170 protein-coding genes and 1 tRNA gene (1 of these 171 only partly in view) are annotated in these 189701 nt (G+C 33.9%); 84 read left to right on the plus strand and 87 right to left on the minus strand.

The features are described from left to right. The 3 genes in view from PKC21_00290 to PKC21_00300 are tightly spaced (at most 59 nt apart) and all read right to left on the minus strand, a layout consistent with a single transcriptional unit that may run on beyond the window. On the minus strand, nucleotides 1-351 hold the 5' portion of the coding sequence (locus PKC21_00290; protein HMR23765.1) for a Spx/MgsR family RNA polymerase-binding regulatory protein. It extends 18 nt beyond the left edge of the window; 351 of the gene's 369 nt are visible here — the first part of the coding sequence; its start codon is at nucleotides 349-351; its stop codon lies off the left edge, out of view. Nucleotides 352-379: 28 nt separating this feature from the next. After that, a complete protein-coding gene (locus PKC21_00295) occupies nucleotides 380-1105 on the minus strand; it encodes a DUF4197 domain-containing protein (GenBank protein HMR23766.1) in 726 nt (241 codons plus the stop codon). A gap of 59 nt (nucleotides 1106-1164) precedes the next feature. Then, nucleotides 1165-2745 (minus strand): AbgT family transporter, encoded by a 1581-nt coding sequence (locus PKC21_00300; GenBank protein ID HMR23767.1) that lies wholly within the window; start codon nucleotides 2743-2745, stop codon nucleotides 1165-1167. Between the two features lie 135 nt (nucleotides 2746-2880). Here PKC21_00300 and PKC21_00305 point away from each other — a divergent pair, with 135 nt between their 5' ends. From PKC21_00305 to purF, 7 genes are all read left to right on the plus strand, one after another. Continuing rightward, nucleotides 2881-4368 carry a radical SAM protein gene (locus PKC21_00305; GenBank protein HMR23768.1) on the plus strand — a complete coding sequence of 496 codons (1488 nt, stop codon included), beginning with the start codon at nucleotides 2881-2883 and terminating at the stop codon, nucleotides 4366-4368. A 101-nt stretch (nucleotides 4369-4469) separates the two neighbouring features. Further along, the gene (locus tag PKC21_00310; protein HMR23769.1) at nucleotides 4470-5477 is read left to right on the plus strand and encodes a glycosyltransferase; all 1008 of its coding nucleotides are present in this window, start codon (nucleotides 4470-4472) and stop codon (nucleotides 5475-5477) included. After that, nucleotides 5470-6699, plus strand: coding sequence for a glycosyltransferase family 2 protein (locus PKC21_00315; GenBank protein ID HMR23770.1), 1230 nt, complete (start codon nucleotides 5470-5472; stop codon nucleotides 6697-6699). Before PKC21_00310 ends, PKC21_00315 begins: the two co-directional genes overlap by 8 nt. Continuing rightward, a complete protein-coding gene (locus PKC21_00320; GenBank protein ID HMR23771.1) occupies nucleotides 6696-7400 on the plus strand; it encodes a phosphoribosylaminoimidazolesuccinocarboxamide synthase in 705 nt (234 codons plus the stop codon). The genes PKC21_00315 and PKC21_00320 overlap by 4 nt, the downstream gene beginning before the upstream one ends. Next, on the plus strand, nucleotides 7397-7630 hold the full coding sequence (purS, locus tag PKC21_00325) for a phosphoribosylformylglycinamidine synthase subunit PurS (GenBank protein HMR23772.1): 234 nt from the start codon (nucleotides 7397-7399) through the stop codon (nucleotides 7628-7630). The genes PKC21_00320 and purS overlap by 4 nt, the downstream gene beginning before the upstream one ends. After that, nucleotides 7620-9818 carry a phosphoribosylformylglycinamidine synthase subunit PurL gene (gene purL, locus PKC21_00330; GenBank protein HMR23773.1) on the plus strand — a complete coding sequence of 733 codons (2199 nt, stop codon included), beginning with the start codon at nucleotides 7620-7622 and terminating at the stop codon, nucleotides 9816-9818. Before purS ends, purL begins: the two co-directional genes overlap by 11 nt. 12 nt (nucleotides 9819-9830) lie before the next feature. Next, complete coding sequence (purF, locus tag PKC21_00335) at nucleotides 9831-11174, plus strand: amidophosphoribosyltransferase (protein ID HMR23774.1); 1344 nt, start codon at nucleotides 9831-9833, stop codon at nucleotides 11172-11174. A 285-nt stretch (nucleotides 11175-11459) separates the two neighbouring features. On the opposite strand, the gene PKC21_00340 is transcribed toward purF, so the two are convergent. The 5 genes from PKC21_00340 to PKC21_00360 form a co-directional block, all read right to left on the minus strand. Beyond that, on the minus strand, nucleotides 11460-12443 hold the full coding sequence (locus tag PKC21_00340; GenBank protein HMR23775.1) for a hypothetical protein: 984 nt from the start codon (nucleotides 12441-12443) through the stop codon (nucleotides 11460-11462). A gap of 208 nt (nucleotides 12444-12651) precedes the next feature. Next, nucleotides 12652-13488 (minus strand): Flp pilus assembly protein CpaB, encoded by an 837-nt coding sequence (gene cpaB, locus PKC21_00345; protein HMR23776.1) that lies wholly within the window; start codon nucleotides 13486-13488, stop codon nucleotides 12652-12654. Next, nucleotides 13485-14102, minus strand: a complete 618-nt coding sequence (locus tag PKC21_00350; protein HMR23777.1) for a hypothetical protein — start codon at nucleotides 14100-14102, stop codon at nucleotides 13485-13487. The genes cpaB and PKC21_00350 overlap by 4 nt, the downstream gene beginning before the upstream one ends. Then, entirely contained in the window at nucleotides 14099-15208 is a 1110-nt protein-coding gene (locus tag PKC21_00355; GenBank protein ID HMR23778.1) for a hypothetical protein, read from the minus strand. Before PKC21_00355 ends, PKC21_00350 begins: the two co-directional genes overlap by 4 nt. Beyond that, nucleotides 15205-15555, minus strand: a complete 351-nt coding sequence (locus PKC21_00360) for a hypothetical protein (protein HMR23779.1) — start codon at nucleotides 15553-15555, stop codon at nucleotides 15205-15207. The genes PKC21_00355 and PKC21_00360 overlap by 4 nt, the downstream gene beginning before the upstream one ends. A 397-nt stretch (nucleotides 15556-15952) precedes the next feature. On the opposite strand from PKC21_00360, the gene surE reads away from it, so the two are divergent. Genes surE through PKC21_00375 form a run of 3 tightly spaced genes read left to right on the plus strand, consistent with a single transcriptional unit; the run spans nucleotide 15953 to nucleotide 18031 of the window. Beyond that, complete coding sequence (gene surE / locus PKC21_00365) at nucleotides 15953-16711, plus strand: 5'/3'-nucleotidase SurE (GenBank protein ID HMR23780.1); 759 nt, start codon at nucleotides 15953-15955, stop codon at nucleotides 16709-16711. Further along, entirely contained in the window at nucleotides 16695-17342 is a 648-nt protein-coding gene (locus tag PKC21_00370; protein ID HMR23781.1) for a protein-L-isoaspartate(D-aspartate) O-methyltransferase, read from the plus strand. Before surE ends, PKC21_00370 begins: the two co-directional genes overlap by 17 nt. Beyond that, nucleotides 17315-18031 carry a LysM peptidoglycan-binding domain-containing M23 family metallopeptidase gene (locus tag PKC21_00375; GenBank protein ID HMR23782.1) on the plus strand — a complete coding sequence of 239 codons (717 nt, stop codon included), beginning with the start codon at nucleotides 17315-17317 and terminating at the stop codon, nucleotides 18029-18031. Before PKC21_00370 ends, PKC21_00375 begins: the two co-directional genes overlap by 28 nt. Here PKC21_00375 and PKC21_00380 read toward each other — a convergent pair. From PKC21_00380 to PKC21_00390, 3 genes are all read right to left on the minus strand, one after another. Then, on the minus strand, nucleotides 18017-19123 hold the full coding sequence (locus tag PKC21_00380; protein HMR23783.1) for a DNA recombination protein RmuC: 1107 nt from the start codon (nucleotides 19121-19123) through the stop codon (nucleotides 18017-18019). The genes PKC21_00375 and PKC21_00380 overlap by 15 nt on opposite strands. A gap of 61 nt (nucleotides 19124-19184) precedes the next feature. Continuing rightward, a complete protein-coding gene (locus PKC21_00385) occupies nucleotides 19185-19553 on the minus strand; it encodes a hypothetical protein (GenBank protein HMR23784.1) in 369 nt (122 codons plus the stop codon). After that, a complete protein-coding gene (locus tag PKC21_00390) occupies nucleotides 19537-19761 on the minus strand; it encodes a hypothetical protein (protein HMR23785.1) in 225 nt (74 codons plus the stop codon). Before PKC21_00390 ends, PKC21_00385 begins: the two co-directional genes overlap by 17 nt. A 123-nt stretch (nucleotides 19762-19884) precedes the next feature. On the opposite strand from PKC21_00390, the gene PKC21_00395 reads away from it, so the two are divergent. Continuing rightward, entirely contained in the window at nucleotides 19885-20211 is a 327-nt protein-coding gene (locus PKC21_00395; GenBank protein HMR23786.1) for a (2Fe-2S) ferredoxin domain-containing protein, read from the plus strand. A gap of 16 nt (nucleotides 20212-20227) precedes the next feature. Here the strand turns inward: PKC21_00395 and lysA are convergent, their stop codons facing one another. Both lysA and PKC21_00405 read right to left on the minus strand, forming a co-directional pair. Further along, the gene (gene lysA / locus PKC21_00400) at nucleotides 20228-21469 is read right to left on the minus strand and encodes a diaminopimelate decarboxylase (protein HMR23787.1); all 1242 of its coding nucleotides are present in this window, start codon (nucleotides 21467-21469) and stop codon (nucleotides 20228-20230) included. Nucleotides 21470-21488: 19 nt separating this feature from the next. Further along, the gene (locus PKC21_00405; GenBank protein HMR23788.1) at nucleotides 21489-22295 is read right to left on the minus strand and encodes a TonB family protein; all 807 of its coding nucleotides are present in this window, start codon (nucleotides 22293-22295) and stop codon (nucleotides 21489-21491) included. Between the two features lie 27 nt (nucleotides 22296-22322). Here PKC21_00405 and PKC21_00410 point away from each other — a divergent pair, with 27 nt between their 5' ends. The 3 genes from PKC21_00410 to nth are packed head-to-tail and all read left to right on the plus strand — an operon-like array spanning nucleotide 22323 to nucleotide 25445. Beyond that, on the plus strand, nucleotides 22323-23099 hold the full coding sequence (locus tag PKC21_00410; GenBank protein HMR23789.1) for a queuosine precursor transporter: 777 nt from the start codon (nucleotides 22323-22325) through the stop codon (nucleotides 23097-23099). A gap of 23 nt (nucleotides 23100-23122) precedes the next feature. After that, nucleotides 23123-24829: a PHP domain-containing protein gene (locus PKC21_00415; protein HMR23790.1), complete on the plus strand. Its 1707-nt coding sequence runs from the start codon at nucleotides 23123-23125 to the stop codon at nucleotides 24827-24829. Further along, complete coding sequence (gene nth / locus PKC21_00420; GenBank protein ID HMR23791.1) at nucleotides 24819-25445, plus strand: endonuclease III; 627 nt, start codon at nucleotides 24819-24821, stop codon at nucleotides 25443-25445. Before PKC21_00415 ends, nth begins: the two co-directional genes overlap by 11 nt. 85 nt (nucleotides 25446-25530) lie before the next feature. Here nth and PKC21_00425 read toward each other — a convergent pair whose 3' ends face one another. The 6 genes from PKC21_00425 to PKC21_00450 all read right to left on the minus strand — a co-directional run bounded on the left by PKC21_00425 (nucleotide 25531) and on the right by PKC21_00450 (nucleotide 31370). Then, nucleotides 25531-26568 carry a zinc-binding dehydrogenase gene (locus PKC21_00425; GenBank protein ID HMR23792.1) on the minus strand — a complete coding sequence of 346 codons (1038 nt, stop codon included), beginning with the start codon at nucleotides 26566-26568 and terminating at the stop codon, nucleotides 25531-25533. Between the two features lie 49 nt (nucleotides 26569-26617). Then, the gene (locus PKC21_00430; GenBank protein HMR23793.1) at nucleotides 26618-27379 is read right to left on the minus strand and encodes an SDR family NAD(P)-dependent oxidoreductase; all 762 of its coding nucleotides are present in this window, start codon (nucleotides 27377-27379) and stop codon (nucleotides 26618-26620) included. Nucleotides 27380-27420: 41 nt separating this feature from the next. After that, nucleotides 27421-27849, minus strand: coding sequence for a hypothetical protein (locus PKC21_00435; protein HMR23794.1), 429 nt, complete (start codon nucleotides 27847-27849; stop codon nucleotides 27421-27423). Next, entirely contained in the window at nucleotides 27842-29344 is a 1503-nt protein-coding gene (locus tag PKC21_00440) for a deoxyribodipyrimidine photo-lyase (protein ID HMR23795.1), read from the minus strand. The genes PKC21_00435 and PKC21_00440 overlap by 8 nt, the downstream gene beginning before the upstream one ends. Further along, nucleotides 29341-30213 (minus strand): zinc metalloprotease HtpX, encoded by an 873-nt coding sequence (gene htpX, locus PKC21_00445; protein ID HMR23796.1) that lies wholly within the window; start codon nucleotides 30211-30213, stop codon nucleotides 29341-29343. The genes PKC21_00440 and htpX overlap by 4 nt, the downstream gene beginning before the upstream one ends. Nucleotides 30214-30329: 116 nt before the next feature. Continuing rightward, nucleotides 30330-31370 (minus strand): MBL fold metallo-hydrolase, encoded by a 1041-nt coding sequence (locus PKC21_00450; protein ID HMR23797.1) that lies wholly within the window; start codon nucleotides 31368-31370, stop codon nucleotides 30330-30332. Between the two features lie 44 nt (nucleotides 31371-31414). Here PKC21_00450 and PKC21_00455 point away from each other — a divergent pair, with 44 nt between their 5' ends. The 6 genes from PKC21_00455 to PKC21_00480 all read left to right on the plus strand — a co-directional run bounded on the left by PKC21_00455 (nucleotide 31415) and on the right by PKC21_00480 (nucleotide 37340). Continuing rightward, a complete protein-coding gene (locus tag PKC21_00455; GenBank protein ID HMR23798.1) occupies nucleotides 31415-31879 on the plus strand; it encodes a superoxide dismutase [Ni] in 465 nt (154 codons plus the stop codon). Next, nucleotides 31869-32714 carry a PIG-L family deacetylase gene (locus tag PKC21_00460; GenBank protein HMR23799.1) on the plus strand — a complete coding sequence of 282 codons (846 nt, stop codon included), beginning with the start codon at nucleotides 31869-31871 and terminating at the stop codon, nucleotides 32712-32714. Before PKC21_00455 ends, PKC21_00460 begins: the two co-directional genes overlap by 11 nt. After that, complete coding sequence (locus PKC21_00465) at nucleotides 32711-33454, plus strand: glucosamine-6-phosphate deaminase (GenBank protein ID HMR23800.1); 744 nt, start codon at nucleotides 32711-32713, stop codon at nucleotides 33452-33454. Before PKC21_00460 ends, PKC21_00465 begins: the two co-directional genes overlap by 4 nt. Nucleotides 33455-33820: 366 nt before the next feature. After that, nucleotides 33821-35116 carry a UDP-glucose/GDP-mannose dehydrogenase family protein gene (locus tag PKC21_00470; GenBank protein ID HMR23801.1) on the plus strand — a complete coding sequence of 432 codons (1296 nt, stop codon included), beginning with the start codon at nucleotides 33821-33823 and terminating at the stop codon, nucleotides 35114-35116. A 32-nt stretch (nucleotides 35117-35148) separates the two neighbouring features. Continuing rightward, nucleotides 35149-36381, plus strand: coding sequence for a glycosyltransferase family 4 protein (locus tag PKC21_00475; GenBank protein ID HMR23802.1), 1233 nt, complete (start codon nucleotides 35149-35151; stop codon nucleotides 36379-36381). Beyond that, complete coding sequence (locus PKC21_00480; GenBank protein HMR23803.1) at nucleotides 36378-37340, plus strand: NAD(P)-dependent oxidoreductase; 963 nt, start codon at nucleotides 36378-36380, stop codon at nucleotides 37338-37340. The genes PKC21_00475 and PKC21_00480 overlap by 4 nt, the downstream gene beginning before the upstream one ends. A gap of 13 nt (nucleotides 37341-37353) precedes the next feature. Here PKC21_00480 and PKC21_00485 read toward each other — a convergent pair whose 3' ends face one another. The 4 genes from PKC21_00485 to PKC21_00500 all read right to left on the minus strand — a co-directional run bounded on the left by PKC21_00485 (nucleotide 37354) and on the right by PKC21_00500 (nucleotide 42734). Beyond that, on the minus strand, nucleotides 37354-39147 hold the full coding sequence (locus tag PKC21_00485) for a glycosyltransferase family 2 protein (GenBank protein HMR23804.1): 1794 nt from the start codon (nucleotides 39145-39147) through the stop codon (nucleotides 37354-37356). Between the two features lie 236 nt (nucleotides 39148-39383). Beyond that, nucleotides 39384-40130, minus strand: a complete 747-nt coding sequence (locus tag PKC21_00490) for an ABC transporter ATP-binding protein (GenBank protein HMR23805.1) — start codon at nucleotides 40128-40130, stop codon at nucleotides 39384-39386. After that, a complete protein-coding gene (locus PKC21_00495) occupies nucleotides 40111-40869 on the minus strand; it encodes an ABC transporter permease (protein ID HMR23806.1) in 759 nt (252 codons plus the stop codon). Before PKC21_00495 ends, PKC21_00490 begins: the two co-directional genes overlap by 20 nt. Nucleotides 40870-40934: 65 nt before the next feature. Next, the gene (locus tag PKC21_00500) at nucleotides 40935-42734 is read right to left on the minus strand and encodes a glycosyltransferase family A protein (protein HMR23807.1); all 1800 of its coding nucleotides are present in this window, start codon (nucleotides 42732-42734) and stop codon (nucleotides 40935-40937) included. Between the two features lie 477 nt (nucleotides 42735-43211). Here PKC21_00500 and PKC21_00505 point away from each other — a divergent pair, with 477 nt between their 5' ends. Both PKC21_00505 and PKC21_00510 read left to right on the plus strand, forming a co-directional pair. Further along, nucleotides 43212-44276 (plus strand): ATP-grasp fold amidoligase family protein, encoded by a 1065-nt coding sequence (locus PKC21_00505; protein HMR23808.1) that lies wholly within the window; start codon nucleotides 43212-43214, stop codon nucleotides 44274-44276. A 24-nt stretch (nucleotides 44277-44300) separates the two neighbouring features. Next, on the plus strand, nucleotides 44301-45596 hold the full coding sequence (locus tag PKC21_00510; protein HMR23809.1) for a nucleotide sugar dehydrogenase: 1296 nt from the start codon (nucleotides 44301-44303) through the stop codon (nucleotides 45594-45596). A gap of 1 nt (nucleotide 45597) precedes the next feature. On the opposite strand, the gene PKC21_00515 is transcribed toward PKC21_00510, so the two are convergent. The 4 genes from PKC21_00515 to PKC21_00530 are packed head-to-tail and all read right to left on the minus strand — an operon-like array spanning nucleotide 45598 to nucleotide 49290. Then, nucleotides 45598-46539, minus strand: a complete 942-nt coding sequence (locus PKC21_00515; protein ID HMR23810.1) for an SDR family oxidoreductase — start codon at nucleotides 46537-46539, stop codon at nucleotides 45598-45600. A gap of 45 nt (nucleotides 46540-46584) precedes the next feature. After that, complete coding sequence (locus PKC21_00520; protein ID HMR23811.1) at nucleotides 46585-47703, minus strand: DegT/DnrJ/EryC1/StrS family aminotransferase; 1119 nt, start codon at nucleotides 47701-47703, stop codon at nucleotides 46585-46587. After that, entirely contained in the window at nucleotides 47693-48292 is a 600-nt protein-coding gene (locus tag PKC21_00525) for an acyltransferase (GenBank protein ID HMR23812.1), read from the minus strand. Before PKC21_00525 ends, PKC21_00520 begins: the two co-directional genes overlap by 11 nt. A gap of 8 nt (nucleotides 48293-48300) precedes the next feature. Beyond that, nucleotides 48301-49290, minus strand: a complete 990-nt coding sequence (locus tag PKC21_00530; GenBank protein ID HMR23813.1) for a Gfo/Idh/MocA family oxidoreductase — start codon at nucleotides 49288-49290, stop codon at nucleotides 48301-48303. 82 nt (nucleotides 49291-49372) lie between these two features. On the opposite strand from PKC21_00530, the gene PKC21_00535 reads away from it, so the two are divergent. The 4 genes from PKC21_00535 (at nucleotide 49373) to galE (ending at nucleotide 54624) form a co-directional block, all read left to right on the plus strand. Beyond that, entirely contained in the window at nucleotides 49373-50674 is a 1302-nt protein-coding gene (locus tag PKC21_00535) for a TolC family protein (protein ID HMR23814.1), read from the plus strand. Further along, the gene (locus PKC21_00540) at nucleotides 50655-51581 is read left to right on the plus strand and encodes an HlyD family efflux transporter periplasmic adaptor subunit (protein HMR23815.1); all 927 of its coding nucleotides are present in this window, start codon (nucleotides 50655-50657) and stop codon (nucleotides 51579-51581) included. Before PKC21_00535 ends, PKC21_00540 begins: the two co-directional genes overlap by 20 nt. 7 nt (nucleotides 51582-51588) lie before the next feature. Further along, entirely contained in the window at nucleotides 51589-53565 is a 1977-nt protein-coding gene (locus PKC21_00545) for an ABC transporter permease (protein HMR23816.1), read from the plus strand. A gap of 90 nt (nucleotides 53566-53655) precedes the next feature. After that, nucleotides 53656-54624, plus strand: a complete 969-nt coding sequence (gene galE, locus PKC21_00550) for a UDP-glucose 4-epimerase GalE (GenBank protein ID HMR23817.1) — start codon at nucleotides 53656-53658, stop codon at nucleotides 54622-54624. Here galE and PKC21_00555 read toward each other — a convergent pair. After that, nucleotides 54610-55842 carry an MraY family glycosyltransferase gene (locus PKC21_00555; protein ID HMR23818.1) on the minus strand — a complete coding sequence of 411 codons (1233 nt, stop codon included), beginning with the start codon at nucleotides 55840-55842 and terminating at the stop codon, nucleotides 54610-54612. The two genes, galE and PKC21_00555, sit on opposite strands and share 15 nt — an antisense overlap. Before the next feature lie 9 nt (nucleotides 55843-55851). Next, the gene (locus tag PKC21_00560; GenBank protein HMR23819.1) at nucleotides 55852-56865 is read right to left on the minus strand and encodes an AI-2E family transporter; all 1014 of its coding nucleotides are present in this window, start codon (nucleotides 56863-56865) and stop codon (nucleotides 55852-55854) included. 109 nt (nucleotides 56866-56974) lie between these two features. On the opposite strand from PKC21_00560, the gene PKC21_00565 reads away from it, so the two are divergent. Then, complete coding sequence (locus tag PKC21_00565) at nucleotides 56975-57940, plus strand: LysR family transcriptional regulator (protein ID HMR23820.1); 966 nt, start codon at nucleotides 56975-56977, stop codon at nucleotides 57938-57940. Here PKC21_00565 and PKC21_00570 read toward each other — a convergent pair. Beyond that, nucleotides 57937-58809, minus strand: a complete 873-nt coding sequence (locus tag PKC21_00570; protein HMR23821.1) for a DMT family transporter — start codon at nucleotides 58807-58809, stop codon at nucleotides 57937-57939. The genes PKC21_00565 and PKC21_00570 overlap by 4 nt on opposite strands. A 169-nt stretch (nucleotides 58810-58978) precedes the next feature. On the opposite strand from PKC21_00570, the gene PKC21_00575 reads away from it, so the two are divergent. Both PKC21_00575 and PKC21_00580 read left to right on the plus strand, forming a co-directional pair. Continuing rightward, entirely contained in the window at nucleotides 58979-60304 is a 1326-nt protein-coding gene (locus PKC21_00575) for an aminopeptidase P family protein (GenBank protein ID HMR23822.1), read from the plus strand. Between the two features lie 13 nt (nucleotides 60305-60317). Beyond that, the gene (locus tag PKC21_00580) at nucleotides 60318-61112 is read left to right on the plus strand and encodes a class I SAM-dependent methyltransferase (GenBank protein HMR23823.1); all 795 of its coding nucleotides are present in this window, start codon (nucleotides 60318-60320) and stop codon (nucleotides 61110-61112) included. A gap of 74 nt (nucleotides 61113-61186) precedes the next feature. Here the strand turns inward: PKC21_00580 and PKC21_00585 are convergent, their stop codons facing one another. The 9 genes from PKC21_00585 to PKC21_00625 all read right to left on the minus strand — a co-directional run bounded on the left by PKC21_00585 (nucleotide 61187) and on the right by PKC21_00625 (nucleotide 69264). Beyond that, complete coding sequence (locus tag PKC21_00585; protein ID HMR23824.1) at nucleotides 61187-61612, minus strand: hypothetical protein; 426 nt, start codon at nucleotides 61610-61612, stop codon at nucleotides 61187-61189. A 94-nt stretch (nucleotides 61613-61706) separates the two neighbouring features. Further along, entirely contained in the window at nucleotides 61707-62336 is a 630-nt protein-coding gene (locus tag PKC21_00590) for an iron-sulfur cluster assembly protein (protein ID HMR23825.1), read from the minus strand. Continuing rightward, the gene (locus tag PKC21_00595; protein HMR23826.1) at nucleotides 62336-63583 is read right to left on the minus strand and encodes a SufS family cysteine desulfurase; all 1248 of its coding nucleotides are present in this window, start codon (nucleotides 63581-63583) and stop codon (nucleotides 62336-62338) included. Before PKC21_00595 ends, PKC21_00590 begins: the two co-directional genes overlap by 1 nt. Nucleotides 63584-63598: 15 nt before the next feature. After that, nucleotides 63599-64828 (minus strand): Fe-S cluster assembly protein SufD, encoded by a 1230-nt coding sequence (gene sufD / locus PKC21_00600; GenBank protein ID HMR23827.1) that lies wholly within the window; start codon nucleotides 64826-64828, stop codon nucleotides 63599-63601. A 1-nt stretch (nucleotide 64829) separates the two neighbouring features. Next, nucleotides 64830-65600 (minus strand): Fe-S cluster assembly ATPase SufC, encoded by a 771-nt coding sequence (gene sufC, locus PKC21_00605; protein ID HMR23828.1) that lies wholly within the window; start codon nucleotides 65598-65600, stop codon nucleotides 64830-64832. Nucleotides 65601-65627: 27 nt separating this feature from the next. Beyond that, on the minus strand, nucleotides 65628-67091 hold the full coding sequence (gene sufB / locus PKC21_00610) for a Fe-S cluster assembly protein SufB (GenBank protein ID HMR23829.1): 1464 nt from the start codon (nucleotides 67089-67091) through the stop codon (nucleotides 65628-65630). Nucleotides 67092-67109: 18 nt separating this feature from the next. Next, a complete protein-coding gene (locus tag PKC21_00615) occupies nucleotides 67110-67589 on the minus strand; it encodes an SUF system Fe-S cluster assembly regulator (GenBank protein HMR23830.1) in 480 nt (159 codons plus the stop codon). A 104-nt stretch (nucleotides 67590-67693) separates the two neighbouring features. Beyond that, complete coding sequence (locus PKC21_00620) at nucleotides 67694-68872, minus strand: serine/threonine-protein kinase (protein ID HMR23831.1); 1179 nt, start codon at nucleotides 68870-68872, stop codon at nucleotides 67694-67696. A gap of 71 nt (nucleotides 68873-68943) precedes the next feature. Then, nucleotides 68944-69264 (minus strand): J domain-containing protein, encoded by a 321-nt coding sequence (locus PKC21_00625; protein ID HMR23832.1) that lies wholly within the window; start codon nucleotides 69262-69264, stop codon nucleotides 68944-68946. Nucleotides 69265-69383: 119 nt separating this feature from the next. Here PKC21_00625 and PKC21_00630 point away from each other — a divergent pair, with 119 nt between their 5' ends. Together PKC21_00630 and PKC21_00635 are read left to right on the plus strand one after the other, a co-directional pair. Next, a complete protein-coding gene (locus PKC21_00630) occupies nucleotides 69384-69761 on the plus strand; it encodes a DUF423 domain-containing protein (GenBank protein ID HMR23833.1) in 378 nt (125 codons plus the stop codon). A 58-nt stretch (nucleotides 69762-69819) separates the two neighbouring features. Next, nucleotides 69820-70713 (plus strand): NAD-dependent epimerase/dehydratase family protein, encoded by an 894-nt coding sequence (locus PKC21_00635; GenBank protein ID HMR23834.1) that lies wholly within the window; start codon nucleotides 69820-69822, stop codon nucleotides 70711-70713. Between the two features lie 22 nt (nucleotides 70714-70735). On the opposite strand, the gene PKC21_00640 is transcribed toward PKC21_00635, so the two are convergent. Both PKC21_00640 and PKC21_00645 read right to left on the minus strand, forming a co-directional pair. Further along, nucleotides 70736-71791: an ATP-grasp domain-containing protein gene (locus tag PKC21_00640; GenBank protein HMR23835.1), complete on the minus strand. Its 1056-nt coding sequence runs from the start codon at nucleotides 71789-71791 to the stop codon at nucleotides 70736-70738. Next, nucleotides 71773-72429 (minus strand): YfcE family phosphodiesterase, encoded by a 657-nt coding sequence (locus PKC21_00645; GenBank protein HMR23836.1) that lies wholly within the window; start codon nucleotides 72427-72429, stop codon nucleotides 71773-71775. The genes PKC21_00640 and PKC21_00645 overlap by 19 nt, the downstream gene beginning before the upstream one ends. Nucleotides 72430-72602: 173 nt before the next feature. Here PKC21_00645 and PKC21_00650 point away from each other — a divergent pair, with 173 nt between their 5' ends. The 6 genes from PKC21_00650 (at nucleotide 72603) to PKC21_00675 (ending at nucleotide 81035) form a co-directional block, all read left to right on the plus strand. Beyond that, nucleotides 72603-73310 (plus strand): glycosyltransferase family 2 protein, encoded by a 708-nt coding sequence (locus PKC21_00650; protein HMR23837.1) that lies wholly within the window; start codon nucleotides 72603-72605, stop codon nucleotides 73308-73310. Nucleotides 73311-73548: 238 nt separating this feature from the next. Beyond that, complete coding sequence (locus tag PKC21_00655) at nucleotides 73549-74298, plus strand: hypothetical protein (protein HMR23838.1); 750 nt, start codon at nucleotides 73549-73551, stop codon at nucleotides 74296-74298. 100 nt (nucleotides 74299-74398) lie between these two features. Then, nucleotides 74399-75682: an AAA family ATPase gene (locus PKC21_00660; protein ID HMR23839.1), complete on the plus strand. Its 1284-nt coding sequence runs from the start codon at nucleotides 74399-74401 to the stop codon at nucleotides 75680-75682. A 101-nt stretch (nucleotides 75683-75783) separates the two neighbouring features. Further along, nucleotides 75784-76431 carry a glycosyltransferase gene (locus PKC21_00665; protein HMR23840.1) on the plus strand — a complete coding sequence of 216 codons (648 nt, stop codon included), beginning with the start codon at nucleotides 75784-75786 and terminating at the stop codon, nucleotides 76429-76431. 39 nt (nucleotides 76432-76470) lie between these two features. After that, a complete protein-coding gene (locus tag PKC21_00670; protein HMR23841.1) occupies nucleotides 76471-77937 on the plus strand; it encodes a TolC family protein in 1467 nt (488 codons plus the stop codon). After that, nucleotides 77934-81035 (plus strand): efflux RND transporter permease subunit, encoded by a 3102-nt coding sequence (locus tag PKC21_00675; protein HMR23842.1) that lies wholly within the window; start codon nucleotides 77934-77936, stop codon nucleotides 81033-81035. Before PKC21_00670 ends, PKC21_00675 begins: the two co-directional genes overlap by 4 nt. 71 nt (nucleotides 81036-81106) lie before the next feature. On the opposite strand, the gene PKC21_00680 is transcribed toward PKC21_00675, so the two are convergent. After that, nucleotides 81107-82774 (minus strand): NAD-dependent malic enzyme, encoded by a 1668-nt coding sequence (locus PKC21_00680; GenBank protein ID HMR23843.1) that lies wholly within the window; start codon nucleotides 82772-82774, stop codon nucleotides 81107-81109. Nucleotides 82775-82824: 50 nt separating this feature from the next. Beyond that, a complete protein-coding gene (locus PKC21_00685) occupies nucleotides 82825-84384 on the minus strand; it encodes an FMN-binding glutamate synthase family protein (GenBank protein ID HMR23844.1) in 1560 nt (519 codons plus the stop codon). 134 nt (nucleotides 84385-84518) lie between these two features. On the opposite strand from PKC21_00685, the gene PKC21_00690 reads away from it, so the two are divergent. The 3 genes from PKC21_00690 to PKC21_00700 all read left to right on the plus strand — a co-directional run bounded on the left by PKC21_00690 (nucleotide 84519) and on the right by PKC21_00700 (nucleotide 88159). Continuing rightward, the gene (locus tag PKC21_00690; protein HMR23845.1) at nucleotides 84519-86417 is read left to right on the plus strand and encodes an oligopeptide transporter, OPT family; all 1899 of its coding nucleotides are present in this window, start codon (nucleotides 84519-84521) and stop codon (nucleotides 86415-86417) included. A 75-nt stretch (nucleotides 86418-86492) separates the two neighbouring features. Continuing rightward, nucleotides 86493-86840, plus strand: a complete 348-nt coding sequence (locus PKC21_00695) for a transcriptional regulator, XRE family protein (GenBank protein HMR23846.1) — start codon at nucleotides 86493-86495, stop codon at nucleotides 86838-86840. Further along, on the plus strand, nucleotides 86837-88159 hold the full coding sequence (locus PKC21_00700; GenBank protein ID HMR23847.1) for a type II toxin-antitoxin system HipA family toxin: 1323 nt from the start codon (nucleotides 86837-86839) through the stop codon (nucleotides 88157-88159). The genes PKC21_00695 and PKC21_00700 overlap by 4 nt, the downstream gene beginning before the upstream one ends. 232 nt (nucleotides 88160-88391) lie before the next feature. Here the strand turns inward: PKC21_00700 and PKC21_00705 are convergent, their stop codons facing one another. Genes PKC21_00705 through PKC21_00715 form a run of 3 tightly spaced genes read right to left on the minus strand, consistent with a single transcriptional unit; the run spans nucleotide 88392 to nucleotide 93288 of the window. Next, a complete protein-coding gene (locus PKC21_00705; protein HMR23848.1) occupies nucleotides 88392-90596 on the minus strand; it encodes a Na-K-Cl cotransporter in 2205 nt (734 codons plus the stop codon). 20 nt (nucleotides 90597-90616) lie between these two features. Then, the gene (locus tag PKC21_00710) at nucleotides 90617-92059 is read right to left on the minus strand and encodes a hypothetical protein (protein ID HMR23849.1); all 1443 of its coding nucleotides are present in this window, start codon (nucleotides 92057-92059) and stop codon (nucleotides 90617-90619) included. Then, the gene (locus tag PKC21_00715; GenBank protein ID HMR23850.1) at nucleotides 92056-93288 is read right to left on the minus strand and encodes an MFS transporter; all 1233 of its coding nucleotides are present in this window, start codon (nucleotides 93286-93288) and stop codon (nucleotides 92056-92058) included. The genes PKC21_00710 and PKC21_00715 overlap by 4 nt, the downstream gene beginning before the upstream one ends. Nucleotides 93289-93367: 79 nt before the next feature. Between PKC21_00715 and PKC21_00720 the strand changes: the two genes are divergently transcribed. The 3 genes from PKC21_00720 (at nucleotide 93368) to PKC21_00730 (ending at nucleotide 96913) form a co-directional block, all read left to right on the plus strand. After that, nucleotides 93368-93895 (plus strand): hypothetical protein, encoded by a 528-nt coding sequence (locus tag PKC21_00720; GenBank protein ID HMR23851.1) that lies wholly within the window; start codon nucleotides 93368-93370, stop codon nucleotides 93893-93895. A 41-nt stretch (nucleotides 93896-93936) separates the two neighbouring features. After that, the gene (locus PKC21_00725) at nucleotides 93937-95472 is read left to right on the plus strand and encodes a sodium-dependent transporter (GenBank protein HMR23852.1); all 1536 of its coding nucleotides are present in this window, start codon (nucleotides 93937-93939) and stop codon (nucleotides 95470-95472) included. A gap of 151 nt (nucleotides 95473-95623) precedes the next feature. Further along, complete coding sequence (locus PKC21_00730) at nucleotides 95624-96913, plus strand: nucleoside transporter C-terminal domain-containing protein (GenBank protein HMR23853.1); 1290 nt, start codon at nucleotides 95624-95626, stop codon at nucleotides 96911-96913. A 100-nt stretch (nucleotides 96914-97013) separates the two neighbouring features. Here the strand turns inward: PKC21_00730 and PKC21_00735 are convergent, their stop codons facing one another. After that, complete coding sequence (locus tag PKC21_00735; GenBank protein ID HMR23854.1) at nucleotides 97014-97832, minus strand: hypothetical protein; 819 nt, start codon at nucleotides 97830-97832, stop codon at nucleotides 97014-97016. Nucleotides 97833-97950: 118 nt separating this feature from the next. Here PKC21_00735 and PKC21_00740 point away from each other — a divergent pair, with 118 nt between their 5' ends. Beyond that, complete coding sequence (locus PKC21_00740; protein HMR23855.1) at nucleotides 97951-98817, plus strand: purine-nucleoside phosphorylase; 867 nt, start codon at nucleotides 97951-97953, stop codon at nucleotides 98815-98817. A gap of 7 nt (nucleotides 98818-98824) precedes the next feature. Further along, the gene (gene hpt / locus PKC21_00745) at nucleotides 98825-99379 is read left to right on the plus strand and encodes a hypoxanthine phosphoribosyltransferase (protein HMR23856.1); all 555 of its coding nucleotides are present in this window, start codon (nucleotides 98825-98827) and stop codon (nucleotides 99377-99379) included. A gap of 102 nt (nucleotides 99380-99481) precedes the next feature. On the opposite strand, the gene rpsD is transcribed toward hpt, so the two are convergent. The 6 genes from rpsD to PKC21_00775 all read right to left on the minus strand — a co-directional run bounded on the left by rpsD (nucleotide 99482) and on the right by PKC21_00775 (nucleotide 105847). Further along, nucleotides 99482-100102 (minus strand): 30S ribosomal protein S4, encoded by a 621-nt coding sequence (gene rpsD / locus PKC21_00750; protein HMR23857.1) that lies wholly within the window; start codon nucleotides 100100-100102, stop codon nucleotides 99482-99484. A 128-nt stretch (nucleotides 100103-100230) separates the two neighbouring features. Next, complete coding sequence (locus tag PKC21_00755; GenBank protein HMR23858.1) at nucleotides 100231-100860, minus strand: VTT domain-containing protein; 630 nt, start codon at nucleotides 100858-100860, stop codon at nucleotides 100231-100233. Continuing rightward, nucleotides 100857-102437 carry a Na+/H+ antiporter NhaC family protein gene (locus PKC21_00760; GenBank protein HMR23859.1) on the minus strand — a complete coding sequence of 527 codons (1581 nt, stop codon included), beginning with the start codon at nucleotides 102435-102437 and terminating at the stop codon, nucleotides 100857-100859. Before PKC21_00760 ends, PKC21_00755 begins: the two co-directional genes overlap by 4 nt. Beyond that, a complete protein-coding gene (gene alr, locus PKC21_00765) occupies nucleotides 102430-103671 on the minus strand; it encodes an alanine racemase (protein ID HMR23860.1) in 1242 nt (413 codons plus the stop codon). The genes PKC21_00760 and alr overlap by 8 nt, the downstream gene beginning before the upstream one ends. Continuing rightward, entirely contained in the window at nucleotides 103622-104824 is a 1203-nt protein-coding gene (locus PKC21_00770; protein HMR23861.1) for a hypothetical protein, read from the minus strand. The genes alr and PKC21_00770 overlap by 50 nt, the downstream gene beginning before the upstream one ends. Nucleotides 104825-104863: 39 nt before the next feature. After that, nucleotides 104864-105847: a hypothetical protein gene (locus PKC21_00775; GenBank protein HMR23862.1), complete on the minus strand. Its 984-nt coding sequence runs from the start codon at nucleotides 105845-105847 to the stop codon at nucleotides 104864-104866. Nucleotides 105848-106049: 202 nt separating this feature from the next. Between PKC21_00775 and PKC21_00780 the strand changes: the two genes are divergently transcribed. Continuing rightward, on the plus strand, nucleotides 106050-107153 hold the full coding sequence (locus PKC21_00780) for a GNAT family N-acetyltransferase (GenBank protein ID HMR23863.1): 1104 nt from the start codon (nucleotides 106050-106052) through the stop codon (nucleotides 107151-107153). Between the two features lie 18 nt (nucleotides 107154-107171). Here the strand turns inward: PKC21_00780 and rlmD are convergent, their stop codons facing one another. Further along, nucleotides 107172-108497, minus strand: coding sequence for a 23S rRNA (uracil(1939)-C(5))-methyltransferase RlmD (rlmD, locus tag PKC21_00785; protein HMR23864.1), 1326 nt, complete (start codon nucleotides 108495-108497; stop codon nucleotides 107172-107174). Nucleotides 108498-108641: 144 nt separating this feature from the next. Between rlmD and PKC21_00790 the strand changes: the two genes are divergently transcribed. Then, complete coding sequence (locus PKC21_00790) at nucleotides 108642-109694, plus strand: class I fructose-bisphosphate aldolase (protein ID HMR23865.1); 1053 nt, start codon at nucleotides 108642-108644, stop codon at nucleotides 109692-109694. Nucleotides 109695-109713: 19 nt separating this feature from the next. Further along, complete coding sequence (locus PKC21_00795) at nucleotides 109714-110157, plus strand: hypothetical protein (protein HMR23866.1); 444 nt, start codon at nucleotides 109714-109716, stop codon at nucleotides 110155-110157. Nucleotides 110158-110224: 67 nt separating this feature from the next. Here the strand turns inward: PKC21_00795 and PKC21_00800 are convergent, their stop codons facing one another. Continuing rightward, nucleotides 110225-111571, minus strand: coding sequence for a M20/M25/M40 family metallo-hydrolase (locus tag PKC21_00800; GenBank protein ID HMR23867.1), 1347 nt, complete (start codon nucleotides 111569-111571; stop codon nucleotides 110225-110227). A gap of 51 nt (nucleotides 111572-111622) precedes the next feature. Between PKC21_00800 and PKC21_00805 the strand changes: the two genes are divergently transcribed. Then, nucleotides 111623-112252: an HAD family hydrolase gene (locus tag PKC21_00805; protein HMR23868.1), complete on the plus strand. Its 630-nt coding sequence runs from the start codon at nucleotides 111623-111625 to the stop codon at nucleotides 112250-112252. Further along, the gene (locus PKC21_00810) at nucleotides 112249-112857 is read left to right on the plus strand and encodes a DUF1287 domain-containing protein (protein HMR23869.1); all 609 of its coding nucleotides are present in this window, start codon (nucleotides 112249-112251) and stop codon (nucleotides 112855-112857) included. The genes PKC21_00805 and PKC21_00810 overlap by 4 nt, the downstream gene beginning before the upstream one ends. A gap of 118 nt (nucleotides 112858-112975) precedes the next feature. Here the strand turns inward: PKC21_00810 and PKC21_00815 are convergent, their stop codons facing one another. Then, entirely contained in the window at nucleotides 112976-114118 is a 1143-nt protein-coding gene (locus PKC21_00815) for an acyl-CoA dehydrogenase family protein (GenBank protein ID HMR23870.1), read from the minus strand. Nucleotides 114119-114266: 148 nt separating this feature from the next. Between PKC21_00815 and PKC21_00820 the strand changes: the two genes are divergently transcribed. From PKC21_00820 to PKC21_00855, 8 genes are all read left to right on the plus strand, one after another. Next, nucleotides 114267-114989, plus strand: coding sequence for an FKBP-type peptidyl-prolyl cis-trans isomerase (locus tag PKC21_00820; GenBank protein HMR23871.1), 723 nt, complete (start codon nucleotides 114267-114269; stop codon nucleotides 114987-114989). Next, nucleotides 114961-117264: a transglycosylase domain-containing protein gene (locus tag PKC21_00825; protein HMR23872.1), complete on the plus strand. Its 2304-nt coding sequence runs from the start codon at nucleotides 114961-114963 to the stop codon at nucleotides 117262-117264. Before PKC21_00820 ends, PKC21_00825 begins: the two co-directional genes overlap by 29 nt. Further along, nucleotides 117257-117766, plus strand: coding sequence for a tetratricopeptide repeat protein (locus PKC21_00830; GenBank protein HMR23873.1), 510 nt, complete (start codon nucleotides 117257-117259; stop codon nucleotides 117764-117766). The genes PKC21_00825 and PKC21_00830 overlap by 8 nt, the downstream gene beginning before the upstream one ends. A gap of 43 nt (nucleotides 117767-117809) precedes the next feature. After that, nucleotides 117810-118400: a DEAD/DEAH box helicase gene (locus PKC21_00835; protein HMR23874.1), complete on the plus strand. Its 591-nt coding sequence runs from the start codon at nucleotides 117810-117812 to the stop codon at nucleotides 118398-118400. Nucleotides 118401-118405: 5 nt separating this feature from the next. Next, nucleotides 118406-122986 (plus strand): hypothetical protein, encoded by a 4581-nt coding sequence (locus PKC21_00840; GenBank protein ID HMR23875.1) that lies wholly within the window; start codon nucleotides 118406-118408, stop codon nucleotides 122984-122986. Nucleotides 122987-122991: 5 nt separating this feature from the next. Further along, nucleotides 122992-123576: an RlmE family RNA methyltransferase gene (locus PKC21_00845; GenBank protein ID HMR23876.1), complete on the plus strand. Its 585-nt coding sequence runs from the start codon at nucleotides 122992-122994 to the stop codon at nucleotides 123574-123576. 81 nt (nucleotides 123577-123657) lie between these two features. After that, nucleotides 123658-125022 (plus strand): penicillin-binding transpeptidase domain-containing protein, encoded by a 1365-nt coding sequence (locus PKC21_00850; protein ID HMR23877.1) that lies wholly within the window; start codon nucleotides 123658-123660, stop codon nucleotides 125020-125022. Beyond that, entirely contained in the window at nucleotides 125006-125458 is a 453-nt protein-coding gene (locus PKC21_00855; protein HMR23878.1) for a hypothetical protein, read from the plus strand. Before PKC21_00850 ends, PKC21_00855 begins: the two co-directional genes overlap by 17 nt. Nucleotides 125459-125510: 52 nt before the next feature. Here the strand turns inward: PKC21_00855 and PKC21_00860 are convergent, their stop codons facing one another. Genes PKC21_00860 through PKC21_00870 form a run of 3 tightly spaced genes read right to left on the minus strand, consistent with a single transcriptional unit; the run spans nucleotide 125511 to nucleotide 127567 of the window. Then, on the minus strand, nucleotides 125511-126680 hold the full coding sequence (locus tag PKC21_00860) for an AgmX/PglI C-terminal domain-containing protein (GenBank protein HMR23879.1): 1170 nt from the start codon (nucleotides 126678-126680) through the stop codon (nucleotides 125511-125513). Further along, complete coding sequence (locus PKC21_00865) at nucleotides 126677-127027, minus strand: hypothetical protein (GenBank protein HMR23880.1); 351 nt, start codon at nucleotides 127025-127027, stop codon at nucleotides 126677-126679. The genes PKC21_00860 and PKC21_00865 overlap by 4 nt, the downstream gene beginning before the upstream one ends. A 3-nt stretch (nucleotides 127028-127030) precedes the next feature. Beyond that, a complete protein-coding gene (locus PKC21_00870; GenBank protein HMR23881.1) occupies nucleotides 127031-127567 on the minus strand; it encodes a hypothetical protein in 537 nt (178 codons plus the stop codon). A gap of 101 nt (nucleotides 127568-127668) precedes the next feature. On the opposite strand from PKC21_00870, the gene PKC21_00875 reads away from it, so the two are divergent. Continuing rightward, nucleotides 127669-128715: an RluA family pseudouridine synthase gene (locus PKC21_00875; protein HMR23882.1), complete on the plus strand. Its 1047-nt coding sequence runs from the start codon at nucleotides 127669-127671 to the stop codon at nucleotides 128713-128715. Here the strand turns inward: PKC21_00875 and PKC21_00880 are convergent. Next, complete coding sequence (locus PKC21_00880) at nucleotides 128642-130726, minus strand: transglycosylase SLT domain-containing protein (protein HMR23883.1); 2085 nt, start codon at nucleotides 130724-130726, stop codon at nucleotides 128642-128644. The genes PKC21_00875 and PKC21_00880 overlap by 74 nt on opposite strands. A gap of 56 nt (nucleotides 130727-130782) precedes the next feature. Here PKC21_00880 and PKC21_00885 point away from each other — a divergent pair, with 56 nt between their 5' ends. Next, a complete protein-coding gene (locus PKC21_00885) occupies nucleotides 130783-131961 on the plus strand; it encodes a glycine C-acetyltransferase (protein ID HMR23884.1) in 1179 nt (392 codons plus the stop codon). Nucleotides 131962-132248: 287 nt separating this feature from the next. On the opposite strand, the gene PKC21_00890 is transcribed toward PKC21_00885, so the two are convergent. Next, nucleotides 132249-133250 (minus strand): hypothetical protein, encoded by a 1002-nt coding sequence (locus PKC21_00890; protein ID HMR23885.1) that lies wholly within the window; start codon nucleotides 133248-133250, stop codon nucleotides 132249-132251. Nucleotides 133251-133385: 135 nt separating this feature from the next. Here PKC21_00890 and PKC21_00895 point away from each other — a divergent pair, with 135 nt between their 5' ends. Further along, nucleotides 133386-134861 carry a leucyl aminopeptidase gene (locus PKC21_00895; GenBank protein ID HMR23886.1) on the plus strand — a complete coding sequence of 492 codons (1476 nt, stop codon included), beginning with the start codon at nucleotides 133386-133388 and terminating at the stop codon, nucleotides 134859-134861. Nucleotides 134862-134916: 55 nt separating this feature from the next. Here the strand turns inward: PKC21_00895 and PKC21_00900 are convergent, their stop codons facing one another. Genes PKC21_00900 through rsmI form a run of 3 tightly spaced genes read right to left on the minus strand, consistent with a single transcriptional unit; the run spans nucleotide 134917 to nucleotide 136564 of the window. Further along, nucleotides 134917-135603, minus strand: a complete 687-nt coding sequence (locus tag PKC21_00900) for a type II CAAX endopeptidase family protein (GenBank protein ID HMR23887.1) — start codon at nucleotides 135601-135603, stop codon at nucleotides 134917-134919. After that, nucleotides 135603-135803, minus strand: a complete 201-nt coding sequence (locus PKC21_00905; protein HMR23888.1) for a hypothetical protein — start codon at nucleotides 135801-135803, stop codon at nucleotides 135603-135605. Before PKC21_00905 ends, PKC21_00900 begins: the two co-directional genes overlap by 1 nt. Nucleotides 135804-135859: 56 nt before the next feature. Next, the gene (gene rsmI / locus PKC21_00910) at nucleotides 135860-136564 is read right to left on the minus strand and encodes a 16S rRNA (cytidine(1402)-2'-O)-methyltransferase (protein HMR23889.1); all 705 of its coding nucleotides are present in this window, start codon (nucleotides 136562-136564) and stop codon (nucleotides 135860-135862) included. A 32-nt stretch (nucleotides 136565-136596) separates the two neighbouring features. On the opposite strand from rsmI, the gene PKC21_00915 reads away from it, so the two are divergent. Further along, the gene (locus tag PKC21_00915; GenBank protein HMR23890.1) at nucleotides 136597-137076 is read left to right on the plus strand and encodes a hypothetical protein; all 480 of its coding nucleotides are present in this window, start codon (nucleotides 136597-136599) and stop codon (nucleotides 137074-137076) included. 90 nt (nucleotides 137077-137166) lie between these two features. On the opposite strand, the gene PKC21_00920 is transcribed toward PKC21_00915, so the two are convergent. Together PKC21_00920 and PKC21_00925 are read right to left on the minus strand one after the other, a co-directional pair. Beyond that, nucleotides 137167-139026 carry an Rne/Rng family ribonuclease gene (locus tag PKC21_00920; GenBank protein ID HMR23891.1) on the minus strand — a complete coding sequence of 620 codons (1860 nt, stop codon included), beginning with the start codon at nucleotides 139024-139026 and terminating at the stop codon, nucleotides 137167-137169. A gap of 77 nt (nucleotides 139027-139103) precedes the next feature. Beyond that, nucleotides 139104-139382, minus strand: a complete 279-nt coding sequence (locus PKC21_00925; GenBank protein HMR23892.1) for an acylphosphatase — start codon at nucleotides 139380-139382, stop codon at nucleotides 139104-139106. A gap of 489 nt (nucleotides 139383-139871) precedes the next feature. Between PKC21_00925 and PKC21_00930 the strand changes: the two genes are divergently transcribed. From PKC21_00930 to PKC21_00950, 5 genes are all read left to right on the plus strand, one after another. Beyond that, nucleotides 139872-140417 carry an alpha/beta fold hydrolase gene (locus tag PKC21_00930; GenBank protein ID HMR23893.1) on the plus strand — a complete coding sequence of 182 codons (546 nt, stop codon included), beginning with the start codon at nucleotides 139872-139874 and terminating at the stop codon, nucleotides 140415-140417. 102 nt (nucleotides 140418-140519) lie between these two features. Further along, complete coding sequence (locus PKC21_00935; GenBank protein HMR23894.1) at nucleotides 140520-140834, plus strand: YbjQ family protein; 315 nt, start codon at nucleotides 140520-140522, stop codon at nucleotides 140832-140834. 4 nt (nucleotides 140835-140838) lie between these two features. Next, entirely contained in the window at nucleotides 140839-141306 is a 468-nt protein-coding gene (locus PKC21_00940; protein HMR23895.1) for a heavy metal-binding domain-containing protein, read from the plus strand. 14 nt (nucleotides 141307-141320) lie between these two features. Next, nucleotides 141321-142175 (plus strand): M48 family metallopeptidase, encoded by an 855-nt coding sequence (locus PKC21_00945; protein HMR23896.1) that lies wholly within the window; start codon nucleotides 141321-141323, stop codon nucleotides 142173-142175. 126 nt (nucleotides 142176-142301) lie between these two features. After that, nucleotides 142302-142682, plus strand: a complete 381-nt coding sequence (locus PKC21_00950; GenBank protein HMR23897.1) for a hypothetical protein — start codon at nucleotides 142302-142304, stop codon at nucleotides 142680-142682. A gap of 10 nt (nucleotides 142683-142692) precedes the next feature. Here the strand turns inward: PKC21_00950 and hflX are convergent, their stop codons facing one another. The 9 genes from hflX to PKC21_00995 form a co-directional block, all read right to left on the minus strand. Next, nucleotides 142693-144345, minus strand: a complete 1653-nt coding sequence (gene hflX / locus PKC21_00955; protein ID HMR23898.1) for a GTPase HflX — start codon at nucleotides 144343-144345, stop codon at nucleotides 142693-142695. Between the two features lie 20 nt (nucleotides 144346-144365). Then, nucleotides 144366-145127, minus strand: a complete 762-nt coding sequence (locus PKC21_00960; protein HMR23899.1) for a pseudouridine synthase — start codon at nucleotides 145125-145127, stop codon at nucleotides 144366-144368. Then, the gene (scpB, locus tag PKC21_00965) at nucleotides 145117-145947 is read right to left on the minus strand and encodes an SMC-Scp complex subunit ScpB (protein HMR23900.1); all 831 of its coding nucleotides are present in this window, start codon (nucleotides 145945-145947) and stop codon (nucleotides 145117-145119) included. Before scpB ends, PKC21_00960 begins: the two co-directional genes overlap by 11 nt. Further along, nucleotides 145937-146809: a segregation/condensation protein A gene (locus PKC21_00970; protein ID HMR23901.1), complete on the minus strand. Its 873-nt coding sequence runs from the start codon at nucleotides 146807-146809 to the stop codon at nucleotides 145937-145939. The genes scpB and PKC21_00970 overlap by 11 nt, the downstream gene beginning before the upstream one ends. After that, nucleotides 146806-147783, minus strand: coding sequence for a tryptophan--tRNA ligase (gene trpS, locus PKC21_00975; protein ID HMR23902.1), 978 nt, complete (start codon nucleotides 147781-147783; stop codon nucleotides 146806-146808). The genes PKC21_00970 and trpS overlap by 4 nt, the downstream gene beginning before the upstream one ends. Before the next feature lie 73 nt (nucleotides 147784-147856). Then, the gene (locus PKC21_00980; GenBank protein HMR23903.1) at nucleotides 147857-148777 is read right to left on the minus strand and encodes a tyrosine recombinase; all 921 of its coding nucleotides are present in this window, start codon (nucleotides 148775-148777) and stop codon (nucleotides 147857-147859) included. Next, on the minus strand, nucleotides 148770-149687 hold the full coding sequence (locus PKC21_00985; GenBank protein HMR23904.1) for a GGDEF domain-containing protein: 918 nt from the start codon (nucleotides 149685-149687) through the stop codon (nucleotides 148770-148772). Before PKC21_00985 ends, PKC21_00980 begins: the two co-directional genes overlap by 8 nt. A 69-nt stretch (nucleotides 149688-149756) precedes the next feature. Then, nucleotides 149757-150164 carry a GFA family protein gene (locus tag PKC21_00990; protein ID HMR23905.1) on the minus strand — a complete coding sequence of 136 codons (408 nt, stop codon included), beginning with the start codon at nucleotides 150162-150164 and terminating at the stop codon, nucleotides 149757-149759. Between the two features lie 46 nt (nucleotides 150165-150210). Then, complete coding sequence (locus tag PKC21_00995) at nucleotides 150211-150891, minus strand: transglycosylase SLT domain-containing protein (protein HMR23906.1); 681 nt, start codon at nucleotides 150889-150891, stop codon at nucleotides 150211-150213. A gap of 112 nt (nucleotides 150892-151003) precedes the next feature. Between PKC21_00995 and PKC21_01000 the strand changes: the two genes are divergently transcribed. From PKC21_01000 to smc, 4 genes are all read left to right on the plus strand, one after another. After that, complete coding sequence (locus PKC21_01000) at nucleotides 151004-151468, plus strand: SH3 domain-containing protein (GenBank protein ID HMR23907.1); 465 nt, start codon at nucleotides 151004-151006, stop codon at nucleotides 151466-151468. A gap of 110 nt (nucleotides 151469-151578) precedes the next feature. Beyond that, nucleotides 151579-152730 (plus strand): hypothetical protein, encoded by a 1152-nt coding sequence (locus PKC21_01005; GenBank protein HMR23908.1) that lies wholly within the window; start codon nucleotides 151579-151581, stop codon nucleotides 152728-152730. Nucleotides 152731-152755: 25 nt separating this feature from the next. Continuing rightward, on the plus strand, nucleotides 152756-154699 hold the full coding sequence (locus PKC21_01010; GenBank protein HMR23909.1) for a hypothetical protein: 1944 nt from the start codon (nucleotides 152756-152758) through the stop codon (nucleotides 154697-154699). 117 nt (nucleotides 154700-154816) lie between these two features. After that, a complete protein-coding gene (gene smc / locus PKC21_01015) occupies nucleotides 154817-158425 on the plus strand; it encodes a chromosome segregation protein SMC (GenBank protein HMR23910.1) in 3609 nt (1202 codons plus the stop codon). A gap of 124 nt (nucleotides 158426-158549) precedes the next feature. Here smc and PKC21_01020 read toward each other — a convergent pair. After that, nucleotides 158550-158624 (minus strand) — tRNA-Arg (locus PKC21_01020). 303 nt (nucleotides 158625-158927) lie between these two features. Between PKC21_01020 and PKC21_01025 the strand changes: the two genes are divergently transcribed. The 3 genes from PKC21_01025 to PKC21_01035 all read left to right on the plus strand — a co-directional run bounded on the left by PKC21_01025 (nucleotide 158928) and on the right by PKC21_01035 (nucleotide 161383). Continuing rightward, nucleotides 158928-159410, plus strand: coding sequence for a hypothetical protein (locus PKC21_01025; protein ID HMR23911.1), 483 nt, complete (start codon nucleotides 158928-158930; stop codon nucleotides 159408-159410). Nucleotides 159411-159454: 44 nt separating this feature from the next. Beyond that, nucleotides 159455-160723, plus strand: coding sequence for a hypothetical protein (locus tag PKC21_01030; GenBank protein ID HMR23912.1), 1269 nt, complete (start codon nucleotides 159455-159457; stop codon nucleotides 160721-160723). Between the two features lie 336 nt (nucleotides 160724-161059). Beyond that, a complete protein-coding gene (locus PKC21_01035) occupies nucleotides 161060-161383 on the plus strand; it encodes a hypothetical protein (protein HMR23913.1) in 324 nt (107 codons plus the stop codon). Nucleotides 161384-161501: 118 nt separating this feature from the next. Here PKC21_01035 and PKC21_01040 read toward each other — a convergent pair whose 3' ends face one another. Then, nucleotides 161502-163283 carry a cyclic nucleotide-binding domain-containing protein gene (locus PKC21_01040; GenBank protein HMR23914.1) on the minus strand — a complete coding sequence of 594 codons (1782 nt, stop codon included), beginning with the start codon at nucleotides 163281-163283 and terminating at the stop codon, nucleotides 161502-161504. Between the two features lie 36 nt (nucleotides 163284-163319). Further along, nucleotides 163320-164711 carry a hypothetical protein gene (locus tag PKC21_01045; GenBank protein HMR23915.1) on the minus strand — a complete coding sequence of 464 codons (1392 nt, stop codon included), beginning with the start codon at nucleotides 164709-164711 and terminating at the stop codon, nucleotides 163320-163322. A gap of 156 nt (nucleotides 164712-164867) precedes the next feature. On the opposite strand from PKC21_01045, the gene PKC21_01050 reads away from it, so the two are divergent. Genes PKC21_01050 through PKC21_01060 form a run of 3 tightly spaced genes read left to right on the plus strand, consistent with a single transcriptional unit; the run spans nucleotide 164868 to nucleotide 170541 of the window. After that, the gene (locus PKC21_01050) at nucleotides 164868-168308 is read left to right on the plus strand and encodes a hypothetical protein (protein ID HMR23916.1); all 3441 of its coding nucleotides are present in this window, start codon (nucleotides 164868-164870) and stop codon (nucleotides 168306-168308) included. Continuing rightward, the gene (mce, locus tag PKC21_01055; GenBank protein ID HMR23917.1) at nucleotides 168305-168706 is read left to right on the plus strand and encodes a methylmalonyl-CoA epimerase; all 402 of its coding nucleotides are present in this window, start codon (nucleotides 168305-168307) and stop codon (nucleotides 168704-168706) included. The genes PKC21_01050 and mce overlap by 4 nt, the downstream gene beginning before the upstream one ends. Beyond that, the gene (locus PKC21_01060) at nucleotides 168706-170541 is read left to right on the plus strand and encodes a tetratricopeptide repeat protein (protein ID HMR23918.1); all 1836 of its coding nucleotides are present in this window, start codon (nucleotides 168706-168708) and stop codon (nucleotides 170539-170541) included. The genes mce and PKC21_01060 overlap by 1 nt, the downstream gene beginning before the upstream one ends. Nucleotides 170542-170547: 6 nt before the next feature. On the opposite strand, the gene speB is transcribed toward PKC21_01060, so the two are convergent. Next, nucleotides 170548-171450, minus strand: a complete 903-nt coding sequence (gene speB / locus PKC21_01065) for an agmatinase (protein HMR23919.1) — start codon at nucleotides 171448-171450, stop codon at nucleotides 170548-170550. 64 nt (nucleotides 171451-171514) lie between these two features. On the opposite strand from speB, the gene speA reads away from it, so the two are divergent. Continuing rightward, nucleotides 171515-173389, plus strand: coding sequence for a biosynthetic arginine decarboxylase (speA, locus tag PKC21_01070; protein ID HMR23920.1), 1875 nt, complete (start codon nucleotides 171515-171517; stop codon nucleotides 173387-173389). A 49-nt stretch (nucleotides 173390-173438) separates the two neighbouring features. Further along, the gene (locus tag PKC21_01075) at nucleotides 173439-173585 is read left to right on the plus strand and encodes a hypothetical protein (protein HMR23921.1); all 147 of its coding nucleotides are present in this window, start codon (nucleotides 173439-173441) and stop codon (nucleotides 173583-173585) included. Nucleotides 173586-173718: 133 nt separating this feature from the next. Here PKC21_01075 and PKC21_01080 read toward each other — a convergent pair whose 3' ends face one another. From PKC21_01080 to PKC21_01095, 4 genes are all read right to left on the minus strand, one after another. Continuing rightward, nucleotides 173719-175035, minus strand: coding sequence for a pitrilysin family protein (locus PKC21_01080; GenBank protein ID HMR23922.1), 1317 nt, complete (start codon nucleotides 175033-175035; stop codon nucleotides 173719-173721). A 2-nt stretch (nucleotides 175036-175037) separates the two neighbouring features. After that, entirely contained in the window at nucleotides 175038-176324 is a 1287-nt protein-coding gene (locus tag PKC21_01085; GenBank protein ID HMR23923.1) for a pitrilysin family protein, read from the minus strand. A gap of 47 nt (nucleotides 176325-176371) precedes the next feature. Continuing rightward, nucleotides 176372-176860, minus strand: coding sequence for a PsbP-related protein (locus PKC21_01090; GenBank protein HMR23924.1), 489 nt, complete (start codon nucleotides 176858-176860; stop codon nucleotides 176372-176374). 84 nt (nucleotides 176861-176944) lie between these two features. Next, nucleotides 176945-178177 carry an OmpA family protein gene (locus PKC21_01095; protein ID HMR23925.1) on the minus strand — a complete coding sequence of 411 codons (1233 nt, stop codon included), beginning with the start codon at nucleotides 178175-178177 and terminating at the stop codon, nucleotides 176945-176947. A 52-nt stretch (nucleotides 178178-178229) separates the two neighbouring features. Between PKC21_01095 and PKC21_01100 the strand changes: the two genes are divergently transcribed. From PKC21_01100 to PKC21_01110, 3 genes are all read left to right on the plus strand, one after another. Next, entirely contained in the window at nucleotides 178230-179390 is a 1161-nt protein-coding gene (locus PKC21_01100; GenBank protein ID HMR23926.1) for a deoxyguanosinetriphosphate triphosphohydrolase, read from the plus strand. A gap of 114 nt (nucleotides 179391-179504) precedes the next feature. Further along, a complete protein-coding gene (locus tag PKC21_01105) occupies nucleotides 179505-180206 on the plus strand; it encodes a hypothetical protein (protein ID HMR23927.1) in 702 nt (233 codons plus the stop codon). A gap of 12 nt (nucleotides 180207-180218) precedes the next feature. Continuing rightward, nucleotides 180219-182378 (plus strand): hypothetical protein, encoded by a 2160-nt coding sequence (locus tag PKC21_01110; GenBank protein ID HMR23928.1) that lies wholly within the window; start codon nucleotides 180219-180221, stop codon nucleotides 182376-182378. Here PKC21_01110 and PKC21_01115 read toward each other — a convergent pair whose 3' ends face one another. From PKC21_01115 to lat, 3 genes are read right to left on the minus strand one after another with little or no spacing between them, the layout of a single operon-like run. Then, nucleotides 182379-182861, minus strand: a complete 483-nt coding sequence (locus PKC21_01115) for a CAP domain-containing protein (GenBank protein ID HMR23929.1) — start codon at nucleotides 182859-182861, stop codon at nucleotides 182379-182381. Between the two features lie 15 nt (nucleotides 182862-182876). Further along, nucleotides 182877-184490, minus strand: a complete 1614-nt coding sequence (locus PKC21_01120) for an aldehyde dehydrogenase family protein (GenBank protein ID HMR23930.1) — start codon at nucleotides 184488-184490, stop codon at nucleotides 182877-182879. A 30-nt stretch (nucleotides 184491-184520) separates the two neighbouring features. Continuing rightward, the gene (gene lat / locus PKC21_01125; GenBank protein ID HMR23931.1) at nucleotides 184521-185879 is read right to left on the minus strand and encodes an L-lysine 6-transaminase; all 1359 of its coding nucleotides are present in this window, start codon (nucleotides 185877-185879) and stop codon (nucleotides 184521-184523) included. Nucleotides 185880-186020: 141 nt separating this feature from the next. Between lat and ligA the strand changes: the two genes are divergently transcribed. Continuing rightward, nucleotides 186021-188069 carry an NAD-dependent DNA ligase LigA gene (gene ligA, locus PKC21_01130; protein HMR23932.1) on the plus strand — a complete coding sequence of 683 codons (2049 nt, stop codon included), beginning with the start codon at nucleotides 186021-186023 and terminating at the stop codon, nucleotides 188067-188069. 15 nt (nucleotides 188070-188084) lie between these two features. Here the strand turns inward: ligA and PKC21_01135 are convergent, their stop codons facing one another. Continuing rightward, complete coding sequence (locus PKC21_01135) at nucleotides 188085-188600, minus strand: thioredoxin fold domain-containing protein (GenBank protein HMR23933.1); 516 nt, start codon at nucleotides 188598-188600, stop codon at nucleotides 188085-188087. Nucleotides 188601-189010: 410 nt separating this feature from the next. Here PKC21_01135 and PKC21_01140 point away from each other — a divergent pair, with 410 nt between their 5' ends. Further along, nucleotides 189011-189346: an integration host factor subunit alpha gene (locus tag PKC21_01140; GenBank protein ID HMR23934.1), complete on the plus strand. Its 336-nt coding sequence runs from the start codon at nucleotides 189011-189013 to the stop codon at nucleotides 189344-189346. Nucleotides 189347-189701: the final 355 nt, after the last annotated feature.

A 189701-nucleotide genomic window follows, 5' to 3' on the forward strand; every position in this document is an offset into this window, starting at 1 on the left:
TTTTTTCCACTCTTCCTCTTTAAAACCTACTTGACCAAGACCATCTTTCTTTAAAAGAAAAGGCCGTTTAACCAAAAGCCCATTTTGAGCAAGTTCATTAACCATATCAGTCTTAGAAAGGCTTAAAATTTTTTCTTTATAATTATTTTCTCTGTAAACTTGTCCAGAAGTATTGAACAGCTTTTTTTCGGCATCTGGGTAGTTGCGCATCATGGTTTTTAATTCAGTTTTATTGGGAGCTTTTTCTCTTAAATCAATTAATTCATAGTTTAGCTTATTGCTATCTAAGAATTTTACAGCTTTTTTACATGTTGAACAGTTGGGATGCCAATATATTTTTAAAGTTTCCATTTCTGTATAGTCTCCGGGTATTAGATCATTAATTTTTGTTTGCATCTGCATAGGCAAAGACTTGCTTGAGCAACTTGGTTGTTCTAAGGGCTGGGTTTTCTCTAATTTTTTCTTCTTCTTGAGCAACAGATAAAAACATCCCATCAATAGCACGTTGTGTGACATAAGCTGTCAGATTGGTTTCTACTGCTTTGGTTGTTGGTATTTTATTGTAATTGCTCATAACCGTTTTCCAATATTGGTTGGCGTTCACAGCATCTAATTTATTCTCAATGATGGGTGAAAATCGTTTACTTAACTGTGTTTGGGTTTTTGTTTTGAAGTAATCAGTTGCGGCATGTTCAGAACCTAGAACAATATTGCGTGCATCTTTAAGTGTCATTTGTTTAATGGCATCTAAAAAAATAGGTTTTGCTTCACTGGCAGCAGCTTCGGCAGCTCGATTCAAGGATAAGATAGTTTTGTCAACTAAACTACTCATACCCAATGAACGCAAAGTACTTTCAACTTTACTGGCTTCATTTGGAAATGTTATCTTAAAAAGATCGTCTTTATAGTAGCCATCTACAGAAGAGAGCAATTGAACACTATTGTCTGTGCCAATAGACAAGGCTTGCTTTAAAGCCGTTGACATTTCTTCTTCGCTAAAGGTTAAGCCATTAACCGATGCTCCAGCCTGTTTAAGAAAATCAGATGTTTCAGCACAGTGCAATAATAAAACAGTGCATAGCAATAAAAGTGTGTTTCTAATCATGTGATAAACTTAATCCAGAAAATCAAAAAACACAAACATATCCTATAATGGCAGGCCAATTATGGGGTAAAGTAAGTTGGTGCCCCAGGTCCTACTGGTAAACCAAATACAAACACCCAAACATAAAACAAAACGCTCCATGACAATAAAAAGAGGATGGAATAGGGAAGCATGGTACTAATAATTGTTCCAACACCAGTTCTTTTATCAAAACGATAGGCAAAAGCCAAAATTAGTCCAAAGTAGGACATCATGGGTGTAATAATATTAGTGCTTGAATCACCAATTCTATAAGCAGCTTGAATAACCTCTGGACTAAAACCCAAGAGCATAAGCATAGGTACAAAAATTGGAGCTGTCGCTGCCCATTGGGCTGAAGCACTTCCCAAGCTTAAGTTGACTAAAGCGCAAACAATAATGAATGGGAAAAAAATAAGCCCACCTTGTAAGCCAAGTTCTTGCATCCATTGAGCACCTTTGACCGCAAAAATTAAACCTAAGTTGGTCCACTTAAAGCAATTAATAAATTGTGCAGCAGCAAAAACAATAACAATATATAAACCCATGGTGCTCATCGATTTTGCCATAGAAGCAATAACATCTTTATCTGACTTAAAAGCTCCAGTTATTTTACCGTAAACAACACCCGGAACTAAAAAGAATACAAAGATGCTACTGACAATACCCTTTAAAAATGGAGATTTTAAAATAGCGCCAGTCTCAGGATCTCTTAAAATAGCACCTTGGGGCACAACACATAACAATAAGATTGCGCTTAGTATTAATGTTGAAACAAAAGCCCATTTCATACCTTTAATTTCCAAAGGGGTGGTTTCTTTTAAAAGAGATGCTCCTCGTTGATCATTTTCGTCAGCGTGGCTTTCGTCGTAGGTTCCAAGCTTGGGCTCAACAATTTTTTCGGTCACCCAGGTGCCAATTCCAGCAATAACAAATGTACTGGCCATCATGAAATACCAGTTTACTGCGGCATGTACAGTGTATTCAGGTGCTATGAGTCGAGCTGCTTCTTGGGTTATCCCGGCCAAAAGAGGATCTAAGGTTCCAATCAATAAGTTGGCGCTGTAACCACCTGAAACACCTGCAAATGTTGCTGCCATACCCACCAAGGGGTGACGTCCTATAGATTTAAAAATGTAACCACCAAGCGGGATTAAAACGACATAACCTAATTCAGAAGCTGTGTTGGAGAGAATACCTGCAAAAACTAGATTAAACGTAACCAAACTTCTTGGTGCTTTGAGAATAAAACTTCTTACCGCTGTTCTAATTAAACCGGAACCTTCGGCTACGCCAACCCCTAAAAGAGCAACCAGGACCGTGCCTAAAGGGGCAAAGTTGGTAAAGTTTTTAACCAAGTTTTCATAGAGCCAACGGATTCCTTCAGCGCTAAGCAGACTAACGGCTTTAATGATACCGTCTGCACTTCGGCCCTTTGCGCCAACAGGTCTTGGATCAATCACTTCTAAACCCATCCATTGGGCAAAGCCACTGAACAAAATGATAGCCAAGGTAAAGTATGCAAATAATGTTACTGGATGCGGTAAAAGATTACCTGCCCATTCAACAAAATTAAGAAAACGTGAAAAAAAGTTGGGTTTTGATTGTGTTTTTGCCGCCATATCATCTCCTTGCTGTGTACCGATTGAGTATCTTTTTATTTCTCGAGGTGTAAATTTTTATTCTTTATACAGGATAAACGAAAAAATTAAATGATTATCTTGTATTAGAGAGGTAACTTATGAGATGCTATAACTATGTCTGATGTCCTAGTCATAAACCAACCCTTTGTTAAAGATTTTTGTAGAACCCAACGTTGGGCGGCTAAAACCCGCGGTCGGGTGTTGCGGGCACCAGATTGGCTTGCTTATGCAACAGCAGTTCTTGAAAAAGAAAATGTTGATGTAAAACTATATGATTTTCCAGCTCGAGAGTGGGGGCGCAAGGAGTTTAGAGAGCTTATTGCAGCGGAACAGCCACAATATGTGGTTTTAGATTCAACTACACCATCTATTGAGTCAGACATTGGCTGTGCAAGAGACGTAAAAGAAATGGCACCGCATGCAAAAGTTATCATGGTTGGGCCCCATGCTTCTTCTTGCTCAGACGAGACCCTTAAAAATGCCAATGGCGCTGTTGATGCTATTGCTGTGGGTGAATATGATTATACAGTTAGAGATTTGATTACCAGAGATCCACATTGGAAAGAAGTGCAGGGAGCAGTACTTTGGAATGGTGGAGATATTATAAAAAACGAAGCTCGACCCCTCATAGAACCTATTGATGAGTTACCTTATCCAGCCTGGCATCAATTGGATTTATTAAAATATTTTGATGGTACAAAGCTACATCCCTATGTTGATATTTTTTCTGGTAGAGGCTGTCCTCACAAATGTACGTTTTGTTTATGGCCACAGGTCATGCATGGGCATAAGTTGCGTTTGCGCGATCCAAAATGTGTTGTTGATGAGATGGAATGGGTCATTTCAATTTGTCCTGAAGTTGTTCAAGGTGGTGAATTTTTCTTTGAAGATGATACCTTTACGCTACATAAACCAACAGCTTTAGGGATTTGTGAAGAAATTTTATCAAGAGGTTTAAAGGTTACTTTTTCTGTAAATGCAAGGGTTGATACTGCAGATCTACATATGATGGAAATGTTGAAAAAAGCCGGCTGTAGAGAGCTTTTGGTGGGTTTTGAATCTGGCAATCAACAAGTCTTAGATAACATTAAGAAAAGAGCAACCGTAGAGCAAGCTAAAGTATTTATGGATAGAACCAAGCAAGCGGGTTTAGATGTACATGGAACCTTTGTCATGGGCTTACCTGGAGAGACCAAAGAGAGTATGAAAGAAACAGTTGAGTTTGCCAACGGTTTAGGTTTGCATACACTACAGTTTTCTGCAGCCATGCCATTTCCCGGCACCAAATATTTTGAATATGCAGAAGAGAAAGGCTACCTTAACACCAAAGATTGGTCTAAATGGCTTGATCCTGAGGGCGAACAAACAGGTGTTGTGAGTTACCCAGGTTTAAGCAAAGATGAAGTTGAAGCAGGAGTTAATGAAGGCTTAAAGCGGTTTTATTTTCGTCCGAGTTATATTTTACGTTTTGCACTTAAAAATATGCATTTCAAAGACTTTTTGCGCAAAGTAAGAGGGTTTAGGCATTTTGCTGGTTATTTAATTGAGAATAACCGTTGGGTAAAAAAGCTGTTTAAAAAATCCTCAAATAAAACGGTGTAATGGATAAAGTTTATTGAATTAAGTCATATTGATGATGCACAAAGGCAAAGTATTTTTCCTCTCAAAAAAATACATTGGGAAAAATCTTCCCATATATAAAGATGAACACTAGGGTATCAAAACTGGAAAAACTGTTAACAGTTATTGTTGTTGCCTATAATGAAGAGGACCATATTGCCCAGTGTATCGACTCGATACTCAATCAAAGTATTGCTTACCCTTATGATATTGTTGTTGTAGATGATGGCTCAACCGACCAAACGCCTAATATTTTAAAACAATATCAAGGCTCAATTAAAATTATTCATACAAAAAATCAAGGCCCAAGTCATGCACGTAACTTAGCCGTTCAAAGTCTTCAAACGCCATGGCTTGCTTTTTTTGATGCGGATGCAGTCCTTGATCATCAGTGTCTTGAGATCCTTTTTAAACATGTGCAAGAGTTAGAAATGGCTGAGACAGTCTCTTTTTCAATTGGGGGGCAACAAAGTGTTAGCCCAAATGCGCAAAAGGTTGAACAAAATACTGCGGCATTTTTGCAGAGCCTTAGTTTTGTATCTGACTATTTACATGAATCAGAAACGCTCAAAAAAGTTGAACATGTCCCCAGTTGTAATGTGATTTATTCTAGGCAAAGTATTCTTAGTTTAGGTGGTTTTGATGAAAAATTGTGGCCTTGTGAAGACCTTGACTTAGATCTCCGCTTAAAAAAAAAATTAGGCCATCAGGTTTTTTACTGCCCAAAAGCTAAAATTTTTCATCGACGGCCAAAAACCTACCTTGATTTGTTGAAAATGTTTCATCGTTATGGTTTTGGGCATGGCTTATTGGTCAAAAAACATGGTTTATGTCAAAGGTTACACTTCCTTCCATTTCTGAGCGTTGCAGTATTATTGGGTTTACTCGTAATTGGCATTCAATGGTTAAATACTGCTTGCTTACTCATTGCAGGAATTTTTATATTTAATTTTATATTTTGGCTTTTAAGGAGAAAACAGTTAAAAGAATCCTTGTTGTTTTCATGCTTATTTATAACGTGCATAACGGTTTGGAATCTTGGTTTTGGCCGGGCAATGTTTGCCCAAAAGACTCGCTTTGGTCATGATTAACCTGTCTTTAATAATTCCTGCTTACAACGAAGGATCGCATATTTTTGAAGTTTTAGATCAAGCTGCACATAGGATTTCAAGCTATCAACAGCAAAATCCACAGTTTAAAGGTGAGCTAATAGTGGTCAACGACGGTTCCATTGACCAGACTCAAGAAGAGATCGATAAATTTAGCAAAGTACAGTTGGATAAGTATCAGCAGCTGAGCTTTCATTGTGTCAGTTATAAAGATAATCAAGGCTATGGAGCGGCATTAAAGCATGGTTTTGCTGCAGCTAAAGGTGAATACTTATCTTTTATGGATGGAGATAGAACCATTGATGCACAAACGGTTTTAAGTTTGTATGAACAATTAAAGTCTAACCCTAACAAACATATGGCCACGGGTCAGCGCTTTTCAAGCAAATCAAGCAAAATGCCAAAAGTAAGAAAGTTAGGAAATGTTATTTTTGCCCAGATGTTAAGCTTTTTATCGGGTAAAAAAATAACCGATACTGCAAGTGGCGTTAGAGTATTTGATCGTGAAGCTTTGAATAAAATGTTACCACTGCCCAATGGTCTACATTTTACTCCTGCCATGTCGAGTAAAGCGGTACATGAAAATATTGAAGTGCTGGAAGTCCCCATCGATTATTATGATAGAGAAGGTAAGTCTAAGCTCAGTGTGGTAAAAGATGGTTGGCGCTTTTTTCATGTGATTGTCAGTATCGTCATGATGTACAATCCATTTAAGATATTATTTTTAGTTGGAATGTGTTTAATAGCCATTGGCTTGGTGTTTATGATGCCTTTAATACAGTCTTTTTATAAAAACGAAGCCATACTATTTAGCGATTATATATATAGATCCTTAGGAGCTTTTTCATTGATGGTCATGGGAACCCAAGTGATACTTCTTGGCATTTTAGCTCGCTTTATCGTTTCTACTTTTTTTAAGCGTTATGAGAAAGATTGGTTGATTCAAAAGCTTAATTCTTATCTGCGTGTGTATGAAAATATGACCTTATACGGCACAATAACGCTATTGTTAGGAGCCAGTGCTTTGACAGCTTTTTTTATTCGATATTTGGCCATTGGTGGATTACATATGCATTGGGTTGTTATCTTGTTATCTTCTGGTTTTATGATAGTGGGTGGGCAGATGATAACCAGTGGTATTCTAATGAATGTTTTAAAAGATATAAAACAAGCACTAATATTAAAAGAGGGAGATGAGTTTTGAACCAAGCACCATTGTATCAAGGAAAAGCAAAACAAATATGGTCACACAGCGATGGGCTCTACACCATGCGTTTTACTGACTGTGCTACTGCATTCAATGCCAAGAAGAAAGCTGATATAGCTGGAAAGGGTGTACTGAATCGGGATATTTGTGACATAATATACAAATATTTAGAACAAGAAGGCATAGCAACGCATTTGGTTGAAAGCTCAGGAGCCAGTGATTTAATTGTAAAGCAACTCAAAATGATTCCAGTAGAAGTGATTGTTAGAAATATTTCTGCAGGGAGTTTATGCAAACGCTTAGGGGTTAAGCCAGATCAAGAAATTAACCCGCCCATCATGGAACTTAACTTGAAAAGTGATCCTTTGGATGACCCATTGATCAATGAGGATCATATCGTTTGGATGAAGCTGGCAAGTAAAGAAAATATTTCACAAATGAAAACCATCAGTGGTCAGATTAATCAAGCTTTGCAAAAGTTATTTTTGCGGTGTGATATTTTATTGGCTGACTTTAAAGTAGAATTTGGAATTGACAATGAGGGAAATATGTTACTTGGCGATGAAATAACACCAGATGGATGTCGTTTATGGGATAAACATAGTAAAAAAATTCTTGATAAAGATGTTTTTAGACGTGACTTAGGCAGTTTAACTGAGGCATATGAAGAAGTATATAGGAGGCTAAGTAGCATATGAGTTACAAAACTATGGTTAAAGTTATGTTAAAACCTGAAGTCTTGGATCCACAAGGACAAGCCATCAAGAAAAGCTTGTTAAGATCAGGCTATAAGCAAGTTAATGATGTTAGAGTTGGAAAGACTATTGAACTGGTTTTTGATGAAAAACCAAGTGAAGAAGAATTAAAAAAATTAAGTGAAACAATTTTAAGCAACCCAGTTATAGAGGTTTGCAGCTATGAGTCTTAAGCAAGAAGCATTCAATCAAGGTCTAAATGAAGAAGAGTACAATAAAATTCTTTCTATTTTAGATAGAGAGCCCAATTCAGTTGAGTTAAGCATTTTTGCTGTCATGTGGAGTGAGCATTGCAGTTATAAAAGTTCAAGGGTTCATTTAAAAAAATTACCCACCAAAAGTGAACGTGTGGTTCAAGGCCCGGGTGAAAATGCAGGTGTTATTGATATTGATGATGGCGACTACTTGGCCTTTAAAATAGAAAGTCACAATCATCCTTCGTACATTGAGCCGTTTCAAGGTGCTGCAACGGGTGTTGGAGGAATTTTAAGAGATATTTTTGCTATGGGAGCTCGTCCTGTGGCCGTTTTAGATTCTTTACATTTTGGTGAGTTATCGCACCCTAAGACCCCAATGTTGATGAAAGGCGTTGTTGGTGGGATTTCTCATTATGGAAATTGTATGGGAATACCTAACCTTGGCGGTGAAACGCGTTTTGCCAAATGTTACAATGGTAATATTTTGGTGAACGCCATGGCCATGGGCTTGGTTTCTAAAGAAACCATACAAAAAGGGATAGCTCAAGGCGCAGGCAGGGTTGTAATTTATCTTGGAGCACCAACAGGTTGTGATGGTGTGCATGGTGCTACCATGGCTTCTGAAGAGTTTAACGAAGATTCTGAAGCAAAACTTCCTACCGTACAAGTTGGTGACCCGTTTTATCAAAAAATACTGATGGAAGCTTGCATGGAGATGGTTGAGCAAAAGCTTTTATTTGGAATTCAGGATATGGGTGCCGCTGGAATTACGTGCTCAACTTTTGAAATGAGTGCCAAAGGTAACAGTGGTATGGATATTGACTTGGATAAAATTCCATGTCGGCAGAATAATATGACACCTTTTGAGTTGTTTTTATCTGAATCGCAAGAAAGAATGTTGTTGGTTGTTGATCCAGATAAAGTTGAAAAGGTCTTGGCCATAGCCAAAAAATGGAACATAGATTGTGCTAAAGTTGGTGTTGTTAAAGATCAACCACATGTAACAGCTTATTTTAAAGGAGAAAAAGTTGTTGATTTGCCGGTGATGCCCATAACTGAAGAAGCACCGCTGTATCAGCGTCCATACATTCAACCTGATTTGGGTAAAGGTACATTAAGCAAAGACCAGGTATTTAAACAGTTGGGAGAAAATGTACAGAATGCACTTAAACAAGTTTTAGAGAGTAATAGTGCGGGCTTAAAAAACAATATTTTTGATCAATATGACTCAACTGTACGCTCTGACACAGTTATGGGTCCGGGGCATGAGGCTGGAGTGTTAAGAATTAAAGGTAAAGAGAAAAAAATAGCAGTAACTGTTGATAGTAAAGCTGCTCTTTGCCATAGTAACCCAAAACTTGGCATTATGCATACAGTTGCTGAATCTGTGTTAAACTTGGCTTGTGTTGGAGCCAAAGCGATTGGTATTACCAATTGCCTTAACTTTGGTAACCCTGAAGAAGAAAAAATTATGGGCCAGTTTGTTCAGACAATTGATGGTTTAAGTGAGGCAGCTGATTTTTTTGCAACACCTGTAACTGGGGGGAATGTTAGCTTTTATAACCAAACCAAAGAGGTAAATATTTATCCTACGCCTACAATTGGTATGATTGGTCTTGTAGAACATAATAATACGCCTGCCTCAAATTACTTTACACATGAAGGTGATATTATTTATTTACTAGATCATAATGATCAATCAGATGTTTTTTATAACAGTATGTTAACGGAAGATGTGTTGCAAGAGAGTAACTTAGAGTGTCCAAGTATTAACTTAGAGGCTGTAAAAAAACTACAAAATGCTTTGATTGACTTAAATCATCAAGACCTTCTTCATACGGCTAAAGATCTTTCTGACGGGGGATTATGGTTGGCATTGGTAGAGGCTTCTATACATAAATATAAACCAATTGCTGCTAATATTAAACTTGAAAATAACACTGATGCAGGTTTATTACATACATTGCTTCATGAAAAATCTGGACGAGCAATTATTGCGTTTAAACCAGAACATCAAAAAAATGTAGATCAGTGTTTGACAAAGCACGGGATTGAGTTTTCTAATTTAGGAAAAACAGGCGGAAATATTTTGTATATAAATAAAGATGTTTATGCGCAAGATGTCGCCAATATAAAACAACAGATGTCTAGGCATTGGTTGTAGGGGCAAAAGTATATGTGCGGAATTTTTGGTGTTCACAATCACAATGAAGCATCCAATATGGTGTACTTAGGTCTTTATGCACTTCAGCATAGAGGTCAAGAAGGGGCTGGGATTATATCCACAGATGGACAAGAACTTTATAGAATAAGAAGACAAAGCTTGGTGGCAGATGCCTTTGATGAAGCTGCCTTTGAATTTTTAAAAGGTGATAGTGCTATTGGTCATGTAAGGTATTCTACAACGGGTGGCAATATTCAAAGAAACTTGCAACCCTTTGTAGCTAGCTTGGAAGAGGGAGAGGTTTCAGTTGCACATAATGGAAACTTAACCAATTTTAATGAGCTTAAGTCATCTATGGCAAAAGAAGGAGCAATTTTTCATTCTACCATGGATACAGAAGCCATTTTGCATTTGATTGCCCGACAAGATAAATCTTTAACTTTGGAAGAAAAAATTGCTGAGTGTTTAAAGTTGCTTAAGGGTGCATTCTCACTTTTGTTTTTAAATAAAGATAAGCTAATAGCAGCAAGAGACCCTTGGGGCTTACGTCCCTTATGCATGGGTAAAACAAAAGATGGAAAGTGGTTATTTTCTTCTGAAACTTGTGCTTTTGATTTACTGGAAGCTCAGTACATTAGGGATGTAAAACCCGGTGAAATAGTCGTAGTAGAAAAAAATAAAGCGGAGCCAATTTCTATTCAGTACAGTACAGCTAAACCGGCAAAATGTGTCTTTGAACATATTTATTTTTCTCGGCCAGATTCAAAAGTATTCGGTAAAGATGTTTACAGTTCCCGTAAAAACCTTGGCAAAGTTCTTGCTCAGGAAACTAAAGATATAAAAGCTGATTTGGTCATGGCTGTTCCAGATTCAGGAGTTTTAGCGGCCATGGGTTATGCCGAAGAAAGTAAACTGCCTTTTGAAATGGGTATGATAAGAAACCATTATGTTGGTAGAACATTCATTGAACCTAAGCAATCTATTCGTGGTTTTGGAGTAAAAGTTAAATTGAATCCAGTTAAGGATATATTAGTGGGTAAGCGCATTGTAGTGATTGATGATTCAATTGTAAGAGGAACGACCAGTAAGAAAATTATCAAAATGTTAAAATCCGCTGGCGCAAGTCATGTGTCCTTACTTATCAGTTCTCCACCGTTTATTAGCCCTTGTTATTATGGGATTGATACCCCAGAAAAATCAGATTTAATTGCTTCACAAATGAGTATCGAAGAACTCAAAGATTATATTGGGGCAGACACATTACATTTTCTGAGCATTGATGGCATGTACAAAGCCATGGAGGCAACTAAAAATGAATTTTGCGATGCATGTTTTACAGAAAACTATCCTGTATAAAGTTAAGTATTTTTTTTAATTAAGCGATCGATGGTTAAAAATATTGAGTTTCCATACGTTTTTTCACCCTAGAAATCGTGTAATATAATTTTAACCTTTCTAAGTTAGCTGGGTCTATTTCGTTTATGTCCGACTTTGTTTGATAATCATACTCATGCAATATGACGTAATCCCATCTTTTTCTATGTTCAAATAAAAAGCTAGGAAAGCCTAATTCTTGAAGTAGACTTTTTGAGGATCGTTTAAACTTGGACCAATCCTCATCATTCTTAAAGCCCATTTATATTATTTATTTTGTGGAGTATCAGTCTGTTCACCAGCCGGACGCTGTTGAGTGTTATCCAAAGATTCATTATAGACATCCACATCTTCATCATCAATGATTTCATCCTCATCTAATTGTTCTACCTCAGGAAAACCATACTTTGAGCTTTGTCCAGAAGAGGGTATTTCAGAGTTTTGATCGATAGCTTGCGGGGTAGCAGTAGGTAGAGCTTTCTGAAAACCATTTAAAAATGGGAGGGTAAGGTTCCTATTATAATGTGCAAAAAGGACAAGACATAGGGCTAAAAAAATTGAAGCCAACCATACTATAGACTTCTCCATAGAAGTTTCTGGAGGTTCCTCAGGATAATCGGATAAAGAATCTTGAGTAATTACGGTTTCAGGATCATAAAAATTACCTGTAACTTCTTCTAAACCTAGATTGATGGCAGATTGTTCCGGTGTATTTGGGGAGTCAGGAAGTTTATGTATTTCTTGTTCTATATCTGAGTCTTTATGCCAGAGCTCTTCAACCAAATTAGATTTTTCTATGTTAGGGATAGAAATTGCGTCCAAGTCAGTTTCAACTGAACTTGGTACATGATGTTGAATCAATGAGTTGGTTTGTTCATCTGAAGAGGGTTTTTCAGGAGACAGATCAACTTTGTTTTGTGCTAGGTTATCACTATTTGAAGTTGGGTATACAGGCTGATTATCTTTTATTGCCGGATAACTTAAAGCTTCTATGGCCTCACTAAGTATTTTTTCAGTTGTTTTTTCTCCAGGAATTGGAGGGGTTCCATTGTCTTGATATTCACCATCACGCGTGGCAATTTTTTCAATAATAGGAGGTTTAATATCCTCTCTTGGGGGTTTGAGATAGAAAAAAGAATAGCATTTTGGACAAGTTATTTTGGCCCCAGATTGACCTAAGTCATCTTGGGAAATACTGTACACACTTCCACAACGACCACATTCATATGTAAAAAATTTAGATATAGACACGCATAGCCCCAATAAATATTAAGAAACCTATATTTTAAGTGCACATCAACATCAGAGAACAAGTGTTGTAAACTGAAGAGAGTGGAACAGAAAATATTGTTTTACACACATTTAATAGTATAAACTTAAATAGATAAAGATCAAAGATATAATTTGAGCAATATATAAAACAAGTTATGTTTAATTTTTATGCTGTTACGCATAAAAATTAAAATTTATCGTTGCTAGTAACCCGCTTATTTCCTTTGATAAGATCAATGGCTTTATTTCTTTCATTTTGTAATGTGTTACGAAAAGCCTGTTCAGAGATGTCTTTTTTATTAATGATGGGTAAATGGGTATTGGTTTTTTGATCAACAGGGTTTCTAAGTAAAAAAGATAAGTCCCCGTTTTCTTGCGCGTTTTTAATCATCAATGCTTCTTTGGGTAAAACCATTAAACTGATTGTATTGTATGTTTGCTCTGTGTTGTTTTGTGAGTTTTCACCAATGCCTAAAACCATTATGTTTTGTAACAGAGTATAAGTAGATGGACTATGGTTATCTGCTAAAGTTGCCGTATGAATCAAGTCTATATAATCTCCTTTTTGGATACGAAATCCCATAGAATCAACAGAATTAATAGATAAAGCAATAAGACGATGTCCGGGTTCTATCTGATCAGAAGGAAGTTTATTTAATGGGCTTATTTCTAAAAATGACCATAGTAAAAGTTCATTTTTAGCTAAACTTTTATTCAGAGGAGTGCCAATAATTTGATTGATTTCAGATGGACGAAGAACACCTGCGGGTAAATGTTTTAAGGCTAACTGAGCAATATCTAAGTCATCACTGGTTAATGTATCACCTTTATACAATGACTTATTAACAATTAAAACCTCTTCTGTATGTGTAGATGCGCTAAGGTTATTTTTATAACGGTTGATATTGTTAGTAATAACGAGTGTACTAAGAGTTGCAAAAATACATGGCAAATACCAGCTTTTGATAAATTCTTGTAGAGCAGGTGAGAATAAATTCTGAAAAAGAAGGTTTAAATTTTTCATAAAGTACAGGCTAAATTTGGAAAGCTTTTAATTTTGGGTATTGGAAAAGGTAGCTTGACCCCCATTAACGTTTGATGAAGTATATCTATACCCAACAAGGGTAATACAGTTTCAGTAAAGCCCACATGGCACATACCTTGAGTCCATAAACTATGTTTTAAGAGTAGTAAATGTTGAGGTTTATTGCGGTCATGGTCTGGAAACATGATTGAACGTTGTATTTTAATCTGATTTTTACTTTTTGAGTTAACATGCCGGTGTAAATGGGCTAAAAAGTCATACATTTTTTTATCTGAAGACAAGCTTAATTGGTAAGGCCTGTTTTTTTGTTGAAAAAGTTTAAAACTCATAGGCACTTTTCCCAACCAGTTTGTATTCAGAAGAGATGTTTTTTTATACTTTAATTGTAAGTGGTTTTTTCCTTCTATTCTGAGTTTTTTTTGGTAGGAAGCTAAGGATCTATGATTCCATTGAGATATGCCAGACTGCCACAAGTGTTGATGAGTATCTTGCTGTTCAAATAAATAAGCGTAGCATAATGCAAACCCCCAAAGTAAAACGATAAACAAAAATAAAATAAGTATTAAATCCATACTTCCAATATTTTTTTTCATAAGTTTACCTCAGATGCTAATGTACACAAATGAACATTAAAGCTGGCTGAAAATATATCATCTCCTTTAATACAAGCTTTTGCAGAAGACTTTAATAAAGTATGGTTTTTGATAGTGTTTATGGGCTGTTGATTAATATTAGGCGTAATGTTTTTGTATAAGTGTTGAGAGTTAACTTGAAAGCTTAGACCATTTTTAAAGTAATGATTTCGTAATATATAAAAAGGTGGAACATCAACTTTACTTGTCATTTTTTTATTGAGTGAGTGGATAAACTTTTTAAAACTTTCACATTTTTTTACTTTAGCATTCTTGAATATTAAGTTTTGTTGTGTTGACCTTAAATAAATCTGTTTTGGAATGGCATTAAGCAACCTTAGTGAAGAATAAATTTTGACTTTTTGAGAGCCATTTTTAGGGTTCCTATAATAAACTTCTATAGTTATGTTGTTTTTAGATTTATAAGAAACAAGTTTTGAATTTAATATATCTAGATTGTTTTCTTTTTTAGTATGACAACGTTGAAAATCATTACCTTGATACAGTGGATTACTCTTATTTAAAGTTCTTTTTGAGTCTCTTACAATAGGTAAGCTGTAATCTTGTTTTTTTGGGAGTAAACTGTAATTAATCTTTTGTTTTAAAATACTTTTTGAATTGAATAAAATTAAATCTTGATAAGGAGCACTTTCCGCCCAATGTTTGATTCTATCTTGTTGTTGAGCATAGTATGCCATGAGTTGATTGGCTTTATTGAAAAAACTAGGGGCTTTTTTTTCTAACTTTGCCCAATAGTGTGTACACGGACTTTTAAATAAAGTTGCCATCGCACAGGCTCTAAGCAACATTAATGCCGTAGCAACCATGTATGCCCTTGTTGCAGTTATTTCTATGCCTTTATTGTACATGGCAATAGCATTGAGTGCATCCATTTGATAATTTGCATAATGTAAGGCCAAAGCATCTGTCTGAGTTTGTTGATAGGTTTTTTTATTGCCTAAGTGATTGTTATTGATATGAATGAATAAAAACAATAAAAGAGGACTGAGTAAAATTAAAAAAGTCAGTAAAGTTGATCCTCTTTTACGACATGAATAAACAATCATTTTTTTTCACCAAGGTAGAATAAGTTTTTTTCAATAGCAGTATTTTTAAGATCTGAAATAAAAAAGTTTGTATAAGAGCTAGCTTCTTGATCAATAGCTATTATTTTTAACTTAGTGATAGATTGATTTTCAGTCAGAGTACTAGACTGAAAACTGTATGTTTTTTGACACGTTTTTTTACTGTAATCATTAAGAGTATTGATATAATTTTCGTCCATGTAGTGTGAACGTAAGGCAAAAAAACCAGCTTGCTTAATAAAAAGCTGATCTTTAGTGCGTTTGACAAGTTGAATAAATGAAAAAATAAAAATAAGTAGTAAAGTTAAACTTACAAAATATGATGTCATGCAGAGTGTAACTGCATATAAAATGCCAAAAATTAATGTTGGGTTGTGCTGGGTAAACTAAAATAATTAACTTTAGGTTTTTTTACAACATGGGATTGTAGTTCACGTATAAGTTCTATTTTTTTACAATAATCAATTTGCTGACTATCTTGAAGACAAGTTTTGATCAGTGGACAACTGGCATAGGCACATCTTTGACGCTTTGACATAATGGTTTATAGATAGCTAAAATTGTGCCAGATATAATCTTGTAAAATCAAGTAGATAGAACTCATTTTTTGCCGCTATGCGCTATTTTAAGGTCGCATAAGCGTCGTGGGTGTCACAGCAAGCAGTATAAAGTAGCGCTTAGTCTGATTTTTGGACATTAAAGCTAAATGCTTGTAAATAATAAATAATGAAAATACTGATATCCAATGATGATGGAATTTATGCTCCTGGTATAGCTAAACTTGAAGAAGCCATGCAAGAATTGGGTGATGTTGTAGTTGTTGCTCCAAACAGTGAGCAAAGTGGCTCAGCTCATTCATTAACTTTGCATCGACCTTTACGTATAACGCAGCATAGTGAAAATCGATATTCTGTTGATGGAACACCTACTGACTGTGTATATTTGGCAATGTTAGAAATTTTTAAAGATGATCATCCAGATCTTATTGTTTCTGGAATCAACCATGGAGCCAATTTAGGCAACGATATTACATACTCAGGCACTGTATCAGCGGCTTTAGAAGGAGTTTTATTGGGAATTCCATCCATTGCTTTTTCTTTAGTTCATCAAAGAGATGAAGTTTTATACTTTGATCAAGCACAAAGAGCTGCAAAAAGGGTTGTTAAAATGCTAGAAGAGTATCCTTTACCCAAACATACTTTGTACAATGTTAATATTCCAAATGTTCAGCACAATGATGAGTTAGAAATAGAATTTACTTATCAAGGTAATAAACAATATGAAAGTGCAACCATAGAAAAAATTGATCCAAGAGGTAAAAAATACTATTGGATTGGTGGAAATATTTTAGAATTTGATCAAGATCCTGGTTCAGATTCAAATGCAATAAGAGAAGGCAAAATATCTATTTCTCCAATACGAATAGACATGACCAATCATCAATTTTTAAAGACTCTTCAAGAAAGCCATGCAAAAACAGACTGAGGCCCATTTTAAAGCGGGTAAAATGATAGAACAATGGGTTGTGCCCAAAGGAATTACAAATCAGGAAGTGATTAATGCAATGGCTTCTATCCCAAGACATTATTTTGTCCCGGAAGCATTTTCTTTACACGCATATGGCGAAAATGCTTTACCCATAGGTCATGACCAAACCATATCGCAGCCCTATATTGTAGCTTTGATGACTCAAGCTATGTTGGAGACTTTGGGGCATACACCCAAAAAGGTTTTAGAGATTGGAACTGGTTCTGGCTATCAAGCAGCAGTGTTGGATCGTTTAGGAATACCTGTTTTTTCAATTGAAAGAATTCATGCTCTGGCCAGTGTTGCAAAAAAAAGACTTGAAGACTTAGGCTTTTATAAAGTTTTGGTCAAAACAGGTAATGGCGCTTTAGGTTGGAGTGAGTTTGCTCCGTATGAAGCTGTCATGATCACAGCTGCAATAAAAAAAATTCCACAACAGTTATTTTCTCAGTTGGCAGATAGAGCTGTATTGGTTGCTCCTGTTGATGAAGGTAAAGATGAGCATGCATTGTATATTTATTTAAAGGAAAATAATAAAATTAAAAAACGTTTCTTAGGCTCATGCAAGTTCGTTCCATTTATTACATAATATTTTCACTGTTGTGTATGGCTTGCCACAATAAAGGTGGTGTTATTCATACGGTTGAAAAAGGCGAAACAGCTTATAGAATAGCGCATGCCTATCAAGTTAATTTAAAAGAAATAAGAAGAGCCAATCCACGTTTACATGTCAATCGTATATATCCCGGACAAAAAATATTAATTCCTGGTGTAAAAGAAAATAAAGAAGTTCAAAAATTTATAGAACAAAATATTCAAAAACAAAAAACAATTGGCCAGAAGAAAATAAAACAATCGAATGAGAATATTTCAATTAAGAATAATAATAATCGGATGTATTCAAAAAATAAATTTAGTTTTCAATGGCCTTATCAAGGAAAAGTCACGACTGACTTTGGGAAAAAAAATGGAAAAATGCATAATGGTATAGATGTTCAAACTCCATCAGGACAAGCTTTACACGCATCAGAAAAAGGAACGGTTGTTTATGCCGATGCTTCACTGGAAGGATATGAAAAAATGATTATTGTTCAGCATGGACATGCTGTTTTTACTGTGTATGCCTATTTAGGGCAGTTTATGGTTAAAAAAGGTGATCAAGTTGATAAGGGGCAAATAATTGCAAAAACTAAAAACGAGCAACCATCTTTTTATCATTTTGAGATCCGTATGCAAAAAACAGCCTTAGACCCAGAAAAACATTTAACTGTTAATTAAGGGTTTGTCTTTTTCACCAGAATTTAACGGCATGTTTTCCATAAATTCAATTTTATTTTGAGATTGTTTAAGTTTTTTATAGGTTTTATCATAAGCCGATCCAGCATGATTTAAGTGTTTGCCAAGTTTTTCTAACTCAATTTCTAATTGATCAACATCGAGTTTAAACTTATTGATATAGGATAATATTTCTTGAGCTCTTTCTTCAATTTGAAGACCACGCAAGCCAAGTAAAATTGCTTGTAAATAAGCATAGAGACTATTGGGTGAAACAGGGATGACTTTTTTTTGTAAAGCTATATTAAGCAATGTTTGTCCACTACTATCAGTGTAGTCTTTTAAGAAAGCTTCATAATAAATTTGTTCAGCAGGAAGAAACATGAGAGCAAAATCTAAAGTGTTTTCATCTGGTCTTATGTATTTTTGACTAATTTTATCAATATGACTTTTGATATCACGAACAAATTGTTTAAGGTGAGCTTCTTTTTCTCTTTCACTGATATCTTCAACATGCATTTTTTGAAAATTTTCTAATGGAAATTTTGCATCCATAGGGACAATTTTTTTATTGGCCAGATAAACAACAGAGTCAACAATATCGCCAGATGTGAAACGGTACTGCATTTTAAAATGAGCGCTGGGGAGCAAATGACTTAAAATTTCTTCTAAGCCTTTTTCACCTAAGTGTCCCCGAAACTTGGGTGATCTAAATAAATGTTGAAGTTTTGAAACTTCCTCTCCAACAGAAGCGATGGCTTTTCCAGTTTCTTCTATGCGGCCCATTTTTTCTTTTAAATCACCAAAAACAGAGGCATTTTTTTCTAAATGCGAACTAACACTATCATAGCTTTTTTGTAAAACAGAGGATGTATGGTGCATATGTGAATCCACTTTATTTTCCAGACGGTAGTAAATATCTTGAACTTTTTGAGTGGTGGTATCTCGGTTTTCACTGATTTGTCTGGATAAATAGTCTAGTTGTGTACCCAAGCTTTTTAAGTTGTTTTTTTGTGTAAAAATTAAAACAAGCAGAGCTAGACTTCCAAACCCTAAAACAGCCAAAGCAAAAATTAATATTTGCGTCAAATTCATGACTTGATCCTAGGCCTGATTGGCATAATAATCAAGTAAGAATTGATGCTTTGGTCAATCTCTATTCAATAGCACCATTGGTGAAATCAGACATGTCATTGCGTTTATACTGACTTTTATTTAATTTAGGGTCTCTAATAGTTGAGGGATTACCTTTTCCTTGAATACCCATGGTTATTTTGGCAAATCCTGTACGTAATGATCCCCCAAGTGTTCTCATGATGGCAATTGACCCAACAGCAATTAAAGCAACAATAATTAAATACTCTGTCATGCCTTGACCCAGATTATTTTTCTTTTTTTTCTTTAAAATGTCCGTCACTGAATGCAATGATTTTGGCTTTTTTGCCTTTAAAAAATAGGGTGTTAGCTTAATAGCAATCATGCTTTCATGTGGTTTTGGGATATAAACTTTATGGTTGTTTGGCATGTTGTTTTCCTCCAATTTTAACCGATGAATCTATAGTTTTGTCATTTATCGGTTTAGTTAAATAAGATTCAACTTGCCAGTGCTGTGCCAAAAGATGTTTTTTTATGACTTTTGGAATATCAAGAAATAAAAGCAGTGAACTAACAATAAGCCAGGCAATGATAATCTGTTCAATAAGGGCTTGTCCGGAAGGTTTGTATAATTTCATAAACAGAATTCTTTGCAAAAATGATGCAGGATAATTTAGCCAAATTCAACATCGTATAGAGAGTAATATTAAAAATTAATGACTAAAATGTATGATTTCCGTACTTGAGGATATGAAAAAAAGTTGGTAAAAAATAATGATGCTGCTAAATACATCAATGTGAGAGATAAAAAGTATTTTGACCAACATGTATTTGTTTGTATGAATCAAAGGCCAGAGGGTCACCCTGAAGGATGCTGCCTAAGTAAGGGGTCAGAAACTATTCTCAATACGTTAAAACAAAAACTTAGAAATATTAAAACTGATAAAAAGATACGAATTAATAAATCAGGTTGCTTAGGTCGCTGCTCAGAAGGCGTCGCAGTGGTTGTATACCCTGACATGCAATGGTTTCTTAATGTTCAAGAACACGACATTGATGATATTATTAAGTGTTTAGAATTTAAATAATATGTAAAGAGTTTTTTTACCAAAGCCATCCCATTCCATCCCAAATTTTTTCAAAATTTTCAGGTTGTCTACATGCTTTTAGTGTACCATTATCAGTGATCATAGCCTCAGCTGCATAAGGTCTAAAATTATACAAAGAACTCATGCTGCTGCCATAGGCACCACTAGAAAGAATAGCAAGATAGTCTCCTTCCTGTGATTTTGGAAAGTTTAAATTGGGATGAAACTCATCACCAGATTCACAGAGATAACCTTCTATTTTTGTTGGAACACAGTTTTCATGAGGTCGGCTTAGGTTAATGATTTCATGATAGGACTGGTAAAAAGATGGCCTGACCAAATGATTAAAACCAGAATCCATTATTAAGCACTGCTTGTTTGGTAAATTTTTTACAACATTAACTTTGCAAATCAAAGCAGTAGATTCAGCAACAAGAAATTTACCGGGTTCAAAACGAATCTCAAGGTGGTTAAGCTTATGATGTGCCAACTGCTGTTGTAAAACCTCAGAAAAACTATTTAAATCAATTTGTTTTTGTTGTAATTGATGGCGCACACCAAAGCCGCCACCAAGATCAACAAATTTTAAACTAGGTAATGTTTTGGCAAGAGAAAACATATGGTTTAAGGCTTTTGCAAAAATGTCACTTTGATACAAGCCTGAACCCAAGTGCATGTGCAATCCAACAATAGTTATGTTATTTTTTTTACACAGCTCAAAAGCAGTGTTTAAATCCTGTTGTAAAATACCAAACTTTGCATCTTCTCCTGCCGTGATAACCTTATCATTTTCACCATCACCCATGCCAGGGTTGATTCTTAGGGAAAGGTCACTATTGGGAAATAATTTTACGTAGGAAGATAACTCGGATAAAGAGCCAAGATTAAGCAAAACACCTTCATTTTTTACGGCTTGTAATTCATGTGTATCACTGGCACAACCAGTGAATACAATTTGCGAATGATCAAAGCCTAATTTTTTGGCGAGTTTAATTTCATAGGGTGAGACAGTATCAATACCGTCAAGCCCTTCTTGTTTAAGTAAAGAAACAATATAAGGATTGTAATTGGCTTTGATGGCATAATAAAACTTAGTTGAAGACGGAAAACTTGTTTTTAACTGTTTAAGTCGGTGCTGAAGGTTTTTTTCCTCGGTTAAAAAAGTAGGGGATGAAAACTGCTGGTAACATTGTTGAGCATGCTCTAAATTGGGGACAAACATAAGAGCATAACATAGTGAATGTAGTAAAAAGTTCAAGCTTAAATAATAGTAAAAGCTAATATTTTGAAATAATAAAGCTCCAGCTTGGAATATACAGTTGCTGATTTTGATCAAGTAACTGCGAAGGGGGGTTCATAAAAGGAGCTGCTTTTTGAACTGACCGTATGGCTTCTTCGTCTAAAAATGGACTTCCAGAGGAGTCTACTATTTTAACGGACAATAAGTAGCCATTTTGATCTAAGCGAATACTCAGTTTTGTACTGTAAAACTTTCCATTGAGATTTTGTTGAAAAACAATGGGTCTAGGAGACCAAACATTTTCCAGTTGCTGTTTCATTCTTATAAAAAAAGAAGCATATTTGAATTTTTGTGCATTGAGTAAAGTTTCATTACCAATATCAATATCCGGCAAGTAATTTTGTGGAGCATTTTGGGTGCTTTCTTGATTACGTATATCATTGAGAATGTATTGAGGGGATAAAGAAAAATTGTATTTCTTTTTTACATTTTGTTCTTGTTTGCTTTTTTGTGTGTTTTTTGGGGCTTTTTGAACTTCAATTTGGCGCACTTCCTTTTCTGTAAAAGTGTTTCTGTCACTGAGATACTTACTGTCTTTATTAGGTTTTAATGTTTCAGGTTGTAAGAGCTCTACAATTTGTTGGGATAACTGCTCTTTTTGGATAAGTTCCACTTTATCAGTTAAAGGTAAGCTTTCTTGGCTTTGAATTAAATTATCAGCATTATAAGCAAAAAATAGCATTAAAAGCACATGCAAAGCAACTGACCCAATCAATGCAGGGATCAGTTTCTTAGACTTTTGTGGGTAAAACACCCCATTTTGTTTTAAAATTCCTTGTTCCAAAGCTAGACTTAATGATACACCATCGCCATGAATTATTCACATATCTTGTTGGATCGATCAAAAAGACTTTTGTTGATTTTGGGCGGTTTTTTTATCTGTAATACTCTAGTGGCAGAATTTGTTGGAGTTAAAATCTTTTCCTTTGAAGATAGTGTGGGTATTGCAAAGTTTAATTGGAGCATACTGTCTGAAACAGGAACACTGTCGTTTTCTGCAGGAACCATTTTATGGCCGGTTGTATTCATTATGACAGACATTATCAATGAATATTATGGTAAAAAAGCAGTGCGCTTCCTATCTTATTTAACGGTTGCTTTGATTTTATATGCTTTTATTATGGTCTCTTGGGCCATTAACTTGGCACCAGCAGAATGGTGGCAAAATATTTTTTCAGAACAAGGCATAGATATGCAACAATCCTTTGCGGTTGTTTTTGGTCAGAGCAATAGGATAATTATTGCATCCATGATTGCCTTTATTGTGGGCCAGTTGCTTGATGCAACTATTTTTAAAAAAATCAGAGATATGCTAGGAGAAAAAATGATCTGGTTAAGAGCAACCGCTTCTACGGCTGTATCTCAACTGGTAGATAGTTTTTTAATCTTATATATTGCCTTTGTTTTGGGTCCACAACAATGGTCACACAATTTGTTTATGGCGGTAGGTACTGTCAATTATATTTATAAAATGTGTGCTGCGGTGGCTTTAATTCCTTTATTGTATTTGGTCCGCTATGCAATTGAGAAATACCTTGGTCAAGAGTTGGCAGAAAAATTAAAATTAGATGCTGAACACAGTCAATAACAATTGCTAGGGTGCTTTTGATAATGTCAGAAAAAAAATATAAAAAAATAGCCCATTATATTGTTGAACACTTAAAGCAAACGGTTTTTTTCTTAAAATTAGATGGGGCCAATGTTTTTAAAGTAAGAGCTTATGAAAAAGCCATTAATATCATTGATGAAATGGCCAATGAATTTTATCCTTACCTTGAACAACAAAACTTTACGGATATTGATGGTATTGGCAAAGGCTTAAGCGCAGATATATTGGAGTTAAGTGAAGGCAATAAAAGTACAGTTTTACAAAGTTTGTTAAAAAAATATCCTGAGAATTTGTATCAGTTAAAAAAAATTAAAGGTTTGGGCAGTAAAAAGATTTTAAAACTTTACACAGAGTTGAGTGTTACCAGCCTAGCAGATTTAGAATATGCATGTTATGAAGGCTTGTTGGTTAAACTGGATGGTTTTGGAGAAAAAACTCAAACCAAAATATTAGAACAATTAAATTTTTTAAAAAGTACTAACAATCTATATACCTATGCTTTTTTATGTGAAAAAGCCAAAGAACTGGTTATGCAACTCAAAACAATGCCTGAAGTTCAGGATGTTGTTATTACCGGTGAATTAAGACGTTGTATGGAAGTTGCCGCATCCATTGAATTGTTGATATTAACCCAAAAGAGTAAACCCAAAATAGACAATATAGATAATCTTATACTATCCAAGGATGCTATGGATAAAGATAAGATCTACGCAAACTATCAAAATATACCTGTTGTGTTGTACCCCTGCACAAAACAGAACTATGGTAGCGTTTTATTTAAAAGCACTGGATCACAAGCTTTTATTCAAGAAATTTGTACTAAACAGTTAGATGTACTTGAACATCAGCATGAAACCGAAGAATCTGTGTTTAAAGCCATGAAAGTTGAGTATTGTTTACCTGAGCTCAGAGAAAGTAAAAAAGAGTATATAAAAATAAACAATACACCCGCACCAGGTTCATTGCTTGAAAGTACTGATATTCAAGGCGTATTTCATATGCATAGCACCTACAGTGATGGAAAAAACACTCTAGAAGAAATGGTTAAAAGATCAATAGAGTTAGGGTATCAATACATTGGGATTTCTGAACACAGTCAAACCGCATTTTATGCACGTGGTTTAAATTTGGACACCATCAAACAACAAGCACAAGAAATCAAAACCCTGCGTAAGAAATATCCTCAAATTCATATTCTACATGGGATTGAGTCTGATATATTGCCAGATGGGCAGCTCGACTATCCAGATTCTGTTTTAAAACAACTTGATTTTGTTATTGCTTCAGTGCATGCATACATGAATCAAAGTGAAGATCTTATGACACAAAGATGTTTAAAAGCTTTGGAAAACCCATATTGCACAATGTTAGGGCACCCAACGGGTAGAGTGCTGCTCGGAAGAGATAGTTTTAAAATTAACTTAGAAGCTATTTTTAAAAAAGCGGGTGAATTGGGTAAATTTATTGAAATCAATGCCAACCCTAAACGTTTAGATTTAGATTGGCGCTACATACCTCTAGCCATAAAACACAAAGTTAAACTGGTTGTAAATCCGGACGCACATAGTATAGATGGTTTATCGCATACATTTTATGGGGTTAATGTTGCTAGAAAAGGTGGCCTGACTAAAAAAAATGTAATCAACACCTTACCTTTAGAAAAGTTAAGTCCTTTACTAAATATGGGGTCTTTGAAGTATGCCAGATAAGCATAAAAAAATATTAAAACAATTGAACAAACTTTACCCCGACCCAAAATGTGAATTAGATCACGATGGCCCGTTTCAGTTGTTAATTGCAACAATACTTTCGGCTCAATGTACAGATGTCAGAGTTAATAAAGTGACACCGGCTTTATTTAAGGCTTATCCTGACGCTTTTGCTATGGCAAAAGCACCATTAGAGAGCATAGAAGATTTAATTAGAACCACAGGCTTTTTTAGAAATAAAGCAAAATCAATTTTAGAAACATCACAAATTTTAGTTGAAAAATACAAGGGTCAAGTCCCCAAAACCATGCAAGCATTGATCAAACTAAAAGGGGTAGGTAGAAAAACTGCAAATGTGATTTTAGGAAATGCATTTAATATCAATGAAGGTGTTGTTGTTGATACGCATGTTGGGCGACTAAGTCGACGCTTTGGTTTTACAAAAGAAAAAGATCCTATTAAGGTTGAAAAAGATTTAATGAAGTTGGTGCCACAAAAGGATTGGACCATTTTTTCTCACTGGCTCATTCTGCATGGTAGAAGAGTATGTAAAGCACAGCGTCCATTATGTGGACAGTGTGAGTTGGCGCCTTTGTGCCCAAGTGCTAGCCTTTGAGGGTAATTTATCTCAAAAGGTACGGCCTTACTTTTAGGAAGGTAATAAAAAAGATCTCAAAAGTAAGGCCGTACCTTTTGAGATTTTAATAGGGAATATCTAAAACTATTTTTCCAAAACTTTGTCTGTTTTCCATTTTGTCTTGTGCCTTTGCAGCATCTTTTAAAGGAAAAACAGAATCAATGATTGGTTTTAGATGTCCGGCAATAAAGTGTTGATAAACGTCTTGCATTTCTTGCCAAGTCCCCATGGTTGAGCCTAAAATTTGTACTTGTCTATAAAAAATATGTCTAAGGTCAGTTTTTGGATCAAAACCAGCAGTGGCGCCACAACTTATAATTTTTCCACCATTGCGCGCGGATTTTAATAAAGGTACCCATTGTTCACCACCAACATGGTCTATGATGACATCAACACCTTGTTTGTCAGTTAATGATCGGATTTCTTTGTCAATGGCAACTTTGGTGTAATCAATGCATTCATCAACCTGTAGTAGGTCCTTTGCTTTTTGTCTTTTTTCTTGGGTGCTAGCCGTTGTAAAAACAGTGCATTTGAAAAATTTTGCTATTTGTATGGCTGCGCAACTAACACCTGAACCAGCTCCCATAACAAGAACAGTTTGTTTGGGTTTTAATTGCGCTTTACCCATCAGCATACTCCAAGCTGTAAGGTAAGTAAGTGCAAAGGCAGACGCTGAATAAAAATCAACTCCACTTGGAATAGGTAGTAAGTTTTGTTCTGGTACGCAAGTGTATTGAGCATAGGTACCATTGTTTTCTCGACCAAAAAGACGGTACTGATGACAAAGGTTTTCTTGTTTATTTTTACAACGATCACAAATTCCACAGGGCATCCCGGGATTAATAAGGACTCGATCTCCCTTATTAAATTTACTGGCCAAAGATCCATTTTGAACAACAATACCTGCTCCGTCAGAACCAGGAATATGTGGAAGGGGGCTTTTCATGCCTGGTAAGCCACGTCTAAAGTGCAAATCTAAATGGTTTAACGAAGCCGCTTTAAGCTCGATTAAAACTTCACCGTCTTTGGGAGAAGGTTTATTGACTTGGGTATAGTTTAAAACATCACTTGAGCCAAGTTCGTTGTATTGTATGGCAAACATACAACAGTCATAAATTAAAATGATTGAAAAATCATCTTATAAGCAATAGTTATTCAATTTCTCCACTGCGATCAAGCATATGGGCATTGGCTTGTTGGCTTGGCATAATAAGCATTTGATCGATGTTGACATGTTTTGGGCGACTCAATACAAAATAAACAGCATCAGCAATGTCTTTTGCATGTAAAGGGCTTATGTTATTGTATGTGGCATCTGCTAAATTTTGGTTGCCTTTATGTCTAACAATACTAAATTCTGTGTTGGCTAAACCAGGATCAATGGAACTGACTTTAATTTTTTTTGTAAGCAGCTCTTGTCTTAGCGATTGAGTTAAAGCCTTGACCGCAAATTTAGAAGCACAATAACCAGCACCTTTTGGGTAAGCTTCATGCCCTGCAATTGAACCTATGTTAATGATCTGTGAGTATGCTGTTTCTTGTAGAATTGGGATGAAACTTTTACACATACGAAATATGCCAAGAACATTGGTGTCCAACATGGTTAAAATATCTTTTTCATCAGAATCCACCAAGCTATCCTTCCCAAGGGCAAGGCCGGCATTGTTTATCAGTCCACTGATCTGAAGTTTTTTTGAATCCGTAAAATCTTTAAAGTTCTGTACACTCTGCGTATCTTGGACATCAAGTTGATGAACAAAACATCTTTCCTCACCTAAGAGAAGTTGCAGGTGTTTAAGTTTTTCTGTTCGTCGGGCACCTAAGATGAGAGTGTATCCCTCATGATGCAGTTTTTTAGCGGTTTCGTAGCCAAAGCCACTTGAGGCACCTGTTATGATCACTGTTTTATTCATGGCATGCAATATAGTTAAAAACTCATCAAGTGTGAAATATTTTAAATAAAGTCAACAATAGCAAATAGTAATACAATTGATTTTACAGTCCAAAGAATGGTTCTTATCCAATTGCCGTTAGTCAAAGAGTGAATATTATTGATATCATAATGATGGCTAAGTTGCCCATGTAAAGGAATTTGCAGAAAAGCAGTAGACAACCAAATGCCCATAATCAAAAGAATATTAAGCCATAAAACATTGTACTTTACGGTCAAAATCATTGCTGAGAACACCTCTAACAACATGACAGGTCCCACAACCCAAGATGTTAGTCTTTGATGTTTTTTTGCATAATGAGGGAAATGACTGGGCTCAATGTATGCAAAAAGAGGGTAGTGAACAATTTGAACAAACCAAATAAGCCCTGTCATAAAAAGTGATGAAAAAAGTTGAATGTAAAAATAATCAGATACAGAAAAACTAAGCATTATTTATTTCCTTGTACATCTTTAAAGCTCTTTCTCTTTGTGTTTTATGATTAACAATGGGAGTCATATAATGTTCTGAAACTTTACGTTCATCATGAAGCAGCCCTGCATCAATATCTTTGAGTTTGGGCAAAAAGTTTTTTATATACAATCCTTCTGGGTCAAATTTTTTAGATTGTGACCAAGGATTAAAAATTCTAAAGTACGGTTGGGCATCGCAACCTGTTGAAGCAGACCATTGCCAGCCACCATTGTTTGGCGCTAAATCTCCATCAAGTAAGGTTTCCATAAAGTATTTTTCTCCCCAGCGCCAATCAATCAATAAATCTTTACATAAAAATGATGCCACAATCATTCGACAACGATTGTGCATCCAACCCGTTGTTTTAAGTTGTAACATGGCGGCATCAACAATAGGAAAACCGGTTTCTCCGTTTTTCCAAGCTTCAAACCACCGTTCATTGTTTTTCCATTGAATTTGATTGTATTCGGGTTTAAAGGCTTCTTTTTCAACATGAGGGTGGTGATATAAAATGTGATAATAAAATTCTCGCCAAATCAATTCATTGAAAAAAGTGTCTTTCTGGTTTTTATTTTTGGGGTCAAAAGCTTTAAGTTTAAAGTAGGCAATAATTTGAGCAATGGTTAAAGATCCGTTTTTAAGAAAAAATGAAAATTGTGAGGTGCCATCTATTGAAGGAGTATCTCGTTTATCTTTATATGAATTAAGTTTGCTGGAAAAATTTTCTAAACATTTATAGGCATAAAGAGAACCTGCTTTTGGTATTGGAACCGTTGTTTTCTTTTTATTGGACTGATCATAGGTATTTAAACTGTCTTGTAGCTTTAATTTTTTTCCACAAAGGTTCTCCCATGTTAATGAAAAAATCTTCTTTGATTTATTGTCTTTTAAAGCGTCCAAATAGTTAAAAGTATGCTCTTGTTGTTTGATACGTCTTTGAATAGGTTCTGTTTTAAAGACATCTAGCCATTGCCTAGAAAAAGGAGTGAAAACTTGATAATACTCATCATCACTTCCTTTTTTTGTCACCAACTCTGGCTCAATTAAAAGGTGATCATTACAAGAAAATTGTGAGATATCCCAAGTGTCTAAAAGTTGTTTAATGCTTTGATCCCTTTTTATAGCAAAAGGTTCATAGTCATTATTCCAAGTAAATAAAGTGGGGCGTGGTATATTTTGAGCATTAAACTGTTCAAACAAACTTTCAAATGATTCAAATGGGCCTTGGTCAAGAAAAAGAAGATCACTTCCAGCAGCAAGAAGTTCTTGTTTGAGTGATTTTAATGTTTCAATAAAAAACTGAAAACGGTTAATAGAAAAATCATTTCTACTGAGAAATTTTTTATCAAAACAAAATAAACCAACAACTCGGCCATCATTTTTTTTCCAGTTTTCTTGTAAAGCCGGATTACCTGCTATTCTTAGGTCTCTTCTAAACCAATGAATACCATAGTTTTTTATGTTTTGGCTCATCCGTTCATTAAGCTTGGGTTTTGAGCCATAGCTTCTAGTCTTTTAATTCTTTCGGCGGTAATAGGATGAGTTCTAAAAAGATTTTTAATGCCCTTTAAACCGCTTATAGGGTTGATAATAAACATATGTGCGGTTTCAGGTGTGGCATCATCCATTGGATAATGCTGAGCTCCCAGTTCTAACTTTTGTAAAGCTCTTGCCAAATATAAAGGGTTGCCACAAATTTTTGCACCACCTTTATCGGCACCATATTCTCTTGATCTAGAAATAGCCATTTGAATAAGCATGGCTGCCATAGGCGCAAAAATCATAGCAGCTATTAAAGCTAAAGGATTAGAGTTTTCTCCATCACGACTTCTTCCGCCACCTAACATTGCTCCCCATCTTGCGATGCTGGCTAATATAGAAATTGCTCCAGCAAAAGTAGCGGCAATGGTCTGAACCAAAATATCTCTGTTGGCTATGTGAGTTAACTCATGGCCAATAACACCAGAAAGTTCATCATGATCCAGTAAGTTTAAAATCCCTGTTGTTACGGCAACTGCAGCATGCTCAGGGTTTCTGCCAGTTGCAAAGGCATTGGGTGTGGGGTTTTGGATGATATAAACTTTGGGCATGGGGATGTTGGCATTCATGGTTAAGCCACGAACCATACTGTACAGTTCAGGCGCAGAGGTTTCATTAACTTCTTTGGCTTTGTACATTTTTAAAACCATTTTATCTGAAAACCAGTATGAGAAAAAATTGCTTACAGCAGCAAAAATCAAACCAAGAATCATACCTTGTTGACCCCCGAGTAATTTGCCTAAGTAAGCAAAAACGACAACCAATAATGCCATTAAAACAGTGGTTTTAAGCGTATTTTGCATGTTGGGAGTATAGCCCAAATCTTAAGATTGTCTAGATTTCCTAGCCGCATTTATTTTGCAATAACTGAGGCAATATAGCTCAGAGGAATAAAATGATTACCTTTAAGTGGGTTGTATTAGGGTCTTAATTTGACTTTTAGGCTCTCACCAATGGCAATGGTTTTAAATGGCATTTTGGGCTTAAGTTGATTAACGGCCAATATCAAGTCTTCTTTGGGTTGGTGTAAAGCTTCGTCGGATAGAATAAACGTACCCCAATGAATACCCAAAGAAAACTTTGAAGCTAAATCAATGTGAGCCTTAGCAGCCTCCATGGGTTTCATATGCTGAAATTTCATGATCCAGTTGGGTAAATATGAACCAATGGGTATGGCCGAGAAATCTATTGGACCAAATTTCTTATTAATCGTTTTGTAATGGTCGCCGTAGCCACTGTCGCCAGCAAAATAAAATTTAAAACCCTCGGTTTCAATTAACCATGAACCCCAAAGGCGTTCGTTTTTATCAAATAGGGTTCGTCTACACCAATGCTGAGCAGGTGTTAGGTGGAAGGTTATTTTATCGTTATCCAGTTCATCCCACCAGTCGAGTTCAAAAACATTGTAAATGTTCATTTTTTCAAACCACTTTTTATAGGCCAAAGGTGTTAAAATTTGTACGTCAGGATTAAGAGCAACAATTTTTGCAATGGCTTGAGGATCAAGATGGTCATAGTGATCATGTGACAGAATAATATAATCTATATTAGGCAGCTTTTCGAGTTTGATGGGAAGTTTTGATTTTCTTCTAGGGCCTAAGAAAGAAAAAGGTGAAGCCCGATTTGAAAAAATAGGGTCAAATAGAATATTAAAGCCTTTGAGTTGCAATAAAATTGTAGAGTGTCCTAACCAAGTAATTTGAGCAGTAGAAGGGTCATTGTGAATTAAAGTTTTAGGTAAAACTGGCTTTACATCAACTTTTTCATGTTTTAAGCCGGCAATAATTTGTCTATGTTTTAGCCACCACTGTAAAAGTTGAAAAAGAGATTGATCAGGAGGAGCGTGTGTGTTTTTAAAACCATTGACGGAATGATGTTTTTTCTTTGAATCAAAATATGGGTTGACTGTGTGACAAGAACAGATAAAAAAGATGCATATAAAGTAAAAATAACGAATCATGAGCAATTTAAGAGTTGTTCATATCACTTCATAAAAGGAAGACAATGAAAAAATTATTAACAGTTTTGTTTTTTATATCTGCAATTTATATGAGTTTTTCAAGTGCTCAAGCACACTGTCAAGTGCCTTGTGGTATTTATGATGATCATGCAAGGATACATTTAATGCAAGAGCATGCCATGACAATAGAAAAAGCAAGAAAAATGATTACTGAGTTACAAGCAGAGAAGCAGGCTAATAAAACCAATTACAATCAAATCGTTCGTTGGATTATGACCAAAGAGCAACATGCAAGTGAGATTCAAAAAATAGTCAATGAGTACTTTCTAATTCAAAGAATAAAAATGGATTGGCCGGATGCCAAGCGCAATAAGTTTTTAAACCAGCTGCATAAAATATCGGTTTATGCTATGCAATGTAAGCAATCATTGGATCAAGCGTCTTATTCAGAGCTCAATAAAGCAATCAACGCTTTTGAAAAAAGTTATATTGATAAAGATGGAAAATAAATCTGTAGCTATTCAAAGTACTGTTTTAACTTACAACTTTCCTCAAGCAGGAAAGAAAATAAGCCATTTAGCGATTGGAGCCCATCCTGATGATGTGGAAATCTTTGCTTTCAACGCCATACATCAGTGTTATCAAAATAATGACAAACATTTTGCAGCCATTATTTGTAGCAATGGTTCTGGTGCACCTGCCTATGGGGAGTTTAAAGAAAAGAGTAAAGATGAGATTGTTAAGATAAGAAAAGAAGAGCAAGAAAAAGCAGCACAGATAGGTAATTACAGTGGCTTAATTCACTTTAATCTTGAAAGTGAAGTTTTAAAAAAAGGTGATGAAGTTTTTGTAAATGATCTTAAGGCATTAATAGAGTTTTTTAAACCTGACTATATTTATACCCATAGTCCTTTTGATGACCATAAAACCCATCGGTGTACATTGCGTGCGTGCTTGCAAGCATTACAAATGATAAATGATAAGTCATGGCTAAAAGGTTTTTATGCTTGTGAAGTATGGGGCAGTTTAGATTGGCTTCCAAGACAATACAAATATGTTTTGGGAGAAAATGAAGGGGACGATTTACAAATGCAATTGCTTGATTGTTTTTACTCGCAAAATATAGGTAGTCAAAAACGCTATGATTTGGGGACAATAGGAAGAAAGCTAGGTAATGCAACTTTTTTTGAGTCAGACAAGGGTAATTTGTATACACATCAAAGCTATGCGCTTGATTTATCGTCTGTTATTAATCAAAACAATTTTGATATCTCAAAGTATTGTGTAAGCATTGTTGCAGATTATTTAGAATCTATTAAAAATAAATTGGTTGATCTACAATGATTTTACAAAATATAAAATTTTACGATACCCCTGAACAGGCGGCCAGTACTGCAGCACAAGATGTTTTTTTATGGTTAGCAGAGCAAAAAAAAAGCATAAATATTGTTTTGGCCACGGGTAGAACACCGGTAATATTTTACCGTAACTTAATCAAAAACTTAGAAACTAAGCCAGCACTTATCAAAGAATGTTTTTTTTTAAATTTGGATGAGTATGTTGGCTACGAACCTTCAAACCCATATTCTTTTGCATATTTTTTAAAGCAACATGTTATTAAGCCTTTAGGATTAACACCTGAGCAATACAGTTTTTGGGATGGGGCTAGTTCTAAGATGCAGGATCAAATTATTGCCAAAGAACAAATGATTCAAGACAGAGGTGGACTTGATTTAGTGATTCTTGGTTTAGGGACCAATGCCCACATTGCGTTTAATGAGCCGGGAACACCCTTTAATAGTCAGTGTCATTTGGTTAATTTAAGTCAACAAACACTTAAAGCCAATCAAGAACTATTGGACCCTGATATTGAAAAACCAAAACAAGCGGTAACTATGGGGATATCAACCATTTTGGCGGCAAAAAAAATTATTGTACTTGCTTTTGGAAAGGAAAAAATTAAAGCTGTTCAACACACACTCATGAATAAACCATCAGAAAACTGGCCAGCATCAGCTTTACAAAGTCATGACAATTGTCACTTTTATTTTGATGAAGCAATTAAAAATGGTTTAATTTGTTAAGCAATGTTTTTATTGGCTCGCATTTGGTCAAAGGCAGAGTGTAGATTTACAATATGCAGCAGTAATTCCAAATTTTTTTATAGCAGTGATTAAAAATAAACAGTCCATTTCTATGTTGATGGCGGTCAAATACTTGATTTTGTGGAATGCTCAAAGATTCCTGAATTAAAAAGTAAGCGACAGAGGGATGTCCGACATTCTGTAGCCAATATTGATAAAACTAAGAAATATTTAGCTTGGAAGCCTGAAATAAGTTTAAAAGAAGGTTGGCACAGGCATATGCCTGGTACAAAATACATCTGAGTTGATTTACTGCCTAAAGCAATATTTCTGGATATTTAGTTTAAGTCTGTTTATAAGAACTGTATGAAAATAGCAGTTGTGGGTACAGGTTACGTAGGTTTGGTCACAGGGACATGTTTTGCTGAGACAGGCAATCAGGTGATGTGTCTTGATTTAGACCAATCTAAAATAGAACAGTTAAAACAAGCAAAGGTTCCATTCTTTGAACCAGGATTAGAAGATTTGGTTGAAAAGAATAGCAAACAAGGAAAGTTAAAATTCACTACAAATGCAGATGAGGCCTTTGCCAATGCACAAATCGCTCTTATTTGCGTTGGAACCCCTTCCTCTGACAATGGCTCAGCAAATTTAGAATATGTTTATGGTGCTGCAAGAGATATAGCAAAACATGCACCTAAAGATTTGATCTTAATTACCAAGAGCACGGTTCCTGTAGGCACAGGTGATGAAGTTGAAAAAATTGTTAGAAATGAAGGTAGAGATGATATTGTAGTGGTCTCTAATCCAGAGTTTTTGCGTGAAGGATCTGCTGTTCAAGATTGCATGTACCCTGACAGAGTTGTTATAGGAACTGAGAATGCTAGAGCTAAGGAAACATTAACAAAACTGTATGAAAGCTTTGTTAGATCTGGAAAACCCATTCTTAGTATGAAACGTCGATCTGCAGAAATGGCAAAATATGGAGCAAACTCGCTGCTAGCTTGTAGAATATCTTTTATCAACGAAATGTCTCGTATTTGTGAAAATGTTGGGGCTGATATTCAAGATGTTCGCATAGCCATGGGAACAGACAACCGTATTGGCATGCAGTATTTGTATCCCAGTATTGGATTTGGTGGTTCATGTTTTCCTAAAGATGTAAGAGCTTTAGAGTTTTTAGCAAAAGAACATGGTATGCAACCCGACCTGCTGACTGCAACTTTACAAGCCAATGAAAAACAAAAAGATAATTATGTTAGTAAAATCACTGAACATTTTGGTGGTAAAGAGAGCTTAAAAGGTAAAAAGATAGCTGTGTGGGGTGTAGCATTTAAAGCAAAAACCGATGATATCAGAGAGTCACCTTCTTTGCATGTTATGGATAAGTTGATTGCTCTAGGAGCAGATATTCACAGTTATGATCCAGAAGCAAATCAAAACACAAATCAACATTATGGATCAGATGTTACTGTTCATGAAGATATGTACACCGCAATTGAAGGAGCGGATGCTTTATGTGTCTTAACAGAGTGGAATGAATTTAGAAGTCCAGACTTTTCTAGGATTGCATCTGTGATGAAAACACCCACCTTATTTGATGGTAGAAATTTATATGATGTAAAGCAGCTAAGCGAATTTAATTACTATCGTATTGGTTAATTAAAATAGCTTTCTTGCATTTAGTTATCCGTATGAAAAAGAACATTTTTTTTATAAGCTCATATTTTTACCCTGAAAGAGGTGCTGGCGCAGTAAGAGCCTTTGAGTTTGTAAAAACATGGTCTAAAAAATACAATATTGATGTTTTTACCAATGTTCCCAATTATCCTTTTGGTAGACCTTATAAAGGCTATCGTTTAAAGTTTCCAAAAGCTACAGATACAGATAGTTTTAAATTTACAGTACATCGAGTATTTACATTACTTGCTGAAAACAGTGGTTTTTTGAAACGTTCAATAGCTTACATTATTTTTTGTCTCTCAACATTCTTAAATATATTGTTTTATAAAAAAAAGCCTACGCTTGTTATTGCCACATCACCACAACTGCTAACATCACTTAGTGGAGTACTGACGGCAAAGTATTATAAGGTTCCATTTATTCTTGATGTTAGAGATTTATGGCCGGAAGCTATTATTGAATCTGGTGTGGCTATCAATAAATATATAATAAGAATTCTAAAATCTTTAAGTGCCTTTGCCTATAAAAGCGCAAAAATTATCAGTGTCACTACGGAAGTCCAAAAGAAAAAAATAGTTGCATCCTACAACGTTCCATCAGAAAAAATTAAAGTCATTGCTAATGGCTACAATGCTGAGATGTTTAAGCCAATTAACTCTGATGATAAAAAAATTTTAGAGTTTAAAAAGCTATTTGGAAAAAATCATATCTCTGTTGGATACATTGGTAACTTAGCTTTCTATTATGATTTTGATGTTTTTTTAAGTCTTGCTAAAGACTTTAAAGATATAAACTTTGTTCTTATGGGTGAAGGATCTCAAAAAAATGATTTGGAGTATAAAATCAATCAAGCCAAGTTAAACAACTTGAAACTTCTTGATTCAATTGATTATGAAGATGTTCCTTATGCAATGAATGCATTGGATATGGGAATAGTGAAGCATAAAGATAATATGCCTATTACAGAGAGTATGCTGCCGGTAAAGCTTTTTGAATATATTGCCTGCAACACCCCATGCATATATTACGGAAAAGGTGAAGGTGCAGCTTTAATGAAAGAGTTAAATTTAAATGATTTAATATTAAACTTTGAACAAGGTTATGAAATGCTTAAAAGTAAAATTCAAAGTTATAATTTTAAAAATGATATTGCTTTTAACAAAGAAACATTAAAATGCTATGCAAGAGAGGCCTTGGCTTTAAACTTTCAAAATAATATTATTGATAAGGTGATAGTGCCATGAAAAGAAAAGTTTTATTGATTGGTGGGAGTGGTTTTATTGGTAAGCATTTTTCAATGGAGTTGTCCGATTGTGATATTCATATAGCAGACCTAGAGCAACCTGAGCTGGATCAAAAATATAAACACTATAGTTTTTTAGATATTAGAGAAAAAGATCAAGTGTTTAAATTTTTTGAAAAAAATCAAACGTTTGATGATGTTATTCTTTTAGCGGCTGAGCATAAAGATTTTGGTGTTGAACCTGAAGCTTATTATAAAACCAATGTAGACGGAACAAAAAATGTTTTAGATGCTTTAAATGAAAAAAATACCAAAACATTTACTTTTTTTTCTTCAGTAGCCATTTATGGAGAGGCTAGTTTAGCAAGGTCAGAAGAAGATGAAAAAAATCCTGTTAATCATTATGGGAAGTCAAAACTACAAGCGGAACAAGTTGTTTTAGATTGGAAAAAAAATACAAGCATTAAAACTGTGATTGTGAGACCAGCGGTCGTATATGGTGAAAAAAATGTTGCAAACATGTATAAGTTGATTCAACAAATAAAGAAAAAAAAGTTTTTTTATGTTGGCGCAATGAATAATATTAAATCAATTTGTTATGTGAAAAATTTAGTTTCAGCCTGTATGTTTGTTTTAAGAGATTTAGAAGAAGATCTGTTTATTTTTAATTATGCGGATGACAAACAAATGACATCAAGAGAAATTTCACAAACAATAGCTGGTAAGCTTGATATAAAGCTGGTTAATGTCCCTCTTTGGTTGGTGTATTGTTTAGCTATTCCGTTTGATCTATTAACAATTCTAACAAAAAAAGATTTTGGTGTTTCAACTCAAAGGATAAAAAAACTATGTACTCAAACTTATTTCAAAGCTGAAAAAATTAAATCTACTGGATATAAAGCTAAATACAACAACAAAGACGGGATTGAAGCAATGGTTGATTGGCTAATGAAAAGTTAGCTGGGGTTTTAGCTTATATAAATCGTGGAATACTATCTAAAAGTATTTGATTTTGGCTATCAAGTTGAAAGTTTTTAATATAGTTGAAAGCACTTGTTGAGAAGAAGACATTTTCTTTAAAAGAATGCTTTCTTTTTTCTAACCAAATCTTTTTTGTTAAACACAAAGTATTATTGTTGAGTTGTTTAGATAGGTGTAGTTGTTTATGGTTTTTTAAGTATACAAATGAGTTTCTTTTTTTTATATATTTTAAAAAAGGTTCTTTATGTATTTTATGATTAGGTAAGGCATTTAAGACAGAAGATTGCTCTGTTAGATAGCTTTTAAAATAAAAATCATTTTCATTAAAATAAGCAATAATTTCATCTGCAAGAATTTTTTTTTCAATGTAATCATTGACTAGTGATAAAGCATTTTTTTTTGTTGATTTAATTAGGCAATAGTTATTTGGATTTAATTGATCTTTAATTTTTTCACTTATTTCATCTTTTTCACAACTATGAATGATTACAAAATATTTGTTTTCATAATCTTGTCGAGTATAGTTTTTTAAAGCGTGTTTTAAGAGGTTTGTATTATTTAAAAATAAAATAACATGAATTTTTTTTATTGTTAAAGTTTGTTTTTGTTTTAATAGATAGTATAAGCTTTTTCTTTTTAATAATTTATTTTTATTAATTAATTCAACATATTTTTTTTCAAAATAAGTATTGTTGTTATTTTTAAAGTTTATCAATGAACATAGAGTATTTTTTTGCATAGGTGAAAGCATGTTGAAAGGGCAAAGGAAGTTGCGTTCGTAATCAAAGGGTTTTATGTATAAATTGTTTTTGCTGCTAAACCTGTGATAAGTTTTGTAATTAATATAATATTGTCTTCTTATGGGATTGCTTATAAAAGCACCTTTCTTATTAAAAGATTTAAAAAGACCGCTGCCAGTTAACGAGCTTTCTTGACTTCTAGCATAGTAAAGAACATCATTTAACTTTTTATAATTTAAATTTAAATACTGTAAACGTTCAAAAAATTCACTGTCAGCGCTTGTCTTTACTAGATCAAAATATCCAGTTTTTTGTTTTAAAGAGGATAATTTTATAAAAAGCGTAATTAAGCCAGTTCTATATATAGATCCGTACCAGTTTTTAATTGGGAACCCTTGGGCATCAACACGAACGTATTCAGAAAATACAAAATCTAAACTGTTATTTTTCTCAAAGTGCGTTAAACATTTTTTTACTCTATCGTGACGAGATATATCATTTGCATCGTGAAAGGTTACATAATCACCACTGGCTTTTGATAATGCATAATTTCTACAATAATAAGTACCACTATTATTTCTCATTGAATAATATTTTATTCTGGAGTCATTTTGACACATTTTTTTTACTACACTTAAAGTAGAATCTGATGAACAGTCATCTACAATAATGATCTCAAGATTAGAATAGGTTTGGTTTTGAATTGAATCTATAGATTGCTCAATTGTTTTCTCTTCATTGTATGCAGTTAATATAACACTGACTAAAGGAGTTTTTTTTTGAGCTATAACTTTTTCTGGTTCAAAAAAATAATTTTCCGTTGATATTGAAAATTTTAAGGGCTCATTTTTTTTAAAAACATGATTTTTTTTTAAGTTTTCAACTTTTATACTGGTTGAAGCTATATTTCTATAGGTTTTTTGTAAACACTGAACAACCAAGTTAAAATTTAAGCTGTTTGGATTAATTGTATAAATGTATTCTGTATGGTGATTTTTAATAAAGTGAGATGTATCTTTTTCAAAAAAAAGATATGTTATTGGCATGTTAATGTTTGTTATATGCGAGTTGTTTAATTGAGTCGTAATTGAATAATGGTTTTTATGTTTGTTAAAAGTACAATGTATTTTAAACAGTATGTTGTAAAAAGTATAAAAAAACGTATTTGAACCCAGTTGTTTGATGACATCTGTTAGCTTTAAATAGATGGATAAATAAAAGTTATATACAAATTTACTTTTTTGCCTAGTATGTTTGCTGTAAATTTGCATAAAAGCATTAGTTATATAGTTTTGCTTGAATTCTCATAAGACTTAATGACATCTTCTGGATCTCCAAATACAATGCTTTTTCCTTTATCAATCCATAGAGCTTTGTTGCATAACTCTAAAATTGTTTCACGATCATGAGATGTAATGATAGCTGTTGAATCAGAGTGTTGGATTTTTTCTTTTAAGGCATCAGTTGATTTTTTCTTAAAGTCACGATCACCAACACCTAACACTTCATCAACAAGCAAAATATCTGGTGTTAACATAAGAGCAGTTGAAAACCCCAACCTTGATTGCATTCCAGATGAATATGTTTCAACTGGGTCATCAATAAATTTTTCTAATTCTGAAAATTCAATGATTTTATCCATAGAGGCGATAATTTTTTTTCTTTCAATGCCGATAGCAAGGCCGAGAAGCATAATGTTTTTTCTGCCACTCAGATTTTTCATAATACCTGTGTTAATGGTTAAAAGCATAGCTTTGTTATTATATGTGTTAACAGTTCCTCTATCTGATGAAATCACCTCTCCAATAAGAAGCAGAGTTGTACTTTTTCCAGCACCATTATTTCCAACAATACCAAGAACGTCACCTTTATTTATTTCAAAACTAACATTTTCAATGGCCCAGTGCCCCTTAGGTCCATTTAGAATATTTTTTATAAGGTTTTTACTGTGCTTTTTGTAAAAAACACCTACCTCATTAAATGTTACTGCAGGGGTGGCTATTTTTTTATTAGAGGGCAATTTTTGCATATTTTTTATCCAATTTTTGAATGATGGTATAACCTAATATGTAAAGTATAAAACCACTAGAGAGTAAAAATACAATTGTATACAAAGGAGGGGGTGTTCCACGCATTATAAGATCTCTAAATGCTTGGATACTTAGCGCTAAAGGGTTGAGATTAACTATGAAGTCGTATTTTTCTGGTACTCTTGATAAATCAAAAATAACACCAGAAGGATAAAAGCCAAGTCTTATAAACAGAGCTACTATAATTTTTAAGTCAACAAAGTAGGGTAATATTGATGATAACAAAGTTGATAATCCTAGTGTGAATACAAATTGACAAAATATTAAAATGGGTAAGTATATGATGTTCTTAAAAACTGGATAGTTTGATAAAGCATAAACAATAATTATTAAAGAAAGAATAATGAGAAATTTTACAGTATAGAAGACACACTCAATCCAGGGAAAAATAATTTTTGGTAAGTTAATTTTTTTATATAAACTTTTTGCTGCATAAAGGCTGTTTGCTCCAGCAGAAACAGAAGACCCAAACCACTTCCAAGTAACAATTCCAATAAATAAGAAATAAATATAGTCATCTTCTCCACGGTTTAAAATTAATTTAAATACCAAGTAATAAATGGTTACCAACATAGCAGGTTCAAGAATCCACCATAAGTAGCCGATGTAGTGATGAACTACCTCATCTTCTAATTTTGCCCAAACATTGAATAGTATCAGGTCTTTCAATTTTGACATAAAACACCATCTATACTAGTTTTTTCAATAGATCAAATCAAGGGATAGAAAGTATAGGGAAAAGCCTAATTTTTAAGGATATTTTTTAGGTCCGTATAATAACTTACTTTATCCAATGAAATATTATCAATTAATAAGGCAATTTTTGGGTGAAAAAGCTGTTCTTCATTGGCGTTCCAAGTATGGGTAGCGTTTTTATATCTTATAGCACAACAGTTGAAAATACTTGTTGAAAATGGTTGTATACCTAGCTTTAGAAACTTTTTTATAAAATCAGAATCAGTTCCTTTTTTTAGACCTTCAGTGAATTGACCTACTTCACGCCATTTTTTATAACTAAATGCTAATGTGCAGCCCGCTACATGGAAAACAAAGCAGTATTGGTTTTTAATTGGGCGTAGATATAGCTTGTGGGTGGTATGAGAAAAGTAAAAAATGCAAGCTTTGCCAACTAGCGTATCAAATTGTGTGAGGTAAGGTAGTTGTTCATGTATATAATAAGGTGAATAATAATCATCATCATCAAATTTAAAAATAATATCGTCAGAATGTGAAAACTGTTTGATTGCTTGATTTAAACATAAGCCAAGATTGTTGGGTTCATTTACACGGGTAATTGAAAAGTTTTTTATATTAGCTTTTTTCAATTCATTCATAAAATAATCTTGCATATCTTGTTTGCAGTTATCCACAATTGTTAGATGTTTGTTTTGGTATAACTGCCTGTTAAAATTATTGATACAATTTTTAAAAAATTCTTTTCTATATACCGAGGTTATTACATGAGCTCTTTTTTTGTCATCTTGTTGTTGTATGAGTTGAATGGGGCTGCTTAGAGTAATAGAATCAAGAATTAAATTAGATGATAGTTCCACACTAGAATTTTTTATTAAGGAGGGTAGTTCATCATGTTCTAAAGGAGGATAAATGTGTTCAAGGTAGTTACTTTGTAAAGAAGATATGTTTAAATAGGGAGCTGGAAAAGCTCGTAATAAACTATTAAATGATATTTTTGGATGTGTATACTTACTATGATAGTATTTATAGTTTTTGATATAGTGAGTACGAAGAATGTTTTTTTTAAGCTTCTTTCCACTATTATCATTGACTCCAAGAACTTTATTTCTTGTTAATGAATTTTCCTGCAAGCGAGCATAATAAAAAACATCATCTACAGCTTTAACTCTTAGGTTGTTTCTTTTAATTCTTGATAAGTATTCTGAGTCTCCACCTACTTTTACAGTGTCTAGAAAACCTACTTTATCAACCACATCACGCTTAATGAAAAGTGTAATGAGGCTGAAACGTTGGAGAATCTGGGGGCTATTAGCAATAAAAACGGGTTCCCCATCTAAACTAACTCTAATGTGATGTCCTATCAATGCACTGGCGCGACCGATTTTTTTCAATGAAATTTCTATCCGATCAAATTTAGAAATATCATCAGAATCATGAAATGTTATATAGTCACCTTTGGCATGACTAAGTCCAACATTTCTACAAAAATATGTTCCTCTGTTTTTTTCTAAATGAAATGCGCTGATGTTTGAGTGTTGCGATACTATTTTATCAATAACGTTTTGAGTGTTGTCAGTAGAACAATCATTAACAATAATCAATTCAATATTTTTATGACTTTGCATGAGAATTGAATTGATAGCATCAATAACATAGCGTTCATCGTTGTATACGGTTAATATAACTGTGACAAGAGGTTGAGCTGATCTTTGATTGGAGGACTGATGAAGCAATGTTTTGTTGTTGATTACAAAAGTTTTATTGTCACCTAAATTTATTTTAGGGGATAAACTGTTACATAGGAATTTAATTTTTTTTGGATGAATAAATGTTTTATTTTTAGTCATGCTCTGATCATAAATATATATCCAAGCATATTTGATGCTGCGAATAAGACTAATGAGTAAAGTTAATTCTTTTAGTTCAAGTATCTGGGTAGAAGATATTTTGTGTGTATCTAGAGAATCTTTAGAGTAATTTATTGCATAATTGAAAAGTTTTTCATCAGTATTAGATAACGTGATGTTAACTTTTATTATTTTATTTTCATAAAAATATAATATGAGTTTTGAAAGAAATACCCGTAAGTTATATATTGGGGCAAAAGTGTAGAGAACAGAAAAAAAGTAGTGTTTAATATTTTTAAGGCGTTTTAAATGCCTTTGAATAAAGTGTTTCCAAAGCTTTTTAGGTTTTTGGATTCCTTGGAAAAAAATGATTTTTAAGATATAGATCGTTTTCATGTGGTTAGCCGATGTAGAAATATGCATTAATAGTAGAACTTGGTTGTTTTTTCAACAACTTTTAATGTTTTAGGAGAGTAAATGGTTGAAAATGCTTTGAAATTTAAGCTTGAAAATCTTACGTATTTAAATGAACTTAGAGATCCTATATTTTTTACTGAATTTTTACATGCCCGGCGGACAAGATCTGAAGACAATGTACATTTTGTAGAATTGGATAAGATTAATTTTGATGATATTGCCAAAAAAAGCGGTGTGAAATACCCTGAAGTTTATAAAATATACAATGATGCAACAGAAATAGTATTGTCAGATCTTCCTGAACATGTAGTGATTAAGCCAATCAATTTAGCTTCTGCACATGGGGTGTATCTTTTAAGTAAGCAAGGTAATAAGTGGTTTGATACCTTTACACAGAAAAAATATACTGAAAAACAAATTATAGATAGCCTTATGCAGTGGACAAAGCATAAGCCTAAAGAAGACAGGCGTATTATTGCACAACAATACATCTGGAATGATGGTCATGGAAATATCAGCATTCCCTGTGATTATAAGTTGTATACTTTTGGGGATAAGATTCCGTTTATTTCAAAGGTTGATAGGAATAATGGGTCGGTTTTAAGTTTTTACGGGGAGGATTTTAGTGATTTTGATTTTAAAAGAAACTTTGCTACCCATTTACCGAAATTTACCAAAAAGCATGTTGTAACAGAAAAGCCAAAAAGATATAAAGAATTACTTGAGCTTGCTAGAAAAGTTTCTAATTACATGAAAGATCCTTTCATGCGAATAGATTGCTATTCTGATGGTGAAGAGGTTTATTTGGGCGAAGTTACACCCTGTCCCGGTGGCCCGTATTATGGTTCACAGTTTGCCTTTTCATATGATTTCGATAAACAGCTTGGGGATCTGTGGAATGAAGAGTTGCAGAGACTCAATTTACCCAAACCTAAAGTTCTGGGTTACCCACCAGTTATTTTAGATATTCGTGACGTTATTAAGGTGCAAAAGGAAAATGAGCGTTTAAGAAAAATCTATAATAATGTTGGATTCATTATTGATAATCCGCTATTAAGAGCCGTACCGTTTTTAAAGAAAAAACTCTATTTTTTAAAGCCTTTTTATAAGCGTATTTTTAGGTAGAGATAAATTATAAGTAGATGATTCATGATGTTAAGTGAAAAAATTAAGCAAAAAAAAGTAACCGTTGGTGTTATAGGTCTTGGATATGTTGGTTTACCGTTGGCGGTAGATTTTTCCAAAGCAGGTATCAATGTCTTAGGTTTTGATATTTCTGAAGAAAAATGTACTTCTATCAATGCAGGTAAGTCTTATGTTGAAGACATATCAGATATAGAATTAAACTCTGCTATTTCTACGGGTTTATTAAAAGCTACAACAAACTTTGATGAATTGGCTAATGTAGATTGTGTTAGCATTTGCGTTCCCACACCGTTGGTTAAAACTCAAGATCCAGATATGTCATACATCATGGCCGCGTGTAAAAATATCTCTCAGCATTTAAAAAAAGATCAGTTAATTGTTTTAGAGTCCACAACTTATCCTGGCACAACAGAAGAAGTGCTAAAAACGATGGTAGAAGAAGCTGGCTTTGAAGTAGGAAAAGATGTTTTTGTTGCATTTAGTCCTGAAAGAATTGATCCCGGTAACAAAGTATATCAATTGCACAATACGCCAAAAGTTATTGGAGGTTTAACTGCAAACTGTTTAGAAGTTGCTAGTCAGTTGTACCAAGTTATTGTTGAACAAGTGGTTCCAGTTTCTTCTGCTAAAGCAGCAGAAATGGTAAAATTATTAGAAAACACATTTAGATCGGTAAATATTGGTTTAGCCAATGAAGTGGCTCAGATGTGTCATGTTTTAAATTTAGATAGCAATGAAATTATTAATGCAGCAGCTACCAAGCCATTTGGCTTCACTCCCTTTTATCCTGGACCAGGTTTGGGAGGTCACTGTATCCCCATTGACCCGCATTACCTCTCTTGGAAGCTGAAAACATTAAATTATGAAACGCGCTTTATTGATTTAGCTTCAAAGATTAATACTGAAATGCCTCAGTTTGTAGTGAATTTAGCGGTTGATAAATTAAATACAATGCAAAAAAGTGTTAAGGGATCTAATATTTTATTGGTTGGAGCGGCATACAAAAAAAATATATCTGATTTAAGAGAGTCCCCAAGTTTAGATATTATCAAAATTTTATTAGCTAAAGGGGCCAATGTTAAATATCACGACCCATATGTAGATCGTTTAAAAATTGATAATCAAAAATTTGTTTCTTGTGAATTAACAGGCGAGTTTATTGCAAGTCAAGATTTATGCATTATTTCTACGTGGCACGATAAATTAGATATCCGTTTGTTTATTGATCACGCTAAGTCGATCATTGATGCAAGAAATGCAACAGCAGGTTATAACGACCCAAAAATTTTTAGAATATAATTTAAATATTCGTTTTGAAAAAATTGATTGTTGTATCTAAACCTTGATCAAGTGAGACATTTGGTTGCCAAGCAATATCTTTTTTGACTTTTTGTAGGCACGGTTTTCTTTTGTATGGATCATCTTTAGGCAAAGGGAGCTTAATGAGTTTTAGCTTTGGATTGATTTTTTCAATAATAATCTTAGCCAATTGTTCAACTGTATATTCTGTGTCGTTTCCCAAATTATAGGGACCTTGAAGACTTTTAGGACTTTTCATAACGGCAATCATTCCTGCAATTAAATCTTCAACATAACAAAAGCTTCGGGTTTGTTGCCCATCACCATAAACAGTTAAGTCATTACCTTTTAAGGCTTGTACAATAAAATTAGAAACCACTCTACCATCTTCAGGGTTCATATGCGGTCCGTAGGTGTTAAAAATACGAATGACTTTAATTTTTGTGCCATGCATACGATGATGATCAAAAAATAAAGACTCTGCACAACGCTTACCTTCATCGTAGCAAGATCTTATACCAACAGGGTTTACATTTCCTCTATAACTTTCTGTTTGAGGATGGGTAGTTGGGTCACCATAGATTTCACTTGTAGACGCTTGTAATATGGTTGCATCATGCTGATGTGCAAGATTCAACATGTTGATGGCACCTAAAACAGAGGTTTCAGTGGTAAAAATAGGGTCAGATTGATATACAGGAGGGCTTGCTGGACAAGCTAAGTTATAAATTTCATCTACTTTTTCACTGCTATGAAAAGCTGTTCTAATATCATGTTCAATAAGCTTGATATTTTGTTGGGATTGAAGCCATTCAATGTTTTTTGAGTAAGCAGAAAAAAAATTGTCTAAGCAAGTGATGTGAGTATCGTTTTCTTTAAGTAAACGTTTAACTAAATTAACACCTAAGAAACCGGCAGCGCCTGTAATCACTATATGCTTCATAGAGTTTTATTTAACAGTTTGTCTGTAAAAGGTACATTTGTTGAATCAATCAAAGAAACTTTTTATGGATTGGACAATGTAATGAAGGTTTTCTTGTCCTAACTCTGGGTACACAGGAATAGCAAAACTGTTTAATGCACATAATTCAGCAACTGGAAAATCACCTTTTTGATAGCTTAAATCAGCAAAACATTCTTGAAGATGTAAGGGAAGGGGGTAATAAAGTGCTGTTGCAATGCCTTTGTCTTGCAGGTGTTGGCATATAGAGTCTCTTTGTTTTGGGTCAACTTGTAGCATGTATTGATTAAAAACATGGGTATTACCGTCTTTTACAACAGGAAGTTTGAGCTCAGAAATAGAACCTAAACTTTCTTGATAGAAGGTAGCATTTTGTTGACGTTTTTTTGTCCAATCATCTAGAAACTGCAATTTTTCTCGTAAAACAGCAGCCTGTAAGGCATCCAAACGAAAATTGCCCCCAATGTATTTGTGGTAATACTTGGGTTTTGAGCCATGTGCTCTTAATATATGCATTTTTTCTGCCAAGGTCTCATCTTGGCAGCTTATAAAACCAGCATCACCAAAGGCACCCAAGTTTTTTGCTGGGAAACAACTAAAACAGCCAATATCTCCCATTGAACCCGCCGCTTTATTATTTTGAGAAGCACCAATGGCTTGGGCTGCATCTTCAATGACTTTTATATTGTGTTTTTGTGCTAATTCCAAAATTGGTGACATGTCCGAACATTGACCAAAAAGATGAACGGGAATAATGGCTTTGGTTTTACGGGTGATCATAGCTTCAATTTTAGTACAATCAATATTAAATGTATCCTGATCAATATCTACAAACACAGGTGTAGCACCCAAGCGTGAAATAGCGCCGACAGTGGCAAAAAAAGTGTATGGAGAAGTGATTACTTCATCTCCAGGCCCAATATCTAAAGCCATTAAGGCTAAGATCAATGCATCGCTACCTGATGAAACGCCTAAAGCAAACTTTGAATGCGTATATAGCGCTACTTCAAGTTCAAATGTATTGACTTCTGGACCCAAAATAAAATGTTGCGACTGCATGACACGCTCAAAAGCTTGATCAATGTAAGGTTTGATTTGCTGGTACTGTTTTTTTAAATCCAGCAGGGGTATATTTTTATGATTCATAGTGATTAATTTTTAAACCGTTGACACCTAAATCATAACTAAGGTTGCAACTAGAACAGGTTAATTTATCTTTGCCGGGATTGATCCTGTGTCCACAGACACACATCCAACCTTTGGGTTTACCCGGGTTTCCTACAACCAGTGCATGGTTGGGAACATCACTCAAAACCACACTTCCAGCACCAATAAAGGCATATTCACCTATAGTAACACCGCACCGTATGGTTGCGTTGGCACCTATGGTAGCACCTTTTTTTACAAGAGTTTGACTAAAATCTTCTCTACGGTTGATTTCGCTTCTAGGATGTAAGACATTGGTAAAAACCATGGAGGGGCCGCAAAAGACATGGTCTTCAAGCGTTACGCCATCATAAATTGAAACATTGTTTTGAACTTTGACCCCGTTGCCAATCTTAACCTTACTATGCACAACCACATTTTGACCAAAGTTACAGTTTGTACCAATCGTAGCTCCTGGCATGATATGGCAAAAATGCCATATTTTTGTACCATTACCAATCTGTGCTCCTTCATCAACATAGCTAGAAGCGTGCACAAAATAGTTATCATTTGTTGACTGTGATGACATTCTTAGCATTAAACCTTAACTTGAACAGCTTGTCCATTCATCTCTAAAGAGTTTTGACAACTGTGCAATACTTTTAAAACATTAAGACCTTCTTGGCCATCTGTTAGTGGGGTGCTTTTTGTATTGATACTTTCAAGAAAGTGTAGGCATTCTTCTTTTAAAGGTTCCAAATTATGATTGTAAGCGATAGCTTCTCCTTTTGGTTTTTGAGCAACATATTCCCCTTGAATAAAATCAACATTTTTATCGTATAGCACCAGCTTTTGCGTTGTTTCAGCTGTATCATCAAAAACCACCATTTTTTTCTGCCCAACCAAAACCAAACGTTGTTCTTTAAACGGGTGTAGCCAACTCACATAAATATGGCCACGGACACCATTTGGAAAAACAAATGAGGATATTGTTGTGTCTGCAATATTGGGTTGCAGATAGCTGCCACCCATAACATTCACTTGTAAAGGCATGCTATCAGTAAACCAAAGCATAAGGGAGATGTCATGCGGAGCAAAAGACCAAAGTATATTTTCTTTGGTTCTGATTTTTCCTAAATTGAGGCGATTAGAGTAGATGTACTCTAGCTTACCAAGGGTACCATCATCTAGCAGGTTTTTAAGAGATTGAATGCAGGGGTGATACTTGAGCAGGTGCCCTACCATCAAAGTGACTTGATAAGACTGGGCTAATTCAATCAATTCTTGCGCATGTTCTGTTTTTAAGGCCAATGGCTTTTCAACCAGGACATGCTTTTTTGCTAAAATAGCCTGTTTTGCCAGCTCATAGTGACTCTCAGCAGGAGATGCAATGACTACATTATCAATTTCAGGATGGTTGAGTGCATCCTCATAACTCTTGAAAACATGACATGGATAGGTTTTTGCGAGGTGTAAAGCTCTGCTTTCATCATGATCGTATATCCCAAATAAGGCTTTAAGCTCAAAAAAGTTTCTAACGTGGTTTTTGCCCCAATAACCAGTTCCGCAGACCAACGTGCTTGCCAAATGCTTCTCCATACAAATACTATAGCTTAACTGCCCAAGTTATTTAAGTTTTCTATAGCTTTCTGGTATAAATAGCTCGCACATGATTCAGGTAAAAAACAACGCATATGTTATATCCAAATTAAGAGCATGCAAGCTGTTATTATTGATTGTTTTGATTTACAGATGCGAATATTCAAATGCTTTAACTTGGGAAGAAGCTAAAGCCAGTTTAGCAAAAAACAATTATAACCTTAATGTTAATTATGAAAACATTCATGTTGCTAAAAATGATATGATTCAAACTAGGTCAAGACTTTATCCAGAAATTTCATTGCGAGGTGGAGCTGAACGTTTTTTACAAGAAGATGCTTCCTTAGGGTTTAGGTCGTTCTTAGGGCCAAGGTTAACATGGTCGTTGTACCAAGGAGGAAGAGTAAAACATTCAGTTAGACAAGCCAGAATTAATATTAAAAAACAAATCAATACGTATTCTTTGAGTGAAGTTGAACAGCAGGCCCAGTTGCGTCAAATTTTTGCTAGTGCAGTTTATGCCAAGAAAAATATTGCTTTGGCGGAAACATCTTTAGAAAGAGCAAAAAATAACAACCGATATGTTCGGTTAAATTATAAAGGTGGTCAAGAGTATGTTTGGGTTTTTCAAAGCTCACAAAAAACAGTTCTTGAGAGTGAAGCAAATTTATTAAAGGCAGAACAAGAAGCAAAAAAAGCCTTATTTACATTACAACAAATGATAGGCGAAGATATAGTGACTAGTCTTGATGAAATACAAGAAGCGCAGTTTAATGTTCCAGAGAATATTGATGAAGAGATTAATGTAAACAGTTATATCGAAAAGCATCCAGAGCTTGAAATTGCTAAACAAAATGAAACAATTGCAAACTTAAACCATAAAGTAGCAAAAGCGAATATGCTACCTTCATTAATATTTAGAACAGACTTTATTGTGGCAGATACGGATGAATCACAAGTTTTTCCCTTTTGGTATGCAGGGGTTAATCTTACTGTTCCACTGTTTGAATCTGGTCGTAATAAGAAAGCTTCAGAAAATGCTAGGATAAAGTTTAAGCAATCTCAGCAGCTTTATCAACAAGTAAAGCTAAAACAAAAACAAGATATAGAACAACAAGTTTTGAACTATAAATGGGCCTTAAAAAATAGGAGTGTTTCAATACTTAACTTAGAGTCACTACAAAATAAATACAAGCTTTTTGAAAAACAATATAGGGAAGGGCTTATTCCTTATACCCTTTGGGATAGTACACAGATTGAACTGCGTACAGCAGAAAACAAATGGCTTCAAAGTTTGCAACTATTACAAGTTGAATATGCAAAGCTATTATTAGTATTAGGAGTAACAGAAGATGAATTTAAATCCAATTAAAGGCTTAACGGTGGTATTCGTTTTTTTATTTGGTTCATGTCAGTTGAATTCAGATAAAACAGAAGAGCAGAAATATCTTTTTTACAGTGCCACCCAAGAAGATTTGGTTAATTATATTGAAACAAGTGGTACTGTAGAACCAAAGAATAATGTTGGTGTTGTTGCACCTTCTAAAGGTAGAATAGATAAACTTTTAATAGAAGAAGGTGATCAAGTTAAAAAAGGACAAGTTATTGCTATCATGAGTTCTGATAAAAGAGTTCAGATTTTAGACATGGCAGCAAATGAAAGTTTAGAAGAAAGGCAATATTGGAAAAAGCAGATATTACCTACAAAAATATTTTCGCCGATATCGGGTACTGTTTTAGAAATAGTTAATAGAGAAGGGGATACTGTCAGCGGAGAGATTGCAAAAATGTCAGATGGACAAATAGTAAGGGCTAGTATTGATGAAATTGATATCACAAAAATAAAACTCAACAGTGAAGTTATCATTAATTTTGATGCAGATGAAAGTAAAACGTTTTCAGGTAAACTTGAAAAAATAGCTCAAACTGCACAGAAAATAAGAAATGTTAATGTTTATCCTATTGAAGTCAGCTTTGATGAGGAAGATTTAAAAAACCAGGGATTTACTATTCGATCAGGAATGTCGGTAACAATAAGAGTTCCAGTAGACAAAGTAGAGAATGCAATTGCAATCCCATCTTTTGCTGCAAATAACCAGTCTAACAAAGAGATATCAGTAGTTATGAAAAATGGTGTTACAAAAAAGATTAAACTGGGTGATACGTTTGGCGATAAAGTGCATGTTATTAATGGTTTGAATGCTGGGGATGAAATTAGAGTTAAAGCTTTTAAAGCAGAAACATTAAAGAAAAAGAGTATTCTCAATTTTTTTAAGTAAGTAAATTATGGCATTGATACGACTTAAAAAGATATCAAAAATTTATCAACAAAATAAAGAAGTTGAACCATTTAAGGCTTTAGATGAGATAGATTTAGAAATAGAAAAAGGTGAATATGTTGCTATTGTTGGGCCATCTGGTTCGGGCAAGTCTACATTATTACAAATCTTAGGATTATTAGATATTTCAAGTTCGGGACAGTACTTTTTTGATGAACAAGATGTATCTATTTTAAGTGATGATGAATTAACTGCTTTAAGATCAAAAACTATTGGCTTTATTTTTCAAATGTTTAACTTGCTACCAAGAATATCTTCAGTTGAAAATGCAGCTTTACCTATGATCTATAGTGGTCAAAAAGATATAGAAAAAGTAAAAAAAATATTAACCCAGTTGGGCTTAGAAAATCATTTTATTAATACGCCAGCACAATTATCAGGAGGGCAACAACAACGTGTTGCCATTGCACGATCATTGGTTAACAGTCCACAAGTTGTTTTTGCAGATGAACCAACAGGTAATTTGCCGCAAAAACAAGCTGTAGAGATTATTGCAGAACTAGAAAGAATGCATCAAACGGGTATCACTTTGGTAATCATAACACACTCAAATGAACTCGCTAAACGTGCAGATAGAATTATTAAAATTGTTGATGGAAAAATTGTAGAAGATTCAAAAGGTTATAAAAAACAAGATATAAAAACTCAAAATATTGAAAATAAAAATAGCGTAAGGACTTCAAAGAAAATTAATCCAAATTTATGGCTTCAAGTTACAAAAATGTCGCTGCAATCATTGTTAAGAAATAAAGTAAGAACATTTTTAACAATGTTAGGAATAATCATTGGAGTTTTTTCTGTAACATCTATGTTAGCAATAGGTGATGGAGCAAAAAAATCAGTTGAAGAAGAACTGAAACAAATGGGTTCTAATATGTTTAGAGTTTCTACAGAATGGCCAAAGGTTAAGGGGAGCCAATCTCATAAAAGAACCATAACAAAATTAAATCCTAGTGATCTTAAAAGTATAGAGAATGCAGCTAAAAAATCAATTAATATTAAGTATGCAGCAGGGACTAGAGATGTTGAAGGAGTAATATCGTATAATGGTTATAGTTATACCAGCAAATTAATGGGAGTGAGTGCATCTTTTCAAAAAATGAGAAATTTAAAAGTTAGATATGGAAGATTTTTTACAGATAGCGAAAATAGTAAACAAGCAAAAGTCTGTGTTTTAGGTGATACAGTTTATAGCAGTATTTTCAAAAAAGGTGTTAACCCAATAGGAAAATCAATTGATATTAATGGAAGTAAATATAGAGTAATTGGTTTATTACCAAAAAAAGGAAGTAGTTTTACCGGTGATATAGATGATGTGGTTTATTTGCCTGAACAAACAGTTATAAATAGAATTTATGGAAGAAAACAGTATAGACATTTATTTGTGGAGGCAACAAGTACAGAAAATATTGAAGCCGCTATGTTTGAAGTGACAAAAATTTTAAGACAAAATCACCGGTTACCTGATGAAGTGGAAAACGATTTTGAAATTAAAAATTTTGGTGAAATAAGAAGTACGATTGATAGTATATCAAAAAACTTTTTAATTCTTATTATTGTTATAGCGTTAATATCACTTATTGTAGGTGGTATAGGTATTATGAATATTATGTTGGTGTCTGTTACTGAAAGAACAAGAGAAATTGGACTAAGAAAAGCTGTTGGCGCCAGAAAAAGTGATATATTGAACCAATTTTTAATTGAATCAATATTAATTAGTATGTTGGGTGGTTTTATCGGTGTAACAGGTGCATTTTTTGTTGGGACAATAGTAGAGTATTTGTTTAGTTGGGAGATTGTTTTTAGAGCATATATGATTATTCTGGCTTTTGGTTTTTCAATGTGTGTGGGTGTATTTTTTGGTTGGTATCCTGCAAAAAAAGCTGCAAACTTGTCTCCTATACAAGCATTAAGGTATGAATAAGTATCAAGCTTTAATCGGATGATTTTATGTACACAATAAAAACAATGTTAGGTTTAAACATTGAGTATAATAAATGATGGGATAAAGGTCATGAAAAAAATATTAATTACAGGTGGAGCGGGTTATGTTGGTGCTTATGTTGCGCAGTATTTAAAAGAAAAAGGCTATGATATTATTATTTATGATAATTTATCTACAGGTCATAAAGAACATATAAATGATTATAAATTTTATCATGCTGATTTATCAGATGAAAAAAAACTAAATGAATGTTTTTTAAATGAAAAGCCTCATTTAGTTATACACTTGGCAGCCAGCGCTCTTGTTCATGAGAGCCAAACCAATCCAATTTTATATTATAAAAATAATGTTGAAAACAGTATTAAATTAACAAACGCTATGCTGAAACATGGTTGTAAAAACATGATTTTTAGTTCTAGTGGAGCAAGTTATGGTGAGTCAAAGAAAGTTCCAATGATAGAGGATCATCCACAGCAACCAATTAATACCTATGGGTTAAGTAAATTAATGTTTGAGATGGTCTTAAAAGATATGTCAGAAAAAAAGATGCTGTCATATGTTGTGTTTAGGTTTTTTAATGCTGCTGGAGAAATTGAACGATTCAATGGTGGTGAAACCCATGACCCTGAAACTCACTTTATACCTAACTTATGTAAAATGGCATTAAGAGAGGATACATTATCCATTTTTGGTTCTAATTATAAAACAAAAGACGGAACCTGTGTTCGGGATTATGTGCATGTTGAAGATTTGTGCGAGGCTCATTTTTTAGCTATTGACTATTTAAAGAATAAAAATGAATCATTAATATGCAACTTAGGGTCAGGTAAAGGTTATTCTTTGTTAGAAATAATAAATAGTTTTGAAAAAATAATAGATAAAAAAATTAATACTAAACAAATGCCGCCTAGACTAGGAGATCCAGCAGAGTTGTATGCAGATATAACTCATGCAAAGACTAAACTGAATTGGCAACCTAAAAAAGACCTAGATGATATTTTAAACTCAGCTTGGAAGTATCACTCAAAAAAAGTCTGAAGAATCGGAAGAATCCGATGTGTCAAATGATTGTAAAGCTTTTTGCCACTCTGCTTCTTGTAAAGCGTGCCTATGCTTCCTAGATTGAAAGGCATCATATTCTAAAGAAATTAAAAATTGAAAAACAAAAAAGCAGTAAGATAAAGTTATAAGCCAAGCTATAAATGTTGGTGCTTGGGTGCATAAACAAGCACATAAGCTGCCAAAAAATGCTAATTTATAACAAGTTATAGCTACTTTTTTGTGAGATAAATAATGACGTAATAATCTATGATGGATGTGGTCACCGTCTGGTTTCATGATTTTTTTAAAAAGCTGCTTTATAAAGGACCATGACTGCTTTAATGTGTGTGGTTGAAAGTGAAAGCTATCAAGGTGTTTGATTGCGCGTCGAGATAAAGCAATACCAGTATCTAAAATTGGGAGACTTAAAAATAAAAATACAACATAAATTGGATAGGGTACATTTTGTTGGCTGCCTGGAAATTGAGAAAAACAAGCCAAAGTAAAACCCAAACTAAGGCTACCACTGTCACCCATAAAAATTTTTGCCGGTGACCAGTTGAAGACTAAAAATGCACTTAAGCTTGCGATTAAAATTAAACTCAACCAACCTAATATAGGTAGAGATATAAAAAAAGCTAAAATAGCAATTGAGGCCAGTGTAATCCAGGCAACACCTCCAGCTAATCCATCAATACCGTCAATGAAGTTAAAGGCATTTTGTAAACCCACTAAAAAAATAATTGTAATGGGTAAAGATAAATAACCAAGATCAATGGTGTAGCTTGCGCTTAAAGCAATAAACCTGACTTTAAAACCCAATATAAATACAACACAGGCAATAGCAATTTGAAAAAAAAGCTTATGTTTGGCTTTTAAATTATTTAGATCATCTACCATACCCAGCAAAAAAGTTAGAGTGAGACCAATAAAGATTGCCAAGAAAGACGGGGTATCTTTTACAACTTGATAGAAAGCGGGTTTGAAGTGAAATAGAAATGCGATATTTAAAAAAGAAGCCCCAATAAAAGCTATGCCACCCAACCTTGGGGTAGGTTGAGTGTGTACTCTTCTTTTTTCTGGAAGGTCAAGTACATTAAATTTATGGGATAAAAAAAGAATGACTTTTGTTAAAGCAAAACAAGTAAAAAAACTTATTAGTGCTAAAATAAAAGCAAAGATAAGTCGATCTTTTATAATAAAGGTTGGTAGCATTGGTTTCTATTAACTCAGATCATCTTGATAGTTGAGCTGGCCTTCAAGAAGTTTTGCAATACTTTTTGTAGCGTCAATTTGTTCTAGAATGATTTTTAATATGGATGTCATGGGGACTGCCAAGAACATTCCAGGAATTCCCCAGACTAAACCCCAAAAAAGCAAGCACAAAAGAATTGTTACAGGATGAAACCCTAACGTTTGACCTAAAAGTTTAGGTTCTAGGATATTTCCCCATATCATTTGGATGGCTATACTTAGAAATAGCAAAACATAAAAAGGAAAAGTAAAGCCAAATTGTAAAATGGCCAATGGTAAAGGAAGTAATACCGCAATAATAGAACCTATATTGGGAATAAAATTTAGTAAAAATGTTAAGACAGAAAACATTAAAACCATTTCAACATTTAAAACACTCAGCAAAATTCCTTGCGACACTGCGGTTCCAAGAGAAATAAAAAATTTAGCAATACTGTATTGAGAGACTTGCTCTTGCATTAAATCTATTGTTTTTGAACGAACAGTATTTTTTTGTGTGCCAAAAAATAAAAATAATACAAAAATAATAATAAGACCCGCATTGCCCAAGATATTTAATAATTCACCACTAACATTGGTAATAAGGTCAAAGACAGGAATGTTTTGTAACATTGATTCTAAAGAATCAATGTTAAGTCGAATATTCCATTTTTTTGCAATACTTTGTAAAAAGTTAAGTGATTCAATAACTTTATTTTGGTATTGGCCTGCATTTTGAGCAAAAGCTTGTAAGGACTGAACAATAAATACCACCAACATGCTTGCAAAAATTAAAAATCCCAACATTGTTACTAAAATGGAAAGATCACGCGATAGTTTGGCTTTTCTTTGTAAAAAAGAAGTTATTGGCAGAAATACGGCGTACATAAATACAGAAATAACAAAAGGAACAGCAATATTTTTCACGTAGGCAAGGGAAAAGGCTAAGGCTATCGCGGTTAAAATCAATAGACAAGACTGCGAAAGCTTATCTGTTTTAGTCATGGTTTTTAACTATCGTTAAACATTGCAAGATGCAAATATTGCATATTTTTTTAAAACATAGATTTTGCCATCAAACCCCTACAAATGGACCTAGAATCTAAAATGTTATATGAAAATAAATATAACAAATCAAATTAATATTCTTGAATTTTGGATAAATTTTATTTATATTAAAGAAATGGAATTTCATGATCTTGAAGTATTTGTTGTTGTTACGCAAGAAAAAAGTTTTTCTAGAGCAGCAAAAAAAATATTTAGAACTCAGCCAGCTGTCAGTTTAGCTATCAGAAGATTAGAAGAAGAAATGGGAGGACCGGTTTTTGATAGAGCCAGTAAAGAACCTATCTTAACGGATATAGGTAGAATTTTATATGAGTATGCTAGAGAGCTCCTTAATTTGAGAAATCAAGTTATACCAGCAGTAGAAGAATTAAAAAGCCTAAAACGAGGAATCATACGCATTGGGGCAAATGAAACAGGAGCAGTGTTTTTATTGCCACATATTGTTGAGTACAGAAAGCAATTTCCGGATATCAAAGTTGAAGTTCTTCGATTTAAATCCAATATGATTCCTGATGAAATCATGAAAAGAAATATTGATTTAGGAATTATAGGCTATGATCCAAAAGACCCCCATTTGGCTGCCCCTATCGTTTATGAAGATCACTTGTCCCTGGTTGTTTATCCATCGCACAGATTTGCTAAACAAAAAAAAGTTAATATCAAAGATTTATCAGGTGAAACTTTTGCAGCTCATTTTGTTAGAGCTAGCTTTAGAGATCAAATCATAAGTTTATTTGAAAAAAAAGGTGTGCCACTTAATATTGACGTAGAACTGCCTACAGTTGAGGCTATAAAACAATTTGTTGAAATGAAGCAAGCTGTAGCCATGATTCCAAGTATGTGCATAGAAAATGAAGTTCGTTCTAAACGTTTGGTAGATATAGAGGTGCCAGAAATTAAGGTGATACAAAAAAAATTAAGGGCAGTTCATATTAAAGGGAAAACCCATACTTCGTTTGCAGCCAGAGCGTTTATTTCTATTTTGCAAAAAAATAAAGATATAAAGCTTTAAGCCTTTTGTTCAAGATCAAATTTAGATTTCTTAGCATTCATTTTTGCAGTAAATATACCACAGGCAATAATGATTGAGGCACCGAGCAATGCCCATATATCTGGGCGATCATTAAAGATAGTTATCCCAAAGATATAGCCAAACACTGGGCCAATATAGCTAAATAAAGCAAGAGTACTGGCTCTTTCTAGACGTAAAGCATACGTCATACATATTTGCGCTACCATGGCAGAAATGCCAGATAGGCATAAGTAAATCCAGTTTTTAAATGATAAAGGTGTCCAATAGTAAATTGCTGTTGGTAGAGAAAGTATGCTTGAAAAAAAAACAAAATAAAAAACAATGGTGACTGGAGTGTCTGTCTTTCTTAGTTTTCTGATGACTAATGATATAATTGCAACACCAATGGCAGTACTTATTGCAGATGCTGTGGGAACCAGCGCAACACTTAAGTTAGGTTTTATAATCAAACTTAAACCCAATAAAAATAAAGGAATCATCCAAAAAACAAAGCTATGTGATTTTTCTTGAGCAATCCATGGGGATAAGAAAGCAACAAACAATGGTGACGTAGAAACAAGGACCATAACGTCACCAAGGGGTAAATTCATAACTGCAAAAATAAAAAACTGCAGTTGAATGGCACCATAAAGACCTCTTAAAAATAATAGTTTTCTTTTTGTTCCCCATAAAGATAGACCTTGATGCTTGGCTATTGCAAAAAGAATTGGAATAGGAATAATAGATCTAAAAAATACTGCTTGAAAATGATTGGCTTCATCGCTGGCAAGTTTAATGTAAGTAGAAGTCACTACAAAGAGTAGTGAAGATAAAATATTCCAAAATATGCCAGATTTAAAAAAATGCACGACTTCTTGTACGCGTATTTACTCTATTGGGCAATAACTAAAACCCCCTATTGATGATATTAGATAAGACTTAGACAGGCATAAATAAAGATAAGCGATACTCTAAAGTAATGATGAAAAATGATGAGATAAGTTTGTTGTTTTTTAGTTTATAAAGTATGAAAAACACATGTTAAATATGAGTATACCTAACTACTTTAAACAACGCCGTCAACAGCTGGTTGATTCAATTGATGAAGGGGTTTTTATTTTCCCGTCTATTCAAGAAGGCAGAGGGGCAGTCATTAATTATCTTTATCGTCAAGATAGCAGTTTTTACTATTTGTCCGGTTTTGACGAGGCAGATGCTTGTATGGCCATTGTAAAAACCAACAATCAACACAAATTTATTCTTTTTGCTCAAGATAGAGAGCCTAGCAAAGAGTTATGGGATGGTGAACGTTATGGTTTAAAAAGAATTAAGGAAGTTTTTTCAGCTGATGAAGTTTATCATTTAACCGACTTAGAAAAAGAGTTAGCAAAGGTTTTATCAGAGCATAAAAACGTTTATTACAGCTATGGGCATAATGAAGTATTTGATAAAAAAGTATTTTCCACACTGGATATTGTTCGCAAAATGCGGGGTAGAAGTGGCAAAGGTCTGTTAACATTAAAAGATCCCGTTGAAATATTAGGTGAGTTGAGAATTATTAAAAAAACAGAAGAAATAGAGAAAATCAGACGTGCATGTGATGCTTCTGTCATTGGGCATAACGCTATTTTAAGCCAAGCAAAAGCGGGTATGACAGAAAGACAAGTGGAAGCAATTTTTGAATACAATGCAAAAATGAATGGCTGTAGTAAAACTGGTTACTCCAGTATTGTTGCAGCAGGTGCAAATGCAACTTGTCTTCACTATGTTAGAAACAGTGATGAATTAAAAGAAGGTGATTTATGTTTGGTTGATGCAGGAGGAGAATATGATTATTATTCTGCTGATATTACCAGAACTTTTCCTGTCTCTGGTAAGTTTAGCCAAGAGCAAAAAGAAATTTATGAATTGGTTTTAAAGGCACAAAAGGCCACAATTGCAGCACTAAAGCCTGGAGTACTTTATGAAAATAATTATAAGGTTTCTTGTGAGGTTATGACCCAAGGTTTGATAGATCTGGGTATTTTACATGGAAGCTTAGAAGAAAACCTTGAAAAAATGACTGTAAAAAAGTTTTTTCCTCATAATATTGGCCACTGGTTAGGGCTTGATATCCATGATGTGGGCTTGTATTTAGATGAGGATGGTCGTTCTAGAACTTTACAAGAAGGTATGTTTTTGACGGTAGAGCCAGGTTTGTATTTTAATCCCGAAGACGATTCGTATCCTGAAAAATATAAAGGTATTGGGGTAAGAATAGAGGATGATATTTTGATTACAGCAGATGGCCATGAAAACTTAACAAGAGGTGTGCCTAAAGAAGTTGAAGAGATTGAAGCTGTTCGACAACATGCATTTAAATAATGTTTGGTAAATAATGTATAGTAAATATGAATTGTATGAGGCTTCTGTTCAAGATCCTCAAGCGGAAGTCGAGTTTTGGCAGCAGGCAAGTCAGGAGTTAAGAGGGAAACCTGTGCGTAGTATGCGTGAAGACTTCTGTGCCACTTTTTGGAACGCGGCAACATGGGTCAAACAACATCATGATAATACAGCAGTAGCCGTTGATATATCTGAAGATGTACTAGACTACGGTAAAAAAAAACATTTTAATCAACTGTCTTCTTCAGAGCAAAGTCGATTACATGTCATTCAAGGTGATGTGATGAAAGTCAATGATCCAAAAGTTGATATGGTAACAGTATCTAACTTTTCTATTTTCTTTTTCAAAGAGCGTCAGAAACTATTGGCCTATTTAAAAAAAACACTAAGTGTAATCAATGACAATGGCTTTATTTGTGTTGATGTATTAGGTGGAACACAATCTGAAGATGATGACTATGAAGAGCGAGAGTTTAACATCCCTGGACATAAGGAAGATATAACCTATGTCTGGGAACAAGAAGCTTATAATCCAATTACACGCGAAACCAAGTATTCAATTCATTACAAATTTAAAAATAAGAAAAAAATGAAGCGGGCATTTACATATGATTGGCGGATGTGGAGTATTCCTGAGTTAAAAGACTTAATGCTAGAAGCCGGCTTTAAAGATGTTGTGATTTATTGGGAAGAAGATGATGAAGATGGTGAAGGTAGTGGTGTTTACTCAAGACATGATGACGCAGAAAACTGTGCTTCATGGATTGCTTATGTGATTGGGTTAAAATAAAATGCTTACACTGAGGACTAACAGTAGAATACAATAGCTTCTTTGTTATTTTGGCGCTGTTATAATAGCTTAGGTTACTGGCATTTAAATTCCATTGTGACCTGGTAGTTTTCACCTAAAATTGTGTCTGTAGCAATACCACTCATCCCAACAATTTCTCCAGCATTCTGACCTGATGAATTGTCACTTGTTGTAAAAATACCCGCGCCAACAATTTCTGCAGCTTTACTAACTTTTTTTGCTGCCTTATAAGTACTTTCATCCATTTCACCAACATACTTTTGTTCTTCAGAAACAATAGCATAACCCTTTCTTTCATTTTTTTTACAAAAGCGCTTTGCTTGTTTTAAAGCATTTTGGGCACCTTGTTGCTTTGTTTCAGCTTTAACCGAGACTTTATGCAAATTGTTTAAGCCAGGTCTAACATCCTTATAACCTCCACAAGACATAATCATTACTGTTAATAATGTGCAAAAAATAGTATGGGTTTGTTTTTTCATTTTCATATTCCTTATCAATCTATTTTATACGGTAAATATAATCAATTAAAATGAACTGAAAATGAACAGAAGCAATTATAGTTTAAAATATACTTTACATTAAGCCCAACTCTAAACGTGCGGCTTCACTGATCATATCTTTATGCCATGGGGGTTCCCAAGTAAGATCTATCTTTACATCTTTTACTGTTGGAACAGACTTGGCTTTTTGTTCAATTTCTGCGGGTAGAGTTTCAGCAGCAGGACAGTTGGGGGTGGTCAGGGTCATTGTTATGGTTGCAACATTGTCTTTATCAAGAGTGATATTATAAATTAAACCTAAATCATAAACATTTACTGGAATTTCAGGGTCATAAACAGTTTTTAATTCTTCAATAATCATTTGTTCTAGCTCTGTATTATTAGAAGGTAATTTAGGTTTATTAGGGTTTTCTATAGCAAAACCTTCCATGTTATCTTGACGTTTCCAATCTACTTTTGCGCCATATAAGTTTTGGGCACTTTTTGCATCAATATGAGTAGTAAAATGTTCTAACTGAATCACAACATCATCAGGTTTTTTTTGATGTACTTCTTCTAAAGAAAAATAATATTTATATTTATCAATTAACGTTTCAGTAATTTGTATTCTAAGAACCATATGGTCTTTATTAGAAGCTTCAATAAAAGCTAAAACTTTTTCTTTTGCAAGATCGCTAAATTTTATATTAAGTGAGTTATTCATTATTTTCCTAACATTTTAATAGCTTTTCTAAGCGCGGTTATAAAATAATCAACTTCATTAAGTGTGTTGTACATTGCAAAGGAAGCCCTACAAGACGAGTTGATTTTAAAATGATCCATAATAGGTTGAGCACAATGATGGCCTGAACGAACAGCTATACCCATTTGGTCTAGAATCATTGCAATATCGTTAGAATGAATATTTTCATGATAAAAAGAAAGTATGGCTGATTTATTTTGTGTATGACCTAATATTTTAATTCCAGGAATAGTTTTTATTAACTCTTGAGCTGATTCTAGTAAACGATGTTCGTGAAGTTCAAGTTCATCAATATTGAATTGATTAAAGTAGTCAAGACTTGCTCCAAATGCAACCGCACCCATAATATTTGGTGTCCCAGCTTCAAAACGTGCTGGAGCAAGCTTATAGGTAGATTTAAGTGTGGTAACTTGATCAATCATTTCACCTCCACCATGAAACGGAGGTAAAGAGTTAAGAAGGTTCTCTTTACCATAAAGGGCACCAAAACCTGTTGGGCCGTAAAGTTTATGAGCAGAAAACATCAAAAAATCACAGTTTATGTCTTGGACGTCTATTTTTTTATGAGCAACACTTTGAGCAGCATCAAGAATAGTTAAAGCATTATGTTCATGAGCTAGGTCAATAATGTTTTTTATTGGGTTAATTGTTCCTAAGGCATTTGATATATGTGAGAAAGCCACAAGTTTAGTTTTAGAATTAAGAAGAGATTTATAAGATTCTAAATTTAATTCTCCCATATCATTGATTGGGATTACTTTTATTTGAGCTCCAGTTGATTGAGCAAGCATTTGCCAGGGAACAATATTAGAATGGTGTTCCATTTCAGTGATGATAATTTCATCATTAGGATTTATTGTTGATTGCAAAACATGGGCAAGCAAATTACTGGCTTCAGTTACACCACGTAAAAAAATAATTTCATTTTCAGATTGAGCTCCCAGCAATGTTTGAATTTTTTTGCGAGTATCTTCTAATAATAATGTGGAACGTTGGCTTAAAGTATGAATGCCACGATGAACATTTGCATAGTCATGCTTTAAAAAGTTACACAATTGATCAATCATTTGGTTTGGTTTTTGTGTAGATGCTGCGTTATCAAAATATACCAAAGGTTTAGAGTTGATTGTTTGATTTAAGATTGGAAAATCTTTTCTAACGCTATCAATATCAAACTTTTTCTTATTAGTAATATCTTTTTGTTGCATATACATGGTATCTTATTAAAAAAGTTTTTTTAGAAATGAGTCATTAATATAATCTTTAACAAAATTGACTTCACACAGCTCTGTAATTTCATTAGCATAGGCTTTGACAAGTGCAAGCTTTGCTTCATGTTCAGAAAATCCTCTTGATCTTAAGTAAAACAGTTCATCAGGGTTTAATTCACCCACAGTCGATCCATGCGCACATTTAACATCATCAGCAAATATCTCAAGTTGTGGAACAGAGTATGCACTTGCATCATCAGAAAGCATTAAATTTCGGTTCATTTGTTTTGATTCAATTTTCTGAGCATTCTTTTCTACATATATTTTCCCAGCAAAAGCTGCTTCAGCATGGTCATTTAATATACCTTTAAATAGTTCTTGGCTAAAAGTATTAGCATGACCATGGTAAATGTTTGTGTAGTGGTCATGAAATTGTTTATCTTTGGCAATATAAAGACCTGACAAGTTACTCTGGGCATTATCTTGTAGCAGTTGAATGGAAGCATCAAGCCGTGAGCGGTAGGCACCAAGTGAGAAATGAATGATTTTAGTTGAACTATTTTTTTCTTGAAAAACATCAATGCTGCTTTGGTGTATGGCATTGTTGGCATCATCTTGTACACGAATTAATGTTAAGTGCGCATTTTCTTTACAATGAATGCTTAAGGTTTGGTTTTGAAAGTAACTCAAGGAATTTTGTTCGCTACTAAAAAACTCTACCAGAGTAATAGAGCTGCCTGCATTTAACGTGATTTGATTGTTATTGTTAATGGCATAGCCTTCAGCATTTTTATCAACCCTATGTTGAATGACTAAAGGAGAATCACTTGTTTTGTTTTGCGGAACATCAATGCTGTAACCGTGTTTTGAAAATGCGTGATTTAAATGATGCAATGAATTCCAATTATCAGTTGTTTGATTACTGTTTTTTAAAACAACAGTTTGTTCAGTTAATGAAGGTTGAACAGTATAGTTTTCATCGTTTATTATGGTTAAAGGCTTAAGGTAACCATTGTATAGCTGTACATGGATTGGGTGCATTTTGTTTTGTGATATTACAGTTTTAGCGTCACTTATTTTATCTAAATAATTAAACTGCTCATACTCATTTTGGGATAGTTTATTGTATTTAAATGCCTCAACTTTTTTATTAGGAAAACCGCTTGCAACAAACTTTGACCATGCTTTTTCTTGTACAAGATCTGAAGGAGTATTTTTTTTATATTGATCAACAATGTTCACTTTAAACTCCAGGAAGAGAAACAGTATTTGAATGGTTTGTTAACCAAGCATAGCCTTTTTCTTCTAATTCTAAAGCTAGAGACTTATCACCTGTTTTGATGATTTTACCATTGGCTAGAACATGAACAACGTCAGGAACAATATAATCCAATAAACGTTGGTAGTGGGTAATGATCAGCATGCTTCTATCTTTAGATTTTAAACTGTTAACTCCTTGAGCTACAACTTTTAAGGCATCAATATCAAGGCCTGAATCAGTTTCGTCTAAAACGGCAAAATCTGGTTCAAGCAGGGCCATCTGTAAAATCTCATTGCGTTTTTTTTCACCACCAGAAAAGCCATCATTAACAGAACGGTTTAGCAAGTCTTTAGGGAGGTCAAGTAGCTCTGTTTTGGTTTTTAAAACTTTTAAAAAATCAGCAGCATTAAGCTCTTCTTTTCCTTGCGCTTTAAGTTTTGCATTAAGACATGTTCTCAAAAAAACAGTGTTTTTAATACCGGCTATAGCAACAGGATATTGAAACGCTAAAAATATACCCATCCAAGCGCGTTCTTCAGGCGCAAGGTCATTGATGTTTTGGCCCTTGTACTCAATGCTACCTTGGCTTATTTCATAGCCTTCTTTTCCTGCTAAAACATAAGAGAGTGTACTTTTGCCAGAACCGTTTGGACCCATGATAGCATGAATTTCACCCGGTTTTATTTCAAGGTTAATTCCTTTTAAAATTTCTTTGCCATCAACATTAACGTGTAAGTTATTTATTTTAATCATTACTTAATTCCCTTTAAAAATAATTTTTTATCCAACGCTTCCTTCTAAACTAACCTCTAGAAGTTTTTTTGCTTCCACAGCAAACTCCATAGGAAGCTCTTTAAATACAGACTCACAAAAACCATGCACAATCATTTTTACAGCTTGCTCTGCGTCTAAACCTCTTTGCTGACAGTAAAACAGTTGATCCTCACCAATTTTAGCTGTTGTCGCTTCATGCTCTACTTGCGTGCTAGAATTTTTTATCTCTAAGTAAGGAAAAGTATGTGCACCGCATTGATCTCCCAATAATAAAGAATCACATTGTGAATAGTTTCTAGCATTTTTGGCATTTTTCATAACTTTTACTAAACCTCTGTAAGAGTTATGACTTTTACCAGCAGATATACCCTTAGAGATAATCGTACTTTTACTGTTTTCTCCAAGATGAATCATTTTTGTGCCAGTATCGGCTTGTTGGTAATTGTTGGTTACCGCTACGGAATAAAATTCACCCACGGAGTTTTTGCCTTTTAATATACAGCTAGGGTATTTCCAGGTTATAGCAGAGCCGGTTTCCACTTGAGTCCATGAAATCTTTGATGACTCGCCAGCACAAATCCCTCGTTTGGTCACAAAATTATAAATACCACCTTTACCGTGTTTATCTCCAGGATACCAATTTTGCACAGTAGAGTATTTTATTTCAGATCTTTCTTTAGCTACAAGTTCAACAACAGCGGCGTGCAATTGGTTTTCATCTCGCATTGGGGCAGTACAGCCTTCAAGATAGCTAACATAAGAGTCATCATCTGCAATAATTAAGGTTCTTTCAAACTGACCCGTATTCATAGCATTGATTCTAAAATAAGTAGAAAGTTCCATGGGGCAGCGGACACCTTTTGGGATGTAAACAAATGAACCATCAGAAAAAACAGCTGAGTTTAAAGCAGCATAAAAATTATCTGTGTATGGAACAACCGTACCTAAATATTGTTTTATGAGTTGTGGATGGTCTTGTGCGGCTTCGGAAAATGAACTGAAAATAATTCCTTTTTCCGCCAACTCTTTTTTGTATGTTGTAGCCACAGAGACACTGTCAAAAACTGCATCGATGGCAACATTGGCATTGGCTACGCCAGCTAAAGCTGCGCGTTCATGCAAAGGAATACCAAGCTTCTCATACATTTCTAAAAGTTCTGGATCAACTTCATCTAAACTTTGTGGTTTTTGATCATTGGATTTAGGAGCGGAGTAGTAGACAATATCTTGATAGTTGATTTTTGGAATTTTTAAATTTTGCCAGGACGGAACGGTTAAAGTTTTCCAATGTTCAAAGGCTTTAAGTCTCCAATCCAATAAAAATTGAGGTTCTTTTTTTATGGCTGAAAGTTTTACAATGGTCTCTTCATCCAACCCTGGAGCAAAAGAGTGAGCTGCGATATCGGATGAAAAACCGTACTTATACTGTGATTGTGTTAATGTTTCTATATGAGCATTGTCTTTAGACATTGATTTATTCCTTTTAATTTATTGACTCATAGGAAGCTTAGATAAGCTCATAGAGCTTTCTACATCATGAGAGTTTTGAGGGAGGATTAAAGATTTTTTTAATAAGTCGTATAACATTAGTTTTGCTAAAGTTTGTTTAACGCTTTGATTAATTACTTTCCAATGGGGTTTAATAAAACACTCAGTATGAATATTACAAGAAGATGCGTCGTCTGTAGAACACTCTGTTAAGGTAACAGGGTTATCCAAAGCTTCTAAAATTTCAATTAAAGAAATGTCTTTTGCGTTTTTTAACAAACAATAACCACCTTTATTGCCTTGAGTAGAGATTACTAGCTTGTGTTGACTTAAAATTTTTAATATTTTAGCAGTCATAGGGCTAGAAATATTGGTTGCAGATGCAATTTTACTTGCGGATAATGCACCATGCGTCTGGTTTTTTGCAAGATAGGCCATGATTACCATGCCATAGTCAGCTTGTTTACTTAGTTGAATCATAATCAGTACCAAACTGGTACTATTAATGTGCTTTTATGTCAAGGAGCAAGCCATAAAAACAGGTGTAAGTCCGTGTAAATATTAAATAATATTGATAATTAGAATCAATTACGCTTAAAATTTAATGACCGAAGCCACTCTTGAAATTTTAGAAGATTGGGGAGCAAATGGTTGTCTTTAAATGTAACTAGGGTTTCGTATTGAAAAAACCACATATAAGCTAAGGCAGAGCCTATACACAAGAAAGCTACAAACAGCAGGGTGAAAAATGATTTTTTTGGACTATCATAGTTGATGATTTTGGTTTTATAGAGATGCAGCGACTTTTCTGGTGATGAAAGCTCTTTAATAAGTTCATTGGGAAATAGTTTTTTAACTTCTTTGACATGACCTTCTTTGAGTAGATAGTTCTGTAAATGAATTTTTGCATTAGAGATGTTGTTTTTTTTAAAATATCGTTCGCACCAATTTCTGATTTTTTTAGCTGAATCAGGTCTTTGGTTAGGATCTTTTTTCATGCATTGATGAATAAGATTGCGTTGAGACCAGGAAAATCTTCGTGAAAGTTTTAAATGCTGGCCCTGAGCAACTTCTTTAAGAAGTTTCTCTAAAGTACCTGATTTAAAAGGTTTAAATCCTTCTAGAAGTTCAAACCAGACAACACCCAGTGAATAAATATCAACTCTTGCATCTATATTTTCTTTACCTAAAGCTTGTTCAGGAGACATGTAAGCAGGAGTACCCATTATACTTCCTGGTATGGTGAATGACTCTAGTTCAGCACAAAATGAAACACCAAAATCCATCAGCTTGATATTTCCATCACTGCGAACAAAAATATTGGCAGGTTTTATGTCTCTATGAATGATATTGTAGTTATGAAGATATTCCAAGGCACATGAAATTTGGTAAACTATACAAACACTAATATCTAAAGGGATACGGACTGATTTATCCATGAGTTCTCTTAAGTCTAGACCATGACAATATTCAAGCACAATGTATTGAGCTTTTTTTGTCTTTATATAATCATAAAGATGAACCAAATTTTCATGACTTAGGTGCGCCCAAATGGCGGCTTCACGATTGAAGCGAGCACTGAGGTCAACATTTTCACCATAGCTTTCTGGTGAAAAACGTTTAATAGCAACCTCTCTATTTAGAGAAATCTGATTGGCAAGGTAAACTGTTGCTGTAGATCCGCTGCCTAAAACTTTTTTTATTTGATAATCTGGAAGATCTTTTTGAAGGAGACTCTCAGGTTTTTGGTGCGTAGATGACATGAATTAATTTTCATTCTAACAGCACAACACAAAAATGAAAATAAATGAAAAGTTTTAACTGTCGATTTTTATTATTTGTTTTTAAGGTGTTTTTTAAGCGTGGCGTAGGCGGCGTTAATGCTTTGCATTTTAGGGTCATTTGCACTTGAATTAGCATTGGTATCAGGATGGTACTTTTTTGATAACGTTCTATACTGACTTTTAACTTCTTCTAAAGAAGCATTGGGTTGTAGATTTAAAACTTTGTATGCAGCTTGAATGCTGTTTTGAGAAAGATTGATATTAAGTTTATTGGTCTGAAAAAAGATTTTTTTCAAATAATAAAATAGAAAATAAATCGCTAAAATAAAAAGAATTTTCCTTAGTAACAACATAAAACTGTATACGATCATAGCTGTAAATAAAGCTCAATATAAAATTAAAAAATAATTCTTATCAAAGCCATTGCACGAAATTGGCTATTGTAGACTGAAAAGCTTGATTTTTTTTGCTGCTAGCATAGGTTGAATGCATGTTTTGGTTAAGGTGGTCTGTAGCTCAATGTGGTTTAGCAGTTGTTTTTGGCGCATTTGCGGCACATTGGCTTAAATCATCTTTATCTGCCTATGAATTACAAGTATTTGAAAAGGCAGTTCGCTATCAATTTTTCCATGGTTTGGCCATGATAGCGGTAGTTCTCATTATTAAGCAATATGCTTTGCAACTCAATAAAGTTCTTTCTTGTTTTGGACTAGGTAGCATAGCATTTTGTGGCTCATTGTATTGTTATACGTTATTTAAAATAAAGATCTTTGTGTTTATTACTCCCTTTGGTGGGGTTCTATGGACCATAGGCTGGTTGTTGTTATTTCTAAAATTAAAAAAGGTTAAAGGTAACACATATACATAGTGATAATTATGAATAACAGTAAGCAAGGTAAAGCTTAATGTTTTGAAAGTAGGTTGGTTTGTTTAAAAAACTCAACATTTTAATTATTGGTGGGAATCGTTTTTTTGGAAAAAAATTAGCCCAGATATTATCAAAGCAAGGGCATAGAGTAACATTGCTTAATCGTGGAAATATGCATGATAACTTGGGTGATGCAGTGAAAAGAATTGTTTGTGATCGATTGGATTTGCCAAAGATGAAACAACTGACTTCTGGTTTACAGTGGGATGTTGTATTTGATCAAGTTTGTTTTGATTATAAAACTGCAAAACAGAGCTGTGAGATTTTTAAACAAAAAGTTAAAAAATATATTTTTATTTCATCGCAGTCAGTATACGACCTTGCTTCAAACCTTATAGAAGAAGATTTTGTAGCCAAAAAGCATCAAATAAAATCTTATAAAAGTAAAGATCAAAATTATGCAGAAGCCAAAAGGCAAGCAGAATATGCTTTTGAAAAGTATGCTGAGTTTCAAACAGTTATGGTTCGTTTTCCAATAGTTTTAGGAAATGATGATTATACACAAAGATTTCAATGGCACATAAGAGCAGTGCAGACAAAAAAAACAATTTATTTTTTAAACTCACGAGCAAAAATGTCTATGATTAGTTCAGACTTGGCTGCTGAGGCATTAAATCAATTAATTTTTATAGACCATCAAGGACCTTTGAATATTGCAAGTTCAAAAGCTTTAGCTTTGTCTGATTTTATGCAGCTGCTTGCCAAAGAATTAAATGTTGAGCGACCAAAGCTTGAAAATACGGACAACATTGTGGATAAAGATGTATCTCCATATGCAATTGAAAAAGATTGGTATATGAACTGTGAAAAAATGCTTGGCTTGGGAATTAACCTGCCTGAAGTAAAACAGTGGTTGCCTCACATGCTTGAAAAATCGATTAAGCTTAGTTGAATTAAGTGTTGTGTATGTTTTTTTATTTAGAAATATGTTCAACAATGTAACGAGTACATTGAGACTCTTGTTTGAGTTGAAAAATATTGGAGTGATCAGTAGGATTTTGTTGATTGTTTATCCACATGTGCGCCTCATTCATGTTGTGTAAGGCTCTAAAGTATGAAGTTCCAGAAAAACGTGGATTGATTTCAAAAATATAAAACTTTCCATTGATCCAACGCCCTTGAAAGTTTAATGCACAGCTAGACTCTAGAGTTTGTGCAATTTTGATACATTGTTTTTGAATTTCTTGATGATCCATTAAAATCCCCTGACTAAAGCCTGAACTGATCTTTAATGCATTTCCTAATTCTTGTTTTGAACTCATATTATCAACAGATGTTTTAACACTCAAAGGGTTAGAGAGGTTTCTGTGTAAAGTAACTGCGCCCAGTAATTGTTTTTTTGCACTATGCAATACACCAACTGTAAACTCCTGCTCCCAAGAGCCAACATATTGTTGGATATAAAATAGAGAAGGATCAATTTTTGAGAGCGTTAGGGTAGCTTGGATATCGTCAAAATTTTGGACTATATACGTATGTTTTGATCCACCAGAACCTTGATAGGGTTTTAAAATAAGTGGAAAATCACTGTCATTAATAGAATCAAGATTTTTAAATGTTTTAGGTGTGTAGAAACCATTATTTAATAAAAATTCTGATAAAAGTAACTTATTGCTACACGTTTTAAGTACTTTTTCAGAGTTGCTAATCCATTGAATAGAGTTTTTAATTAATTTTTCTCTATTTGTATTTAGTTGCTGTTGCTCTGGTTCTGAGCCATCAATCAAATAGTCAATATTAAAGTTTTTATAGATTTCAATAATTGTGTTTATATAGTTAGGGTCAGAAGCCAAGGGAACTTGTTTAAATGCAGATAATTTAATTTTTGGATGCATAAAAATATTACTTGAAGCATCAACACCAAAAATATTATAGTATTTATTCATAAGCGATAGACTTTTAGCAACTTGAGCGCCATAACTATTGCCAGATATGGCGGTGATTAAAATATTTAATGGTTTCTTTTCCATACGGCAGTAATTTCCTGTTCAAGGTCTTGATGTGTTTGAGCAATATGCTGCAGTGATGCTCTGATGTCAAAACGTTCAATTGTAAATGAGTTACTGAGGGCATCATAAATACCAAATGAGCCTAAGTGACCTTGGTCTCTTGGAAATCCACAGCTTCCGACATTAACAACTAAAGTGTCATCTATTTGTTTTGTGAATGGTCTATGTGTTGCGCCAAATACCAAGAGGTCTATACCCTTAGGTGGGGTGATGTCAGAATCAGTATAAGTGTAACCATAGATTGGATCGTTTAAAGAGCCATGTTGTATTTGTATTTTTTTATTTATAAGTTGAAACTCTAATTGGGTGGGCCAAGTTTTTATAGTTGGAATAATTGAAGTGTTAAGGTGTTGTTTTAAACGGTAATACTTTTCTTTATTATCGGGTATCTGATTATCTATAAGCATTTGTTCATGATTGCCACGGACTGCAATGATTTTATGTTGGTGAATCATGTTAACAATGTCTGGGCTATCAAAATAACCTACGGCATCACCCAAAAAAAATATTTTTTCTACATGGTATTTTTTTAGAAGTTCAAGAGCTTGAGAAAAAGCATTTATGTTTCCATGAGCATCAGATAAAAAACCAACTAACATCTTAATATACTATTGTACGCATATAATCATAGTGCAACAATATTTTTTTAAGTTTGTTTTTTTGTTGTCAGATAAATTAAATAATTTTTTTAGCAGAAACAGTGCAGCTTTATAGAAGTAATGGTTTACATATCTATTGCCTATGCTTTTATTGTCAGGTAGTATATTTCGTCGTGTCATCGGATGTACAATCACCCATTAACTCTTTAAGTGTTGTTGTTACTGCTTATAATGAAGAAGAATGTTTGGAAATTTTTATTTCCGAGCTGCTAGAGTTTTTAAATACCCAATCACAACAATATGAAATCATCATTGTAGATGATGGATCAACAGATGATACGCCAAGTATCATTGACAAGTTGCAACATCAGTTTAAAACAATAAATGCATTGCGCTTGGAAAAAAATACTGGAATGGGAGCAGCATTAAAGGCAGGTTTTAAGTGTTCAAGATTGGATTGGATAACTTTTTTTCCTGCAGATGGACAAATAAAGCCTACAGAACTTATGACAATGGCCCAAGCTGTTTTAAATGAGGACTTAGATTGTGTTACTAGTATGTACTTTAAAAGAAACTATAATTTAAAACGCAAAATTATCAGTGCCGTTATTCATAATTTGACAAAGTTTATTCTAGGTAGGGACCCTCAAACTCAGGGTATTTATATGCTTAAAAAATCGGTGTATGACGCTCTTAATCTTTACTCAAACACATTTCTATTTAATCTTGAACTGCCTGTTAAAGTCCAAAATGCTGGTTATAAGTTTAGGTCAGTTAAAATTAGGTTGAGTCCAAGGATAGCAGGAGTGTCAAAAGCGATGCAAAAACCAAGAATCATGTCTACACTTTTGGAAATGCTATTGGTGCGTTTAAAAGGCTAAATTACCTGATATAGCATTAATATTTAAAACCACCTTTGAAGTACGCAGCGAGTCATTTGCCCTTTTAGAGACTATCTATCTGTTTTTTTTATATTTTTATATGTGTTTTTGTTTTTATAGTTGACAAATACAGTTGCCCTACATTACATTATACCGCACTAGAATAGTACGCATGTAAAGTGATTTTTTGAGTATGTCGAAAACATCAATTTGCGCCACCTTTTAAGGAGATATTATTTTGAAAAATAAAACATCATCTACCCAAACCCAAATTGTGCCCCCAATTACGGATGAAGATTTAAATACAGATGCTTTTTTTAGTGAGTTGGATATTGCTTTTGAAGAAATTCAAATGGATCCAACGCCAGTAAAGAAAAAAGTTGATAAATCAAAAGCCAGAAAATCGGCTTTTGCTAGAAGAACAGCTAAATCTGGGGCGCTAGAAGTGGGTCCAATGCAGCAAACATATGTTTCACTTGCAAAAGAACACCTAAAACCAATTTCTAGATACCTAAAAGCAATTAGGCAAGGGATAAGTTCTAAAGAATTACTTGAAGTTATTACTCTTATTGTTGAGCCATTGAGCGTTAAAACCAAAAAAGTGGGTTTATCTCAGCATGCTAAGTCTCTGCGTGACTTTAATAAAGTTGTTAAGAACATTTTAGCTGTAAAACAAAAGAAAATTAAAGCTTCTGAAATTAAAAGTTTGGTATTTGCTTATGCCTTGGTTAAAAAAGATTTTGGATTAAACTATAGAGGACACTCAACGGCAGTTTTAAATGTATTGGCATTTTATAGAACATTAAAGAAAAGCAAAAAAGTAAAAGACCTAGATATAAAGCGTTTATTTTCTATTGGAGTGCCATCTATCACCATGCTAAGGCAAACTTCACTTGAAGAGCTATCTAGCTTAACCGGTATTTCTATTGATAAAGTCAAAGACTTACGTGATCTGGCTCGCAATTTTACCTTGTTTGAGCTTGTTTAAATCTATTAATCTGGAAAACTTACTTTCCACCTTGTCCTAGTAAAAGGGAGCTGAGAAATCAACTCCCTTTTTTATGATCTATGGTATAAGAAAACTGCAAATGCAAAGAGAGCAAATAGTTCAGTTAAGTGAAGAACAGCAGAATGCGATGAACACAATTGTTGAGGAAGGTAATTATTTTATTACTGGCCCCGCAGGAGCAGGTAAAAGCTTTTTTGTTAAATATTATATCACTCAACTACTGAAGAAGTATTCTAAAAAAGAAATCGTTGTTCTTGGTAGTACAGGCGCGGCCGCAATTTTGGTGGGGGGGAGAACTTTCCATAGTTTTTTTGGTTTAGGGATAGGCCAAGGCACACATGAGCAAATCGTTAGTAGAGCTGTGGACAATAAACGGGTTGCATGGCGTTTACGCAAAGCAAGAGTTATTATTATTGATGAAGTATCTATGATACCAGGACAGCTTTTGGCTGCTTCGGAGCATGTTGCAAGACTTGTAAGAGAAACTGACCAGCCATGGGGTGGTTTAAAAATAATATGTGTTGGAGATTTTGCGCAATTGCCTCCGGTATCACAAGACTATCAAAAGCCTTGGGCCTTTATGCATCCAGTTTGGCAGTACAGTGGTTTTGAGCCAATTATTTTTGATAAAAGTATACGCAGCGAAGACGCATATTTTTTAGAACATCTACATCAAATTAGAAAAGGTACATTTTCACAAACCACAGCTAGTTTTTTAGATAGTTTGATGGAGCATGAGCAAAAAGAATTTTCTACGCACTTGTATGCTAGAAAAAATCAAGTGGCTGCCTACAATGCTGCAAAACTAAATGAAATAGATGAGAGCAGTAGTTTTTTTACTACAGTTTATCAAGGGAATGAACGTTATTTAGAAGGCTTTAAAAGAAGTTTACCTATTGAGGATATTATTGAACTTAAAGTGGGTGCTTTGGTGATGATTAGAATCAATGATCCTAAAATGCGCTATGTTAATGGTACGCTTGCAAGGGTTGTTAAAACTGAACCTGAACTACTCCATTTGTTGACTGAAAAAGGACAAACAATTGAACTTGAAAAAGTAAAATTTTCTTTGCTTAATGCTGACGCGGAAATTGCATTAACTGCTGAAAATTTTCCTGTGAGCTTGGCTTGGGCTTCAACCATTCATAAAATCCAGGGTGCAACAATAGATAGAATTAGGGTTGGGATAGAAAACTTATGGGAACCGGGGCAGGCTTATGTTGCTTTATCAAGAGTAAGAAAAGCAGAAGATATTGAGTTGATCTCATGGGATGAAAAGAGTCTTATGGCAGATCCTATGGTGATGCAGTTTTATGATGAAGGGTGTCCAGTTGATTTTAGTGATAGGTTTGAGATTTTCTAAAAAAAGTCGCAGTATTTAACTTAAGTATACGTATACAGTCTTGAATTTATTGATCTATACTTGGAATGAAATTTGCTTTATAGTGACCTATGTTAGCACTCATGGAAAAGCTTTTTAGAAAACAAGTAAAAGCCAGTATAATTTTACCAACATATAATAGAAAAAATTTTTTAAAACGAGCTATAAACTCAGTATTAATGCAAGAATATATGCATTGGGAGTTGATCATTGTAGATGATGGAAGCACAGATGGTACGTATCAGTATTTGTGGCAAAATTATAATCAGTTCACCAACATTAAAATACTACAAATTCAAAACTCTGGACCTGCAATTGCAATGAATATTGGAGCCAAAGAGGCCACTGGAGAAATATTATTTTTTTTAGGAAGCGATGATGCGATAGTTAATAATCATCTATCTTTTAGGATGAAAATGCATATTCAAAACCCTAATACAGATATATTTCATGGTGGCATAAAAGTTATTGGTGATCATTGGGTGGTAGATAAATACAATCCAGGGCAAAAAGTTAATATTTATCAATGTTTTGCTGGAGGCACTTTTTCTGTCAAAAAACGTGTTTTTCATACGTTAAATGGGTTTAAAAATTTAAAGTTTGCATCAGATACAGATTTTATTGAAAGAGCAATAAAACAATTTCAAGTTACAAAAATAGATCTTCCCACAACTTATATTTATTACCGAGACCATGATAATACGATAACAAAAAATATACTCTCAGATTAAAAAACAAGCTTTTTTGCCTGGAAAAGGTATATAGGCCGCATGCACTTAGAAAAACTTTACCGAGTTTTGGTTTTGGCCAATGTGCTTTTTTTTAGCTCTTATAGTCAAGCGCAAACTGTGGTTGACCTGTCTATAAATAATATTTTTCAACGTCTTGAGCGTGTATCGTTTGACTATCAATTGGCGGTGCTAGAAACTAAAATTTTAGAAAGCCAGCGTGAAAGCCTTTTAGGAGTATATGATCCAACCCTGAATACGCAATTGGGCTATCAATTGGATGCCAGTGATCCAGTTAATGCTGTTTTTGGTACTCGTAATGATACATTATCCTATACTGCGAATGTTCAAAAAAACTTTAAATATGGTACTTCTGTAGAGTTTGGATTTTTAGGTTCTAGTCAATCTAGTAATAGTCCTTTTGTTGCCCTTGATCCAGCAATCGATAATCAATGGTATTTGAAATTAAGACAGTCACTGTGGAAAAACGGCTTAGGTGGAAATATTATTCGTGAAATAAAAGCGCTTGAGAATAGAACTGAAGGTTCAAAAATATTAAGCCAAAGAAGAAAAGAAATGCTTTTGGCCAGTATATTATTAAGTATTGTTCAATTAGAATACAGTAACAGTGAACAATTAATTTTAAGTCAAGCCTATCAAAGAGCTTTAGACTTGTACGATAACACAGAAAAAAGACGGCGTTTAGGAGTAGCTAATAAATCTGATGTTATGGCAAGTTCTGCTAATACTTTGACTAGAGAGCAAAATCTGCAACAGTCTGACAGTCAGTACAGTAATGCCTGTAGAGAACTTTTGTATTTACTTGCATACAATTTAGATCAATACCAATGTAAAAGAAATAACTCTCTGGATGTCAAGATTTGGCAATATCTAGAACAGTCAAAACCGGATGCTCAACATGGAGAACTGATTAAAATTGAAAAAGATATTTTAGCCCAACAATTAATTGTTGAAACATTTAAGAATCGTTTAAAGCCAGATTTAAACTTAATTTTAGAACTTGCCTCCAACGGAGTTAATGATGATTGGGCAGCATCCTTTAAAGAAAGCTTAAGTGTGAGTAACCCTAATTTTTTTGCAGGTATAGAACTCAGTGTCCCCTTAGGGAACAAAAAAAACAAAAATGATCTTAAACGTGAAAAAATCATCAATGATCAATTGAAATTACAACTACAACGTTTACAGTTAATGATAGAGAAAGACTATTTAAATGCGTATCAAAACTATAAGGGCTATAAAAAACAATGGGAGCTTTCACTTAAGCAAGTTGATATTGAAGAAAAAAAATTAAAAGAAAAAGATAATGATTTTAAGATAGGTCGCGCAGAAATTGCAGATGTTATTTTATATCAACAAGATGTTTTAAGTGCTCAATTGAATGTTAAACGAAATGAAACTCAGATGCATATTGCAATGATTAATAAAGCATTGGCTGAAGGTAGTTTACTTAATTTATTGAAGGAAGCTCAAAATAGGAACAAGCAATGAAGTGGGTAGAGTTCTCAGTTAAAAATAGTTTAGTGGTTAACTTGTTGGCTGTGTTTGTGACGGTAGCCGGGTTGCTTACTGCTTTATCTATGAATAGAGAAGCTTTTCCTTTATTTTCATTTGATATTGTTTCTATAAATACACGTTATCCAGGAGCTACACCTGAGGAAGTTGAAAAATTAATTACCCAACCTATAGAAGAAGAGCTCAGAAGCATAGCTGATTTAGATAAAGTTGAGTCTATTTCAGCTGAAGGATACAGTTTAATTTATGTAACCATTGATTCCGATGCTAAAAATAAAAGTAGAATAGTTACAGAAATTCAACAGGCTGTAGATAGGGTAGAAGGTTTGCCTGCAGATCTAGAGGATGATCCAATAGCTACAGAAATACGAACTCAAGATAGCCCTATTATAGAACTAGTTTTGTTTGGTGATATGAACCGAGTTGATTTGCAAGCTCAGGCAGAAGAAATTGAAAAGCAGTTATTAGATATCCCTTTGGTTGCGGATATTCAAAGGAAAGGCTGGAAAGAACAAGAGATTTGGGTAGAGCTAAACCCTAAAAAACTTAACCTTTATCAACTTTCAATTAATGAAGTCTCAGATGCAATTAAAGCAAGAAATATCAATGTTCCCGGAGGAATCTTTGATGATGGTAACCAAGAACTTTTAGTTAGAACCAATGCTGAGTTTACAAAACCTGAAGAAATTGATGAAATTGTTGTAAGAGCCAATACCTCTGGAAGAGTGATTCAAGTTAAAGATGTAGGCCAGGCACGCTATGCTTTTGAAGATGCGGACACTACTGTTCGAGTCAATGGTGAAAACTCAGTGAGCTTAGTGGTGGTTAAAAAAGCTGTTGGAGATACAATTAACTTGGTTGAACAAGTACAACGAGTTACAGAAAACTTTATAGAGAACTCGCATTCAAAAATTCAATACAGCTTTATCAATGATGTTTCTGTTTATGTTAAACGAAGGCTTAACATTTTATTGAGCAATGGTTGGATTGGGTTACTGCTGGTTATTATATCATTGTTTGTATTTTTAAGCCCACGTGTAGCTTTATGGACAGCTTTAGGCTTACCCATGGCTATGGGTATGGGTTTATGGATGATGGGGGTTTTTGACATTACCATTAACTTGATTTCTATGTTTGGGTTGATTCTGATTTTAGGGATGCTGGTTGATGATAGTATTGTTGTTGCTGAGAGTATTTATAGATTTTTGGAGCAAGGAAAAAGTCCAGTTGAAGCAGCTATTTTAGGGACAAAAGAAGTTGTTAAACCTGTTATTATGACTGTTTTAACAACTGTGGTATTTTTCTTGCCTTTGGCTTTTATGTCAGGGATTTTTGGAAAATTTCTTAAACCTATACCCATTGTGGTTATTATTACTTTATTAGCAAGCTTGGTAGAGTGTTTTATTATTTTGCCTAGCCATTTAGCAGATTTCGGTGCAAGTAAAAAACACAAAGCTGATCCTTCTGGAATTAAGACAAAACAATACTCAAAATGGTTTGAAGCATTTAAAGATTTTTATGGTCGATGCATGCAATTAATTTTTAGAGCTTATTTTTTAGTTACAGTATTGGCAATAGTAATATTGGTGGGGGGGATTTATCATGGCATAAAGACTACACCAATTAATCTCTTTCCGGGAAAAGATATTGAAATCTTTTTTGTAAGGGCAGAAGGTAAAGTAGGTACTGCTTTAAAAGTAACTGAAGAAAAAATAAAACAAATAGAAAATTTAATTAAAGATCTACCTAAAGATGAGCTTAAAGATTATGCAACACAGATTGGTTTGGTGCAACAAGATCCTAATGATCCAGCAACCTTGAGAGGTAGTCATGTTGCCCAAATTGCTGTTTATCTGACAGCAAAAGAAAAAAGAGAAAGAGAAACCAAACAAATAACTGATCAACTTAGGGAGAAAATAAAAAGTATTCAAGGTTTTGAGAGAGTTTGGATTGATGAGGTAAAGCCGGGCCCACCACAAGGGAAAGCAGTAAGTTTAAGAATAAGAGGGCCAAATTTTGAAACCTCTAGAGAAATCGTTGCTCAAATTAAAGAGGATTTAAAAAACACTCCTGGTGTTAGAGATATTAGGGATGATTTTGAGCCGGGTAAAAAAGAAGTTCAAGTACTTCTTAATGAAAAAAATATTGCTCGAGCGTCTTTATCTCCATTAATGGTTGCTAAAACCGTTAGATCGGCAGTGGATGGTGATTTAGCTGCTGTCATTAAAGAAGGTGAAGATGAGGTTAATGTTTTTGTAAAGCTGGATGAAAACTTAAACTCATCGTATAAAGTTTTAAACGATATGTATGTCAAGAATCCCTTTGGCTTTCAAGTACCACTTTCTAAGCTTGTGTCTTTTAATGAAGGGCAAAGTATTAGTCAAATCAAACATTACGACTTTAAACGGGTAGTAGGGGTGAGTGCAAATATAGACGAAGATGTCACCAGTTCAAAAGAGGTCAACGAGACAATTCGAAAAAAATACAGTAATTTGGGGCAAAAATATTTTGGCTACGATTTATTTTTTGGAGGAGAGGAAAAAGATACACAAGAATCTTTAGATAGTTTGATGCGTGCGGCAGTATTAGCCTTAATGATGGCATTTTTTATTTTAGCAGCGGCATTTAATTCATTATCACAACCGTTATTGATTTTATTGGCTATTCCCTATGGTTTATTTGCAGCGATATACGCATTAAAATTTCATGATGAACCTTTAAGCTTTTTAGCGTTTTTGGGTTTAATTGGTTTATCTGGGGTGACCGTTAATGATTCAGTTATTTTGATTGATTATATCAACCAAACAAGAAAGACCTGTGAAGACAAAGTAGAAGCTGTTTTGATAGCTTGTAAAACCAGGCTTAGACCAGTTATCCTGACCAGTGTTACAACAGTTTTAGGTTTAGCACCCGTTGCATATGGTGTTGGTGGAAATGACCCCTTTTTAAAACCTATGGCATTAACCATGACTTGGGGCCTGGCTTTTGGCACTGTGTTAACCTTAGTTTTAATTCCCTGTGCTTATCTGAGCTTGGATAGTTTTATATCTATTTTTAAAAGAAATAGGCAATAATAAAATTTATTTTTATGCTAACTAATTAAAAAATGTTTAAATCTTTTACTAAATATTGATACTCAATGAACTCATAGTTCATAAATATCATATTGTGGGTCCCACATTTTTGCTTCTATGATATCTCTACTTTTACTGTTAAATGGATTACGGTTAATGCCTAGTCTGTCAGCTTCTTCCCAAACTCTGTAGGCAATGTTTTTACTGGTTTCTCTAAGTTTTGATAAAGGAGGGAGCAATTGTCCTTTGTCAATATCATCTTGTGTCATCATTTCACCAATTGCTTTTGCAGCTACAGTAAACATACCTTCTGTGATGGTTCTTGTTCCAGATACAATAGCGCCTAAACCTATACCAGGAAATACATATACGTTGTTACCTTGGCTGATTGTGTAAAGTGTGTTTTTATATTCAACTTTTCCAAATGGGCTGCCGGTAGCAACAATTGCCTTTCCATCTGACCATTCTATGAGATCTTGAGGCGTTGCTTCAGAATTAGTGTTAGGGTTTGAAAAAGGAAAAATAATGGGAGTCTCAGTATAAGAAAGCATGCAATTAACTATTGTTTTATTGATTAAGCCTTTTTGTCCTGAGGTACCAATAATGATTGTAGGTTTGTATTTTTTAACCATGGTTTCAAGATTGTTTAAATCTTCGGTTTGAATATTATACTGTTCTTGCGTAGTTTTTGACCAAGCAAGCGTTTGTTTTTCTTCATCATGATCAGGATCTTCAATTAATAACCCCTTGCTATCAGTGAGCGCAATGCGAGTGTTGATTTCTTGTTTGCTTAATTTTTTAAATTGGTAATATTGTTTTAATAGGTCAGCAATGCCCAAACCAGCAGCTCCAGCTCCAACAATAAGTACTCTATGGTTTAGCAGTTTAGTTTTTGTTTTTTTACAGGCGGATCGCATACAAGCCATTGCAACAGCAGCGGTACCTTGGATGTCATCATTAAAGTTTGGAATTCTGTTTTTATGTCTTTTCAACAGCATGGAAGCATTTTCTTTTTTAAAGTCTTCCCATTGGATCAATGCTTTTGGAAAAACTTGCTTAACAGCAAAAACAAATTCATCTAGGATTTCTTTATAGTTACTGCCTTCAATTCTTTTTTGTGGCCAGCCAAGATACTTTTTGTCATTGAGTAAGTCTTGATTGTTGGTTCCTAAATCAAGACTGATCGCTAATGTTTGTGATGGATGGATGCCTGCTGCAATCACATACAGAGCAAGCTTTCCAATAGGAATCCCCATGCCTCCTGCTCCTAAGTCTCCTAAACCTAAAATACGTTCATTGTCGGTCACAACAATCAAACGAATATTTTTATTAGGATAATTCTCTAAGGTTTCAAGAATAGACCCTTTATGGTCTGGCGTGATCCAAACTCCTTGCATTTGTCTATATATGTGACTGAACTTTTGACATGCTTCTCCTACAGTCGGTGTATAAACAATTGGCATAAGCTCGTCTAAATATGTACTTAGAACTTTATAATACAAAGTTTCATTGCGGTTTTGTAGAGCAACCAATGCAATATGTTTTTCTAAGTCAGAGTTTTTCTTTTGGATTTCATCATATATACGTTGGCATTGCTCATCTAAAGTACTTACTCTGTGAGGTAGTAAACCATTTAGTTTAAATTTTGCTCGCTCTTCTTTACTGAATGCTGTTCCTTTATTAAGTTTTGGGTTACTAAGTAACGCTGTGCCAAAACTGTTTATCTTAATGGTTTTCATTATGGACTCCATTTAAAGTATAATAGTAAAATATACGCTAGAAAAATTAATCAATCGCCAGACATAACATGTTTGTATGTTGATGGAAATGGCTTTTTTAACAATATTCCTTTTTCTATTTTAGGAAATAATTGTGCATAATTTTTAACATGAGTTGGATCTACACGCCTAAAAATATGTTCTGGTTTAAGTTGACAGGGGGTGTCTAAGCCCATAGAACTTAACATTTCACCAAAACATTTTAAGGTCTCTTTATGAAACTCCGCAATCCGTTTTGCTTTTAAATCAACATCTAAACCTTTTACCAAGCTTTGTTTTTGTGTGGCAACACCTGTAGGACAGGTGTTGTTATTGCATTTAAGTGCTTGGATACAACCCAGAGCTAGCATCATTGCGCGTGCGCTGTAGCAGGCATCAGCACCCAGAGCAATTAATTTTACCATATGAAAACTTGTAAGCACTTTGCCGGATGCCAAAACTTTTATTTTATCTCTAATATCAAATCCACATAGTGTTTGGTGAGCAAATACAAGACCATCAATTAAAGGCATTCCCACAGAGTTTGTGTATTCAATTGGAGCAGCTCCTGTACCACCTTCTCCACCGTCAATGGCAAAATAGTCGGGATATATGCCGGTTTTAAGAATACTTTTACAGATATCAATAAATTCACTGGGTTTACCTACGCATAGTTTTATGCCTACAGGTTTGCCCCCACTCAATTCCCTTAAGTTTTGGATAAAGTGTAGCATTTCTGTAGTATTTGAAAATGCAGAATGCGAAGGCGGAGATAAAACATCTTGCCCCATAGGAACTTTTCTAATGGCTGCCAATTCAGGGGTTAATTTCTTTGCTGGCAGTATACCTCCATGTCCTGGCTTTGCTCCTTGTGATAATTTAAGCTCGATGACTTTAATATTTGGATGGCTTGCTTGATCCTTAAAGTTTTCAGGACAAAAATCACCATTTTGTTTTCTTGCACCAAAATAACCTGTTCCGATTTGCCAAATTAAATCTCCACCATACTTTAAGTGGTAAGGTGAAACTCCTCCTTCACCGGTATTGTGAGCAAAGTTTCCAATTTTTGCACCTTTGTTTAAGGCCATAATAGCATTGCTACTTAATGAACCAAAGCTCATGGCTGATATGTTAAGTAAACTCATGCTGTAGGGTTGTTTGCACTGTTGGTTACCCAAACTAAATTTCAAGTGATGTTCAAAAAATGGCTTGGTAAAAATGGAGTGGCTGACCCATTCATAACCTTCTTCATATACATCTCTTTTGGTTCCAAAAGGGACAGTATCCAATTGATCTTTAGATCGTTGATAAACCACAGATCTATATTCACGGTTGATGGGGGCACCATTGGTATCAGATTCAATAAAATATTGACTGATTTCTGGGCGAATATTTTCAAAGATATATCTTAAATGCCCTAAAATTGGGAAGTTACGAAGTATGGTATGTTTTTTTTGAACAACATCCCATAAAGCAATAAAAGTTAGAGGTATCAGTATGTATAGAAAACCAAGATAAACTTTTGATAACTGACTCAGCAAAAAGATAAACAGATAAAGTGCAATAATAACTGAAAATATCAATGTTCTCATGAACACATAAATGAATGACTTGGGTGATCTTGTCAAAAATAATAGTGAGCAATAATTTAATTTATATTTTAAGAAAGATGTTTAATTTTATTTAAATTGTTGACGCATAAAAAAAATTACGATTAGCAGGTTCAATGCAAGCAAATAAAATTAAAGAGTTTTCGTTTTTTTCAGTTTTTTTAGGCATTATTTTGTCTATTGTTATGGGAGCAGCCAATGTTTATCTTGGTTTAAAGGTGGGGATGACCGTCAGCGCTTCTATTCCAGCGGCTGTTATCGCTTTAGGAATTTTGCGTGGGGTGTTTAGACGAAAATCAATCTTAGAAGCCAATTTGGTTCAAACAGCAGCTTCTGCGGGGGAATCTCTGGCCGCGGGTGTTATTTTTACCATGCCAGCACTTATTATAATTGGTATTTGGACTGAATTTGATTTTTGGATGACAACTTTGGTCAGTATGACTGGGGGGTTACTAGGAGTTTTGTTCATGATTCCCATGCGTAAAGTTTTTGTGGTTGAGTCTACGGAATTAAAATTTCCTGAAGGTGTCGCTTGTGCTGAAATATTGACTGCCAGTGAAGATGATGAGGAAGATAGCACTTCCAATTTAAAAATGCTTTTTGCTGCAGTGGGAATTGGCGGTATTTTTGAGTTTGGTAAAAAGTTTTTTCATATCATTGCTTCAACCGTGGAAGGTGCTGCAGTTTTTGGCAAAAAGTTATTTTGCTTTGGTTTTGATGTGTCGCCTGCTTTGATCGGTGTTGGCTATATTGTAGGCTTATCGGTTGCAACGCAGGTTTTTCTTGGTGGATGTATAGGCTGGTTGATTGCAATTCCTGTGATTTCTAACGTAGATCCTGCTCAAATGGATGGTTCTGCAATTGATATGGCTTATGGTTTATGGAGTACAAAAATTAGATACATTGGGGTGGGAGCTATGATTATTGGAGGAATAGCTTCTATTTTTAAGGTGCGTCACAGTATGGTTGGGGCGGTTAAAGAACTTTTTGCACAAATGTCTAATCTATCAGGTTCACAAGACGTGCCTGAGACAGAAAGAAATATTCCTGGGAAAGCAATTATAGGTCTGACGGTTGCTACTTTGCTCACAGTTGCCGCTACTTACTATCAACTGTTAAACCATGATATAAAAATTACTGTACTGACAACCGTCATTATTTTTATTGCAGCGTTCTTTTTTACGGCTGTTGCAAGTTACATTGTGGGCTTGGTGGGTAATTCTAATAGTCCAGTTTCAGGAATGACAATCACTGCAGTATTAATGACAGGCTTGTTGTTGTACGTTTTTGGTTTTACAGGAACCCAAGGTATTGTTGCAGTTTTGGTTGTAGCAGGAGTAGTTTGTTGTGTGTGTTGTACAGCAGGAGATGTTTGTAATGATTTAAAAACCGGACAGTTGGTTGGAGCAAGTCCAAGAAAACAACAATGGATGCAAATCATTGGTGTTATTGTTGCTTCTTTTGTTATGGCGCCAGTATTAACAGCAATCCATGAAGGTTCTATTAATGCGGGTACAGGTGGAATAGGGGGAAAAGATCTGCCTGCTCCACAAGCTGGTCTTTTTGCATCTTTGGCAGAGGGCTTTTTTGGTGATGTCGCGTTACCATGGGAATATATTGCTGTTGGTGCAGCAATCGCAATTTTAATTTTAATTGTGAACATGTCTCTTGAAGCCAATAAAAGCTCAATTAAACTGTATGTTATGCCGGTAGCTGTAGGTATTTATTTGCCGGTTGGTATTTCTGTACCCATCATGTTGGGCGGAGTCATGCATTATTTAGTTTCTAAAGCTGGCAACAACAATAAAAATAGCCTTAAAAAAGGTACATTAATCTCATCTGGGTTGATTGCCGGAGAGTCTTTGATGGGGGTTTTCTTGGCCATTTTTGCGTATAAAAATATTACGGGTCCTGCTTGGGAAGTTTCTGAAGCAGTCACAGTTGTTCTTGGAACCTTGGTCACAATTGGAGTGGCTTGTTGGATTTATCAAGCATCCAGAACCAAAAGCCAATAAAACAGCTTTAAAAATAATCTGTTTTAACCGATTTTAATGCTTTATTTTTAGAATTAAATCGGTTAAAATAGATTTATGAATTTAGAGCTTTTGTCAGATCAACAAATTTTAAAAATTTTAGGTGAGCGTTTTGAGGATTACCGTAGGGTCCAACAGATGCAGGACCAAGATATCTTTAAAAGGGGTGGCGTTAAAAAAGACGCGCTGGCAAGTTTTAAAAAAGGCAGAAATATTTCTTTACTCAATTTTATAAAAATTCTTAGAGGGGCAGGTTTGTTAAGTCATTTAGAAACAATGATTCCTGAAAATGAAAAATTTAGCCCAATCAATGAGATAGAAAATAAGTCAAAAGAACACCCGGCAAGAATACATAAAAAGAAAAATAAAAAAGAGCCTACATTTCATTGGGGAGATGAACAATGACGCCCCCATGCAGTATTCATTTATGGGGTACAACAATAGGAGCTGTGTCCTATAAAAAAAATGATCAGAGTCTTGCACTATTTGAATATCATCCCAAGTTTTTAAATTCTAATATTCAACTGTCACCAATCTCTATGCCGCTAAGACCTGGGGTCTTTTCTTTTCCCAATATAAGTCAAAGAACATTCAAAGGTTTACCAGGTATTTTGGTAGATAGTTTGCCAGATAAATTTGGTAATCAGTTGATAGATCAACATATGGCCAGCAAAGGTTATGCTTCAAATGAAATCAGTGCGATAGACCGTTTACTTTATGTTGGGCAACGTGGGATGGGAGCACTTGAATATCAGCCAGCTCTCAATATGAATGAAAATGATGGATATATGGGAGGCATGTTAGATTTGAATGCATTGGCAGAATTAAGCCAAGTTATATTATCCAGAGAACAAAAATTTCTACAAAAAATAAAAAACAGCAAAGACCAACAAGTGGTGTTTGATCTTCTAAGAGTTGGAACAAGTGCTGGGGGCGCTAGAGCAAAAGCTTTAGTAGCTATTCATAAAAAAAATGGAGACGTTTTACCACCCAATGTGATGAACCCACAAGACTACAGCCATTGGTTGGTTAAATTTGATGGGGTGGATAACAATCAAGATAGAGATGGTAAAGATCCTAAAGGTATGACTGTTGTGGAGTATATCTATTCAATGATAGCCCAGAAGTGCGGTATTGATATGCCAAGATGTCAATTGTTAGAAATACACGGGCAAAGGCATTTTTTAATAGAACGTTTTGATAGAGTTTTAAAAAATGAAAAGTTGGATAAACTGCATTACGCTTCATGGTGTGGCTTAGCACATGCCCATAGAGATGAAACACTGGCTTATAGCTATGAACAATTGGTTTTACTGATGCGTCAATTGAACTTACCACAGAGCGATATCGTTAAGCTTTTTAAGCGGGCAATGTTTAATATTATTGGTAGAAATCAAGATGATCATACTAAAAATTTTGGCTTCTTGATGGATAGAACAGGGCAGTGGTCGTTATCACCGGCGTTTGATATGACTTACGCCTATGATCCAACAGGACAGTGGACTAAGACTCATCAAATTACACTGAATGGCAAAGGAAATGACTTTCAACAACAGGACTTATTGAGTTTTGCACAATATTGTAACCTGTCAAAACGACAAGCAAAGGATATCATACAAAATACAATAGATGCCTTTTCTCAGTTTGAAAAATTAGCTAAAGAATATGATTTGAATAAACCTTTAACAAAAACTATCAGCAGTACGTTAAGATTAAAATTATAAACATTTGTTTTATTTACGAGGGGGCTGCTATGCACAGGATACAATAATAACAGATTGTAACTGTATCTATAGTGGTTTAAAAAATATTTAGGACAAATTATATTTTATGAATACTCAGCTGATCCGGCTTACGCCCTCAAGGCTTTCGCTTTTCATAAAATATAAATTTCTCCTCGTGCACCATGACTTTATTAAATGACTATAAAAGCGATTCACCCTAAAAACAAACAAATCAGTTAAAAATTTCTTTAAAGTTAATATCTTCGCTGGCCAAAGTAATACAGGTTAAGGGTAATTTTTCTGTCTTCTTTCTTAGTGAAGTGTAATAATCAATGTATGAGTCAACACTCTCTTCTGCTTGAGGAGAGCGCATGCCAAGAAAAACTAAATCTGCTCCGTTAGAGTTTTGTTGAATTACTTCAAATGGATTTTGATTTTTTTCACAAATAAATACTTCTGGCGTAATATTCAAACGGCCAGACTTTACAAATTGTTTTAAAACTTCTAAAGCTTGCTCTTGATCTTCACCTTCTCGAGTTGTTGTTTTTAAGAAGATATTGGTTTTGCCTTGAGGAGAGAATTGTTGCATGAGATGAGCTAACGCCAACATTAGATTTGCATTTTGTTGCTCACGACCCCACCAGATATCAATCCTTTTTAAAGATAGATGTTGTGATAATTCTAATTCTTCTTTTTCATCATCATTTCTATTTTTTAAAATGAGAACATTTTTTTCTTTTCTGTAACAAGATTGTATTAAAGAAATATAATCAGGTAAGTTTTCATCTTTATCACAATCACCAAAAAGTATGGTGTTGGGTCTAATAGGGCCCATGCCGTAACTAAAAATACTGTTTTTTATACTTTTCCAAGTGTTTTCACCAATCGTAACGGAAACCAAAGCTGATATATGCTTTTTATTTAGAAAGTCTTTGATTGATTTTTCAAGTTGAACACTTCTGTCATCAGTAAACTTATCACCAGTAATGCTGGCACCAAGGCTCAAAAAACCTTTATCTTTAGTAAGCATGTTTGCAAATTGAACAAGAGACCAACGACTTTTGGGTGAGCCAGTAAGAGCATAAATATTGGGTCGCCATGAACGTGCATCCGGTTCCATACCGTCAAGCCTATAAATAGCATTTCTGACCACGCTCATCCATAAACCTCTTCTAATATCAGACCAATGACTGCCTAAATTTCTTTTTTTTGTGATGATATAAATGCTAGCAACACAAGCTATTGCAATAAAAGTGGCGCCAGCATTAATCATAAGCATGGCTGCCAAACAACCAATAGCACCAAACAAACTGGTTAGAAAATGAGTTTTAAACTCAGGACGCCATGATGGGTTGCCCATCAATTGTTCAAAAGCAGCAGATAAATTAAGAAAACCATATGAAGTTAAAAAGAACATAGATAAAATGGATGCAATTGCATTTAGGTCACCCAAGAAAAAAACACAGGCAGCAACAAGTAAAGAAAAAAATGTGGCACGTTGGGGGATGTCTTTTTCATCTGAGCCTTTAGCAAAAAATGAAAAAACAACTCTATCTTTTGCCAATGCTTGCAAAGTTCTTGGGGCACCTAGCATTGCACCCAATGCACTTGATAAAGTTGACCCCCATAATCCCAAGATTACAAACAAAGGAATCAAGGCGACTGTTTTAATAATAAGGGAATCGCTTAATAAAACATCATTTGTAAGGTCTAAACTATCTAATTTAATGACGAATAGTGCATAAACGATGAATCCAGTAATGACAGCCAATAGAGTGCCAATAGGTAATGCCTTGGAAGCATTTTTTAAATCACCTGACATGGATAAACCGGCTTCTATACCCGTAACGGCAGGAAAAAAAACCGCAAATACTGCCCAAAAAGAAGCTTTGGGTTGAATCAGAGTGTCAAGGCTAGAGCTATAACTGGTATCTTGCCCAAGAAAAAATGATGCAATCGATATTGCAATCAAAACTAAAATGATGCCCTGAGTTCTTAATGCAAAGTCAGTAGATTTATAAGCTGTAAAGCCTGTCAGACCAAGAAATAAAAGCTTTAGTGGAAGCTCAGGAATAAAGGGAAATAACATTATGACTGACTCAGCAAAACCTGTGATATAAAAGGCAATGCCTAAGCTTTGGGCAAAAAATAAAGGTATTCCAACTGCAGCACCTGCTTCAAGACCAAATGATCTTGAGATCATGAAGTAAGCACCGCCACCTTCAATTTTCATGTTTGTGGCTGTAGAAGCAATGGATAGAGCTGTTAGAAATGTTATTAAGGATGATAAAGTTACAATAATTAAGGAGGACACTAACCCTACTTGTCCCAACATCCAACCCATTCTTAAGAACATAACTGCACCAAAAATAGTCAGTATGCTTGGAATATAAACACCCTTTACCCAGCCAAATTTTTGTTTGTTATCTGTCAGCATAATTGTTTTAATGTATAGTCTTACAAAAGTTTTATTTTAAGATCAAACAGTTCTTCAAATGATTTTTTTATTTGATCAAATTGTTTTTGTTGCAAAAAGCTTGTTATTGGAATTTTTATTAAAAATGTTTTTTTAGAAATTTTATAATTTTTAATCCATTGTGGATTTTTATCAAAGCACCAAAGAAAGAGTTTTAAAGCAATAGCAATTTTTTTATATGTATATGTTTCTTTTTTTTGAGGTTTAATCGCGGTCATCTCAAGCATTAATTTAAAAATAGAAACAATAGAAGAGTAGTCATTTTTAGAATTATAAAAAGGGAAATCTTGTGCCAGAGCTTGGTAATCAGAAAAACGGTAAGTTGGTTTTTTTGAATTGCAGATTAAGCCAATGACAAGAGCAATCATGGATAGGTTGATCAAGTCTTTATCCGCATCCAATAATTTTTTAAAAAGTTTATTAAATAGAACTAAGGATTGTCTTTGATATGGGGATAAAATATGATGTTTAAAAAATGAAGAAGAAAAATCAATGTTTTGTACTTTGACATATTTAGTTTTTTTAGTTTTTAGAGTTAGATTGAGTAAACCTTCTTTCAAGGCAATATCTGTGTAGCGCAAGCTTGCACAATTAAAAAACTTTAAAATTTCATCTAGAAGTATGTTGCCTCCGGTGAACATATCAATTCTTTTTTCTTCTAAATAAGGAACTTTTTTGAGCTGTTCGTAGCTATAGGTAGAAGTTTTTTTAATTAATTTTGATAAGCTGTTAGGAGAGCATTTTTTATCAATATAGTCACCACTATTTAATACTTTAACAATACCTTTGACCGTTCCACTTGAACCGTATGCTTCTAATGAGCTTACTTTTGGCCATTTAGCTAAATGTTTTTTTAAATAACCAGTGATATGATCTTGAAACAGTTGAAGTTCTTGAGTAGAGGGGGGAGAGCTTTTAATAAATTGTTCTTTAATCAAAGATGATCCAAGAGGAATGCTATGATGAAATACTTTTGATTTATTGTTGAGAGTAATTTCAGTGCTGCCACCGCCAATATCTACACATATAAAATTTTGTTGTTGAGGTTGGTTAATGTGTTGTTTTAGCCCTTGATAAATAATTTTTGCTTCTTGATGGCCACTAATTTCAATTAGTTTAATGCTAGAATTTTTAAAAACTGCATTGATAAGCAGTTTCTTATTTTTTGCTTGTCTTACAGCAGCGGTAGCATAAGCATAAGTTTGATCAACACCCAAGCTTTGGCAAATTTGATTAAAATGTTTAAAAACTTGGACTGTGTTATGAATGGTTGGCTTAGAAAAGTAACCTTGAGAAAAAACATCTTTTCCTAGTTTAATCATCAGTTTTTCACTGTACAGTTTTTGGTAATCTAGATTGCCGTACAGTTGGTAAACATCAAATCTTACGGAATTACTGCCAAGATCAATAATGCTGAGTCTCATTGTATATCCTCTTTATGAAGCTCATCCAAGTTCCATAAACTTGGGAATAATTTTTTCCATGATAGTGCAATTAAAATTGTGCCTATACCTCCCAATGCAGCCGCCCAAATTGTACCAAACCATTTTGCGGTTATACCAGATTCAAATTCTCCTAACTCATTGGATGCTCCAATAAACATGAGGTTGATGGCACTTATTCTACCACGCATGTTTGAAGGAGTTAAAACTTGTACCAAGGTTCCTCTGGTAACAACGCTGATAATATCACTTGCTCCCATACAAAATAAGAAAAAAATACTTAAGATAAAGGATTTAGACAAAGCAAAGCCTAAAGTAAATAGCCCAAAACATAATACTGCAAGTAACATACGTTTCCCAATATTACGTTTAATAGGTTTGTAACTTAATAATATTGCCATTAAAGTTGCTCCAAGAGCAGGGGCACTTTTTAAAACACCTAAACCTTGAGGCCCAACGTGTAAAATGTCTTTTGCATAAATGGGGAGAAGTGCCGTTGCACCACCAAGCAGTACTGCAAATAAATCAAGAGATATAGCCCCCAAAAGTCTTGATTCTTTTTTTAGAAAAATAAAACCTTCTTTGATCTGATTAAAAAAAGAGCTGCTTAAGGCTTGACTTATAGAAGAGCTTTCAATGCTAATAAAGCAAAGTAAGGATAAGAATAAAAAAACACCAGAAATGAGATAAGTCATGTAAATTGCATTGATAAAGTAAGCATACAAAAATCCTCCTAACGATGGGCCTATAATGATAGCAATTTGCCATGCCGAGCTTGTTTTTGCTACATGTTGAGAAAATTCATTTTTTGCAACAATATTGGGTAAAAAAGATTGGGTGGCGGCACCAACAAAAGCTCTTACAACTCCCAAGGCAGTCATTAAAAGGTAGATAGCATTTTGATTTAAATTGTTGTTGTAACTTAGACCAGCTAAAGCAAATGATATGCAGGTACCAAAAAAAAAGCATGTTCTAATGATGTTTTTTTTATCGTACTTATCTGCGCAGGTTCCAGCATAGGGAGAAAAAAATGCCATCGGCAAAAACTGACTTAAGCCAATATAGCCTAGGCTTAAAGGGTCTGAAGTTAAATCATAAATAAACCAAGCAATAGCAAGGGACTGTATTTGAAAGGATATAACAGAAAAAAACCTTGCAACAATAAACTTAATGAAGTCAAGGCGATGCGTGGTATCTGCAAATGATTTCATAGGGCTTTTAATACAAACAAAATAAATTGAACAAAAAAGTTGAATAATTTCCCAGTCTTTGCTTTTGTAAAAAACATTAATGAAAGCTTATATTCAATTTATATTACTTATACCAATTTTTTCCATCATTGGGGTACTTTATCCATCAACAACAGAAAAAATTAATAATGATAATTATTACAATGTAGGTGTGGGTGACGTTGAACTCGATTTAAAGCTCAATAGTAGCTTTTATGGTGATAATGCGGGGCCAAGTGTTTTCACCTTTCAAGTTGGAGGCAACTATTTTATATCTAAAAACTTGGCTCCGGGGATTGAACTGTTTATACAAGATGTAGATAGTCAGTCACAATTTAGAGTCTTACCCAATATTAAACTTTATCTTCCTGATCATGACCGAATCTTACCCTATGCGCAAGTAGGCTTAGGTGTAGCCAATGTGCCGCAAGGAGGTGGGCTAAATTTAAGGCTGGGTGCTGGGGTCAACTACTTGTTGACGCGTTCTGTGGCAATAGGACTTTCACTGCAATATGATTTTTTAATGTCTGATGAGGCACTTCATCGTATAGAGATACCCGTAGGGTTTCATTTTTATTTTAAATATTAAATGGCTGACTTTATAGTCTAAAAAGGTAAGGAAAAGTAAATATGGGAAAAAACAATAGAGAGTCATGGGGATCTAAATTAGGCGTTATCATGGCCGTTGCAGGCTCAGCAGTTGGTTTGGGGAACTTTTTAAGGTTTCCTGGGCAAGCTGCCCAAAACGGTGGTGGAGCATTTATGATTCCATACTTTGTTTCTCTCTTGCTGATAGGCATCCCTTTGGCTTGGGCAGAGTGGACCATGGCAAGATACGGTGGGCTAAAAGGTTTTCATAGTGCTCCAGGCGTTTTTCAAAGCTTGTGGAAAAATAGAATTTCTAAATATTTAGGGTCTTTGGCCATACTGATTCCTTTGGTTATTTTTATGTACTATGTTGTGATTGAGGCTTGGTGCTTAAGTTACGCCCTAGATTATCTAAGTGGAAGTTTAATGAAAGGCAACGATGCCAAAGCTTACAGCGATTTTTTTGCGCAACAGGTTGGTATTTCTGCAGATGGTGCTCTTTTTCATGGTGGTAGTATTAAGGTTATTTTAGTCTTAGCATTTACCTTTGCCTTTAATTTCTTTTTGATTGCAAAGGGACTCATGTCCGGTATTGAGCGTTTTGTTAAAGTCGCCATCCCCATTATGACAGTGTGTGCATTATGTGTCCTGATTAGAGTATTGACCTTAAAGACACCTGATCCAAGCTTACCTGAGCAGTCTGTTATTGGTGGTTTAGGTTTTATGTGGAATCCAAACTTTTCTAAGCTTACAGACCCTCAAACATGGTTGGCAGCAGCCAGCCAAATCTTTTTCAGTTTATCAGTTGGTTTTGGGGTTATCATTAATTACGCCAGTTACCTGAGAGAAAAAGATGATGTAGTTTTAAGTGGCTTGACTGCGTGTAGCATGAACGAGTTTTTTGAAGTTTGTCTTGGAGGATTAATTACACTACCGGCTGCATTTATCTTTATGGGAGCAGGTTTGGCGAGTGTTTCTGGCTCTACCTTTGGTTTAGGTTTTAATGCTTTACCTAATGTATTTGCACAAATGCCCGCAGGTCAGTTTTTTGGCTTTTTGTGGTTTTTTATGCTGTTTTTAGCGGCGGTGACCAGTAGTTTGTCTATGATTCAGCCTGTATTTGCCTTTGTAAAAGAAATTGGGGTTGAACATAAAAAAGCCATTAAAAGCGTTGCCTTGGTCAGTGCCATTGGTGCAGGGTTTGTTGTGTATTTTTCTAAAGATCTAAAAGCTCTGGACACCATGGATTTTTGGGTTGGAACCTTTTTAATTTTTGTTTTAGCCATGATTCAGTCTATTATTTTTGCTTGGATCTTTGGTGTGGATAAAGGGTTTGAAGAAGCCCATAAAGGTGCCAGCATCAATATTCCAGGCTTTGTTAAACCTATTTTAAAGTATGTTACACCCATCTATTTATTGGTTATATTTATTGGCTTTTCAATCAATAATGCGCCAGCATATTTTAAAAGCTTGGTTAGCGATGGAATTGCTGGGGTAAGTGTTGCTTTTATTGGCGTGATTTTGGCCGGCATTTTGTTTTTAATACATAAACACCGAAAATTATGGGAACAGATATAATTAATAAATAAGTTTATTGGCTTGCTATACAACGTATTGAAGGAGATGTTATGACATTAGGTGGCTGGATAATGATGAGTTTATCGATATCAACAGTGTTAATATTGATTAGTTTTTGTTTGTATAAAGTGTTTAAATAAAGGGTTGGAAAATGTTGTATAACTTAGTGTCTTTATTGGGTATAGTCGGTATTATTGGTATCGCATGGTTGATGTCAAACAATAAAAAAGCATTTCCATGGCGTCAAGTTCTGTGGGGATTAGGCTTACAATTTCTCATTGCCATTTTTGTTTTTGTTTTGCCTGTAGGTAAAACTTTATTTCTTTGGATGAATGATTTAGCGGTGACTTTAATTGGATACGCTACAGAGGGCGGAAAATTTGTTTTTGGTGGTTTGGCAACCCGTAGTATGGCTACTAAAGAAGGTGCTGCGCCTGGATCAGATTTTGTGTTTGCCTTTGAAGTTCTGACAACGGTTATTTTCTTTTCCTCATTGATTGGTGTTCTTTATTATATAAAAGTTATGCAAGTACTGGTTAAAGCTTTTGCTTGGGTGATGCAAAAAACCATGAAAGTATCAGGTGCTGAAGCTTTGACAGCGTCGGCCAATATTTTCTTTGGCCAGTCTGAAGCCCCTATTGCAGTAAAACCTTATATTCCTAAGATGACTCAATCAGAAATCATGTCCATGATGACAGGTGGATTTGCTACCGTTGCTGGCGGTGTTATGGCAGCGTATATTGGAATGCTACATGAGGTGTTTCCAAACATTGCAGGACATTTGATTTCTGCATCGGTTTTATCTGCTCCAGCAGCATTGATGCTAGCCAAGGTAGTTTTTCCTGAAACTGAAAAACCCTTAACTCAAGGTGAAGTTGCTATGAATGTAGAAACTGAAGATGTGAATGTTTTGGATGCAGCGGCTACAGGAGCTGCCTCTGGATTACACTTAGCTTTAAACATTGGCGCCATGTTGATAGCTTTTATGGCTTTATTGGCTATGATTAATGCCATTATTGGTTACTTTGGCTCTATGCTAGGCATTGATAGTTTAAGTTTGCAAAAAATCTTGGGTTGGACGCATTACCCTATTGCTTTGATGATGGGGGTTTATCCTCAGGATGCCATGACCGTAGCAACGCTTCTAGGAGAGAAGTTGATCTTAACAGAATTTGTGGGTTACTTAAACTTGACTCATATTTTAAAGGAAGGTGTGATTCAATTGCATCCTAGGTCAGTTGTGATTGTAACCTATGGCTTATGTGGCTTTGCTAACTTTGCTTCCATCGCGATTCAAATTGGCGGTATAAGAGCAATTGCCCCTAGTAGATCTTCTGACTTAGCTAAGTTAGGTTTAAAAGCGATGTTTACTGGGGCACTGGCAGCCTATTTAACTGGAAATATTGCTGGGATCTTTTTTTCTGGTAATACTATTTTATAGAATCATGAGCTGATTAAAAGCACGACTCTCATAAAAAAAGCCTATGCAGTTTTCAGTGCATAGGCTTTTTATTGATGATAACGTTAACTATTCAGCTTTACTAATTTGATCCAAGCTTGGCATCAATTTCCTCACGAGTTGTAGAAAATATTTTTTCACTGAGGTTTATAAGATCTTTATCATCCGTTGAGAGTTGCTTAAAACTAAGATTTTGACCGCCAGCAATCCATTGCCATACAAATGGGTTGTATTTGAATTTTTCGCCAATCGCCATGGCACCAGCATTTGAGGTTTTTTGAAGGGAATCTTTCCCTAAGAACTCATTTTGAACCAGATCACCATCTATGGCGGATGAAATAGATAGATTTGCTTTAGCATTGATAATCATCACCATACACATGGGACAAGGCTCTAAAGTTCCATAAACGTAATAGCCATCTTTACTAAATTGTTGAGTGCCTTTGTTTGTATTGACAGGGTAACTGGTAACAGGCTCAACTAGGTTAGATCGAGCTATGTTTTCTTCACTCATTTCAAGATTGTATTGGTTTTTGCCATTATTTAAGTAATGTTTATAGGCAACTGCATCTTCTAAAGCTCTTGCTTCGGCATGGTCAGTTATACCAGGGCCTGTTACCATTGCGTTACGTCCGGGAAACTCATAAATAACACCATCATTAACTAAAAGTACAAGGGCACCAATACCGTAGTTACCTTCATTAAAGGCCGCTAAAGCTGAAGCCAATGCTTTTCTTGCGTAGTAAGCATGTTGCCCAATTTGATAAGTATTTATTGTTTTTGCTAAGTAACGCTCAACTTGATTAGCTATATGTACATCGTCAGTATTGGTTTGAGCAATAGCAGATTGATGACTGAAAATTAGAAAACAAATGCTAAATAATAAAGATAGTTTTTTCATTGTAAACCCCCAATTCAATTATGGTTATATTGAAGTCTTAATAGCAGGTTATATGTGATGCTTCAAATGAAAATGATTAAAAATTAGCTCTAGGTTGTGTTTTAAAGGCTTACAATATATGTCAGCCAACATGATTGATGTAGAAATATTGAGAGCAAAAATAAAGACTGCAGTGGAATATTTATCAGATGCTAATGTAGCGAATATAAAAGCAAAATATCTCATTGTTTTGGGTTCTGGGCTCAGTGAAGCGATTGATGATTGGGAAATGATTCATGCATTTGCATATAAAGAAATTCCCGGGTTTCCTGAACATATAATAGAGGGGCACAAAGGTGAAGTGAGGCTTTATAAAATTAATGGTAGTGATGACTATGCCTGGGTATTAACTGGAAGATTTCATAGTTATCAAGGTTATGACCCTGCTGAGTGTGCTATACCTATTAGAGTTGCTGCTGGATTAGGGGTGAGCCATGTTATTCTTACTTGTGCAGCTGGAGGAATTAATGAAAACTACAATCCAGGCGATATTATGTTCTTAAATGATCATATCAATAGTACTGGAATGAGTCCATTTAGAGGGCCAAATTTGGATGAGTTTGGACCAAGATTTTTAGATCTAACAGAAGTTTATGATGATGCTTTTTTACAAGACTTAAAAAGAGCTGCAAAACAAGCAGATATTTTTACCCAAGAAGGTGTTTATGTTTGGCACTGGGGCCCAGAGTACGAGACACCTGCAGAGATAAAGCGTTGGGCAATTTTAGGTGCAGATGCAATTGGAATGTCTATGGTTCCTGAAGCTATGGTGGCAAGACATCATCAGCTAAAAGTGGCAGGTATTGCTTGTATCAGCAATAAAGCGGCAGGTATGTCAGAAAAAGGAAGAAAAGGTAAGCTTGACCATAAAGAAGTATTAGAGGTTGGTCAGCAAAGCAGCCAAAAGCTCAAAAATATTTTAAATCAGTATTTTCAAAAAAATTAAGAGGTAGATGACTATGTTAGATTATCCAAAAGATTACTTTTTACCTGCACTTATTAGCCAAGAACAACTAAAAAAGAAAATACATGAATTAGGACAGCAAATTACAAGAGACTATCAAGATAAAGAGATTTTATGTATTGGTGTTTTAAACGGAGCAGTTCAATTTTTAGTGCATTTAATTGAAGAAATTAAATTACCGCTTAATATAGATTTTATATCAGTCTCAAGTTATGGCGACTCAACTGAATCAAGTGGAAAACTATCGTGGCGTCTTAACTTATTGCAAGATATTAGCAATAAACATGTGATTATTGTTGAGGATATTATTGATACCGGCATTACATTGCATGAGGTTAAAAAAGAGTTTTTAAAGCAAAATCCAAAGTCATTAAAGATAGCGTCACTGTTCTCTAAACCTTCGAGACGAGAAATAGATGTAGATATAGATTATCTTGGGTTTGAAATTGAAAATCATTATGTTGTCGGCTTTGGCTTTGATTATCAAGGCTATTACAGAAACTTACCGCACGTAGCAATCCTGCCTGAAGACAGGTACAAATAATAATTATAGATTAATGATTAATCATAACTTTTTCATGTAATAAAAAAAGCCTATGCAGTTTTCAGTGCATAGGCTTTTTTAAAGGATATTGTAAAGAACAGCTTATTTAACCAATCTAGAATAATACTCGATGACCATTGGAATTTCCACTACAAATGGAAAGTCTTCTCTACCCGGTGTTGAGGTTAAGGTTGCTGTCATGTTTGCATCATCATAACGTGACCATTCTGGGTGGTTGCCAGTTGCTTTGCGTTCTTCAACTTCAGACTGAACAAAAATCATTTTTTTACCTTTTTCAGTCAAAGATATTTCTTCACCTTGTTTGGTTTGGTAAGAGGCAACATCTACACGTTTACCATTGACTAAGATTTTACCATGAGCTACCAATTGACGAGCAGCTGCAATTGAAGGAGCAAAACCAACGCAATATACAACGTTGTCTAAACGTCTTTCTAAAATATCTAACAAGTTTTTACCAGGATCACCTTTTTTACGGAAAGACTGAGAAACAGCTCTTCTTAATTGTCTTTCACCTAAACCGTAGTTGTAACGTACTTTTTGCTTTTCAATTAGCTGTGTACCATATACACTTTTCTTTTTCCGTTTATCACCATGTTGTCCTGGTGGGTAAGGGCGACGCTCTGGTCTTTTTCTTGATAGACCGGGCAAATCTGCACCCAGTGCACGCATAACTTTCAATCTTGGTCCTGTATATCTTGCCATTTAAGTTTCCTTATACATGAGCTTTTTGCTCGTAAAATCAGTAATTTATATTCAATAATGTATCCCAAAAATCTATTTGGAAGTAGTCGTAGATATCATGTTGAGAGCCATTGTCAAGCCTGATAAGATTATTTTTTACTCAGTCTTGAGCTTATAACGCCACCAAAGACTGGAATAAGTGAGATGAAGATAATCAGTAAAACAGCTTTTTCAAAGTTTTGTTTAATAATGGGTACATTGCCTAAAAAGTAACCTGCCATAGTCATTGAGGTGATCCATGCAATACCACCAAATATATTATAACTAACAAACTTTTTATAATTCATATTTGCCATGCCAGCCACAAAGGGAGCAAAAGTCCTTACAATTGGAACAAAACGCGCCAATACAATGGTTTTACCACCATGCTTATTGTAAAACGCTTGAGTTTTTTCAAGGTGAGACTTTTTAAAAAAAAGAGAATTGTCTTTGAATTGTATACGGTCCCCTGAGGTTCTACCTAAAAAATAGCCAACCGTATCCCCTACAATGGCCGCAATAATCAGTAAAATATTAAGCCAAACAATATTTAGAATGCCCGTACTTGCTGCAAATCCAGTAATGAACAAAAGGGAATCACCAGGGAAAAAAAAACCAATTAATAAGCCTGTCTCTGCAAAAATAATGGCAAATAAAATAGGATAGGATAACCACCCCCAGTTTTCCATAAATATAGGGAGCTGTTGTAAGTCGAAGAGGGTTTTTATTTGTTCTATCATGAGGGGTCGCTTGCGTTAGTTTTTCCAAAAATATTGACAGTTGCAATTAATATTACAATTCCTAACAATAAGCTAATAAAGGGTGAAAAACCCAAAATTAATGCAGATTCTCCCACCAATAAACCCACTAATGCAACCAATAAAGCATAGGGAAGTTGGGTTTGAACGTGGGTCATTAAATTACACTCTGATGAAGAAGCTGACATTACGGTTGTATCAGAAATTGGAGAACAATGATCTCCAAAAATAGATCCAGCTAATACTGAACCAACGCTTGCGGTTACCAACATTTGAATATCTGCGGGACTTATGCCAGACTCAGAAGCTATAGAGTAAGCCAATGGAGCTGAAATAGGCATGATGATTGCCATGGTTCCATAACTTGTTCCAGTAGCAAAAGAAACAATTGCCGCAGTTAAAAAGGTCATAGCTGGAATAAAGTAAGGTGAAATCTTGCCTTGCAAGAGTTGTAAAATATACTCAGCACTTTTTAAGTCTTTAGTGACTTGCGCTAAGGCCCATGCCAAAACCAAAATAACACAAGCAGGAAGCATGCTCTCAAAACCATTCATGATAGCTTGCATAGACTTTTCTGTATTTAAGGTTTTTCCAAATAAGCTAAAAAGAATGGTAAACACTAAACTTAAACTTGTTCCCCAAATTAAGCTTTTGTATGCATCAGCATTACCTAAAGCTTCTTGAAGAAAACCAATTCCACTCAAACCATGATTTTGGCCAAGAGATTGATAACCAGTAATAAACAAGCTGGTTAAACACGATAAAATTAAAAACAATAAAGGAACAATCGCAAAAATACTGGAAGATGTGTTGTTATAGATATCATCGTGACTTGTATCAATGCGGGTGCTGATATCAATGGGTGAGTCACTCAGCTTTGAATACTTTGCCATGGTCCAAAGATCTTTACCTTTGTAGATAGTGTAAAATACAAAAAAGATCATGAGTAAAGGGTAAAATCTATAAGGCAAAGAGTTGATAAACATTTGATAGGCACTGACAGGACTCTCAAAATGCATATCTTTTAAGGCATCACCAATGAGACCCACTTCTGTACTGATCCAAGTTGATACCAAGGCAATACTTGCAATGGGAGCACTGGTAGCATCAACAATGAAAGCCAGTTTTTCTCTTGATATTTTATACTTGTCATATAGGGGACGCATGGTTTTACCTAAGATTAAACTATTGGCATAATCATCAAAGAAAATACAAAGACCAAGAAACCAAGTACTCAGCTGAATACTTTTAGCACCTTTAGCTTTTGAACTGATCCAGTTGACCATAGCACGAGTGCCACCATTATATTGAATGAGACTGCTAATAGCTCCAATAAAAAGAGTACTGATTAATATTGCTGCATGGTCACCGTCGCCCAAAGCATTTAATAAATAGGTATCAAAGCTTTTAAAAAAAGCAGAAAAGATACTGCCATCATGCAATAAAAACGCACCCAACCAAATACCTGCCAACAAAGAAATATAGACTTGCTTGGTAACAAAACCTAAAATAATAGCTAAAATAGGAGGTAATAAACTGCTAAAGCTTGGATTATTCATAACTTATCTCCTTAATAGTTTTATGAGTATTTGTCATATTTTTGTAATGATTATTTTGGATAAAGTTTTTTTTGATTGGACAATGACCAAGACGGGTCATTATATTGTATGAAACTGTATTTTCCCATCCAGCAAGGTCATCAAAACCAATTTGTTCGTTTCCTTGTTGACCAATTAAGATGACATCGTCATCTAATTTAACATTTTGAATTTGACTTACATCGATCATACATGCATCCATTGCATTACCGCCAACGATAGGAGCTTTTTGCCCATGGATTAACACATAACCTTTGTTTCTTATTCTTGGGTAGCCTTGGCCATAACCTAAAGGTATTGCAGCAATAATTGCAGTAGATTTTACTTTGTAATGCATTCCGTAACCAATACAGTCGCCTGGGTAAAATTTTTTAATAGAACATATTTTTGTTTTCAAAGTTAAGATAGGTTCTAACTCTTTAAGCTGTCGACAGGTATTTGAAGGGTGGAGTCCAGATAAAAGGATACCAAGCCGTACCATGTCAAAGTGAGCCATAGGTATGTCCAAATAACCACCTGAATTACAAGCATGAACTATTGGTTTATTCTGCTTTATAAATGAAGATATACTGTTAAGGCAGAGTTTAAAGCGTGAAAGTTGTAAGTTGGCATAGTCTTTATTATTTGCATCAGACTGGGCAAAATGAGTCATTAACCCTGAGATAATAAGGTTAGGATAATTTAGAATTTGATTGAAAAAAAAATTAAAATCATTGTGACGTACTCCAAACCTTCCAAGACCCGTATCAATATTAATATGACAATGAGTAACTTTTCCAAGTTTAGAAGAAATTTTATTTGAATACTGAGCTTGCCATAATGTGGAAATTGTAAAAATAAAACCGTTATCAATACAGTAGGGGATGCTTTGTAAACTAGGTTCACCTAGAACAAGAATGGGTGTGTTTTTTGCGTAGGGTTTTATTTTTAAAGCTTCAGTTATATTGGCCACAGCAAACATATAAGGATTTAAATGCTTTGTTAAAAAACTAACCATTTGACATGCATCGTGACCATAAGCGTTGTCCTTGACTACACAGCAGATCTTTAGGTTTTTTGGCATATCTTGAGTTATAATTTTAAGATTATTCTTAAGTGCATCAAAATTAATATCAATTTGGTTGGGTGAAATCATGTAGTGTCTCTTATAAAGGCCAAAGGGTTTTACCAATATCGGTTCTATAAAAACTTCCATAAGACTGAATATCTTTTGCATAGTCATATAGCTTCTTTAAACAAGCGTTTAAATTATCATCTGATGCAATGATGTTAACAATACTGTGACCTTGTTTTGCATGTAAAGAGTTCCCTTTTTTAATGACATCCTCCCAAAAATAAGCACAGTCAGCATGTGTTTTTTTTTGAATAGGATAATGATAGTGTTGGTTTTTATTTGGATATTGGTGCGATACGATATGAAGTAGACATGAATAAGTTTTATTTGCTTTAATTTTTATATCAAAAGCTTTACTAAGGTGTAGTTTTTTAAAAGTATTAAAAAAATTATCTATACTTAGCATAATCATGGGGCCAGAACTAACGCCCAAACGAGTGTTAAATTCTAATACCTGCCATAGATTATTGCTTCTTATTGCAGTTACTTGCAAAGGACCGCAATAATTAATTTTTTTAAACCAAGGTTTAAGTGGTGTAATAAGTTGCTTCACCAATTGGTAACGATCATTTTGATCCATTTCAATAAGTCCACCCATTGGTGTAGATAATGTTTCACCTAAATTGCCTGTGTATAGTTTTTTATACTCTTGGTTGGTGCATAGAGGATAAATCTTTCCATGGTTGATAAATACCGTATGACCGGCTTCATTTTGTCCAGCATACTTTTGCAAAAAAACACCATCGCTGCAGTCAGTTTGCTTTAATAAGGTCAGTGTTTGTGCATAACTGGTACAAACAGTTGTTTTTACTTTACTCATTGGAGATGAAAATCTATTTTTAATGACATAGGCGGCAGGATTTTTTTTTATGAAATTTAAGGCATTGTTTTGATTGCAAAAAGCATAAGAATCAACAAAAGCTATATTGTATGTATCACATAAAGTTTTAGCAAAAAATCGATCTTTTTCAATTGCTAGGGCATGTTGATTCACGGCTAACGTTTTTATATTGTGTGTTTTAAGGAAAGCTTCATCTATAAAATCACGCCAGTTTATGGATGTCGGGTATAAGTAATCTATACGATGTTGAATAATGTAATCATGTAGATCTTTTTTAGTTAAGACATCATGCGTTGACAAGTAATGTATGTCTAGATTTTTATTGTTAGATTCACAGTTTTTAAGGGCTTCATACAAAATATTATTGCCTAGAATGAGTAAACGTTGTTGCATAAGCTTGCTCCAAATTTTTTAATGAAAAATCTCAGGCTACTAAGATAGCTGTTGGTACAAAAAATTTAAGTGTTGTTTGAGATCAGATTTTGTTAGATCATGAATCTCTGTACTATGTTTGTGAAAAATAAACTTAATGTGTGAAAGGTTTGTGTTTTTCTGTAAGACTTTAAAGGTTTCTTTAGGTTTGTTGTTAGGATTACCTACAACAATAATTTTGTACAAACCATTGATTTGTTGCTGGTATAAAATACCAATAAGAGATTGATTGTTGCTAAGATTGGTGTGAATTTCAGTTGTTAGATTTTTTTTAACGGGGGAGGTGAGAAAAAGTTTTATTTGATGGTCTTGGGCATATTGTATCGCTTTTTCATGAATAACAGGGCTGGTATTTTTAGAGAATAATTTTAATTGTTCGTAATCTAGATTAGATATTATTTTTGCTTCTTTGACCATCTTAGGATTGCAAATGTATAAGGGACCAGGGTTTTTTAAAAAAATACATTGTTCAGCATTATAAAGATGTGCAAGATGAACCGCGCTTACATCCGAGCAATCAAAGCTCATGGCTTGATAGCCACATTGTTTTGAGTGGCCAATGAAGCCAGGGATGATAGGTATTATGTTTTTAGTTAAACACTGTGATATAAGATTTTGATTAATTGTATCGATTTCCCATTCATTGTTATTTTTCTGCAGGTGTATAGGTGTTTGCTCAAAAATCAATGCTTTGGATTTTAGCTGACTTTGATTAATATAAGTTTCAATGAGATTGCATGAAAAAAACTCTGCATGACAAAAAACATTGTTGTAATCATTTTGATGATTTGGACTAAGGTTCTCAACAATTTTTTTAATTTTTCTACTATGCCCAGATAAGGCTGAAGCAAGGAGAATGATTTGTTTATTCTGCTTTTGTAAGTGGCTTAAGAAATCAATAATTTTTGGCAATGTGTTTTTTAGGTCTTTGCTTTTACCTAAGCTAGATTCACCTAACTTAACAACAACAATATCGTGATGCATGTGTCTGTCCTCAGATTTAAAATTTTATAGGGTAAAAGTCTATTTGGACTAAGCGATCAGCTTACTCAATTGATATCAAAAAAAAATATCATGTCAATCATTTTATCTTGCATAATCTTAAAAAAAAATAGAGTGTTAATTTAAGCAGACTGCTTTTGCGCTGAGCGCCAATAAAACCTTATAAATTAAGGAGCTCAGTATCATGCAAGAAAATCGTTTCTCATCCTATTTTAATACATTGAAATATTATGAAATATTAAATGAGTCTGGTTGTATAAATCAAAAAAATGATTGGTTTTTACATTTGCTGATAGTTGGAGATAAGCACTCTAAAATCATACAATGTAAGAGTCTAAAAAGTTTAAAACCTTACTCCAATAAAAACGATGCGATTACACCTTTTTTTATAAGACATTTTTCAAATGATGATTTTTCACATGATGATTTTTGTCTTAATCATTATGAAAAAGTAACAAAAAATATATACTATCCCAAAATACAACTTTGTTTACCTTATGTTCCTATTGAGGGGGATAAACTAATCTTTAATAATATGATGAATGAGCGCAATACAATAAAAATGTATTCTTTGCTTTTAGCTTGGGCAAAACATAAAAAATATAATTCGATACATGTCACTTTACCAAAGCAACAAGATTATAAAATTCTTAAAAATATAGGTTTTTTTAGCTCACAAAAACAACTGTGTTATTGGTATAATAAAAGTTATAAAAACTTTGATGATTTTTTAAACAAACTTAAATCTAAATACCGTTGCCAAATCAAAAAAGAAAGAACTCATATAGAAGATAAAGGTTACCTGAGCCATAGTGTTACAGGCAATGAACTAAAAAAAAGTCATATTGATTTATTTTGGCAATTGTTTGAATTAACCCATTATAGAAAAAACTGGATCATGTCTAAATTAAACAAACAGTTTTTTTATCAAGCATGGCTAAAAAGTCCCAATCATATTGTTTTGAATTTTTTAACAAAAGATAAAAAAACCGTTGCTGTATCATGGTCTTTCCTGCATGAGAACATGTTATGTGGTCGTTTTTGGGGAAGTCTTTTTGATCATGACTATGTTCATTTTGAAGTTATGTATTATTTGCTGATAGACTATGCAATTAAACATAATCTTAATAGCATAGAAATAGGGTTTGCTAACTTACATAAAATAATTAGAGGTTTTGAACCGCAATCAAGATGTAATTTTCACTATTTTTTTGATGACAAATACAATCAAGATTTAAAAAATTATTCAGTAAAGCATCAGAACTATAAAAATATTTTTTTACAATGAGAAAAACTTTGCGATTTATTATTGCGAGGGTGATTTTTCAAAGTAAGCGATTAATTCTATATGGTATGTTTGTGGAAACATATCCAATGGATCTACTTGCTTTAATTGATAACCCATATCCGTCAAGTGTTTAGCATCTCTAGCAAAGGTTGTAGGGTTACATGAGATATAAGCAATATGTTGGGTATTTAACTGTTCAATTTGTTTGAAAATATCTTTATCTAAACCTTTGCGTGGAGGATCAAGGGTTATGGCATCAAAACATTCATCATTTTCAAGTATTGTTTCTAGAGCTTTATTGACTTTGTTTGCAACAAAGAAAGAATATTTACTTAAACCGGTATTTAAAGCATGCTCTTTAGCACAATCAACAGCGTCTTCATTGACTTCAACCCCTAAACTATAAATTTTGTTTTGAGCTAAGGCAAAACTAAATAAACCGGCTCCACAATAGAGGTCCAGATTTTTTTTGATTTTATTATTCTTTGCCCAACTAACAATTTTGTTGGCCATGCTTTGGGCAATGTCTGGATTGTTCTGCCAAAAAATAAAAGGCCAAATATTTATGCTTTTATTGAGGATACTTTCATTGATTTTTTCTGGACCATCTAAATGAATCATATCATTGCTAAAGGGAGAAAAATGTTTTTCTTTGTTGATTAAGCATAAATAGAGACTTGTTTTTGGATTGACTTTACATTTGGTTTGTACCCATTGCGCAGCTTGTTCTACGGTGTAGGTGTCACTAAAACTAAAGATAATAGCCTCACCACGATTTGAAGATCGCAAAGTAATATAAAGAAGTTCCGGGCATGCGTTATTGGCTAAAGCCAATTTAAGAGGGGTAATTAATTGATTAATATTATGCGAAGCGATAGGACATTGATCAATGGCTAAAAAGTTGTTGTTAATATCCATATAGCCTAACTCTTGGCCTTGATGAACATGTAATGTGACTTTATTTCGATAATGAAAAGGTTTGTCAGTGGTTATAGGTGTAATGTTGATGTCGTTTAAATTAGATATTTTTTCTAGACTCTCTTTAACCTGTTTTTCTTTGGTTTCATCCTGAAGATGTTTATCTAAATGTTGATAGTGGCAACCACCACATTGAGAAAAATATGTACAGTTTGGATTTTTCCTGAGTTTTGAAGGTGTATGAATATTATCAATGATAGCATGGACATGATTTTTTTGAACATCGTCAATGATAACGTTAAGCTTATCACCGGGCGCTGAAAATGGAACAAAAATATGTGCTCTACCTTCTTGCTTTGAAATACCTTCTCCACCATAAGATAAAGTTTCAATTGAAATGTCTTTGACCTGGTCACCTTTTTGCATCCGAAAAGTTATATCAGACTTATGACTAAGAGCATAAAATATTACCAAGCGCAAAAAGGAAAAATAGTAGTTTGCCAATAAACCTTGAGTGTAGACAATTAAAAAAATCTTTTGCAGTTATGCACAGTTTGATATGAAGTAAACATGAGTTTAATAGCCAGTATTCAAGATATTTTACAAAATGACAGTCACTTATTAGAGCATGAGTGCAAAACAATAGATAAAAGCCTATTGCATCATCCCAATCCAGACTTTATTAATCAGGTCTGGAGTGTTTCTGATCGTCCAATCAATGTTTTGCGAAACTTGCAAAGTATGTATGATCATGGTCGTTTAAGTAATAGTGGTTATATTTCTATATTACCTGTTGATCAGGGCATAGAGCACTCAGCAGGGGCTTCTTTTGCGCCCAATCCCATTTATTTTGATCCTGAGAATATTGTTAAACTGGCTATTGAGGGGGGCTGCAATGCGGTAGCAACAACCAGTGGCGTGTTAGGTGCGGTTGCGCGCAAATATGCGCATAAAATTCCATTTATTTTGAAGATCAATCATAATGAACTGTTGTCTTATCCCAATAGATATGAACAAATTATGTTTGCAGACATAGAACAAGCTTACACTATGGGCTGCGCAGGTATAGGTGCTACTATTTATTTTGGTTCAGAAGATTCTAATCGGCAGATTGTTGAAGTCTCTGAGGCTTTTGCTATGGCCCATGAGTTGGGTATGTTTACAGTTTTATGGTGTTACTTGCGTAACAATGAATTTAAAAAAGATAAAGACTATCATGTGGCAGCAGATTTAACTGCACAAGCCAATCATTTAGGGGTTACTATTCAAGCGGATATCATCAAACAAAAAATGCCAGAAAACAATGGTGGTTACAATGCTATTAAATTTGGTAAGACATCACCGATAGTATACGATCAACTGAGTTCAGATCATCCCATTGATTTAACCCGTTACCAAGTGGCCAACTGTTATATGGGAAGAGCAGGTTTAATTAACTCTGGGGGTGCATCTGGTAAAAATGATCTTCATGATGCGGTTAAAACAGCAGTGATCAATAAAAGAGCGGGTGGTATGGGATTGATTAGTGGGAGAAAAGCTTTTCAAAAACCTATGGATGAGGGTGTTAAATTGCTCAACGCCATTCAAGATGTGTATCTTTGTAAACAGGTGACGCTAGCATAAGTTTTTTTAAGGAGAAGGCATGCAACAAAATTTTATTAAAATTACTTTTATGATTTCCATGGTTTTTTTATTAAACTCATGTGATCGTATTACAGGTTTTTTTCAAAAAAAGGAAAATACGACATCTCAGAGTGAGCTCCAAAAATCAATTGAAGACTCTTTTGAAGTTTTTAAAGGAAAATATATTTATGGTCATGAAGTCAGCTCATTTCAGGCATGTAAGGATACTAAAAAATATTGGTTGGCCTACTATTTGGATTATAGTGAGCCTATCACTAAGCTAGAGGAAGAGTACGTAAAATTAACCAAAGATGCAAAAGAACCTTACCAAGAAGTTTATGTTGAACTTACTGCTTACAGAGGTCCAAGACCAAACGAGGGATTTACAGAAGGTTATGATGGTTTGATGTTGATGAAATCATACCAAAAAATAGAGCTGTTGACGGATCAATGCAGTAAATAATAGCTTGAAAAATTCTATTGACGGCGGCCTTCTGCTTTATTTAACTGCAAAAAAAACCTTAAAAATTTTATTTGCAAAATAAATGGGTAAAAGCGTAAACGCCCCCTTGCATTTGCTGCCAAGCAAACGATTCATCTGGTCCATGGTAGCTATCTTCAGGCAAGCTAATGCCTAAAAAGCCAATTGGTTTTTGAATAATATTCTGCATACTAACAATTGCACCAATAGATCCACCTTCCCTTATTTTAACAGGGCGTTTACCAAAACCAAACTCAATGGCGTCTTCAATTTTTGGAATTAAAGGAGTTTCTAAATTACAGCTAAAGGGTTGTGCGGCTCTTTCTTTTTCCAAAGTACAATCAGGAATAATTTGTTTGGCGTAAGCCGCAAATAAATCATACACTTTGTCAGGATCTTGGCCTGGAACCACTCTAAAACTTATTTTGGCTTCTGCACGTGGGGGAACAACAGTTTTTACGCCTTCACCTTGATAGCCACCAACAATACCATGCACTTCAAAAGTGGGTTTGGCCCAAACGGCTTCCATGATATCTAAAGGATCATTAGAGCGTAGGCTGGTTAAGCCATGTGCCCGCTTAAAATAGTCAATTGAAAATCCAGATTGAATGTAACCAGCTTTTTCCTGTTCAGAGATAGGGGTCCATGTGTCTTCAAAGCCTGGAATGGTGATGTTGCCCTGTTTATCCACACATTTAGCAATAAGCTCAGATAATTCAGACAAAGGGTTTCTGGCTGGACCACCAGCCATACCAGAGTGAACATCTTTTGTGCCTACTTCCAATTTAACAATAGCCGCCACATTGCCGCGTAAGGACATGCTCATGGCAGGTTGAGTATCAGAAGCCCAGATGGTATCAGAAATTACAATGTTATCAGCGGTGACTACTTTTTTATTGAGAAAATCTTCAAAGTTTGGACTACCAATTTCTTCTTCTAGCTCCCATATAAACTCCACATTGGTTTTTGCACCTAATGTTTTAGCAATGCTTGCAGCCCATAATGCGGTCATGGCGGGGCCTTTATCATCTGTGGCTCCTCTTGAGTAAAAGCGACCCTTGTCAAAGGTAAAGTCAAAAGGGTCACGTGTCCAACCATCCTTGCCTTTTTCAGCGGGTTGAACATCTAGGTGGTTGTAGATGGCAATGGTCTCAGCTTGTGGATCATTTTCTATCTTTCCATAAACAACTGGATTGCCTGAAGTAGGAATAATTTGCGCTTGGCCGCCATGTTTTTCAATCAGTCTAACGGCAATTTCTGCTGTTTCTTTAATATAAGGTTTATGTGATTGTAGGGCAGAGATAGAGGGTGACTCCACGATTGTTTTATAATCATTGAGTAAGTCGTCTTTGCTACGTTCAATTTGATTGGCAATATCTTGTTTGTTTAAATCCATGGTTCAAGGTATAAATTGTAAACAGTAAATTTGCAAGATTAAGGAGTAGCTGTGAGCAAGATTGATGGTATTGATAGTCTTATTTTTGATTTGGATGGAACGCTTTGGGATAGCACTGCTGCATGTGCTCAAACCATCAATCGCCAATTGCAAAATAAAAAAATTAATATTACACCCATCAAGCAACAGGATGTGGCCAGTGCCATGGGCTTGCCACATAATGAATATATAGAAAAAGTGTTTGCAAAGGCAACTCTTGAAGAGAAGAAAATTTTAGCGCAACAGGTTTTTGATCATACACATATTAGTATGGAAGATAGTTTACTTTATGATGGGGTAGAGCAAGGGATCAATGCCTTAAGTCAACAGTATCCATTGTATATTGTTAGTAATTGTGAGTCTGGTTATATAGAGAATTTTTTAAATATATCGGGTTTAAAGAGTTATTTTAAAGATTTTGAGTGTTGGGGAAACACGGGACAAGAAAAATATAAAAATATTGAAGCTGTTATTCAAAGAAATAATCTGCAAAATCCAATCTATATTGGCGATACACAAGGAGATAAATTTGCGGCCGAAAAAGCGGGTGTTTCATTTATTGCTGCAAATTATGGTTTTGGACAAGTTGAAGGTTTGTACACATTGAATCATTTTTCAGAACTGTTAGAGCTTATGTTATGAATAGTTTACTCAAACTTATTGTTAAGACAGTCTTTTTTCTTTGTGTATTCGTTTATGCACAAAACTTTAAAGGGGATGATTTGGCGCGCTATGCATTTGAGCGTACTAAAAAAAATATACAATACAACAGTCAATATTTTAGTATTGACTATCCGGGGGGTGATATCCCTAAACAGTATGGGGTATGTACAGATGTTTTGATTCGGAGTTTGAGAAAACTAGGTATTGATTTACAAAAACTTGTGCATGAAGATATGACAGCAAATTTTTCAAGTTATCCCTCTAAAAAAAATTGGGGCTTGACAAAAGCTGATAAAAACATTGATCATAGGCGAGTTCCCAATCTACAAACTTTTTTTAAAAGAGAAGGTAAAGCACGCCCTATTACCCAAAACAGTTCAGATTATTTACCTGGGGATATTGTTACATGGAACTTGGCAAGTGAGAAAAAAAGTATTCCTCATATTGGTATTGTTAGTCAGTTTAAATCCAAAGACGGGGTACCTTTAGTGGTGCATAATATAGGTCAAGGCGTAAAGTTAGAAAACATACTATTTGCATATTCAATCACAGGCCATTATCGATATTTTCCAAGATTAAATTAAAAATTATGTGCAGCAAGAGCAAGTTCAAAAAGTTGAGTTGTTTATGAAAAATCAACTTTATAAAGGGTTATTATTAGGTAATACTTTTTTACTTAAATCTTGGATATAACTTTTTTTTTTATTTTCTATCAAAAATTTCTTTGGCAATAATAAGTCTTTGAATTTGGCTGGTTCCTTCATAAATTTGGAAAATCTTTGCATCGCGCATGAGTTTTTCAACTGGGTATTCCGTATTAAAGCCATAACCACCAAAAACCTGAACGGCATCGGTTGCAACACGCATTGCAGTATCTGCGGCAAAGGCTTTAGCATAGGCAGCTTCTAAAGTGTTGCGTTGCTTGTTGTCTATTTTACTTGCGGCCAACCAAGTTAACAAACGTGCGGCTTCAATGTCTTTGGCCATATCTGCAATCATGAAGGCTACAGCCTGATGTTTAGCTATGGGTTTTTTAAAGCTAGTTCTTTGTTTTGCGTACTCAACAGCATATTCCATAGCGGCTCTGGCTAAACCCACCGCACCAGCTGCTACTAAAGGTCTACTATGGTCAAAAGCCGCCATGGCAATCATGAAGCCTTGGCCTTCTTGCCCAACTCTGTATTTTTCAGGAATTTTTACGTCATTAAAAGTAATGCCACGCGTATCGGAGCAACGTTGACCCATATTAATTTCTTTTTTACCCACCTCAATGCCAGGTGTGTCGGCAGGAACAATAAATGCACTCATGCCTTTATGACCTTGGCTAACATCAGTATAGGCAAGAACAAAGTACCAACTGGCAACTGAACCAGAAGTAATCCACATTTTTTGACCATTGATAACATAATCTGAACCGGTTTTAACCGCAGTGGTTTGAATACCTTGTACGTCTGAGCCAGCAGCAGGTTCAGTAACACAATATGCTGCAAACATAAACTCTTGGGTTAAGGGTGAGAGAAACTGTTTTTTTTGTTCTTCAGTTCCACCTACCAAGATAGGCGCACTGGATAGCATATTGGCTTCCATGGCCGTAGTGATTCCCGTGCAACCGGCACCAGTTTCCTCAGCAATAATACAACCGTCCACCACACTTAGGCCAGGTCCACCCAATGATTCAGGTATTTGGTTATTCATAAGCCCGGTTTCCCAGGCCTTTTTTAAGATTTCTTTAGGAAATTCTCCTGTTTGATCATGATGTGCCGCTTTAGGAATAACCTCGTTCTGAGTAAATTCACGGGCCAATTGTTTAAGTTGTTCTTGTTCTTGAGAAAGTTGAAAGTTGATCATGGTGAAATGATGACCTTAATTTTTAACAAAAGCAAGTTTTTAACATAAACAAAGATCTACAGATATGCTTTGAGTTAAATACATATTGTTTATGTAATTAAGAAAACTTTGCTGGATAGTTTTTTTTTGTTATGTTGGCCCAATCATGAAAAAAATAAATACACTATCATTCATTATATTATTGGGGGTTAGCCTTGTCTCTTGCGATCAAATTAAGGGTAAGGCTTCAAAAAATGTAAACCTTTCAACTGATAAAGCCAAAAGAAGTTATGCAATTGGTTTACAGGTTGGAAGAACACTCAAATCACAAAAAGTTGATTTAGATGTGAACGTTATTGCAGCAGCAATTTCAGATGAACTTTCAGGTAAAGAAGCTAAGATGACTGAAGCGCAAATCAGAGAAACAATGATGGCCATGCGTGAAGATCAGCGTAAAAAAATTGAAGAAGAAAAAGTCATGAATGCCAAAGCTGGTGCAGAATACCTTGAAAAAAATAAAACTCAAGAGGGTGTAAAAACCACAGCTTCTGGACTGCAATATAAACATGTTACTGAAGGTAACGGCGCAACTCCAAAAGAAACTGATAAAGTTAAAGTTCACTATAAGGGTACTTTAATTGATGGAACAGAGTTTGATAGTTCTTATAAAAGAAATCAACCAGCTGAGTTTAATGTAAACCGAGTCATTAAAGGTTGGACTGAAGGTTTACAACTCATGAAAGTTGGAGGTAAATCGATCTTTTATATCCCTGCTGAATTAGCATATGGAGCTGTACCAAGGCCACAGATTCCTGCAAACTCTGTTTTGGTTTTTGAAGTAGAGTTGTTGGATATTGTTGATGAACAAAAAAATCCGAAAACAAAATAAGCGATTTCGTTTAAAAAAAAATAATCGAATAAAGAAAAGCAAGGTTCATACTTTTAAGTGGACCTTGCTTTTTATTTTTTTAGTTGGTGTATTAGGTGTTTTTATTCAGACCTACCTATCTCTTCGTCTGATTGTTAATAAATTTTCAAAACCACTACAATGGGAAATTAGTTCACAAGTCTATTCTGATGAAAGCGTAATTTATTCTGGGGAGTATTTTAAAAAAGATTATATTACGGAATATCTTAAGCTTTTATCTTACAAAGAAGTAAAACAGCAAAAAGATATTGCACATGCACGTTTTTATGAAAATAAGACAACCAATTCTGTCCTTGTGTACTTTCATCAACCGAAGAAGAAAATAGTATTCAAATTCAATGATAAACAATTTTTAGATAGCATTGTTGATGTCAGTCAGAGTTTAGAAAAAGAATTAAATCATATTGAGCTGCCTAGAGTATTATTAGGTGAGTTTTATGGTGATAAGAGAGAGAAACGAACTATTTTAGAGTTTGGTGAGTTTCCAGAAACCTTAAAGCGATCTATTATAGCAATGGAGGACAGAAGTTTTTATAGTCATCATGGAGTAAGTATTAAAGGTGTATTGAGAGCTTTGATTACCAATATTACTAAAAAATCATATGCACAGGGTGGAAGTACTCTAACTCAACAGCTTATGAAAAACTTTTTTTTAAGTCATAAAAAGACTCTTTGGAGAAAATGGAAAGAATTGGTTTTAGCTTTAATCGTTGATAAAATGTACAGTAAAGAAAAAATTTTTCAAATGTACCTTAATGAAATTTATTTAGGTCAAGTAGGTACGGTTTCTATTCATGGTTTTGAAGAAGCATCACAGCTTTATTTTCATGATAGTGTAAAAAATTTATCTATATCTCAACAAGCAATGTTAGTAGGACTAATAAGTTCTCCAGGGAGGTATTCACCATTTAATAATTTTGAACGTTCATTGAGTCGTAGAGATTTAGTTTTAAAAAAAATATTTGATGAAAAAATTATAAACCAAAAACAGTACATTAATGCTAGAGATGAAAAAATATACTTAGCTAAAAAGAGAGAAGTTTTTGAGCAGAGTTTATCATTAAAAAATAGTGTTTTATATGAATTAAATGAACATTTTTCTGAATTAGATTTAAAAGAAAATGGTTATAAAGTATTCACATCAATTGATCCTATTTTTCAAAAAAGTCTTAGAATTCAAAGTCAAAAAATATATAAAGAGATATTAACCCAACAAAAATTCAATAGTGAAGATTTACAAATGGGTGCAATTAGCATTAATCCTACTTCAGGCGCAATAAAAGCAGTATTAACAGGGGGAGGAAATCAAAATCAATACAATCATGTATATCAAATGAGAAGGCCTATTGGGTCCTTAATTAAGCCTTTAATTTTAGCCTATATGGTAGAAAAATATAAAAATGATTCTGAAAAGTATATTTCTAATACTCGTTTACTTAATGATAAAAAGACAACAATCAAATATGATGAAAAAGAGTGGCAACCTAAAAACTATGCCAATCAATATTTTGGAAAAGTTAGTTTAAGAACTGTAGTTGAAAAATCTTTGAACTCAGGTTTTTTAGATTTAATACAGCAGTATTCTTTTGAAGATATTTATGCAATGGCCAAACAATATGGCTTTACTGGATACCAAGAAGTTCCAGCTTTAGCATTAGGTGCATTAGAGTCTAACCCATATCAAATGGCCGGACTATATAGTATGTTTGTAAACTCTGGGTCAGCATTAACACCGAGTTTAGTGCAAAAAGTTACAAATGAAGCGGAATCAATACAGTCAAGACAGTTAAAAAGTAAAAAGTTTATTTCAGAAGAGGTTGCTTACCAAATTTTAAGCTTAATGCAAGGTGTGTTAAAAGACGGTACAGGTAAGAGTTCAAAAGCATATAATTTAAAATACAGCTATGCTGGAAAAACTGGAACCAGTAATGACAATAGAGATGCTTGGTTTATAGGTTTATCAAAGGATTTGATTACAGTTGTATGGTTTGGATTAGAAGGAGATCACAAGAGTAGTTTGACTGGGGCAAATTCAGCATTGCAGATATGGCTCAATTATATTAAAAAAATAGAAACCTATGTAAGAAGTGAGTCGTTTAAGCCGGCAGAAAAAATAAAAATAAAAAAAATAGATAAAGAAAAAGCATGTAGATGGAGTTTATTTAAAAGTAAACGTAATAATTTTGAAGAAGTTTTTTTATCAAATTATTCAATCAGGAGATGTAGCAATGAATAAAATACGCATAATTGTAATATCTGGGCTATTATTGTTTATAGGCTGCCGTCCAGCAAAACAAGCTTATCAAGCACAAGAACAGGTAGTTTTAGAGCAGATGTATCATAATGAAAGTGAAGCAAAAGCAAAAATAGCTGTGAAATATTTAATAGAAGCCGAAAAAAGCTTGAAAGTTGATCAATATAAAAAAGCAGAATTGGTTTTATTAAAAGCATTGGAGACTCAAGAGTATAGAGATTTAGTGAACTATTATTTAGCACAAACGTTTTATTATATGAAAAGATACGATGAAGCATTTTCTACTGTTGATAACATTGATACAGAATTTAATCATTACCCAAGATATAGATATTTATTACAACGTTTAAAAGCCGATATCCACTTAGCAATGGGTAAAAATGAAGATGCCTTAAATGCCTACAAGAAGTGTTTAAATATGCACTCTGATGATGTTTATGTTAAAGAAAAGATAAAATTATTAAGTGTATCAAATAATAATTAAAAATTTAAGTACCTGATTTTAATGGTTATTTTGAGAGGGAGTTATGAGTCAGTTGTCATTGCTTAGTGGATTAGATTCTAATCAGTATAAAATTTTGTATTTTGATTTAGAAACCAAGAAATCAGCTGAAGAAGTAGGCGGGTGGTCAAATATTAAAGATATGGGGATGGCATGTGGTGTTTTATATGATTCTGAAGACGACCTATACCATGTTTACTTAGAAGACCAAGTTCATGAAATGATCAAACACATAAAATCTGCGGATTTAATTGTAGGTTTTAATCATATCTATTTTGATTATAAAGTTTTAACGGCATATGATAATTTTAATTACAATAGATTAAATAACTTTGATTTATTATTGGATATTGAAATGCTATTAGGCAGAAGATTAAAACTAGATGCCTTAGCAAAAACTACCTTAAAAAAGCAAAAAACTGCTGATGGATTACAAAGTTTACAGTGGGTTAAAGAAGGAAAAATAGATCAGGTCATCGATTACTGCAAGGCTGATGTTGAAGTAACAAAAGATTTATTTTTATTTGGAGTTGAAAATAATTTTATTTTATACCCAGATAGAGGTCAAAAAGCTCAGCTTAACGTGAATTGGAATATTGATAAGTTGGTTAAGTAATGAAAATGAAACGTTCAGTCGACATTTTTTTATTTGTAACTTTTTTGCTGGCTTTATCAGTATTTGCAAAATCAAATTCTTATTTAAATTTTCAAGAACGTCGCCAGTTATTTAAAGATGAGTTGCAGTTCAATGACTCACATGAAGTTTTACGTTATGCAAGTAGTCATTTGCATCAACATGAATATTACTACGGCAGTAGCGGGGATCTTTTTGAGCAATTTGTTCAGTTTTTATTTCCACTGACTGGAAGAGAAAATAGGATTATGTTTATGCCACTTTCTGCTTGGGGCCCTAAAAAACCTCAGTATAAAAAATTTGATTGGCAAAGATATGAGTCTCAACACTTTGTATTTTATTATGATAAAAATGCTTACTCTTCATTTAAAAAAGCGCATGCATTTTTAGAAGATGATTTTGCACGTAACAACGAAATTTTTTCAGTTAGAAATAAGTTTTTAAAAAAGATTCCCATTATAATTTATCAGTCAAGAAAAGATTTTGAACAAACAAATATTGTAAGTGGTCCAGTGCCAGAGGGCTTAGGAGGTGTAACCGAAATTTTTTCATGGAAAAGAGCCGTATTTCCCTTTGAAGGTGAAATGTCAACTTTTGAACATGTGACCAAACATGAAGGTACGCATATCTATCAAATAGCTAAGGGAGCAAAAAACTTACCATTATGGTTTATTGAAGGTTCTGCTGAAACTAATTCAATATACTGGGATGCTGATGCGGAACAATTTATTAGAGATGCGTATTTAAATGATCTGTTTTTTGATATTGATGATTTATGGCAAATTCGTGGCACTTGGTTGATGTATAAAATTGGCAACTATATTTGTAATTTTATTCGTGAAAAGTACGGTGAGAGAGCTTTGCAAAAAATTTATCAAAATTCAGTTTCCTTGAATTTTAATGAAAACATTAAATTATCTTTAGGAGTGTCTTTGCAAGAACTCAATAGAATGGTGCAAGCATCATTATCTATGAAATATGGGTATTTATATAAAAAAAATAATCCATATGACAAAGCTCTAAAAGTACAAAAGAGATCCGTTGTTTTACATGCATATAAAAACTTTTTTATCAGTGGTAAAGGAAATGGCTCTAGTAATGCTTTATACATTAACTATATTGATGAAATGAGTAAAGTACATAAGAAAAAAATAATTTCAGATAAAAAATTAAATAGTGAATCATTGAATTATTTTAGAAAAGGGGCATGGTTGAATGAATCTAGTTTAGTTTATTCAATAAAAAATGGGTCTCATGATGAAATAAGATTACTTAATTATACATTTGATAAAAAAAAGAAACGTTTTAAGTTTGATAAAAAACCACATTTAATTCGTTTTCAGAAGATAAGATCGATTTTTTCACCTGTAATAGTTGGTGATAACAAAGTAGTATTTATTGGTATCAAAAACGGTTTTAGCAATATTTATCAATATAATTATATTGAGAAAAAACTTGAACAAATAACAAAAGATTCTGCACATTATTCAAATTTAGATTACTCAGCTGCTAAAAACACAATAATTTTTTCTAAAGAATTGGAGCGTTCTCAAGATAGAATTTATTATAACAGAGATATTTTTGAATATGATTTAAAAACTCAGAAAATAATACCAATTACGCAAACTTCAGATATTAGAGAAAATAATCCTAGGTATTCAATATCTGGAACTAATATTATATTTTCATCAGATGAAGATGAAACACATAATTTATATTTGTATAACACGTTAACTAGAGCCAAACAAAAATTGACAAATCATCCTTCAGGTATAAAAACAGCCGTTTGGTCTCAAAATGAATCATTGTTGTTAAATGTGAATAATCGGTTTGTTTCCGATATTGTGCACATGCCACTTCCTAAACCCTTTGATATGCTTAATAATGAAATTAATTTTGATTCTTCAAAATCAATATCAGTTTTTTCAGAAAATAACGCCTATATATATTCTCCAAAAAATTTAGATGAAAAAACTACAGAAATTGAAGTTGAATTCAACTCAAATAAAAAAATTACCACTGGTAACAATAATACTTTTCTTCAGCACAATGATCAGAAATTTAAAGTTCAAAAAATTGCTGCTTTTGAAAATGAATTGTTTATTCAGGCCACAAATATAAACGATGATAAAAAAAGAATTCAGTCACTTGAAGATAAAATATTATATTTTAGGGTTAACAAAAATACCCTTGAATCTATATATGATCCAGTTATTCAAAAAGATTCGTCTTCAAAATCAATTAATCAAAAAATAAGTAAGATATTAAAAGATAAAGTCATTATTTCAGTTTGGGAGTTTAAGGATACAGCAGATGCTTTAGTTCTTGTTAATGAAAAACTCAGTACGCAGGATAAGTCACAAAATAATAGTAAAGCGATAACAAATTTATACTCATGTGATTTGGAAAAAAATAACTGTGAAGTGTTGCGAGGGTCAAGATTAGAAAATTTTAAAAAGGATATTTTTTGGGTAGCAAAATTAGAGGGGGGCTCTTATTTGTGGACTTTATCTGAAAATAAAAATGGTCCATATGAGATTTTTTTGTATGATCATAAACTAAAAAAAACCATAAAAGTAGGTAATGAGGTTTTAAGATTTAAAGTTGCTGAAACTCAAAACTCATTTTCTATGTTGGTAGGATCTGACTTTATTGTTTACGATTTTTCAGAGGAAAAAGGATGGACTGCAAAACAGTATGAGCCAAATGGCAGTATCATAGGGTATGATTTTTTAAAAAAATCAAATGACTTTATGATTTTAACCAGCCATAAAAAACATTTAAATATTCATTTACTTAAAAAAGATAAAACAGTTTTAAAAAAAGTAAAACATTCTATCAATAACCTTGTTCTTGCAACAATTAATAAAAAGACTGGAGATTTTGTTGTTTATGCAAAGTCTCAAAATAACTCAGAGATGATCGATAAGCTTTATTATTATGATAAAAAGACTGAAGAATTTTATGATATATCTATTAGAGGCAAACTCAAAACATTTGATCAAGTTGTTTTTATTGATGATTTCTTAGTCTTTACTGGAAAGAATTTTTCTTATGAAAAGTCTGAAACATGGGTTTGGAAAAATAAGGAAAGAAGGCAGCTTAAAAATATTATTGAAGCTAAGAGTTTAAATGATAACCAATCTTGGGTAGTGAACTTAGAAAATGATTTGTACCTTCTTCAATTTGATAATGATAAGTATAAAAAGATAGTCAGTGATAGTTTTGGTTTTGATGTACATAGTAAAAAAGTTTTTTATGCATCTACAAACAATGAAAAATATAATATTTATCAATATGATGTTGATTTAGATAAAAATAGTTTGTTGATAGCCTCTAAAAATCATGCGTTTAAGCCTAAGTTTTTTAAAAATAAACTCTATTATCAATCTTATGATGGTAAAGTTATTAATGTAAGAGAGTACGTTTCAGATAAGAATCAAGATTCATTAGCGTTTTCATTGAAAAAACATCACGTTGTGATGGATGCAAGTAATGAAAATCTAAAAAGAATGCGTTTTGATTTGTTACCTTATCAAGAATCTATATATTCTGGCCCAGAGTTAACTTCACCAAAGTCGTTTCCTATTGAAAACTCCTCCAAACCAGCAAAAGATATTTATAAGCTGCAATCTTTGTTAGCAGCGGCAGCCTATGATGGGAATAACTTTAGGATCCTTTTAAATGGTTATGTGGATAATATATTTAGTGACAAGGGAGCATTTGTAAATCTTATTTTACTTGGTGAAAATAAATTTGCTGTATTTGGAGTTTCAAACTTACGAAATGCCACTTCTGCATCTGTTTTTTATAATGACAGAGAAAATATTCAAAATTATGGAATTAACTTTAGCAAACGGTTTAATCTTGATCGTTATAGAGCATTTAATATTTTAACTGAATTAGAAAGGCAAGTATATGGTGAATCAACACCTGACACATTAAGTTATGTTGATAGTGACGTTGAAAATAAAAGCTTTAATGTTGTAAAGCTCTCTAGTACTTATGATCACGATGTAACACTATGGGATAGACATGGTCCTATAAGTGGAAGTAGAGTGTTTTTTAGATTAAGTAGTGGTTTAGATTTAACTGAACAAAGGCTTGCTTATTACAGTGGAAATGCGGATGTTAGATTTTACAACTCAATACTAAATAAATTTAGCTTGGCACATAGGTTGAGCGCAGGAAGCAGTCAAGGTGCTTTACCAGAAGTATATTTAGCTGGGGGAAATATATCTTTTAGAGGTGTTAATTTTGATGATTTACAAGGTCAGAATTATGCAATTTTTAGCGAAGATGTAAGGTTGCCACTATTTGATTTTATTGGGGCAAAGTTTTTTGATCCTTTAGATAGTTTTGTTGGTTTTTTAACACGCTTTTTTGATGTTAGAACAGGAGCTTTTATTGATGTGGGAGATGTTTGGTACAATAATGAAGATTTTGAGCTTATGTATGCCAGTGGATTTTTTGCTAATGTGCCTAGTTTATTAGGGGTGAATTTGAGGTTTCATTACTCAGTTTGGGGTAAGCAAGGCTTTGGTTTTTGGATTGGGAGTAATTGGTAACTGTTATGGATCCTAAAAAATTGGATTACTATTATAAGAAAGCCAAGCAAGAGGGACATGTAGCCCGTTCAGTTTATAAATTGGAAGAGATAGATCAGAAATTTAAACTTATAAAAAAAGGGCAGGTAGTTATGGATTTAGGTGCTGCGCCAGGATCTTGGACAAATTATGTTGCTCAAAAAATAGGTAATAAAGGTAAATTAGTTGCTTTGGATCTTAACCCTCTTAATATAGCTTGTCCAAATAACGTCTACTTTTATCAACAAGATATCAATTGTTTAAATTATGCTGACATTTTAGACCAATATGGAGCTTTTGATTTAGTTATAAGTGATATGGCTCCGCAAACAACAGGTATTAAAAATAGAGATCATTTTTTATCTATAGAGTTATGTCTGATGGCCTTAAATGTTGCAAAAGAAGTTCTTAAAAACACTGGAAATTTTGTTTGTAAATATTTTCAAGGAAGTGATGAACAAGCTCTTGTTAAAGCATGTAAAGATGTTTTTAAAACAGTTAAGGTTTTTAAACCAGAAGCAAGCCAAAAAGCCAGCAAGGAACTGTTTTTAGTGGCAATTAACAGGAAATAAGCTTTTAAACGCGTAGAATGTATGTAAATAGTAAAATAATAGAGCATTACTTGTATATATGATATTTATAGATTCATTGCAGTGAGTTGGAAAGATTTTCAAAAAAATAATCATAAAGCTGGTCGGCAAAGGATAAATGTAAAACGCTTACCCAATAAAAGTAAGGTTCTATTTTCATTGCTTGCGATTGGGATTTGTGCATTTTTGATTGATGTCATTAGACCATTAAGCCATGCTGATAATAAACAAAGTTCACAAGATCAAATTAGCTCAATAACGAGTCAACAAGATGAAAAAGAATTAACTTGGTTGGGCTTATTTCAAAATCACTTAGACTGGCGTGTTTTAGAGCATGGATTAAACAGAGTGGTTATGAAAAATAAAGATAGCTCATGGCAGGTTAACTTAACGGTTGAAGAAGATTTACAGAAATACATTCAAAAGAAATTAGCATATTATGAAGTAGATTTTGGTGCTATTGCAGCAATTAATCCTAATACAGGCGCTGTTGTTGGACTAACATCTTATTCTAATAAAGATCATAAACATGACTATTCTTTAAGAGCAGCTTTTCCAGCTGCATCCGTTTTTAAAGTGGTGACGGCTTCGGCAGCATTAGAGTATAAAAAATGGAATTACAATACCAACATTAGATACCAAGGTAATACCAAGTACGTGACAGAAAAAAATTCAAGTACGCCAGGAGGAAGCTATAAAATGCCCTTGCATGAAGCATTTGCAAAATCAACCAACTTGATTTTTGGTAAAATTGGGAGAATGATCCTGAATAAACAGCTATTGCTTAGAAAAGCAAACGACTATGGTTTTGCACAACAAATTCCTTTTGATATGCCTCTTGATCTTAGCTATATAAAATTTGAGAATGATGATATTTCAGTTGCAGAAGTCGCGGCTGGTTTAGGCGATGTAAGTTTAAGTCCTGTCCATGCGGCAATGATAGCTGCATGTGTTAGTAATGATGGCATTATGATGAAACCTTATGTTGTTAAAAATGTAGTTAATGAAAATGATGAAGTTTTGTATCAAGTGGACAGTAAAATGTGGAAAAAATGTCTTAATTCTGAAGTTATTCTAGATTTAAAGAAAATGATGCAATCTACAATTGATATAGGAACGGCTAAAAAATCTTTTAGGGGGTATAAAACCAATCCAGTACTCAAAGATCTTTCCATAGGAGGAAAAACTGGGTCAAAAACAAATCTTAAGCTAAAAGGTTGGAATGAATGGTTTGTAGGCTATGCTGAACAGGGAGATGAAAAGCTAGCCATTGGTATTGTTATTGTTAGTCAGAAGTATTGGAAAGTAAAACCTTCTCAATTAAGCAAAGATATTTTTCAATATTACTTTTCAAAAAAGAGACAAAAAGATAAAAAGCAACCTAAAGTGATTGAAATAAGGAGTAATTTAGATGAAAAAAAACAATAGAAGACCTCTTTTAAAAAGATTCTGGTCCAATAAAGGCTTTCAAGCAAAATATTCTCTTTTGGTTGTAACCATTACAACTTTAATTACGCTTATATTTAGCTACTTATATTATAAAAATGAAATGGTAAAAACTGAGATTTTGGGCATACAGAACAGTGAACTATTACAAATGATTCAAGGGAATGATAATCGTTTGATTATGTACTTAATTGGCTTTTTCGTATTTCAATTTTTGATGGTTTTTGTGCTTGGGGTGCTTTTAACCCATAAAGTTGCAGGGCCACTGCATAGAATGGAGAAATATCTTCAGGAGCTTAACGAAGGGAAAATGCCTTATGCATTGAGTGGATCAAGAAAAGGTGATGAGTTTAAATCTTTATTTAATGCATTTGTAGAATACAACAATAATCTAATAGAAAAAAACAAAAAAAGTTAGTGTAAAGCATATTTATGCTACTTATGGTATGATCAGTTGATCATTAAAAAAATTACTTAAAAGAAAAGGTGTATTGAACTTTGATTGATTTTAAATTGATTTGATCAAAATGCATTTTTTTCATACCGTTGGCAAAGCATTTTTGAAGAGCCTTATCATTAATTGAGTTTTTTAAGTACTTTAAATTATCCATTTTTCCAGAAGAAAAAACTTCAAACTCCATGTTAAGATTGCCCTTGACCTGATTATGATTACCTAAAATTTCATAGCAAGAGTCAAATAAGTGCATATTTTTTTTGATTGTATTTCTAATTAATTCTAACTCTCCTCCATAGCTTTCTAGTTTTTCAAGAGAAGAGGGGTCAAAGTCTTCAGTGTAAATTTGTTTTCCTTTAAACTGAATATCTGTGTATTTGCTGTTTTTTTGCGATAATCCAGCACTTTTATCAAGACTAGCCAAAACGGGAGTATTGAATAGGTTAGAGGACTTTTTAGATGGATTGTGGCTTTCAAAATACTGTGAAGTAAAGGCAAATGTTTCTGTTTGCAGAATTTCTTGGTTAATTTGTTTTTTATATTGAACCGGTTGTTTAATAGACTGTAAACACATTTTTGCTTTTAAACTAAGTCTTGAGTTTTGTTGATTAACATACAATTCACATAGTTTTTTATATTCTGGAGATGAAAAATAAATAAATGTATCTAATATTCCCGCTGTATAACTTGGTTGATTAGACTTGGATAAAATATCAGTAATATTATTTTTAATAAAGTTGCTATCAATTGCTGATAAAACCCATAAAGCATCAAGCTTTTTTGATGAATTAGAATTGATTTGGAAGTGATCAACCCAACTTTGTTCATCAATAACATTTCTGAAACTCCATAAAGTTTGAGCAACAATTATTTTTTCATTTTTATTGAGAAAAGCTGAGTTTTTTAAGTAAATCAGTTGAGCTAAAGCCTGACTATCTGGAATTTGTGAAATAGCTTGTATGATAGATAACCTAACTGCTTTATTTTTTTGTTTTTTATAAGCGCTTGCAAGGTGTGGAGCTACGGATCCATTAGAAATTTTTCCAAGCTGTATGGCTGAAGCAATTTTAATTTTATAGTCTGCATTGGAGTCTAATTTTTCTAATAAAAGATCAATCTGGTTTTTTGAGTAAGCTGAATTGACAATAAGAAAAATAAAAATGATAAATATACTTATCTGCTTCATAATTGAATATCTTTTTTTATGATGCAATCTAGAGCAGTCATTAACTCTTGATGCATTTGTGAGTCTTTAAGCTGCTCAATATTTTGCGCATCATGATTCATCGCTGTGATTTCAAACTTATTGTTCCCTATATTATAGTTTAGTTGATAAACGTATGGTATGTGCTGTTTATCATTGCAATAATGTAGTGTGACTACATACCTAGAGTTTATCATATTTAATGGTCTGGTGTACCTAAAAAATTTTTGCTCATTGGTTTTTAAGTAACCTATAAGTATTTCTAGTTCAGAACTGTTTCTAAAAGGTATAATTTTAACATCAATTTTTTCAATACTAAATTCCATCATTTTTTAATACATATGCGCGTCTGAATAGTTTCTAAAATGAAGCGCCAAGCCATAACTATGCACTTTGTAATCTTCACCAGATAAAAAAGTTTGGTGAAAATTATAAAATGGACCAATTGAAAATGTTTTCTTTCGATCTAGTTTTAGACCTATGCTTCCCCCTAAATGTAAGCCAAATTTATCATCTTTGGCAAAATTAGTGTACTGAAAAGCACTTTGTAGGTCAAAATGAAACAGATTTTTTAAGAAATTAAATGATACTTGTGGCCCTAATCCAGCTCTATGGATAGTAATATCGTCATGCTTAGAATAACTATACGGTGTGTTAAGCGCTAAAAAAGGTAAAAAGAAGTAGCTGATAGAAGCACCTAATTGATAATAGTTATTGTCTAAACTGTAAGTATTGGTCTTGCTTTGGGCCGCCGATGGTAGAAGGCTTAGACGTATTTCTCTAAAATTATTTTGATTTTGGGCATAAGAGTTTAAAACAAAAACATAAGGTAAAGCTAATAAAAACAGATATTTGATTGAAAATCTCATATTTTGAATTATATCAGATTTATAATGTGGATCAATATGTTCTATACTTTATTTAAACGCTGTTGTAGAACATAGCTCTAATAAAAAAGTGATAGATTGTTGTGAATGAGTTAGATCAAAATAATTATACAGTTTTGGAAAGTCAAAATGGTCAACGCTTAGATCATTTTTTAAATACAATATATTTGGATGTATCAAGATCGTATTTACAAAAAGAGCTTATTCAAGCTGGTAATGTTTTGGTTAATGATAAGCCAGTAGTAAAAAAGAGTTTTGTACTGTTTGCTGGCGATCAGATAAAAATTCTATCTTTTGTACATCCAGAAAGTAGAAAAATAGAAGCAAATACAACGCTTAAAGTGAGTTCCTTGTATAGCGATGAAAACTTTGTTGTATACAATAAACCCAAAAAATTAGCGACTCATCCAAACCGATATGATGATAAGACTACCTTAGCCAACTATTTTATTGCTGAATATCCAAACGCCATAAACGTTGGAGAAAATGCTTTGAGGCCAGGTGTCGTTCATCGTTTAGATACAGATACTTCAGGGTGTATTATTTTTGCTAAAACTCAGGAAGCGTATACGCACTTTAGAACCTTATTCAATGAACGAAAAGTGTATAAATTGTATTTAGCAGTTGTTATAGGTAAAACACCACAAAAAGGGCTCATAGATAGTGATTTAGCCCACCATCAAAAAAATACTCGTAAAATGGTTAATGTTTTAAATGAAGACTCATTTTATAGAGGGCAGAAAAAAAATGCTGTGACGGCATATCATGTTTTAGCTCAGAACAATGATTACTCTTTACTATTGGTAAAAACTTTTACTGGTAGAATGCATCAAATTAGAGTGCATTTAAGTGGCTTAGGTTATCCCTTAATAGGGGATAAAATTTATCAAAAGAGGCAAGATCAATATAAAGATGTTGCTGGAGAAAAGCAACATTGTTTACATGCATACCTTTTAGGATTTAACAGTCCTAAGTTTAACAAAAAAATATTTCAGGCAGAAATTCCAGAGTATTTTAGAAATATTTTATTAAAAACTAAGCTTACCTATAAAACAATTAACTCTCAGCTTCTTTTTCTTTCAATACAGGAATTTTTAGACTCTCTCCCTTTTGTAGACCAAGATGTTTAATTTCAGGGTTAAAACGTCTAATTAACCAAGTTGGAACTTTGAACTTTTTACTGATCATGCTTAAATTATCACCACTTTCTACAGTGTAATGTTGAAGTTCAGTGATAATAAAGTGCTCATTAAAGCGATCGTGTAAACTTTTATGAAAATCAATGCGATTACTCTCAAATGCTTTGATTTTAGCTGCAGCTTGACTTTCATTGATTGGAAGGTAAATTTTTTCATCAATAACAATATTACTGTTTGGCATTTTGTTGAGCATACGTAGACTTGCAGTATTAGGTAATTTTAGCCACTCCGCATAATGACCCAGAGTTTCTTCAGATTCTACATGGATCGAGTAGTACATGACATTATTACGTTTCTCTTGTTCAATAAATAAGCTTTCACCTATGCCTTCAGCATATAAAGTCTCTTCAATTGATGCGTCCATAGGCCCTTGTTCTTTTTTAATTGCAAGTTTAGGAGGTAAAGGCGGACCAATAAATTCTACGCTTGCAATAGGGGCTTCATTTTTAACAGACTTAATATTCTCTGAGGGTTCAATTTTTGGAGCTGAGCTTTCCATCTTAGGTTGTTCAGTATTTTCAGAGCTCACAGCAACTACAGAAGGTATTCTTTGTCGACTGGGAATGGTGATGATTTGTCCAACTCTAATTAAACCTCGTCGGCCTAAAGCATTTTCATCGATAAGTTCTTTACAGCTTATGTTAAATTCTCTGGCAATTCCACAGGCAGTATCACCTGCGGCCACTTTATATTTTTGCTCTAAAAGTAACTTATCAACAAAAGGATGGCGCCAGTAGTCTTCTAGAACAGCTGGTGTGATGTTTAGACGAGTGGGTAGGTAAATAGATGTACCTTCAGGGATATTTCTTTTACCCTTAATAACTCCATTTGTAAGTACTGGGTTGAGTTGTTTAAATTCTTCTAAATCAACATTAAAAAATTCAGTAATATGTTCAGCTGAACGTATTTCTTTTAACGTGAATTTATTTTTTACCATTGGGTAGCTAGCTTGATCATTATTGATATGAGGAAAGTACTTTTGTCGGTTGATAGCAACATAACGTGCAGCTAAAAATGAACTGTAAAAATTTTGAACAGCGACACCGGATCTTCTACTAGTATAAGCTTCTAAAACCTTGCCGTAATCCAAACCAACATCGCGCAACATTTTTTTTGCTCCACCTACACCATAATTGTAAGAAGTTATAATGTAAGGCCCTAATTGATTATTAGACCCAAAGCCTAAGTTAATTAAATAGTTATCTAGGATTTCTTGAGAATTTTTTAAATATTTTGCGGCGCCTATTGTTGCTAAAATGGGGTCAAAACGTTCATCTATAGAGGCATTGACTTGTAAACCTAATCGTCTAGCTGTTGCGGGCATGATTTGCCATAAGCCTGCAGCACCAACTCTTGAGTAAGCCTTTGGATTATAAGCAGATTCTACAAAAGGTAAATATTGGATATCCAAAGAAACATTGTGCTCTAACAATATTTTTTCAATGTGATTTTTATACTGATTGTATATTTTTAAGCCTTGCTCAAAGCGAGTTTTATTGCCATTTTGACAGCGAACCCTTTGTGCAGAATCCAAAATATCTGAAATTGGGCTGTCTTTAAAGTTATCGTAAAGTATTTCTTGTTCTGGACTCAAAGTTTTTTTTTGAGAAAGGGTAGAATGTAAAGCATAGAGAGCTTTTTCAACTCGGGTTCTTTCTTTCTCAATGATGTGATAGTCATGGTTATTTTTTCTGATACAGCCAATATCAGTATCTAAGGTTGAAAAAACTCTAGAGGGTACTTTAGAGTCATGAAAAACTACTTGGTCTGAACCATATTTAGAAAAGACTGCAACCCAAAAAGTAACTCTATCTTTTATACTTTCAGGGCAGGGAAAGTCTTGACTGCACTGTAAGTTTAAATTGGTCTCATAGTATGGATTAGAGTAGAGAACTCCAAACCAAAGCAACACTAAAAAAAATATATTTTTACAAATTGGCATAGATTATAGTACGTACCCATATTGTAACATGTAAAAAGCAAACATTTGGAGAAATAATGACATTTAATGAAAAAATTTCTAATTACATTCATCAACTTAAGGAAAAAGGTGAGTATAAACGCATACAAACTTTATTATCTGCTCAGGATGCACAAGTTGAAATGAAAGGCTATGATAAAGTTATGGTATTTTCTTCAAATAACTATTTAGGTTTGGCTAATGAAAGCTCAGTCAAAGATGCCATGAAGAAAAGTATTGATGTTTATGGCGCAGGCACAGCATCAGTAAGGTTTATATGCGGGACTTTAGGAATTCATCAGCAATTAGAACAAGCTACAGCGGACTTGGTTGGAACAGAAGCTGCAACTACATATGCTTCTTGTTGGAATGCAAACGAGGCTGTATTTCAAACATTATTTGGTGAAGGAGATATTCTAATTTCAGATGCTTTGAATCATGCTTCTATTATTGATGGTATGCGTTTGGCAAAAAAAGTTGATAAGAAAGTTTATCAACACAGTGATATGAATCATTTGGAAAATATTTTAAAAGAGTCTTCTGCTTATGAGAATAGGGTTATTATTACAGATGGTGTGTTTTCTATGGAAGGAGATATTGCTAAGTTACCTGAAATCATTGCTTTGGCAAAAAAATACAATGCTATTATTGTTATAGATGACTCGCATTCAACCGGTGTTTTAGGTGCAACAGGAAGAGGTACGGCGGAACATTTTGATTTAATGGGGCAAGTTGATATTATCACAGGCACGTATGGTAAAGCTTTAGGTGGCGCCGCAGGGGGTTTTATAGCTGGTAAAAAAGATGTTGTAGACTACTGTGTTCAGCAATCCCGACCGCAACTATTTTCAAACGCTTTACCTCCTGCTGTAGCCGCAAGTGCATTGCAAGCAATTCAAATTCTTGTTAGAGAACCAGAAAGAGTAGAAAAACTTAGGAATAATGCTAAATATTTTAGACGTCGTATCAAAGATAAAGGCTTAAATCCTTTGGAAGGGGATACACCCATTGTGCCTATTATTGTTGGCGAAACCTCATTAGCCATAAAAATGAGTGAGCGTTTACTAGAAGAAGGTTTATTTGTTACAGGCTTTGGATTTCCTGTTGTTCCCAAAGGTGAGGCACGTTTAAGAATACAAATTTCTTCAGCACATAATAAAGAATTGATGGATCAAGCCATTGAAAAAATAGCAAATGTTTATGCGCAACTTAACTAAAAAAAAGTTTGCTTGGTTTTTAAGTACAGACTATTTGCTGAAAAACCCAGTTAATTTATAGTGCTTAAAAATTCTGAGTAGATTAATTTTTTAAATTTTAGAGATAGTGTTTTAAATTGAAGTAGTAACAAGAGAAAAAAACAATTTCTACCAACTCAGACAGTTGCTTGGCTTTGTCAAGCAAAACCCGCTGCACGAAATCTGTTTTTTCTCTTAAGGCGTTACTATGTAAACTTAAAATACTATGGTTGAAGTATAGCGGTTTAGTTAGATTTTTTAAATAAACTTTATTTTTGGGCTAATGCAATGTACCAGACTTTTTCTGATATAAAATATAAGATGGCTTGATTGTCTTTTCCTTTAGAAAAATAAGTTTTAAAGTCAGCAGTATTTTCTTCTTCAGGTGTAAAAGTAAAAGCATTTTCTTGTTTTAGTGCTAAGTCAATATTTTGTATTACCAGGTCAGTGTTTGAATTTTCTTCTTGGTTGAAGGTGCTTAGGCTAGCCGTTTGATTGTTGCAAAAACTTTTAAATTTAGGGGATAGGGCATAAATATCATATTTCTTGTCTTTGTATAAAGCTGCGCTTACTGGCTGAGCTTTAAGTGCGCTGAATAGTTCTGAGTTAAATCGTAAAAGATACAAATCAGATCGATAGGTTTCATCACTATCTTCACAAAACTCATTGATTGAGCAATTCTGTAAACCAAATTCAGGTGAAGAGACAGAAATATAAAATTCAGTATCAATGTCATTTTCTGACGTATAACGGAAGCTTTCACCATCTTGGGTTAATTGATCTTGTGGCACAGAAAAGCTCTGGCCAATAAAGGAGTTATTATCGTTTTTAAAAGCAGGGCTTAAGCTGTAAATACCTTCTTTATTTCTATTTAAGTACATTGGGCCATAGTCAATTGATATAACGGATGCTTTTTCTCCGGGTTCTAGGCCTCCTCGTCTTCCAGTCTGTCTTCTTCTAGCTTCAGCCAATTCTGAAACACTTGAATTTCCATTGTCTTGAAGATTTTGCTGTCTATCATCATCAGTAGGAGGGGTGCTTTCTTGTTCTTTATAGTTGCAGGTCGTAGAAAGTGCAATATTAAGCCTGATCATATCCTCTGTTTTTGAGTCGTCTGTGGTTTTGTCTTCTTTACTAACAGGGTTTTCGGGTAAGTTGAGTTGTCCTGGTGTTATAGGAGCATTGAGGTCTACTTGTATTTTATCGGGTGTACAAAATACAAGACTTAAAAGACATAGATAAATTAAGCTGTTTAAATAAATTTTATACACTTCAGGTGTATTATATGTATTTTAGGATGCATTGCAACACTTTTTTTAGCTTTAAACTACTGTAAACACACTATTTTTAAAAAATAATACAAGATTAGGTAGACAATCATGACGTTTTGTTAGAATGTTCTGCCTATGAAAAAAACATTGATGGATACATATAAAATTAGTTTTACAAAAAGTAGTGGTTACAAAAATGTTATTTTAGCAATAGATAAGAATTTTGTCCTACAAGATAATTCAATAACTCTTGATGTTGCAATTAAATCCAGGGTTGAAACATTTTTAAATGCTAATAACCAAGATAAAGAAAAAAAAGTTCTAAGTTTTTCTCTTTATGAACACGGCATAGAGCAAGTTTATTTGGTTAATGTTGATACAAAAGATAATGCTGCCTTGATTGAAAGATTTGCCAGCTTAGGTCAAAAAGTACGCTCCGCAAAAATCGCTGATATAGCGCTGTATGCTTGGAAAGGTGCCTCTGGCTCAGGAGCTTTAGCGGCTGCTGCAGAAGGTTTTCTTTTAGGAAGCTATGTTTTTAAAGGTTATAAAAACCTTAAGGGTTATCAAGTAGATTTTACTGGCCTAGATATTGTTGTTTCTGATGCTGAAAAAACCAAGACGCTTGAAGCCGAGCTTGATGAAGTTAAAGCTATGGTTGCAGGGACTTTTTTAACCAGAGACCTTGTTAATGAGCCAGCCAATATCATAAACCCATCTAGTATGGAACAAATTGCACGCGACTTAGCCAAATCAGGTGTATGGAAAGTTGAAGTTTTGGATCAGCAGCAGATCATTAAAAAAGGCATGAATTTACTTAATTCTGTGGGTATGGGGAGTATTGAAAAGCCAAGATTGGTACACTTATCCTATAGACCTCAAGGAGCAAAAAAAACAATTGCTGTTGTAGGTAAAGGTGTGACCTATGATACGGGTGGTTACTCTTTAAAACCGCAAAATGCCATGTATGGCATGAAATCAGATATGGGTGGGGCAGGTACATGTTATGGTTTGGTGAGTATTATTGCTAAAACTGGTATTAAAGTTAATGTTGATGTGTACACTCCATTGGTTGAAAATATGGTCAGTGATAGAGCAACTAAGCCGGGAGATGTTTTTGTTGCTTATAATGGTAGAAGTGTAGAAATTGAAAACACAGATGCCGAAGGCCGACTTATCTTAGCGGATGCATTATCTTATGCTGCAGAAAAAAAACCAGATTATATTGTTGATATGGCTACATTAACAGGAGCAATTGTTGTTGCGCTTGGTGATGAAATATTTGCTGCCTTTACCAAAGAAGATGAAGTCTTTACTGGAATTGAGAAAGCTGCGCAGGCATCGTCTGAAAAAATTTGGAGAATGCCTTTAGAAGAGTCTTATAAAAAGATGCTTAAGAGTGATGTTGCCGATTGTAAAAACGTTGGAACGCGTTCAGGCGGCGCAATAACAGCGGCTTTGTTTTTATCAGAGTTTGTTGGTGATGTCCCTTGGTGTCATTTAGATATAGCTCCAACTGCTTTTAGTGATACAAATTCTGCTTTATTTCCTAAAGGCGGTACGGGCAACCCTGTGAGAAGTATGTATCGTTGGTTAAAGAGCTTAGCTTAATAACTGAAGCACATAAATTATTAAGAACGTGCTGTTTGTAAAAAGAGCACGTTTTTTATTGTGAAAAAAAGAAAACAGTAAATTTATCAAAAAAACTTAAGGCATTGGGAAAGAACCAGCACATTATGGGAATATAGGCATTGGCAACACTATGATAAATAATGGCCGGCCATAGGCTTTTATGAAAATGGGTAGCATAAGCCATGGCAACTCCAAGCACCAGTGAACCTAAATGATAGGTGCCGTGGGTACTCATAAATAACAAGGCGCTAAATAATACTGCAATATGCAAGTTGTATTTTTGTTTTAGGGCAGGGAATAATAAACCTCTAAAAAAAATTTCTTCACTCAGAGGTGCTAATAAAAATAAAAAAGCATAGTCCATTTGAGTATAGGGGCAAATGCTTTGGCCATGCCAGGGAATAAACCATTGACCAGTTTTTTGGTAGTCAAGAAAACTATAAGCTCCAAGCAAAAACATGCTAAAAAACGGGATGATTGATGCATACGCTAAGCCGTAGAGTATATTTTTAATAATTGAGTGGGTAAAGTAAGCTTTGATATTAAGTTTTAAAGGTTGAGCAAACCGTATAATAAAAAATGAAGCTAAAAATAAATAAATTTGCGGTGATAATAAAACTGTAGAAAAAGAGTTTCGTCCAATATTTTGCGCTGGCAACACCCAAGCATTAAAAAGCCCGGCATAAATAAGCAAGGCAACTAAAATAGAATTGAGGGGCATTAAATTTGACCGCTGGTGGTTAAATAAAATAACAAAACGAAAGGCAAGAGAACAATGGGTATACCAAAAATCACTCGCAAGATTCCCCAAAGGGTACTCTTTCTTTTTCTTCGGATGCTTTGAATACCACGGCCAATATTGAAAGCGCCAATACCAAACAGAAAAACCAAAGCCAGCAATACACCATACGTTTTGTTCACAAGGGCAGTATAGTAAACAGAGGGCTAAATGTCACAAAAAATTAATGTGTTAAAAATTATAATGCAGGGCTGCCAAGAATTAAGGTGAGTTCACCTTTGAGGTTACCTGGACGTGTTTTTATTGTTTTTAGCAAGCTTGCAGCAGATCCCAATTGGTATTCTTCATAGGTTTTACTCATTTCTCTGGCCATGAAAATTTGTTTTTCAGGGCATAAATCCGCTAATACATAGAGAGTTTTTTCAACTCTTTTAGCACTTTCAAAAAAAACGATAGGGTCGGGAAAGTTAACGAAGTATTCTAGGGCTTTACTACGAAGTTTCCCTTTTTTAGCCAAAAAACCTAAAAATAAAAAACTTTCTCCTTTGAGGCCACAAACCGATAAAGCTGTGCTTACGGCACTTGGTCCAGGCAAGGGGATAACTGAATAACCTTGGTCTCTACAAATTGCAACCAAACGGTTACCAGGATCGCTGATGCAAGGAGTTCCAGCATCAGTAACAAAGGCAACATCCTCGCCAAGGTTTAAATGTTCAATAATTGTTTTAGAAGCCTGCATGATTTTAAACTCATCTGCTCTTATTAGGGGCTTTTTGAGTGACAATTTACTGAGTAAAATTCCCGTTTTTCGAGTATCTTCACTGGCAACCAAGTCAACGTTTTCCAGTGTTTTAACGCTTCTTGGGCTAAGATCATCTAGATTACCAATAGGTGTGGGAACAATAAAAAGTGTTCCCGCAGTGTTTAAAGGTTTTTCAATCATGCAAGAGTACGCTATAATAGATAAAGAACGTTATGAAAATGAAAATATTAAAACAACAGGCTTTATTTTTACTGGTTTTTTTGTTTGTGAGCTGTGGGGGCAAAGGCGGCTCTTTAATGGCTGACTTAATCACAACTGGTATGAGCAACCCTGAAAATATAGATAAGTTTATTGCTACGGTCAGTAGCCCAGGTGCGGACAATCTATTTTATCCAAGCAGCTGTTTAGAGTGTGATAATGGCTCAAGTAACTGTGATGCAGGGGATAAGTGCGTTGCACAAAATTGTGGTTTTGATCCCTCTGGACCATTTTCTTTAGATATAACCTTTGGTAGTTTCCCCAAAGGTTCAACAGTGCAAGTGACTGTATGTGCTCTAGATAATACTCCACAATTCATTGGTTTTGCTCAAAGTAATGCTGTCAATGCGGATGGTGAGTTGGTCTTATTAACCATGCAAAATGACAGTGGTGGAGGTGACTGCAGTCAATGGATGCCCCCACTTTGTTCGTGAACCATTTTAAAAAGCGATTCCCAAGACTTTAAGCTTTGTTTGGGGACAAGAAAAAACAACACCTTAGAAATTATTCAATATCAAACTTAATTAGCTTAGGTCACTGCGTGTAACCAATTTAGCTTTTGGTTTTTTCTCGTTACTCTCTTGATTTTCATGGCTGGAGGAGGGTTCTTTATTGTCATTTGAAAAAGTATTTGCCATCTTCTCACTCTGCTTTTCATCTGTTGAATCACTGACAGACTTTTCTTTACGATCAATTTTGTTTGCTTGAGGTGAAGGTTTTTGAGCTAGTTTTGGTTTTTTAGAAGCTTTTTCTTTTTTTGGTTCTAATGCAGTTGTTGTAGCATTGGTGTCTTGTTTTTCATTTACAATTATTGTGTTCTCTGTACTTTTTGCAGTAGAAGCATCTTCAGGCAATGCTTTTTCTTTTTTCGATGACATTATGCCATGGCCAGTAAAATTAATAGTGTAAGTTTCGATGTGGACATTGGCCTGTTCTTTGATAACAATTTTTCTACCTGTTTTATTTTCTATATATTGAATAAACGGATATTGCTCATGTTTCAAAATATTACCAACACTAGGGTGAACACATAATTCAACATTTTCATAACTGTTACGTTCAATTATAATATGCTCAAGTTTTCTTAAAAGGTCATAAGCAATTGTTACAGAGGATTTGTGGTAACCGTTACCATTACAATTGCTACAAGGTTCACACAAACTTCTTACTAAACTTTCTCTTGTTCGTTTACGTGTCATTTCAACCAAACCAAGCTCAGAAATCTGTAAAACATTGGTTTTAGCTTTGTCATCCGCTAAATTTTCTTCCAGCTTTTTATAGACTTTTTCTCGATTGGAACGGCGATCCATATCAATAATATCAAGAATAATTAAACCGCCTAAGTTACGTAAACGCAACTGAGATACAATTTCATCAACTGCTTCTAGATTTGTTTGTAAAACTGTTTCTTCCAAGCTTTTTGAGCCAACGAACCTACCTGTATTGACATCAACAGAGGTTAAAGCCTCGGTTTGTTCAATGATTAAATATCCACCAGATTTCAACCACACTTTTTTACCTAAGGCTTTGTTTAACGGTTCTTCCAAATTATAATGTTCAAACAATGGTTTTGAATCTTTATACAAATGAACTACATCTTGGCCACGACCTTTAAGACTTGGACCCATAAAATCTAGAATTTTTTTATAGTCTGTTTTGTTATCAACAATAATTTCTTCTACATCTTGAGTAAAAAAGTCTCTGACCAATCGTTCTACCAAGTCAAGGTCTTCATGAATCAAGGCAGGGGATTTTGCTAATTTATTTTTTCTTAAGATATTTTTCCATTGTTTTTCAAGATATTCTACATCACTAGCGATGCTTTCATCACTTTGTCCAGATGCGGCAGTTCTAATAATAAACCCACCTTCAAGTGTTTGAGTTTCTTCGATGACAGCGCGCAAACGCTTGCGTTCTTTTTCATGGTCAATTTTGCGAGAAACACCAACATGATTGACAGTTGGCATGTAAACCAGATTTCTACCTGGTAATGATACATGAGATGTTAAACGAGCACCTTTTGTACTGATAGGATCTTTGGCTACTTGCACCATCACATCTTGACCTTGTGTTAAGACATGCTCTATTTTTTTATCGTTTTTATTTTTACGACGTGCTTCTTGAATTTCTCTGGCATCAAAAGCATCACCCAATTCATTTAAGATATCACTAACATACAAGAAAGCAGCACGTTCCAAGCCTATATCTACGAAAGCTGCCTGCATACCTGGGAGCACACGAGTTACTTTTCCTTTGTAGATATTACCAACAACACCTTGTTGGTTGGTTCGCTCAATGTAAACTTCTGCCAGTTTATTGTTTTCTACCACACCTACACGAACTTCTTGTGGTGTAGAGTTAACCAATAGTTTTGATTTAATCATATTTAATCCCTTCTTAAAGGGAGATAAAATGCAAAGTATAGAGTAGCAAACGGTCTTTAATATAGATTTGATAAAGTTTAATGTATGATATTAAACTTTAAATCTGAATATTGTGTTGTTTGATCCCATGTTACAAAAATTTTATCTACCCTAGCTTGAGGCGGGCCATGCTGGCACCATTGCAATAACTTATTTAAGCTTTGCAGTGATCCTTGAGCATCAATCTTTACATCACCATTAGAAAGGTTGGTTACGAATCCTTGAATTTGAAGTTTTGAAGCTTGTTTTTGGGTATTTCTCCTAAAATAAACAGCTTGAACCTTTCCCTGTACAATGGCACAAAATCGTCTAGCCAAACGCACCTCATGTTAAAAAACACTTAAAGTTTAAAGTAACAAGCCAACACCCAATGTGCCACGTGCTTTGCTACCTTAAAGTTATATCAGAAAATATATCAAGTCATCTGACTTGGAAATCTCCCTAGTAAAAACAATACTTTAATAGTATGAATTTTATAATAATGCAATTAAATTTATGCTTTGTTTTTCGCTATTTTAAGCGTGTATCTAGTGTTTTTGACAGTTTTTTATTGATTTATGCTTTAAAATAAGGTTAAAAGCAGCTTTCGTTAAGCAAGAAAGGTTAATCATGGGTAAAAAAGATAATAGAAGAACACCAAAAATGAAAAGAAAAGTAGGTCAAAAAAAACTTAAAGCCAGAGTTGCTAGAAGAAAGCAAGAATCATCGAAAAAATAAAGTATAAAACCTCTATTTTAACCAGTGATTCTATCAGCATTCAGGCTGAATATTGGTTAAATTCTAATGCAAGTTCAAATGACGTTCTTGTGCTTGCTCATCCACACCCTTTACATGGGGGTAGTTTAAACAATAAAGTTATTGACCAGCTTTTTAAAAAATTTAATGGCTACGCAGCGTTGCGTTTTAATTTTAGAGGGGTTGGGGAAAGCTCAGGTCAATATGACCAGGGTTTTGGTGAATTGGATGATCTAATGGCGGTCATAGATTATTCACTAAAAACCTTTGACTGTCAGTTAGAAAATATTGTTCTCTGTGGTTACTCTTTTGGATCATGGATAGCTTGGCAACTGACAACAGCACATAATTGGAAGTTAAAAGCATTGCATCTTATTGCACCTCCTGCACTTAAATATCCATTTAACGCAAGCATTCCACAAGCAACCAATGTTTATATTTGGAGTGCTGAAAAAGATGAACTGATTGACCATCAAAATACGCTTGATTGGGTAGAGCAACTGCGCAATGATGCAGGTAAAAAAATTCAGCACACAACAATTAAAGAGGCTGACCATTATTTTATTGGAAAGACGGTCTCTTTAATTGATCAAGTTTTAGCAGTATTGAACACATAACTTTTTTATTGGGTGTATCAAAATAAAACCAACTGCAGATAAATTATATAACTCTGTTTTATTATATATTGCGATTTTTAATATTTAAAATAAGATGATTCAATGATTTTAAGTAATTTAGAGTATGTTCCTCATAAACAGATTAACCAACATCTAGGGATTGTTTCAGGCAGTACAGTCAGAGCAAAACATGCAGGTAAAGATTTACTCGCTGGATTAAAAAACGTATTTGGTGGTGAACTAACGGCTTATACTGAACTACTATCTGAGTCTAGAGAAGAAGCCATGCAAAGAATGATTGCACAAGCAGAAAGCTTAGGTGCCAATGCAATTATCAATATAAGGTTTTCAACATCTTCGGTAACCGCTGGAGCAGCTGAATTGTATGTTTATGGAACGGCTGTAAAGTTAGATTAATTGTATGTTTGAACTTTCGATAACAGTGATATCACTGGCCTTAGGTTATTTTATAGGTAGTGCAGTAGAAAAAAAGCACTATGCCTCTATACGTATAAGAGAACAGCAGTTAGCAAATCTACATGTTTATAATACAAAAAAATTGAGTGAAGAAGATAAAAAAAGTGAATATGCAACAGTATTGGTTGAAGGACATGTGGTTATTGCTATTGATGCATTTAAAAAACTTAGCAGTGCTTTGAGTAGTTTTTTTGGTGGTAGAGTAAAAGCTTATGAAAGTATCATTGATAGAGCTAGACGTGAAGCAACACTGCGAATGAAAGAAAAAGCTCAAACATTAAAAGCAGATAAAATTATGAATTTTCGTATTATTACTTCCACAATTGGGCAACAGCAGGGTGATAAAGGTACGGGTGCTGCTGAAGCTATTGCTTATGGCACAGCCTTTATTAAACTGAATAAAAACTCATAAATCAACTTATATAGATGCCAGCACAAAAATTACCCAATGAATTTGTAAACTTTAGCCAAGAGCACCCTTTAAAAGGTGTGCTAAAAATGTTACTCAGCTTAGCTGTTATTATGGGACTGATTTTTGTTGCTCTGTTATTGTTTTTTCAGTGGTTTGCACCAAGCATCAGTTTTAAAACTGAAAAAAAATGGTTTTCAAAATCATTTGTTTTTTCAAGCAATAAAAACTTTTTGCAACACAATGACCAGTATTTTCAAGATCTAAACAATCTTGTTCAAAATATAGCACGCCAAGCTGGTTTTGATCAGGGTGATATTGAACTATACATTGCGTGCAATGATCTTAACAATGCCTTTGCCTATCCCGGAGGGAAACTTATTTTTAATAAAGGCTTACTCAAGACAATTAACAGTGAAAATGAATTGGCTATGGTTATTGGCCATGAATTAGGACATGTTCTTCATAGAGATCATCTCAAAGGTTTGGGCATAGGATTATCCATGGGGATTGTAGCAATGTTTATCCCAAAAGACCTAAGGTCTATGGTAACTGAAAAAATGAACCAATGGTTAATGTTGAAACATAATAGAGATCAAGAGGCTAAAGCCGATATTGAAGGGGTTAAGCTTTTGTATAAACATTATGGTCATGTTAGTGGTGCAGAAGATTTTTTTAAAAAAATGGCCAAAGATGAAGCGTCACCTTTAAATCAATATGAAAAAGATTGGTTTTCTACACACCCATCGTCAGAAAAACGTATTGATAGACTCAATACTTATATCCTAGAACAAGATTGGCCAAAGATGAAGCTTATAGATTATCAAAAAGATCATTGGGACAACTTATGTCGCACAAGTTTAAGTGAATAAAAGAGTTTTTTAGAAAAAATTAGTTTAAGTTATTAATATTAAATGGTTTTATAAGTGTGTTTTTGGCATGGCTGTTGCATTTAACTATGTATTATGAAAAATACTGTCAAAATTATGGTTATATGCATGGTTTTAACAGGGGGAACTGTATTTGTTAAAGTGGCGAGTAATGCATTTAAGCAGCAAACAAAACAATACAGCGTTAATCTAGAGCAAAAAAATAAAGAAAAACTAATGATTGCAATAGAAGCAGAAAAAGAAGCACAAGAGGCTTTAGATGCTTACTATGGTGAAGTTTATGCTGCAAAAGCGCAATCCAAAGAATCAAAAAAAGCATTTAAGTTTGATGCACCAAAACATGATATTAAGGATATTGACATCAAAGACATTGATTTGGCTAGCCTTAAAACGGATGACTTAAATAGTAAGTTTACAACCCAAGATTCAGATGTTCATTTACGTTTATGGAAAAAGAATCCTAAAGAGTTTTTAAACAATAAAATATAGTTTTATATTTTTATTGGTATGTTTGAACATCAATAGAAAAAAAACTAGAAATAGCATCAATAAGTGGTCTGCAACTTTCTTTGTTTAATGCACTGATGCCAATAGCATTGTATTGTTGACAGATTTCTTGAGCATGCTCGGCTTCTAGTAGATCAATTTTATTAAAGACCAAGATTTTTTTTATATTTTGACAGTCAAGTTCAGTTAAAATTTGATCTACAATTTCTATATGATCATGAAATGCCGGATTAGATACATCAATAACATGCAATAATAACTGCGCATCTTGAATTTCTTCTAGAGTGGCTTTAAACGCTTGCATCAAATCTTTTGGTAAGTTTCTGATGAAACCTACCGTATCCGTTAAAATAACTTCTCTTTCTTGTGGGAAACGCAAGCGCTTTGAAAAGGGATCTAAGGTGGCAAATAATTTATTTTCTGCCATAGCCTTAGCTTGGGTTAAAGTATTTAAAAGAGTAGACTTACCAGCATTGGTATAACCTAAAATAGATACAATAGGCACTTGATTTCTGATTCTTGATTTTCGTTTTTCAAAACGTTTTTTTTCAAGTTGCTTGAGCTTTTTTTCTAAATTATTGATTTTATCTCGTGCTTTTCGAGTATGAACTTCAAGTTTGGTTTCTCCAGGACCTCTACCACCAATACCACCCGTTAATCTTGATAAATGAGTCTCTCGCTCTCTAAGACGTGGAAGCATATACTTAAGTTGTGCAAGTTCTACTTGAAGTTTACCATCATGACTTTGAGCACGTTTAGCAAAAATATCTAAAATGAGTTGAGTCCTATCAATAACTTTTAAGTCTGTGAGTTTACCAATATTACTTAGCTGTGTTGGACTAAGGTCTTGCAAAAAAACAAGATAATCAACCTCTTTAAATAAAGCATCTTCTGCAATACTTAACAGCTTACCTTGTCCAAAAAAGGTTTTAACGTCTGGCGTGTCTTTTCTTTGAAGAGCTTGATCAACCACATTTAAGCCAGCTGTTTTGCACAGTTCTAGTAGTTCAGCGTAATCTTGTTCAAAAAATAAATTTTTAGAGGTTTTTATGGCACAAATAATAGCTTGATTATCAGGCCTTAAATCTTCTGCTGCAGCAGTGTTTGATATAATTTCTTTTTCTAAATCAATTGAAAATTGATAGGCATCAAAATGATCATTGATATCAAATGGTTCAAGACTTAATGTTGCTTGCGTATACTTTGGGTTAGGGTGTAAATAAGATAAATTGCAAAAGCTATAATCTGGGTTTTTTTTATGGGAAGAAACTTGTATTTTACAAACATAATCTAAACGTTTGATCAAGAGGTTGTTAATGTTTTGCTGGCTCAATAGATTAGAAAATGGAGATACAATAAACATGCGCATGCCACTTAGCCTGACAAGACCTTGACGAAATCTTTGTAAATCAGGAAAATTAACATCCTTAGCATTGCCAATGCTAACGGCGATGATTTCACCAGATCGACTTTGTATAGCAGCAATATGTATATTTAGGCTTAGGGCAATATTTGATAGTGCATTCAAAGTTGGTTTTGCAATTAAATCCTGGCGTTTAAATTTATAACGTAGAATTTTTTGTAACTCTTTTTTATAATGACTTTTGAGATGCTCTGAGTGGCCAAGAATAGGAAGTGTTTTCATAAGTTATCAAACTAAAAAAATTATTTTTTTAATAACTGCTGAGCAGTTGCATAAGGAATTTCTTCAAATTGTCCGGGTTTTAGTTTGCCAAGTTTAAAAATTGAAAATTGAATACGTAAAATTTTTAAAACATGGAAGCCTAATTTTAGCCACATACGTTTGATTTGGTGATTGCGGCCTTCTTTTAAAGCCATTTCATACCAAGTATTGCTTTGGGTTTTTTTTAAAAATTTTATACCGTAGGCTTTAGCCATTCCATCTTCAAGCTTTACACCTAAGCTAAGTTTTTTTACATCTTCTGGACTTGGCACACCCTTAACTTTTACCTGATAAGTCTTTTTTTTACCAAAGCGAGGGTGCATCATCTGATGAACAAACTCTCCATCGTTGCTGAGCAAAACCAAGCCTTCAGCATCATAATCAAGTCTTCCAGCTGGAGCCAACTTGATATCGCTGAGTTCTTGAATGTAATCCCCCAGACAAGGACGCTTCTGGGGATCACTTAAGGTGGACACTACATTCTTTGGTTTATAAAACATATAATATTTGAGTTTATGTACATCTAAATCTAATGGAACGTGGTCAATTTCTATATCTTTTTCTAGTGGATTGACTTTAAATCCTTGTTCTTTAACAACTTTGCCAGCTACTTTGATTCTGCCAGCTTCAATGTATTGATCAACTTGTCTGCGAGACAGAATACCTTTTTGTGATAAAAACTTGTTCAGTCTTATTAGGTCTTCATGTGATGTTTGATTTTTATTTTTTGATTTAGAGCTCATGAGTATTTATTTCACTACTTTCTGGCGATACTTCATTTGTGTTTGGGTCATCACTGCTAGTTTGAGAATGATGATCTTCAATTGAATTTTCTACAACTTCTTCAGCAGATACTGATTTTGGAAGAAGTTTTTCTAATTTTTCTAGACTTTCTTCTCCAAGTTCCGTGTACTCTGTTAATGATGGCAGATCAGATAAATTATCCAGCTGGAAAAACTCAAGAAAGTCAGCAGTTGTGCCGTAGATTAATGGATTTCCAGCTTCTTCACGTTTACCTAAAATTTTTATAAGGTTACGATCAAGTAATGTGCGCAACATATGACCTGAGTCTACACCTCTTATTTCATCTACTTCTGGCCTTGTGATAGGTTGTCTATAAGCAACAATAGCTAGGGTTTCTAAATTGCCACGGCTAAGACGTACCGGCTTTGCCTCATGTAGACGCAAAAGGTACTCACTGTTATTTGGATGGGTTCTAAACTGATAGCCTTGGTTGATTTTAATCAGTTCAAAGCCTGCGCCTGTATGTTTTTCACATAAGGCTTCTAAGCGGGAGTCTATTTGTTCTGGGTTTATTTCTCTTAAAATTTCATGAATATTTTTTTTCTGTACAGGTTTTTCTGAAACAAAAAGCAAGGATTCAAGAACAGAGTCTAAGGCTTCATCACTAATATCTTGATAACTTTCAGGTTCATTCTTTTCGTTATCTTGAGCATGGGTTTCTATAGCAACAACTTTATTTTCTAAATCAGCTTCACTGTGATCTAAAATAACATTGTCTTTAGCATCTGTTGTAGTTTGCTTTTGAGTATCATCCGACATATTCGTCTTCTCCATTATGTTTCCAACCTTCAAAGAGCATTGGAGTTCCTATAATTTCTATGTTTGAAAAAGTATTGGCCTGAAAAACCTTTAATGCACCACGTTTAATCATGTCTAATAAAGCTAAAAATGTCACTACCACACGTAAACGACTTTTAGCTTTTTTAAACAAGCTATGAAACTGAACACTTCCTTCTGGAGAGGATTGAATTGCCTTAGAAATATTTTCAATACATTCGCTTAGAGCTATAGGCTCTAGATTAACTTCATGGTAACTGTTATCACGTTCAATTTTTTTGAGAATTTTATAAAAAGCATCGACCAATTTAAATATACTGACTTGAGCCAATTCACGCTCTAAACTTGGTACTTTAATTTTGATTCTTTGGTTTTTACGCGTGAAGACATCCCTGCCCAGTTGATAGTAAGTATCCAATTGTTGTGCAGCCTGTTTGTATTTTTGATATTCAAGTAGGCGTCTTACAAGTTCTTCTCTTGGGTCAATACCATCTTCATCATCATCGTCTTGATTTTTTTCAACAGGAATCAACATTTTAGACTTTATGTGAGCTAAAGTCGCCGCCATTAATAAAAATTCGCCTGCGATATCTAAATTTAGCTCTTCCATAACTTCTATATACTCAAGATATTGCTTGGTGATGTAGGCAATAGGAATATTATAAATATCCAGCTCATTTTCTTTTATGAGGTGCAACAATAAGTCTAAAGGCCCTTCAAAAATATCCAAGTGAACTTGATAAGCACTCATGATGCTATTAAAGTCTTGATACTTTTCTAACAAATTTTGTTTTTTGTTTTGCGGGGACAGCTCTTTATCTATTCCTAGATTATTTTGACTCATATTAATTTCAAAGCCTCTTTAACTTGTAACAGAGTATTTTGGGCAATAGATGAAGCTTTGGTTTTGCCCGTTTCCCAAATATTACGCAGATAATCAGGTTTTTGTTCAAGTTTGTTCTGTTTTTCCCATATAGGTTCAAGCGTATGGTATAAATTTGGTAAAAGCATCTTTTTGCAATCCACGCAGCCAATAGAGGCATTCTTACAAGCAGCTTGTACTTCTTTTTGGGTATCTTCAGATGAAAAAATTGTATGCAGTGGATAGAAACTACAATGTTCTGGTCTGCCTGGATCTGTGCGTTTAACTCTTTGCGTATCCGTGACACTTGATCTTATTTTTTTTTCTACAACTTCTTTAGAATCATTTAAATAGATAGAATTGTTGTAAGATTTTGACATTTTTCTGCCGTCTGTACCCGCTAGTTTTGGTGTGTTCGTGAGTAAAGTTTGCGGTTCAGGAAATATATCGCCAAAAAAGTGATTAAAACGTCTAACTATTTCACGGCTTAATTCAACATGGGGTATTTGATCTTGACCAACCGGCACGGCATTTCCCTTATATAAAGCAATATCAGCTGTTTGCATGACAGGGTAGGAGAAAAATCCAAGCTGGGCTAAATCTTTGTCTTTAATTTCATTGCGTTGCTCTTTGAAGGTTGGGTTTCTTTCCAACCATCCCAAAGGGGTAATCATTGAAAAAAAAGTAAAAAGCTCAGTGTGTTGCGGTATTGCACTTTGGCAAAATAACGTGGCTTTGTTTTCATCTATGCCGCAGGCTAACCAGTCTCTAAGCATATCTATGGCAATTTTTTGAATATCTCCAGGTGAAGCATAATGTGAAGTAAGTGCATGTAAGTCTGCAGAAAAAAAGAAACATTCATGCTCTTCTTGCAAAGAAATCCAATTTTTTATTGCGCCTACATAGTGTCCAAGATGTAAAGGACCCGTAGGACGCATACCGCTAACTACTCTCATACCAAACTAGCTTAACTACAAGAGAGCCTGTACCGTGTCAATGGATAATACACTTGCAGAGGTTATTTGTGACTTAGTTGGATTGATTTCTTGGATGCTCTTGGTTGAACACCTTGTGTAACTGTTGTTTTTGGATATGCGTATAAATTTGAGTGGTGCTTAAACTGCTATGACCCAACATTTTTTGGATAGACCGTAAATCAGCGCCTTGGGCAAGAAGATGACTAGCAAAGCTATGCCTAAGAGTATGCGGTGAAATATTTGCCAAGCCCGGTATTTTTTGGCTGTGTTTTTTAATCATATGCCATATCATTTGGCGGCTTAGTTTACTGCCTCTGTTATTGACAAATATATAAGACGAAGCAGATTTTTTTAAATATTGAGTTCGGGCATGTTTAAAGTAATATTCAATACAAGTTATGGCCTGTGAGTGAATAGGAATAAGACGTTCTTTATTGCCTTTTCCTAAAACTTTTATGATATTTTGATGAATATCTAAATCTTGAGTTTTTAAACTGATGATCTCAGAAACGCGCAAACCACAAGCGTAAAACAACTCAAGAATGCATTGGTTACGAACATCTTGTTTACGCTTAAGGTTAAAGTGTTTAGGGTTGAGTAACTCATCAATGTTACTTTGAGAAATGACTTTAGGAAGAGCCAGCTGTTTTTTTGGCAATGATAAATGCCATACACTCTCAATGGTTAGGTTGTAATTTTGGGTGAGAAACTTTGCTAAAGACCTTAAACACGAGATTTTACGTGCCACGCTGCTGCTTTTATAGTTTTTATTGTTTAAATGTTTTAAATAGTCTTGTAACTGTTCCAAGCTGAGACTTTGTAAGTTTTTTGCATGAGCTATCTGAAAATAATTAAGAATAGAGCTAAGATCGTTTTCATAAGAACTAATCGTCTGTTCAGAGTAATCTTTTTCTATACGCAAGTATTCTAAAAAATGTTCAATAAGGCCCTGGCTGGAAAGATTATTAAGCATCGTGCTTTTCAAAGTAAACTTTATTGCGACCAGCTCTTTTAGCTTCATACAAAAGGTGGTCAGCGCCTCTTAAAAAGTCTTCTTCAGATTGATAATTTTTACCTGTAAATGTTTCAACTCCAATACTTATGGTAATACCAAGTTTTTGTCCTTCCACCTCAATGGCTAGATCTGCAATATGTGCTCTAATTTTTTCAGCAATTTGTACTGCACGCTCTTGAGGAGTATCTCTGAGCAATAAAATAAACTCTTCACCACCGTAACGAGCAAATAAATCTTCATGACGTTTTATAGAGTCAATTTCTTCTGCTAATTTTTGCAAGATAATATCACCGGTAACGTGACCATGTGTATCATTGAATTTTTTAAAATGATCCACATCAAAAATCATGAGTGAAAGTGGACTTTGGTGACGTTTGGTGTGGCTGATTTCCATTTTTAAACGATCAGTAAAGTACTTTTTATTGTAACAACCGGTGAGATAATCTTTATTGGCAGCCTTGTAAAGTTGCTCATTGTAGTTTTCTTCAAGTTCATCCAAAAAGTGAAATTTAAAGACCGTAACATTGCCTACTTGGATACGATCACCATCGTCTAAAAGTGTCTTTTTAGCAATGGCTTGGCCATTGACCAAAGTCCCATTTGTGCTTTCTAGATCTTCAATAATAATACCTGAAGGTAAAACCTTGATAAGGGCATGATTTCTTGAGACATCTTCATCATTCACATAAATGTCGCAAGCTTCACTCCTGCCAATACTGAGTTCTGACTTTTGAATGGGAAACTTTTTACCGATATCTTGGCCGGTAATGACTACAAAGTAGGCTTTAAGGCCACTGGTTTTATTCAATAGATCTTGAACATCTTTTCTAACTGTACGTTCATCAGTTTTTTCTGCTTTGACTGCCATCTAGACCCTTAGTTTAGCAAGCTTATTAAGCTTTGGTCAATCCATGACTGAATATTTTTACATAATCTTTTAAAACCAGAGGTCTTTAACCTTTGTTTTGTTCGTTGGGAGGTCTTTAAAACTGTGTAAGCCTTCAAAATGTCTTATGGGGATGAGCTTTATTTTTTCAGGTTGATCAATTAAACGCATGTTTACTGCAATTCTAAATTGACCATTATCTCTAGGATAATTGGCTAGCCAATAGGCGACGCAACCACAAGTATTACAAAAATGAAAGGATAGTTCCTTATCGCCTCGGGTGTAACATTTGGTTTTGCCATATACTTTGACGGTATCATTGAGGTAACCATAAGCCCATAAAACACCATATCGGCTACATACAGTACAATTACAGGCGGTAATGTTATCTGGCAGGGACAGGTATTGCCATGACACATGTTTACAATGACAGTGACCATCTAAAGGTTGATTTTTCATCTGAATAAACCTAACGATTAAGCTGGTTTTTGTCTAGAATGATTGATTATGCATTAAAAACAGAGTGCTTGTAAGCCAAATAAGTTGAGTAAACTTTTTTTACGTATTTATTCACTTCACGACCCTGACAATAACCAAATTTAGCTTTTTTATAATATTTTTTTTGTTCTAAAAGTAAAAAAGCTTTTTTAACATGATCCCAGCGATGAGGGTTAAGATCAAGTTTAATGGCCAAACGTTGGGCATCTCTTAAATGTCCTAAACCAGCATTGTAGGCGGCAAGGGTCATTTTGATTTGATCTTCATAGGTCTCAGCTTCAATAACACGCATCCAGTTTTTAAAATGTGCAGCACCAGCTTTTAAGTTGTCTTGAGGGTTAAAAGCATTTTTTACATTATACTCACGCGCAACAATAGGCATGATTTGCATCAGGCCTTGTGCTCCAACTGAGCTTTTAGCATTCTTTCTAAATGAGGATTCAACAAAAACAATAGAGGCAATCAGCTCTTCATCCATTTGTAAATGCTTAGCAGTGTCTTCGATAAGTTCTTGATACGGTAGATTAACTGCCGCTTCTTTTATTTGTTGACTGGTTTCAATCACCAATTGTTGACTATTTTTAATATCTTGAAGGCTGATTTTGTTACTCTTATAAAAGTAGGCTAAAACCAACACCACCGCTAAGATATTAAAACCAAAATATTTTCTACTTAATATTACAAACATAATTTCATTTCCCTTTGCACTATATAGTGCAGGTACTATGCCAAAGTAAAATGAAAAAAATGCTTTATTTTTATATAGTTACATGATTTAATAAAAGTTAGATTGAGGTTTTATGAGTCACTATTGCGACAACTGGGTCACAAAACAATTGCTGCCAAAAGTTTTACGGTATGTGTTATTTGGCTTTCTTGCACAAACATACGCTAATATACTGTACGCCAGGGAGTATAAAACGGTTAAAAGACCTGTTTACGGTATTGCACTTAATACAGTAAATGTTAGGCAAAAACCGTCAACTGCATATAAAATACTGGGTCGCCTTGAGAAAAATCAAACAGTACAGGTTATAGGTTGGTATAAAAAAAAGTGGTATCATGTTATCTATAAAAATAAAAAAGCTTGGATTTGGTCTAAAAGTCTGCGTTTAAAAATTAAGAAAGCTCAAGCTAAACCATTAAAAAAACCTTCGACTACTCTTGAAGTCATAGAGGCCCCAGCTAATCTCAATCAAAAAGCATACAAAAAAAATGATTCAGATAGACCTAAAGTATACGATCGTTATCAACGTTATAAGTAACACTATGCTTAAACACGATCAATTTACGCCTTCTAGCCAATAATAAGCAATAAATCTTGAGTAATTTTAGGCTTTACTATAGTTAGCCCATAATGAAGAATCTTATTTTCATGGTTTGTTTGCTTCTATTTGCATGTGGAGAAGCATCCTTATTTAATAACAGCGGTGATATAGAAATCAACGCCCCCATAGACTTTGTCCAAATCCCAGGAACGGATATCGGTTTAGTGTTAAACAGCAATGTCAATTTAACCAGCTCTATAGCGTCGATTGCTGTGATTGATTTAACTAGCAATAGTATTAATGTAGATAAATCTGTTTTTTTCCCAAATTTTGCCAGCAGTTTGGCTGTTGATGAACAACGACAACTCATTTTAGTTGGAGATCGAGCCAATGATGTTGTGCAAGTTTTTGATTATGATTTAGGGACAGGCGGGATTGATCAGTTTTCTTTAAGTAAAAGAACTTTAAATTCCCAACTTGAGATTAAAAATGCAGTTGTTGCTGACGAAGAACCCTCTGATATACAAGTATACACCAATGCCAACAGTGATGAACACGCAATTATTAGTAATTATATAGATGGTACAATTACATTTTTAAATTTAGATAATTTTACAGTTCAAGATTTATTTCCGCAAGATGATCGCTTTGGCTTACCACTGGTTGGTTTAACTGCTTTTGATCTGGATCAAACTTTATTGGGTATTGGGGCAGGGCGTATAGCTTTAGACCCTAGTAATAATAGATTTGCTTATGTGGCTTCATTTATCAATAACGTTATTTTTACCATTGATTTATGGGATAGAGAAATTGAACAGACATTTTCATTGCTTAATTATTTTTCAACGGGTGGTTTGCGAGACATGTTAATTGATAGTAATCAACAGCTTTACTTTTTACATCAAGCCAATGACAGCTTAAATAAAATAGATATCAGTCAAGTTGTGAACAACAATATTCTTTTAGAAGAATCTCCTGTCCAGTGGCTTGATCAGGTTTCATTGCCTTCTGGCGCAGAATATATGGCTTTGAGCCCTGATGAACAACAACTTTGGGTTGGGATGTATGATCTAAACCAAGTTTGGGTATTTGATACCAATACTTTAAATAAACTGTATGAAATTTCACTTGATGGTTTGGGGCCAGCAAAGCTTGTATTTTCTGAAGATGGTAGTTTTGTATATGTCTGTGAGTTTTTATCTAGTCATGTCGCTGTTGTAGATACATCAAGCTACATGCAAGTGGGTATGATTGAGTAAGAATGCTTTGGAAAGGGTAATAAAAATGAAATGCAAAGTTAACTTAATCTATTGTTTTCTAAGTTGTCTCATTGTGCTTAGTGCATGCTCAGGTAATCGACAATCGACATTTCATCCATTAAATAAACCGATTGATATTCAGAATTTTGAAAATACAGCTCAAGTTCAAGGCAAACAAACGTATATTATTGCAGTGTTGGATCAGGTTAATAAAGGCTTGGCATTTATTAACAGTCAAAAGCAAGATTTTATAGACCTTACTCAGGCAGATGACGCGCCCATGACACTAATTCCAGTGGGAGGGAATCCAGTTGCTTTGGCAGTAGAAGAAAAGTCTAGCAATGAAAAAAGAGTTTGGCTCATAGAAAATGAAAACAATCGCATGTATGCCGTTGACTTTATTGCTGGTAATAATCCTCAGTTTGAGTTTGTTGACTTGTCTAGCAATAGGGAAGGTTTGTATACAAGAGCTATATTTGAAAATGCTGGACGTGGAATTGTTGAAACATTGAATCAGGCGCCAGATGTCCATGACTTTGTTGTTGATGCTGATAGCACTTGCCAAACTTGGGAAGCCATATACAACAGTAAATTAAATTCATACCAAATTATAAATTCAAAAACAGGTGAGCAAAACGCTAAAGCCAAAGAAAATAATATTTTTACTTCTGATGATGGACTTCATAGCTTTATCATTGAACCAGGCTCTTTAGATACCAGCAACAAGGATCAATTAACATGGTTTACGTGTTCTGCATCTTATATAGATCTACCAAGCGAAGCGGTAGATATACACATTGTTGAGGATCAAGCGTTTATTTTGCTCAATGATTCACCCAGTATTGAAGTTTTTGATCTCAATAGTATGTCATTTACTTCAAGTATTACTATTACGGGTGCAAGCAATGTTAGGGCGGCTACAGTTCAAGGAGGATTGTGGTATATTCCAGACACTGTGCAAGATCAGATATATGTTTTTGATTTTGCCATGCAGAGCGTAGAAAACATTCCATTACCAGCTAAAGTCACATCTGCAGTTGGTTTGGGGGTGGATACATTATTGCTGGCTTTAAAAGCAGAAGAAAAACTATTGGTTTACAATTCAAACAGTCAAATCATAGAAAAACAAATCTTTATGGAATCATTTACATTGGGTTTAACCGATTACAGTGATAGTGGAAAAGATAGAATATTGATGTACTCAAGGTCAGGAACCGTTGACGCTTTTGATATATCCAGTTTGAAGCGAATTGATTTTTCAATCAACAGTGGAGGCAAGGAATCTTTTATTCAAGGTAAAATTGAGTTTTATGATGTGGGTGCTTTTTCTGAACCAGAAGTCATTGGTCTAAGCACTCAAGATGGGGCAACTATGACTGAAAGTTGGCAACTTATTTATGAAGGAAGTGTCTCAAATATGGTTGAACTGGATGCGAGTGTTTCCGGCAATCTTCTAGATGCTGTTGGTGTTGACTTTTTAGCAAGTAATATTGCTGTGGGGGATCAAGTTATACTTCAGTCTGGAATGAGTCAGGAGACACTTACAGTGAGTCAAATCGTTGATACTGATACGGTGCAATTAAACAACAACTCAATATTTTCCGGCAGTGTTTTATTTACGATTAAAGCAAATGACAGTTATATTGTAAAGGGATCAATATCTGGTGAACAGATGAATAGGGCTGTTGAAAATCTGGCTTATGATTCTGATCAAGGTGAATTAACATTTTTGATTAGAGACTCCAATACCTATCAAACCACATCAGGTGACTTTTTTTCTTTTCGAACAAACGATGGAATCACCAGTATGGATACAAGAGATATAACTTTGAGGTCTAATATCGTTGGGGCAGTCTACTTTGATAATACTATCAATAATCGGAATGAAGCGTATTTGATTCAAGAATCAACAGGTAGAGTTTTGTTGATTGATTTAGATAAAAATAATTTAGTAAAAACAATTCTTTAACACAACTAAATTAAAGAAAAACTTAAATTAAAACTTTTTTTTCAATTTCATTTTTATGCGTAATTTGATATGAGCATTGCGCAATCATTGCAAAGATTTTTTCATTAGGGAGCATCAGTGAGAATAAAAAAACTAGAATTATTAGGCTTTAAATCGTTTTTAGAAAAAACTGCATTTCAGTTTGATGTTCCAATTACTTCTATTGTTGGGCCTAATGGTTGTGGAAAAAGTAATGTGGTTGATGCGCTTAAATGGATAACAGGTGAATTAAGCTATAAAGAACTGCGTGGAAAGAGCATGGAAGATCTTATTTTTGCTGGAAGTGAAAAAAGACCTCCTACGAGCATGATGGAAGTGCTTTTAACTTTAGACAATGAGTCAAGTTTAGGGCCAGTGCAATACAAAGATTTTGCAGAAATTGTAGTACAAAGAAAAATATTTAGAGATGGTTCAAGTGAGTTTTATATTAATAAATCGGCGTGTAGACTGAAAGATATAACAGATTTATTTTTGGATACGGGTATAGGAAAATCATCGTATTCGATTATTGAACAAGGTCGTGTTGGAGCTATTGTATCTAGTCGTCCTGAGGATAGACGTTTAATTATTGAAGAAGCGTCTGGTATTACCAAATTTAAAGCCCGTAAAAAAGCTGCTTTGAAAAAGATGGAGCATACGCAACAAAATTTATTACGGGTGAATGATATTATTAAAGAGTTGACACGTCAGACAGCGTCTTTAAAAAAACAAGCTGAAAAAGCTGAAAAATATAAAGTTCTTAAAGAAGATGTAAAACAGTTGGATTTAAAACTATTAAGTTATGCTTGGAAAAAAAGTGAATTGGTCTTAGAAGAGTTAAGATCCACTCATACTCGTTTGAAAGACTCTTTAAGCGCAGAAGAGTCTAAGTTACTTTCAAATGAATCACAATATGAAACTGAGAAATTACGTTTGCTTGAATTTGAAAAAAAGCTTGAACGGATGCAGGAAAAAGTTTTTGAACAAAAAACCACTATTCAAAATTTAGAAAATGAAGCTAGTAACCAACAACTTAAACAGTCTCAGTTATTAGAAACAGCTCAGGAAGAAAAAGAGAGAGCTGCAATTTTATTACAAAAATACGAAGATTTAGATCTCCAACATGTCAATGTTTCAAACAGTATAAAACAATCTACTTTAGAGTTAGAAGAAATTGCAGATAATCTTAATACAGATATTGAAAAAGAAAGCCAGCTCAAGAGTACTCTACTAAATTTAGAACAAGCTTTATCTGAACTCAAAACTAAAAATATGCAACACCTAACACGTGAAGCAGAGATTAAAAATAACAAACAAAGTTTAGAAGAACAGAATCGTTCACTAGATGTGAAGTTGCAAGATATCAATGAAAGAGTAAATGAAACTCAAGAAGAGGTCAATCAACTATCAAGTAGTTTATCTGAAAAAGAAGAAGCTTTTGAGCAAAGCAATCAAATGGTACTTGAGTTTGAAGAAAGTAAAATTTCTGCTGAAGATGAGTTGGAACATTTAAACTTAGATAAAGAAAAATGTCATCAAGAACTGATTCAAATCAACAATGAAATTGAACGCGATGCTTCTCGTTTAAATACTTTACAAGAGTTTATTGATTCATATCAAGGTTATGAAAAGGGTGTGCAAAGCATCATGAAGGAGAAAGACTCAGGTAATGTTGGCAGAGTACAAGGTATTTTAGGTGATATGCTTGAAGTTGAGCCTGGTTACGAAAAAGCAGCTTATGCTGCTTTAAATGAATTTGTACAATGTATTGTTGTTGAAGATTCAGATGATGTTGTAAAAACCATTGACTATTTAAAAAGTGATGCTGGAGAAGGAAGAAGCTCATTTTTAATTGAGAAGGATGAAGCTTTTCATTTGACTCGCAAGACAGATCAAAAAACAGCCAATCAAAATAGTATTATTAAGCATGTAAAAGCCAAAGGCACCTTTAATAAGTTAATAGAACAAGTCTTAAGCACTATATATTTAGTTCCCTCTTTAAGTGATGCTCTTGATTTATGGAAAAAAGGAACACAGGAAACCATGGTTACTCTTGAAGGGGATAGAATATCCCGTAATGGTATTATTACAGGTGGTAAAAATGAAGAGCAACAAGGCGTTTTAGAGATTCATAACCAAGTGAATGAACTTAAAGAGCGTGTTGAAGAAAAACGTCAACGCTCTGATAAATTAAGCTATGAACTAGAAAAAATTCAAGAAAGAATTTTAAGTTTAAAAGCACAAATTGAAGGTTTATCAGAAGATATTAAGAGTCATAGTCAACAAAAAACCAGTCATGAAAAAGAGTTGTTAAGTCTTGGTGAAACACAGAAATATAAAAATTCATTTCTTCAAGAATTATTTAATCAAAAACAAAGTTATCTCAACGATATTGAGCAAAATAAAGTGGCTTTAGAATCAATGCAGATTGAGTATGAAACTTTGTTAGAGCATAAGAATAACTTCTTAAGCAAAGAGGAAGCCTTTACGCAAGAAATCACTGAAATGAGAGCTTCGTATGAAGTTCATAATCAACGTTTGACTGAAATCAAAATTAAGAAAGCCAGTTTAGATGAAAGACAAGATGCATTAAAAAAGGAGTTGGAGTCTTTAGATCAACAAAAGTCTTTAGCAAAAGAAGAGGCAGAAACATTAAAGTTAAAGTCAAATGAACGCATTGAGCAAGCACAAGAAATTTCTCATAATGTTATTTCATTAAAAGAAAAACGTGAAAACATCTTACAAGAATTCACAGAATCTGAAACTCATTTGAATGTTGTAAAAATTGAGCATGACACCCTTGCAGAGAAACTTAGAACGGATGAAGAGCAGCTTAAAGGTTATCGCTCAGCAAAAGAACACGTTGTGGCTCAGATTAATAAAATACAAATGGATATTCAAGAAGAAGATTATAAGTTAGAGCGCCTGCTAGAACAAGTTACAGAACGCTACGAGTTAAACTTACATGATTGCATTGATCAGTATTATGAAGATTTAGAGGAAAGCACACTTGGTCAAAGCAACCAAGAACTACAAAAGTTAAGAAATAGTCTCAATGCTATGGGACATGTTAATTTGGGTGCCTTAGAAGAGTTAGCTGAACTTGAAGAGCGGTTTAGTTTTTTAAGTGAGCAAAAGGCAGATTTAGAAAATACGCTTAATGATTTAAATACAGCAATTGAACATATTGATGAATCTACGCAAGAGATGTTTTTAGATACCTATAAAAAAGTTAACGGTCGTTTCCAAGAGCTTTTCCCTAAACTTTTTGGTGGAGGTAAAGCAAAGTTAGTCATGACTTCAGATGAGAACATACTTGAAACAGGAATTGACATTGTAGCGCAGCCTCCTGGAAAAAAATTACAAAATATGAACTTAATGTCAGGTGGGGAGAAGGCTTTGACAGCGATTGCTTTAATTTTCTCTATTTTTGATTTTAAAGCACCACCATTTTGTATATTGGATGAGGTTGATGCACCTTTGGATGATGCCAATGTGGGACGTTTTCTGGGCATGGTTAAAGAAATGTCACAAAAAACTCAGTTTATTGTGATTACACACAATAAAGCCACAATGGAAATTGCGCAAAACCTTTATGGAGTTACCATGGAGGAGCCCGGTGTTTCTAGAACGGTTTCAGTTCAACTTAATCAAGGTGTAGAACAATTGGAAACCAACGAAACTCAACAGGCATCTTCAGTAGCTTAAGGGATCGAATACCCTTCCTCTGCATCCGTAAACTCGCTATGCTCGTAACGGCTGCTAGAGTGGGGCACAAGTATTTTTCATAAGTTTAATAAGAGAGTAACTTTATTATTTGAACTATTTACTTTGGTGCTCCCACCAGGGATCGAACCTGGATCTAGGGATTAGGAATCCCTTATTCTATCCGTTGAACTATGAGAGCTTAGATTTTTTAATCCTTAGCTATAAGGTTAAATGTTTTCCATGTCAAAAATCTTTTTAAAAAATTAAGATGGGGGCTTTTAAGATATGACTTAGACCTCATTGCTCGCATAGCATGTAAATTATATATTGACGTTTTGCGTAATTTTGATATGTAGAAGTCAGTCTGCTGAGGCTAAAATGTCTCAATATGAGAGTTAGTAAAAATAAACACAATATTTTCAGCAGCTTACAGGTGTGTTTTTTGGCATAAGCATTGCTTAATAGAAAGCAGTGATAGAAAAACAACTCAAGGGTGAACACGATGATGAAAAAATTGAAACACTTAAAAATCTTTTTGCTGCTTATGCTTACATTTTTGGCGTCTTGTGCACAAAATGAATTTGGTTCTGTTCGTTTGGTGATCAATGGCCAAGAGCAAGAAGTAAGAATACGAGACGTTGATTGTATCAATGACTTTAATTTTGGTAATAATGGAATGTCCTGCATCATATTGATTCAAAATGGTAGCGGTATCAGTGATACTGTTCGCTTCAATATAGCCGATGTGGTTAATATTTATGATAACTTTTTAGGTGCAAATCTTGATCCATTGCTATCGCCATTTGATTCAGTGGAAGCAACGGTTAATGGTAACACTGTCGGTATTTTAGCGGGTAGTATTGTGGTTTTTTCTTCAATCACCAATGTTCCTGGAGGACAGGTGTGTGTGGATTACTTTAAATTAAATTTAGGTTTTGGAACCAACGGATTTATGGAAGGGGATTTTTGCGCTCGAGTGCAGTAATACACTGAGCTTTGTGATTTAAAATATATTCAATTAAAACCATTATGAAAAAGACCCTTAAAAAAATTGAATTAAACTTTAGATTGTTGATGCCTATATATGTTTTGGCATTGGTTATGTCTGCTTGTGAACAAAGACCTCAGCAACAAGAAATTTTTAGGCCCGAAGGATCATCAGTGACCAATGGAGCTACGGTAGAGACTCGTTCAGGCAGTCAAAATAATAATTTAAATACAGGAGAAAACACCAATAACAGTGGGCTAAGTAATAACAATGGCTCACTGGCCAATGTTCCACAACATATGCAGGAATATGAGTATTGTCGTCGTTTATTAGGTGGACCAGTAGATTACTCTCATCCAGATGGTCAACGCTGCTATCAAATTATTTATCAAAATTGTCGGGGTTGCAGGGTTGATGAAGATTTAAGACCCATTGATACATTTAGTGCTTATGGTTATTCTGGTAGAATTGCATGGCCAGCGCATGAAGATTGGTGGCCAGAGTTAACAGGTTACTTAGACCCAACCCGTTCACATATTGCGTTTCAAAGCCCATATTTTAATGCCCAAAACTTCCCATCAGGACATGCTGGAGCTTCTGGGCAGTATCCACAACATCCGGGTGGAGCTAATCCTTTTGTTTATTGTCATAATAAGCCTGCAGATCAGCCTTGTCGTTTAGATGCTACACAAGTTTGGTCAGTATCAAACATCGATAAATCTTATCAATACAATTTGGCACCAGGTAAAAATAATAAATATATTTATACAATTGTGCAACCTTTGGATCAGCCTTGTACAAACCAACATCAGATTCAACAAAGTAATTGTAACCCTCAGTTTAGAGCAAACTTTGGCAATTTTTTGGGTAGTTTAAAGCAAAGTGGAGCCAATTTTAAAGCCAGTGGTAAAGCAACACTCGATGGTTTAGGAGCATCTCTTGCGAATATGGTCCCTAACTTTTCTGTAGGATCTATCTTTCCAAATGTTAACGTCAATGCTGGGGGCAACTATACGGTTAGTAATGGAGGGACCTATGTTATGGGTGCTTCAAGACCAACCTACACAACATCATCAGCAGGGAATGTTGTGGTTGGTGGTGCACCGAACTATTCAATTGGATCTCAAAGTCATATAGGTACATATGCAGGTCAGCCTATGGCGGCCTATGGACACTATTTAAATTACGGGCAAACCTACAATAATTATAATTTAGGTGGCTCAGAACCTTGTGTTGCAGGTAGTTCTCACCCAGGAAGTCCATGGGGTTGTCAAAACATTAATCCATGTTATTACAATAACAATTGTTAATAAGTGGCTTTTCGTACTATAAAAATACCCTATTTTAATATTAAAAATTTTTATAAAAAAAATAAAAAAATGCCTTGCTTTTTTGCTTACGCAAGTATTATGATTCAGTCTCCGAACCGATAAATTTTATTGCGACATAGATAAAATTTTGGGGTAGGTTTGGTACACACTTTTAAAGCTAGTCATGCTAAACATAAGCTAACAGCTGTAAGTGTTTGAAAATAAAAAGTTTTTATTAAAAAAAAATGATTTTTAAAATCAGTTTAGGCATGAAGCATGCATTAAATAAGAGCATAAACTTTTTATATTTTTTATTTTGGATGACAGGAGAGTAAAATGACTTTTGCAGAAATTACAAGAACAATGTTAGGTAGTATGGATTTTTTTGAACTGAGAAGAACAGCGGCTAGATATTCCGTGCCTTTTCAAGGGATACGAAGACAACAATTGATTAAAGAAGTAGAAAAAGCAATTGTGATGAAAAATGTTGAAAAGAAAAAAACAAGTACAAAATCAGCCCAGGCCAAAAATAAAAAGGCGCCTATGGGAGCTGTTTCAGCTAAACCAAAACTGAAAGATGAAACCCAAAGAAAAGTTGCTGCTAGTATTAATACTTTTTCTTCTAGAGCAGGTTTTTCACGTACACAAGTTCGTTCATAATATAAATCTATCTGTTAATGTTAGATAACAAAATGCCCAAACCTTAATAAAGTTTGGGCATTTTTGTATTGTCGTGGGACAGAAAGCTTTTTTAGTTTTTTTAGACGATCAGAAAAATTTAACCTAGTTTTTTGAGCGTTTGTAGCTTATAGGCGTACATTTTACATAAAACAGTTAAAAAATCGTAGCGAACAACCTCATCTTTTTTGGCTAAATTTTGAAGCGTTTCGTGCGTAATTTTTATTATTTTTGATGTACTCTCAGTTGTTTTTGCTTGATAAGTACTCTGCATGTTTTTATCTGCAAGAAAAATTTCAGCAAAGTATTGGCCTTTTTCAATAGAAGTGCTTAGGTTTTTATGAATGAGACTCACTTTTCCTTCAATCAAAATATAAAGTCCAGCGGGTTTACTGTCAAAGTTGAACAATAAAGTGTTTTCTGGAAAAACACTATAAGAGCAAACAGAACTTAAGGTGTGAAGTTGCTTTTGGCTTAAATGGATGGAAGGTAAGTGCTCAATTTTTGCTTTTATGTAAGGCGTAGCCGCATGGTATTCACCTAAAATATAACGAAGCTCTTGATATTGAAAAATAAGAGATTTCCAAAAATACCATAAAAAATGAATTGCTAGGGTTTTATTTCTTGAAAACACCAATGCAAGTCCAGCTTTATCAATAAAAACAAGATCACATTCTTTTTTCACTTTGGCAGTGAACATACTTTTTTCATGGATAAGAATATTTTCATGCCCAAAAAGCTGTCCTTGCGAAAAAAATAAATTAAAACTTTGATTTGAATACTCTACAAGACCTCTTTCAATAAAGTATATGCCATAACAGGGTTCATTTTCATGGAAAACATAAGCATCTTCTCTTAGGCTAATAAATGATGTGAAGTTTGCAATACTTAAACGCTCTTCAGGGCTCAAATTTTTAAATATTGTGTATTGATTTAATTTTTCAGCAATCTCTTTTAGTTCATGATTGCTTTTATGAGGTTTTAAGTCAGGATCCTTTTGAAAATCCTGTATAGCTGAAATTTTTGAGGTTTCAGGTAGCTCAGTAAGGCTTTTTGTCATTTTAGTTGTTTGATTTATAATGGGTTGTGCTTCTTGCTCATCGGAAACAAACCAATGATCAAGAGAGTTATAAACATCTATCCCAGTGGCGGATGGTAGGTTATGCTTTAAGTCATGAATATATTGTCCCAAACGTTTTTGTCTTTTTTTAAAAACAATATTTCTATCTGATTTACTAAATCCAGGAATATTATTTTGAGCGTTTCGGATATGGGTTTGAAAAAAAATCAAATCTTCTTGGTTATGGGTAGGAATGGTTAAGATTAAACCATCCATCCAGAAATTTAAGGCTTCTAGATATTTACCTTCAATGTAGTTGGCTAAACCAAGTTTTTTTAATGTAAATATGTGAAACGGATCAATGGCAAGGGCACCTTCAAATTCTTTGATTGCATCACTATAGGCTCTGTTATCGAAATAAAGTTGTCCAAGTCTAAAACAGGCAAGAAAGTTTTCTGGATCAATAGTTTTTAATATTTTATAAAGTACAATAGCATCATGTAATTTTTTAGTTTTAGAAAATACATTGGCAATACTTTCTATTCGGTGAATTAGGCGTTTTTTATGTTTTAAAGAAGCAAGGTTTATAGTTTCTGTTTTTGACGTTGAGTCTTTAAGCCCTTCTAAAATGGTATGTTTTAGAATAGATAAGGCTGTATTTTCAGGATAATGCTTTAAGGCTATATCACAAACTTTTAAAGCTTTACTATGGTCGCCAATATCAAATAGAGATTGGATAACTTCAATTTGGTCATCTGCACTGATAGAAGAAAAGTTGTTTAGGTTTAAATCATCCATAAACTCGCCCTGATTATACGGCATTTATAGTCGCATGCAAAGCATTAATCAGTTGTAGCTTTAGTTTAAAACAAAAAATCCTAAGTTATCTATAGAGTTTTCTTTTAAAGTTTGTTGTATTTCTTTTAAAAAGTTTGCGTCTAGGGATTTGTGTAAAACACACACAACACTGGTAGGTTGTGAAGTGTAAAACAACAGTTTTTCCCAGATCATATAATGTAAATTTTGCGTTGATACCCCAAGCAAAGGGTCTTGTGCTATTGTAAACTCTTCATTATCTAAAAATGAACTTTCAATTGCAGAAAAGCCAATGTTTTCACATAGAGTTTTAAATAAAGAAAGGTTTTTTTTAAACACTATAAAAATTGAATCTTTTTTAAGTGTATTGATTGTTTTTAAGATATCTTGGTGAGCTGAATATTTTGGGTCTTGCAAATCAAATGGTAGAGGTTGTGTATCATTAGCAGATAGATCTCCTTGGAAATGGTAGTGCCCAACTTTCCAATGAAAAATTTGTAGATATTGTTCAAACATCAATATTTTTTTTGCTTGTTCTAAAGTTTGTTGAGTTAAACTTTTATCTTCAAGTAAAAGTTTTTCTAACTCTGTATCTGAATAGCTAGAGACATAATTAATTTTTTCAGAAGATAAAAAGTTCCAGCGTAATAAAGTCGTTTTTAAAGACTCATGCGGTTTATTAGAATGGATGTGATGTATATTGCCATTTTTAAACGTAATTTTTTTTATAAAATCATCTTTATGTAAGGTTAATATCCCCGTTGCATTATAATAAGATAGGCTAGATAAAACATTTGAAATACAAGTTAATATCAGTTGGTTTTTATCTTTAAACTTACTCTTTTCTAGTTTAGGGCTTTGATAATGTTGCTCAAACAAAGGCAAAGCATGTAAAAAAAAGTTTTGTAAGTTTTTATAGAGTATCTCTAAATAAACACCAAACTGTATTTCTGGTATATTGTGAGAGTAATTTTCTTGAATTAAATATTCTCCCTGAAACCAGCCTAGTAGATCAAGGAGTTTCTCTAAACATACATGTTTTTCTATTGATTTTACTTGTTCATCGTCTAGATTAAGTAAATATTTTGCTTGTTCGTGGTGTTCAAGGATATTTTCTTTTCTAAATGCCTCAATTTCGTCAAGTTTGACAGCCACTTTTTTTGTTTTTTCATACTCAAGTAACTGTTTTTTTAAAATTATATTTTTAAACGATTCATCTTGTAAATTAGAGTGAATATTTAATATATTTCCTTGATCAAAGTAAACATGCTTAATTCGCTGTTTGTTTTCAAAAATAATTCTCCCTGAAAACTTATTTTTAAAGCAATTTAAGATGACAATATAAGCAGGAATTTTGATCAAACTGCCTGTTATAGGCAGTTTTTTACCAAAATCAGTATTTAAAGAGGGTATTTCAAAATTTGCCGACTGCATAAAACTGTCTTATAGTATTATCTGAAACTTAGATCAATAACAAACGCTTAAGACAAGTAAGCATAATAAATTAATTGTAAAAATCATAAATAGTAACTCATGGATTAAATAAAATTTTTCTAGTCAAAAGCGCTTGATATCATTATTATTATAAGTATGCCCTATATATATTCTCTTTTGATTGCCATCATACTTATTTTATCATCTTGTCAACAAGGATCGTCCACAATTGGTGGTGGGAATCCTTTACCGACACCGCCAGGAGGTACAGTTGTTGATCCGCCTGAACCTGGTGAGGAAGAAACGGTTGTTATTGGCGCTCCAGGCTTATGCAATTCGGGTGATATAGCTCGGGTCAGCGTTTCTTCTGCTGGAAGCGCTCGTTTCGCTCTTGTTTCAGATGATTATCCATGTACACCAGCTAAAGATAACCGTTTGGAAGAATACAGTATGATTTTATTTAATACAACAGAGTCACCTATTGCATTTAGAGTTGATTCTCCTTCAGCAGTCAATCCTTTTGCGTTTTCCAGCTCAAATCATAATAGTAGCTATGATTTTGATAAACCAGTCACGCTCAATATGGAGCCACAAAGTTATAATACGGGTGCTCTCGATACGTCTTTACAAGCGGCAAATTTACCAATTGCAGGACAAAAGAATCAATTTGGTCCTGGACAGAATGTTAATGCATTGGTTGCAGAGTATGTTTTAGGGGATGAAGTAGAAGTAAGAGTTTTAAATGATCCCTCAAACTTTGACTCTACCATTACCAGTTCAGCTATTTTAAGAGCGCAAGGAACCTTTATTAATCTTTTTGTGGATAGAGATATTCCTATGGGAGGAATCCATGATGACTCACCGGAACAACAAGACCTAGATCATGCAGTTGAGATTTTTGATAGAAATATTTATCCTCTGGTAACAACCTTGTTAGGTGAGCCTTCTGACGTGGACGAAAACGGTAGAATCAATGTTTTAATTACCCCTATTATTAATGCTTATATCAAAGCCAGCACTTATGTAGATGCTAGGAATGTTGCAGAATATAATCCCATCAGTAACGCTGTTTCAAACGAGGGGGAGTTTATTTTTATTCAAGCCCCAGACTCATTGGCCAACTATACATCAACAGGTAATGGTATAACAGTTGATACTTATTTTAAAAATAAGTTATTTAATGCTTGGATGGCCTTTCAACTACCAAAAATCATCAGTTTTAACCAAAAAGTCATAATTAATGGAGGGGCACCAGAGAATGATTGGATAGACGATGGTATTGGTGCTGTTATGGCTGATTTATGTGGTTTTAACTTGTTTAGAGAGGCATCGTGGCGCTATTTAGCGGCTCCACAATTAGATGATTTAAGAAAGGCTGATTTTTTTGAAATTGTGGCCGGTCAAGGTGCAGAGTATTTATTCATGCTATATTATGTCCAATCTAATTTAGACAATACTTTACAAGATGTTAATACCAATGGTTTTGATGATGACCTTGAGTTTTTATCAGAAGTATATGCTGCAAGTTCAGTTGGACCGCAAAACTTGGTTCAACATGTAGATGTTTTGTATGATGCTGATATAGAGAGTGAGTTTGATGGCTTGTTTAAGGATTTTATCATCGCTTTATTAACCAGTGGTTCTGGACAAACAGCTTTACAACAAGGAGGACAGACCGCTTTATCATATTATCAAAATTACAATCCTTTGATTTATGGTTCTGAAGTTAATGATGCAAATGGTTCTGTTAGAGCAGGTGCAGACGGTGTTTCAGTTAGTATAAATGATGGACAGCCATTAGATGGGGACGCCTCGCAAAACTTAATAGGACTTGATTTACATAATTATAATATTGAAGATAGAATTTTATTTGAAAATGTAGATGAGTATGTTTATGCCCCCGGTAACGCGATGAATGGCTATATTGATCCATATTCAGCTATGTTTGTTAGAATGTCCGGTTTGCTTATGAGTGAACAGTCTATAGGCTTGTTTTCATCATCAACTTCACTAAGAGGTTTCTTGGTGCGTAGACCAGATCTTAGCTACCCAAAAACTTATCACGAAAGTATTTTTGGGGCGATTAATCAAATGTTTGAAGATTTAGATGAAATTGGTCCTAATCCTTTTTGGGAAAATCAAGGTCCTATTGAAAATGCAAAACGCATCAATTTGGCAGGTATGATTGCCTCTAACCCATTGGTGGGAGAGACATCTGAAGATTTTGTATCAATAGTAGGTGAGATTGACCCTTCACAGTCAGTGTATGTTTGTCCAGAGCTGCTTGAAGATTGTTCTTTTGAGGCTGTACAAGATACTGACAAGTATGTTTTTACGGTTCCTGACCTTGGACGTGGTGATGAAGGTGAATTGAGTATTAGTATTAGAAGACGGTTTGATGAAGGCGTGGATTCATCAGCATTCAATCCGTTATTAGCTATAGTCTCCTCAAAAGATGTGCCTTATCCATATGTTCCTCACCCAATTAGAAACACAGTCAATGATGATTTAGGTGGTACGGATACCCGTCAACAGTATAGATGGTTAACATCACAGTTAATTTGTGGAGATGATCAAGACTCTTTAGGGGATGCTACGTTGGCGGCAACCAATATAGGAATTGACTGTGTACCTGGAGATGAAGAGGATTCATTAAAAATTATTACTCCTGAAGATACACTTATTGAAAATACAGGTTCATTAAATACTACTATGGGTGCATGGGATGGTGATATTGTTGGTGGTGAGTGTGACTTTTTACCCGTAGTTGATGGTGTTAATAGTTTAGGTTATGGGGACTATAGTGCATATCCAGTGACAACAATGGAAGTGTCTGGATCAAGTTTAGGCCAGTACCCTTGGAGTAATTCTTTTATGCAAGTCAGTTATAATGGTTCACCTTATCCAAAAGTATTATTTGATCGTGAATTTTTAAAAGTTTCTGCGGAATATCCATCCTTGGGAGATGAAACCAACCCTCCTTATGATCCAAGAGCAGTCAATGGCTTGAATTTAAACTGTCACATACAGACAGGCGGTGATCTAGATTTAACTCCAGATTCTCCTGATGATTTTCTTTCTTATGAAGATATGCAGTCTGTTGAAGTTTCTACACTTTCTCATCAAATCTTAACAGAAATGTCTAGAAACAGGTTTTCAAGTTCTGGTTTAGCTGAAAGTACTGTATTGGATCCAAAATATGATTCACCTGATGTGTTTGTGACGGATGGAGACAGTAGAGATGAAGATCTCAATTGTTCAACAGTAGATATGACACATAATATGAATACCTATACTGTAAGAGGTGGGGGTGAAGGTGCTATTTTAATGGCTGAAGACAATAAAATTATTCCTCATATAGCATTTAACTTTAATGGATCTGCCAGCGGTTTTTCAGGACAAAGCATCTATGACAATGATGGCGGAGAAACCAAGTTAAAATTGGTTCCAGGTAAAAGCTACACTTTAATTGTTGGTGGTGAAGGTGATTCAACGGGAGACTATGAAATCAGAATTCGTAAAGTATCTACGACCAATAAAAACTTTGCAAAACTTAAAGATTTTGATGATGATGAAACATGTTTCTTTGAATTATGATTAAAAAAATAAATCACATTGGGATTGCTGTAAAATCCATTGATGAAAGTATGGTATTTTACAAAGATATATTAAATTTAACTTATTTAGGCCAAGAAACAGTAGAAACTGAAGGAGTGAAAGTTGCTTTTTTTTCTATTGGAGAGAGTAAAATTGAATTGCTTGAAGCATTAAATGATGATTCTACCATTGCGAAGTTCATCAAAAAAAGAGGTGAAGGGATTCACCATATTGCATTTGATTGCAAAAAAATTGATGACTTTACAGCTAAACAAAAAGATTATTGCATTGAACCGGTTCTTCGATCTGGTGCGCATAATTGTTGGGTGTCTTTTATACATCCAAAACATAGCAATGGCGTATTGATTGAGCTTACCCAAAAAAAAGATAGTTGTTAATGCCTAAACAGTATCCATGTGAGAAAAATGAGCTATGTGGAGCTTTAAATAAGCTAGATATAAATTTTTTACCTAGGGAACGTTTTGAATTAGAGTGTTCATTATGCAACGAAACAGTTGTTATCAACCCAAAAATACTTAATAAGCCTGCTAGTAACCGGCAAAAAGCTAAAGAAAATCCTGATACGAATGTTTCTATTGCCGTCAACATTCATGAAGAAAGTGAAAAGAAAAAAAAGCAATATTCTTCAAAAGCAATTCCAATCATAAGTGTTATTACGGGAATACTTATTGTTATTATACTGTCATTTTTATTGGTTAAAGTAGTTTTTAAAACCAGTTTAACTAAATATAAATCACTTGCTAAAAAACAGGTTGGGCAAGAGCAAATCTACTATAACAAACAAAAAATTATTCTAGATATTACAACGGATGATTATACTGATTTAAAAAGTAAGGCTTCAGATGAATTACAAAAAACAACTGTTAGATCTCAATTTAATGATGAAGATCAAATTCAGAGTCGTCATTATAATCATTCAAAACAATACTCTGATTACATAAAACGATACTCAAAACTTCCTAAAAATATTCGTGAAGTGTATGAATCATTCAAAATTGACCAAATAAAATTAATACGAGAATTAATTATTCAACATATTAACAATGTTCCTGAGCATAACTATATTGGTAATATTATTTTATCTGAGCTTTACTCATATTTAAGTTATATTGAGGAAAAACCAGATCTTAATAATTTTGCAATGGATAATCTAAATAAGTTAAGTAACTCATACCCTAAAACAGCTGAGTGGAAACGTTCGATGGCTTTTGCTTTTTATTGTTCAAAAGACTATAATAAATCATATGAATACATATTATCAATAAAAGATATTTTTCAAAATGACCCTATTGTTCAGACGATTTATTCGAGTTTAATCTATCGTCTTAAAGATAAAAACCAAGGTAAAAAGCTTTTGCATAGAACTTACCTTATTTCTCCAAAGCATTATTTAGTGAATCATTTTTATAGTGACCTTTTGTTTGAAGAAAAAGATTATGCAAAAGCAGCAAAACTTTATAAGAAGATATCATTTTCTAAAGAAAATCATCCGGAGCTAATTAAAAAAGCAATTTACACATTAAATCATGAAAAAGATTGGCTGGCCTTAGCAGCGCTTTATCAAAAATATTATAGCTCTACAGATGACATAGATATTAAATTAAATTTTGCCAAAGCTTTATCAAGATCTGATAAGGCGAGTGAAGCCTTGAAATATCTTGAAACAATAAAGATTGAGGGTTTTGATAATGATCAGAAATATCAATACTTATTTGAATTGGCTTATGCCAATTATGTTAATAAAAACTTTCTCCAAGCCAACCGTACTTTTATAGAGGCAGATAAAGTTTTACCTAACAAGTTGATAAATTTAAAATATATTGGCAATTCATACTTTAGACTTGGACGTTATTATAATGCGATAGATTATTATAAGCGTGCATATAAAATTGAACCTAGCAGCGCATTACAAAAAAACATTGCATTATCCTATTATGAAAGTAAGCAATATGAAAATGCTATAAATGAATTTTCAAGTTTGTTAGAGACCGATCAAAACAATTACATTTTTACATTTTATTTAGCCAAAGCTTTTTTAAAAATTGAACAAGAAGATAAAGCATTAATTTATGCCAATAAAGCTCTGACACTATCAAAAGATAATACGCAGATTAAAACATTTATTGACGACTTGCAAAAACAAATAGAGCAAAAAACTAAATCAACAAAGGTTAAAGAAAAATCTAAGACAACATCAACACTTAAGAAGTGATTGTTTTTATAACTGTGAATATGCAATGGTTTTATAAATCAGTTTGCAAGCCGTTATTTCGGAATACAAAGGGATTTCACTGGGACATATTTCATTAAAATCAGCTCCAACCAATGTATGGCTTTCACAGGCCTTTCTGATTAAGTTTAATGCATCAAACCAACCTAATCCCCCGGGTTCTGGAGTTCCTAAGCCAGGAACAACGGATGGGTCTAAGCCATCAAGGTCAAAACTAAGATAAATGTATTTTGTTTTAATATGCTTGAGTGTTTCAATGATCCAATTTGGGTTTTGGTGCACTTCTTCAGAAAATACAACGTGAATATCATCACTTGATTGTATTAAATTGAACTCTTCTCTATCTATGCTTCTAATGCCAACTGAAACGATAGGAAGTTGTCCTAATAATCTTTTCATTACACAGGCATGGCTCAACGGAGTTCCTTCATAGGTATCCTTTAAATCTGCGTGTGCATCAATATGTAAAAGGGTAATATCATTTTTATATTTTTCTACAAAAGGAGGAACGGTTCCAACGCTAATCGTATGCTCGCCTCCAAGAGATATGACGCATTTATTTTGTTCTAGTAGGGTAGAGACATGGGTGTTGATACTTTTGACGATATCTGGGCTCTGAGCTTGATTAAATTGGTTTGGGTTTTGTCCTAAGGTCCAGTCGGTAAAAATACCAGCATCACAGGGTTCATTTTTAGTTTCAGAATCAAAAAACTCTAATTGAGTACTGGCTTCCACAATTTTATGTGGGCCAAACTGAGTTCCTTTCATATAGGAAGTAGTTTTTTCCATTGGAATGGGTAGAATGACGTATTTTGAGTTGCTAAGAGAAAAAGGGCTTTCTTGACCAAAAAGAAACTGCATTTTTTCAATATTTTTGATATCCGCTTGCATAAAGAATGTCTTTAGATTATTTCTAAGTTTTTTCAACCATTTTTAACATTTGTGAGGCTTTTTTATGGACGGATTTTCAATTCAAGATGCAAGAGAGTTATATGGAATTGAAGCATGGGGAGCAGGTTACTTTGATATTGATGCCAATGGCTTTTTATCTGTCATGCCTACCCAAGAAAAAAAATTTTCAATTCAATTGTCACAAATTCTTAAGGAAGCGGATAAGAAAAACATTTCCACCCCAATTTTATTAAGATTTCCACAAATATTACATGGCCAAGTAGAAACAATATGTGATGCTTTTAATCGTTCTATTGAAGAGTATGACTATAAAAACAGTTATACTCCGGCATATCCAATAAAAGTTAATCAAAAAAAGTGTGTTGTAGACGCTATTATGGCTGCTGGATACAGCAATCAAATTAATGTTGAAGTTGGAAGTAAGGCCGAAGCAGTTGCATCATTTGCTTTAAAGCTAAATAAAGATGGTATGACAATCTGTAATGGTTTTAAGGATAAAGATTATTACAATATTATGGCTACTGGCCAAAAATTGGGTCGTAATATGCTTGCAGTCATTGAAAAGCCATTTGAATTGGATGGATTATTGCAATTAAAAAAAGAAAAGAAGCCCATTCCTTTTTTAGGGTTTAGGATTAAACTAGATGCCAAAGGCTCAGGTTTATGGCAAAAATCAGGTGGAAGTGCCAGTAAATTTGGTTTATCCATGAGTCAGCTTCTAGAAGCCATAGAATGGCTTAAAAAACACGGTTTAATTGAATATTTAAAGTTGTTTCACTTTCATATTGGCTCACAAATTACGGATATTCGTAAAATAAAACAAGCGATTCGTGAAGCCGCTAGAGTTTATGCAAAATGTAAAAAAATGGGTCTTGATTTGGAGTATTTGAATGTTGGTGGAGGTTTAGGCATTGACTATGATGGAAGCAAAACCTCTTCTGATGCATCTGTCAATTACAATGTACAAGAATATGCCAATGATGTTGTTTATAATGTTTTAGAAATTTGTGATGACGAAAAAGTTCCTCATCCTCAGCTTATCTCTGAAAGTGGCCGCTTTTTAACGGCTTATCACGCGGTTCTTTTGGTTGACGTAAGAGACCAATACCATGAACGTTACATAGATCCACCTAAGTTTAAGAAACAAGAAAGTAAAATTATTGAAGATATTTTATATATTAACGATAACATCACAGCTAAAAATTATCGTGAATATTATCATGATAGTTTGATAAAAAAAGATGAACTGCAGGCTTTATTTCATTTGGGTATGCTCTCTATTGAAGATCGAGCAAAAGGTGAATGGTTATTTTGGTCAATTGCTGAAAAAGCTGTCAAATTAAGTAAAAATGCAAAATATATCGCGGATGAATTTATTGAACTTAGAGAGCGCTTGTATGAAAAAGTTGTATGTAATTTTTCATTGTTTCAATCTTTACCAGATCATTGGGCTTTAGATCAATTGTTTCCAATTATGCCTATTTCTCGTTTAAAGAAAAAACCAACGCAAAAAGCAACTTTGGTGGATATTACCTGTGATTCTGATGGTGAAGTAGAAAAGTTTGTTGATTTAAAGGATATAAAGTCTTATTTAGCCATCCATAAAATTGATAACTATAAAGATTATCATTTGGCTTTTTTATTTGTTGGAGCCTATCAAGATACAATGGGTGATATGCATAATCTTTTTGGTGAAGTTAATGAGTTATCAGTCACAATAAGCAAAAGTAATAAAATGGTGATAGACCAAATCTATGAAGGTGAAAAGATCAAAGATACAATAGCAATCTTTAATTATTTACCGGATATGATTGTTGACAACGTTTTAAAAAATAAAAAATTTAGTAAAAAAGAAGAAGATACAATAAAGCGTGAACTGATTGAGTACACGCAAATGTACACCTACTTGATGGATTGATTGTTGTTATAATATATTTTAGCTGATGTATAAGACCAAAATAAGAGAAATGCGTGATTCTGAGCGAAGACGTTTAAGCAATACGCTCAAAAATGATTACAATCTTTCTTATTATGCATTGAAACTTCTGATTATAGTAGTTTTTGCATTGATTCCTAGTTTTAATAAGGTTCATTACGATGCCATTATTATCTGAACTTTTTGAACTCTTGTTTAATCGTGTTTTTTTGAAACCACTGATATAAGTTACCCTAAAACTAAACAGCAATTTGAAAAAATTGCAGTTTGATTAAACAACGCATTAATTAATATTAAATGGCAAAAGAACTTTATAAAATATCTAAATAATTTTTTTCAATGATATTCCAATCTTTGAAATGATTATCTAAATTATTTTTTATATTTTCTGAGGTCGCTAATAAACTAATTGAAAATTGATCAATATGAATATGTTTTTTGGCAGCCGATCTTATTTCCTTAATTGATAAGGCTTTAATCTTATCTCTGTAAGTAAATAGTCTATTTTCATCAAGATTTAACATTTTATGATACAGCATTTCAGACATTATTTTTTGTGGAGTATCAATTTTAAATGGAAATGATTTCATCATGTAATTTTTAGCAAACTCTATATCGGTATCTGCTAATAAATCACCATCTATAGCTTGTTGCATAAGCTCTAATGAAAGTTTAATTGCATCAATGGTGTCTTTTTCTTCAGGGTATGTATACAAGAACAATGAGCCTAGATCTCTATGTAAGCTCAATGATCCATAAGCTCCGTATGCCCAGCCACGTTTAACTCTAATTTCTTGCATGTATTTTGCCTGGAAAATGCCTCCAGCAAAAGCCATCATAAAGGTTTTTAAAGCATAGTAGTCAGGGTGCTGGTAATTAAAGCAGGGGTGACCAATGAAAAAATGACACTGTGAACGGTTAGGTTTATCAATGACGAGTAGTTTTTTCTCATTGCTATAGTGATGGGGGATTTTTTTTTCAGGTATTTCCCAAAAAGATTGTACATTTAAGTTTTGTGAAAACAGATCAATGGTTTTATGGATTGAACTTTGTTCAACGTCACCTGAAAATCCAAATGTAATAGATAATTGTGAGATGAAATTTTTATAATTTTCTTTAATATCGGATATGTTAACTTGCTCTAAACTCTCTAGTGTTCCCCAAGCTTGATCTGCATAAGGATGATCTGTATAAACTAAACTTAAAAACCCTTTTTTTGCCAAAGATGCATCAGACTCTGAAGATTGTTTAAGTTTACTTTTTGTCTCTGATAAAAGCTTTTTAAACTCATATTCTGATAATAAAGGTTCAGATAATGCCGATAAACAAAGATCAAGAAGATTAAAATAGTTTTTGCTTAAAACTTCTCCCTCTAAGGCAATACTATGATTACCAACAGAAATAGAAAGTGAAGCTCCCATGCTATCAATTTTTTCATTAAAACTTGTTTTATCAAAGCGAGCAGTTCCTCTTAAAAGCATCTGTGAGAGTAAGTATAAAACGCTTTTATTTTTAATTTGTAAATCATCTATATTGAACGCAATATAAAAATCTATGATTGGTCTATCATGTTTTTCTACATGTATAAAAGGTATGTTTTTATGTTCTTTCCAAGAGTAAGCATTCATAATTATTTTCCCACTTTAGGTTTAGCCAAAAGAATATTTTTCTGGTTTTCATTTAAGTAAATTTTTGCAACACGCATAACATCTTGAGCTGTAACCTTATTGAGCTTTTCCATTTCCTTAAAAAGTTCTCTAAAGTCACCAAAAACAGTTTGATAAAAGCCAAGAGCTTGCGCTTTATCATCAGCAGTTGAGAAATTACCCCAAAAGGATGCTTCAACAATATTTTTTATTTTTTCTAACTCTTGTTCAGATACCAAAGTGGTTTGTATTAATTCTATTTGCTTTTGAATATGCGTTTCTATCTCTTTGTGAGATTTATTACCTTGTAAAGTAAATGAAAAATGGATTAATCCTGGGTCTATCGTTTGATCAACCCATCCTGAACAATCACTGCATAAGTTTTGCTCAGAAACCAACAGTTGATCTAAACGAGAACTTTTACCATCAAATAAAATTGCCATCATTACAGTTAAAGGAATATAATCTTCATGACGCATTGATGGAGCTTTAAAGGCCCATATCAACTTCTCTGAGGCGATGGTTAAAGAGAGCTCCTTATAACGTTTTTCAGTTTGTTTTGGCTCAATAATGGTTGGATTGCGCTTTATATCGGATGCTTGCATATGGCCATAATATTGGATTATTTTTTTTATGATTGTATCTTTATCTAAATCACCAACAAAAACCAAACAAGCATTATTAGGGGCATAGAATTGCTTGTAAAAACTCATACAGTCTTGCAATGAAATGGCTTTGATGTCTTTCATCCAACCAATAATGGGCCAGTGATAAGGATGCTGATCAAAGCTTAGTTTGTACAACTCTTCATACATGGTTCCTGAAGGTGAGTTATCTACTCTAAAGCGTCGCTCATTAACAACCACTTCACGTTCACTATTAAGTTGGTGCTCATTAAGAATAACATTTTCCATGCGATCAGCTTCTAATTTTATAGCTATATCAAAAGCTTCTTTAGGAAGACATTGTCTATAGTATGTCCAATCTAAGTAAGTTCCTGCATTAATCGAGCCACCTTCTTGTTCTAAGATTTTATCAAACTCACCTTCTTTATAATTGCTGGTTTCTTTGAACATTAAATGCTCAAATAAATGCGCTATACCTGTTATGCCTTCCTTTTCGTCTTTTGATCCTACAGAAAACCATGAATGGTAAGCAAAAACGGGTACTGAAGTGTCTGGTAAAAATAAACATTTTAGACCATTTGAAAAATCCATTTCATGAATATTTAACTGTTGATAAATGTAATGTTTTTCTTGGTTTAGCTGCATGGGTTTCCTATTTTGTTCAATTTAAATGTTGGTTTTAAAATCATAAATTATTTTCTTATACTTGCAACCGATTTGGGTACTTTTAATGTTTTAATAAACTTTAAGTAGTTTTGAAGGAGCTGCTCTTCTTGACTTTGTCTGCAAGTAAAAGTGATCGTGTATTCAAGATCCTGGGTTTTAAAAATACTGGTTCTAATAATTCTTGGATCATTTAAAGCCTCATATTTTGAGCGCAATTCAATGGCCGTAAAACCAGAAACGATAATTTCTGTTTGTGATAATTGTTCAAAACCAGATAAAAGTTTAATCAATTGTTTGTTTGCCAGGTAGCTCAGTTGTTCAAGACTAAGCTTGCTTAGGGGTTGAATAACAAAGTTAATATTAGGTTTAAAAATAGGGTCATCTACACTCAGTAAAATACTTAATTGTGTTTGAAACGATGACTCTTCAACAACTTGCCAAGATTTAGGGTGTTTAAAACTAAAAAAGAAAGAAGGGTGCTCGTATTTTTTCCAGAATAGAGTTGTACAAGACATCTGTAATAAACCAAATAGTAAACAAAGTCCTATACTGAGCTTTGAGATGACCTTTTTTTTAGATTTAAACAAAAACATTTAAATTTATTTGGCTTGGTTTGGCTTGGTCAGTAATTTAAACTCAATTCGTCTATTTTGAGCTCTACCTTCATCCGTATCATTGTTAGCCATCGGCTTTGTTGAACCATAACCTTTTACGGCAAGTCGCTTTTCATCTAAACCATGTGTAACCAAATATGTTTTAACACTTTTGGCACGTGCCAGAGATAGTTTATCATTGTACTCATGGGTACCAATTGAATCGGTATGACCTTCAATTAAAACAAATAAATTTGGATAACGTTTTAAAGTTTCAATGGATTGATTTAAGTGGCCATAACTTGTCTTACTAATAGTTGCTGAGTCAAACTCAAAGAAAATATTTTCAATTCTACCTACAAAAGCTTTTAAATCATTGGGCACTTCATCAGGACAGCCATCATCGTCTTGATAATCATTGATAGTTTCAGGTTGAAGAGGGCATTGATCTTTGTCATCCATGATTCCATCACTATCAGAATCTAATAAGTGTTTAGGTAATGTGTCAGGACAGCCATCTTCATCTTCAAACTGATTGACGGTTTCTGGCTGAAGAGGACAATTATCTTTATCATCTGTGATTCCATCACCATCTGAGTCAATGGTAGACTTATCAACTTTTTTGATCTGGCTGTATTTTTTAGATTGTTGAGTATAGACGGTTAATAAAATACCAGACCAAAAGCCAGTGTGAGATTTGTCAAAATTGTTGATAGCATGAAATTCACCTCTTACAGCTAGTTTTGGGTTTAAAAAATATCGCACTCCCAAACCGTAATAAGCTGAAAAATCATAATAATTGAAAGCAAATTGATTGACCATGCTTAAGTTACCAACACCTGCAAGAACATAAGGTGCAATTTTTTGATGAAACATATTAAAATTATACAATGCATGACCACTATAAAAATAAACGGTCTGTCTATTAACGCCTCTTCTTGTATTGGTGTACATAAAATTAGCTTCTAACTCTATTGCAGGGTTGAAAGCATAACCAAATCTAAAGCCATAAGCCCAAATATTGGACCACTGGTCACTGTTTGACGTGAAATTCTGCTCAAAACCTTGATAATAGGCACCAAAACTTGGTGAAAATGTAATGCCACGGCTGGGACGGTAAAAATATGAGGTTTCAGTAGTACTTGTTTGAGTAGCTTTTTGGGTTTGAGAAAAGCTTAAAAGTGGGAAAAATGATAGAAAAAATAACAAAATTGAGCATTGTTTCATTTTATTTTGCATTTTCATCGTATATATTACTTATAAAGCTTAGGCAAAGGATAAATAAAGCAAAATGAATTTGAATACAGTACATTTTTTAGAAGACTATGAAAATCGGTTATCTCCGCTTGCTGTGAAAACAGCTCAGTCAAAAGGTCGTAAAATTAAAGAGGATGCAGCTGAGCATAGAACTATGTTTCAACGCGATCGCGATCGTATACTCCATTGTGCTGCATTTAGAAGAATGGAGTACAAAACCCAAGTATTTGTAAATCATGAAGGAGATCATTACCGTACTCGATTAACGCATAGTCTTGAGGTTGCTCAAATTGGTCGCACGGTGGGTAGGGCGCTGAAATTAAATGAAGACTTGATTGAAGCTCTGGTTTTAGCGCATGATCTTGGGCATACGCCTTTTGGTCATGCGGGTGAAGACATGATGGCTAAGCTCATGTTAGAACATGGCGGATTTGAACATAATTCACAGAGTTTAAGGATTGTCGATGTTTTAGAGCATCGGTATCCAACTTTTAGAGGCTTGAATTTATGTTTTGAGGTTAGAGAAGGTATTGTTAAACATTCTGCCAATTGGCAAAAGGAAAAGATTCCAACAGAGTTATTACCTGAAGAATATCCTTCTTTAGAGGCACAACTTATTGATTATGTTGATGAAATTGCCTACAACAATCATGACATAGATGACGGATTAGCGTCTAATATGATTGATATTGATGATCTAAGAAGTGTAGATTTGTGGCAAATGGCGGAAAAACGTGCACAACAAAAATACCCAAATGTGAGTTGGCCTAACAATAAATATGTGTGTATCTCAAGTATGATGAGTATTTTGGTTTCTGACTTGATTGAACAAACACAAACTATGATTCAAAAAAGTGGGGTACAATGCTATCAAGATATACGAGTGCATAGTGAAGCTTTAGCCGGATTTTCATCTGAAATTTATGAGAAAAATCAAAAATTAAAAATCTTTTTAAGGGATAAATTGTATTCTCATTATAGAGTTGTGAGAATGGAAGAAAAAGCCAAGAGAATCATTTCTGACTTATTTAATAGCTTTATTCAAAGACCTGGGCAAATCCCCTCAGATTTTATAAATCAACATCCTGAACCAAAAAATACAGCCAGAGTTATCTGCGATTATATTGCAGGTATGACGGATAGATTTGCTACGCGAGAACACGTAAAACTATTTAATCCTCAGGCTAAGGTATAAAAGAAATAGTTTTAAAACATAAAACTGCATCGCTTTGATTAAAAAGTAACGCTATGCAATATAATGAGATTTTGCTATAGAAGCAGCATGTGCTTTTTACGTCATTTTATTTTAATGAGAGGAATAATTGTATTTTGTTTTGCACTTACTTTAATTAGTGCATGCTTTAAAATTGACTCTCCTAACAAACCTTATGCTCATGAAACATTTCAGGGTAATATGGATATTCGCTTTGGAATTAAAGGTATGACAGCAGGTGCAGATGCAATTAATTTTGCCATTTTAAAAACCGCGGAAGATGGAAAAACTATAAAAATTGCTCAAATTCCAAACGCTAATTTTGAATTATTTCCCAAAGAAATGTTTGAAGGTATGCGAGACGCTTTAAAAAAAACACCTGATCATGAAGATACCTTGCTTTATCAAGCTATTATGGAAATAGATGTTCCTGGGGCTGGCTTTGAAGATAAATCAAAATTTATCAGCACCCCAGATTTTGCAGGTTTACTGGGTGAAGTGAATGGCAATGTGATTACTGTTGAGGGTTTTGCTAGAAGTAATGATACTTTAAAAATGCTTCAATGTGGCGCTCGGGGTGAACTTTTACGTGATGGTGATATTGTCTATACAACAAAAACAATAGAAATTTTTTGTCCATTAGAAGTGATGTTAGATTTTTTTGGTCCACATTTACTTTCATATTTACGTCGGGAATCTGATGGTAAAAAACTAAGTCATCTTGTGGATGAAGTGGAAGATTTTATTGTTTGGTATATTGATTTATTGATGCCTCAACCTATGACCTTATCAACATAAGAGTAGTACAAGATGTTTAAGTATATATTTATTTTTTTTAGATATTGGGTATCACTTTTTTTTATACTTTTTTTACCAGCCTGTATTCAAGCAGGAGATCAAAAAAAGTCTACAATATTTTTTGGGGCTAGTGATAAAAATCATGATGCATTTATTGTTGCTAGAAAAAAATGGGATCCTTCAGAAGAAGTATCTGAAAAAAATATAACTGATACAGGAGATAGTACTAATTATACAGCATCTGTAGGAAAAGAAATTGCGCTAAAAGACTTTATTGATCTAGGAAAAAATGAGTTTTGCTCAGAAAACAACTCTTTAAGTACATTATTTTTAATTGAAACTCCTTTAACTTTTAATACATCTGCCATTAAAGTGATTGTTGATGATATTATAAAAAATATTGATGATATTGATGCAATAGAATTAGGTGAAGCCTTAGATTATATTTTTGATCAGGGACGAGATTTAATTGAAAAAAAACATTCTATAAATCACTTGCTAAGAATTTGTAAACAAACGTTTGAAAGCGGAAGTTCTAAAATATGGTTAAGTCAAGGCTTTGAGGGTAGTGCATATCCTGAAAAACTACATCTAATGTATGAAGGAGAAAATTTTATTTCCGTTCATGATCAAAAAGTAGAGATTTCAGAAATTAATATTGAAGAAAATAATTTATCTTCAAATACATTATATCCCTTTTTACAAAATTTGCATTTTTCCGAACAAATAGATGTTGTTACCGGGTTTTTTAATGAAAAATATACTAAATTAAATATATATGCTGAAGCTAAAAAACCGGCTTTTGATGGATATATTATAAAAAAACAAAAAAGCTTTTCAAATCTTTTACTTAATTTAAACGACACCAATTCTTCTTCAGGACAGTACAATGAAAAAATTTTTATTCTAGAAGCAGAACATAGTCTTGATGAAAAACACTTAATTAATTTTATACAAAAAAATATTAATCAGCATACAGATATCAGGCAAAAAGGGCTTATTACAGCGAATCTATTGACAAGGCCCCTTCAATTAGGTGACTTAGATCATATTAATTCAGATATAAAAAATAATGGCTTTAATGAAGATAAACAAACAACTTTAAATGACAAATATTATGTTTTGCCGGACTGGCTTCAAAACCAAAGTATACCTTATGAAGTACAAGAAAATAAAATACAACTTGAACCTACTGAACCTATTCACAATGATTTGGTAACTGTATCTCCAAAAGTAAGTTTTAATATGCAAGATTTTCAAAATTATTTTTTAACAAAGATCGAGGCAAATCAAACGCTTACCCAACCAAACTTTATGAGTTACAATTATGCTGATCCTTATTTTTTTAACTATGAAGAAATGTTAGATCAATGTCAGGATTATGAGCATATGCTTAATATAAACTTTAAAGGTAATTATATTTTAGCACCGCAATATGATGCCCAAGAAGATGGTTTAATCATTAAGCAAAGAATAATCGATAGAAGAGGTAAAGGCTTTGCAAGCAATGAGGGATATAGAATCACAGTTAAAAATACTGAAAAACTATTTTCTAGTCCTCAAAGAATTTATATCAATCATTATTTGTGTTTTAGCGATGTTAATGGCTTAAATGATGGCGATTACCAAGCATTTATTGATACGTATATTACTGCACAGGACAGCTTAAAAGGGGTTTATAAAGTGTCTCATGCGCATTCTATTTATCATGCGCAATATGCAGAAAATGATGAACAAAATATTATCATAGGTTTTAGTTTAGCATCATTTGATTCTCATGATGCAAATAGAGTGACCTATTATTTAAAAAGTTCTAATACATTTAGAGGTGGAACCCAAAATAGTCATGAAAAAGATGATTCACGTACACATATGACTTTTCAACTAACGGGTAAAGTTATAGCTAAGATAGAAGATATCAAAAAACCTGGGCAAGCACATATAAGCAATATCAAAGTAATTGATATGAAAAAATTGGATTTTATTTTACCTGCCAGCAATGAATTTTATGTTGGGGATTATTTTTATGCTGAGCAACATCCAACTTTGAAACAGAGTGCAGTGCTTTGGCGTAATAGTATACAAAGTCAAAGTGGTTATACTTATGATGGTTTTTTTAAATTTTTTGGCCTTTTAGAACCTTTAAAGTTTGTTGTGTTTATTGATGGCTGATTAACGTCTGATAAATACATGGGTCCAAACACCTGGAGATGCAAGACCTACACCATGGTGTGTATAAATACAGTTTTCTAAATTTGCTCTATGACCTGGACTATCAATCCATGCTTGTAAAACGTCACTGGCTTGCATAGAGTTTATAGCAATATTTTCTGCTGCGGCAGTATAAAAAACATTGTAATTGGCCAATCTATCCCAAAATTGATCTCCATTTAAACCTTTATGAGAGAAATAAGAATTTTGTTGCATATCCAAGCTGTGCAACTGGGCTACAACATGCACACTATGATCCCAAATTAAATTTTCATTACAGCCTGCATTTTGTCGGTGTTGATTTGCTAATAGAATAAAGTCATCTATATTGAGCTGTTCTGTTTCCGTAATGGCATAACTTGGATAATCATAAGATGTTTTTGAACAGTGAATCAAAAACAGGCTGACGCCAAAAATTATAAAAGCATAGCTCAAACGATTCAAAAGCATTCCTTAATTTTAAGGCATAATAGAATTTAAATCTAGTTCAGAATGTTTCATTTGTGCCAAATCTTCTGTATCCATTTGTGCCAACTGCAATTTACCTGACATTTCATCATTAACGGCATGCCACTCTGTATAGGCATCAATCACCCAAATCCCCGATTCGCGTGTACCATTACCAGAAGATTTTCTTCCTCCAAAAGGCAAGTGCGCTTCAGCGCCGGTGGTTGAGTTATTAATTGAACTCATTCCCGCTTCAATTTCATTTTTAAACTGATAAGCATACATTCTATTGTTGGTATAAATAGCTGAAGATAGGCCATAAGCTGTTCCATTTGCCACATCAATAGCTTCATGAATATCTTTTACTGATAAAATTCCAACTGTGGGACCAAAAACTTCATTTTGTGCAATCCAGTGCTTAATTTTTACATTTGTCCAGACACTTGGCCAAACATAGAAACCTAGTTGAGCATCAGCTTTAAAGCCATTTGGTTTTTGGTCATCCGTAATTCTTCCTTGGCCATAAGCCAAAGTAGGGCCATTGTTTTCTTTTGCCAAATCAAAGTGCTCAAGAAAATGACTTAAATAATGTTCTTCAATCATAGGGCCATACAAAACATTTTTATCTAAAAGCGGATTACCAATATGAATTTGTTTAACTTTTTCAAGAAAGCGTTGAGTAAACTCTTTTTCAATAGCTTGATGAACAATAATATTGCCTGCTGATGTGCAGCGTTGCCCTGCAGTTCCAAAAGAAGCCCATAAAGCACCTTCAAGCGCTAAATCAAGGTTGGCATCTTCCATAACAATGAGTGGATTTTTCCCACCAAGTTCCAAAGAAGGAGTTTGCAAATTACGGCCGCAAACCTCACCAACAATTTTTCCTACGCGTGTTGAACCAGTAAAAGAAACTTTATCAATTCTACCCGCATCAACATAGTCCAATAGTTTTTGGCCTATTTTTCCATCGCCATGGATAACATTAAGCACACCGTTGGGCAGTCCAGCCATCGCACATAGTTTTGCAACTAAATAGGCAATACAAGGTGCCTCAGGAGGGGTTTTCCAAACAACCGTATTCCCAGATAAAAGAGCAGGAATAAACTTCCATGAGGCTACTGCTATTGGAAAGTTTGAAGGCGTGATAATCGCAACAACACCATATGGACGTCTATAAGTAAACAGTTCTTTATTTCTCATCTCAGAAGGAACCGTTTGTCCATACAAACGTCTGCCTTCACTTTGAAAAAAATGACAGGTATCAATGGCTTCTTGCACTTCACCTTTAGCTTCTTTTAAAGTTTTCCCGATTTCGCGTGTTACCAAATAAGATAATGTTTCTTTATGTTCTGTTAGTAGCTCGCCCAACTTTCCAATCACTTGTGCTCTTACAGGCGCAGGAGTGTTTTTCCAGAGCTTTTTTTGTTGATTAGCTGCATCCACAGCGTTTTTGATGATATCATCATTGGCTTGGTAAACCTTGGCAACTCTATCTCTTAAATCAGATGGATTGCGTGAGTCAAAGCTAGAATCACTGGTCACATCTTCACCAAAGATAATATTTTTACAAATTAGTGTCTTCCCATATTGATTGTTACACTGTTCTGAGTCTGTATATTCTAACATGATTAACTATTCCTTGTTTTTAGATTAAAATCACAGCATATCGTGAGCTTTTTTTAATATCTGTAAGGCATGATCAGCATTTTGCTGAGTGAAGTCTAAATGGCAGCGCAAACGCACACTTTTTTCCCCACAACCAAGCATAATAGCACCTTGGCTAAAAACATGCTTTCTAAAGGCATCTCTTTGTTCAGTGTCTTTAAAGTCAAAAGCAATCATTAATCCTCTGCCTCTTAAATTACTTAAGTATGGACTAGCATCAACAAAATCCTGCAACTGGGTCATAAAATATTGGCCCATGCTATTTACATTATCCAATAAATGATCTTCATCAATGATTTCTAACATTCTTTGCATGCGCATCAAGTCCACCAAATTACTACCCCAAGTAGAATTAATCCTACTGGACAGCTCAAATACATTGTCTTTGACTTCATCAACCCGTGATGAAACAGCACAACCGGCAACTTGAGCTTTTTTCCCAAATGCAATGATATCAGGTTTTATTGAGTAATGCTCAAAGCACCACATTTTACCGGTTAACCCTAAGCCCGTTTGTACTTCGTCAAAAATCAACATAAACTCATGTTCATCGGCGAGCTTCCTTAACGCAATAAAAAATTCGTCTCTAAAGTGATTATCTCCACCTTCACCTTGAATCGGTTCAATAATTAAGGCTGCAATATCATTTGGGTATTGATTTAATGCTTGTTTAATCTCATTTAGTGCTTGTTGTTCATTTTTTATACAGGTTTGAATATTATCTTCATTTATAGGAAAAATGATTGCAGGAGGAGTAATTCTTGGCCAATCAGTAAATTTTGGAAAATTCATGTATTTTTTGGGGTCATGGGTGTTGGTTAATGACAAAGTATAGCCTGAACGACCATGAAAAGCTTTTTTGAAATGAATAACTTTACTACCAACTTCTCCAGAAATACCCTTGGCTTGATTTTTTCTAACCTTCCAGTCAAAAGCAACTTTTAATGCATTTTCTACACCTAGGGTACCGCCTTCAATAAAAAAGAAGTGCTTAAAGGCTTTTTGATGGTTGGCAATTTTATCAAATGTTTCTATAGCTGCAGCAAAATCTTGAGTATAAATATCTGATAAAGACGGTCTGTGAATAGCAATCTCACCTAGTTTTTCTTTGAAAGCTTTGGTGTTGAGTTTTGGGTGATTAAATCCAATGGGTTGTGAAGCAAAAAACGAAAATAAATCCAAATAATCTTTATTTGTTTTAGCATCACGTATGTAAGCACCATGGCTGTTGGCTTGATCAAAGACGATTGGCAAACCATCGGCTAAAATATAACGACCTAAGGTTTTATGAACATTGTTGGGATCTATTTTAAGTTTAGATTCAGCTTGAGTGAAAATTTCTTTTAACATATACATATTTTATAGTTCTCTGTTATGAAGGTCAAACTTGCCTTACAAAACATTGTTTTTTAGGCTTTAAGCACAATTTGATTGTACAACAAAGATTTTCGTTGTCTTTCTAAAGGAGCTTGGTTAATTTAAAACTCAATCATGCCACCATCAAAACTTATTCGGGAACAATACGAAAAACTAAAATCTACATTGCATGAACACGATTATGCTTATTACGTTTTGGATGATCCAAAAATATCTGATTATAAGTATGATCAATTATACCAAGAGTTGCTTGATTTAGAAGAGAAATATCCTGATTTGAAAACGCCTGATTCTCCAAGCTTAAGGGTAGGAGGAGAACCTTTAGAACAGTTTAAAAAAATTACACGAATAGAAAAAATGATGTCATTGGATAATACTTATTCCAAAGATGAACTTTCTGATTTTCATCAACGTTTGATTGATCAATTGGGTTTAGAAAAAAATGCAGTAATTGAATATGTATGTGAACCTAAAATTGATGGTTTGGCCATAGAATGCATCTATGAAAATGGTATTTTTAGCATGGGCTCAACAAGAGGTGATGGCTGGATTGGAGAAGATGTTAGTCAAAATCTTAAAACGCTAGCCTCAATTCCTTTGCAACTTAGAGAACCCTTAAAAAACACTAAATTAACTGTAAGGGGAGAAGTTTATATTGATAAAGGTGATTTTATAAATTTAAATCAACAACGTCTTAAGCAAGAAGAAAGCCCATTTAAAAACCCACGTAATGCTGCTGCGGGCTCTTTACGCTTACTAGATGCAAAGATTACTGCTAAAAGACCTTTAAAAGCTATTTTTTATAATCTCATGAGCGATCAAGCTGCGCTTATTGCTTCAACACATGCTCAAAATTTAGAAAAATTAAAGCAACTGGGTTTTCCTAGTCATAAAGATTATAGTGTTTGCAAGAGTATTGATGAATTATTTTTGGCTGTCGATGTATGGAAAGAAAAAAAGAACACACTGCCTTATGAAATAGATGGTTTAGTTATTAAAGTCAATCAACTAAAGCTTCAACAAGATGCTGGTTTTACAGCTAAATATCCCAAGTGGGCTATTGCCTACAAATATGAAAGTGAACAAGCTTACACACAAATTTTAGATGTGAGGTTTCAGGTTGGACGTACTGGAGTATTAACCCCAGTAGCAGATTTACAAAGTGTAGAATTAGGAGGAACAACGGTATCAAAAGCAAGTTTGCATAATTTTGAAGAAATAGAGCGTAAAGATATTCGTATGCATGATTTTGTTTGGATAGAAAAAGCAGGTGAAATTATCCCAAAAGTTATGCAAGTTGACTTTGAAGCTAGAACAAAACAAGTTAAAAAAATTATTTTCCCAAAAAACTGTCCTGTTTGTGGCCATAGAGTAGGTAAACTATTTGAAGAAGATGTTGCTGTTCGTTGTTTAAATGGCTTTAACTGCCCAGCACAACTTAAAGAGTCTGTGCGTTATTTTTGTTCAAGACAGGCCTTTAATATTGAAAATATTGGACCATCCTTGATTGATCAATTGATTAAAAATAAACTTATTTCTAATCCAAGTGATTTGTTTGCCTTAAAAATAGATGATTTAAAAAGCTTGGAACGTATGGGAGAAAAATCAGCAAAAAATGTTATGGAAGCAATTGCGCTTGCTAAAAAAAATATAAGCTATGCAAAAGTGTTAACCGCATTGGGTATACCTCTTATGGGTAACGTTGTTGCTAAACTGATAGCAAAAGAAACCCAAAGTTTAAAAAATTTTTGGGAAAATTATGTGTTGGCAAATAAGTTGGATGAATTAGAAAATATTCATGGTGTGGGACCAAAAGTTATTCAATCTATTCAAAATTTCTTTCAACAAAAATATGCAAAAACAATGTTACTTAATTTACTTGAGCATGGTGTTAATCCAAAAGAAATTCAAACTGCCCGAGTAACCCAAAATTCAAAACTTAAAGATAAAGTTTTTTGTATATCAGGAACACTCAGTATTTCCCGTGATCAAATGAAAGAAAAAATAGAAGCTTTTGGTGGTAAAGTGAGTTCAAGTATTAGCGGTAAAACAAATTATCTTTTAGCAGGTGAGAAGGTTGGGCAGAATAAGCTGCTGGCAGCAAAAAAACATGGTACTCAAATCATTAGTGAAAAAACCATAAATGAGATGTTTCATGCTTAGTTGGGTGATACAAAGCTAATCTTTTAAGAAAAATTCAAGGGCATTTTTTAATTGATAGGCATCAATATAACCCGTCAGTTTTTTTTGTTTATTTTGTTTTTGATCAAATAAAATAATACTAGGAAAAGCGTTGATCCTATAAGTACTCATCATGTCATTTGAGAATGAAGTGGATTTACTTGCATCTACCTTTAATGCAATATAGTTCTGATTAATGGTCTCTTGAACGTGTTTATCGGAAAACGTGTTAATTTCCATTTGCCGACAGGGTAAGCACCAATCAGCAAAAAACTCTATGATCATTGGTTTTTTTTCTATTGCTGCTTGAGTAAATGCAGGCTCTTTTTCATAGTGCCATTGAACCTGATTAGTTTGTTTTGCAATTTCATATTTTTTTTTACTGTTGATAAAAACAGAAACCTGAGGAAGCAAATATACGTAAACTGAGAAAAAAAATAATCCTGCGGCTATTGTTCTGATCGCGGGCTTTATTTTTTTATACAGCTCGTATTGACTTACAAAATTAAACATTCGGTCAGTTTCACTCCATAACGAAAAAAGAGTATAGATAAGGGCGATTTTATAAAAAATTGAATTGATATACAGTTGAGATTGTAAGTACCATAAAGTCAAAACAATAAAGATATGAATTATAAAAATTAAGTGTTTGAGATTATTCATTTTTTGGCTAATTTTTAAAGTTAATTATACTCATATTGTCTATATTCTTTACGCTAGAGGGTACCCTTTAATTATAAAGGATGTTGCATCAGTTTACGATCTATTTTTAAGGAAAATCTAAAAAAGAATATGAATTCAGGTATTTATATAATGTTTTTTGCTGAAAATACTTGTTTTTTATTGAATTCAATCATATTATAAATATATTAAGTACTTACAGATATTATTATAACGCAAAATACAATGTATTTGGAGATTAAATGGCCTTTACGAAAGCAACAATTGTAGAAGAAATTTGTGAAAAAATTGGGTTACCCAAAAAAGATGCAACAGATGTTGTTGAATTTTTATTTGATACCATGAAGAATTGTTTAATTGATGGTGAGTCATTGAAAATTTCTGGTTTTGGATCATTTTTAGTTCGTAATAAAAAGGCCAGACTTGGTAGGAATCCTCAAACGGGTGAAGCAATGGAAATTTCTGCAAGGCGTGTTGTTACATTTAAAACCAGCCAAGTTTTAAGAGATATTCTTGATGATGAAGAACCATCGGATCAACCTTATGGTTATGATGAGTTTGCTGATGAAGATGAATAAACAGTAAAATTATAAAATTGCTTTTTTATAATCCAGAAAACTATCCTTTTTATTTTTTCCAAGACTAGCAAAGGTTGAATTATCAGTCCTTTAAAACAGTAGTTAATGTTTTTCCTTACTTAGATCAATTGCATGCCCAGCTCACTTTTTAGCATATAAACTTTAATACTCTTGAAATAATATTCAACATCAAGCTTATAAAAAATGGATTAACATAAAAAAACCCTCTTTAAGAAATTTTCCTAAAGAGGGTTTTTAGTAACACCTATATCTAAAACTAACTATTTTCTTTTAGCAGTCTTCTTTTTAGCTGTTTTTTTCTTTGCAGCTTTCTTTTTAGCTGGCTTTTTCTTAG

This window comes from Oligoflexia bacterium, from assembly GCA_035326705.1.
Classification (GTDB): Bacteria; Bdellovibrionota_G; JALEGL01; order JALEGL01; family JALEGL01; genus JALEGL01.

Excerpts from the sequence above, each read along its gene's own strand:
- PKC21_00295 (HMR23766.1), bottom strand. The coding sequence starts at position 1,105 with ATGATTAGAAACACACTTTTATTGCTATGCACTGTTTTATTATTGCAC.
- PKC21_00300 (HMR23767.1), bottom strand. The coding sequence starts at position 2,745 with ATGGCGGCAAAAACACAATCAAAACCCAACTTTTTTTCACGTTTTCTT.
- PKC21_00305 (HMR23768.1), top strand. The coding sequence starts at position 2,881 with ATGTCTGATGTCCTAGTCATAAACCAACCCTTTGTTAAAGATTTTTGT.
- PKC21_00310 (HMR23769.1), top strand. The coding sequence starts at position 4,470 with ATGAACACTAGGGTATCAAAACTGGAAAAACTGTTAACAGTTATTGTT.
- PKC21_00315 (HMR23770.1), top strand. The coding sequence starts at position 5,470 with ATGATTAACCTGTCTTTAATAATTCCTGCTTACAACGAAGGATCGCAT.
- purS (HMR23772.1), top strand. The coding sequence starts at position 7,397 with ATGAGTTACAAAACTATGGTTAAAGTTATGTTAAAACCTGAAGTCTTG.
- purL (HMR23773.1), top strand. The coding sequence starts at position 7,620 with ATGAGTCTTAAGCAAGAAGCATTCAATCAAGGTCTAAATGAAGAAGAG.
- purF (HMR23774.1), top strand. The coding sequence starts at position 9,831 with ATGTGCGGAATTTTTGGTGTTCACAATCACAATGAAGCATCCAATATG.
- cpaB (HMR23776.1), bottom strand. The coding sequence starts at position 13,488 with ATGAAAAATTTAAACCTTCTTTTTCAGAATTTATTCTCACCTGCTCTA.
- PKC21_00350 (HMR23777.1), bottom strand. The coding sequence starts at position 14,102 with ATGAAAAAAAATATTGGAAGTATGGATTTAATACTTATTTTATTTTTG.
- PKC21_00355 (HMR23778.1), bottom strand. The coding sequence starts at position 15,208 with ATGATTGTTTATTCATGTCGTAAAAGAGGATCAACTTTACTGACTTTT.
- PKC21_00360 (HMR23779.1), bottom strand. The coding sequence starts at position 15,555 with ATGACATCATATTTTGTAAGTTTAACTTTACTACTTATTTTTATTTTT.
- surE (HMR23780.1), top strand. The coding sequence starts at position 15,953 with ATGAAAATACTGATATCCAATGATGATGGAATTTATGCTCCTGGTATA.
- PKC21_00370 (HMR23781.1), top strand. The coding sequence starts at position 16,695 with ATGCAAAAACAGACTGAGGCCCATTTTAAAGCGGGTAAAATGATAGAA.
- PKC21_00375 (HMR23782.1), top strand. The coding sequence starts at position 17,315 with ATGCAAGTTCGTTCCATTTATTACATAATATTTTCACTGTTGTGTATG.
- PKC21_00380 (HMR23783.1), bottom strand. The coding sequence starts at position 19,123 with ATGAATTTGACGCAAATATTAATTTTTGCTTTGGCTGTTTTAGGGTTT.
- PKC21_00385 (HMR23784.1), bottom strand. The coding sequence starts at position 19,553 with ATGCCAAACAACCATAAAGTTTATATCCCAAAACCACATGAAAGCATG.
- PKC21_00390 (HMR23785.1), bottom strand. The coding sequence starts at position 19,761 with ATGAAATTATACAAACCTTCCGGACAAGCCCTTATTGAACAGATTATC.
- PKC21_00410 (HMR23789.1), top strand. The coding sequence starts at position 22,323 with ATGAATTATTCACATATCTTGTTGGATCGATCAAAAAGACTTTTGTTG.
- PKC21_00415 (HMR23790.1), top strand. The coding sequence starts at position 23,123 with ATGTCAGAAAAAAAATATAAAAAAATAGCCCATTATATTGTTGAACAC.
- nth (HMR23791.1), top strand. The coding sequence starts at position 24,819 with ATGCCAGATAAGCATAAAAAAATATTAAAACAATTGAACAAACTTTAC.
- PKC21_00425 (HMR23792.1), bottom strand. The coding sequence starts at position 26,568 with ATGTTTGCCATACAATACAACGAACTTGGCTCAAGTGATGTTTTAAAC.
- PKC21_00430 (HMR23793.1), bottom strand. The coding sequence starts at position 27,379 with ATGAATAAAACAGTGATCATAACAGGTGCCTCAAGTGGCTTTGGCTAC.
- PKC21_00435 (HMR23794.1), bottom strand. The coding sequence starts at position 27,849 with ATGCTTAGTTTTTCTGTATCTGATTATTTTTACATTCAACTTTTTTCA.
- PKC21_00440 (HMR23795.1), bottom strand. The coding sequence starts at position 29,344 with ATGAGCCAAAACATAAAAAACTATGGTATTCATTGGTTTAGAAGAGAC.
- htpX (HMR23796.1), bottom strand. The coding sequence starts at position 30,213 with ATGCAAAATACGCTTAAAACCACTGTTTTAATGGCATTATTGGTTGTC.
- PKC21_00450 (HMR23797.1), bottom strand. The coding sequence starts at position 31,370 with ATGATTCGTTATTTTTACTTTATATGCATCTTTTTTATCTGTTCTTGT.
- PKC21_00455 (HMR23798.1), top strand. The coding sequence starts at position 31,415 with ATGAAAAAATTATTAACAGTTTTGTTTTTTATATCTGCAATTTATATG.
- PKC21_00460 (HMR23799.1), top strand. The coding sequence starts at position 31,869 with ATGGAAAATAAATCTGTAGCTATTCAAAGTACTGTTTTAACTTACAAC.
- PKC21_00465 (HMR23800.1), top strand. The coding sequence starts at position 32,711 with ATGATTTTACAAAATATAAAATTTTACGATACCCCTGAACAGGCGGCC.
- PKC21_00470 (HMR23801.1), top strand. The coding sequence starts at position 33,821 with ATGAAAATAGCAGTTGTGGGTACAGGTTACGTAGGTTTGGTCACAGGG.
- PKC21_00475 (HMR23802.1), top strand. The coding sequence starts at position 35,149 with ATGAAAAAGAACATTTTTTTTATAAGCTCATATTTTTACCCTGAAAGA.
- PKC21_00480 (HMR23803.1), top strand. The coding sequence starts at position 36,378 with ATGAAAAGAAAAGTTTTATTGATTGGTGGGAGTGGTTTTATTGGTAAG.
- PKC21_00485 (HMR23804.1), bottom strand. The coding sequence starts at position 39,147 with ATGCCAATAACATATCTTTTTTTTGAAAAAGATACATCTCACTTTATT.
- PKC21_00490 (HMR23805.1), bottom strand. The coding sequence starts at position 40,130 with ATGCAAAAATTGCCCTCTAATAAAAAAATAGCCACCCCTGCAGTAACA.
- PKC21_00495 (HMR23806.1), bottom strand. The coding sequence starts at position 40,869 with ATGTCAAAATTGAAAGACCTGATACTATTCAATGTTTGGGCAAAATTA.
- PKC21_00500 (HMR23807.1), bottom strand. The coding sequence starts at position 42,734 with ATGACTAAAAATAAAACATTTATTCATCCAAAAAAAATTAAATTCCTA.
- PKC21_00505 (HMR23808.1), top strand. The coding sequence starts at position 43,212 with ATGGTTGAAAATGCTTTGAAATTTAAGCTTGAAAATCTTACGTATTTA.
- PKC21_00510 (HMR23809.1), top strand. The coding sequence starts at position 44,301 with ATGATGTTAAGTGAAAAAATTAAGCAAAAAAAAGTAACCGTTGGTGTT.
- PKC21_00515 (HMR23810.1), bottom strand. The coding sequence starts at position 46,539 with ATGAAGCATATAGTGATTACAGGCGCTGCCGGTTTCTTAGGTGTTAAT.
- PKC21_00520 (HMR23811.1), bottom strand. The coding sequence starts at position 47,703 with ATGAATCATAAAAATATACCCCTGCTGGATTTAAAAAAACAGTACCAG.
- PKC21_00525 (HMR23812.1), bottom strand. The coding sequence starts at position 48,292 with ATGTCATCACAGTCAACAAATGATAACTATTTTGTGCACGCTTCTAGC.
- PKC21_00535 (HMR23814.1), top strand. The coding sequence starts at position 49,373 with ATGATTCAGGTAAAAAACAACGCATATGTTATATCCAAATTAAGAGCA.
- PKC21_00540 (HMR23815.1), top strand. The coding sequence starts at position 50,655 with ATGAATTTAAATCCAATTAAAGGCTTAACGGTGGTATTCGTTTTTTTA.
- PKC21_00545 (HMR23816.1), top strand. The coding sequence starts at position 51,589 with ATGGCATTGATACGACTTAAAAAGATATCAAAAATTTATCAACAAAAT.
- galE (HMR23817.1), top strand. The coding sequence starts at position 53,656 with ATGAAAAAAATATTAATTACAGGTGGAGCGGGTTATGTTGGTGCTTAT.
- PKC21_00555 (HMR23818.1), bottom strand. The coding sequence starts at position 55,842 with ATGCTACCAACCTTTATTATAAAAGATCGACTTATCTTTGCTTTTATT.
- PKC21_00560 (HMR23819.1), bottom strand. The coding sequence starts at position 56,865 with ATGACTAAAACAGATAAGCTTTCGCAGTCTTGTCTATTGATTTTAACC.
- PKC21_00565 (HMR23820.1), top strand. The coding sequence starts at position 56,975 with ATGAAAATAAATATAACAAATCAAATTAATATTCTTGAATTTTGGATA.
- PKC21_00575 (HMR23822.1), top strand. The coding sequence starts at position 58,979 with ATGTTAAATATGAGTATACCTAACTACTTTAAACAACGCCGTCAACAG.
- PKC21_00580 (HMR23823.1), top strand. The coding sequence starts at position 60,318 with ATGTATAGTAAATATGAATTGTATGAGGCTTCTGTTCAAGATCCTCAA.
- PKC21_00585 (HMR23824.1), bottom strand. The coding sequence starts at position 61,612 with ATGAAAAAACAAACCCATACTATTTTTTGCACATTATTAACAGTAATG.
- PKC21_00590 (HMR23825.1), bottom strand. The coding sequence starts at position 62,336 with ATGAATAACTCACTTAATATAAAATTTAGCGATCTTGCAAAAGAAAAA.
- PKC21_00595 (HMR23826.1), bottom strand. The coding sequence starts at position 63,583 with ATGCAACAAAAAGATATTACTAATAAGAAAAAGTTTGATATTGATAGC.
- sufC (HMR23828.1), bottom strand. The coding sequence starts at position 65,600 with ATGATTAAAATAAATAACTTACACGTTAATGTTGATGGCAAAGAAATT.
- sufB (HMR23829.1), bottom strand. The coding sequence starts at position 67,091 with ATGTCTAAAGACAATGCTCATATAGAAACATTAACACAATCACAGTAT.
- PKC21_00615 (HMR23830.1), bottom strand. The coding sequence starts at position 67,589 with ATGATTCAACTAAGTAAACAAGCTGACTATGGCATGGTAATCATGGCC.
- PKC21_00620 (HMR23831.1), bottom strand. The coding sequence starts at position 68,872 with ATGTCATCTACGCACCAAAAACCTGAGAGTCTCCTTCAAAAAGATCTT.
- PKC21_00625 (HMR23832.1), bottom strand. The coding sequence starts at position 69,264 with ATGATCGTATACAGTTTTATGTTGTTACTAAGGAAAATTCTTTTTATT.
- PKC21_00630 (HMR23833.1), top strand. The coding sequence starts at position 69,384 with ATGTTTTGGTTAAGGTGGTCTGTAGCTCAATGTGGTTTAGCAGTTGTT.
- PKC21_00640 (HMR23835.1), bottom strand. The coding sequence starts at position 71,791 with ATGGAAAAGAAACCATTAAATATTTTAATCACCGCCATATCTGGCAAT.
- PKC21_00645 (HMR23836.1), bottom strand. The coding sequence starts at position 72,429 with ATGTTAGTTGGTTTTTTATCTGATGCTCATGGAAACATAAATGCTTTT.
- PKC21_00660 (HMR23839.1), top strand. The coding sequence starts at position 74,399 with ATGCAAAGAGAGCAAATAGTTCAGTTAAGTGAAGAACAGCAGAATGCG.
- PKC21_00665 (HMR23840.1), top strand. The coding sequence starts at position 75,784 with ATGGAAAAGCTTTTTAGAAAACAAGTAAAAGCCAGTATAATTTTACCA.
- PKC21_00670 (HMR23841.1), top strand. The coding sequence starts at position 76,471 with ATGCACTTAGAAAAACTTTACCGAGTTTTGGTTTTGGCCAATGTGCTT.
- PKC21_00675 (HMR23842.1), top strand. The coding sequence starts at position 77,934 with ATGAAGTGGGTAGAGTTCTCAGTTAAAAATAGTTTAGTGGTTAACTTG.
- PKC21_00680 (HMR23843.1), bottom strand. The coding sequence starts at position 82,774 with ATGAAAACCATTAAGATAAACAGTTTTGGCACAGCGTTACTTAGTAAC.
- PKC21_00685 (HMR23844.1), bottom strand. The coding sequence starts at position 84,384 with ATGAGAACATTGATATTTTCAGTTATTATTGCACTTTATCTGTTTATC.
- PKC21_00690 (HMR23845.1), top strand. The coding sequence starts at position 84,519 with ATGCAAGCAAATAAAATTAAAGAGTTTTCGTTTTTTTCAGTTTTTTTA.
- PKC21_00695 (HMR23846.1), top strand. The coding sequence starts at position 86,493 with ATGAATTTAGAGCTTTTGTCAGATCAACAAATTTTAAAAATTTTAGGT.
- PKC21_00700 (HMR23847.1), top strand. The coding sequence starts at position 86,837 with ATGACGCCCCCATGCAGTATTCATTTATGGGGTACAACAATAGGAGCT.
- PKC21_00705 (HMR23848.1), bottom strand. The coding sequence starts at position 90,596 with ATGCTGACAGATAACAAACAAAAATTTGGCTGGGTAAAGGGTGTTTAT.
- PKC21_00710 (HMR23849.1), bottom strand. The coding sequence starts at position 92,059 with ATGAGACTCAGCATTATTGATCTTGGCAGTAATTCCGTAAGATTTGAT.
- PKC21_00715 (HMR23850.1), bottom strand. The coding sequence starts at position 93,288 with ATGAAATCATTTGCAGATACCACGCATCGCCTTGACTTCATTAAGTTT.
- PKC21_00720 (HMR23851.1), top strand. The coding sequence starts at position 93,368 with ATGAAAGCTTATATTCAATTTATATTACTTATACCAATTTTTTCCATC.
- PKC21_00725 (HMR23852.1), top strand. The coding sequence starts at position 93,937 with ATGGGAAAAAACAATAGAGAGTCATGGGGATCTAAATTAGGCGTTATC.
- PKC21_00730 (HMR23853.1), top strand. The coding sequence starts at position 95,624 with ATGTTGTATAACTTAGTGTCTTTATTGGGTATAGTCGGTATTATTGGT.
- PKC21_00735 (HMR23854.1), bottom strand. The coding sequence starts at position 97,832 with ATGAAAAAACTATCTTTATTATTTAGCATTTGTTTTCTAATTTTCAGT.
- PKC21_00740 (HMR23855.1), top strand. The coding sequence starts at position 97,951 with ATGTCAGCCAACATGATTGATGTAGAAATATTGAGAGCAAAAATAAAG.
- hpt (HMR23856.1), top strand. The coding sequence starts at position 98,825 with ATGACTATGTTAGATTATCCAAAAGATTACTTTTTACCTGCACTTATT.
- rpsD (HMR23857.1), bottom strand. The coding sequence starts at position 100,102 with ATGGCAAGATATACAGGACCAAGATTGAAAGTTATGCGTGCACTGGGT.
- PKC21_00755 (HMR23858.1), bottom strand. The coding sequence starts at position 100,860 with ATGATAGAACAAATAAAAACCCTCTTCGACTTACAACAGCTCCCTATA.
- PKC21_00760 (HMR23859.1), bottom strand. The coding sequence starts at position 102,437 with ATGAATAATCCAAGCTTTAGCAGTTTATTACCTCCTATTTTAGCTATT.
- alr (HMR23860.1), bottom strand. The coding sequence starts at position 103,671 with ATGGAAGTTTTTATAGAACCGATATTGGTAAAACCCTTTGGCCTTTAT.
- PKC21_00770 (HMR23861.1), bottom strand. The coding sequence starts at position 104,824 with ATGCAACAACGTTTACTCATTCTAGGCAATAATATTTTGTATGAAGCC.
- PKC21_00775 (HMR23862.1), bottom strand. The coding sequence starts at position 105,847 with ATGCATCACGATATTGTTGTTGTTAAGTTAGGTGAATCTAGCTTAGGT.
- PKC21_00780 (HMR23863.1), top strand. The coding sequence starts at position 106,050 with ATGCAAGAAAATCGTTTCTCATCCTATTTTAATACATTGAAATATTAT.
- rlmD (HMR23864.1), bottom strand. The coding sequence starts at position 108,497 with ATGCAAAAAGGTGACCAGGTCAAAGACATTTCAATTGAAACTTTATCT.
- PKC21_00790 (HMR23865.1), top strand. The coding sequence starts at position 108,642 with ATGAGTTTAATAGCCAGTATTCAAGATATTTTACAAAATGACAGTCAC.
- PKC21_00795 (HMR23866.1), top strand. The coding sequence starts at position 109,714 with ATGCAACAAAATTTTATTAAAATTACTTTTATGATTTCCATGGTTTTT.
- PKC21_00800 (HMR23867.1), bottom strand. The coding sequence starts at position 111,571 with ATGGATTTAAACAAACAAGATATTGCCAATCAAATTGAACGTAGCAAA.
- PKC21_00810 (HMR23869.1), top strand. The coding sequence starts at position 112,249 with ATGAATAGTTTACTCAAACTTATTGTTAAGACAGTCTTTTTTCTTTGT.
- PKC21_00820 (HMR23871.1), top strand. The coding sequence starts at position 114,267 with ATGAAAAAAATAAATACACTATCATTCATTATATTATTGGGGGTTAGC.
- PKC21_00825 (HMR23872.1), top strand. The coding sequence starts at position 114,961 with ATGAACAAAAAAATCCGAAAACAAAATAAGCGATTTCGTTTAAAAAAA.
- PKC21_00830 (HMR23873.1), top strand. The coding sequence starts at position 117,257 with ATGAATAAAATACGCATAATTGTAATATCTGGGCTATTATTGTTTATA.
- PKC21_00835 (HMR23874.1), top strand. The coding sequence starts at position 117,810 with ATGAGTCAGTTGTCATTGCTTAGTGGATTAGATTCTAATCAGTATAAA.
- PKC21_00840 (HMR23875.1), top strand. The coding sequence starts at position 118,406 with ATGAAACGTTCAGTCGACATTTTTTTATTTGTAACTTTTTTGCTGGCT.
- PKC21_00845 (HMR23876.1), top strand. The coding sequence starts at position 122,992 with ATGGATCCTAAAAAATTGGATTACTATTATAAGAAAGCCAAGCAAGAG.
- PKC21_00855 (HMR23878.1), top strand. The coding sequence starts at position 125,006 with ATGAAAAAAAACAATAGAAGACCTCTTTTAAAAAGATTCTGGTCCAAT.
- PKC21_00860 (HMR23879.1), bottom strand. The coding sequence starts at position 126,680 with ATGAAGCAGATAAGTATATTTATCATTTTTATTTTTCTTATTGTCAAT.
- PKC21_00865 (HMR23880.1), bottom strand. The coding sequence starts at position 127,027 with ATGATGGAATTTAGTATTGAAAAAATTGATGTTAAAATTATACCTTTT.
- PKC21_00870 (HMR23881.1), bottom strand. The coding sequence starts at position 127,567 with ATGAGATTTTCAATCAAATATCTGTTTTTATTAGCTTTACCTTATGTT.
- PKC21_00880 (HMR23883.1), bottom strand. The coding sequence starts at position 130,726 with ATGCCAATTTGTAAAAATATATTTTTTTTAGTGTTGCTTTGGTTTGGA.
- PKC21_00885 (HMR23884.1), top strand. The coding sequence starts at position 130,783 with ATGACATTTAATGAAAAAATTTCTAATTACATTCATCAACTTAAGGAA.
- PKC21_00895 (HMR23886.1), top strand. The coding sequence starts at position 133,386 with ATGAAAAAAACATTGATGGATACATATAAAATTAGTTTTACAAAAAGT.
- PKC21_00900 (HMR23887.1), bottom strand. The coding sequence starts at position 135,603 with ATGCCCCTCAATTCTATTTTAGTTGCCTTGCTTATTTATGCCGGGCTT.
- rsmI (HMR23889.1), bottom strand. The coding sequence starts at position 136,564 with ATGATTGAAAAACCTTTAAACACTGCGGGAACACTTTTTATTGTTCCC.
- PKC21_00915 (HMR23890.1), top strand. The coding sequence starts at position 136,597 with ATGAAAATGAAAATATTAAAACAACAGGCTTTATTTTTACTGGTTTTT.
- PKC21_00920 (HMR23891.1), bottom strand. The coding sequence starts at position 139,026 with ATGATTAAATCAAAACTATTGGTTAACTCTACACCACAAGAAGTTCGT.
- PKC21_00935 (HMR23894.1), top strand. The coding sequence starts at position 140,520 with ATGATTTTAAGTAATTTAGAGTATGTTCCTCATAAACAGATTAACCAA.
- PKC21_00940 (HMR23895.1), top strand. The coding sequence starts at position 140,839 with ATGTTTGAACTTTCGATAACAGTGATATCACTGGCCTTAGGTTATTTT.
- PKC21_00945 (HMR23896.1), top strand. The coding sequence starts at position 141,321 with ATGCCAGCACAAAAATTACCCAATGAATTTGTAAACTTTAGCCAAGAG.
- PKC21_00950 (HMR23897.1), top strand. The coding sequence starts at position 142,302 with ATGGTTTTAACAGGGGGAACTGTATTTGTTAAAGTGGCGAGTAATGCA.
- hflX (HMR23898.1), bottom strand. The coding sequence starts at position 144,345 with ATGAAAACACTTCCTATTCTTGGCCACTCAGAGCATCTCAAAAGTCAT.
- PKC21_00960 (HMR23899.1), bottom strand. The coding sequence starts at position 145,127 with ATGAGCTCTAAATCAAAAAATAAAAATCAAACATCACATGAAGACCTA.
- scpB (HMR23900.1), bottom strand. The coding sequence starts at position 145,947 with ATGTCGGATGATACTCAAAAGCAAACTACAACAGATGCTAAAGACAAT.
- PKC21_00970 (HMR23901.1), bottom strand. The coding sequence starts at position 146,809 with ATGAGTCAAAATAATCTAGGAATAGATAAAGAGCTGTCCCCGCAAAAC.
- trpS (HMR23902.1), bottom strand. The coding sequence starts at position 147,783 with ATGAGAGTAGTTAGCGGTATGCGTCCTACGGGTCCTTTACATCTTGGA.
- PKC21_00980 (HMR23903.1), bottom strand. The coding sequence starts at position 148,777 with ATGCTTAATAATCTTTCCAGCCAGGGCCTTATTGAACATTTTTTAGAA.
- PKC21_00985 (HMR23904.1), bottom strand. The coding sequence starts at position 149,687 with ATGGCAGTCAAAGCAGAAAAAACTGATGAACGTACAGTTAGAAAAGAT.
- PKC21_00990 (HMR23905.1), bottom strand. The coding sequence starts at position 150,164 with ATGAAAAATCAACCTTTAGATGGTCACTGTCATTGTAAACATGTGTCA.
- PKC21_00995 (HMR23906.1), bottom strand. The coding sequence starts at position 150,891 with ATGTTTGTAATATTAAGTAGAAAATATTTTGGTTTTAATATCTTAGCG.
- PKC21_01000 (HMR23907.1), top strand. The coding sequence starts at position 151,004 with ATGAGTCACTATTGCGACAACTGGGTCACAAAACAATTGCTGCCAAAA.
- PKC21_01005 (HMR23908.1), top strand. The coding sequence starts at position 151,579 with ATGGTTTGTTTGCTTCTATTTGCATGTGGAGAAGCATCCTTATTTAAT.
- PKC21_01010 (HMR23909.1), top strand. The coding sequence starts at position 152,756 with ATGAAATGCAAAGTTAACTTAATCTATTGTTTTCTAAGTTGTCTCATT.
- PKC21_01025 (HMR23911.1), top strand. The coding sequence starts at position 158,928 with ATGATGAAAAAATTGAAACACTTAAAAATCTTTTTGCTGCTTATGCTT.
- PKC21_01030 (HMR23912.1), top strand. The coding sequence starts at position 159,455 with ATGAAAAAGACCCTTAAAAAAATTGAATTAAACTTTAGATTGTTGATG.
- PKC21_01035 (HMR23913.1), top strand. The coding sequence starts at position 161,060 with ATGACTTTTGCAGAAATTACAAGAACAATGTTAGGTAGTATGGATTTT.
- PKC21_01040 (HMR23914.1), bottom strand. The coding sequence starts at position 163,283 with ATGCCGTATAATCAGGGCGAGTTTATGGATGATTTAAACCTAAACAAC.
- PKC21_01045 (HMR23915.1), bottom strand. The coding sequence starts at position 164,711 with ATGCAGTCGGCAAATTTTGAAATACCCTCTTTAAATACTGATTTTGGT.
- PKC21_01050 (HMR23916.1), top strand. The coding sequence starts at position 164,868 with ATGCCCTATATATATTCTCTTTTGATTGCCATCATACTTATTTTATCA.
- mce (HMR23917.1), top strand. The coding sequence starts at position 168,305 with ATGATTAAAAAAATAAATCACATTGGGATTGCTGTAAAATCCATTGAT.
- PKC21_01060 (HMR23918.1), top strand. The coding sequence starts at position 168,706 with ATGCCTAAACAGTATCCATGTGAGAAAAATGAGCTATGTGGAGCTTTA.
- speB (HMR23919.1), bottom strand. The coding sequence starts at position 171,450 with ATGCAAGCGGATATCAAAAATATTGAAAAAATGCAGTTTCTTTTTGGT.
- speA (HMR23920.1), top strand. The coding sequence starts at position 171,515 with ATGGACGGATTTTCAATTCAAGATGCAAGAGAGTTATATGGAATTGAA.
- PKC21_01075 (HMR23921.1), top strand. The coding sequence starts at position 173,439 with ATGCGTGATTCTGAGCGAAGACGTTTAAGCAATACGCTCAAAAATGAT.
- PKC21_01080 (HMR23922.1), bottom strand. The coding sequence starts at position 175,035 with ATGAATGCTTACTCTTGGAAAGAACATAAAAACATACCTTTTATACAT.
- PKC21_01085 (HMR23923.1), bottom strand. The coding sequence starts at position 176,324 with ATGCAGCTAAACCAAGAAAAACATTACATTTATCAACAGTTAAATATT.
- PKC21_01090 (HMR23924.1), bottom strand. The coding sequence starts at position 176,860 with ATGTCTTGTACAACTCTATTCTGGAAAAAATACGAGCACCCTTCTTTC.
- PKC21_01095 (HMR23925.1), bottom strand. The coding sequence starts at position 178,177 with ATGCAAAATAAAATGAAACAATGCTCAATTTTGTTATTTTTTCTATCA.
- PKC21_01100 (HMR23926.1), top strand. The coding sequence starts at position 178,230 with ATGAATTTGAATACAGTACATTTTTTAGAAGACTATGAAAATCGGTTA.
- PKC21_01105 (HMR23927.1), top strand. The coding sequence starts at position 179,505 with ATGAGAGGAATAATTGTATTTTGTTTTGCACTTACTTTAATTAGTGCA.
- PKC21_01110 (HMR23928.1), top strand. The coding sequence starts at position 180,219 with ATGTTTAAGTATATATTTATTTTTTTTAGATATTGGGTATCACTTTTT.
- PKC21_01120 (HMR23930.1), bottom strand. The coding sequence starts at position 184,490 with ATGTTAGAATATACAGACTCAGAACAGTGTAACAATCAATATGGGAAG.
- lat (HMR23931.1), bottom strand. The coding sequence starts at position 185,879 with ATGTTAAAAGAAATTTTCACTCAAGCTGAATCTAAACTTAAAATAGAT.
- ligA (HMR23932.1), top strand. The coding sequence starts at position 186,021 with ATGCCACCATCAAAACTTATTCGGGAACAATACGAAAAACTAAAATCT.
- PKC21_01135 (HMR23933.1), bottom strand. The coding sequence starts at position 188,600 with ATGTTTAATTTTGTAAGTCAATACGAGCTGTATAAAAAAATAAAGCCC.
- PKC21_01140 (HMR23934.1), top strand. The coding sequence starts at position 189,011 with ATGGCCTTTACGAAAGCAACAATTGTAGAAGAAATTTGTGAAAAAATT.